The 228578-nt window shown below is 70.6% G+C and carries 209 protein-coding genes, 2 tRNA genes, 1 other RNA gene, 2 pseudogenes and 1 riboswitch (2 of these 215 only partly in view); of the genes and pseudogenes, 146 read left to right on the top strand and 68 right to left on the bottom strand.

Annotated elements, in window-relative coordinates:
* Both ASE01_RS03210 and ASE01_RS03205 read right to left on the bottom strand, forming a co-directional pair.
* Positions 1 to 623, bottom strand: the 5' portion of a protein-coding gene (locus ASE01_RS03210) for an alpha/beta hydrolase family protein (RefSeq protein WP_082605756.1). It extends 259 nt beyond the left edge of the window; 623 of the gene's 882 nt are visible here — the first part of the coding sequence; the start codon lies at positions 621 to 623; its stop codon lies off the left edge, out of view.
* A 37-nt stretch (positions 624 to 660) separates the two neighbouring features.
* Positions 661 to 1116 carry an Lrp/AsnC family transcriptional regulator gene (locus ASE01_RS03205; protein WP_056748523.1) on the bottom strand — a complete coding sequence of 152 codons (456 nt, stop codon included), beginning with the start codon at positions 1114 to 1116 and terminating at the stop codon, positions 661 to 663.
* A 132-nt stretch (positions 1117 to 1248) separates the two neighbouring features.
* On the opposite strand from ASE01_RS03205, the gene ASE01_RS03200 reads away from it, so the two are divergent.
* From ASE01_RS03200 to ASE01_RS03190, 3 genes are all read left to right on the top strand, one after another.
* Entirely contained in the window at positions 1249 to 4776 is a 3528-nt protein-coding gene (locus ASE01_RS03200; protein WP_056748614.1) for an indolepyruvate ferredoxin oxidoreductase family protein, read from the top strand.
* A gap of 69 nt (positions 4777 to 4845) precedes the next feature.
* Positions 4846 to 5301 carry a MerR family transcriptional regulator gene (locus ASE01_RS03195; protein WP_056748522.1) on the top strand — a complete coding sequence of 152 codons (456 nt, stop codon included), beginning with the start codon at positions 4846 to 4848 and terminating at the stop codon, positions 5299 to 5301.
* A gap of 62 nt (positions 5302 to 5363) precedes the next feature.
* Positions 5364 to 6419, top strand: a complete 1056-nt coding sequence (locus ASE01_RS03190; protein WP_056748613.1) for an NAD(P)-dependent alcohol dehydrogenase — start codon at positions 5364 to 5366, stop codon at positions 6417 to 6419.
* Positions 6420 to 6661: 242 nt separating this feature from the next.
* Here the strand turns inward: ASE01_RS03190 and ASE01_RS03185 are convergent, their stop codons facing one another.
* The gene (locus tag ASE01_RS03185) at positions 6662 to 7561 is read right to left on the bottom strand and encodes a LysR family transcriptional regulator (protein ID WP_056748521.1); all 900 of its coding nucleotides are present in this window, start codon (positions 7559 to 7561) and stop codon (positions 6662 to 6664) included.
* A gap of 84 nt (positions 7562 to 7645) precedes the next feature.
* On the opposite strand from ASE01_RS03185, the gene gabT reads away from it, so the two are divergent.
* Both gabT and ASE01_RS03175 read left to right on the top strand, forming a co-directional pair.
* Positions 7646 to 9013, top strand: coding sequence for a 4-aminobutyrate--2-oxoglutarate transaminase (gene gabT, locus ASE01_RS03180; RefSeq protein ID WP_056748520.1), 1368 nt, complete (start codon positions 7646 to 7648; stop codon positions 9011 to 9013).
* Complete coding sequence (locus ASE01_RS03175) at positions 9010 to 10494, top strand: NAD-dependent succinate-semialdehyde dehydrogenase (protein ID WP_056748519.1); 1485 nt, start codon at positions 9010 to 9012, stop codon at positions 10492 to 10494. The genes gabT and ASE01_RS03175 overlap by 4 nt, the downstream gene beginning before the upstream one ends.
* A gap of 222 nt (positions 10495 to 10716) precedes the next feature.
* On the opposite strand, the gene ASE01_RS25380 is transcribed toward ASE01_RS03175, so the two are convergent.
* The 3 genes from ASE01_RS25380 to ASE01_RS03165 all read right to left on the bottom strand — a co-directional run bounded on the left by ASE01_RS25380 (position 10717) and on the right by ASE01_RS03165 (position 12207).
* Complete coding sequence (locus ASE01_RS25380; protein ID WP_268788644.1) at positions 10717 to 10851, bottom strand: hypothetical protein; 135 nt, start codon at positions 10849 to 10851, stop codon at positions 10717 to 10719.
* A 149-nt stretch (positions 10852 to 11000) separates the two neighbouring features.
* The gene (locus ASE01_RS03170) at positions 11001 to 11468 is read right to left on the bottom strand and encodes a MarR family winged helix-turn-helix transcriptional regulator (RefSeq protein ID WP_056748518.1); all 468 of its coding nucleotides are present in this window, start codon (positions 11466 to 11468) and stop codon (positions 11001 to 11003) included.
* Positions 11469 to 11538: 70 nt separating this feature from the next.
* On the bottom strand, positions 11539 to 12207 hold the full coding sequence (locus tag ASE01_RS03165) for a GTP cyclohydrolase II (RefSeq protein ID WP_056748517.1): 669 nt from the start codon (positions 12205 to 12207) through the stop codon (positions 11539 to 11541).
* Positions 12208 to 12324: 117 nt separating this feature from the next.
* Here ASE01_RS03165 and ASE01_RS03160 point away from each other — a divergent pair, with 117 nt between their 5' ends.
* Positions 12325 to 13692: a VWA domain-containing protein gene (locus tag ASE01_RS03160; protein WP_235535846.1), complete on the top strand. Its 1368-nt coding sequence runs from the start codon at positions 12325 to 12327 to the stop codon at positions 13690 to 13692.
* Here ASE01_RS03160 and ASE01_RS03155 read toward each other — a convergent pair.
* Complete coding sequence (locus ASE01_RS03155; RefSeq protein WP_056748515.1) at positions 13682 to 14854, bottom strand: MFS transporter; 1173 nt, start codon at positions 14852 to 14854, stop codon at positions 13682 to 13684. The genes ASE01_RS03160 and ASE01_RS03155 overlap by 11 nt on opposite strands.
* Positions 14855 to 14987: 133 nt before the next feature.
* Here ASE01_RS03155 and ASE01_RS03150 point away from each other — a divergent pair, with 133 nt between their 5' ends.
* Positions 14988 to 16634, top strand: a complete 1647-nt coding sequence (locus tag ASE01_RS03150; protein WP_056748514.1) for a PP2C family protein-serine/threonine phosphatase — start codon at positions 14988 to 14990, stop codon at positions 16632 to 16634.
* 10 nt (positions 16635 to 16644) lie between these two features.
* Here ASE01_RS03150 and ASE01_RS03145 read toward each other — a convergent pair whose 3' ends face one another.
* Positions 16645 to 17274: a TetR/AcrR family transcriptional regulator gene (locus ASE01_RS03145; RefSeq protein WP_200958732.1), complete on the bottom strand. Its 630-nt coding sequence runs from the start codon at positions 17272 to 17274 to the stop codon at positions 16645 to 16647.
* A gap of 113 nt (positions 17275 to 17387) precedes the next feature.
* On the opposite strand from ASE01_RS03145, the gene ASE01_RS03140 reads away from it, so the two are divergent.
* The 6 genes from ASE01_RS03140 (at position 17388) to ASE01_RS03115 (ending at position 23296) form a co-directional block, all read left to right on the top strand.
* Complete coding sequence (locus ASE01_RS03140) at positions 17388 to 18581, top strand: thiolase family protein (RefSeq protein ID WP_056748512.1); 1194 nt, start codon at positions 17388 to 17390, stop codon at positions 18579 to 18581.
* Between the two features lie 163 nt (positions 18582 to 18744).
* Positions 18745 to 19509: a 3-hydroxyacyl-CoA dehydrogenase gene (locus tag ASE01_RS03135; RefSeq protein ID WP_056748511.1), complete on the top strand. Its 765-nt coding sequence runs from the start codon at positions 18745 to 18747 to the stop codon at positions 19507 to 19509.
* Positions 19506 to 20714: an acyl-CoA dehydrogenase family protein gene (locus tag ASE01_RS03130; protein ID WP_200958731.1), complete on the top strand. Its 1209-nt coding sequence runs from the start codon at positions 19506 to 19508 to the stop codon at positions 20712 to 20714. The genes ASE01_RS03135 and ASE01_RS03130 overlap by 4 nt, the downstream gene beginning before the upstream one ends.
* On the top strand, positions 20711 to 21805 hold the full coding sequence (locus ASE01_RS03125; protein ID WP_235535838.1) for an LLM class F420-dependent oxidoreductase: 1095 nt from the start codon (positions 20711 to 20713) through the stop codon (positions 21803 to 21805). The genes ASE01_RS03130 and ASE01_RS03125 overlap by 4 nt, the downstream gene beginning before the upstream one ends.
* 42 nt (positions 21806 to 21847) lie before the next feature.
* Positions 21848 to 22687, top strand: a complete 840-nt coding sequence (locus ASE01_RS03120; RefSeq protein ID WP_056748510.1) for an SDR family NAD(P)-dependent oxidoreductase — start codon at positions 21848 to 21850, stop codon at positions 22685 to 22687.
* 78 nt (positions 22688 to 22765) lie between these two features.
* Entirely contained in the window at positions 22766 to 23296 is a 531-nt protein-coding gene (locus tag ASE01_RS03115; RefSeq protein ID WP_157537051.1) for a gamma carbonic anhydrase family protein, read from the top strand.
* Between the two features lie 32 nt (positions 23297 to 23328).
* Here the strand turns inward: ASE01_RS03115 and ASE01_RS03110 are convergent, their stop codons facing one another.
* The 4 genes from ASE01_RS03110 to ASE01_RS03095 form a co-directional block, all read right to left on the bottom strand.
* Positions 23329 to 24318 carry a hypothetical protein gene (locus ASE01_RS03110; RefSeq protein ID WP_056748610.1) on the bottom strand — a complete coding sequence of 330 codons (990 nt, stop codon included), beginning with the start codon at positions 24316 to 24318 and terminating at the stop codon, positions 23329 to 23331.
* Positions 24319 to 24471: 153 nt separating this feature from the next.
* Positions 24472 to 25383, bottom strand: coding sequence for an LLM class flavin-dependent oxidoreductase (locus ASE01_RS03105; RefSeq protein ID WP_200958730.1), 912 nt, complete (start codon positions 25381 to 25383; stop codon positions 24472 to 24474).
* Entirely contained in the window at positions 25380 to 26108 is a 729-nt protein-coding gene (locus ASE01_RS03100; protein ID WP_056748508.1) for an SDR family NAD(P)-dependent oxidoreductase, read from the bottom strand. The genes ASE01_RS03105 and ASE01_RS03100 overlap by 4 nt, the downstream gene beginning before the upstream one ends.
* Positions 26109 to 26196: 88 nt before the next feature.
* Positions 26197 to 27252, bottom strand: a complete 1056-nt coding sequence (locus tag ASE01_RS03095; RefSeq protein ID WP_056748608.1) for an enoyl-CoA hydratase/isomerase family protein — start codon at positions 27250 to 27252, stop codon at positions 26197 to 26199.
* Between the two features lie 75 nt (positions 27253 to 27327).
* Between ASE01_RS03095 and ASE01_RS03090 the strand changes: the two genes are divergently transcribed.
* Positions 27328 to 27759: a hypothetical protein gene (locus ASE01_RS03090; protein WP_056748507.1), complete on the top strand. Its 432-nt coding sequence runs from the start codon at positions 27328 to 27330 to the stop codon at positions 27757 to 27759.
* Positions 27760 to 27761: 2 nt separating this feature from the next.
* Entirely contained in the window at positions 27762 to 28079 is a 318-nt protein-coding gene (locus ASE01_RS03085; protein WP_056748506.1) for a hypothetical protein, read from the top strand.
* A 179-nt stretch (positions 28080 to 28258) separates the two neighbouring features.
* Here the strand turns inward: ASE01_RS03085 and ASE01_RS03080 are convergent, their stop codons facing one another.
* The gene (locus ASE01_RS03080; protein ID WP_056748505.1) at positions 28259 to 31087 is read right to left on the bottom strand and encodes an FAD-binding and (Fe-S)-binding domain-containing protein; all 2829 of its coding nucleotides are present in this window, start codon (positions 31085 to 31087) and stop codon (positions 28259 to 28261) included.
* Positions 31088 to 31129: 42 nt separating this feature from the next.
* Between ASE01_RS03080 and ASE01_RS03075 the strand changes: the two genes are divergently transcribed.
* Positions 31130 to 31945 (top strand): crotonase/enoyl-CoA hydratase family protein, encoded by an 816-nt coding sequence (locus ASE01_RS03075; RefSeq protein ID WP_056748504.1) that lies wholly within the window; start codon positions 31130 to 31132, stop codon positions 31943 to 31945.
* A 12-nt stretch (positions 31946 to 31957) separates the two neighbouring features.
* On the opposite strand, the gene ASE01_RS03070 is transcribed toward ASE01_RS03075, so the two are convergent.
* The 4 genes from ASE01_RS03070 to ASE01_RS03055 all read right to left on the bottom strand — a co-directional run bounded on the left by ASE01_RS03070 (position 31958) and on the right by ASE01_RS03055 (position 35648).
* Entirely contained in the window at positions 31958 to 32260 is a 303-nt protein-coding gene (locus ASE01_RS03070) for a DUF4031 domain-containing protein (protein WP_082605785.1), read from the bottom strand.
* A gap of 87 nt (positions 32261 to 32347) precedes the next feature.
* A complete protein-coding gene (locus tag ASE01_RS23815; RefSeq protein WP_082605751.1) occupies positions 32348 to 32902 on the bottom strand; it encodes a C40 family peptidase in 555 nt (184 codons plus the stop codon).
* Between the two features lie 358 nt (positions 32903 to 33260).
* Positions 33261 to 34802 (bottom strand): acyl-CoA carboxylase subunit beta, encoded by a 1542-nt coding sequence (locus ASE01_RS03060; protein ID WP_056748502.1) that lies wholly within the window; start codon positions 34800 to 34802, stop codon positions 33261 to 33263.
* A 3-nt stretch (positions 34803 to 34805) separates the two neighbouring features.
* A complete protein-coding gene (locus tag ASE01_RS03055) occupies positions 34806 to 35648 on the bottom strand; it encodes an SDR family oxidoreductase (RefSeq protein ID WP_056748501.1) in 843 nt (280 codons plus the stop codon).
* Between the two features lie 188 nt (positions 35649 to 35836).
* Between ASE01_RS03055 and ASE01_RS03050 the strand changes: the two genes are divergently transcribed.
* Genes ASE01_RS03050 through ASE01_RS03040 form a run of 3 tightly spaced genes read left to right on the top strand, consistent with a single transcriptional unit; the run spans position 35837 to position 40078 of the window.
* A complete protein-coding gene (locus ASE01_RS03050) occupies positions 35837 to 37372 on the top strand; it encodes an acyl-CoA synthetase (protein ID WP_056748500.1) in 1536 nt (511 codons plus the stop codon).
* A gap of 2 nt (positions 37373 to 37374) precedes the next feature.
* Positions 37375 to 38658, top strand: a complete 1284-nt coding sequence (locus ASE01_RS03045) for a cytochrome P450 (protein ID WP_235535837.1) — start codon at positions 37375 to 37377, stop codon at positions 38656 to 38658.
* A 28-nt stretch (positions 38659 to 38686) separates the two neighbouring features.
* Positions 38687 to 40078: an aldehyde dehydrogenase family protein gene (locus ASE01_RS03040; protein ID WP_056748499.1), complete on the top strand. Its 1392-nt coding sequence runs from the start codon at positions 38687 to 38689 to the stop codon at positions 40076 to 40078.
* A 217-nt stretch (positions 40079 to 40295) separates the two neighbouring features.
* On the opposite strand, the gene ASE01_RS03035 is transcribed toward ASE01_RS03040, so the two are convergent.
* Positions 40296 to 40853, bottom strand: coding sequence for a TetR/AcrR family transcriptional regulator (locus tag ASE01_RS03035; protein ID WP_056748498.1), 558 nt, complete (start codon positions 40851 to 40853; stop codon positions 40296 to 40298).
* 157 nt (positions 40854 to 41010) lie between these two features.
* Between ASE01_RS03035 and ASE01_RS03030 the strand changes: the two genes are divergently transcribed.
* Together ASE01_RS03030 and ASE01_RS03025 are read left to right on the top strand one after the other, a co-directional pair.
* Positions 41011 to 41415, top strand: a complete 405-nt coding sequence (locus ASE01_RS03030; protein ID WP_056748497.1) for an SCP2 sterol-binding domain-containing protein — start codon at positions 41011 to 41013, stop codon at positions 41413 to 41415.
* A gap of 100 nt (positions 41416 to 41515) precedes the next feature.
* Entirely contained in the window at positions 41516 to 42379 is an 864-nt protein-coding gene (locus ASE01_RS03025; RefSeq protein WP_056748496.1) for an SDR family oxidoreductase, read from the top strand.
* 8 nt (positions 42380 to 42387) lie between these two features.
* On the opposite strand, the gene ASE01_RS03020 is transcribed toward ASE01_RS03025, so the two are convergent.
* Entirely contained in the window at positions 42388 to 43218 is an 831-nt protein-coding gene (locus tag ASE01_RS03020; protein WP_082605749.1) for an alpha/beta hydrolase, read from the bottom strand.
* A 55-nt stretch (positions 43219 to 43273) separates the two neighbouring features.
* Between ASE01_RS03020 and ASE01_RS03015 the strand changes: the two genes are divergently transcribed.
* Positions 43274 to 43999, top strand: coding sequence for an SDR family NAD(P)-dependent oxidoreductase (locus ASE01_RS03015; protein WP_056748494.1), 726 nt, complete (start codon positions 43274 to 43276; stop codon positions 43997 to 43999).
* A gap of 29 nt (positions 44000 to 44028) precedes the next feature.
* Here ASE01_RS03015 and ASE01_RS03010 read toward each other — a convergent pair whose 3' ends face one another.
* From ASE01_RS03010 to ASE01_RS02990, 5 genes are all read right to left on the bottom strand, one after another.
* Positions 44029 to 44424, bottom strand: coding sequence for a response regulator (locus ASE01_RS03010; protein ID WP_056748493.1), 396 nt, complete (start codon positions 44422 to 44424; stop codon positions 44029 to 44031).
* A 68-nt stretch (positions 44425 to 44492) separates the two neighbouring features.
* Positions 44493 to 45485 (bottom strand): MBL fold metallo-hydrolase, encoded by a 993-nt coding sequence (locus ASE01_RS03005; protein ID WP_056748492.1) that lies wholly within the window; start codon positions 45483 to 45485, stop codon positions 44493 to 44495.
* Between the two features lie 73 nt (positions 45486 to 45558).
* A complete protein-coding gene (locus ASE01_RS03000; RefSeq protein ID WP_056748491.1) occupies positions 45559 to 46749 on the bottom strand; it encodes a phosphotransferase in 1191 nt (396 codons plus the stop codon).
* 215 nt (positions 46750 to 46964) lie between these two features.
* On the bottom strand, positions 46965 to 48122 hold the full coding sequence (locus ASE01_RS02995) for an acyl-CoA dehydrogenase family protein (RefSeq protein WP_056748490.1): 1158 nt from the start codon (positions 48120 to 48122) through the stop codon (positions 46965 to 46967).
* A gap of 8 nt (positions 48123 to 48130) precedes the next feature.
* The gene (locus tag ASE01_RS02990; RefSeq protein ID WP_056748489.1) at positions 48131 to 49285 is read right to left on the bottom strand and encodes an acetyl-CoA C-acetyltransferase; all 1155 of its coding nucleotides are present in this window, start codon (positions 49283 to 49285) and stop codon (positions 48131 to 48133) included.
* Between the two features lie 107 nt (positions 49286 to 49392).
* Here ASE01_RS02990 and ASE01_RS02985 point away from each other — a divergent pair, with 107 nt between their 5' ends.
* The 21 genes from ASE01_RS02985 to ASE01_RS02885 all read left to right on the top strand — a co-directional run bounded on the left by ASE01_RS02985 (position 49393) and on the right by ASE01_RS02885 (position 71200).
* Entirely contained in the window at positions 49393 to 49845 is a 453-nt protein-coding gene (locus tag ASE01_RS02985) for a MaoC family dehydratase (RefSeq protein ID WP_056748488.1), read from the top strand.
* An 88-nt stretch (positions 49846 to 49933) separates the two neighbouring features.
* On the top strand, positions 49934 to 50671 hold the full coding sequence (gene fabG / locus ASE01_RS02980; RefSeq protein WP_056748487.1) for a 3-oxoacyl-ACP reductase FabG: 738 nt from the start codon (positions 49934 to 49936) through the stop codon (positions 50669 to 50671).
* On the top strand, positions 50668 to 51462 hold the full coding sequence (locus ASE01_RS02975; RefSeq protein ID WP_200958729.1) for an enoyl-CoA hydratase/isomerase family protein: 795 nt from the start codon (positions 50668 to 50670) through the stop codon (positions 51460 to 51462). The genes fabG and ASE01_RS02975 overlap by 4 nt, the downstream gene beginning before the upstream one ends.
* Positions 51463 to 52275, top strand: a complete 813-nt coding sequence (locus ASE01_RS02970) for an enoyl-CoA hydratase/isomerase family protein (RefSeq protein WP_056748486.1) — start codon at positions 51463 to 51465, stop codon at positions 52273 to 52275. It abuts the gene before it with no gap.
* Position 52276: 1 nt separating this feature from the next.
* Positions 52277 to 53095 (top strand): enoyl-CoA hydratase/isomerase family protein, encoded by an 819-nt coding sequence (locus ASE01_RS02965; protein ID WP_056748485.1) that lies wholly within the window; start codon positions 52277 to 52279, stop codon positions 53093 to 53095.
* A complete protein-coding gene (locus ASE01_RS02960; protein ID WP_056748484.1) occupies positions 53095 to 54723 on the top strand; it encodes a class I adenylate-forming enzyme family protein in 1629 nt (542 codons plus the stop codon). Before ASE01_RS02965 ends, ASE01_RS02960 begins: the two co-directional genes overlap by 1 nt.
* A gap of 30 nt (positions 54724 to 54753) precedes the next feature.
* Complete coding sequence (locus ASE01_RS02955; protein WP_056748483.1) at positions 54754 to 56502, top strand: class I adenylate-forming enzyme family protein; 1749 nt, start codon at positions 54754 to 54756, stop codon at positions 56500 to 56502.
* Positions 56499 to 57797, top strand: coding sequence for an aromatic ring-hydroxylating oxygenase subunit alpha (locus ASE01_RS02950; protein ID WP_056748482.1), 1299 nt, complete (start codon positions 56499 to 56501; stop codon positions 57795 to 57797). The genes ASE01_RS02955 and ASE01_RS02950 overlap by 4 nt, the downstream gene beginning before the upstream one ends.
* Complete coding sequence (locus ASE01_RS02945; RefSeq protein WP_082605748.1) at positions 57797 to 58357, top strand: aromatic-ring-hydroxylating dioxygenase subunit beta; 561 nt, start codon at positions 57797 to 57799, stop codon at positions 58355 to 58357. The genes ASE01_RS02950 and ASE01_RS02945 overlap by 1 nt, the downstream gene beginning before the upstream one ends.
* A gap of 13 nt (positions 58358 to 58370) precedes the next feature.
* Positions 58371 to 58649, top strand: a complete 279-nt coding sequence (locus ASE01_RS02940; RefSeq protein WP_235535836.1) for a hypothetical protein — start codon at positions 58371 to 58373, stop codon at positions 58647 to 58649.
* Positions 58646 to 59920, top strand: a complete 1275-nt coding sequence (locus ASE01_RS02935; protein ID WP_200958728.1) for an acetyl-CoA hydrolase/transferase family protein — start codon at positions 58646 to 58648, stop codon at positions 59918 to 59920. The genes ASE01_RS02940 and ASE01_RS02935 overlap by 4 nt, the downstream gene beginning before the upstream one ends.
* A 10-nt stretch (positions 59921 to 59930) precedes the next feature.
* On the top strand, positions 59931 to 61157 hold the full coding sequence (locus ASE01_RS02930; protein ID WP_235535835.1) for an acetyl-CoA C-acetyltransferase: 1227 nt from the start codon (positions 59931 to 59933) through the stop codon (positions 61155 to 61157).
* Positions 61154 to 62497, top strand: coding sequence for an OB-fold domain-containing protein (locus tag ASE01_RS02925; RefSeq protein WP_235535834.1), 1344 nt, complete (start codon positions 61154 to 61156; stop codon positions 62495 to 62497). Before ASE01_RS02930 ends, ASE01_RS02925 begins: the two co-directional genes overlap by 4 nt.
* Positions 62498 to 63688, top strand: a complete 1191-nt coding sequence (locus tag ASE01_RS02920) for an acetyl-CoA acetyltransferase (protein ID WP_056748479.1) — start codon at positions 62498 to 62500, stop codon at positions 63686 to 63688. It begins immediately after the preceding gene.
* A 208-nt stretch (positions 63689 to 63896) separates the two neighbouring features.
* Positions 63897 to 65180, top strand: coding sequence for an enoyl-CoA hydratase-related protein (locus tag ASE01_RS02915; protein WP_056748478.1), 1284 nt, complete (start codon positions 63897 to 63899; stop codon positions 65178 to 65180).
* 14 nt (positions 65181 to 65194) lie between these two features.
* The gene (locus ASE01_RS02910) at positions 65195 to 65887 is read left to right on the top strand and encodes a hypothetical protein (RefSeq protein WP_200958727.1); all 693 of its coding nucleotides are present in this window, start codon (positions 65195 to 65197) and stop codon (positions 65885 to 65887) included.
* A 2-nt stretch (positions 65888 to 65889) separates the two neighbouring features.
* Entirely contained in the window at positions 65890 to 67053 is a 1164-nt protein-coding gene (locus ASE01_RS02905; RefSeq protein WP_056748477.1) for an acyl-CoA dehydrogenase family protein, read from the top strand.
* A gap of 13 nt (positions 67054 to 67066) precedes the next feature.
* The gene (locus ASE01_RS02900) at positions 67067 to 68374 is read left to right on the top strand and encodes a phytoene desaturase family protein (RefSeq protein WP_056748476.1); all 1308 of its coding nucleotides are present in this window, start codon (positions 67067 to 67069) and stop codon (positions 68372 to 68374) included.
* A gap of 111 nt (positions 68375 to 68485) precedes the next feature.
* Positions 68486 to 68683, top strand: coding sequence for a ferredoxin (locus tag ASE01_RS02895; protein WP_056748600.1), 198 nt, complete (start codon positions 68486 to 68488; stop codon positions 68681 to 68683).
* Positions 68680 to 69957 carry an NAD(P)/FAD-dependent oxidoreductase gene (locus ASE01_RS02890; protein WP_056748475.1) on the top strand — a complete coding sequence of 426 codons (1278 nt, stop codon included), beginning with the start codon at positions 68680 to 68682 and terminating at the stop codon, positions 69955 to 69957. The genes ASE01_RS02895 and ASE01_RS02890 overlap by 4 nt, the downstream gene beginning before the upstream one ends.
* Before the next feature lie 46 nt (positions 69958 to 70003).
* The gene (locus ASE01_RS02885; protein WP_056748474.1) at positions 70004 to 71200 is read left to right on the top strand and encodes a phosphotransferase family protein; all 1197 of its coding nucleotides are present in this window, start codon (positions 70004 to 70006) and stop codon (positions 71198 to 71200) included.
* Here the strand turns inward: ASE01_RS02885 and ASE01_RS02880 are convergent.
* Positions 71197 to 71817 carry a TetR/AcrR family transcriptional regulator gene (locus tag ASE01_RS02880; RefSeq protein WP_056748473.1) on the bottom strand — a complete coding sequence of 207 codons (621 nt, stop codon included), beginning with the start codon at positions 71815 to 71817 and terminating at the stop codon, positions 71197 to 71199. The genes ASE01_RS02885 and ASE01_RS02880 overlap by 4 nt on opposite strands.
* Positions 71818 to 71922: 105 nt before the next feature.
* Here ASE01_RS02880 and ASE01_RS02875 point away from each other — a divergent pair, with 105 nt between their 5' ends.
* Genes ASE01_RS02875 through ASE01_RS02835 form a run of 9 tightly spaced genes read left to right on the top strand, consistent with a single transcriptional unit; the run spans position 71923 to position 82866 of the window.
* The gene (locus tag ASE01_RS02875) at positions 71923 to 73587 is read left to right on the top strand and encodes a PEP-utilizing enzyme (protein WP_200958726.1); all 1665 of its coding nucleotides are present in this window, start codon (positions 71923 to 71925) and stop codon (positions 73585 to 73587) included.
* Positions 73584 to 74513, top strand: coding sequence for a hypothetical protein (locus ASE01_RS02870; protein ID WP_056748472.1), 930 nt, complete (start codon positions 73584 to 73586; stop codon positions 74511 to 74513). Before ASE01_RS02875 ends, ASE01_RS02870 begins: the two co-directional genes overlap by 4 nt.
* 11 nt (positions 74514 to 74524) lie before the next feature.
* A complete protein-coding gene (locus tag ASE01_RS02865) occupies positions 74525 to 75142 on the top strand; it encodes a hypothetical protein (protein ID WP_056748471.1) in 618 nt (205 codons plus the stop codon).
* Positions 75139 to 76647 carry a pyruvate, phosphate dikinase gene (locus tag ASE01_RS02860; RefSeq protein WP_056748470.1) on the top strand — a complete coding sequence of 503 codons (1509 nt, stop codon included), beginning with the start codon at positions 75139 to 75141 and terminating at the stop codon, positions 76645 to 76647. The genes ASE01_RS02865 and ASE01_RS02860 overlap by 4 nt, the downstream gene beginning before the upstream one ends.
* Positions 76644 to 78254: a PEP-utilizing enzyme gene (locus ASE01_RS02855; protein WP_200958725.1), complete on the top strand. Its 1611-nt coding sequence runs from the start codon at positions 76644 to 76646 to the stop codon at positions 78252 to 78254. Before ASE01_RS02860 ends, ASE01_RS02855 begins: the two co-directional genes overlap by 4 nt.
* Complete coding sequence (locus tag ASE01_RS02850; RefSeq protein WP_056748469.1) at positions 78251 to 79351, top strand: TIGR03857 family LLM class F420-dependent oxidoreductase; 1101 nt, start codon at positions 78251 to 78253, stop codon at positions 79349 to 79351. Before ASE01_RS02855 ends, ASE01_RS02850 begins: the two co-directional genes overlap by 4 nt.
* Positions 79351 to 80454 (top strand): hypothetical protein, encoded by a 1104-nt coding sequence (locus tag ASE01_RS02845; RefSeq protein WP_056748468.1) that lies wholly within the window; start codon positions 79351 to 79353, stop codon positions 80452 to 80454. The genes ASE01_RS02850 and ASE01_RS02845 overlap by 1 nt, the downstream gene beginning before the upstream one ends.
* Position 80455: 1 nt before the next feature.
* A complete protein-coding gene (locus tag ASE01_RS02840; protein WP_082605747.1) occupies positions 80456 to 82177 on the top strand; it encodes a PEP-utilizing enzyme in 1722 nt (573 codons plus the stop codon).
* On the top strand, positions 82174 to 82866 hold the full coding sequence (locus ASE01_RS02835) for a tyrosine-protein phosphatase (RefSeq protein ID WP_056748467.1): 693 nt from the start codon (positions 82174 to 82176) through the stop codon (positions 82864 to 82866). The genes ASE01_RS02840 and ASE01_RS02835 overlap by 4 nt, the downstream gene beginning before the upstream one ends.
* A 312-nt stretch (positions 82867 to 83178) precedes the next feature.
* On the opposite strand, the gene ASE01_RS02825 is transcribed toward ASE01_RS02835, so the two are convergent.
* Genes ASE01_RS02825 through ASE01_RS02810 form a run of 4 tightly spaced genes read right to left on the bottom strand, consistent with a single transcriptional unit; the run spans position 83179 to position 87737 of the window.
* Positions 83179 to 84792, bottom strand: a complete 1614-nt coding sequence (locus tag ASE01_RS02825) for a phytoene desaturase family protein (RefSeq protein ID WP_056748465.1) — start codon at positions 84790 to 84792, stop codon at positions 83179 to 83181.
* A 1-nt stretch (position 84793) separates the two neighbouring features.
* Positions 84794 to 85552, bottom strand: a complete 759-nt coding sequence (locus ASE01_RS02820) for a hypothetical protein (protein ID WP_056748464.1) — start codon at positions 85550 to 85552, stop codon at positions 84794 to 84796.
* A complete protein-coding gene (locus ASE01_RS02815; protein ID WP_056748463.1) occupies positions 85552 to 86655 on the bottom strand; it encodes a phosphotransferase family protein in 1104 nt (367 codons plus the stop codon). Before ASE01_RS02815 ends, ASE01_RS02820 begins: the two co-directional genes overlap by 1 nt.
* A complete protein-coding gene (locus ASE01_RS02810; protein WP_056748462.1) occupies positions 86655 to 87737 on the bottom strand; it encodes a hypothetical protein in 1083 nt (360 codons plus the stop codon). The genes ASE01_RS02815 and ASE01_RS02810 overlap by 1 nt, the downstream gene beginning before the upstream one ends.
* A 131-nt stretch (positions 87738 to 87868) precedes the next feature.
* On the opposite strand from ASE01_RS02810, the gene ASE01_RS02805 reads away from it, so the two are divergent.
* The gene (locus ASE01_RS02805; RefSeq protein WP_200958724.1) at positions 87869 to 88777 is read left to right on the top strand and encodes a hypothetical protein; all 909 of its coding nucleotides are present in this window, start codon (positions 87869 to 87871) and stop codon (positions 88775 to 88777) included.
* On the opposite strand, the gene ASE01_RS02800 is transcribed toward ASE01_RS02805, so the two are convergent.
* A complete protein-coding gene (locus tag ASE01_RS02800; RefSeq protein ID WP_056748460.1) occupies positions 88765 to 90003 on the bottom strand; it encodes a cytochrome P450 in 1239 nt (412 codons plus the stop codon). The genes ASE01_RS02805 and ASE01_RS02800 overlap by 13 nt on opposite strands.
* A 198-nt stretch (positions 90004 to 90201) precedes the next feature.
* Here ASE01_RS02800 and ASE01_RS24750 point away from each other — a divergent pair, with 198 nt between their 5' ends.
* The 5 genes from ASE01_RS24750 to ASE01_RS02775 all read left to right on the top strand — a co-directional run bounded on the left by ASE01_RS24750 (position 90202) and on the right by ASE01_RS02775 (position 96357).
* Positions 90202 to 90837, top strand: a complete 636-nt coding sequence (locus ASE01_RS24750; protein ID WP_162260262.1) for a TetR/AcrR family transcriptional regulator — start codon at positions 90202 to 90204, stop codon at positions 90835 to 90837.
* A gap of 9 nt (positions 90838 to 90846) precedes the next feature.
* The gene (locus ASE01_RS02790; RefSeq protein ID WP_056748458.1) at positions 90847 to 91503 is read left to right on the top strand and encodes a TetR/AcrR family transcriptional regulator; all 657 of its coding nucleotides are present in this window, start codon (positions 90847 to 90849) and stop codon (positions 91501 to 91503) included.
* Positions 91504 to 91674: 171 nt separating this feature from the next.
* A complete protein-coding gene (locus tag ASE01_RS02785; protein WP_056748457.1) occupies positions 91675 to 94350 on the top strand; it encodes a branched-chain amino acid ABC transporter permease/ATP-binding protein in 2676 nt (891 codons plus the stop codon).
* Positions 94350 to 95060: an ABC transporter ATP-binding protein gene (locus ASE01_RS02780; protein ID WP_056748456.1), complete on the top strand. Its 711-nt coding sequence runs from the start codon at positions 94350 to 94352 to the stop codon at positions 95058 to 95060. The genes ASE01_RS02785 and ASE01_RS02780 overlap by 1 nt, the downstream gene beginning before the upstream one ends.
* Before the next feature lie 37 nt (positions 95061 to 95097).
* Positions 95098 to 96357 (top strand): ABC transporter substrate-binding protein, encoded by a 1260-nt coding sequence (locus ASE01_RS02775; protein WP_056748455.1) that lies wholly within the window; start codon positions 95098 to 95100, stop codon positions 96355 to 96357.
* A gap of 98 nt (positions 96358 to 96455) precedes the next feature.
* Here ASE01_RS02775 and ASE01_RS02770 read toward each other — a convergent pair whose 3' ends face one another.
* Both ASE01_RS02770 and ASE01_RS24235 read right to left on the bottom strand, forming a co-directional pair.
* On the bottom strand, positions 96456 to 98381 hold the full coding sequence (locus ASE01_RS02770) for a hypothetical protein (RefSeq protein ID WP_056748454.1): 1926 nt from the start codon (positions 98379 to 98381) through the stop codon (positions 96456 to 96458).
* Positions 98378 to 98971, bottom strand: coding sequence for a hypothetical protein (locus tag ASE01_RS24235; protein WP_056748453.1), 594 nt, complete (start codon positions 98969 to 98971; stop codon positions 98378 to 98380). The genes ASE01_RS02770 and ASE01_RS24235 overlap by 4 nt, the downstream gene beginning before the upstream one ends.
* Positions 98972 to 99071: 100 nt before the next feature.
* Between ASE01_RS24235 and ASE01_RS24230 the strand changes: the two genes are divergently transcribed.
* Positions 99072 to 99674 carry a TetR/AcrR family transcriptional regulator gene (locus ASE01_RS24230; RefSeq protein WP_056748452.1) on the top strand — a complete coding sequence of 201 codons (603 nt, stop codon included), beginning with the start codon at positions 99072 to 99074 and terminating at the stop codon, positions 99672 to 99674.
* Between the two features lie 401 nt (positions 99675 to 100075).
* Here the strand turns inward: ASE01_RS24230 and ASE01_RS02755 are convergent, their stop codons facing one another.
* Positions 100076 to 100723 carry a TetR/AcrR family transcriptional regulator gene (locus ASE01_RS02755; protein ID WP_056748451.1) on the bottom strand — a complete coding sequence of 216 codons (648 nt, stop codon included), beginning with the start codon at positions 100721 to 100723 and terminating at the stop codon, positions 100076 to 100078.
* Between the two features lie 86 nt (positions 100724 to 100809).
* Positions 100810 to 101967 carry an acyl-CoA dehydrogenase family protein gene (locus tag ASE01_RS02750; protein ID WP_056748450.1) on the bottom strand — a complete coding sequence of 386 codons (1158 nt, stop codon included), beginning with the start codon at positions 101965 to 101967 and terminating at the stop codon, positions 100810 to 100812.
* Between the two features lie 71 nt (positions 101968 to 102038).
* On the opposite strand from ASE01_RS02750, the gene ASE01_RS02745 reads away from it, so the two are divergent.
* Positions 102039 to 102917, top strand: a complete 879-nt coding sequence (locus ASE01_RS02745; RefSeq protein WP_056748449.1) for an HpcH/HpaI aldolase/citrate lyase family protein — start codon at positions 102039 to 102041, stop codon at positions 102915 to 102917.
* On the top strand, positions 102914 to 103909 hold the full coding sequence (locus ASE01_RS02740) for a hypothetical protein (RefSeq protein WP_056748448.1): 996 nt from the start codon (positions 102914 to 102916) through the stop codon (positions 103907 to 103909). Before ASE01_RS02745 ends, ASE01_RS02740 begins: the two co-directional genes overlap by 4 nt.
* 148 nt (positions 103910 to 104057) lie before the next feature.
* Here the strand turns inward: ASE01_RS02740 and ASE01_RS02735 are convergent, their stop codons facing one another.
* The gene (locus tag ASE01_RS02735; RefSeq protein WP_056748447.1) at positions 104058 to 104855 is read right to left on the bottom strand and encodes an SDR family NAD(P)-dependent oxidoreductase; all 798 of its coding nucleotides are present in this window, start codon (positions 104853 to 104855) and stop codon (positions 104058 to 104060) included.
* Positions 104856 to 105042: 187 nt separating this feature from the next.
* Between ASE01_RS02735 and ASE01_RS02730 the strand changes: the two genes are divergently transcribed.
* Genes ASE01_RS02730 through ASE01_RS02685 form a run of 10 tightly spaced genes read left to right on the top strand, consistent with a single transcriptional unit; the run spans position 105043 to position 115265 of the window.
* Positions 105043 to 105810: an MlaE family ABC transporter permease gene (locus ASE01_RS02730; RefSeq protein WP_056748446.1), complete on the top strand. Its 768-nt coding sequence runs from the start codon at positions 105043 to 105045 to the stop codon at positions 105808 to 105810.
* 8 nt (positions 105811 to 105818) lie between these two features.
* On the top strand, positions 105819 to 106658 hold the full coding sequence (locus ASE01_RS02725) for an MlaE family ABC transporter permease (protein WP_056748445.1): 840 nt from the start codon (positions 105819 to 105821) through the stop codon (positions 106656 to 106658).
* Between the two features lie 4 nt (positions 106659 to 106662).
* Positions 106663 to 107748 carry an MCE family protein gene (locus tag ASE01_RS02720; protein ID WP_056748444.1) on the top strand — a complete coding sequence of 362 codons (1086 nt, stop codon included), beginning with the start codon at positions 106663 to 106665 and terminating at the stop codon, positions 107746 to 107748.
* Positions 107745 to 108764, top strand: a complete 1020-nt coding sequence (locus ASE01_RS02715) for an MCE family protein (RefSeq protein WP_056748443.1) — start codon at positions 107745 to 107747, stop codon at positions 108762 to 108764. Before ASE01_RS02720 ends, ASE01_RS02715 begins: the two co-directional genes overlap by 4 nt.
* The gene (locus ASE01_RS02710) at positions 108761 to 109786 is read left to right on the top strand and encodes an MCE family protein (RefSeq protein WP_082605743.1); all 1026 of its coding nucleotides are present in this window, start codon (positions 108761 to 108763) and stop codon (positions 109784 to 109786) included. The genes ASE01_RS02715 and ASE01_RS02710 overlap by 4 nt, the downstream gene beginning before the upstream one ends.
* A complete protein-coding gene (locus ASE01_RS02705) occupies positions 109783 to 110934 on the top strand; it encodes an MCE family protein (RefSeq protein ID WP_056748441.1) in 1152 nt (383 codons plus the stop codon). The genes ASE01_RS02710 and ASE01_RS02705 overlap by 4 nt, the downstream gene beginning before the upstream one ends.
* Positions 110931 to 112217 (top strand): MCE family protein, encoded by a 1287-nt coding sequence (locus tag ASE01_RS02700; protein ID WP_056748440.1) that lies wholly within the window; start codon positions 110931 to 110933, stop codon positions 112215 to 112217. The genes ASE01_RS02705 and ASE01_RS02700 overlap by 4 nt, the downstream gene beginning before the upstream one ends.
* Positions 112214 to 113380: an MCE family protein gene (locus ASE01_RS02695; RefSeq protein ID WP_056748439.1), complete on the top strand. Its 1167-nt coding sequence runs from the start codon at positions 112214 to 112216 to the stop codon at positions 113378 to 113380. Before ASE01_RS02700 ends, ASE01_RS02695 begins: the two co-directional genes overlap by 4 nt.
* Before the next feature lie 27 nt (positions 113381 to 113407).
* A complete protein-coding gene (locus ASE01_RS02690; RefSeq protein WP_056748438.1) occupies positions 113408 to 114175 on the top strand; it encodes a hypothetical protein in 768 nt (255 codons plus the stop codon).
* A 37-nt stretch (positions 114176 to 114212) separates the two neighbouring features.
* Positions 114213 to 115265: an LLM class F420-dependent oxidoreductase gene (locus tag ASE01_RS02685; RefSeq protein WP_056748437.1), complete on the top strand. Its 1053-nt coding sequence runs from the start codon at positions 114213 to 114215 to the stop codon at positions 115263 to 115265.
* A 140-nt stretch (positions 115266 to 115405) separates the two neighbouring features.
* Here ASE01_RS02685 and ASE01_RS02680 read toward each other — a convergent pair whose 3' ends face one another.
* On the bottom strand, positions 115406 to 116155 hold the full coding sequence (locus ASE01_RS02680) for an alpha/beta fold hydrolase (RefSeq protein ID WP_056748436.1): 750 nt from the start codon (positions 116153 to 116155) through the stop codon (positions 115406 to 115408).
* A gap of 162 nt (positions 116156 to 116317) precedes the next feature.
* On the opposite strand from ASE01_RS02680, the gene ASE01_RS02675 reads away from it, so the two are divergent.
* The 4 genes from ASE01_RS02675 to ASE01_RS02660 all read left to right on the top strand — a co-directional run bounded on the left by ASE01_RS02675 (position 116318) and on the right by ASE01_RS02660 (position 119026).
* A complete protein-coding gene (locus tag ASE01_RS02675; protein ID WP_056748435.1) occupies positions 116318 to 117007 on the top strand; it encodes a hypothetical protein in 690 nt (229 codons plus the stop codon).
* Positions 117004 to 117630: a cytochrome c oxidase subunit 3 gene (locus ASE01_RS02670; RefSeq protein WP_200958723.1), complete on the top strand. Its 627-nt coding sequence runs from the start codon at positions 117004 to 117006 to the stop codon at positions 117628 to 117630. The genes ASE01_RS02675 and ASE01_RS02670 overlap by 4 nt, the downstream gene beginning before the upstream one ends.
* A 5-nt stretch (positions 117631 to 117635) precedes the next feature.
* The gene (locus tag ASE01_RS02665) at positions 117636 to 117905 is read left to right on the top strand and encodes a cytochrome C oxidase subunit IV family protein (RefSeq protein WP_056748595.1); all 270 of its coding nucleotides are present in this window, start codon (positions 117636 to 117638) and stop codon (positions 117903 to 117905) included.
* A gap of 137 nt (positions 117906 to 118042) precedes the next feature.
* Positions 118043 to 119026 (top strand): AMP-binding protein, encoded by a 984-nt coding sequence (locus ASE01_RS02660; RefSeq protein WP_056748434.1) that lies wholly within the window; start codon positions 118043 to 118045, stop codon positions 119024 to 119026.
* On the opposite strand, the gene ASE01_RS02655 is transcribed toward ASE01_RS02660, so the two are convergent.
* A complete protein-coding gene (locus ASE01_RS02655; protein WP_056748433.1) occupies positions 118957 to 121317 on the bottom strand; it encodes a LuxR C-terminal-related transcriptional regulator in 2361 nt (786 codons plus the stop codon). The two genes, ASE01_RS02660 and ASE01_RS02655, sit on opposite strands and share 70 nt — an antisense overlap.
* A 276-nt stretch (positions 121318 to 121593) precedes the next feature.
* Here ASE01_RS02655 and ASE01_RS02650 point away from each other — a divergent pair, with 276 nt between their 5' ends.
* The 12 genes from ASE01_RS02650 to ASE01_RS02595 all read left to right on the top strand — a co-directional run bounded on the left by ASE01_RS02650 (position 121594) and on the right by ASE01_RS02595 (position 135932).
* The gene (locus ASE01_RS02650) at positions 121594 to 121959 is read left to right on the top strand and encodes a hypothetical protein (protein ID WP_056748432.1); all 366 of its coding nucleotides are present in this window, start codon (positions 121594 to 121596) and stop codon (positions 121957 to 121959) included.
* Positions 121960 to 122021: 62 nt separating this feature from the next.
* Entirely contained in the window at positions 122022 to 122906 is an 885-nt protein-coding gene (locus tag ASE01_RS02645; RefSeq protein WP_157537050.1) for an MlaE family ABC transporter permease, read from the top strand.
* Entirely contained in the window at positions 122903 to 123778 is an 876-nt protein-coding gene (locus ASE01_RS02640; RefSeq protein WP_200958722.1) for an MlaE family ABC transporter permease, read from the top strand. Before ASE01_RS02645 ends, ASE01_RS02640 begins: the two co-directional genes overlap by 4 nt.
* A gap of 58 nt (positions 123779 to 123836) precedes the next feature.
* On the top strand, positions 123837 to 124643 hold the full coding sequence (locus ASE01_RS02635) for an ABC transporter ATP-binding protein (RefSeq protein WP_056748431.1): 807 nt from the start codon (positions 123837 to 123839) through the stop codon (positions 124641 to 124643).
* A gap of 21 nt (positions 124644 to 124664) precedes the next feature.
* A complete protein-coding gene (locus ASE01_RS02630; protein ID WP_056748430.1) occupies positions 124665 to 125897 on the top strand; it encodes an MlaD family protein in 1233 nt (410 codons plus the stop codon).
* Positions 125894 to 127318, top strand: a complete 1425-nt coding sequence (locus ASE01_RS02625; protein WP_056748429.1) for an MlaD family protein — start codon at positions 125894 to 125896, stop codon at positions 127316 to 127318. Before ASE01_RS02630 ends, ASE01_RS02625 begins: the two co-directional genes overlap by 4 nt.
* The gene (locus ASE01_RS02620; protein WP_056748428.1) at positions 127315 to 128598 is read left to right on the top strand and encodes an MlaD family protein; all 1284 of its coding nucleotides are present in this window, start codon (positions 127315 to 127317) and stop codon (positions 128596 to 128598) included. The genes ASE01_RS02625 and ASE01_RS02620 overlap by 4 nt, the downstream gene beginning before the upstream one ends.
* Positions 128598 to 129989, top strand: a complete 1392-nt coding sequence (locus ASE01_RS02615; RefSeq protein ID WP_157537049.1) for an MlaD family protein — start codon at positions 128598 to 128600, stop codon at positions 129987 to 129989. Before ASE01_RS02620 ends, ASE01_RS02615 begins: the two co-directional genes overlap by 1 nt.
* Positions 129986 to 131203, top strand: coding sequence for an MlaD family protein (locus ASE01_RS02610; RefSeq protein ID WP_200958721.1), 1218 nt, complete (start codon positions 129986 to 129988; stop codon positions 131201 to 131203). Before ASE01_RS02615 ends, ASE01_RS02610 begins: the two co-directional genes overlap by 4 nt.
* Entirely contained in the window at positions 131200 to 132537 is a 1338-nt protein-coding gene (locus ASE01_RS02605; RefSeq protein WP_082605740.1) for an MlaD family protein, read from the top strand. The genes ASE01_RS02610 and ASE01_RS02605 overlap by 4 nt, the downstream gene beginning before the upstream one ends.
* Before the next feature lie 6 nt (positions 132538 to 132543).
* The gene (locus ASE01_RS02600) at positions 132544 to 134844 is read left to right on the top strand and encodes an MMPL family transporter (RefSeq protein ID WP_056748426.1); all 2301 of its coding nucleotides are present in this window, start codon (positions 132544 to 132546) and stop codon (positions 134842 to 134844) included.
* Positions 134841 to 135932 carry a peptidyl-prolyl cis-trans isomerase gene (locus ASE01_RS02595; protein WP_056748425.1) on the top strand — a complete coding sequence of 364 codons (1092 nt, stop codon included), beginning with the start codon at positions 134841 to 134843 and terminating at the stop codon, positions 135930 to 135932. The genes ASE01_RS02600 and ASE01_RS02595 overlap by 4 nt, the downstream gene beginning before the upstream one ends.
* 208 nt (positions 135933 to 136140) lie before the next feature.
* On the opposite strand, the gene ASE01_RS02590 is transcribed toward ASE01_RS02595, so the two are convergent.
* From ASE01_RS02590 to ASE01_RS02560, 8 genes and pseudogenes are all read right to left on the bottom strand, one after another.
* Positions 136141 to 137193, bottom strand: a complete 1053-nt coding sequence (locus ASE01_RS02590) for a type IV toxin-antitoxin system AbiEi family antitoxin domain-containing protein (RefSeq protein ID WP_082605739.1) — start codon at positions 137191 to 137193, stop codon at positions 136141 to 136143.
* 281 nt (positions 137194 to 137474) lie between these two features.
* Positions 137475 to 138098, bottom strand: coding sequence for a TetR/AcrR family transcriptional regulator (locus tag ASE01_RS02585; protein ID WP_162260261.1), 624 nt, complete (start codon positions 138096 to 138098; stop codon positions 137475 to 137477).
* Positions 138099 to 138118: 20 nt separating this feature from the next.
* The gene (locus ASE01_RS02580; protein ID WP_200958720.1) at positions 138119 to 138946 is read right to left on the bottom strand and encodes a hypothetical protein; all 828 of its coding nucleotides are present in this window, start codon (positions 138944 to 138946) and stop codon (positions 138119 to 138121) included.
* Positions 138946 to 139992: a TetR family transcriptional regulator gene (locus ASE01_RS24745; protein ID WP_056748422.1), complete on the bottom strand. Its 1047-nt coding sequence runs from the start codon at positions 139990 to 139992 to the stop codon at positions 138946 to 138948. The genes ASE01_RS02580 and ASE01_RS24745 overlap by 1 nt, the downstream gene beginning before the upstream one ends.
* Positions 139993 to 140016: 24 nt before the next feature.
* Positions 140017 to 140142, bottom strand: a pseudogene (locus tag ASE01_RS25535) (helix-turn-helix domain-containing protein); the annotation flags it as partial.
* A gap of 113 nt (positions 140143 to 140255) precedes the next feature.
* The gene (locus ASE01_RS02570; protein WP_056748421.1) at positions 140256 to 141293 is read right to left on the bottom strand and encodes a hypothetical protein; all 1038 of its coding nucleotides are present in this window, start codon (positions 141291 to 141293) and stop codon (positions 140256 to 140258) included.
* A 108-nt stretch (positions 141294 to 141401) separates the two neighbouring features.
* Positions 141402 to 142568, bottom strand: coding sequence for a phosphotransferase (locus ASE01_RS02565; RefSeq protein ID WP_200958719.1), 1167 nt, complete (start codon positions 142566 to 142568; stop codon positions 141402 to 141404).
* A gap of 212 nt (positions 142569 to 142780) precedes the next feature.
* Entirely contained in the window at positions 142781 to 144478 is a 1698-nt protein-coding gene (locus tag ASE01_RS02560; protein WP_056748419.1) for a phytoene desaturase family protein, read from the bottom strand.
* Positions 144479 to 144716: 238 nt separating this feature from the next.
* Here ASE01_RS02560 and ASE01_RS02555 point away from each other — a divergent pair, with 238 nt between their 5' ends.
* From ASE01_RS02555 to ASE01_RS02540, 4 genes are all read left to right on the top strand, one after another.
* The gene (locus ASE01_RS02555) at positions 144717 to 146078 is read left to right on the top strand and encodes a wax ester/triacylglycerol synthase family O-acyltransferase (RefSeq protein ID WP_056748418.1); all 1362 of its coding nucleotides are present in this window, start codon (positions 144717 to 144719) and stop codon (positions 146076 to 146078) included.
* Positions 146079 to 146082: 4 nt separating this feature from the next.
* Entirely contained in the window at positions 146083 to 146757 is a 675-nt protein-coding gene (locus ASE01_RS02550) for a hypothetical protein (protein ID WP_056748417.1), read from the top strand.
* Positions 146754 to 148016, top strand: coding sequence for a DUF445 domain-containing protein (locus ASE01_RS02545; RefSeq protein WP_056748590.1), 1263 nt, complete (start codon positions 146754 to 146756; stop codon positions 148014 to 148016). Before ASE01_RS02550 ends, ASE01_RS02545 begins: the two co-directional genes overlap by 4 nt.
* 117 nt (positions 148017 to 148133) lie before the next feature.
* Complete coding sequence (locus ASE01_RS02540) at positions 148134 to 149129, top strand: hypothetical protein (RefSeq protein ID WP_200958718.1); 996 nt, start codon at positions 148134 to 148136, stop codon at positions 149127 to 149129.
* Between the two features lie 63 nt (positions 149130 to 149192).
* Here the strand turns inward: ASE01_RS02540 and ASE01_RS02535 are convergent, their stop codons facing one another.
* On the bottom strand, positions 149193 to 149828 hold the full coding sequence (locus tag ASE01_RS02535) for a TetR/AcrR family transcriptional regulator (RefSeq protein ID WP_056748416.1): 636 nt from the start codon (positions 149826 to 149828) through the stop codon (positions 149193 to 149195).
* Positions 149829 to 150009: 181 nt separating this feature from the next.
* Complete coding sequence (locus tag ASE01_RS02530; RefSeq protein ID WP_082605737.1) at positions 150010 to 151449, bottom strand: glyceraldehyde-3-phosphate dehydrogenase; 1440 nt, start codon at positions 151447 to 151449, stop codon at positions 150010 to 150012.
* 167 nt (positions 151450 to 151616) lie between these two features.
* On the opposite strand from ASE01_RS02530, the gene ASE01_RS02525 reads away from it, so the two are divergent.
* The gene (locus tag ASE01_RS02525; protein WP_056748415.1) at positions 151617 to 152099 is read left to right on the top strand and encodes a MarR family winged helix-turn-helix transcriptional regulator; all 483 of its coding nucleotides are present in this window, start codon (positions 151617 to 151619) and stop codon (positions 152097 to 152099) included.
* 136 nt (positions 152100 to 152235) lie between these two features.
* Entirely contained in the window at positions 152236 to 152775 is a 540-nt protein-coding gene (locus tag ASE01_RS02520; RefSeq protein ID WP_082605778.1) for a hypothetical protein, read from the top strand.
* Positions 152776 to 152862: 87 nt separating this feature from the next.
* Here the strand turns inward: ASE01_RS02520 and ASE01_RS02515 are convergent, their stop codons facing one another.
* Genes ASE01_RS02515 through ASE01_RS02500 form a run of 5 tightly spaced genes read right to left on the bottom strand, consistent with a single transcriptional unit; the run spans position 152863 to position 156856 of the window.
* The gene (locus ASE01_RS02515; RefSeq protein ID WP_056748413.1) at positions 152863 to 154383 is read right to left on the bottom strand and encodes an FAD-dependent oxidoreductase; all 1521 of its coding nucleotides are present in this window, start codon (positions 154381 to 154383) and stop codon (positions 152863 to 152865) included.
* Between the two features lie 40 nt (positions 154384 to 154423).
* Entirely contained in the window at positions 154424 to 155437 is a 1014-nt protein-coding gene (locus tag ASE01_RS02510) for a CobW family GTP-binding protein (protein WP_056748412.1), read from the bottom strand.
* Between the two features lie 38 nt (positions 155438 to 155475).
* Entirely contained in the window at positions 155476 to 155598 is a 123-nt protein-coding gene (gene ykgO / locus ASE01_RS02505; RefSeq protein ID WP_056748411.1) for a type B 50S ribosomal protein L36, read from the bottom strand.
* A complete protein-coding gene (rpmF, locus tag ASE01_RS23795) occupies positions 155595 to 155792 on the bottom strand; it encodes a 50S ribosomal protein L32 (protein ID WP_082605736.1) in 198 nt (65 codons plus the stop codon). Before rpmF ends, ykgO begins: the two co-directional genes overlap by 4 nt.
* The gene (locus tag ASE01_RS02500) at positions 155792 to 156856 is read right to left on the bottom strand and encodes a GTP-binding protein (RefSeq protein ID WP_056748410.1); all 1065 of its coding nucleotides are present in this window, start codon (positions 156854 to 156856) and stop codon (positions 155792 to 155794) included. Before ASE01_RS02500 ends, rpmF begins: the two co-directional genes overlap by 1 nt.
* Positions 156857 to 156968: 112 nt before the next feature.
* Between ASE01_RS02500 and rpmB the strand changes: the two genes are divergently transcribed.
* Genes rpmB through ASE01_RS02480 form a run of 4 tightly spaced genes read left to right on the top strand, consistent with a single transcriptional unit; the run spans position 156969 to position 158936 of the window.
* Positions 156969 to 157202, top strand: a complete 234-nt coding sequence (gene rpmB, locus ASE01_RS02495) for a 50S ribosomal protein L28 (RefSeq protein WP_056748409.1) — start codon at positions 156969 to 156971, stop codon at positions 157200 to 157202.
* A gap of 1 nt (position 157203) precedes the next feature.
* Complete coding sequence (rpmG, locus tag ASE01_RS02490; protein WP_056748408.1) at positions 157204 to 157374, top strand: 50S ribosomal protein L33; 171 nt, start codon at positions 157204 to 157206, stop codon at positions 157372 to 157374.
* Between the two features lie 3 nt (positions 157375 to 157377).
* A complete protein-coding gene (gene rpsN / locus ASE01_RS02485; RefSeq protein WP_056748407.1) occupies positions 157378 to 157683 on the top strand; it encodes a 30S ribosomal protein S14 in 306 nt (101 codons plus the stop codon).
* 17 nt (positions 157684 to 157700) lie between these two features.
* The gene (locus tag ASE01_RS02480; protein ID WP_082605735.1) at positions 157701 to 158936 is read left to right on the top strand and encodes a YibE/F family protein; all 1236 of its coding nucleotides are present in this window, start codon (positions 157701 to 157703) and stop codon (positions 158934 to 158936) included.
* 93 nt (positions 158937 to 159029) lie between these two features.
* Here the strand turns inward: ASE01_RS02480 and eccCa are convergent, their stop codons facing one another.
* Positions 159030 to 163004: a type VII secretion protein EccCa gene (eccCa, locus tag ASE01_RS02475; protein ID WP_056748406.1), complete on the bottom strand. Its 3975-nt coding sequence runs from the start codon at positions 163002 to 163004 to the stop codon at positions 159030 to 159032.
* A gap of 222 nt (positions 163005 to 163226) precedes the next feature.
* Here eccCa and ASE01_RS02470 point away from each other — a divergent pair, with 222 nt between their 5' ends.
* The 7 genes from ASE01_RS02470 to ASE01_RS02440 all read left to right on the top strand — a co-directional run bounded on the left by ASE01_RS02470 (position 163227) and on the right by ASE01_RS02440 (position 171545).
* Positions 163227 to 164627, top strand: a complete 1401-nt coding sequence (locus ASE01_RS02470) for a hypothetical protein (RefSeq protein WP_056748405.1) — start codon at positions 163227 to 163229, stop codon at positions 164625 to 164627.
* 119 nt (positions 164628 to 164746) lie between these two features.
* Positions 164747 to 165073 carry a WXG100 family type VII secretion target gene (locus tag ASE01_RS02465; RefSeq protein ID WP_056748404.1) on the top strand — a complete coding sequence of 109 codons (327 nt, stop codon included), beginning with the start codon at positions 164747 to 164749 and terminating at the stop codon, positions 165071 to 165073.
* Between the two features lie 29 nt (positions 165074 to 165102).
* Entirely contained in the window at positions 165103 to 165402 is a 300-nt protein-coding gene (locus tag ASE01_RS02460) for a WXG100 family type VII secretion target (RefSeq protein ID WP_056748403.1), read from the top strand.
* Between the two features lie 160 nt (positions 165403 to 165562).
* Entirely contained in the window at positions 165563 to 166948 is a 1386-nt protein-coding gene (gene eccD / locus ASE01_RS02455) for a type VII secretion integral membrane protein EccD (RefSeq protein WP_056748402.1), read from the top strand.
* Between the two features lie 8 nt (positions 166949 to 166956).
* A complete protein-coding gene (gene eccB / locus ASE01_RS02450) occupies positions 166957 to 168399 on the top strand; it encodes a type VII secretion protein EccB (RefSeq protein ID WP_056748401.1) in 1443 nt (480 codons plus the stop codon).
* A gap of 62 nt (positions 168400 to 168461) precedes the next feature.
* The gene (locus ASE01_RS02445; RefSeq protein ID WP_157537047.1) at positions 168462 to 169676 is read left to right on the top strand and encodes a S8 family serine peptidase; all 1215 of its coding nucleotides are present in this window, start codon (positions 168462 to 168464) and stop codon (positions 169674 to 169676) included.
* Between the two features lie 72 nt (positions 169677 to 169748).
* The gene (locus ASE01_RS02440; RefSeq protein ID WP_056748399.1) at positions 169749 to 171545 is read left to right on the top strand and encodes an acyl-CoA dehydrogenase; all 1797 of its coding nucleotides are present in this window, start codon (positions 169749 to 169751) and stop codon (positions 171543 to 171545) included.
* Between the two features lie 64 nt (positions 171546 to 171609).
* On the opposite strand, the gene ASE01_RS02435 is transcribed toward ASE01_RS02440, so the two are convergent.
* Positions 171610 to 171697: transfer RNA gene (locus ASE01_RS02435), tRNA-Ser, on the bottom strand.
* A 133-nt stretch (positions 171698 to 171830) separates the two neighbouring features.
* Here ASE01_RS02435 and ASE01_RS02430 point away from each other — a divergent pair.
* The 9 genes from ASE01_RS02430 (at position 171831) to ASE01_RS02395 (ending at position 181306) form a co-directional block, all read left to right on the top strand.
* Positions 171831 to 174095, top strand: a complete 2265-nt coding sequence (locus ASE01_RS02430; RefSeq protein WP_157537046.1) for an RICIN domain-containing protein — start codon at positions 171831 to 171833, stop codon at positions 174093 to 174095.
* A gap of 110 nt (positions 174096 to 174205) precedes the next feature.
* Positions 174206 to 174296, top strand: an RNA gene (gene ffs, locus ASE01_RS23790) — signal recognition particle sRNA small type.
* A 38-nt stretch (positions 174297 to 174334) separates the two neighbouring features.
* Positions 174335 to 174874 carry a YaeQ family protein gene (locus tag ASE01_RS02425; protein ID WP_056748397.1) on the top strand — a complete coding sequence of 180 codons (540 nt, stop codon included), beginning with the start codon at positions 174335 to 174337 and terminating at the stop codon, positions 174872 to 174874.
* 65 nt (positions 174875 to 174939) lie between these two features.
* The gene (locus ASE01_RS02420) at positions 174940 to 177096 is read left to right on the top strand and encodes a DNA polymerase III subunit gamma and tau (RefSeq protein WP_056748396.1); all 2157 of its coding nucleotides are present in this window, start codon (positions 174940 to 174942) and stop codon (positions 177094 to 177096) included.
* A 60-nt stretch (positions 177097 to 177156) separates the two neighbouring features.
* Positions 177157 to 177600, top strand: coding sequence for a YbaB/EbfC family nucleoid-associated protein (locus ASE01_RS02415; protein ID WP_056748586.1), 444 nt, complete (start codon positions 177157 to 177159; stop codon positions 177598 to 177600).
* A 13-nt stretch (positions 177601 to 177613) separates the two neighbouring features.
* The gene (gene recR, locus ASE01_RS02410; RefSeq protein WP_056748395.1) at positions 177614 to 178210 is read left to right on the top strand and encodes a recombination mediator RecR; all 597 of its coding nucleotides are present in this window, start codon (positions 177614 to 177616) and stop codon (positions 178208 to 178210) included.
* Positions 178211 to 178242: 32 nt separating this feature from the next.
* Positions 178243 to 178884 carry a DUF5063 domain-containing protein gene (locus ASE01_RS02405; RefSeq protein ID WP_082605734.1) on the top strand — a complete coding sequence of 214 codons (642 nt, stop codon included), beginning with the start codon at positions 178243 to 178245 and terminating at the stop codon, positions 178882 to 178884.
* Between the two features lie 80 nt (positions 178885 to 178964).
* Positions 178965 to 180257 (top strand): aspartate kinase, encoded by a 1293-nt coding sequence (locus ASE01_RS02400; RefSeq protein ID WP_056748394.1) that lies wholly within the window; start codon positions 178965 to 178967, stop codon positions 180255 to 180257.
* Positions 180258 to 180262: 5 nt separating this feature from the next.
* Complete coding sequence (locus ASE01_RS02395; RefSeq protein ID WP_056748393.1) at positions 180263 to 181306, top strand: aspartate-semialdehyde dehydrogenase; 1044 nt, start codon at positions 180263 to 180265, stop codon at positions 181304 to 181306.
* A gap of 93 nt (positions 181307 to 181399) precedes the next feature.
* Here ASE01_RS02395 and ASE01_RS02390 read toward each other — a convergent pair whose 3' ends face one another.
* From ASE01_RS02390 to ASE01_RS02380, 3 genes are all read right to left on the bottom strand, one after another.
* Positions 181400 to 182488: a hypothetical protein gene (locus ASE01_RS02390; RefSeq protein ID WP_056748392.1), complete on the bottom strand. Its 1089-nt coding sequence runs from the start codon at positions 182486 to 182488 to the stop codon at positions 181400 to 181402.
* A gap of 96 nt (positions 182489 to 182584) precedes the next feature.
* Positions 182585 to 182661 (bottom strand) — tRNA-Pro (locus tag ASE01_RS02385).
* An 89-nt stretch (positions 182662 to 182750) separates the two neighbouring features.
* Complete coding sequence (locus tag ASE01_RS02380) at positions 182751 to 183683, bottom strand: metallophosphoesterase (protein ID WP_056748391.1); 933 nt, start codon at positions 183681 to 183683, stop codon at positions 182751 to 182753.
* Positions 183684 to 183720: 37 nt separating this feature from the next.
* Here ASE01_RS02380 and ASE01_RS02375 point away from each other — a divergent pair, with 37 nt between their 5' ends.
* Positions 183721 to 184179, top strand: a complete 459-nt coding sequence (locus ASE01_RS02375; protein WP_056748390.1) for a GatB/YqeY domain-containing protein — start codon at positions 183721 to 183723, stop codon at positions 184177 to 184179.
* Between the two features lie 75 nt (positions 184180 to 184254).
* On the opposite strand, the gene ASE01_RS02370 is transcribed toward ASE01_RS02375, so the two are convergent.
* Complete coding sequence (locus ASE01_RS02370; protein ID WP_082605732.1) at positions 184255 to 186597, bottom strand: transglycosylase domain-containing protein; 2343 nt, start codon at positions 186595 to 186597, stop codon at positions 184255 to 184257.
* Between the two features lie 239 nt (positions 186598 to 186836).
* On the opposite strand from ASE01_RS02370, the gene ASE01_RS02365 reads away from it, so the two are divergent.
* The gene (locus ASE01_RS02365) at positions 186837 to 187118 is read left to right on the top strand and encodes a WhiB family transcriptional regulator (protein ID WP_056748389.1); all 282 of its coding nucleotides are present in this window, start codon (positions 186837 to 186839) and stop codon (positions 187116 to 187118) included.
* An 83-nt stretch (positions 187119 to 187201) separates the two neighbouring features.
* On the opposite strand, the gene ASE01_RS02360 is transcribed toward ASE01_RS02365, so the two are convergent.
* The 6 genes from ASE01_RS02360 to ASE01_RS02335 form a co-directional block, all read right to left on the bottom strand.
* On the bottom strand, positions 187202 to 188311 hold the full coding sequence (locus tag ASE01_RS02360; protein ID WP_056748584.1) for an ArsA family ATPase: 1110 nt from the start codon (positions 188309 to 188311) through the stop codon (positions 187202 to 187204).
* Between the two features lie 74 nt (positions 188312 to 188385).
* On the bottom strand, positions 188386 to 189384 hold the full coding sequence (locus ASE01_RS02355; RefSeq protein WP_056748583.1) for an ArsA-related P-loop ATPase: 999 nt from the start codon (positions 189382 to 189384) through the stop codon (positions 188386 to 188388).
* 38 nt (positions 189385 to 189422) lie between these two features.
* The gene (locus tag ASE01_RS02350; RefSeq protein ID WP_056748388.1) at positions 189423 to 191852 is read right to left on the bottom strand and encodes an ABC transporter permease; all 2430 of its coding nucleotides are present in this window, start codon (positions 191850 to 191852) and stop codon (positions 189423 to 189425) included.
* Positions 191852 to 192625: an ABC transporter ATP-binding protein gene (locus ASE01_RS02345; RefSeq protein WP_056748387.1), complete on the bottom strand. Its 774-nt coding sequence runs from the start codon at positions 192623 to 192625 to the stop codon at positions 191852 to 191854. The genes ASE01_RS02350 and ASE01_RS02345 overlap by 1 nt, the downstream gene beginning before the upstream one ends.
* A 95-nt stretch (positions 192626 to 192720) precedes the next feature.
* Entirely contained in the window at positions 192721 to 193404 is a 684-nt protein-coding gene (locus tag ASE01_RS02340) for a response regulator (RefSeq protein WP_056748386.1), read from the bottom strand.
* Positions 193401 to 194561, bottom strand: a complete 1161-nt coding sequence (locus tag ASE01_RS02335) for a sensor histidine kinase (protein WP_056748385.1) — start codon at positions 194559 to 194561, stop codon at positions 193401 to 193403. The genes ASE01_RS02340 and ASE01_RS02335 overlap by 4 nt, the downstream gene beginning before the upstream one ends.
* A 112-nt stretch (positions 194562 to 194673) precedes the next feature.
* Between ASE01_RS02335 and ASE01_RS24225 the strand changes: the two genes are divergently transcribed.
* Positions 194674 to 194826 carry a hypothetical protein gene (locus ASE01_RS24225; RefSeq protein WP_157537045.1) on the top strand — a complete coding sequence of 51 codons (153 nt, stop codon included), beginning with the start codon at positions 194674 to 194676 and terminating at the stop codon, positions 194824 to 194826.
* 12 nt (positions 194827 to 194838) lie between these two features.
* Here ASE01_RS24225 and ASE01_RS02330 read toward each other — a convergent pair whose 3' ends face one another.
* Complete coding sequence (locus ASE01_RS02330; protein ID WP_056748384.1) at positions 194839 to 195261, bottom strand: hypothetical protein; 423 nt, start codon at positions 195259 to 195261, stop codon at positions 194839 to 194841.
* 77 nt (positions 195262 to 195338) lie between these two features.
* On the opposite strand from ASE01_RS02330, the gene ASE01_RS24905 reads away from it, so the two are divergent.
* The 6 genes from ASE01_RS24905 to ASE01_RS02305 all read left to right on the top strand — a co-directional run bounded on the left by ASE01_RS24905 (position 195339) and on the right by ASE01_RS02305 (position 200261).
* Positions 195339 to 195494, top strand: a complete 156-nt coding sequence (locus ASE01_RS24905) for a hypothetical protein (protein ID WP_200958717.1) — start codon at positions 195339 to 195341, stop codon at positions 195492 to 195494.
* Positions 195495 to 195498: 4 nt separating this feature from the next.
* Positions 195499 to 195969, top strand: a complete 471-nt coding sequence (locus ASE01_RS02325) for a RidA family protein (protein WP_056748383.1) — start codon at positions 195499 to 195501, stop codon at positions 195967 to 195969.
* A gap of 17 nt (positions 195970 to 195986) precedes the next feature.
* A complete protein-coding gene (locus ASE01_RS02320; RefSeq protein WP_056748382.1) occupies positions 195987 to 196835 on the top strand; it encodes an NUDIX hydrolase in 849 nt (282 codons plus the stop codon).
* A complete protein-coding gene (locus tag ASE01_RS02315) occupies positions 196835 to 197656 on the top strand; it encodes an MBL fold metallo-hydrolase (protein WP_056748381.1) in 822 nt (273 codons plus the stop codon). Before ASE01_RS02320 ends, ASE01_RS02315 begins: the two co-directional genes overlap by 1 nt.
* 75 nt (positions 197657 to 197731) lie before the next feature.
* Positions 197732 to 199354 carry an HYR domain-containing protein gene (locus ASE01_RS02310; protein WP_157537044.1) on the top strand — a complete coding sequence of 541 codons (1623 nt, stop codon included), beginning with the start codon at positions 197732 to 197734 and terminating at the stop codon, positions 199352 to 199354.
* 109 nt (positions 199355 to 199463) lie between these two features.
* A complete protein-coding gene (locus tag ASE01_RS02305; protein WP_235535832.1) occupies positions 199464 to 200261 on the top strand; it encodes a helix-turn-helix domain-containing protein in 798 nt (265 codons plus the stop codon).
* A gap of 39 nt (positions 200262 to 200300) precedes the next feature.
* Here ASE01_RS02305 and ASE01_RS02300 read toward each other — a convergent pair whose 3' ends face one another.
* Positions 200301 to 200921: a Crp/Fnr family transcriptional regulator gene (locus ASE01_RS02300; RefSeq protein WP_200958745.1), complete on the bottom strand. Its 621-nt coding sequence runs from the start codon at positions 200919 to 200921 to the stop codon at positions 200301 to 200303.
* 215 nt (positions 200922 to 201136) lie between these two features.
* On the opposite strand from ASE01_RS02300, the gene nth reads away from it, so the two are divergent.
* The 7 genes from nth (at position 201137) to ASE01_RS02265 (ending at position 207106) form a co-directional block, all read left to right on the top strand.
* The gene (nth, locus tag ASE01_RS02295; RefSeq protein ID WP_056748377.1) at positions 201137 to 201865 is read left to right on the top strand and encodes an endonuclease III; all 729 of its coding nucleotides are present in this window, start codon (positions 201137 to 201139) and stop codon (positions 201863 to 201865) included.
* Positions 201865 to 202479: a TlpA family protein disulfide reductase gene (locus ASE01_RS02290; RefSeq protein ID WP_056748376.1), complete on the top strand. Its 615-nt coding sequence runs from the start codon at positions 201865 to 201867 to the stop codon at positions 202477 to 202479. Before nth ends, ASE01_RS02290 begins: the two co-directional genes overlap by 1 nt.
* Positions 202476 to 203246, top strand: a complete 771-nt coding sequence (locus tag ASE01_RS02285; protein WP_235535831.1) for an NUDIX hydrolase — start codon at positions 202476 to 202478, stop codon at positions 203244 to 203246. The genes ASE01_RS02290 and ASE01_RS02285 overlap by 4 nt, the downstream gene beginning before the upstream one ends.
* Positions 203243 to 204427 (top strand): MarP family serine protease, encoded by a 1185-nt coding sequence (locus ASE01_RS02280; protein WP_056748375.1) that lies wholly within the window; start codon positions 203243 to 203245, stop codon positions 204425 to 204427. Before ASE01_RS02285 ends, ASE01_RS02280 begins: the two co-directional genes overlap by 4 nt.
* A gap of 73 nt (positions 204428 to 204500) precedes the next feature.
* Positions 204501 to 205766 carry an acyl-CoA dehydrogenase family protein gene (locus ASE01_RS02275; protein WP_082605729.1) on the top strand — a complete coding sequence of 422 codons (1266 nt, stop codon included), beginning with the start codon at positions 204501 to 204503 and terminating at the stop codon, positions 205764 to 205766.
* A gap of 23 nt (positions 205767 to 205789) precedes the next feature.
* Positions 205790 to 206566: an enoyl-CoA hydratase/isomerase family protein gene (locus ASE01_RS02270; RefSeq protein WP_056748373.1), complete on the top strand. Its 777-nt coding sequence runs from the start codon at positions 205790 to 205792 to the stop codon at positions 206564 to 206566.
* 51 nt (positions 206567 to 206617) lie between these two features.
* On the top strand, positions 206618 to 207106 hold the full coding sequence (locus ASE01_RS02265) for a hypothetical protein (protein WP_056748371.1): 489 nt from the start codon (positions 206618 to 206620) through the stop codon (positions 207104 to 207106).
* Positions 207107 to 207113: 7 nt separating this feature from the next.
* Here ASE01_RS02265 and ASE01_RS02260 read toward each other — a convergent pair whose 3' ends face one another.
* Positions 207114 to 208001: an oxygenase MpaB family protein gene (locus ASE01_RS02260; protein ID WP_056748369.1), complete on the bottom strand. Its 888-nt coding sequence runs from the start codon at positions 207999 to 208001 to the stop codon at positions 207114 to 207116.
* 117 nt (positions 208002 to 208118) lie between these two features.
* Here ASE01_RS02260 and ASE01_RS02255 point away from each other — a divergent pair.
* The 12 genes and pseudogenes from ASE01_RS02255 to ASE01_RS02200 all read left to right on the top strand — a co-directional run.
* Positions 208119 to 208820 (top strand): annotated as a pseudogene (locus tag ASE01_RS02255) (NADH:flavin oxidoreductase); the annotation flags it as partial.
* Between the two features lie 629 nt (positions 208821 to 209449).
* Positions 209450 to 210562: a diacylglycerol kinase gene (locus ASE01_RS02250; RefSeq protein ID WP_056748367.1), complete on the top strand. Its 1113-nt coding sequence runs from the start codon at positions 209450 to 209452 to the stop codon at positions 210560 to 210562.
* Complete coding sequence (locus ASE01_RS02245) at positions 210559 to 211383, top strand: SDR family oxidoreductase (protein ID WP_056748366.1); 825 nt, start codon at positions 210559 to 210561, stop codon at positions 211381 to 211383. Before ASE01_RS02250 ends, ASE01_RS02245 begins: the two co-directional genes overlap by 4 nt.
* A 9-nt stretch (positions 211384 to 211392) precedes the next feature.
* A complete protein-coding gene (locus ASE01_RS02240) occupies positions 211393 to 212463 on the top strand; it encodes an MBL fold metallo-hydrolase (RefSeq protein ID WP_056748364.1) in 1071 nt (356 codons plus the stop codon).
* 17 nt (positions 212464 to 212480) lie between these two features.
* Positions 212481 to 212585, top strand: a riboswitch (TPP riboswitch).
* The gene (locus ASE01_RS02235; protein ID WP_056748362.1) at positions 212577 to 213647 is read left to right on the top strand and encodes a thiamine ABC transporter substrate binding subunit; all 1071 of its coding nucleotides are present in this window, start codon (positions 212577 to 212579) and stop codon (positions 213645 to 213647) included. Its footprint overlaps the riboswitch before it by 9 nt.
* Positions 213648 to 213685: 38 nt before the next feature.
* Positions 213686 to 215335 carry an ABC transporter permease gene (locus ASE01_RS02230; RefSeq protein ID WP_056748361.1) on the top strand — a complete coding sequence of 550 codons (1650 nt, stop codon included), beginning with the start codon at positions 213686 to 213688 and terminating at the stop codon, positions 215333 to 215335.
* Positions 215335 to 216159, top strand: a complete 825-nt coding sequence (locus tag ASE01_RS02225; RefSeq protein WP_056748359.1) for an ABC transporter ATP-binding protein — start codon at positions 215335 to 215337, stop codon at positions 216157 to 216159. The genes ASE01_RS02230 and ASE01_RS02225 overlap by 1 nt, the downstream gene beginning before the upstream one ends.
* 9 nt (positions 216160 to 216168) lie before the next feature.
* Positions 216169 to 217254, top strand: coding sequence for a phosphatase PAP2 family protein (locus tag ASE01_RS02220; RefSeq protein ID WP_056748357.1), 1086 nt, complete (start codon positions 216169 to 216171; stop codon positions 217252 to 217254).
* Between the two features lie 205 nt (positions 217255 to 217459).
* A complete protein-coding gene (locus ASE01_RS02215) occupies positions 217460 to 218704 on the top strand; it encodes a C40 family peptidase (RefSeq protein ID WP_056748355.1) in 1245 nt (414 codons plus the stop codon).
* Positions 218705 to 218781: 77 nt separating this feature from the next.
* A complete protein-coding gene (locus ASE01_RS02210; protein ID WP_056748353.1) occupies positions 218782 to 220749 on the top strand; it encodes an acyl-CoA dehydrogenase in 1968 nt (655 codons plus the stop codon).
* Positions 220746 to 221444 carry a methyltransferase domain-containing protein gene (locus tag ASE01_RS02205; RefSeq protein ID WP_056748350.1) on the top strand — a complete coding sequence of 233 codons (699 nt, stop codon included), beginning with the start codon at positions 220746 to 220748 and terminating at the stop codon, positions 221442 to 221444. The genes ASE01_RS02210 and ASE01_RS02205 overlap by 4 nt, the downstream gene beginning before the upstream one ends.
* Positions 221441 to 222013, top strand: a complete 573-nt coding sequence (locus ASE01_RS02200; protein WP_056748348.1) for a TetR/AcrR family transcriptional regulator — start codon at positions 221441 to 221443, stop codon at positions 222011 to 222013. The genes ASE01_RS02205 and ASE01_RS02200 overlap by 4 nt, the downstream gene beginning before the upstream one ends.
* Positions 222014 to 222112: 99 nt before the next feature.
* Here the strand turns inward: ASE01_RS02200 and ASE01_RS02195 are convergent, their stop codons facing one another.
* Entirely contained in the window at positions 222113 to 222604 is a 492-nt protein-coding gene (locus ASE01_RS02195; protein ID WP_056748345.1) for an inorganic diphosphatase, read from the bottom strand.
* Positions 222605 to 222707: 103 nt separating this feature from the next.
* Here ASE01_RS02195 and dacB point away from each other — a divergent pair, with 103 nt between their 5' ends.
* From dacB to ftsH, 5 genes are all read left to right on the top strand, one after another.
* The gene (dacB, locus tag ASE01_RS02190) at positions 222708 to 224189 is read left to right on the top strand and encodes a D-alanyl-D-alanine carboxypeptidase/D-alanyl-D-alanine-endopeptidase (protein ID WP_056748343.1); all 1482 of its coding nucleotides are present in this window, start codon (positions 222708 to 222710) and stop codon (positions 224187 to 224189) included.
* Between the two features lie 38 nt (positions 224190 to 224227).
* Entirely contained in the window at positions 224228 to 225277 is a 1050-nt protein-coding gene (locus ASE01_RS02185; protein WP_235535830.1) for a zinc-dependent metalloprotease, read from the top strand.
* Positions 225277 to 226257: a tRNA lysidine(34) synthetase TilS gene (tilS, locus tag ASE01_RS02180; RefSeq protein ID WP_056748339.1), complete on the top strand. Its 981-nt coding sequence runs from the start codon at positions 225277 to 225279 to the stop codon at positions 226255 to 226257. Before ASE01_RS02185 ends, tilS begins: the two co-directional genes overlap by 1 nt.
* A 5-nt stretch (positions 226258 to 226262) precedes the next feature.
* On the top strand, positions 226263 to 226814 hold the full coding sequence (hpt, locus tag ASE01_RS02175; RefSeq protein WP_056748336.1) for a hypoxanthine phosphoribosyltransferase: 552 nt from the start codon (positions 226263 to 226265) through the stop codon (positions 226812 to 226814).
* A gap of 186 nt (positions 226815 to 227000) precedes the next feature.
* Positions 227001 to 228578: the 5' portion of an ATP-dependent zinc metalloprotease FtsH gene (ftsH, locus tag ASE01_RS02170; protein WP_056748334.1), read on the top strand. 486 nt of this gene lie beyond the right edge of the window; only the first 1578 of its 2064 coding nucleotides appear in the window; it begins with the start codon at positions 227001 to 227003; its stop codon lies beyond the right edge, outside the window.

Here is a 228578-nt window from a genome sequence, read left to right as displayed (position 1 = left end):
AGCGCCTGGACGGCGCCGCCGCCGAGGCTCTCGGCATCGGCGGCGCGGAGGTCGAGGACGCCTGCCTGGCTGATCACGTGGGTCACCGGGACCGTGTTGGCCCAGCCGGACTCGCCGCGCCCCGCGGCCCAGGCGCCGAGGTGGCCGCCGGCGCTGTGGCCGAGGGTGACCACCGTCGACAGGTCGAGGTCGAGCTCGGCCAGCAGGTCGATCCCGGCGGCGACGTCGTCGAAGGTGGTGGGGGTCCCGCCGCCACCACCCTGGCCGTCGCCGACGCGGCGGTACTCCAGGTTCCACGCGGCCCAGCCCTCGGCGGCAAGGGCCTCGGCCAGCGGCGTACCGAGGTCCTGTGCGTTGTACTCCGACCTCCAGAAGCCGCCGTGGATGACGACCACGACGCCGCGCGGATCGCCCTCGGGCCGGTGGAGGTCGGCGTACTGGCTCGGGTCCTCGCCGTAGGTGTGACGGGTGGGCTCGGGCATCGCGCTGTCCTTCCGGGTGGGCTCGGGCGTGGGTTCGTCCTTCCCGGTCGGCTCGGGCTCGTCGCCGCAGGCCGTCAACGTGGTGAGGGCGCCGAGGCCGGTCAGGAGGCCGGCACCACCCAGGAATGTCCGACGGTTCATGTCCCGAAGCCTGTCACGGCGGGTGTCGGCAGGCGGGTCATCCGGAGGACGCGCGGTTCCACTCCTCCAGGATGACCAGCGTCCGGGTGCTCATCGCGGGACCTTCCGAGCGCAGCCGCGCGACCACCCGCCGCAGGTGCTCGACGCCGTCGACGCGCAGGCGCAGCAGGGCGTCGGGGTCGCCGGCGAGGGTGAGGATCTCCTCGACCTCCGGGATGCCCGAGACGAAGTCCATGATCGTGGCGATGTCGTGCGGGCCCTGGAAGCGCAGCTCGGCGATGGCCTCGATGCCGGTGGCGATCCGGCCGTGGTTGATCCGCACCGTGTAGCGCTCGATCACCCCCAGCTTCTCCAGGCGCGCGATCCGGCGTTGCACGGGCGCGACGGTGAGGCCCACGGCATCGGCGATCTCGCGCAGCGGTCGCCGCGAGTTCTCGCGCAGCAGGTCGAGGATCGCGCGGTCGGTGGGGTCCAGGGTGGCCGGTTCGCTCACGCAATGAACAGTACGTCGTTCCTCCACTTTGTTGCGCGAGTCGGCGCTGGTTCGTCGTGAGGGTTGCGAATCGTCGCTCAACCGGACGTCGAGCATTGTGACCCGGCGCACTGAGGGAGGATGCTCGTGCGCGTGACCGAGTTGCTTCACCGCCCCGCGTCCGAGCCCACCGCGCCGTACGACCTCGACGACCGTTTCCGGGTCGGCGCGGCGCCGACCCTGCTGACCGGTGTGCAGGCCATCGCCCGCCTGCTGGTCGAGCACCGCGCCCTCGACCGGCGCCGCGGACTCCACACGGCTTCCTTCGTCTCGGGCTACCAGGGCAGCCCGCTCGGTGGCCTGGACAAGATGCTCGGCGACATGCGCGACGTCCTCGACGCCAACGACATCCGCTTCGTCCCCGGCCTCAACGAGGAGCTCGCCGCGACGGCGGTCTGGGGCAGCCAGATCGACCTCCCCGCAGCCAACGCGACCCACGACGGCGTCACCGGCTTCTGGTACGGCAAGGGGCCGGGCGTCGACCGCGCCACCGACGCGCTGCGCCACGCCAACATGTACGGCGTCAACCGCCGTGGCGGCGCCGTTCTCCTCGTCGGCGACGACCCGGCATCGAAGTCCTCCACCGTGCCGGCCGTCAGCGAGCGCTCGCTCGCCGCGCTGGGGATCCCGGTGCTGTTCCCGCGCAACGCCACCGAGGTCGTGACGCTCGGGCTCCACGCGATCGAGATGTCGCGCGCCACGGGGTGCGTCGTCGCCCTCAAGATCGTCGCCGACGTCGCCGACGGTGCCTGGGTCGTCGACAGTGCCGACCTCGACCTCACCCCCGTGCACCCGGCCATCGACTGGAACGGCCAGCCCTACGCCTACACCCAGAGCCCGATCGTGCTGCGCCCGGCGATGATCGTCGGCGCCGAGGCGGAGCTCGTCGGACCGCGGACGGCGCTGGTGCACGAGTACTCCGCCCGCAACGGCCTCAACGTCACCGAGATCGACCCGCCGGACGCGCGGCTCGGACTGGTCGCCTCCGGCAGCTGCTTCGACTCCCTGCGCCAGGGGCTCAGCGACCTCGGCGTCAGCGACGACGCGCTCGCCGCGGCAGGCGTCCGCCTCCTGCGGATGGGCATGATGAGCCCCGTCGAGCCGGAGGCGATCCACCGGTTCGCCGACGGCCTCGAGGAGATCCTCGTCATCGAGGACAAGACCTCCTTCATGGAGATGCAGATCCGCGACCTCCTCTACGGCACCGACGCCGCCCCCCGGATCATCGGCAAGAAGGACGCCGCGGGCCAGCTGCTGGTCCCCGCCGACGGCGAGCTCACCGCCGGACGCCTGCTCGCGCCGCTGCGCCACGCGCTCGGCGACCGGCTCACCTTCACGCCGCCGCAGCGTCCGCGCACGGTCCTGCCGCTGCTCTCGGCCAGCCGGTCGGCGTACTTCTGCTCCGGCTGCCCGCACAACCGCTCGACCGTGCTCCCCGAGGGCTCGATGGGCGGCGGCGGCATCGGCTGCCATGTCATGGTGACCATCTCCGACCGCGCCGAGAGCGCGGTGACCGGCGTCACCCAGATGGGTGGCGAGGGCGCGCAGTGGATCGGCCAGTCGTGGTTCACCGACGCCGACCACATCTTCCAGAACGTCGGCGACGGCACCTTCTTCCACTCCGCCCAGCTCGCCGTCCAGGCGTGCATCGCGGCGGGGGTGAACATCACCTACAAGGTGCTCTACAACGACGTCGTCGCGATGACCGGCGCGCAGGACGCCGAGGGCGCGCTCGGCGTCCCCGCGCTCACCCACAAGCTGCACACCGAGGGCGTCAAGAAGATCATCATCTGCGCCGACGAGCCCGACCGGCACCGCAAGCGCGACCTGGCCCCCGGCACGCTGCTGTGGGACCGCGACCGCCTCGACGAGGCCCAGCGGCTGCTGCGCGACGTGCCCGGAGTGACCGTGCTGATCTACGACCAGCACTGCGCCGCCGACGCCCGCCGCCAGCGCAAGCGGGGCTCGCTGCCGTCGCGCACCAAGCGCGTCGTCATCAACGAGGCCGTCTGCGAGGGCTGCGGCGACTGCGGAGCGAAGAGCAACTGCCTCTCGGTGCAGCCGGTCGACACGGAGTACGGCCGCAAGACCCGCATCGAGCAGACCTCCTGCAACACCGACTACAGCTGCCTCGACGGCGACTGCCCGTCCTTCGTCACCGTGGAGACCGCGCCGAGTGCGCGTCGTGCACGCAAGGCGGGCAGGGCTGGCAAGGCGGGCAAGGCGGGCACGACTGCCGGACGGAAGAAGCCGTCCTACCCGACCCCGCCGAGCGTGGTCGCGAGCAGCGCCGACGAGCGGGTCGCCACGACCCAGAACGTCTACATGGTGGGCATCGGCGGCACCGGCATCGTCACGGTCAACCAGGTCCTGGCGACGGCCGCGCTGCGCGCGGGGTACGCCGTGGAGTCGCTCGACCAGACGGGCATGAGCCAGAAGGCGGGGCCCGTCACCGCGCACCTGCGGTTCGCGGCCGGTGACCTCGAGCCGGCGAACCGACTCACCCCCGGGTCGGCCGACTGCTTCCTCGGCTTCGACCTGCTGGCCCTGGCCGAGGACCGCAACCTCGCCTTCGGCAACGCGGCGCTGACCCGCACGGTCGTCTCGACCAGTCGGACCGCCACCGGTGCCATGGTCGAGGACCACACGGTCCTGCACCCCGACGAGTCCGGTCTGCTGGACCGGGTGCGCACGGCGAGCCTCGAGCTCTTCGACTTCGACGCCCTCGAGGCGGCGGAGCGGATCTTCGGCAACACCGTCGCCGCCAACTTCCTGCTCGTCGGTGCCGCCCACCAGACCGGAGCCCTGCGGCTCCCGGCCGCCGCGATCGAGGAGGCCATCGCGATCAACGGCACCGCCGTGGCGGCCAACGTCGCCGCCTTCCGCTGGGGTCGCGTCGCCATCACCGATCCGGCCGCGTTCCGTGCCGCCAACGAGCGGGTGGTGACGGTCCGCGAGCGTCACGTGCCGGCCTCGGTCGCCGCGTCCGGTCTCCAGGGCGAGGTCCTGCGGCTGGTCGAGCAGCGTGCTGCCGACCTGGTCGACTACCAGGACGAGAAGCTCGCCGACGCCTACGTCGCCGCGGTCGTCGACGTCGTCGCCTCCGAGCGCGCCGTCACCACCGACACCCGGCTGGGCGAGGCCTTTGCGCGTCACCTGTTCAAGCTCACGGCGTACAAGGACGAGTACGAGGTGGCCCGCCTGCTCACCGATCCGGCGTTCCTCGCCGAGACCGGTGGCGCCTTCCCCGCCGGCACGATCTCCTTCCAGCTGCACCCGCCGGTGCTGAAGGCGATGGGGCGCACGAAGAAGATCGCCTTCGGCCCACGCTCCCACGGCTCGCTGCGGACCCTGGCCCGGATGAAGCGCCTGCGCGGCACGGCGGCCGACCCGTTCGGTCGGGCGCACGTGCGTCGCGTCGAGCGGGCGCTGCGGGATCACTACCGAGACCTGGTCACCGACCTCGCCCGCGACCTGGCGCCCGGGTCCTACGACCGGGCGGTCGCGATCGCGGAGCTGCCCGACATGGTCCGTGGCTACGAGGGCGTCAAGCTGCGCAACGTGGAGGCGTACGTCGCGAGCCTCGTCGCGCTGGGTGCGGAGCCGCCGGTCCTGCCGTGACACGCGCTGCGGTGGGGTGCCGCAGGTCACCTTTGACTTCAAGTACTTGAAGTTCCTACGCTCGATGAAGTGAGTGCACGAGCCGACACCCGGACCTTCTCGATCAAGGAAGCATCGGCGCTGACGGGACTCCCGGCCAGCACGCTGCGCTACTACGAGTCGATCGGGGTCGTCCGCCCGCCGAGCCGATCGGCGAGCAGCGGCCACCGCGTCTACGACGAGGACGACCTCGACGTGCTGATGTGGGTGGCCTGCCTGAGCGCGACGGGCATGTCGGTCAACGACATGCGCCAGTACGTCGCGAACAGCGTGCTCGGCCCTGCTGCCGCCGGGCTCCAGGTGGAGCTGCTCGCCGCCCAGGGAAGGCGCCTGGAGCGGGAGGCCGAGCTGCTCGCCGTACGACGTCGGTACGTCCAGCTCAAGGTGGACTACTGGAAGGCGGTCGTGGCCGGCGACGAGGAGGGTGCGGCGACGTGGTCGGCCTCCGCCGCAGAGCTCGCAGACGAGCTGAGGAAGGCCAAGTGAACTCCGCAATGAACGCAGCAATGAACTCCGCAATGAACGCAGTCGATGAGGAGAAGAGTCCCATGAGCTACACCCGCACCGAGGTCATCGCCCACGCCGCACCGGCGAGCGGCGAGCCGTTGGTCCGCACCACGATCGAGCGCCGCGAGGTCGGCGCCAACGACGTGCTGATCTCCATCGAGTACGCCGGCATCTGCCACTCCGACATCCACACGGTCCGAGGTGACTGGGGTCCCCAGCCCTACCCGGTCGTCCCCGGTCACGAGATCGTCGGCATCGTCACCGAGGTCGGCTCGGCCGTGACCCGGCACGAGGTCGGCCAGCGCGTCGGCGTCGGCTGCCTCGTCAACGCCTGCCGTGAGTGCGTTGCCTGCCTCGGCGGCGACGAGCAGTTCTGCCTGAACGGCTCCGTCGGCACCTACGCCGCGCGGGACCGCGACGGCAGCACCACCCAGGGCGGCTACTCCACGCACGTCGTCGTCGACGAGCACTTCGTGCTCTCGGTGCCCGAGGGCCTCGACCCCGCGGCGGCCGCACCGCTGCTGTGCGCCGGCATCACGACGTACTCCCCGCTGCGCCACTGGGGCGCAGGTCCCGGCAAGAAGGTCGCCGTCGTCGGCCTCGGCGGCCTGGGCCACATGGGCGTCAAGATCGCCCACGCCCTCGGCGCCGAGGTGACCGTGCTGTCGCAGTCGCTGAAGAAGCAGGAGGACGCGGAGCGCCTGGGCGCCGACGACTACCACGCGACCAGCGACCCGGCGACCTTCGAGGTGCTCGCCGGCCGGTTCGACATCATCATCAACACGGTCAGCGCGAGCATCGACGCCAACGCCTACCTCGGCCTGCTCGCCGTCGGTGGCGCGATGGTCAACGTCGGGGCCCCTCCGTCGGCGTTCGAGGTGTCGCCGATGGCGCTCATCTACGGCCGCAAGTCGTTCTCGGGTTCGATGATCGGCGGTATCGCCGAGACCCAGGAGATGCTCGACTTCTGCGCCGAGCACGGCATCGGCTCCGAGATCGAGGTCATCGCTGCCGACGCGATCAACGAGGCGTACGAGCGGGTCCTCGCCTCGGACGTGCGCTACCGGTTCGTGATCGACGCGAGCACGATCGTCTGACCCGCACGCCGCTTGTAACTACGTGTTCGTGTCGCGTTCCGCGTGTCACAGCGCCCGGGTAGGTGCCACAGCACGGCGGTAGCCGGATGGGCAGGTGGGGGGCGTTGCGCCGGATGTGCCGGGCCGGAGTGCGTCGTACCGCGCTCTCGGCCTCGGCACTCCCGTCAACTCCGGTCATCTTCCCGGGCGCTGTTGCACCTACCCGGGTGCTGTGAGGCGGTTTTTCGAGCACGAACACGTAGTTACAAGCCCGCTCGCCACGACGACGGCGGGTAGCGCTCGGCGCAGAAGCCCGCCAGGCGCGCGGCGATCGCGGCCAGCTCGGTCGCGGCGTGGTGCTGGGGGTCCCAGGCGGCGACCAGCCTGAGGCTGAGGGGGGTGCCGGAGGCGTCGAGGACCAGGGCTCGCTCGAGGTCGAAACGCGGGTCGTCGGACACCACGGCGACGCCGCGGCGGGCAGCAGCGAGGGCCTGGGCGACCTGCGGGTTGGAGCACTCCGCGACCTCGCGGGGTGCGATCGTGGCGCGCAGGAGGGCCTCGTCGAGGAGCGTCCGGGGGCGGGAGCCGGGGTCGAGGACCAGGAGGCGCTGGTCGGCGAGCTCGGCGACGGGTACGGCGTCGCGGCCGGCGTACGGATGATCGGCGTGGACGTAGGCCCACACCGGGAGCTCGGCGACCGTCGCGCTCGCGAGGTGGCGTGGCGGCGGGATGGTCAGCACGGCCAGGTCGAGGTGGTCCAGGAGACCGTCGACGGCCTGCGCCGAGTGCGCCTCCTGCACCGTGATCAGTGGATCCTCGGGCCCGAGTGTGGCCAGGAAGGGCGCGACCACGTCGGTGAGGGTCGTGGTGGGCGCGGCGGCGCGGACCCGCTCCAGGCGTCCGGCGGCGAGCGCCTCGGCCAGTGACCGGGCGGCCTCCGAGCTGGTCAGCACGTCGCGTGCGGCCGCCAGGAAGGTGTGGCCGGCCGCGGTCAGGCTCAGCCGCCGGTGGTGCCGGTGGAAGAGGCTGACGCCGACCTGGCGCTCGAGCTGCTGGACCTGCCGCGACAGGGCGGGCTGGGTGACGTGGAGCGCGGCCGCCGCTGCGCTCACCGATCCCAGGTCGGCGACGGTGCTGAAGGTGGTCAGGAGGCGCAGGTCCATGCATCGAGAATATGCCGTGAGGACATGCAAATCCGAACCAACTGGCATTGGACGACATGCAAGGGCGCGGCGCACCATGAAGAGGTGACCGAGACGTCTGCCCCCGCGCCCGCGCCCACCGCCCAGCCGGAGCTCGACCGAGCCCGTCGCCTGGTCACCGAGATCCCGGGCCCCCGCTCGATCGCGCTGATGGCCCGCAAGACCGCAGCCGTCGCGTCGGGCGTCGGCACGACGATGCCCGTGTTCGCGGCGCACGCCGGCGGCGGACTGGTCGAGGACGTCGACGGCAACGTGCTGATCGACCTCGGCTCCGGCATCGCGGTCACCACCGTCGGTTCCAGTGCGCCCCGCGTCGTCGCAGCCGTCCAGGAGCAGGCCGCCGCGTTCACGCACACCTGCTTCATGGTCACGCCCTACGAGGGGTACGTCGCCGTTGCCGAGCAGCTGAACCGGCTCACCCCGGGCGACCACGACAAGCGCTCGGTGCTCTTCAATTCCGGCGCCGAGGCCGTCGAGAACGCGGTCAAGATCGCCCGCCACCACACCGGTCGCCAGGCCGTCGTCGTCTTCGACCACGCCTATCACGGCCGCACCAACCTGACGATGGCGATGACCGCCAAGTCGATGCCCTACAAGCACGGGTTCGGGCCGTTCGCCGCCGAGGTCTACCGGGCGCCGCTGTCCTACCCCTACCGCGACGGGGATCTCGACGGTGCGGACGCCGCCGCACGAGCCATCGACGTCATCGAGAAGCAGGTCGGTGCCGCCAACCTGGCCGCTGTCGTGATCGAGCCGATCCAGGGGGAGGGCGGCTTCATCGTCCCCGCCGAGGGCTTCCTCGCCGGGCTGGTCGACTGGTGCCGGGCCAACGGCGTGGTGTTCGTCGCCGACGAGGTGCAGAGCGGTTTCGCCCGCACCGGCGCGATGTTCGCGTGCGACCACGAGGACGTCGTACCCGACCTGATCGTGACGGCCAAGGGCATCGCGGGCGGCCTTCCGCTGTCCGCCGTCACCGGTCGCGCCGAGATGATGGACGCCGTCCACGCGGGCGGACTGGGCGGGACGTACGGCGGCAACCCGCTCGCCTGCGCCGCGGCGCTCGCGGTCATCGAGACCATCGAGGCCGACGGCCTGGTGGCGCGGGCCGGCGCGATCGAGGACCTGGTGGTCGCGCGGCTCGGGACGATCGCTGCCCGGGACAGCCGGATCGGGGAGATCCGGGGGCGTGGCGCGATGCTCGCCGTCGAGCTCGTCGTGGCCGACACCGACGCCCCGGACCCCGCACTGGCCAGGGAGATCGCCGCGCGGTGCCACGCCGAGGGGGTCATCGTCCTCACCTGCGGCACCTACGGCAACGTCCTGCGCTTCCTGCCTCCGCTCTCGATCACCGACGCCCAGCTGCACGAGGCCTTCGACGTCGTCGAGGCAGCGCTCGCCGGGATCGCCCGATGAGCACGGTCGCGACGGCGACCTCGCTCGAGGAGATCCTCGCCCGGCTCGCGCCGGCACACGGGGTGCACATCGGCGGAGCCTGGCTGCGCGGCGACCTCGGGACCTACGACGTCGACGACCCCGCCGACAAGGCGGTCCTCGCCGCGGTCGGCAATGCCGGCGCCGACCAGGCCACGGCAGCGGTCGACGCCGCCGCGGCGGCCGCCGCGGGCTGGGCCGCGACCCCGCCGCGTCGTCGCTCGGAGATCCTGCACCGGGCCTTCGAGCTGATGCGACGCGACGCCGACGAGCTCGCCACCCTGATCTGCGCCGAGAACGGCAAGTCGGTCGCCGACGCCCGTGCCGAGGTCGCCTACGCGGGGGAGTTCTTCCGCTGGTTCGCCGAGGAGGCGGTGCGCATCGACGGCTCCTTCGGGTCGGCGCCCGCGGGCGGCGTCCGCTCGGTCGTGACCCGTCGCCCGGTCGGGATCGCTGCCCTGGTGACGCCGTGGAACTTCCCGGCGGCGATGGCGACCCGCAAGATCGCCCCCGCGCTGGCCGCGGGGTGCACGGTCGTGCTCAAGCCCGCAGCCGAGACGCCCCTGACGGCGTTCGCCGTCGCCCGCCTGCTCGCCGAGGCCGGGGTGCCCGCGGGAGTCGTCAACGTCGTACCCACCACCGAACCGGACGACGTCGTCGGCACCTGGCTGGCCGACCCGCGGGTCCGCAAGATCTCCTTCACCGGCTCGACCGGCGTCGGGCGCCACCTGCTGCGCCAGGCCGCCGACCGGGTCCTCAATGCCTCGATGGAGCTCGGCGGCAACGCACCCTTCGTCGTCACCGAGGACGCCGACGTGGTCGCCGCCGTCGACGGGGCGATGGTCGCGAAGTTCCGCGGTGGCGGCCAGGCCTGCACCGCCGCGAACCGGCTCTACGTGCACGTCGCCGTGGCCGAGGAGTTCACCGCGCTCCTCGCCCAGCGGGTGTCCGCGCTGGTGGTCGGCCGCGGCGCGGAGCCGGGCACCGAGATCGGACCCCTCATCAACGCCCGCGCGGTCGACCGGGTCAACGGGCTGCTCGACGACGCGCTGGCCGGCGGCGCGCGGGTGGTCGCCCGCGCCGAGGTGCCCGACGGTCTCAGCGGCTACTTCCTCGCACCGACCGTCGTTGCCGACGTCGCCCCCGACGCACGGCTCGTGCAGGAGGAGATCTTCGCCCCGGTCGCGCCGATCGTGACCTGGGACGACGAGGACACACTGGTCGAGCTGGTCAACGACAGCGAGATGGGCCTGGCGGCGTACGTCTTCGCCGGGGACCTCAAGCGCGCGCTGCAGCTCGCCGAGCGGATCGACGCCGGCATGGTCGGGATCAACCGGGGCCTGGTCTCCGACCCGTCGGCGCCCTTCGGTGGCCTCAAACAGAGCGGCCTCGGCCGCGAGGGTGCCCATGAAGGGCTCGAGGAGTACCAGGAGACCCAGTACTTCAGCGTGGACTGGAGCTGATCCGTCGCGCGGGGTGCTCGCGTGCGGGCCGACGTCCGCTGCAACACGCTGTTGGCGTTGCGGGCGCCGAGTTGCGCTGCAACACGCTGTCCACCTCACTACCCGACAGTTCCCGTCTCGAAAGCCGTGCTGGGACGGCGTGGAAGAGACGACAACCCTTGGGTGGTCAGGTGGACAGCGTGTTGCAGCCCAGGCCGGCCCGCGACCAGGCCGCCGCCCGCGTCACAGCGTGAACCACGTGACCAGCAGGCCTCCCGTGCAGTGCTGACAGCTGGCGACGGTGCCGCCCTCGTGCTTGATGTGCGCGAGCAGGCCGTCGAGGTCTGCCTTCGTCGTGGTCGTGGTGTGCCAGGTCATGACCGGCCTCCGTTCGATGGGTGCTCGTCGTTGAGCTCCCATCGATGGTGCGCCTGTCGACCCCGCTCGCGCGCCCTCCGCTGGGGGGAGAGTCCTAGGCCCAACGGGCCATTCGTCCTGGCCATCCGGAGGGGTACGACGAGTCCGGCTCAACCCTCGACGGCGGCGACGATCTTCGTCAGGATCCGGCGCAGGTCCGCCACGTCGGTGGCGCTGAGCTGGTCGAACACCAGCCGTCGCACGGTGGCGACGTGGCCGGGGGCGACCTCGTCGAGCAGTGCCTGGCCGGCGGGGGTGAGGGCGGCGTACTGCATGCGCTTGTCCTCGGTGCACTGGCTGCGCTCGACCCATCCGCGCTGCTCGAGCCCGGCGACCGCGTGGGAGAGGCGTGACGGGCTGGTCGCCGTCTGGTGAGCCAGGGCGCTCATTGACAGGGTGCGGTCCGGCTGCGCGGAGAGCATCGCGAGGATCCCGTAGTGGGCGTGGTTGATGCCGGCCGTCTCGCGGAGCTGCCGGTCCAGTGCGTGGGGCAGCTGGACGAACGTCCGCATGAACGGCAGCCAGGCCGCCATCTGCTCGTCGGTGAGCCAGAGGTCGTCGGGTACGTCGTCGGACATGGCTCCTCCTTCGGCTCGCTTGCCTGTCGGGGCGACCGCTGAGCGGTCCGGGGTGCTCGTACGCATCAGGCTAGAGGCTCAACGTGTGCGAGGTGTGGTCCCGCTTCGCGGTCAGGTAGCGGGCGTTGGCGTCGGTGAGGTGGACGCCCGTGGGCACGCGCTCGGTGACCACGATGCCGAGGTCCTCGAGCTGGATCGCCTTGTCGGGATTGTTGCTCAGGAGCCGGATCCGGTCGGCTCCGACGGCGAGCAGCATCTGCGCGGCGGCCGTGTAGTCGCGCTCGTCCTCGCCGCGACCGAGCGCGGTGTTGGCCTCGTAGGTGTCGAGCCCGGCGTCCTGGAGCGCGTAGGCGTCGAGCTTGGCGTAGAGGCCGATCCCGCGGCCCTCCTGGCGTAGGTACAGCAGGAACCCGCCGGTCTCGGTGATCCGCTCGACGGCCTCGCGCAGCTGCGGTCCGCAGTCGCACCTCTCGGAGCCGAAGACGTCGCCGGTCAGGCACTCGCTGTGCGGCCGGACCAGGGGAGCGGTGCCGCCGAGGGCCGCACGGCGCAGTGCGCCCTGCCAGTCGCCCAGCCCGAGCAGGAGGTGCTCCCGGCCGTCGGCCAGGTCGGCGAAGGTGCTCACGGTCGCCGTGGTCGCGTAGCCGTCGGGGAAGCGCAACGGCACGCTCACGCTGGTCCGGACGGTCGCGGCGGGCAGCGTGGGGGTGGTGCCGTGGTGCAGCAGCTCGGCGGCCATCGGCCCTCCTGATTACTTGAAGTCTCAAACGTTGTCATCGGCTCCAAGATGCTTGAGTCTTCAAATATTCCGGCTGCCGCAGATTTCTGCCGTCCGTACGATGTCCGCGTGACGCAGATGCTGGCCCGGGGCGGCAATGTCGGAGTGACTCAGGCGGGCCTGCCCGCCACCGTGGTGGTGACGCTGACCTGGACCACCACGTCCGGGGCCGACGCCGACCTCTCCGCGTTCCTGTGTACGACGTCCGGTCGGGTCCGCTCCGACGAGGACTTCGTCTTCTACAACCAGCCGACGGGTGCGGGTGGTGCGGTGACCCACCTCGGCAAGTCGACGCGCGGCACCGGCACCGTCGACCAGGTCCGCATCGACATGGCGGCCCTCCCGGTCGACATCGACAAGGTCGTCATCGGCGCGTCCATCGACGCCGCCGCGACGACCTTCGGCGGACTGGGCGGTCTCGGGGTCGAGGTCGCCGCGGACCCGACCGCGCCGGCCGCGGTGCGCTGCGAGATCCCGGCCACGACCGAGACGGCGATGGTCTTCGCCGAGGTCTACCGCCGCGCCGGGGAGTGGAAGGTCCGCGCCGTCGGGCAGGGCTACACCGACGGTCTGGCCGGGCTGGCGGGCGACTTCGGGGTGCAGGTCGAGAGCGAGCCGGCCCCGGCTGCGTCCCCGCCGCCCCCGCCGCCCCCGCCTCCGCCGCCCCCTGCCCCCACTCCGAGCGTCAGCCTCGAGAAGAAGCGCGTCGTCGACCTCGAGAAGAAGCTGAGCGGCAGCGGTGACACGGCGATGCTCTCGCTGGTCAAGACCGCCGGTGTCTCGCTGGAGAAGAAGGGCCTCGGCGAGCACACCGCCCGCGTCGCGCTCGTGCTCGACATCTCCGGGTCCATGTCCTCGCGCTACTCCAAGGGCCTGGTCCAGAAGCTCGCGGAGCGGGTGCTGGCCCTGGGCCTGCGCTTCGACGACGACGGGGAGGTCGACGTCTTCCTCTTCGGGGAGAAGGTCCACCAGCCCGACGGGTTGTCCCTGGACGGCTACCAGCAGTACATCAAGAAGCTGGTCAAGGCCCACCCGCTCGAGTACAACACCAGGTACGGCGCCGCGATGGCCGCGATCCGCAAGCAGTACTTCGGCACGTCGGGTGAGCGTGGCGAGCCGGTTCCCGCAGCGACCCCGGTCTACGTCATGTTCATCACCGATGGCGCGCCCACCGACAAGGCCGTCGCCACCAAGCAGATCCGCTCGGCGTCGTACGAGCCGATCTTCTGGCAGTTCCTCGGGATCGGGTCGGACCGGTTCGAGTACCTCCAGCGCCTCGACGACCTCGACGGACGCTTCACCGACAACGCCGACTTCTTCGCCGTCACCGACGACGAGCTGATCGGCAAGCAGCCGATCAGCGACGACGCGCTGTTCGAACGGCTGATGACGGAGTACCCCGACTGGCTGCGCCGGGCCCGGAGCACCGGGATGCTCACGCCCTGACGGCAGCCGAGCGCAATTGCGCCGCTCGCAGGACGGCCGCAGCGACGGCGAGCCCGGAGAGCACCAGCAACGGCGTCAGCGTGCCGACCGGCCCGCGCAGTGCCTCGAGCAGCACCGGCAGGCCGAAGCCCAGGTAGGTGCAGACGTAGTAGATGCCGATCGTGATGCCGCGGTGCGCCGGCGGTGTCAGGTTCTCCACGTCCACCAGCCCCGAGCGCAGGCACAGGCCGTACGCCGACCCGAGCACCACCGCGACGACGACGAAGAGCGCGACGTCGGCCGAGGCGTCGACGACAGCAGCCAGGGAGAAGCCGACCGCCGCGAGCAGGGCGCCCGCGATGCCGGCCCGGGGACCCCACTCGGCCCGGCGCGCGATGACCTGGGCGGCCACGCCGGTGCCGAGCGCGAGCGCCGCGGCGACGCCCGGCAGCCACGGCCCGTTGTGCTCTCCGCCGACGCGGCCGGCGAGGACGATGAGCGGGACCGTCACGGTCGAGAAGACCCACAGGGCCATCGGCACGGAACGGGCCAGGGCCCGTCCCACGCTGCGTTGCTCGCCCGGCGTCGAGGTGGTCGCGGGAGCCCCGGCGGGCGCGGTGGCGCGCGTCGGCGGGGTCAGTCGTAGGGCCGCGAGGATCGCGCCCACGGACAGGGCGATCGTGATCAGGAAGGGCGCGGCCAGGTCCACCGAGGAGGGGACGACCTGCGCGACCAGGCCGGTGGCGAGCGGGCCGCAGGCGAACCCGGCGGTCAGCACGGTGCCTGCGATCGTCGTACCCCTGCGACCGCCGAGGTCGGCCGCCCAGGCCGTGCCGGCACTCATCGCGAGCCCGACGCCGACCCCCACGACCAGGCGGCCGGTGTAGATCCCGGCGGCCGGGTGCCAGCAGAGCATCAGGAGGTTGCCGGCCGCGGCGACCGTGCTGCCGACGAGGACGACGGGTCGGCGACCCACCCGGTCCGACAGCGCGCCGCCGCCGAGCAGGCCCGGCAGGAGGCCCAGCGCGTAGACGCCGAAGGCGCCCGCCAGCACCGTGGCCGAGAGCCCCTCGCGATAGCGGAGCACGGGGATGATCGCGGCGAAGTGGTTGGTCGCCCAGCCCGCCACGAAGAGCAGGAGCACGACGACGGGGAGGGCGCCGGTGCGGGTGGGGCGGGGCACTGTCGGAGACTACGCCGACGCTCGTGGCCGACGCTCGTGGCCGACCGGGGGCGCCGTCTGCGGGTTCGGCAGACGCGCGAGGGTGGTGGCGGTTACCTTGTCCGTTCGTCGTGTGGCTGAGGGGGAGCTGGCAGTGCTTCGGAGGGAACTCGCGCGCCGCGAGGCGGGCGTATCGCTGCGACGACCCCACCGCCTCCGTGAGCCGGTCACCATCATCTGCATCGCCGGTCTGCTCCTGACCGTCCTCGGTGCCTGGGCCGCCGAACGGGTGGACGACAGCACGGAGCGCCGACTGCTCGAGACGCAGAGCCGGCAGGCGGCGGGTGTGCTGACGTCGGCGGTGTTGGTGATCGAGCAGCCCCTGCGGGCTGCCCTCGCCGGCCAGGCCTCGGCGGGCCCGAACGGCGCCCCCACCGCGTTCCGACGCGGGATGACGAGCAGCGTCGGGGACGGGCTGGTCTTCGACACCGCGTCGTTGTGGCGCGACGACGGCGCGACCCTGGAGCGTCGCGTGACGATGGGCGCGCAGCCGGGCCTCGACCCTCGTGGACCGGAGGTCCAGGAGCTGCTCCGGCGGGCGTTGAGGAGCCCGACGTCGGTCGTGGAACGGATCGAGGTGGGTGACCGGACGCGCATCGTCTACGCGGTCGGCGACGACACCACCGGCTTCGTGGCCTACGGGGAGCGTCCGATCCCGAAGGACCGTCGGACGCCCTTCGACCGCGACTCCGCCTTCGAGCAGCTCCACTACGCGCTCTACGTGGGGGAGCGGACCACCCTCGCGAACCTCGCGGCCACCGACGTCGACCCCGCCGACCTCCCGATGGACGGCGACACCGCCCAGGTGCAGATCCCCTTCGGGGACACGGTCCTGACGCTGGTCACCCGGTCGAGGGAGCACCTCGGCGGAGCGCTCAGCAGGTGGCTGACGCTCATCGCGTCGGTGGGCGGCCTGCTGCTGACCCTGGCGAGCGCATTGGTCGCCCGCCAGCTCGTCGGCGCCCGGGTGCGAGCCGAGGACAGCGCCGACACGATCCGGGGGCTCTACCGCACGGTCGACGGGCTCTACGAGGAGCAACGCGAGCTCTCCCTCCGGCTGCAGCGAGCCCTCCTCCCCGCGGTCCTCCCGCGCCTCTCCAGGCTCGAGGTCGCCTCTGAGTACGTCGCCGCTGCGCAGGGCATCGAGATCGGTGGTGACTGGTACAGCCTGGTCGAGGTCGGCGAGCACCACTTCGGCTTCGTCGTCGGCGACGTCTCGGGCCACGGCATCGATGCGGTGGCGGTGATGGCGCGCGCCCGCTTCACCCTGCGTGCCTACCTCCTGGACGGCGACGGCCCGGCAGCGGCGCTGGAGAAGTGCTCCTCGCAGTTCGACATCACCGTCGACGACCACATGGCCACCGTCCTCGTCGGCGTCGGTGACCTGCGCACGGGCGAGGTGGTCCTCGCGAACGCCGGCCACCCGGCTCCCGTGATCAGCGGCCCCGGCAGCACCGAGCTGGTCGAGGTCGCCACTGGCCCGCCGCTCGGGCTGGGCCCGACGTCGTACGAGACCACGACGGTCGTGATCCCCGTCGGAGCCGCCCTCGTCGCCTACACCGACGGCCTCGTCGAGCGCCGTGAGGAGCACATCGACACCGGTACGGCCCGGCTCGTCACGGCCCTCCGGGAGCTCGAGGGCGAGCCGCTGGCCGACCTCGTGCCCCGGCTCCTCGCTGCCTGTGGCGAAGAGCGCGCGGACGACATCGCTGTCCTGGCGCTGCGCCGGATCAACCCGTGACGATCACGACCTACAGCAGGACGGCGTGCGCGATCCGCTTCAGCCGCTCGACGTGCCGACGGCTGGGTTCCTCGCGAGGGTCGAACGAGGTGGTCAATGCCATGCCGCGCAGGCTGGTGAAGATCACTTCGCGCAGGTCGTCGTAGCCCGACCTGGCGGTGATCTCGGGGCCGAAGAACCCGTCCATCGCGATCCGGATCGCCCGGGCGATCTCGCGCTCGCCGGGCAGCAGGGCATCGCGGATCTCGTCGTGGGTGCGCGCTGCCACCCACAGCTCGGTGGCGGCCCAGAAGTAGCCCTGGGTGAAGGTGAGTGCCATCCGATCGATGACGGCATCGATGCGCTCGCGCGCGTCCGAGGGCCACTCGTGGTCGTTGGGCAGCTCGCCGACGCGGGCCCGGGCCAGGTGTTGGGCGGCGGCGACGAGCAGGGCGTCGCGGGAGGGGAAGTGGTGCAGGAGGCGACCTCGTGAGACGCCCGCGCGCTCCTGGATCTGCACGGTGGAGGCACCGGCGTACCCGTGCTCGAGCATCACCTCGACGGCGGCGTCGAGGATGCGCCGCTGCACGTCGATGGTCCGGCTCTGCACGGCGCGCTTCGGCGTCGTGGCGTCGGCAGGGGCGACGGGCTGGTCGGTCACGGCGAGTTCCTCCTCACGTGGATCGCCGGATGACATCCGGGCGCGGACAGGCTACAGTCAGTTAACCAGTCAGGACTGACTGTTTAACAGTCCCGGCTCCTCGGAGGATCCAGATGCCCACTCCCGTCATCGTCGACGTCGTACGCCTCGCCTCCGGCAAGGGCAAGATGGGCGGTGCCCTCTCCGGCACCCACCCGACCTCGATGCTCGTGCACGTCCTGAAGTCCATCGTCGAGCGCAACGGCCTCGACCCCGCCCTCGTCGACGACGTGATCACCGGCTGCGTCATGCAGGCCGGCGAGCAGGCCCTCAACATCGGCCGCACCGCCGTGCTCGGCGCGGGCTTCCCCGAGTCAGTCCCCGCGACGACGATCGACCGCGCGTGCGGCTCCAGCCAGCAGGCCGTCCACTTCGCCGCGCAGGGCATCGCCGCCGGTGCCTACGACATCGTCATCGCGGCCGGCGTCGAGTCGATGAGCCGCGTCCCGATGGGCGTCACCACCATGGGCAAGGACACGTTCGGTCCCGAGCTGCACGCCCGCTACCCCGAGGGCCTGGTCAACCAGGGCGTCTCGGCCGAGCTGGTCGCCAACAAGTGGAAGCTCGACCGCGCCGCCCTCGACGGCTACGCGGCCGAGTCGCACCGCCGTGCCGCCGAGGCCATCGAGACCGGCTTCTTCGACAAGGAGATCGTCCCGATCACCGTGCAGACGCCCGATGGCGCGAGGATCGAGCACACGGTCGACGAGACCGTGCGGGCCAGCACCACCGCCGAGGGCCTGAGCGGCCTGCGTCCCGCCTTCCGCACCGACGAGTTCGCCGCGCGCTTCCCCGAGGTCGAGTGGCAGATCCACCCGGGCAACTCCTCGCCGTTCACCGACGGCGCGTCCGCCGCGCTGATCATGAGCGAGGAGATGGCCAGCAAGCTCGGGCTCACCCCCCGCGCCCGGTTCGTGTCGTACGCCGTCGTCGGCTCCGACCCGTTGCTGATGCTCACCGCACCGATCCCCGCCACCCAGAAGGCGCTCGCCAGGGCCGGTCTCGGCATCGACGACATCGACGCCTACGAGGTCAACGAGGCCTTCGCCTCCGTCCCGCTCGCCTGGGCCCACGACCTCGGCGCCGACCCTGCCAAGCTCAACCCCCGCGGTGGCGCGATCGCCCTGGGCCACGCCCTCGGCTCCTCCGGCACTCGCCTGCTCACCACCCTCGTCAACCAGCTCGAGGCCACTGGTGGTCGCTACGGCATCCAGACCATGTGCGAGGCACAGGGCATGGCCAACGCGACGATCATCGAACGCCTCTGACCTGACCCGTGGGTCGAGGAGGCCGCCCGCGGCCGTCTCGAGACCTCCGGGGCCGGTGCCACCAGGGTTCCTGCACCATGGCCCGGGGTCTCGAGACGGTCGCTGCGCGACCTCCTCGACCACCGGCCACCACCACCCATCACCACTGAAGGAACTCACCACCATGCAGATCAACAACACCGTCGCCCTCGTCACCGGCGGCGCCTCCGGCCTGGGCCGCGCCACCGTCGAGGCCCTTCTGGCCAAGGGCGGCAAGGCCGTCATCCTCGACCTCCCGGGGGGTCCCGGTGAGGTCGCCGCCAAGGAGCTGGGCGACGCCGTCCGCTTCGTGCCCGGCGACGTGCGCAGCGAGGACGACGTGCTTGCCGCGATCGCCGCTGCCGCCGAGCTCGGTGAGCTGCGCGTCGTGGTCAACTGTGCCGGCACCGGCGACGCGATCAAGACCGTCGGCCGCGACAACACGCCCTACCCGTACGAGAAGTTCCAGCGGATCATCGAGATCAACCTGCTGGGCACCTTCAACGTGATCCGCCTCGCCGCGGCCCACATCGCCGGCCTCGAGCTGGACGGCGAGGAGCGCGGCGTCATCATCAACACCGCCTCCGTTGCGGCCTTCGACGGCCAGATCGGCCAGGCGGCGTACTCCGCGTCCAAGGGTGGCGTGGTCGGCATGACCCTGCCGATCGCCCGTGACCTGTCGACGATCGGCATCCGCGTCGTCACCATCGCGCCCGGCCTCTTCGACACCCCGCTGCTCGCCTCGCTCCCCGAGGACGCCCGCAAGAGCCTCGGCCAGCAGGTCCCGCACCCGTCGCGGCTCGGCGACCCCAAGGAGTACGGCGCCCTGGCCGCCCACGTGGTCGAGAACCCGATGCTCAACGGCGAGACCATCCGCCTCGACGGCGCCATCCGGATGGCCCCGCGATGAGCCAGTCCGGGGGAAGGCAGCCGTCGCTCAACCTGCGCGGGGGTTTCTACACCGAGGACCACGAGGCCTACCGTGCCTCCGTCCGGGAGTTCGTGCGTCGCGAGGTCGAGCCGCACCACCTCGACTGGGAGGAGGAGCGCCTCGTTCCCCGCAGCGCGTGGCAGGCGGCCGGCCGCAACGGCATCATCGGCCTGGCCGTGCCCGAGGAGTTCGGCGGCGGCGGGGAGCCCGACTTCCGCTACCCGATGATCGTGGCCGAGGAGCTCGCGGCGATCGGCGCCTCGTCGTACTGCCTGGGTCTTCGCCTGCAGGACGACATCGTGCTGCCCTACCTGCTCGACCTGTGCACCGACGAGCAGAAGCAGCGCTGGCTGCCGGGTGCCGTCTCCGGTGACCTCGTGCTCGCGATCGCGATGACCGAGCCGGGCGCCGGGAGCGACCTGCAGGGCATTCGGGCGACCGCGGTGCGCGACGGCGACAGCTGGGTGCTGAACGGGCAGAAGACGTTCATCACCAACGGCATCAACGCCGACCTGGTGATCGTCTTCGCCAAGACCGACCCCGACGCCGGTTCGCGCGGCTACAGCCTGTTCGTGGTCGAGCGGGACGACCCGGGCTTCTCCCGCGGCCGCAAGCTCGACAAGGTCGGCCTCGCCGGCCAGGACACCGCGGAGCTGGTGTTCGAGGACGTGCGGGTCCGCCCGGAGAACGTGCTGGGCGAGATCGGCCAGGGCCTGATCTACCTCATGCAGCGGCTGCCCAAGGAGCGGCTCTCGCTGGCCGCCCAGGCGCTCGCGGGTGCCGAGGCAGCGCTCGCCTGGACCGAGGACTACGTCTTCGACCGCGAGGCGTTCGGCAAGCGGATCGGTGACCTCCAGGCCACCCGGTTCGAGCTGGCCGACATCGAGACCGAGGTCGAGATGACCCGCGCCTACATCCAGAACGCGGCGCTGGCGCTCAACGAGCACACGCTCACCACGGCGGAGGCCTCCAAGGCGAAGCTCTGGGCGACCGAGATGCAGGTCCGCGTGACCTCGCGCTGCCTGCAGCTCTTCGGGGGCTACGGCTTCATGAACGAGTACCCGATCGGCCGGGCCTACCGCGACTGCCGCGTGCAGACGATCTACGGCGGCACCAGCCAGATCATGAAGGAGATCATCGGCCGCGACATCGCCGGCCGCTACGCGAAGGACGCCACTCGATGAACGCCCCGACGACCGCCCCGATGAACGCCCCGACGAACGCACCGATCAAGCTCGGCATGGTCATCGACTACGCCGGCGGCTTCGACGAGACCGTCGAGCTGCTGCTCGCCTACGAGCAGGCGGGCCTCGAGCTCGCGGCCGTCCCCGAGGCGTACTCCTTCGACGGCGTCAGCCAGCTCGGCTACCTGGCGGCCAAGTCGGAGAAGCTCGAGCTGATGTCGGCGATCTTCCAGATCTACTCCCGCACCCCCTCCGCGCTCGCGATGACCGCGGCCGGTCTCGACTACGTCTCCGGCGGCCGGTTCACGCTGGGCCTGGGTGCCAGCGGCCCGCAGGTGGTCGAGGGCTTCCACGGCGTCAGGTACGACGCCCAACTGGGTCGCACGCGCGAGGTCGTCGACATCTGCCGCCAGGTCTGGCGCCGCGAGCCGGTCAACCACCGGGGCAAGCACTACACGGTGCCGTTGACCAAGGAGGACGGTGGCTCGGGCCTGGGCAAGCCGTTGAAGATCATCAACCACCCGGTCCGCAACGAGATCCCGATCTCGATCGCCGCGCTCGGGGAGAAGAACGTCGCACTCGTGGCGGAGATCTCCCAGGGCTGGCAGCCGCTGTTCTTCCACCCGTTGAAGGCGCAGCAGGCCTGGGGCGACGCGCTCGCCGCCGGCTTCGAGAAGCGTGACCCTGCGCTCGGCGAGCTGGACATCCAGCTGCAGCTCAACTTCCACGTCGGCGAGCCGCCGGCGGAGGTCGTGCAGAAGGTCCGCGACCAGCTGGCCCTCTACATCGGTGGCATGGGCGCGCGGGACAAGAACTTCTACAACCAGCTCGCCTGCCGTTACGGCTACGAGACCGAGGCCAAGGAGATCCAGGACCTCTACCTCGCCGGCCAGAAGGCCGAGGCGGCGACCGCCGTACCCACCGAGCTCGTCGAGGCCGTCACCCTGATGGGTGACGAGGCGTCGATCGCTCGCCAGGTCGAGGAGTTCCGTGCCGCCGGCGTGCGCACCTTCCTGCTCAACCCGATGGCCGTGGACCCGGCCGACCGGGTCGAGCACGTCCGCACCCTCGCGCGGATCACCGCCGTCTGAGCGGGCCTGCCCCCGGAGTGGAACAAGTTCTACTCTGGGGGCATGAACGCTCCCGTCCGTCGTGCCGTCGTGACCGGCGCCAGCCCCGGCTCGATCGGCCGGGCCGTCGCCGATGTCCTGGACGCCCGCGGCTGGGACATCGTCGTCACCACCCGCCGCGACCCGGTGCAGGACCACTCCTGGCACCCGCTCGACCTGGCCGACCGGACCTCCGTCGCCCGCTTCGCCGAGTGGTACGGCGACCGGGCGGACCGGCTCGACCTGCTGGTCAACAGCGCCGGGATCCACCTCGACCTCGGCTCGCGCTGGACCAGCCCGCAGCTGCTCGACGGGCACGAGGTCCACTGGCGCACGAACTACCTCGGCACCGTCGACCTGACCACCGCCCTGCTGCCCGCCCTGCTCGTCGCCGCCGACGCGACCGGTGACGCCCGGGTGCTGCACGTCGTGTCCAAGCTGCACGAGCGCGGCACGGTCGACGCGATGCTCGGCCGCCCGGTCGACTACGACTCCTGGGCGGCGTACGGCACCTCCAAGCTCGCCCTGGTGCACCACGCCGCGTCGCTGGACCAGCTCCACTCCGAGCGCGGCCTGCGCGCCTTCTCCGCCCATCCCGGCGCGGTGTCCACGGGCATCGCCGACCGCGGGCTGGAGACCCGACCGGTGCTCCGGCGGCTGCGGCGCATCGCGCAACCCCTGGAACGTCGGATGCTGATGTCGCCCGCGGAGTCGGCCGACCACCTGGTGCGGCTGGCGACCGATCCCGACACCGCCGCGGGCTACCACCACAAGAGCCGGCCCACGCCGCCCGCGCCCGCAGCGCGCGACCGGGATGCCCGCGCACGGCTGGCCGAGGCGACCGCCGACTGGCTCGCCGGGTGACCCGCGAAGTGCGTGGTCCTCTCCGCCGAAGTGCGCGGGTTTCTCCACCGAGGTGCGCCCGCCGCTAGCGTGACGCCCGTGTTTGCCTACGAGTTCGAGGGTCGCGCGCCCCAGGTCCACCCCGAGGCGTTCGTCGCCCCCACCGCCACCCTGATCGGCGACGTGAGGATCGAGAAGGGCGCGAGCGTCTGGTACGGCGCCGTCCTGCGTGCCGACATCTGCACGATCATCGTCCGCGAGGGTGCCAACGTGCAGGACAACTCGGTCGTCCACGGCGCCCCTGACGTCGTCGTCGAGCTCGGCGCGAACTCCACCGTCGCCCACGCCTGCGTCTTCCACGGCGACACCCTCGGCGCCAAGGCGCTGCTCGGCAACGACAGCACCGTCCTCGACGGCGCCACCATCGGAGCGGGCACGCTGGTCGCCGCCGGCTCCCTGGTCACCCCCGGCACGGCCATCCCGGCCGGCGTCCTCGCCGCTGGCAGCCCCGCCGAGGTCAAGCGCCCGATCGAGGGCACCGGCGCGGCGTTCTGGATCGAGACCAATGCGCCGTACTACGCGGAGCTGGCGCGCCGGCACGCCGCCGGGATCCGGCCGATCGACGCCTGAGCCCTGCGCAGCGGACATCGACAGGGGTCCGGTCACGCAGGTCGATCGAATCCCTGTCGATCAGTGGCACTGCAGGACGGGCAGGGCGTCGTACGCCCGTGCCATCCGCGCAGCTGGAGGACCCGTCCCACCTTGGCCGCGGTCGAGCACGGTCGGTCGAAGACCTGTCCGTAGCCGAGCCGCAGGGTGTCGGCGCCGTCCAGCGCGGCGTCGAGATCACGCTCCAGGTCGCGGTCCCGGTCCTGGGTCGAGTCGTGTCCCAGCCGGCCGTCGAGCTCCACGATCTGGCGCCAGTGGCCGCCCGGCCCGGAGTAGACCACGTCGCGATACATACGTCGGCCGCCGCCGTCGCGTGCCTCGACCTGGCGCAGGCCGCGCGGGAGTCCGTGGGAGCGTTCGACCCGGGTCAGGTACCCGTGCTCGAGGACGGAGCAGGTGCCGGACTCGACGTCGGCGAGCACCGCTGACAGGAGCGCGCGTCGGGAGAGGCGGGCCCGCTGGCCGACCCGCTCCAGGAGACGGGCCGCCGTCGTACGACGTCCGCCGCATGCGTCAGCGAGGATGCCGATCGCAGCGACCTCATCGGTGGCCCGGTCCGCGAGGTCCAGGATCGCGTCGTCGTACCTCTGGCGTGGAGGACTCAGGCCGAGCTGGACGGACTCGTCGAACGAGCGGGACTCGCGCGCCCGCACCCCGGCGAGCGCGGGCGGTCGCCGACCTTGGTGCACCACGACCTCGATGTCGTCGCTCCCGGGTGGTCGACGGCGCCCGGGCCCCTCGTGTGCGCGGAGCGCCGACCATCCGGCGAGGGCTGCCGGCCAGCAGGCGAGGACGGCGGCCCACGCCCGCTGCCGCCACGTGAGCGGCCCGGTGTGGTCGACGTAGACGCCGGGATGGACGGCGACCCACTCCCTGCGCCTCAGCTTGCGCGCGACGAGTGCCGCCGTACCACCGCAGGCGAGCACCTGCCGGCGTGCGATCACACCGTCCTGGTGTCGGAGCAGGTCGTCGATCGTGTCCATGACGGTGTTGTCACCGTCCGGAGACACCGCCACACCTGCCGGTCGCTGGCCTGTGGACAACCAGGAGTACGCGGATCGACAGGGATCCGGTCACGCAGGTCGATCGATTCCCTGTCGATCTGCCTGACCAGGCCAGCAGATCAGGCCAGCAGATCAGGCCAGCAGCTCCGCCACCAGCTCGACCTGGCGCGGGTCCTCGCTCGTCGGGATCAGCTGGACCTCGTCGGCGCCGATTGCGGCGAAGCGCGCGAGCAGGTCCCGCAGCTCGGCGAGCGTCCCGGCGAACCCGGCGGTCGGGGCGAGGGCGTCGACGAAGGACTCCGGGATCCAGTTCATGTAGTGGCGCAGGTGCTGGTGCACCTGGGCGCGGGGGTCCTCGGAGGTCTCGGTGAGCGCGAACCAGAAGGACGTCGTCAGCCGCGGCGCCTCCCGACCGCCCTCGGCCCAGGCCTCACGCGCGACGTCGAAGAGTGCGGCCGTGCCGGCCACGTCGGCGTCCAGGGTCATCCCGGCGAGACCGTCCGCCCAGCGGGCCGCGTGCCGCACGGTCTTGTGGCCGAGGGTGCCGACGAGGAGCTCGGGTCCCGGGGCGCGGTGGGGCGGCGGACCGACCGGGCGGGTGGCGCCGGTGAGGTTCTCGCCGGCCCAGACCCGACGCAGTACGCCGGCCCGTTCGGCCATGTCGGCCATCGTCCGGGTCGCGTGATCGGCGCCGACGGCCTCGTAGTCCTCCTCGCGCCCGCCGACGCCGAGGCCGACCGAGAGCCGGCCGCCCGACAGCCGGTCGCCGGTGGCGAGGGCCTTGGCCAGCATCACCGGGTCGTGCAGCTGGGGCACGATCACCGTGGTGACGACGCGCACCCGCCGGGTCCACGCGGCCACCGCGCCGAGGAGGGTGAGGGCATCGGGGTTGTCGAAGGCGATCCGCTCACCGAAGGCCAGGGAGGAGTACGGCGCCGCGTCGATCAGCTCGGCCCATTCCTGCAGGCGTTCGGGCCCGATGTGCGGCTCCATCACGGGCAGCGTCATGCCGACGCCCATCCCGTCGACCCCGGCGGTGCTCACCAGACCACACCGCGGTCGACGACCAGGTTTGCGCCGGTGACCGACCGGGCGACGTCGGAGGCGAGGTAGAGCAGGGCCTCGGCGACGTCCTCGGGCGGCATGAAGCCGGGGATGACGGACTGGCTCTTGGCGATCAGGTCCCAGTTGACGTCGGCGGGGAGGCCCGCTGCGGCGGCCTCGATCATCGGCGTCTCGATGCCGCCGGGGGACACGCAGTTGACGCGTACGCCGAGGGTGCCGAGCTCGACGGCCAGCGAGCGCATCCCCAGCAGCAGTGCGGCCTTCGAGGCGCAGTACTGCGCGTTGTAGGGCTGGCCCATCACGGCCGAGATCGACGCGACCGAGACGACATTGCCCTTGCTGGCGACGAGCGCCTCGGAGAAGGACTGGGCCAGCATCAGCGGTGCCAGCGCGTTGACGTCGAAGTGCCGACGCAGGCCCGCGGGCGTCAGCTTGCCGAGCTCGGCGAACTGCTGGATCCCGGCGACGTTGCAGAGCACGTCGAGGCCCCCGAGCTCGGCCAGCGCCGTGGCGACGAAGGCGTCGCGGGCCGCGTCGTCGGAGAGGTCGCACGCCACGACCCGCTCGGCCTCGGCCACGTCGGTTCCGACGACCCGGGCTCCCTCGGCACGGAACAGGTCGGCGACGACCCTGCCGACGCCACCGGCGGCTCCGGTCACGACGACACGACGGTCGGTGAAGCGCTGGGCGCGCGCAACGGTCACGGGTTCCTCCTGGAGCGGGTCGCGGCGAGGCTCGCCACGGTCAGGGGGACAGCGTAGAACGTGTTCTAGTTTCTGTCGCCTGTGTCGCTCAAACGCGGGCGGAGAGTCCCAGCTCGCGCGCCCCGAGCGGTGCAAAGTACGCCGCCACCGCGTCCGCGCCGACCTCCGCCAGCCGGGCCGGAGCCCACTGCGGGTTGCGGTCCTTGTCGACCACCTGCGCCCGCACGCCCTCGACGAAGTCGTGCGAGGTGTGGAAGCGCAGGGCGAGGCGGTACTCCAGGTCCAGTGCCGGCGCCAGGGTCGTCATCGCCCCCGCCTCACGCAGCGCACGCAGGGTGACGTGGATCGAGGTGGGGGACTTGGCCTCGATCGCCGTGGCGGCCCGATCGGCCTCCTCGTGGCCGAGCGCCCGCAGCCGCTCCACGATCGCGACGGGGTCGCTGCCGGCGTACGCCGGGTCCAGCCAGGACCGCGCCTCGGCGAGTGGGGACGGTGGTGGTGCCAGCTCGGTCTCGGCGAGGACCTCGTCGGCATCGCCGTCGGCCAGGTCGGCGAGCAGGCCGGCGATCCGGTCGGTGGGGACGTAGTGGTCGGCGAAGCCGGTGGCGATCGCGTCGCCGGGACCGATCGAGCCGGCGGTCAGCGCCAGGTGGGTGCCCGTCTCGCCGGGAGCGTGGGAGAGCAGGAAGGTCCCGCCGACATCCGGCAGGAAACCGATCCCCGTCTCCGGCATGCCGATCTTCGAGCGCTCGGTGACGACGCGCTGGCCGGCGTGCGCCGACAGGCCGATGCCACCGCCGAGGACGATCCCGTCCATGATCGCGACGTAGGGCTTGGGGTAGGTGGCGATGAGGGCGTTGAGCTGGTACTCGTCGGCCCAGAAGGACGCGTTCTCCGAGCCACCGGCCTTCGCGTCGCGCCACATCGCGACGATGTCGCCGCCCGCGCAGAGCCCGCGCTCGCCCGCCCCGGTCAGGACGACGGTGCGGACCGAGTCATCGCCCGCCCACTCGGTCAGCGCCGTGGTGATCAGGCCGACCATCTCGTGGGTGAGCGCGTTGATCGCGCGGGGGCGGTTGAGGACGACATGCGCAGCGTGGCCCTCTCGCCGCAACAGGACCGGGGCCTCGGCGGTGCTCGTCATGACCACCATTGTCCTCGTGCGTCCCGCCCCGGCTGGCCGTGCCCCTCGGTGGGCGCCGGATGAGAGCCTGTCCCCGTGCGCATCCGTACGTCGGTCCCCGCCCTGCTGCTGGCAGTCGTGGTCGGCACCGCGGGCTGCGGCGACACGTCCGCCGAGCCCCCGCCGGACAGCGGTACGACGGCGACAGCGGGCGAGCGCACCGGGACCACCGACGCCCCACGCCGGAGGTTCTTCCACGAGAACAAGCCCTACCGGCTGCAGAACTCCGTGCGTGGGCTGCGCCGGGCGGTCGAGCTCGACCTCGAGTGGATCGACATCGACTCCAACTACTGCCGCGAGGTCGAGGGCGGGGCACTCGTCGCGCTGGCGACCCACTGGGCGCGGATCCGGGGTGACCACTTCCGCGACCCGTCCGGGAGTGTCCCCGAGGACGCCCGGTGGTCGGACCTCACGCTGGCGCAGGTACGCCGGCTCCGGAGCGACGACGCCGATCCCACCGCGTCCTGACGATGGTCGAGATCGTGCGCGCCGCCGCCCGCATCGGCCTGACGGGGATCGAGTGGGAGGTCAAGGGCGGCGCCGGTTTCGAGAAGCCTGCCGTCTACCGCGAGGTGCTGGCCGTGGCCGAGGAGGTCGGGCTCGAGATCGTCGTCAAGACCCTGCGCAACGTCGGCGGCGAGGCCGCTGCGCTCCGACGGCTGGCCGCTGCGAAGCGCGCCGGGGCGACCACCATGCTGCTCAACCACGGGAACGGGCCGGTGCGCATCGACGCCGACCGGTCGTCGTACGTCGACCAGGTGCGCGGGGAGTGGGTCCGGGCAGCCTGAGGGTGGGGTGGGTGCTGGGTCGGTCGTCGCGGCGGCTTCATCACGGGATGTAGGCGAAGGGGGCCGGGGTGGTCCGCTTCATCACGGGATGTTGTCGAGCAGTCGGTTCTGTAGCGGAACTCCGCTACAGATGTTCCGATCCACCTACATCCCGTGATGAAGCCCCCGCCCCGACGGACTCAGCCCCCCGACCCCGCCAACAGCTCGGCGAGGTGCAGCGGCTTCGCGTCCGGTGCGAGCTCGTCGAGCTGGGTGCGGCAGGAGAACCCGTCGGCGAGCACGACCCGTCGACCGTCTCCGGCAGGCCGTCGTACGGCGGGCAGGAGGTTCTGCTCCGCCACGGCGAGCGAGACCTCGTAGTGGCCCTGCTCGACGCCGAAGTTGCCCGCCATGCCGCAGCAGCCGGCGACGGCCTCGACCCGGGCGCCGGCCCGCTCCAGCAGGGACTTGTCGGTCTCCCAGCCCATCACCGCGTGGTGGTGGCAGTGCGGCTGCGCGACGATCGAGATGTCGCTGAGGTCGGGCGGCGTCCAGTCCGGCGTCGCCGCGAGCAGCTCGGCCAGGGTGCGGGTCGCCGCGGCGACGGCACGGGCCTCGTCGGTCGGCACCAGCTCGGTGAGCTCGTGGCGCAGGACCGCCGTGCAGGACGGCTCGATGCCGATGATCGGGAGGCCGGCCAGGGCGTCTGAGGACAGGGCGTCGACCATCGAGCGCAACCGCCGGGCCGCGCCGTCCAGCTGACCGGTGCTGATCCACGGCAGTCCGCAGCACTCCTGGTGGCGGGTGATCTTCGGGTCGAAACCGGCCTCGCGCAGCACGGCGACGGCGGCGTCCGCGACCTGGGGCGCGAAGTGGTTGGTGAAGGAGTCGACGAACAGCACCACGGGCGTCCCGGTCGCGGCGACCTCGCCGGCCCTGCGGAAGGAACGACGGAAGGTGCGCCGTGCGAAGGCAGGCATCTGTCGGCGGGTGTCCACGCCGGCGACCTTGAGGGCCACCTTGCGCAGCGGCGTGAGGCCCATCGAGGAGTTGGCCAGGCGGGGCATCGCCGAGCCCGCCTTGGCCCAGCGGGGCAGCCAGCCGACGGAGTAGTGGGTGCGCGGCCGGATCTTGCGCTTGTAGGTCTGGTGCAGCACCTCGGCCTTGTAGCTCGCCATGTCGGTGCCGGTCGGGCAGTCCGAGGCACAGCCCTTGCAGGACAGGCAGAGGTCGAGGGCGTCGTGCACCTCGGGGGATCCCCACGAGATGTCGCTGTCGCCGTTGACGATCTCCTGCAACAGGCGGGCACGTCCGCGCGTCGAGTGGATCTCCTCGCGGGTGGCCTGGAAGGACGGGCACATCACGCCGCCCGAGCCGCTGTTGTCGGCCCGGCACTTGCCGACGCCGGTGCAGCGGTGCACGGCCTGGCCGAAGTCCCCGCCGTCGCTGGCGTAGGCCATCGCCAGGCCCTTGGTGAGGCGCGAGGTCGATCCGTAGCGCAGGTCGGCCGTCATCGGCGCGGGGTCGACGAGGATGCCCGGGTTGAGCAGGCCCTCGGGGTCGAACGCGTGCTTGACGGCGGCCATCAGCTCGAGCGCGCGCGGGGAGTACATCCGCGGCAGCATCTCGCTGCGGGCCCGCCCGTCGCCGTGCTCGCCGGACAGCGAGCCGCCCAGCGAGGCGACCAGGTCGGAGGCCTCCTCGATGAAGGCGCGGTAGCGGTCGGGACCGTCCGGTGCGTCGAAGGCGAAGTCCAGCCGGACGTGCACGCAGCCCTCACCGAAGTGGCCGAAGGGCATCGCGGTCAGGCCGTGGCGCTCCAGCAGGACGTCGAAGGCGGTGAGGTAGGTGCCGAGCTTCTCCGGCGGGACCGCCGCGTCCTCCCAGCCGGCCCAGGCAGGGCGGCCGGAGGGTGCGCGGCCCGCGAGGCCGGCGCCGTCGGCGCGGATCCGCCAGAGCCGGTCGGCCGCGACGGAGTCCTCGACCAGACGGGCCGAGACGCCGAGCCCGGCGTCGACCAGGCGTACGGCCCGGGCGCGCACCTCGTCGGCGTCCTCGCCGGCGATCTCGACGAACATCCAGGCATTGCCCTCCGGCAGGGGAGGTACGGCGTCAGGGCCGCGGCGCTCGGTGATCACCTCGATCAGGCGGCGGTCGATGCCCTCGCAGGCGGACGGCTCGAAGGTGAGGACCTGGGGCGTCGCGTGTCCGGCGGTCGGGAAGTCGTCGAAGCCGAGGACCACCATCAGCTTGGCCGCGGGCGTGCGGACGAGCCGGACCGTGGCCTCGGTGAGAACGGCCAGGGTGCCCTCGGAGCCGACGAGCGCGCGGGTCAGGTCGAAGCCGCGCTCGGGCAGCAGGTGGTCCAGTGCGATGCCGGAGACGTGTCGGCCGAAGGTGCCGAACTCGGTGCGCGCCGTCGCGAGATCGCCGGCGATCAGCTCGCGGACCCGGTCCAGCACGCCGGAGGAGTCGGCGGCCTCGGGGGCGCCGGCTGCCGAGCGGGTGGTGACGATCTCGCTGCCGTCGGCGAGCAGCGCGCGCAGGCCGACCACGTTGTGGGAGGTGCGGCCGTAGGCCAGCGACCGGGCGCCGCACGCGTCGTTGCCGATCATCCCGCCGATGGTGCAGCGGGTGCTGGTCGAGGGGTCCGGGCCGAACCGCAGGCCGTACGCCGCCGCGGCGGTCTGGAGGACCGACTGGACCACGCCCGGCTGCACCGTCGCCGTACCCGCGTCGGGGTCGATGGAGAGGACCTGGTTCATGTGGCGGCTGAAGTCGATGACGATGCCCGGACCGATCGCGTTGCCTGCGACGGAGGTCCCCGCACCGCGGGCGGTCACGGGCAGTCCGAGCGCACGGGCAGCGGCCAGCGTCGCGCGCACGTCGTCGGCGTCGTGGGGGAAGACGACCGCAGCGGGCGGGACGCGGTAGAGCGAGGCGTCGGAGGAGTAGGCACCCAGGACCGCGCCGTCATCGCTGACGTCGGACGCCCCGTAGCGCCGGACCTCATGAGCGATTCCGGTCACGGGAGCAAATCTATCGGCACGCCGTTCCTCTACTCTCGCCGCATGACAGAGAAGCGGTTCACCGTCACCCACGACGGACACGTCGCCACCGTCGAGCTGGCCGGTTCCGGCGGCAAGGCCGTCATGGACGAGGCCTTCTTCGTCGAGCTCGAGGAGACCTTCACCTCGCTCGATGCCGACCCCGAGGTGCGTGCGATCGTCGTGACGGGTTCCGGTGCCCACTTCTCCTTCGGCCTCGACCTGCAGGAGGCCGCCCGGACCTTCGTGCCCCTGCGGACGGCGACCGACGCCGGCGGGCGTCAGCACCTCCTCGCGCTGATCCGGCGCTGGCAGGGCGCTCTGGACGCCGTCGCCAACACGCGTACGCCGACGGTGGCCGCCGTCACCGGCTGGTGCATCGGTGGCGGGGTGGACCTCGCGGTCGCCTGTGACGTGCGCGTCGCCTCCGCCGATGCCGTCTTCAGCGTCCGCGAGGCCAAGGTCGGCATCGTGGCCGACCTCGGCAGCCTCCAGCGCCTCGTCGGTGTGATCGGTGACGGCCACCTGCGCGAGCTCGCCCTCACCGGTGACGACATCGACGCCGAGCGGGCAGCCGCCATCGGCCTGGTCAACCACGTCCACCCGGACGCGGCTGCCGCCCGGACTGCCGCGCGGGAGCTGGCGGGCCGGATCGCCGCCAACTCTCCGCTGGTGCTGCACGGCATCAAGGACGTCCTCGACGTCGAGCGCGGACCCCGCGTCGAGGCCGGTCTGCGCTACACCGCCGTGTGGAACGCCGCGTTCCTGCTGAGCAACGACCTCGACGAGGCGATGTCGTCCTTCGCCGAGAAGCGTCCGCCGGAGTTCACCGGCCGCTGAGCGCCTCGTACCTCAACCTCCGGCAGGGTTCGCCGCTCGCTTCGCACGGGTCAGTGCGGCGACGGCGCGCCCGTAGGTGATCGGCGTCGCGCCGAGCTCGAGCGCCCGCTGCCGCATGGGCTCGCGCAGGTCGAAGTGCTCGGTGGCGGTGCCCTCGTTCTGGATCCACCGGGCCTCCATGCCGAGACGTTCGGCGAAGGCGACCAGCTCGCGCTGACCGGCCTCGCCGGGCAGGTCGGAGAGCAGGTGGGACCACACGCCCTCGACCGGGCCGACCCGGGCGGAGAGCTGCATGTCGTCGACGTAGATCGTCACGTCACCAGCATCGCGCACCGGACGCAGCAACCGCCGGTGCCCCACTCCGGGGGACCGGCGGTCGCTGCTCTCCGCGGGGTGCCTGTCTCAGCGCACCCGGCCGTAGAAGACCGAGTTGCTCCAGATCCGGGCCTTCTGGACCGGCGTTCCGGGCCGCGAGGCGTGCCACAGCTGGTGACGACCGGCGTAGATGCCGACGTGGTAGACGTTGCCGCCGTTGTGGAAGAACACCAGGTCGCCCCGGCGCGGGTGCTTCACACGGCGTACGGCGCCGGCCTGGGCGTCGGAGGTACGGGGGAGCCGCTTGCCGAGCTTCTTGTAGACCCACTGGGTCAGGCCGGAGCAGTCGAAGGCGCGCGGACCGGTGCCGCCGTAGCGGTAGGCCGAGCCGGCGCGGCTCCGGGCCACCGAGACGGCGCGGTTGCCGAAGCGCTTGCGCTGGGCGATGCGCTCCGCACGGCGCTCGGCGCGCGTGGCGGTCCCGGTCTGGACCTGGGTGCGCACGTCGGTGGCGGTGGTGGTGCTGACGACGGCGGTCCGGGTGGCGGCGTGCGACGAGGGCGCCGGCGCCGCGAGGAAGACGGACGTGGTGAGTGGGATGACGAGCAGGCGCGCGCCAACTCGCGTGAAAGTGGTGGACATCGGAGTGTCTCCGCAGCGACGCCTTCGAGAGGTGACCTGTCGGGCTTGGGCTGCTGTTGCCCAGGACTGGAATCCTTCGCCCCGAGCCGTCCCTCCCCCAGGGGGTGGTCCGGCGTACTGCTGGTTCTCCCGTGCCCGCGACTACTTCATCGTCATTCGATGTCGCTCCACGTCGTCGCGGGCCTCGGCGCGCGTGGGCGGCCTCCCCGGGTCGGGAAGGTCTCAACTTCCCCATGGTGACCTGCTTGCAATAGTTAGCGCAGTGGCGGCCGTCACGTTCCGGGCGTGGCACTCCTCACGCCGGCGCAGCCGTGACTCGCACCGTGATCGGTACTCCCTGGACCCCCTCAGAGCCCCCTCAGAGGGGTGCGACGGGATGCCTCCGGGGCGTGAACGTCTGCATCAGTCGGTGTCGCGGCAGGGTCGCCAGGAGGTCGGCGAGCCAGGCCCGCGTCTCGCTCGGACGGATCACGGCGTCGTACCCGAAGCCCTCGGCGCCGCGCACCGCCCCGAGCTTGTCGCGGAACTGCTCGGCCAGCTCGAGCCGGCGCGCGGCAGGGTCGGCAGCGCTCGCGAGATCGCGCCCGAAGACCAGCTCGATCGCGGTGTCCACGGCCATCACGGCCGTCTCCGCGTGCGGCCAGGCCACGACCAGCTCGGGGTGGAAGGTCCGGCCGCCGGACATGATCACGTAGCCGCCGCCGTACCCCTTGCGGACGACGACGGTGAAGGTCGGGACCGTCGCGGAGCCGAGCTCCAGCGACAGGCGGGCGCTGGAGCGCGCCAGACCGGACTTCTCGGCATCGGCGCCGACGGCCAGGCCCGGCAGGTCGATGAGCACCAGGATCGGGATGCCGAAGGCGTCGCACAGGGAGACCAGGTGCGCGGCCTTGTCGGCCGCCGCCGCGTCGAGCATCCCGGCGCGGGCCAGCGGCTGGTTGGCAATGATGCCGATCGGGCGCCCCTCGATCCGTGCCAGCGTGGTGATCAGGTTGGGGGCGTACGACGACTTGAGCTCGACCTCGCTGTCCTCGTCGACCATGCCGGCGATCACCTCGGCCATGTCGTAGGCCTGGCGCAGGTTGGCCGGGACGTTGGTGTCGATCGCCGCGAGGGCCGCGGCCCGGGGGAGTGCGCTGACCTCGCGCGGGAGCTCGGCCTCGGCGTTCGAGGGGAGCAGGTCGAGGTACCACCGCAGTGCGTCGAGGGCCTCGCCCTCGGTGTCGACAGCGAGGTCGATCGAGCCGTACGACGCCTGCACGTCGGCCCCGTTGAGGGCTTCGGCGTCGGTGTTCTCCCCGGTGGCGGCCCGGACGAGTGCCGGTGGGGCCATGCCGATGGTCGCGGTGCCGCGGACGGCCACGACGTAGTCGCACATCGAGGCGCCGAGGGTGGGCTGGCCGTAGCCCGGCCCGAGGATCGCTGCCACCATCGGGACCCAGCCGCTGAGCCGGGTCTGCATCTCCTGGATGTCGAACCCGCCGGCGAAGTCGCGGGCGTCCAGGCCTTCGTGGATCCGGTGCCCGCCGCCGTCGAGGAGCATCACCAGCGGGATCCCGCGGGTGGCGGCGATCTCGCTGCACCGGCGCCACTTCTCGTTGCCGACCAGTCCGTTGCTGCCGCCGGCGACGCTGTGGTCGGTCGAGGTGAGCACGACCGGCCGGCCGTCGATGCGGGCGGTCCCGGTCACGACGCCGTCGCCGAGCAGCGGCTCACCCCGAGGTCCGGGTTCCTCGGGTCGGGCCAGTGCGCCGATCTCCCGGAAGCTGCCGTCGTCGACGAGCATCGCGATCCGCTCGCGAGCAGTGCGCTTGCCGCGTTCGTGCTGACGGCGGACGGCATCGGGACGTGCGTCGTCCTGCAGCGCGCGAACGGCTGCTTCGTGCGGGAGTTCGGCCATGACTCAGCTCTTGCTGATCCGATCGTTGTACGCCGCGCGGCCGGCCTGGTCGATGTCCAGGAAGGTGCTGTAGGCGCCCAGCTTGTTGTTGAGGAAGTCGCGCATCCGGCGCCCGGTGAGGGACTGGGTGAAGGTGATCTGCCGCAGCGACTTCGGCAGGTAGACGTCCTTGTGCTTGTGCTCGATGGCGTCGGCGATCCCCTTGGCGACGTCCTCCGGCTCCACGTTCTTGAGGAACTTGGTGCCCTTGGTGCCGGCGATGAGGTCGGTGTTGGTGAAGGACGGCATCACACAGGTGAAGTCGATGCCGCGGCCGCCGAACTCGAGGCGGGCGCCCTCGGTCAGCGCGATCACGCCGGCCTTGTGGGAGCAGTAGTACAGGCCGCCGGGAACGGCGGCCTTGCCGGCGACGGACGCCACGTTGACGATGTGGCCCCGGCCCTCCGCGAGCATGTCGGGCAGGGCGGCGCGCATGCCCAGGGTGGGGCCGAGCAGGTTGATCTCGGTGGCCCGGCGCACTGTGTCCTCGCTGATGTCGAGGAAGTGCCCGATCGGCATGACGCCGGCGTTGTTGATCAGCACGTCCAGGCCGCCCATCGCCTGCTTGGCGTCGGCGAGGAAGGCCGCGAAGGACTCGCTGTCGGTCACGTCGATGTGGTGGGCGCTGACGTCGCCGCCGATGGCGGTCGCGGCGTCCTTGGCCGAATCGGTGTCGATGTCGCCGATCGCGACGAGGGCACCACGGCGGTGCAGCTCCTCTGCGGTGGCGCGGCCGATACCGCGGCCTGCACCGGTGATTGCAATGCGCTTGCCGCTCAGGGTGCGGGCTCCGGTCGATGCGGTCATGGTCGCCTCCAAGGTCTTTTTTAAAAGAGAATCAGAAAACCCGCAATGTGACAAGGCGGGCTCTGGACGTCCAGCATAACTCAGGTTACGGTAGTTTGTGACGCCCCGCACATGTCTGATTTCTCGGGGAGATCGGACCAGGTCGGCGTCCTCACCCCCAACGAGCAACACGAACCGGAAGGTGCACGATGTATCCAGGAGCCCACGCAGCGACCAACCCCGACCACCCGGCCGTCGTGATGACGGGCTCGGGACGAGTCGTCACCTACGGCCAGCTCGACGACAACTCCGCGGCCCTGGCGAGCGCGTTGCACGGTCTGGGACTGCGCAAGGGCGACGTCGTCGCGATGCTGTCCGACAACGCTGCCGAGTGCTTCGAGATCTACTGGGCGTGCATGCGCTCGGGTCTCTACATCACCCCGGTCAACCGCAACCTCAACGCCGACGAGATCGCCTACATCGTCAGCGACAGCGGCGCCAAGGCCTTGATCGCCTCGGCCGGCGTCTCGGGCGCGGCCGCGGTCCGCGAGCTGTCCGCCCAGGTCGAGCACGCGTTCGTCTTCGGTGGCCAGGTCGAGGGCTACACGTCGTACGACGACCTGCTCGCCAGCGCCGGCGAGCGCCTCGTCGACCAGCCCCGTGGCTCCGACATGATGTACTCCTCCGGCACCACCGGCCGCCCGAAGGGCGTCAAGCAGGCCATGCTGCCGATCCAGGTCGACCAGCCCGGCGACCCGATCACCGGACTCCTCGGCGGACCCTTCAAGGTCGGTCCGGGTGACGTCTACCTGCAGCCCGCGCCGGTCTACCACGCAGCGCCGCTCAAGTGGAGCGGCGCCGTCCAGGCCCTCGGCGGCACGGTCGTGATGATGGAGAAGTTCGACGCCGAGGGTGCCCTGGCCGCGATCGAGAAGTACGGCGTCACCACCGCGCAGTTCGTGCCCACCATGTTCGTGCGGATGCTCCAGCTCCCCGAGGAGACGCGGGCCAGGTACGCCCACGGCACCCTCCGTCTCGCCGTCCACGCTGCTGCCCCGTGTCCGCCCGACGTCAAGCAGGCGATGATCGACTGGTGGGGGCCGGTCGTCTTCGAGTACTACGGCTCGACCGAGCAGAACGGCATCACCTTCGTCTCGTCGCCGGAGTGGCTCAGCAAGCGCGGCACCGTCGGCAAGGCGATGATCGGCATCACCCACATCTGCGACGAGGACGGCGTCGAGCTGCCCGCCGGTCAGGTCGGCACCGTCTACTTCGAGCGCGAGACCCGCCCGTTCGAGTACCACAACGACCCGGCCAAGACGGCCGAGGCGACCCACCCGCAGCACCAGTCGTGGACCGCCGTCGGCGACCTCGGCTACCTAGACGAGGACGGCTACCTGTTCCTCACCGACCGCAAGGCGTTCACGATCATCTCCGGCGGCGTGAACATCTACCCGGCCGAGGTCGAGGCCGTGCTCACCCTGCACCCGGCGATCTACGACGTCGCCGTGATCGGCGTCCCGGACGACGAGATGGGCCAGCAGGTCAAGGCAGTGGTCCAGCTCAAGGACCCCGCGGCGGCCTCGGACGAGCTCGCGCAGGAGCTCATCGACTACACCCGTGAGCGGATCGCCCACTTCAAGGCGCCCCGGACCGTCGACTTCATCGGCGAGATCCCGCGCCTGCCCACCGGCAAGCTCGTCAAGCGCGAGCTCGAGAAGCTGTACGTCCCGACGGGAGTCTGACCATGACCATGATCGAGAACGACCTCGACACTGCTGCCGTGACCGTGCCCCGCACGCTCCACGAGCACAGCATCTCGGAGGTCTCGTTCTGGGCGAAGACCGCCGAGGAGCGCGAGGTCACCTTCGCCAAGCTCCGCGCCGACTCACCGATCAGCTGGCACCGTCCGATCGAGGGCGCCCTCATCCCCTCGGAGAACGAAGGCGTGTGGGTGGTCACGAGCCATGCGCTCATCCAGGAGGTCAGCAAGCGGACCGACCTGTTCTGCTCGGGCCAGGGCTTCCAGATGGAGGAGGTGCCGGAGGACATCAACGAGGCCGCCGGCAGCTTCCTCGGGATGGATGCGCCGCGCCACCCGGTGATCCGCCGCCTGGTCAGCTCGGCGTTCACGCCCAAGCGGGTGAAGGCGATCGAGGACCAGATCAAGCGCCAGGCCCACGACATCGTCACCAACCTCCTCGAGAACCCTGAGGGCGACTTCGTCGACGTCGTCTCCAAGCGGCTCCCGATGTGGACGATCTACGAGATGATCGGGCTGACCGACGACGACAAGCGTCTCGAGGCCGCGCACCACGCCGACGGCATGGTGTCCTGGGCCGACGAGGAGGTTGCCGCCGGGCGCGAGCCGGGCGAGGTCCTCAACGAGTCGCTCGTCGGCCTGCTGATGATGGGCATGGAGCTCGCCGAGGAGCGTCGCAACAACCCCCAGGACGACCTGATGACCGGTCTGGTCAACGCCGAGGTCGAGGGCCAGAAGCTCACCGACGACGAGATCGGTGCCTTCTTCGTGCTGCTCTCGGTCGCAGGCAACGACACCACCCGCAACTCGATCAGCCTCGCGATGCGTGCGCTCCAGCAGTACCCGGAGCAGAAGGCGCTGCTGCTCGAGGACTACCAGGGCCGCATCGGTACGGCGATCGAGGAGTTCGTCCGCTGGGTGTCCCCGGTGATGACCTTCCGTCGTACCGCCACCCAGGACACGGTGCTCGGCGGCGCGCAGATCAGGGAAGGCGACTGGATCGCGATGATGTACTCGTCGGGCAACCGCGACGAGAACGTCTTCGAGAACGCCCACGAGTTCGACATCCTGCGCGACCCCAACCCGCACGTCGGCTTCGGCGGCGGCGGCCCGCACTTCTGCATGGGCAACTTCGTCGCCAAGATCCAGCTCCGCGAGATCTTCGACAACCTGCTGCACCGCGCACCCAACCTGGTGCTCGGCGAGCCGGAGTACCTCGTCGGCAACTTCGTCCGCGCCGTCAAGCGCATGCCGTACACGCTGACCTGAGCCGACCTGAGCTGACTGGAGAATCACGATGACTGCCACCTCTGCCGACCAGAGCAGCACGACCGGGCTCGGGGACCTCCTCGGCCGGCTCCGTACGACGTACAAGAGCGGCCGTACCCGGCCCTACGAGTGGCGCAAGGCGCAGCTCGAGGGCCTGGTGCGCTTCCTCGCCGAGCGCGAGACCGACATCGCCGAGGCGCTCGCCGCCGACCTGGGGCGCAGCCCGTTCGAGTCCTGGTTCGGCGACATCGCGCCGCCGAAGGGCGAGGCCGAGCAGGCGATCAAGCACCTGCGCCGGTGGATGCGTCCGCAGCGTCGTCGGGTGCCGTTGGCCCAGATGCCCGCGAGTGCGCGCATCCAGTACGAGCCGCTCGGCGTCGCGCTGGTGATCGGGCCGTGGAACTACCCGATCAACCTGTCGCTCGGTCCGATGGTCGCTGCGTTCGCCGCCGGCAACTGCGTCGTCCTCAAGCCGTCAGAGGTGGCCTCGGCGACGTCGCGGCTGATGGCCGAGGCGCTGCCCGACTACCTCGACAAGGACGCGTTCGCGGTCGTCGAGGGCGACGGCATCGTCACCCAGGAGCTGCTGTCCCTCGGGTTCGACCACGCCTTCTTCACCGGAGGCACCGAGATCGGCCGCAAGATCATGGCCGGCGCAGCGAACACCCTGACGCCGGTCATCCTCGAGCTCGGTGGAAAGAGCCCCGCGATCGTCACCGCGGACGCCGACCTCGACGTCGTCGCCCGCCGGATCGCGTGGGTGAAGCTGATGAACTCCGGCCAGACCTGCATCGCACCCGACTACGTCCTCGTGCACGAGTCGGTCAAGGAGCAGCTGGTCGCCAGGATCCGCGAGACCGTCGCGCAGTTCACCGCGGAGGAGGGCCCGAAGCGGATCGTCAACCAGCGCCAGTTCGACCGCCTCGCGAGCTACCTGGAGCTGACCAAGGGCACGGTCGTGGCCGGCGGCGGACTGGACGCGAAGGCACTCACGATCGAGCCGACCATCCTGGTCGACCCCGACGTGGACGAGCCGTCGATGACCGAGGAGATCTTCGGTCCGATCCTGCCCGTGCGCAGCTTCACCTCCGTCGACGAGGTGATCGAGTTCGTCAACGATCGCCCCAAGCCCCTGGGCCTCTACGTCTTCAGTCGCAACAAGAAGACGGCCGAGCGGCTCGTGGCGGAGATCCCGGCCGGTGGGGCCGTGGTCAACCACTGCGCCATCCACTACCTGATCCCGAGCCTGCCCTTCGGCGGCGTCGGGGCCAGCGGCATGGGGGCCTACCACGGCGAGTGGGGCTTCCAGGCCCTCAGCCACCGCAAGTCGGTCGCGATGAAGGGCTTCAAGCCCGACCCGTCGATCGTCTACCCGCCGTACGGCCCGACGGCCCGTGCGTTGATGCGCAAGCTGTTCTGATCTGGCCCGCCGCCCGCCGCCCGCCGCCCGCTGCCCGACGTTGCGTGCGTGCGGCGGGTCGCGGGGCTGTAACACGCCGTTCACCGGGCTTCCACGCCGTTGGCGTCGCGACACGCGCGCTGCAGCGGCGTGGTTGATACGTGGACAGCGTGTTACAGCGCTGCTGCCGCCGTCCGAGATACGACCAGTACGGCGAGTACGACGGCGTCGGGCGGGATCAGGCGCCGTTGCGGGCGTCGGCGAGGATGCTCTCCAGCGACCAGAGCAGGTGTTCGCGGCCGTGCTGGTCGGCGATCATCTCGTAGCCGATCAGGGTGCTGAGACCCCAGACGGCGTACTGCTCGGCGCGCACGGGGCCGACGATCTGGGCCATGGCCTCGAGGACGACCTGGTAGCGACCTTCGTCGACCTTGCGCTGCACGGTCCCGACGCGCTCGTCGACCCCGGCCCACACGCGGATCGCGGCCTCGGTCTGGTGCAGCAGCTCGGCGCTGGCCTGGGCGAGCATCAGGAGGCGTTCGACGGCGTCGTCGTGCTGGCGCACGATGGTGACCGTCTGCTCGGTGCGCTCGCGCAGCCAGTTCTCGAGCAGGGAGTCGGTGAAGTCCTGCCAGTTGTCGAACGAGTGGTAGAAGGACCCCGTCGTCACGCCGAGGCGCTTGCAGAGAGCCGCGAGCTTGAGGGCGCCGTAGCCCTCGGTCGCGAGGATCTGGTTGGCACCCTCGAACCACGTGTCGCGCAGCGCTTCGTTGCGGCGTACCTGACGCTCGGTCATCGGGGAGCTCCTCTGAGGTTGCGACCTCCATCGTAGGGCGCGAGCCCACCGCACCGCTGGGCGGGCGGCTCCACTTTCCATCATAACCTAACTTATGTTACGGTCCGTCGTGTGACGGAGCGCACGTCCGGTGGCTCCAGGGAAGAGGAGTCCAGCGATGGCTTTCAAGAATGCTGACGAGGTCCGCCACTACATCGGCGGCGTGTTCCAGGCCGGATTCGACGACCCGGAGGTCGGGCCGAAGATGGTCGCGACCGGCATCGTCGTGAAGTTCGAGTTCACCGAGCCCGAGACCAGCCTGGTCATCGACATGGGCAAGCAGGCCATCGGAGACGGCGTCGGCATGGCCGATCCCGCTGCGACCATGAAGATGACCGCCGACCTCGGCAGCGCCTACTGGCAGGGCAAGGTCAACCTGCCGCTGTCGATGGCGCGCGGCAAGATCAAGGTCGACGGCAATGTCGCCAGCCTGCTGAAGCTCGCGCCGCTCGGCAAGAAGCTCTTCCCGAAGTACATCGCCTCCCTCGAGGCGGCCGGCCGTCAGGACCTCGTCGTCTCCTGACCCGTCGTACCCGACCACGGACCGTTGCCTCCTCCCAGGCGGCGGTCCGTTGTTGTATTCTAATCTCGATTAAATCTTTCGAGTGCAAGGAGCTGTCGGCATGGCCGGAGTCGAAGGTCGCGTAGTCATCGTCACGGGAGCGGGCGGCGGGCTCGGACGGGAGTACGCCCTGTTCCTGGCCAGCGTCGGCGCCAAGGTGGTCGTCAACGACCTCGGCGGGTCGCGCGACGGCAGCGGAGCGGGTACGTCGATGGCCGACGCGGTCGTCGAGGAGATCCGCGAAGCCGGCGGCGAGGCCGTCGCCAACTACGACAGCGTCGCGACCGAGGAGGGTGCGACCGCGATCGTCGCCACCGCGATCGACACCTTCGGGGCCGTGCACGGACTGGTCAACAACGCCGGCATCCTGCGCGACACCTCCTTCTCCAAGATGGACACCGACGCCTGGAAGCTCGTCCAGGCAGTCCACCTCGATGGTGGCTACTTCATGAGCAAGGCCGTGTGGCCGCACTTCCGCGAGCAGGGCTTCGGTCGGATCGTGATGGCCACCTCGACCAGCGGCCTGTTCGGCAACTTCGGTCAGGCCAACTACGGCGCCGCGAAGGCCGGCCTGGTGGGCCTGCTCAACACGTTGACCATCGAGGGCGCCCGCGACGGCATCCAGGTCAACGCGATCGCGCCGATGGCAGCCACTCGGATGACGGCCGACATCGCGCCGCAGGAACTGCTCGACAAGCTCCCGCCGTCCTACGTCTCCCCGGTCGTCACCTACCTCCTCTCCGAGGAGTCCACCGACGCGGGTGCAGTGTTCGTCGCGGGTGGCGGTCAGGTCTACCGGGTCGCCCAGTTCCAGAACAAGGGTGCGGTCTTCTCGGCGCCGCCGTCGCTGCGCGAGGTCTCCGAGCGCTGGAGCGAGATCGCGAGCCTGGACGACGTGACGTTCGGCAAGAACCCTGTCGGCTGACCGACCGCTCAGGCGCCGAGCATCCAGTCGGCCAGCTGGTCGGCGACCTGCTCCCAGCCGGTGTCGAGCATCAGGTCGTGGCCGATGTCCTCGATCGTGGAGAGCGGCGCGTGCCAGGCCCGCGCCGTGGCGGTGGCATCGGCGGCGCTGAAGATCGGGTCCTTGCCGGCCGCGATCACCAGCACCCGCTCGCGACCGGGTCGCGGGCGCGGCCGGTCGAGCGCGAGCATGTCGAGGAAACCGAGGTAGGACTCCGACTGCAGGCGCTGCGTCGTGCGTCGTACGACGTCACCGGGTGTGGCGGCGGTGAAGAACATCGCTCGCACGTCCTCCTCCTCGCGCACCAGGTGGCCGAGGTCCAGCCGGGCGTTGGCGGCGAGGAAGTCGCGGGTGCGGTGCAGGGCCATGTCGCGAGTCACCCGCCAGACGCCGGCCGGGGGCATCGACGCCAGCAGCGCCGCGCTCGCGACCTCCGGCCGATCGGGACGGGCCAGGAACATCTGGACGACGCCACCGCCCATCGAGTGCCCGGCGACGTGCACGGCGGTGTCGGCCGTGGCGACGACGGCGTCGATGACGGCGGTCAGGTCGTCGGTGTAGTGCCGCATCCGGGCGGCGTTGAGACGGTGGCTGCCCGCAGACCCGGCGTGGGCGCGCAGGCTCGGCGCCACGGTCGAGATGCCGCGCGCTGCCAGTCGCTCGGTGAAGCCGTCCTGCCAGCACCACGCGCCGTGCCAGGCGCCGTGGCAGAGGACGAGCGTCGCGCGGGGTTCCGGAGCGTCCACCCGCACGATTTCTGCGGGCAGGGGCGTGGAGCCGGGACCGCGGGGCGTCGACATGGCCGCAGCCTAGGACAAGGAGGCTGTTGCTCCGGACGCTTGCGATGATTCGTCCATGGCTCTCACCATCATCACCGGCGGAACCCGCGGCATCGGCGCAGCGGTGGCGCGACGGCTCGCCGAGGACGGCCATGACCTCGTCCTCGGCTACCGCAGCGACGAGACGAGCGCGGCCGCGACCGTCGCCGAGCTGACCGCGCTCGGGGTGCGGTGCGTGGCGGTCGCGGGTGACCTCGGCACCGATGCCGGTATCGACGCGCTCTTCGCCGCCGCAGCGGACCTCGGCGAGCTGACCGGCGTCGTCAACAACGCGGGCGCGACCTACCGGTTCGCGCCGCTGGACCAGACGCCGGCCGAGGAGATCCGCCGCACCATCGAGGTGAACCTGACGGCGCCGATCCTCGTGGCCCGCGCGGCCGTTGCCGTGCTCGGTCGCGGCGGGGTCGTCGTCAACATCACCTCGGGAGCCGCGACCATCGGGTCACCGGGGGAGTACGTCCACTACGCCGCTGCGAAGGCAGGGCTGGACCTGGCCACCCGCGGTCTCGGTCTGGAGGTCGCCGACCGCGGCATCCGGGTCGTCGCCGTCGCGCCGGGCCTGATCGACACCGACCTGCACGCGACGACCGGAGATGCGGAGCGCGTTGCACGGATGGCGCCGCAGATCCCGCTCGGACGCGCCGGGCAGCCCGAGGAGATCGCGGATGCGGTCGCCTGGCTGATGAGCGATGCGGCGTCGTACGTCACTGCGACGACGTTGCGGGTCGCCGGCGGCCGCTGAGCGGAGTGCTCAGGGGCGCTCAGGAGTTCTCACAGGCCGGGCTCGCCCGGACCGCGCTCGCGCAGGGCGATCGAGACCAGGCTGAGGACGGTCTGCGGGGGCGTGGCCTTGTCGAGGACCGCGCTGGCGCCCATGGCCAGCGCATCCGCGGCGCCGTCGACCTCGTAGGTGTAGACGTAGACCAGCGCGTCCGGTACGAGACGGCAGATCTCGCCGAGCGTGACGAAGCCGTCGGCGCCGCTGCTGCCGGGGGCGATGTCGATCACGACGGCGTCGGGTGGATCCTCCTCCACCGCTGCCAGGGCGCGCGCGAGTGAGGTGGCTCCCGTCAGTTCGAGATTGTCGTTCGGGTCGACGTACACGCTCACCGTGAAACGCCACTCTGCGTCGTCGTCGACGACGAGAACCCGCCATGGTGCTGCCATCGGTGTCCCCAGTGTCAGGAGGCTTCGGCGAAGGGCCTCACTCGTCCAACGAGCGCCGGGCGCTGTGGTCACACGGCAAAGACGTCCGTGCCGTTGGTGGTGGCTCTGGTGAGCCTCGCTGCCTTCTCCAGCACGACGAGGTGGGCCGCGACCTCGAGGACGGCGGTCATCCGGTGCGTGATCTCCAGATCCTCGAGCCGGCGCTCGTGGCGCGTCCAGGTCATCGCCCGGGCGACCTCGAAGGAGGTGGCGTGACCCTGCTCGACGAGCCCCCGGACGACTGCCAGCCGCTCCTCGTGGTGCGCGATCAGCTCGCTCGCACGCTGGGCGGCTCGGCCCCCGATCGCGCCGTGGGCGGGGAGCATCCGGTGGTCGGGGAGGGCGGCGACGAGTCCCAGCGATCCGAGGTACGACGTGAGGGAGTCCGGCGACGGCTCGCGCTCGTAGGCGATGGACGGCGTGATGCGCGGCAGGACGTGATCGCCGGTGAGCAGCAGATGCTCCTCGACGACCTCGAAGCACACGTGGCCGCGGGTGTGGCCGGGGGTCGCGAGGGCGCGCACGGTGAGGTTGCCGAGATCGATCTGGTCCCCGTCGTCCAGCCAGGCGGCGGGCAGGTCGAAGTCCATGCCCTGCTCGTGGATCTCGACCGGGAGAGCGGCGACCTCGGCGGCCAGCTCCCGCGCCCCGGCAGCCTGCAGCAGGCCGACCTGGCGCGGGAAGGCGCCCTCGAGGTCGCGCCAGGCGTGGATGCTGTGGTCGTCGCCGCGACCGAGATGGACCGCGATGTCGTGCTTCCGCTGCCAGGTCAGGCCCTGCGTGTAGTGGTCCCAGTGGTGGTGCGTGGTCAGTGTCCGGCTGATGTCGCCCGGCGCGAGGCCGAGCGCGTCCAGGCCGTCGAGCAGGGCCCGCTCGGTCTCTGGCGAGGACCAGCCCGGGTCGACAAGCACGGTCTCCCGGTCGCCACGAAGGACGTAGCAGTTGACGCTCGTCAGGCCCTCCAGTGGCAGGGGAAGGGCGATGGCCGCGACCCGGTCGGTGACGCGGGTGGGCTCGGACATGTGGTCCTCCTCGGGCCGCACGTTCCGGCGGCGTCGCTCGATCGGTGAACGGCGCCGACAGGCGCCGCCGGGGTCAGTCCTCCAGGGTGGCGAGGGTTCCGTGGTCGTCGACGAACTGCGCGATCCGGCCGATCGCCGCGAGCGTGTAGGCGCGTGGCTGGAGCTCGGGCTCGAAGCGGGTGCCGCCGAGGGTGAAGAGGCCGAAGGCGAACGCGTGCATCGGCTGCTGCCGATAGGCGAGCCAGGCGGCGTCGTACGACGGAGGGGCGACTCCTGCGTCGGCGAGCTGCTCGAGGTAACGGCGCAGGAGGCCCTCCTCCCACTCGCGACGGTCGGCGGGCTCGAGGGCGCCCGCCATCGCGTAGGAGTAGTCGAGTGCCCAGTTGCCACGGGCCACGCACTGCCAGTCGTAGAGCCCCATCCGACCGTCGGCGTCGCGCAGCCAGTTGCCGAGGTGCAGGTCCTGGTGGAGCAGGGTCTGCGGTCCCTGCTCGTGCAACGACAGCGCCCGGTGGAAGGACGGGTAGACGTCGGCACGCCGCGCGAGGATCCCGGCCGGCAGCACCTCCGCCGCGCGATCGAAGCCCCGCAACGTCCGTGACCGGAAGCCGACCCGACCGTCGAGGTCCTCCTGCCAGCGCGCAGCGCCCTTGAGCCCGCTGAGGTCGCGGAGGAATCGTGGACTGTCCCAGAGCCCGGAGTGGTAGGCCGCGAGCTGGTCGACCATGTCCTCGGCGTCGGTGCGCGTGACGGGGTTGGACTGGGGATCCGGAAAGGTCCACCCGGTCGTCGAGAGGTCTTCGAGCAGGACGAGTGAGCGCCGCGTGCGCGGATCGAACCCGGCGTAGTGGGCACGGGGACTGCGCAGCTCGAGGGTCGGCCGCGCGTGGTTGTAGAAGAGGGACTCGCCCTCGGCGATGTCGGTGAGCCCGAGCAGCAGTCGGGAGAAGAGCCCGGCGGCTGCCTTGCTGAAGAGCCTGGTCGGCAACCCCGCTGCGGTTCCGGCAGCGTTCCACTCGATGCTCAGCGCCCGTCGCGAGGACGTGCCGTCACTGCCGCCGGTGATCTCGATCGCCGTGACCTCGGCACCGGCGACGTCGCTGGCGAGGGCCCTGGTCAGCCAGGCGGCGGTGATCGCCTCCGCGTTCGGGGGTACGACGCCCGGGCGGTCGAGCCGCGGACCGGGTCCGACCCGCTCGAGGGCCACCGTTGCCGCGACCTGCCCGGCCATCGCGATGACCGAGAGGGTGTCCTTGAGCGCCATGGTGCCTCCAGTTGAATTTCGATTAAGGGGTGAAGTCCGAGAGAGGCCCGCGCCTCGACGGTGGTCGGTGGGCGCGGGCGTACGTCGTACGACGGGTTTCGCGAGGTGGTGCCGCGGCCGCTGAGGGGTGCTTCCTGGCCTCTCCCTGCGCTTCCCGGCCGTTGCAGTGGGCAGGAAGCGCAGGGATCCCCTCTGGGGAGGGGATCCCTGCAGCGTCAGCGCCCCCCGGCGATGTCCCGCCCGATGATCTCCTTCATGATCTCGGTCGTGCCGCCGTAGATCGTCTGGATCCGGGTGTCGATGTAGGCCTTGCCGACGGGGTACTCGCGCATGAAGCCGTAGCCACCGTGGAGCTGCAGGCAGCGGTCGACGATGCGCTTCATCAGCTCGCTGATGTACCACTTGCCCTTGGCCGCCTCGACCGGCGTCAGCCTGCCGTCGTTGAAGGCGACGACCGCGGTGTCCATCCACGCCTGGGCCATGTCGAGCTCGGTCTCCATCTCGGCGAGCTCGAAGCGGGTGTTCTGGAAGTCGATCAGTCGCTTGCCGAAGGCCGTGCGGTCCTTCAGGTAGGCGATGGTCTGGTCCAGGGTCGCCTGAGCGGTGGTGATGGACTGGGCGCAGACCCCGAGCCGCTCGCGCGGGAGGTGGCTCATCAGGTACTTCAGGCCCTGGCCCTCCTCGCCGAGGAGGTTCGCGACAGGGACGCGGGCGTCGGTGAAGTAGAGCTCGGCCGTGTCCTGGGCGGGCAGGCCGATCTTGTCGAGCTTGCGGCCGCGCTCGAAGCCGGGCGTGGAGTCCGCCTCGACCATCAGCAGGCTGAACCCGTTGGAGCCACCCTCGGGGTCGGTCCGCACGGCCAGGACGATCAGGTCGGCCATGATGCCCGAGGAGATGAACGTCTTCTGGCCGTTGACGACGTAGTGGTCACCGTCGAGGCGGGCCGTGGTGCGGATGCCCTGCAGGTCCGAGCCGGTGCCCGGCTCGGTCATCGCGAGCGCGCCGATCAGCTCGCCCGCGGCGAAGCCGGGGAGCCAGCGCTTCTTCTGCTCCTCGTCGGCCCTCCCGAGCAGGTAGGCCAGGAAGAGGTCGTCCTGCAGGCCCAGCGTGACACCGAAGGAGATCGCATTGGCGTTCGCGACCTCCTCGCTCACGACCAGGCGGTAGCGGTAGTCGTCGACGCCGCTGCCGCCGTGCTCCTCGGGGACCTGCAGGCCGTAGAGACCTGCCTCGGCGGCGGCCTTGAACACCTCGCGGGGGATCCACTTGTCGTCGTCCCACTGGTCCTTGTGCGGGATGACCTCGCGGGCCAGGAACTCCCGCACGGTCTCGCGGTAGGACTGGTGGTCGTCGTCGTAGAGGGTGCGTTCCATCGTCGTGCTCAGCCGAGCCGCTCGATGATGGTGACGTTGGCCTGGCCGCCGCCCTCGCACATGGTCTGCAGGCCGTAGCGGCCGCCGGTGCGCTCGAGCTCGTGGAGCATCGAGGTCATCAGGCGGGCACCGGTGGCGCCGATCGGGTGGCCGAGCGCGATCGCGCCGCCGTTGGGGTTGACCTTGGCGGGGTCGGCGTTGAGCTCGATGTTCCACGCGAGCACGACGGGCGCGAAGGCCTCGTTGATCTCGATGACGTCGATGTCGTCGATCGTCAGACCGGCCTTCTTGAGGGCGTACTGCGTGGCGGAGATCGGCGCCGACAGCATCATCACCGGGTCGTCCCCGCGCACCGAGGCGTGGTGGATCCGTGCCCGAGGGGTGAGTCCGTGCTCCTTGACGGCGGCCTCGGAGGCGATCAGCAGGGCGGCGGAGGCGTCCGAGATCTGGGAGGCGACGCCGGCGGTGAGGACACCGGTCGGAACCAGGGTCTGCAGCGTCGCCATCTTCTCGCGGGTGGTGTCGCGGCGCGGGCCCTCGTCGACGCTCACGCCGGCGAAGGGGCTGATCTCGCGGTCGAAGTACCCGGCGTCGATCGCGGCGAGCGCGCGCTGGTGGCTCTGGTAGGCCCACGCCTCGCAGTCGTCGCGGGTGAGCTTCCAGTGCGCGGCCATCATCTCGGCGCCGCGGAACTGGGAGATCTCCTCGCCCGGGTAGCGCGCCTGCCAGCCCTCGCACCCGGTCCACGGGTCGGTGGAGCCGAACTCGGCACCGGCGCCGAAGGCGGAGAGGATGGGGAACTGGGTCATCTTCTGCACGCCGCCGGCGACGACCAGGTCCTGCATGCCGCTCTTGACGCCCATGGCGGCGAAGCTCACGGCCTGCTGGGCCGATCCGCACTGGCGGTCGATGGTGACGCCGGGGACGGTCTCGGGGAACCCGGCGGCGAGCGCCGACGTCCGGGCGATGTCGCCTGCCTGGGCGCCGATGTTGTCGAGGCAGCCGAGGACGACGTCCTCGATCGCGGCGGGGTCGACGCCGGCGCGGCTGACGAGCTCCTTGAGGGAGTGGGCTGCGAGGTCGGCGGGGTGGACCTCGGCGAAGCCTCCCTTGCGGCGACCGACGGGCGTGCGCACCGCTTCAACGATGTAGGCCTCGGACATGTGGGTTCCTCCTGCGTGACGTTCTGGCGCTGCATTGCACTTTTCAAGTCCAGACTATAATTTAGTTTTGATTCAAAATCTACGTCGACCGGACGGGTGTGACTGCAGTGAAGGTGTACGACGGGGTCGCGGGCTTCGCGAACGCAACCGGAGACGTGCTCGGCACCTCCGACTGGCTGGAGGTCGACCAGGCACGGATCGACCAGTTCGCTGACGCGACCGGGGACCACCAGTGGATCCACGTGGATCCGGAGCGCTCGAAGGACGGCCCGTTCGGCGCCACCATCGCGCACGGCTTCCTGACCCTGTCGCTGCTCCCGCCGCTGCTCAACCAGCTCTACCGGGTCGACAACGTGCGGATGGCCGTCAACTATGGCCTCGACAAGGTGCGCTTCATGGCGCCGGTCCGGGTCGGCAGCAAGATCCGCCTGACCGCCACCGTCCTGTCCGTGACGCCCCTGGACGGCGCCGTCCAGGCGATCTTCGAGAGCACCTTCGAGATCGACGGCTCGGACAAGCCGGCTGCCGTCGTCCACTCGATCGTGAGGTACATCGCATGAGCGCGAGGAGCCCCCGCGGAGGTACGCCGAGCGCCAGCGAGGTGTGCCGGAGCGAGGCACCGCAGGGCTCAGGCAAGGAATGTGCAGCATGAGCGACCTGCTGGACGGCCGTACCGCCGTCGTCACCGGCGCGGCGCAGGGGATCGGGCTGGCCATCGCCACAGTCCTCGCCGACCACGGCGCCCGCGTGACCATCGCCGACCTCGACGGTGACAAGGCCGCGGCGGCGGCCGCCGGCATCGGTGAGAACGCCCGCGGAGTCGCGTGCGACGTGACCGACGAAGCCAGCGTCGCCGCCCTCGTGCGTGACGCCGTCGACGCGTACGGCGGTCTCGACGTGCTGGTCAACAACGCCGGGATCACCCGCGACGCGTCGCTGAAGAAGATGACCCTCGAGAACTTCCAGGCCGTCATCACCGTGCACCTGCAGGGCACCTGGCTCGGCATCCGTGCCGCCAGCGAGGTCATGCGCGAGGCCAGGCGCGGCAGCATCATCAACATCTCCTCGATGTCGGGCAAGGTCGGCAACCCGGGTCAGACCAACTACAGCGCCGCCAAGGCGGGCATCGTCGGCATGACCAAGGCCGCGGCCAAGGAGCTCGCCCACCACGGCGTCCGGGTCAACGCGATCCAGCCGGGCCTGATCCGCACCCCGATGACCGAGGCCATGTCGGCCGAGGCGTACGCCGCCACCGAGGCGACCATCCCGATGCGCCGGGCCGGTGAGCCGGACGAGATCGCGAACGTCGTCGCGTTCCTGGCCTCCGACCTGTCCAGCTACATGACCGGCGCCGTGCTCGAGGTCTCCGGCGGGAGGGGCATGTGAACGCCTCCGCTCCGGCCTGGGTCGCGCCCGTCAGCCTGAAGATCGCCGAGGGCGTCGCCACGATCACGCTCGACCGACCGGACGCGATGAACGCGGTCACCACCGCCCTCGCCGCGGCGCTCGAGCAGGCACTGCGCTCTGCGGGTGCCGACCCTGATGTGCGGGTGGTCGTGATCCGCGGCTCGGGTGGCAATTTCTGTGCTGGCGGTGACTTCGAGGAGGTCCAGCGCCTGCGGGCCGACGGCCCCGACTCGCTCCGTACTCTCTTCGCCGCCTTCCGCGCCGCCTGCGCGGCGGTGGGGGAGATCGAGCAGCCCGTCATCGCCGCGGTCGAGGGTGTCGCGATGGCCGGTGGTTTCGAGCTCATGCAGGCCTGCGACATCGTCCTGGTGCGCCACGACGCCCGCATCTCCGACAACCACGTGAACTTCGGCATGGTCCCCGGCGGCGGCAGCTCCCAGCGGCTCCCGCGCATCGCCGGACGGCAGCGGGCCCTGGGCCTCCTGCTCTCCGGCGACCGGATCACCGGTGTCGACGCGGTCGAGTGGGGCATCGCCTACCGGTCGTTCGCCGCTGACTCGTTCGACCACGACGTCGACGCCTTCGCGTCGCGGCTCGCGGGACGTCGTACCGACGCGGTGCGCAGCATCAAGCGACTGGTCCGCGAGGGCCTCGCGACCGATCTCGAGTCCGGTCTCGACCTCGAGATGGACGCCGTCGTCGCCCACATCTCCGGCGACGCCGGTGGTGCCAGTGTCACGGCCTTCGCTGGCCGCAAGGAGGAGAAGTAGATGAGCGCATCCACCGCAGTCATCAGCGAAGGCCTGGTCCTGCTCGACATCGCTGACGGGATCGCCCGGATCCGCCTCAACCGCCCGGAGGCCGCCAACGCAGTCGACGCCGACCTGCTCCGCGAGCTGCACTCCGCGGTGCTGCGGGTCCACGCCGACCCGACGGTGCGCGTCGCCGTCCTCAGCGGCGAGGGCCGCCACTTCTGCGCCGGCGGTGACGTCAAGACCTTCCTCGGCAAGGGTGACGGTCTTCCCGACTACCTGCGCGAGGCCACCGCCTGGCTCCAGCTCGCGACCGCGGCGCTGATCCAGCTCAAGGTCCCCGTGATCGCGCAGATCCAGGGATTCGCTGCCGGCGGGGCCGGGTTCGGGTTCGCGTGCGCGGTCGACCTCGTGGTCGCCGCCGAGTCGGCGAAGTTCTTCTCCGGCGCAGTCCGGGTCGGGATGGCGCCCGACGGCGGCACCACGGTCACGCTCGCCCGGATCGTCGGTGTGCGCAAGGCGCTGGACATCCTGCTGACGAACCCGACGTTGACCGCGGCCGAGGCACACGACCTCGGCATCGTGAGCCGGGTGGTTCCCGACGCCGAGCTGGCCGACGCGGTGAACGCCCTCGCCGCCGACCTGGCCGCGCAGCCGCCGCTCGGCCTGTCCGCCACCAAGCGTCTCGTGTGGGACGGCCTGGGTTCCACCGTCGTCGAACGGATGCCGGAGGAGGCGCGTGTCGTGTCCGAGCTCTCCGGCACTGCGGACAGCCTCGAGGCGCTCGCCGCCGTCATCGAGCGCCGTCCCGGCGTCTACGAGGGTCGCTGAGATGAGCACGCCCCAGGTGGAGGCCGACCTGATCCTGGTCGAGGACCGGGGCGCGGTGCGGATCATCACGCTCAACCGGCCGCAGGTGAAGAACGCCATCAACCTGCCGCTGCGCTACGCGCTCGCCGACGCGGTCGAGGCCGCGGACGCAGCGCCCGAGGTACGGGTGATCGTGCTGACCGGCGCGGACGGGGCCTTCTGCTCGGGCGGCGACATCTCCACCATGAGGCGCCAGCCCCGGCACGAGACGACCGCGCGCGCCCAGGCGGCCCAACGCATCATCCGTGCCCTCTGGCACACGCCCAAGCCCGTGGTCGCAGCTGTCGAGGGTCCAGCGTTCGGCGCGGGAACGGCCCTCGCCTTGGCATGTGACCGGGTGGTGTCGGCGGACGACGCCACCTTCGCCACGACGTTCACCGGCGTCGGACTGGCCGGCGACATGGGGATCTTCGCCTCGCTGCCCGCACGGGTCGGCACCTCTCGTGCCCGCCAGATGCTGATGCTCGGCACCCGGGTCAAGGGTGCGGAGGCTGGTTCGATCGGCCTCGTGGACCGGGTCGTCGCGCGCGGCGAGGCGCTGACGGCAGCCCTCGAGGACGCCGCCACGCTGGCATCAGGGCCTCCGCTGGCCCTCGGCGTCATCAAGCAGATGCTCTCCGGTGAGCCCCGCCACCCCCTCGCCGTCCTCGACCTCGAGGTCCGCAACCAGACGATGCTCTGGGACACCGACGACTTCGCCGAGGGCGTGTCCGCCTTCGCCGAGAAGCGACGCCCCCGGTTCGGAGCCGCACCCGGAGTGACCGTCTCCGAGGAGAGCTGATGAGCCTCACCACGTCGTACCTGCCGGCGGACAGGTCCGTCGACCTGATCGACCTGACCGTTCCCGCGCTGCTGGCGGAGCGCGCGGCCGAGTTCCCCGACCGGCTCGCCCTCGTCGGGAACCGGCACGGGGATGGCGCAGAGGTGCGACTGACCTACGCCGAGCTCCATGCCGAGGCACAGCTCATCGCGACAGGGATCCGCCGGGTGGCGAAGCCCGGCGACCACGTCGCCCTGTGGGCGCCGAACGTCGTGGAGTGGGTCCTGGTCCAGCACGGCGCGGCGTTGGCCGGGGTCGTGCTCGTGGCGCTGAACCCGGTGTTGCGCGGCGCCGAGCTGGAGTACGCCGTCGACCACTCCGGTTGCACGGTGCTGCTGCACGCCGACCGCAGCCGCGACTACGACATGGCGTCCGTCGCCGCGGAGGTGGCGGCAGATCGCCCGCACCTGCGGCTGATCAGCCTCTCCGACCGTGACGAGTGGCGCGCCCGAGCCGTGGACCCCACAGTCCTCGCCGAGGCGCCGACCGACCCCGACCTCCCGGTGATGCTGCAGTACACCTCCGGCACGACCGGCAACCCCAAGGGCGTTCTGCTGCGCCACCGTTCGCTGGTCAATGTCGCGCGGCTCACCATGGAGTACGTCGACATGCCGGCCGGTGCGGTGACGATCAACCCGCTGCCGATGTTCCACACCGCGGCCTGCGTGATCGGGACCCTCGGGCCGCTGTGGCTCGGTGGCACCGAGGTGCTGGTGGAACAGTTCGCTCCCGGGCCGGTGCTGGACACCATGCGGCGCGAGGGCGTCGAGGTCCTCTTCTTCGTCCCGGCCGTGCTCGGTGCGCTGCTGGAGGCGCAGCGGGTCTCCGACGAGGCTGCGCCGCAGGTGAAGGTCGCGCTGGGCGGCGCCTCCAACGTCCCGGCGGCGATGATCGAGGCGACCGAGCAGGTCTTCGGCGCCGCGGTGACCAACGTCTTCGGACAGACCGAGCTCTCCCCGGTGCTGACGGCGACCCGTCCCGGCGATGCCCGTGAGGACAAGCTGAGGACGGTCGGTCACCCGCTGCCGCAGGTCGACGTGAAGATCGTCGACCCGGGCACCGGCAAGGTGGTCGCGCTGGGGGAGCCGGGCGAGATCTGCGCCCGCGGTTACCAGCAGCTGGTCGAGTACCTCCACGATCCGGTCGCCACGGCCGCCACCGTCGATGCCGACGGCTTCGTCCACCTGGGCGACCTCGGTGCGATGGACGAGCGTGGCTACATCACGCTGACCGGGCGGCTCAAGGAGCTGATCATCCGCGGTGGCGAGAACATCGCACCTGCGGGCATCGAGTCCTGCCTGGCCGAGCATCCTTCGGTCCTGTCCGCCACGGTGTTCGGCCTGCCGGACGAGCGGATGGGCGAGATCGTCGCCGCCGCGGTGCACCTGCGCGAGCCGGGCGAAACGGACGATCCTGCGGCCCTGCGGGCGTCGCTGGTCGCGCACTGCCGGGAGCGGCTGTCGCCGTACAAGCTGCCCAGCCGGTGGTTCCTCGCCGGCGACCTGCCGGTCACGCCCACCGGCAAGGTCCAGAAGTTCAGGCTCGTGGACCTGGTCGGCACCGAGGCGTTGCGTGAACTTCCCGAATAATCTAATCTAGATTAAAGAAAGGAGGGTGTCGTGAACGTTCTCGTCACCGAGCGGCGCGCCGCACTGGCCGACCGCTTCCCCACGTGGGTGCCGCGCACCCTGGACACCTGGCTCGACACGTGTGCCGAGCAGTTCGGCGAGCGCGAGCTCGTCGTGACCGACGAGCGGGTCCTGACGTACGCCGACGTGGCCGCCGAGTCGCGACGCCTGGCCGACGGTCTGGCGAGTCTCGGTGTCCGCCGCGGCGACCGGGTCGGCCTCCTGATGGCCAACCACGCCGAGTTCGTCACGCTGAAGTTCGCCATCGCGCGCGCCGGCGCCGTCGCGATCCCTTTCAACTTCCTCTACCGCACCGACGAGCTGCGCTACGTGCTCGAGCAGTCCGACTGCAAGGTGCTGCTCACCAACGACCACTTCCAGACCCTCGACCACGCCGGCATGCTCGATGAGATCGTGCCCGGCTGGGACGCTCCCGGCTTCGCCGACCGTGCGGTCGCCGGTGGGGGTGCACCCGACGGCCTCCGTCACGTGGTGCTCGTCGAGCGGCCGGGTGACAGCTCCCGTCCCGGTGCCTTCACCGGCGGCGACCTCGCGGCCCTCGGCGCGGACAACCCGGGAGCGGCCGACGGCGCGGGTCACGGCCCTGACGACATCGCCGACCTGCTCTACACCTCCGGCAGCACCGGATCGCCGAAGGGCGTCCAGGTCACCCACGACGCGGTGCTGCGCACGGCGTACGCCTCAGCGCTGACCCGGGCCTACGAGGACGGCCGGCGGATCCTCTTCTCGCTGCCCTGCTACCACATGTTCGGCTACGTCGAGGGCCTGCTGTCGGCGACCTTCGTGGGCGGTGCGGTCATCATGCTGCCGTCGTTCAGTGCCGAGGCCTACCTCACCGCGATCGAGAAGCACCGCGCCACCGACATGCTCTGCGTGCCCACGATGGCCGTCGCGCTGGTCGAGTCGCCGCTGCGTCACGAGGCCGACCTGACCAGCCTGACCGCGATCCTCTGCGGCTCGGCGCCTGCGCCCGTGTGGCTCTGGGAGCAGGTGGAGCGCGAGTTCGGCGTGAGCGAGATCGTCACCGGCTACGGCATGACCGAGTGCGGCGGCGCGATGACGCTGACGCTGCCCGAGGACGACCTGGTGCTGACCTCGACCACCGTCGGGCGGCCCAAGCTCGCCGGCGTGGCCGGCGTCGGCGCCGATGCGGCCCTCTGCGTCTACCGGACCGTCGACCCCGTGACCGGCGAGGTGCTGGCTGACGGCGCGGTCGGCGAGCTGACGTCGTACGGCCCGACCACGATGCTCGGCTACCACGCGAAGCCCGAGGAGACCGCCGCCGCGCTGCACACCTCCGCCGACGGCACCGTCTGGCTCCACTCCGGCGACCTCGGCCTGGTCCGGGAGGACGGCTACCTCGTCCTCACCGGTCGCAGCAAGGAGGTCTACAAGTCCGGCGGCGAGCTGGTCATGCCCAAGGAGGTCGAGGAGGTCCTCGGCGCCCACGCCGGCATCAGCCAGGTCTACGCCGTCGGAGTCGTGGACGACCGCTGGGGCGAGATCGGGTGTGCCGTCATCGTCCGCGCGCCCGGTGCCGAGGGGGAGGCCCTCACCGCCGATGACGTCATCGCCCACGCGCGCGAGCACCTCGCCCGCTTCAAGGTCCCCAAGCGGGTCGAGTTCCTCGACGCCACCGCACTGCCCACCACCGCCACCGGCAAGGTCCAGAAGTTCCGGCTCGTCGAGCTGGTCGCCCAGCAAGGAGAAACGTCATGACCGCTGTGGTCCCGTCCGCGTCCGAGGTCGAGGAGGGAGGGAGCCGCTACGACCGGTTGATCCAGCCCGCCCGGGTTCACGGCACGCTCTACACGGACCCCTCGATCTTCGCCGAGGAGCTGCGCAAGATCTGGCACAGGACGTGGGTCTTCGTGGGTCACGAGAGCGAGGTCCCGCAGGTCAACGACTACGTCCGCAAGCAGCTCGCCGACCAGGACGTCGTGATGACCCGCGACAAGGAGGGGGAGGTCCACCTCCTCATCAACCGTTGCGCGCACCGCGGCCTGCAGGTCTGTGACGACAAGTCGGGCAACTCGAGCTCGTTCCGGTGCCCGTACCACGGCTGGACCTACCGCAACACGGGCGAGCTGCTCGGCTACCCCTACAACAAGGGGTACGGCGGCAAGAAGCAGCTGCCGCTCGGCATGGGCAAGGTCGCCCGCGTTGCGTCGTACCAGGGCTTCGTCTTCGGCAGCCTCGCCGAGGAGGGGCCCAGCCTCGAGGAGCACCTCGGTGCCGCGAAGGGCGAGATCGACCGTCTGGTCGGGCTCGCGCCGGCGGGCAAGGTGTCGTTGGATGCCGGGTGGCTGCGCCACAAGACCCGCTCCAACTGGAAGTTCCTCGCCGAGAACGAGACCGACGGCTACCACCCGCAGTTCGTCCACGGCTCGATCTTCGGCGTCACGGGCAGCCCGATCGGCGAGCTCTACAGCGACAACTCGACCGCCGTCACCCGCAGCCTGGGTGATGGCCACAGCGAGAACGACCTGCGTCCTGAGTTCCGCGGCTTCGCCGAGCCGATGCGCTGGTTCGGGACGACTCCGGACCGGGTGCCCAACTATGTGGCAGCGATGAAGGAGGCGCACGGTGAGGACGCCGATCGCCTGATGATCGAGGGCGCGCCCCACGTGATGATCTTCCCCAACCTGTTCATCGCCGAGATCCAGGTCTTCAACATCCAGCCCGTCGGGGTCGGCGAGTGCGTGCAGTACTCCACCGCCGTTCAGTTCGACGGCGGCCACGAGCTCAACATGCGGATGGTGTCGCAGTCGATCGGCTCGGTCGGTCCGGCGGGCATGCTGCTCGCCGACGACACCGAGATGTACGAGCGCAACCAGCGCGGGGTGGCGATGGCCGACCCCGAGTGGCTCGACGTACGACGGGGCCTGCACCGCGAGAGCGTGGACGAGAACGGCTTCACCATCGGCACCGCGACCGACGAGACCGGCATGCGCGGCTTCTGGAACCACTACAAGACGCTGATGACCGCACCCGATGAAGGGCAGGACGACTGATGGTGACCGTGAACGCGCTGACCGAGCTCCCTCCCCGCCCCGACACGGCCGGAGAGCTGGTCGACATCCCGCACGGGTGGGAGGTGCGGGATGTCGAGCAGTTCCTCTACAAGGAGGCGCGGCTGGCCGACGAGAACGACTACGACGGCTGGGAGGCGCTGTGGACCGATGACGCGATCTACTGGGTGCCCGTGGACGGTGAGGGAGACCACCCCCGGACGACCGTGTCGATCATCTTCGACAACCGCAGCCGCATCTCGACGCGGATGAAGCAGGTGAAGACCGGCAAGCGCTACGCGCAGGCTCCGCCGTCCAACCTGCGCCGGATCATCGGCAACGTCGAGCTCCTCGGCGGACGTGCGAACGCCGCCGGCGAGATCGACCTCGAGATCGGTGCCAACTTCATGGTGCTCGAGTCCCGGGACCGTGGCAACACGCTGTGGGGCGGCCGTACGACGTACCGGTTGCGGCGCATCGACGGCCAGATCAGGCTGGCGTACAAGAAGGTCGTCCTGGTCGACAACGAGCAGGCCGTGCCGACGCTCGGCTTCCTGATCTGAGGGGACAGTGGACATGGACGCACAGCCTGCGGAGGGCCCTCGGCACGAGATCGTGATCGAGGACGGGGACGACGACGTCACGATCGCGCAGGGCAAGGTGGTGGAGAGCGAGTTCGCCTCCATGGCCGTGCGTCTGGACACCGAGGGCAACTCGGTCCGCCTGCGGATCGAGGACCTGAGGACCGGGCGGGTGCGCCACCTGGACGCGCTCGAGCTGGAGTCGATCGTGTGGCTCGGCGACGGTCACCTGACCCAGCTCCTGGATCCCTCGCACGATCGGTGGCGTGGGTGAGGATCGACCCGGCCATCGATCTGGCGCAGCACATCCGGCCCGGCGACACGATCACCTGGGGCCAGACGTGCGCCGAGCCCGCGACGCTCGTCGAGGAGCTGGTGGCGCAGGCCGAGGGGATCGGCGACCTGCGCTGCTTCGTCGGGATCCCGGCGCAGAGCGCGCTCACCCTCGACACCGTGCCGGCGTCGGGCCTGACGGTGCACTCCTACTGCGGGGCCGGCACGAACGCCGCGCTCCACGGCGCCGAGCGCCTGGAGATCTGGCCGGTCCACTACTCGACGCTGCCTGCGCTGCTCTCGGGTGGTGACTTCCACGCTGACGTGGTGCTGGTCCAGGTCTCCCCACCGGACGAGCACGGACGGCACAGCCTCGGGCTCGGCGACGACTACTTCTCGGCGGCGATCGACACCGCCCGCGTAGTGATCGCCGAGATCAACGACCAGGTCCCGTTCACCCTCGGTGCGCGCACCCTGGGTGCGGACCAGATCACCGCGGCCGTGCAGGTGTCCCGCATCCCCGGTGAGGTCCCGACGCCCGCCGTCGGCGACGACTCCCTGGCCGTGGCCCGCCGGGTGGCCGAGCTCGTGCCCGACGGCGCGACCCTGCAGTTCGGCATCGGCGCACTGCCGGAGGCCGTGCTCGCCGAGCTCTTCGAGCACCGTGACCTCGGCATCCACTCCGGGATCATCAACGACACCGCGATGCGCCTGGTGGAGGCGGGGGTCGCCAACGGAACCCGCAAGACCAACGACCCGGGCGTGGCGATCGGCGGCCTCTTCGGCGGCACCCGCGACCTGTTCGCCTGGGCGCACCGCAATCCAGCCGTCGAGCTGCGCCCCACGGCCTACACGCACGACCCGCAGGTGCTCGCGACGTCGTACCAGCTCGTCGCGATCAACGCCGCCATCGAGGTCGACCTCACCGGCCAGGTCAACTCCGAGCTCGCCGGTGGACGGTACGTCGGCGCGGTCGGCGGTGCTGTCGACTTCCTCCGTGGCGCAGGCCGATCCGCAGGAGGCGTGCCGATCGTCGCGCTCCCCTCCACTGCCCGCAGCCGCAGCGGTCCCGTGCAACGGATCGTGAGCCGACTGTCCGGGCCGACCTCGACACCCCGCTCCGAGGGGATCGTCGTGGTCACCGAGCATGGCGTCGCGGACCTGCGCGGCGCCACCCTGAACCAACGGGTCGAGCGGATGATCGCCGTCGCCGACCCGGCCCACCGAGCAGAGCTCGACGCCCGCGCTGACCGCGTGCTGGCGTCGGTGTGAAGGAGTCCCCGTGACTGGCACCAGCCTGAGGCGCGTCGCCATCGTCGGTCCTGTCCGGACCGCTGTCGGAGCCTTCGGCGGCACGCTGCTGCCGGTCCGGGCAGAGCAGCTCGCCGCCGACGTCATCCGTGCGCTCGTGGAGCGCACCGGTGTCGACCCCACCGTCATCGAGGACGTGGCCTTCGCCCAGTCCTACGCGAACTCCGAGGCGCCCTGCATCGGCCGCTGGGCGGCCCTCGCCGCAGGCCTGCCGATCGAGGTCCCGGGCTTCCAGGTCGACCGTCGATGTGGGGGTGGCCTGCAGGCCGTCATCACGGCGGCCATGACCGTGCAGACAGGTGCCGCCGACGTGGTCATCGCAGGTGGTGTGGAGTCGATGAGCAACATCGAGCACTACACGACCACCGCGCGCTGGGGCTCGCGCTCGGGCAACCAGACCCTCTACGACCGGCTGGACCGTGGGCGCGAGCGCTCGCAGCCCGAGGAGCGTTTCGGCCGGATCAGCGGAATGATCGAGACCGCGGAGAACCTCGCCACGCAGTTCGGGATCGGCCGCGACGAGGCCGACGCCTTCTCGGCCCGCAGCCACCAGAGGGCCGCTGCGGCCTGGGAGTCCGGCGTCTTCGCCGACGAGGTCGTGCCGGTCTCGGTGCCGCAGCGTCGCGGTGACGCCGTCATCTTCGACCGCGACGAGGGGGTGCGTCCGGACTCCTCGATGGACACGCTGGGCAAGCTGCGCACGATCACGCCCGGCGGGACCGTGACGGCCGGCAACGCCGCCCAGCAGAACGACGCCGCAGCCGCCTGCCTGGTCGTCGCCGAGGACCGGCTCGAGGAGCTCGGCCTCGAGCCCATCGCCTGGTTCGAGGGCTGGGCCGCCGCCGGCGTCGACCCCTCGATCATGGGCATCGGCCCGGTCTCCGCCGTGCAGCGGCTCTTCGCCCGCACCGGCGTCTGCTTCGACGACCTCGACCTGATCGAGGTCAACGAGGCCTTCGCCGTCCAGGTGCTCGCCGTGCTCGCCGGTTGGGGCGTGAAGCTCGACGAGGTCGAGGACCGTCTCAACGTCAACGGCTCCGGCATCTCCCTCGGCCATCCCATCGGTGCCACCGGCGTACGGATCCTCACGACGATGCTGCACGAGCTCGACCGGCGTCGTGGCGGTCTGGCGCTGGAGACGATGTGCATCGGCGGCGGCCAGGGCATCGCTGCCCTGTTCCGGGGAGTCTCGTCGTGACGAGCGGACCGATGGGCCTGCTCGGCTACGGCGCCTACGTGCCGGCGTACCGGCTCGGGAGCGAGAGCGGAGTCCGTGGCACCCGGGTGGTCGCCTCGTTCGACGAGGACGCAACGACCATGGCGGTCGAGGCCGCGCGCGGGCTGACCGGCCACGCACCGGGTTCGCTCTGGTGGGCGAGCACGTCGCCGCCGTACCTCGACAAGACGAACGCCGCCGCCGTCCACGCTGCCTTGCGGCTTCCGTCGACCGTTCCGGCCGCCGACCTGATCGGCTCGGCTCGCTCGACCTTTGCCGGGATGCGGGCCGCGGTCGCCTCCGGCGGCCTCGTCGTCGCTGCAGATGTCCGGGTCGGCAAGCCCGGTTCCGCTGACGAGAAGGCCGGCGGTGACGGCGCCGCAGCTCTGCTGTTCGGTGACGGCGACGCGATCGCCGAGGTGCTCGGCATGGCCAGCGAGACCCTCGAAGTGCTCGACCGCTGGCGCGACCCGCAACGCACGACGGGGGAGCAGTGGGAGGAGCGCTTCGGCTTCGAGCAGTACGCCGACCTGGTCCGTGGCGTGGCCGCGCGACTGCTCGACGAGGCTGGTCTCACGGAGGCCGACCATGTCGTCGTTACTAGCGGGAACTCGGGAATCACCAAGCGGGCGGGGGCTCTCGTCAAGGGAGCGCTCTCCTCGAGCAGCTCGCCGATCGGTTTCTCCGGTGCCGTGGATCCGCTGCTCGGTCTGGCTGCGGTGCTCGACGTCGCTGGTCCGGGCGAGACCGTCCTCGTGCTCTCGGCGGTCGATGGCTGCGACGGACTGTTGTTGCGCACCACCGATCTGCTCGCCTCACGTCGCGCTGCGCGGTCGGTCGCCGACCAACTGGCGGGCGGACGCCCGATTCCCCATCTGACGTACCTCTCCTGGCGCGGCCTGGTCGAGCGCGAGCTGCCTCGACGCCCGGAGCCGGATCGCCCTGCGGGACCGCCGTCGGCACGCGCCGGTACCTGGAAGTTCGGCTTCGCCGGCTCCCGCTGCACCGCGTGCGGCTTCGTCCACGTGCCGCCGTTGCGGGTGTGCCGGTCGTGCAGCGCTGTCGATGCGATGGAAACGGTCTCGTTGGCTGACCAGACCGGAACGGTGGCGACGTTCACGATCGACCGACTGGCCTTCTCGCCCTCGCCGCCCGTGATCGACGTCGTCGTCGACTTCGACGGGGGTGGCCGGACGACGCTCGAGATCGCCGATGCCGACCCGGAGCGGGTCGACGTGGGCGCGGAGGTGTCGCTGGTCTTCCGCCGGCTGTTCACGGCTGGCAACGTCCACAACTACTTCTGGAAGGCCAAGGTGCTCTGAGTGGCCAGCAAGGGCATCAAGGACGCCGTCGCCATCGTCGGCATGGGCTGCACCCGGTTCGGCGAGCGCTGGGAGTCGTCGACCGACGACCTGCTGCTCGACGCAGTGGGCGAGGCCCTCGGATCCGCGGGCGTCCAGCGCGACGACGTCGACGCCTACTGGCTCGGAACGCTGGCCTCTGGCCAGTCCGGCCTGACGCTGAGCCGTCCGTTGGGGATCGACTACAAGCCGGTCACCCGCGTCGAGAACTACTGCGCGACGGGCTCGGAAGCCTTCCGCAACGCCTGCTACGCCGTTGCGTCCGGTGCCTATGACCGGGTCATGGCCGTGGGTGTCGAGAAGCTCAAGGACTCCGGCTTCTCGGGCCTCCTGAGGGCAGACCCGCCCTCTGATGGCACGGCCGCAGAGCTCTCGCTGACCGCTCCGGCGGCGTTCTCGCTGCTCGACCCGGCCTACACCTCGAAGTACGGCGTCGACCCCATCGCGATGCGGGAGGCGATGACCCACGTGGCGTGGAAGAACCACGTCAACGGGGCGCGCAACCCGAAGGCGCAGTTCCGCAAGGAGGTGTCCCGCGAGACGATCGAGGGGGCCCCGAAGGTCGCCGGCCGACTCGGCATCTTCGACTGCTCCGGTGTCTCCGACGGCGCCGCTGCGGCGCTGATCGTGCGGGCCGAGGATGCCTACGACTACACCGACCGACCGATCTTCGTGAAGGCCCTGTCACTCGCGGCCGGTCCGATGCGCGGCGGCCTCGATCCGGCGTACGACTTCACGACGTTCCCGGAGGTCGTGCACTCGGCTGCCGACGCCTACGCCCAGGCCGGCATCACCGACCCGCGCTCGGAGCTCTCGCTCGCCGAGGTCCACGACTGCTTCACGCCCACCGAGATCGTGCTGATGGAGGATCTCGGCTTCGCCGATCGCGGCCAGGCCTGGACGGACGTCCTCGGCGGCGACTTCGATGCCGACGGCCGGCTCGCGGTCAACGTGGACGGGGGTCTGAAGTCCTTCGGCCACCCGGTCGGTGCGAGCGGTCTGCGGATGCTCTACGAGGCCTGGCTGCAGCTGCGTGGCGACGCAGGTCCGCGCCAGCTCGCCGATCCGCGGTTGGCGCTGACCCACAACCTCGGCGGCCGTCCCGGCGGATGCGTGTCCTTCGTGTCCGTGGTGGGCAACGAGCGCGGCTGACCGTCTGTTTCGGGCTTTGTCCGGTCGCGTGGCGGCGGTTCATCACGGGATGTAGGCGAATGGGTGCCGGTTCATCACGGTATGCAGGCGAGCGCGCACTTCTGTAGCGGAGCTCCACCCGGGAAGTGCCCCTTCGCCTACATCCCGTGATGAAGCCGACCCGGCCACACCTTGCCGTCTGCACATTCTTTAATCTATATTCAATTAGGTGAGCGAAATCGTTGGATCGGCCCGTGTCCTTCTCGAGGGCTTGTACGACGCCCTCGCGGCGGGCGACCGTGACCGGATCACCTCCGCACTCACCGACGACTTCGTCGCGCGCCTCACCCCCGGCCTCCCGTTCGGGATCGGCGGCGAGCACGTCGGCGCCGAGGCGATGATCCGCGACGGGTGGTTCCGGATCGGGAGCCACTGGCGCGTCCGCACCGAGCCAGCGTCGTACCAGCTGCTCGAGGACGGTCGGCTGCAGGTGCAGGGCACCTACCGCGGCAAGGGCCGCGAGAGCGGACTCCCCTTCGAGGCGTGGTTCCTGCACCAGTGGGAGATCCGGGACGGGCGGATCAGCGCCCTGACCCAGCTCACCGATTCCGCTGCCTTCGTCGCCGCCCTCGGTGACAGCGGGTCGGGCGGCGGCGCGCACCAAGCGAATCCGGGGCGATTGCAGCCGAATCGGCCCGAAAACGCTTGGTACGCGCCCGCGCCCGACCTCGCCACCATCGACCTGACCGTCGCCGAAGGCGTGGCGACGCTCTGCCTGAGCAGGCCCGAGGCCCGCAACGCCATCGACCAGCGCCTGGCCGACGAGCTGCTCGTCGCGGCCGTCCGGATCGCCGGTGACCCGAGCGTGCGAGCCGTGCTGATCTGCGGCGAGGGCCCGGACCTGACCGTCGGCGGCGACATCGGTCACTTCACCGAGCATGCCGGCGACGACCTCGGTGCGCTCCTGCGACAGATGACCACGCCCTTCCACCTCGCCTTCCAGGTGCTCGCCACCCTCGGTGCGCCGATCGTGACGGTCGCCCAGGGTGCCGTCGCCGGCGGCGGCCTGGGACTCGTGTACGCCGCCGACCTGGTCGTGGCCGCCGACGACGCCCGCTTCGTGACGGCCTTCGCGGCCATCGGGCTGAGCGGTGACGGAGGCGGCACCTGGCACCTGCCTCGCCGGATCGGCCCGGCCCGGGCCGCGCGTGCCTACCTCCTCAACGAGCCGATCACCGCGGCCCAGGCCGTCGAGTGGGGCCTGGTGGCCGAAGCCGTCCCGGCTGACGAGGCCCGTGCGCGCGGCGAGGAGATCGCCCGCCGCCTCGCCTCCGGGCCGACCCGCGCGTTCGCCGGGATGCGGGCGCTGCTCCGGGAGTCGTGGGACCGCAGCCTGCCCGACCAGCTCAACGCCGAGGTCGAGGCGCTCGTGGCCGCGGCCCGTACCGACGACGCGAAGGCGGCGGTCGCCGCCTTCGCCGCCAAGCAGCGCCCCGCCTTCCAGGGCCACTGAGCACAGGAGACACCTTGAAGAAGCTTGCCGACTACGCGGCGTTGACCGGACCTCTCGCGGTGCTCGTCACGCTGATCGGGTGGCTGGTGGCCGGGATGCTGCCGCTGCCCATGGGCCCCTCGGAGTCGACGGCGGATGTCGTCGCCTTCTTCCTCGATGATGCCAGCAGGGTGCGGGCCGGCTTCGTGCTGTCCTCGCTCGGGGTGGTGCTGATGATCCCGCTCCTGGCGCTGATCTCGGTGCACCTGTACCGGATGGACAAGGGCTTCCCGCTGCTCGCCTTCGTGCAGCTGATCGCCGCAGCGACGACGGTGCTGATCAACTTCTTCCCGCAGCTGATCTTCGCCCTCGCGGCCTTCCGTGGCGACCGCGACCACAGCGACATCGTGCTCCTCAACGACGCGGCCTTCCTGTTCCTGTTCACCGGGATCATGCCGTTCATGGTCCAGAACGTCGCCGTGGGCGTGGCGATCCTGCGTGACCGATCCGGACTCTTCCCGCGCTGGGTCGCCTTCCTGAACTTCTTCGTCGCCCTCTCGTTCATCCCCGACGTCCTGGCCTGGTTCTTCAAGACCGGCCCGTTCGCGTGGAACGGCCTGTTCGTCTTCTGGCTCGCCCTGACGACGTACTGCGTCTTCCTGTTCGTCATGGCGTGGGCCTGCACGCAGGCGAACAAGACCCTCGACCCCACCCCGCAAGGAGCCTGAACATGCCCGGACTCATCCGCGACACCGACGAGCACCGCGCCATCCGCGAGACCGTCGCCAAGATCTGTGCGCGCTACGACCAGAAGTACTTCCTCGAGCGCTCGCACGCCGGCGAGGACGTCACCGAGCTGTGGGCCGAGCTCGGTCAGGCCGGCCTGCTCGGTGTCCACCTGCCCGAGGAGTACGGCGGCGGTGGCGGCGGCATGCAGGAGGCCGTGGTCGTCGTGGAGGAGCTCTCGGCGCACGGCATGCCGATGCTGGTGTGGGTGATCTCCCCGGCGATGATCGGCTCGCTGCTGGCCGCGCACGGTTCCGAGGACCAGAAGCAGGAGTGGCTCACCGGCATCGCCGCTGGCACGCGCAAGGTGGCCTTCGGGCTCACCGAGCCCGACGCCGGCTCCAACAGCCACGAGGTCTCCACCACGGCGTCCCGCGACGGCGACGGCTGGCGGATCAGCGGGTCGAAGTACTACATCTCCGCGATCGACCAGTGCGACGCCATCCTGGTCGTCACCCGCGATGCGGAGCTGTCGACGCCGGAGAAGAAGAGGCTCTCGATCTTCCTCGTGCCCACCGATGCCCCGGGCCTGAGCTTCCAGAGGATCCCGACCTCGATCGTGTCGCCGGACAAGCAGTTCAGTGTCTTCTTCGACGACGTGCGCGTCGAGCCCGAGTGGCTGGTGGGTGAGGCCGGAAACGGCCTCCGCCAGGTCTTCGCCGCCCTCAACCCCGAGCGGATCATGGTCGGCGCGATCACCTCGGGCGTCGGTCGCTACGCCGTGGAGAAGGCCGCCGACTACGCCAAGACCCGCCAGGTCTGGTCGGTCCCGATCGGGCAGCACCAGGGCGTCGCCCACCCGCTCGCCGCTGCCCACATCGACGTCGAAGTCGCCCGGCTGGCCACCCAGCACGCCGCCGTCCTCTACGACGAGGGCGACTCCGGTGCCGCGGAGGCGGCCAACATCGCCAAGTACGTCGGCGCGGAGGCTGCGCTGAAGGCCCTCGACCAGGCGATCCAGACCCACGGTGGCAACGGCCTCTCCCACGAGTACGGCCTGTCCGAGCTCTGGTTCGTCACCCGCCTCATGCGCACCGCCCCGGTCAGCCGGGAGATGGTCCTCAACTTCGTCGCGCAGACCTCGCTCGGCCTGCCGCGCTCTTACTGATCAGGAGAATGCAATGACCACGACCCATTCGTCGTACGACGCCATCGTCATCGGAGCGGGTGCGGGCGGACTCTTCACCGCCGCCCGCCTGCAGCACCAGGGCTACCGCACGCTCGTCGTCGAGCGCCTCGACAAGGTCGGCGGGCGCGCATCGACGACTGACGTCGACGGCTTCAAGGTCAACGACGGCGCCATCGTCATCGAGGTCGGTGGTGTCACCGAGCGCACCTGCCGCGAGGTCGGCGCGCCCTTCGACATCCGCGAGCCGAGCCCGCCGATCCTCTACCGGATCAAGGGCAAGGACGTCGACGTCACCGGCGGCGGCTGGGGCTTCCTGCTGCAGAAGCTGACCCGGCAGGGCGCCAAGCTCGTCGGAGGCATCGGCGCCGCGCGCAAGGACGACGGGCTGCCCGAGGACGAGGTGACGCTGCAGGAATGGGTGTCGAAGTACACCAAGAACGAGGGCGTCCACGGCATCTTCCGCAACATGGCCGCCTCGGTCTTCGCCGTCGGTTCCGAGGACCTGCCGGCCCGCGTGTTCCTCACCTACTTCACCCGCAAGAGCGCGTTCAAGCGCTTCGGCTTCCACCCCGAGGGCACGATCGGCCTCTGGAAGGGCCTGGCCGAGACGATCGAGCGCGACGGCGGCGAGATCCGACTCTCGACCGAGGTCGAGCAGATCCTCCTCGACGGCGACACGGTCACCGGCGTCGTCCTCGCCGGCGGCGAGACCATCAGCGCGCCGATCGTGATCAGCAACGTCGGTCCCGCGGCGACCCTCGGGCTGCTCGGCGAGGGCAATGTCCCGGCCGACTACCAGGAGACCGTGAAGCGTGCGGACCGCCCGACCGCGATGATCACCGTCAACTTCGCCAGCCAGGAGCGTCTGATCGATGCCCCGGGCATGTTGAGCTTCGCGTCCTCGCGGCGCCTGGCCTACATCGCGAACTACACCGACATCTGTCCGGAGATGGCTCCCGAGGGCTGGAACCTCTATGTCGGCACGGCTGTGCCGAAGCCGTCGGTCGGTGACTTCGACGAGGCCGCGGAGTACGAGCTGCTCATGGAGGACCTGCGCGACACGATTCCCGGCTTCGACGAGCGGGCGCGGATCCTCAGCACGGTCACCACGCGCGACGGCTGGCCGCCGCAGCGTGCGGTTGCCGGTTTCGACATGTCCCACGACACCCCGTTCGTGGGTCTGTGGAACGTCGGTGACGCGGTGAAGGAGTACGCCAACGGTGGCACGACCGCCTGCGCCGAGACCGCGGAGATCGTCGTCGGCAAGATCGTCGCGGCCTTCCAGCCCGTCGCTTCTTGACAAAAATCTAATCCAGATAAGAAAATCTCTGTCGCAGGCTCGCCAATGAGCATAACTCAAGTTATGATCGAGGGAACCGGCGGAGCCGCCGACCTGAGAACGGAGAAGACGATGAAGTGTGTGACGGTCGATTTCGACAAGTGCACGGGCCTGGGGATCTGCGAGTCACTCGCGCCCGACTTCTTCGAGGTCAACGACGACGGCGAGCTGATCGTGCTCAAGGAGACGATCAGCGACGGCGAGCTGCAGGAGGTCGAGGAGGCCGTCGCCGGCTGCCCGACCGAGGCGCTGAAGATCGTCGACGCATGAGCCAGGCCGACGTCGACCCGCGTCGACTGGTCGTCGTCGGGGCCTCGCTCGCGGGCCTGCGTGCGGTCGAGGCCGCACGCAAGACCGGGTTCACCGGTGAGATCGTCCTGATCGGCGCCGAGGACCACCTGCCCTACGACCGCCCCCCGCTCTCGAAGGCGTTCCTCGCGGCGGCCGACGACAGCGGTGAGCTGCCGGAGGTCCCGTGGTTCCGGACCGAGGAGACGATGCGCGAGGAGCTGGGCGTCGACGTACGCCTCGGCCAGCCCGCCACGGCCCTCGACACCGAGGCACGCACGGTGACGGTCGGCGACGAGCAGATCCCCTACGACCTGCTCGTCATCGCCACCGGCGCGCATGCCCGGCTGCTGCCCGGGGCCGAGGGCCTCGACGGCGTCCACCCGTTGCGCACGCTCGACGACTCGCTCGCGGTGCGCGACAAGCTCGAGGCCGGAGCCCGGACCGTCGTCATCGGCGCCGGCTTCATCGGCTCCGAGCTCGCCTCGACGGCGCGCAAGCGCGGTCTCGAGGCCACCATCGTCGAAGCGCTCCCGACCCCGCTCGTGCGGGCGACGGGACACGAGATGGGCGCAGCGATCGCATCCCTGCACGAGCTCAACGGGACCACGCTGCGCTGTGGCGTCGGCGTCGCCTCCATCGAGGGCGACGGCAAGGTCGAGCGCGTCGTCCTCGCCGACGGCACCACGATCGAGGCCGACCTGGTCGTCGTCGGCATCGGCGTCATCCCGTCGGTCGGCTGGCTCGAGGGCTCCGGGCTGATGATCGACAGCACCATCGGCGGCATCGTCTGTGACGAGAACCTGTGGACCGGCGTTCCCGGCGTGTACGCCGCCGGCGACGTCGCCAGCTGGATGAACCCGACCCTCGGCGAGCGTCAGCGGATGGAGAACTGGACCGCTGCGGCCGAGCAGGGCGCGGCCGCCGCACGGAACGCGCTCGACCCCGAGAACGCCAAGGCCTACGGCACGGTTCCGTACTTCTGGTCCGACTGGTACGACGTGCGGATCCAGTTCGTCGGCTCGCCTGATGCCGACGAGGTGCTCCTGGTCGACGGCGACCCCGCCGCCGGTGGCCGCTGGGTCGCCCTCTACCGCCGCGGTGACCGTCTGATCGGTGCGCTCACCGTCAACGGCCAGACCGAGATCATGAAGTACCGCGTCCAGATCATGAAGGGCGGCTCGTGGGACGACGCCCTGGCCTTCGCCGAGAAGCGCCGGATCGCCCACGCGGAGAAGTTCGCCGCCTCCGTCTGAGAGTGCGGCGTCCCTTCACCTTTCGATCAGATCAGGAGTCCAGGCAATGTCGAACAACACCACGCCCTCGCCGGCACGGACCGCGGCACGGGCCCTGGGCCGAATGGCCAGCACCGGTGGTTGCCGACTGGCGGAGGTGGTCCCCGGGTCGCGTCGGTTGCGCTCGGTGCCCGCTTCGGTGGGCGACCTCACCGAGGAGTGGCTGACCGGTGCCCTCTGTGGGGAGGTTCCCGGTGCTCGCGTGCTCGGCTTCACCGCCGATGGCGCGACGAGCCAGACGACGTCGCGCGCGACCCTGGATCTCACCTACAACGACGCCGGCCAGGCTGCAGGACTACCTGACCGGGTGTTCGCCAAGCTGACGACGACCTTCCAGCAACGGCTTTTCATGGGCCTGATCCGCTGCATCGACGGCGAGCCGCTCTTCTACTGCCATCTGCGTGGCGGTCTCACCGTGGCTGGACCGCAGGGCTACTTCGGCGACGTGGACCCCGTGTCCTGGCGATCGATCGTGTTGATGGAGGACGTCGCCACCACCCAGGCCGCGACCTTCCTGCACTCGACCAGCCAGGTCTCCCGGTCCGACATCGAGAGCCTCCTGCTCGGCATGGCGAGCTTCCACGGGTCCATGTCCAACGCGCAGGCCCTGACGGACCATGCCTGGCTCAAGCGACCGATCGACCACTTCCACAACACGAGCGCGTTCCTCAACATGAAGCGTCGCGTGGAGGTCGGGGTGGAGCGCTCGGCAGACGTGGTCCCCGACGTCGTGCAGCGCAACCTCGGCCACCTCTGGACCAACCTGCTGAGCTCGATGTCGGCCAGCAGCGAGGGCGACCTGACCCTGCTGCACGGGGATCCGCACGTCGGCAACACCTATCGGACCGGCGACGGAACGGTCACCCTGCTGGACTGGCAGGTCTGCATGAAGGGTTCGTGGGCCTTCGACGTCGCCTATGCCATTGGCTCCGCGCTCACCGTCGAGGACCGCCGGGCGTGGGAGGACGACCTGCTGGCGATGTACCTCGACGCCTTCGGTGCGGCCGGGGGAGTCGTCCCCGACCTGGACACCGCCCGGCGGCTCTACCGCGAGAACCTGATGTACCCGTTCCACACCTGGACGACGGTGCTGGGCCGCAGCGCGCTTCAGCCTCGGATGCAGGAGGACGACGTCAGCCGCCTCATCATCGAGCGACTGGCGCATGCGATCGCTGACCACGGGTCGTACGTCGCGGCACCCTAGCCGGACAGGTGGCCCTTGATCAGGACCGCGAGGCTGCGGCGGAACTGGTCGTCCCTGCCGGCGGTGGCCAGCACGCGGGCGCGAAGGGCGAGCTCGGCCGCGGGTGCCGTCCCGGTCGGCTCGTCCTCGGGGTGCTGGTCGGCCGCGTAGCCGCCAGGATGGCGAGACGCCCGGTGCAGGCCGCTGCCGAGAGTCAGCCAGAACGCCGCGACGACCATCTCGGCGGCGCGGTCCAGGTCGTGGCAGATCCCTTCAGCGATCTCGCTGAGGGCCAACGCGGCACGCCCTGCCTGGGGGCCGACGATCCGCCGTCCGGCGGTGGCCTGCGCCAGTGACGGGTGCTCGATCAGCAGGTCGTGCAGGCGGAGGAACCAGTCGAGGATCACCGCCTCCGGGTCGTCCCCGGGATCGCCAACGCCCAGCTGGCCGATCGACTCGTCGAGCACCAGGTCGAGCAGCTCCTCCTTGCCGCTGACGTGGTTGTACGTCGCCATCGGGGTCACGCCGAGCTCGGCCGAGAGCCGTCGCATCGTCAACTTGTCGAGGCCGTCACGGTCGGCGATCGCGATGGCCGCCTTGACGATGCCGGGGACGTCTAGCCCTGCGATCCGCGCCATGGCTTTCCTCCGCTGTCGTGGTGCTCGTCACAATTCCCTCTTGCCAAGGCTGAGTGTACAACGTACATTCGTTTTTAGATCCCATTAAAAACGAAGGACGATCGCATGCCGCACCACTCCACCGACGAGGACGGGACAGTCCTCCACGCGACCGCTCCCGCAGGCTCGTCCTGGTCCTCGATCAATCTCGCCGAGGCAGTGCCCGGCGTGATGACCCCGCTGACAGCGAGCGCCTGGGTGCCGGCGAGCGAGACCGGTCTGCGGCTGCCGTTCCACGCGATGGGCGTTCTTGCGACGGACCGCATGCAGATCCCCGCCGATCCGGCAGAACGCATCACGAACGCCTTCTTCGGCCGCATGGCGGTGCGGGTGGACTTCCTCTGCGAGATCGGCGACCTCGTCCCCGGTCAGAGCGGGGAAGCGCTGGCCCGCGACTTCTTCGGCTTCGTGCCACCCGACCACGTCGCTCGACCCTCGTTGCGCCGGGTCCCCTTCATCCTCGCCCGCTACCCCCGCAGCTTCGCCGGCATCGCCCATCGGATCGAGGACCTCCGGGCGCGCACGGACGCCTGGTGGCGCACCGAGGTCGCCCGCATCGACTCGCTCGACCTGGCGTCGCTCCAGCGCCTCGCGGCCGAGGCGGACCGGCGCTTCGCCGAGAACCTCGCGGCCCAGGCGCTGATCAGCGCGGCCGCCATCCAGCCCGTCCAGGAGCAGCTCGACAAGCTGGCCGATCGGGCCGGGGTCGATGCCTCCGCGCTGCTGCGCGGGACCCCGCACGAGGAGAACGTCGTCCTGCTCGACCTGTGGCACGTCTCGCGCGGCACCCTGCCGCTCGGGGAGTTCCTGCGCCGGCACGGCTACCACGGTCCCGGCGAGGGCGAGGTCGACACCCGCGTCTGGCGCGAGGACCCCGAGGCGGTGCGGCGCATCGTCGCGCAGTACGCCGTCAAGGCCGACTCCGAGGCACCAGATGCCCGCGACGCCGAGCACCTCGCCGAGCGGCAACGTGCCGAGGCCGCCCTGATGGCCTCGCTCGGCCCGGTGGGTCGGCAGAAGGCGAGGGTCGTGCTCCGTCTGGCCCGTCGCTTCATTCCGCTGCGCGGCGTGGGCAAGGTGTCCTACCTGCAGAGCCTCGACGTCCTGCGTGCCGCGTCGCGTCGGATCGGCGCCGAGCTGGTCGCCATCGGACGGATCGACGGTGCGGACGACGCGTCGTACCTCACCGTCGCGGAGCTGTCCGACCACCTGCTGCGCCACCGCGACGACCTGCGGGGCGTCGTGGCCCGCCGTCGGGCGCAGCGCGAGGAGTACCAGTCGCTGAGGGTCCCGTCGGCCTGGACCGGTCAGCCGGAGCCACTGCCCTTCGTGCCGGTCGCGGACGGCGAGGTGACCCTGCTCCAGGGCCTCGGCGCCTGCCCCGGCACGGTCGAGGGTCGCGTCGTCGTGGCGCTCGACCCGTCGAGCGCCGAGGTCGAGGACGGCGACATCCTCGTCGCCCACACGACCGACCCCGCGTGGGTCTCCCTGATGTTCCTGTCCGGCGCACTGGTCGTCGACATCGGCGGGCTGATGAGCCACGCCGCCGTCGTCGCCCGGGAGCTCGACATCCCCTGCGTCATGAACACCGGCACCGGCACCCAGGTCCTGCGCGACGGCGACCTCGTCCGCGTCGACGGCAGGGCCGGGACCGTCGAGGTCCTCGAACGAGCGAATCCAATCCAGCACCCCGCCCAGCACCCCACCCAGCCTGAAGGAGTCACCGCATGACCGCGACCACTGAGCCCACCACGACCGGCACCGACCTCTGGGGGCCGCTGGCCGAACCCATCCACAACGACGAGGCGGGTCCGGGTGACCCGGTCTGGAAGGACAACGCCTACCTGTCCTTCTGGGACGTCGAGCGTCAGGTCTTCGGCACCTTCCACCTCTCCACCTCACCCAACGGCACCGGTGCCCGACGCGCGCGCTGCTCGGTCCTGCTCGGCGGCGGCGAGGTCGTCGAGGTCATCGAGGAGCTCGAGCCCGGCTCCTTCGAGAGCACCAGCATCTCCTTCGGCCTGGACGGCACCATCACGGTCGACCACCCCGACCTGGTCGCACGACTCACCAACTCCCCGGTGCACCAGCCGGCCGACTACTCGCTGAACGACCTGATCCCGGCCCTCGTTCCGGGCAAGCCGTTGCAGCACTTCCAGCAGGCCTGCCGCCTGGTCGGCACCTTCGAGGTCGACGGGGCGCGCTACGAGATCGACGGCTTCGGGATGCGCGACCGCACTTGGGGATTCCGCGACGAGTCGGCCCAATGGGCCGAGTACGCCGGACTGGTCGGTGTCTTCGCCGATGCCGACGGCACCCCCGGACAGGTCTTCGTCACCGCGATGAAGTTCCTCGGCACCAACGGGGTGCTCAAGGCGGACGGCTTCGTGATCGACGCCGCCGGGTCGCACTCGATCAAGGAGATCGGCTTCCGTCGTACGGCGGCCGCGCAGTTCCTCGCCACCACGCTGACCCTCGACGACGGGTCGGTCCGGGTGGTCACCCTCACCGATCGCCTCGCCGGCTTCTTCGTGCCCATGGGCGCGGAGACCGACGGTCCGGCCTTCGGCACCTATGACGACTTCATGCAGCTCGAGCTCGACGGGAAGCCCGGCGCGGGCTTCTTCGAGCAGGGCATCGTCCACCGCGTCCACTGAGGAGACCCGCCATGACGAACGAACGACTCCGCCTCTTCCAGGCCGTGCGGCTCAAGGGCCGCGCCAAGGCCGACGACCTCGCTGCGGCCGCCGGCCTTTCCGGTGACGCCGCTGCGCCGATCCTGCGCGACCTGCAGGCGGCCGGTCACATCGAGGAGGCGCGCGAGCGCCTCAAGCTCACCCCGGTCGGGCGCATCGCGCTGGAGGCCGAGCTCGCCGAGGAGCGGGACACCGTCGACCGGGCAGCCCTGGTGGCCGCCTATCACGAGTTCGACGACCACAACAACGTGCTCAAGGCGCTGATGACGCGCTGGCAGCTCAAGGACGAGTCGACGCCCAACGACCACACGGACGCGACCTACGACGGCGCGGTGATCGACGACCTCGGTGTCCTCGACGTGGCCTTTGCCCCACTGCTGCAGCGATTCGTCGACCTCGCACCCCGGCTCGGCCACTACCCGGCGAAGTTCGCACGGGCCCTCCAGCTGATCCGCGAGGGCGACCACAGCTGGTTCGCCCGCCCGCTCGCGGACAGCTATCACACGGTGTGGTTCGAGCTGCACGAAGAGCTGATCGGACTCGCCGGACTGACCCGGGCCGACGAGGCCGCCGCAGGACGGGCGCTGTGAGCACGGTCGTCTCGACGGGTTCCGTCGTGGCGCTGGCCGGCGACGGCGGCCACAGCCGCGAGGAGATCGGCGGCAAGGCGTGGAGCATCCAGCAGATGCTCGGACTCGGCATCCCGGTGCCGCCCGCGTTCGTCGTGACCACGGACGTCTGCCGTGCCTACCACCGGGCCGGCGGCACGCTGCCCGACGAGATCTGGCAGGAGGTCGTCGCGGCCGTCGCAGGCATCGAGCAGGCCGTCGATCGCTGCTTCGGCGGGGAGCGGCCCTTGCTGGTCTCGGTCCGGTCGGGTGCGTCCACCAGCATGCCCGGGATGATGGACACGGTTCTCAACCTCGGGATCAACGCCGCCAGCCAGGAGCGTCTCGCCCAGGAGACCGGCAGCACGGCGTACGCCGCCGACACCCGGGTCCGCTTCGAGGAGCAGTTCGCCAAGGTCGTCGGCGCCCCGGCTCCGGAGGACCCGTGGGAGCAGCTCTACCTCGCGGTCTGTGCCGTGCTCGAGAGCTGGTTCTCGAAGCGGGCGATCGCCTATCGCGCCGCGCGCGGCATCCCCGACGACGGCGGAACCGCCGTGACTGTGCAGGCCATGGTGTTCGGCAACCTCGACGACGACTCCGGCACCGGCGTCCTGTTCTCCCGGGACCCGTTGACCGGCGGTGGCTCCGTGTACGGCGAGTGGTTGGCCCGCGGGCAGGGTGAGGACGTCGTCTCGGGCCGGGCCGACGCCCTCCCGCTCGACACACTCGCCCAGGCCCAGCCGCAGGTCCACGCCGAGCTGATGGAGGCGACCCGCACCCTGGAACGCGAAGGCCGCGACGTGATGGACATCGAGTTCACCGTGCAGTCCGGCACCCTGTGGCTCCTGCAGTCCCGTCCCGCGAAGCGGGCACCGGAAGCCGCGGTCCGCTCGGCGATCCACCTCGCGGAGGCCGGCGTGATCGACCGCGATGAGGCGATCGCCCGGATCCGCCCCGACGACGTCCGCGCACTGCTGCGACCGCGGCTCGCGGCCGCGGACGTGGCCGCGTCGCCCGCCGTCGCCACCGGCAAGCCGGCCTGCCCGGGCATCGCCGTCGGCGTGGTCGTGACCGACGCCGATGAGGCCGAGGACCGTGCCGACGACGGCGAATCGGTCGTCCTGGTGCGGCCGACCACGGATCCCGACGACGTGGCCGGCATGGCCGCGTCGGTGGCCGTGGTGACCGAGATCGGGGGCTCCACGTCCCATGCCGCCGTGGTCTGCCGAGAGCTCGGCCTGCCCTGCGTGGTCGGCACCGGCACGGACACCCTGATGGCGCTCGCCGGTCAGGTCGTCACCGTCGACGGAGGCAGCGGCACGGTCCACCTCGGTGCGCTGGCCGTCGAACCCGCCGCCACCGCGGACGATCCGGCCCTGGCGACGCTGCGGGAGTGGCTCGGGATCGAGGACAGCGATCCGGCTTCGGTGGTGGCGAGGCTCGCCGCTGGCGCTCCTGGCACCTCGACCAGCGAGGAGGGGCGATGACCACCGTCGAGGAGATGTTCGACCTGATCGACACCCCGTCACCGCGCGCGGAGACGACCTGGACGACGGGCAATGTCGCCGAGGCCTTCCCCGGCGTCTTCACCGCCTTCGGGATCAGCTTCGTCTTCGCTCCCATGGAGCGGGCGTTCCGTCGCATGTTCCGCGACCTCGGCGTCTACACGGATGCCGACGTGCACGTCCCCACCCAGGCGGACGACTGCTTCTGGGCGGTCTTCGCCGGACGCGGTGCCGGCAACATCGACATGTTCCGGGAGATCGCGAACGTGATGCCCGGGACGTCGGCCACAGCGGTCGAGAAGCAGCTGTTCGGCTACGCGCGGCCCGAGACGGTCGATGCGAACTCCATGAAGCGGCTTCCCGCCATCCTCGTCCGAGCGCCGCGGTGGCTGATCGGTGTGCCGAAGCGGCACGACGCGATGTTCGCCGAGCTGCGCCGGTGGCGTCTGGAGCAGCTGCCGCGGATCCCGGACCTCGACGAGGCCGGCTGTCTCGCCGTACTCGCTGATGCGCGGGCACGGTTCGAGGAGATCATGTCGATCCACATGGGCGTCGCGATGATCAGCTCGAGCTTCGCGGACAAGGTTGCCGAGGCAGCTGCCGCCGTCGGGTTCGACGGGCTCGAGGCCCAGCTGCTCTCGGGTGTCGGCTCGGACGAGAACGAGGTCGCACACGACCTGTGGGCCCTGGCGCACGGGGAGATCGCGATGCCGGAGTTCTCCGACCGGCACGGCTACCACGGTCCCGGTGAGGGCCAGCTGCACGGATCGGTGTGGCGCGAGGACCCGTCGCCGATCCTGGCGCGGCTCGGTGACTACCGGGCGATCGAGCCGGGCTCGCCCCGCTCGCCCAAGGCACGGAGCGCTGCCCAGGTCGCGGTGCGGGCCGAGGCGATCACCACCCTCCTTGCTGCGACCCCGCGCCTCCGACGGCGTCCGACCGCGTTCCTGCTCCGGACCGCCTCGCGCTTCCTCGCCCTGCGAGAACAGGGCAAGGCGGGCTACCTGCTGACCTTCGACGTGGCCCGCGCCGCAGCACGTCGGCTCGGTGAGCTGCTCGTCGAGGCCGACGTGATCGCGGAGCGCGACGACGTCTTCCACCTGCGCCACGACCAGGTCGTGGCCGGTGTCCGCACAGACCAGCGCGTGCTGGTGGCCCGTCGTACCCAGGAGCTGCGGACCCGGCAGGAACTGCGTCTGCCCATGTCGTGGTCCGGAGTGCCCGACGTCGTCAAGGCCGGTGACGGAGCCGGCGCGGCCGCGCAGGTCGGCGATGTCGTGACCGGTGTGGCTGCCAGCGGCGGTGTCGTGGAGGGTCGTGCTCGGGTGGTCCGCGATCCCGCAGAGGTGGAGCTCGACGACGGCGACATCCTCGTCTGCGAGACCACTGACCCGAGCTGGGTGTCGCTGTTCCTCGTCGCCGGGGGAGTGGTCACCGACCACGGTGGCCTCCTCAGCCACGGGCCGATCGTCGCCCGCGAGCTCGGCATCCCCTGCGTGTGCGGCACGGAGACCGGCAGCCACCGGATCCAGGACGGACAACTGCTCCGTCTCGACGGCGACAAGGGAACCGTGGAGGTCCTCGCATGAGAACCCAGCACCCCGATCTCAGTGCCTACGTCGTGGCGGGTCGCGTCGCGTCCCGGCTGCCCGACGACGTACCCAACGAGACGGCAGTCCGTACGCCGCGGCAGGGACTGGCCGACGCGGTCGAGGCCGAACAGCTCGGATTCAGGCGGATCTTCTTCTCCGAGCGTTGGAACCTCAAGGAGGCGGGCGTCTTCCTCGGCGCCGTCGGAGCGCGCACCGAACACCTCGGTCTGGCCACCGGTCTGGTCTCGCCGGCCCGTCGACACCTGCTCCACATGGCTGCGTTCGGCGCCACCATGCAGGCGATGTTCGGGGAGCGGTTCGTGCTCGGTCTCGGCCGTGGTGACCACGGCTACCTCAAGCACGAAGGCCTCCGGACCGCCGGCTACGACGGGATCGTCGACTACGTGCAGCTCCTGCACCGGCTGTGGGCCGGCGAGGTCGTGACGCACGACGGGCCGGCCGGTCGGTACGAGTCGATCAAGCTCGGTGACGTCCACCAGGGGGCGCCGCCGGAGGTGTGGTCGGGATCGTTCGCCCTGCCCCGGGCAGCGGCCGCTGCGGCCACTGCCTTCGACGGAGTGATCCTGCCGCCGCTCTTCACGCCTGATGCGGTGGCCGCCGCCGTGGCCCGCCTGCGGGAGGCCTGCGAGCGGATCGACCGCGACCCCGCCAGCCTCCGGGTGGTGGCGTGCGTGATCACCGCCCCCGACCTCGCCCAGGACGAGGCGCGTGCGCTCGCGCACGCCCGGGCCGTGACCTACCTCCAGGCCAAGGAGTACGGCGACGCCACGGTCCGCGCCAACGGCTGGGATCCCGAGCCGGTGCAGCGGCTCCGTGCCCACCAGCAGCTGACCAGTGGGGAGATGGCCGACACCGCCTTCCACCGCATCGAGCTGCTGGAGCCCGCGCGTCTGGTCCCGGACTCGTGGATCGAGGAGTCCTGCGCACTCGGGAGCACCGCCGATGTCGTCGCCCGGTTGCAGGACTACCGCGCCGCCGGTGCCGACGAGGTCGCGACCTATGGCAGCACGCCGGGCCAGAACGCCGCAGTGGCGGCCGCCTGGCGCACCCCCGTCCCTGTCGGAGCACGCTGATGAGCGCGGTCACCACCGGCGCCGTCCGGGTCCTCGTCGGGGCCAACCCGTTCGGGGTCGATCCGGACGATGACATGCTCCATGCCATCCCGGCGGACGTGCCGGGTTGGAGCGAAACGATGTTCTTCCACGTCTGGTCACCGGGTGCGGACGGCGGCGAGGGCGTCGGCGCGTTCATCCACTGCGGTCGCTGGCCAGAGGACCCAGAGCTGTGGTGGGCGCAGGTGATCGCGCTCCTGCCCGACGGTCGGCTGCTGGTCGACCGGTCCTGGGGAAGGGCGCCCGACGACCGGGGCCCTGCGACCGGCAACCTCCGGATCACCTGCGTGGAGCCACTGACGCGCTGGCGCCTGGAGTTCGACGGTGCCGGAGAGATGACTGACCTGGCCGCCATGTCGCAGGGGCCGATCGGAGCGGGGCCGGCGCGTCCGTTCACCTTCGCCCTCGACCTCGAGGCCGTCGCTCCGGTGTGGGACATGCACGCTGCGCTGGGGATCGACGGTCTGCAGTGGGCGGCCTTCCACCACACCCAGGGCTTCCGGGCGACTGGTCGGCTCACGGCAGGGGCCGGCGTGGCCGGCGAGGCATGGGACGTCGACGGCACCGCGATCCGCGACCACTCCAGCGGCCCCCGGGACGTCAGTCGCCTCGGCGGCCTGCACTTCTGCGTGTTCGTCTTCCCGGGCTCGGGGCGAGTGGTCAACGGACTGGTCAACTGGAACACCGAGGGTGCCGTCGACCACCGCACCCAGGCGATCTTCGAGGGCGGCCCGACCGAGGACGGCACCGTGGAGATCGGCGCGTCGATCCGGTTCACCGGGCTCGCGGACGTCCGCACCCACCAGCCCCGCGAGCTCGTCGTCGGCTTCGAGCGGGCCGACGGGTCGTCGTACCAGCTGGGGGCGAGGTGGCTGCACGGCTACACGCTGACCTTCCTCGCGCCCAACGAGAACATCAACGGACTCGACCTGCGCACCGAGCCCGACGCCCTGGCCATCACCCAGAGCACCGTCCGGGTCGTCGCGCCCGACGGTGAGGTCGGGTACGGCGTCATCGAGCGTGACTACCGCCCGTCCCAGTTGCCGTCCCCCGAGGAGCGTTGAGATGCCACCGAAGACTCGTACCCGGCGCACGACGAAGCCGACCCCCGTCCCGAGCGCACCCGTGGCCGACCTGCTGCGCAGCCCCGTCCACGCCCCGGGGCGCCGGCTGCGGTGGACGACCGCCAACGTCGACGAAGGTCTGCCCGGCACGGTCACGCCGCTGACCTGGTCGCTGTACTTCCCGCCGACCGAGTCGACGATGCGCGACTGCTGGGTGGATCTCGGCGTCATGCCGGAGTCCGAGCGCGCGCTGCCGGACGACGTCGACGCGCGGTTCATCTCGGTCTCCCACGGTCATGCGATCGCCAACGTCGACCTGATGGGCCAGATGGCTGCCCGGGTGCCCGGCGGGTCCGCAGCGATGATGGAGGAGCAGCTCTTCGGCTCCGTCCAGGGTGGCGGACTTCCCGAGCCGACCGGACTGCGCAAGATGCGGCGCTACCCGTTCGTCGCCGTGAAGTTCCCACGCACGCTGCGTCGCGCGATGCGCGAGCTGGACCCGACGGCCCGCGAGATCGCCGAGTGGTGGCGCCATGCCGCCTTCGCCGCGGACGACCTCGACCTCGCCGGTGCCACCGCACTGCTGGTCGAGGCGCGTGCCCAGTTCGAGCGCGTCCTGATGATCCACATGGTCCTCTCGATGGCGTGCCAGGGTGTGATGGGCCAGGTCGAGACGCTGGCGGCGAAGGCCGGGATGCCCGAGCTCGGCCACCAGCTGGTGAAGAGCGAGCAGGGAACCGCCGAGTTCGAGCTGGTGCGGGACCTGTGGCGCCTCTCCGCCGATGAGATCGACATCGACACCTTCCTGCAGCGCCACGGTTACCACGGTCCGCGCGAAGGCCTGGTCGAGTCGGTGTCCTGGCGCGAGGACCCGTCGATGGTGATCGCCCTCGCCGAGCGCTACCGCAGCCGTACCGGGGACATGGATGCGCTCGTCGTGCGTCGCACCGAGGAGCACGCGGTCGCCGTACGACGACTGGAAGAGGCGCTCGGTCGCTGGCGGGCCGTCCCGGCCCGGGCACTGCTGCGCTTCGCCGCCCACGCCCCGGACTGGCGCGAGACCGGCCGGGCCAACATCCTGCGCTGCGTCGACGTGACCCGTGCTGCCGCGCGCACCGCAGGCCGTCGCCTGGTCGAGGAGGGTCTGCTCGCGGACCCCGCCGACGTGCGCTTCCTGGCCATCGACGAGCTCCACCGGATCAATCGCGCGACGGACCGCTCCGCTCTGGTCATCGATGGCGGTTCGTTGGCCGAGACCGTGGCCCGTCGTCGCAGTGACCACGACGCCTACGACCTGATGCGCCTGCCCCACGTGTGGCACGGACTCGCCCCGGTCACCTCACTCCCGGTGACCGAGGCCGCCGACACGGGACCTCTCAAGGCTCCGGGGGCGCCGCACGACGGACTCGTCGTGACCGGCATCGGCGTCAGCGCCGGCGTCGCCGAGGGCATCGTGAAGGTCGTCACCGACCTCGACGAGGCCGACTTCGACGACGGCACCGTGATGGTCTGCAAGGCGACGGACCCCGGCTGGGCCTCGCTCTTCCCGCTCGCCGAGGCGGTCGTCACCGACGTCGGCTCGGCGATGAGCCACGCCGCCATCGTGTGCCGCGAGCTGGGACTGCCCTGTGTCGCCAACACCCGCACAGGTACCGTCGATCTACGTGATGGCATGCGAGTTCGGGTCGACGGCAACGCCGGAACGGTCGAGGTGATCGGGTGAGCGAATCCGTGATCGTGGGACCGGTCAACGTCCGTGACGTCGGGGGTCTTCCGCTCGACGGCGGCGGGCAGACCAGCTTCGGCGTCCTCCTGCGCGGGGATGCCTTGTACGACGGCGACGGGCCGCCCACCGGCGTGTCCTGGCCTCCCGCCGCAGTCATCGACCTGCGCTCGGACAAGGAGCGCGCCCGCTCGCCGTACCGCTGGCCCGCCAGCACCACCTTCGTCGCCAGGCAGCTCTTCGATGCCGCGGACCTCGCCCAGATGACGCGCCGCGACTCACTGGTCAGCGTCTACCGCGACATGGTCACCCACTCCGGCCCCGCCATCGCGAGCCTGCTCGACCTGATGCCCGACGACGGTGCGACCTACATCCACTGTGCCGCGGGCAAGGACCGCACGGGGGCGTCGATCGCCGCCCTGCTCCTGCTGGCGGGCGTGCCCGTGGAGGCCGTGGTCGCCGACTACCAGGCGACGAACGCCAACATCGACGGCGTACTCACGCGGCTGTTCGCCCGCGGTGCCATGAGTGCTGACTGGGACCCGACCTGGGCGGAGACGCCGCTCGAGGCGATCACCCTCATCATCGACGAGATCACGTCGCACTCGCAGGGCGCGCGCGGCTGGTTCCTCCATCACGGCGCGGCCGAGGACACGATCGAGCGCTACCAGGAGCGGATGCGTTCCTGAGCGCTCGGGTACCACCGGACGAGGCTGATGAACGCCACGGCGAAGACGGCCGCGACGAGGAGCAGCGCCACGGTCCACCCGGCACCGACGGCCGACTCGAGGACGTCGAGATAGCGGACGGCGTCGGGGTGACCGGGGACCTGCCCGGCCCGCGGGGGATCGGCGACAGCATCTTCGCGTTGTGGTGCGGGACGGTCTACCAGACCGGCCCGCCCGAGCCCCGCCTGACCGGCACACACCGGCCAGCGGCAGACAGATCGGCAGGGATCCGATCAAGCAGGTTGATCGGATCCCTGCCGATGTTGTTGAAGCTCAGGCGAACCGCTTCCTCAGCCGCGTGAGCGCCCCGTCGCGACCGGCTCGGATCATCGCCTCGGCGGCGTTCTTGCCCGGCAGGCCGGAGATGCCGCCGGTGGGGTGGGTCCCCGCGCCGGTGATCCACAGGCCGGGGACCGGCGTCTCGTAGCCACCGAACCCCTGCGCAGGACGCAGTCCTCCGAAGCGCATGCCGACCGGTTCGACGTGATAGACGTTCCCGTCCGGCACGTTGAAGCGCTCCTCGAGCTCGGGCGCGGACATCACCCGGCGGTTGATCTCCATGCTGTCCAGGCCCTCGTAGTACAGGGAGGACTCGGCGAGCACCTTGTCGCCGATCTGGTCGCGCATCTGGTCCCACCCGACGGTGGGGTTGCGCGGGAAGATGCCCGACCAGGCCCAGAAGGTGTCCTGGCCATCAGGTGCCTGGGTGGGGTCCAGGCGCGACGGGACGATGCCGATGAAGCACTCGTTCTTCGGGTAGGTCCGCTGCACGGCGCTGTTCCACGCGTCGATGTGGTCCTCGTAGGTCTGCCAGCTGACGATCGGCTCGGTCAGGTCGAGGCCGTCCTTGCGCCACTTCGTGTGCCGCGGCATCGAGAGCCGACCTGACACGGCGACGTCGATCTTGAGGGTCGTCGTCTCCAGCACGTTGGTCGGGATCGCCCTGGCGCGCCGCTCCAGGTGGTCGGGCATCATCCCTGCCGGCAGGAGCTGGGCCAGCGTCGCCTTCGGGCTGCAGGACGCCAGCGTCGTGGTGGCGTGGAGGTCCGTGCCGTCCTCGAGGCGTACGCCCGTGACCTCGGTGCCACGCGTCAGCAGCTCGGTCACGCGGCTGTTGACGCGGACCTTGCCGCCGTACTCCAGCAGGCACTGGGTCAGGGCGTTGGTCAGACCGCCGGTGCCGCCCTGGAAGCGGGCGGAGTTCGTGCGGTGGCACATCGCGATGTAGATCAGCGCCCAGGCCGTGCCGTCCTGCGTCATCCAGCAGAAGGGGGGCATCGAGGCCAGCGCGGCCCGCAGGAGCGGGGTGTCGAAGCGCTCCTCGATGAACTCCTTGTGCGAGGTCGTCAGGAAGGTCGTCAGCGGCAGCAGCTCCTTGCGCTTCCTCAGCGCCTTCGGCAGCTCCCGCATCAGCTCCGAGCTCGGGCGCAGCGGGTGGCCGTTCATGTAGGGAATCGCCAGGTCCATCGCGGCATCGAGCGAGCGGGCGAAGGCCTCGTAGGCGCGGGCGTCCTTGGGGGAGAAGTATTTGAGCTCCTCCACGGTCTTCGCCGGGTCGTGCCAGAACGCGAGGGAGGGACCCTCGGGGTCGAGGTGGACGTGGAACGGGTCGGCGATGATCTGCTTGAAGCCGTACTTGCGCAGGTTCAGGTGCTCCTCGATGCCGGAGGACCGGAACAACGACGCCTGGATGCCACCTTCGTTGATCAGGTGGTCCGGGGCCTCGGGGAAGATCGGGTTGGTCGAGATCATCCCGCCGATCGTGGGTGAGGCCTCGACGACCTCGACGCTGAACCCTGCCTTGGCGAGGTAGCAGGCGGCGACCAGGCCGTTGTGGCCGGCGCCGATGACGAGGACGTCGGTCGTGGTCTTGTCGGGAACGGTCATGTCAGGACTCCTTGAGGGCAGGGAGGGCAGCACGGAGCTCGGCCGCCTCGGATGCGATGGCACGCAGCAGGACCTGGGTCATGACGAGGTACCAGGTGCCGAAGACGGCGGCGGGGATCCAGAACCCGACCAGGCCCGTCCACGCGAAGATGCCGGTGCGGAAGAAGATGATGAAGGAGGCGGGCAGCAGCAGGAAGGCCACCCAGAAGCTGTAGCCGGCGACCCAGCGCGGGAACACCCGGCCGCGGTCGATCAGCACCGCGACGCCGATCGCGACGAGCTGACCGATGATCGGGGGCCACGGCAGGATCAGCAGGATGTAGTTGATGTCGTTGAGTGTCTGGGTGACCTCGGCGGGCCGTTCGGGCCGGAAGGCCGTGGCGATGAACAGCAGCATCGGGATGGTCAGGACCACGCAGATGATGAGTCCGGAGCTGAGCTGCAGGATCGCCAGCGAGGGGAATCTCCCCTCCATCCGGCGCAGCTGCAGGCTGATCACGATGAAGTAGGGCACCGTCGTGAAGCAGCCGATCAGCCCCAGCAGGAGGCCGACCTTCTGCAGCGTCGGGTGGGCGTCGTACGCCGCTGCCACGGCGGAGGGGGCATCGCCGGCGGAGATCAGCGGGATCATCCCGCCGAGCAGGCCCCAGCCGCCGAACAGCAGCACGACGAACGCCGGACCGCACCAGGCCATGGCGACCTGGATGCGGCGGTGGAGCTCGATCTCACGATCGTCCATCGCTGGCTGGGTCGAGGCCATCAGCGGTTCCCGATGAACGACTGCGCGTCACCGCCCGGGGCGGGGGCGCCGATGAGTCGGGCGAGGAGCTGGCTGGCGGGGTTGTTGAACTTCATCGGGGCATCCGGCGGAAGGAGTCCGATCTCGATCATCAGGTTGCCCGCGCGGTGCATGATGATCGAGAGCCGTACGGCCGCCCACACCTCGTGGAAGTCGAGGTGCTCTAGCGAGCGTCCGGCGGCCTTCTCGTACGTCGCCACGACCTCCTCGCGCGACGGGAAGCCTTCTGGGACAGGGAATCCGATGCCCTCGGTGTGGTGGCGCAGGATGAACAGCCACCAGGCGATGTCGGCCTCGGGCTGGCCGAGGCCGACCATCTCCCAGTCGAGGATCGCGCTGACCGCGAGGTCCTCACCGAAGAGCATGTTGCCGATCCGGGCGTCGCCCCACAGCAGCACGGGGTCGCGGTCGTCGACCGGGCGGTGCTTGGTGAGCCACGCGAAGCCGGCCTCGACGGTGGCGTTGGTGTCGCCGGCGCGCGCCCAGTCGTAGAAGCCCAGCCAGTGCTCCAGATCGGCGTCGTGGACCGAGGTTGCGTCGGAGCCCGCCGGGGGTGCGAGCGAGGCGAGGCCGAGTGCGCGCCAGTCGGCGGAGTGGATCGCGGCGATCCCCTCGAGCGAGTTGCGGCACATCTCGCCACGCTGCTCGGGCGACAGGTCGTCGAGGACCCAGCCGGCGGCGGTGAAGGGCGGGTCGTCGCCGGGGACGCGGCCGAAGGCACGTTCCATCACCAGGAAGGGCGAGCCGAGGACGTCGGGGGAGAGCTCGACCCAGCGCACCACCGGGGCGGGCAGGCCGACGGAGGCCAGGGCGTTCATGACCGCGGCCTCGCGCTCGAAGTCGTATCCGGGGAAGACCGAGGGGCCCGAGGGGGCCACGCGTGCGACGTACTTCCCGAGCTCGGCGCCGTCGGCTCCGTTGGCGGTGAAGAGGATCGTCAGGTTCGACATCCCGCTCGCGGCGGGCACGTCGCAGTCACTGATCGTCGCGCCGGGCAGGCGCTCGCCGAGCCACGACTCGAGAGCGCCGCGGATCTCCTCGGGGTTGGTGTTGGCGAGGGCCATCAGTTCGTTCCTTCCTGGACGATGGAGGTGGAGCCGGAGGCGCGGGCGACCATGGCCCGCTGGTACTTGTCGAACCAGATCTCCTGGTAGGTCGCGTGGGCGACGCGGCCCTCCTCGTCGGTCCAGCGGAAGACGCTGTCGTGGAAGGAGACGTTGGGCCAGGCGGGGATCGTCGCGGTCGCGATCGCCTCGCCGGTGAAGCGCCACACCCGTCCGTCCTCGTCGGTGGCCTCGACCTCCTGGCGCAGGGTCGCGAAGGTGATCGGCTGGCGCTCCAGCACGTTGCGCCGGATCCGGGTGACCTGCCGCGTCTCGCCCTTGTGGATCAGCCAGGCGAAGTGGTGGGTGGGCGCTCCCTCGGGGAGGTCGAACAGTCCGGTCCACTCGGGGTCGGTGTCGGGGGCCTCGAAGCTGATCTGGTTGAAGATCAGGTCGTCCTGTCCGTCCGGCGAGGCGAAGTACATCGGCGACCAGCCGACGGGCGGGACGGGCACGCCGCCCTGGTCCTCGGTGCGGACCTGGCGCCAGGAGCGGTCCCGCGGCGCGAAGCAGTCGACGGCGTACTCCGTGCCATCGAGCGTGAGGGTGCCGACGCAGTGCATGAACTGCTCGCTGCCGCCGGTGATGCGACCGGGATCGCCGTGGTGGTCGTCCTCGCCGGGCATGACGTGGCCGCGCGCGAGCAACGGGGTCACCGCGGTCTGGGTGACGTCGAACGACGTACGACCGTCCTTGCTGGCGTAGCTGACCCGGGCGACCCGGCCCGGCTCGGTGAACTCGATCCGCAGACCGTTGGCCGTCGTGATGACCTGACCGTCGACCTCGGGCCACGGCATCGTGATCTCGTAGTCCAGGTGGGCGATGTCGATGACGTTGACGTTCTCGAGGCCCTGGAACAGCGCGACGCCGCCCTGGCACAGGGGAAACGTCGGCTGGTAGCGGATGTAGAGGAACGCGCCGATCGCGGCCTCGGGCACGGAGAACCCGAAGTAGTGGGTGTGGATCGTGTGGTGGTCCCAGTCCTCGCCCTCGGGGAGCGGGAGGAGGAGGTCGGTCTCGGGCGGGTGCACGGCGTGGCTCATGCGGAGGCTCCTGAGGTGGTCCCGGACTGGCTCCGGGAGTGGTGGCGGTGCGTGACGGCCACCACGTTCGCAGAAACTGAAGATGTTTTCAATATTGAAATCTACATCACATTAGATTTATGGTGTCGCCCATGCTCGCTGCTGCCCGAGAGATACCAGCCCACCCGACCACCGAGATGCCCTTCGGACCCGAGATCGCCTTCACGGTCTTCCTCGGAATCCCCGTCGCGATCGGGGTGTTCTTCGCGATCAAGCACCTGGTGACCGGCCGCGGCCCCTTGCTCCTGGTGTGCCTGATCGGCGGGGGACTGGCCTGCCTGTTCGAGCCGATCGTCGACACGCTCGGCCTCTGCTACATCCGCGAGGACGCCTACCTGACGACGTTCACGTCGATGGGACGGGACTTCCCGCTCTTCATCAACTTCGTCTACATCTGGTACGTCGGCGGGCTGGCCTACCTCGCCTACCGGGTGTTCTCCAACGGGGTCACCGTGAAGGGCCTGTTCCAGCTCTACGTCATGGACGTCTTCATCAACATCTTCCTCGAGAGTCCCGGCGTGCTGATGGGTGCCTACGAGTACTACGGCCCGCAACCCGTGAACTTCTGGGGGCTGCCGCTCTGGTGGGTCTTCGTCAACCCGATCATGCCGCTGACCGCAGGTGCCCTGATCTACCGGATGAAGCCCTACCTCCCGGGCTGGCGCATCCTGCTGGTCATCCCGTTCATCCCGATGGCCGACGGCATCGGCAACGGCGCCACCGCCTGGCCGGTGTGGACGGCACTGAACCTCGATGCACCGCTGTGGATCAGTCACGTGGCCTGGCTGATGACCGTGGGTCTCGCGCTCACCTGCGTGTGGCTGCTGTCCTTCGTGGTCTGCCGGCCGGACGAGGAGGTCGCCGTCCAGGGCAAGCTCGCGATCGTCAAGGCCGCCGTCTTCGGCGTACCCGAGGGCGACGTGCCCCCGCCGGTGATCACGATCGGGTCGGGGCCGCGGGAGGCCGCCCCGACCCGGGAAGGCCGGACTCAGACGGTCTGAGGTGACCGCGTTCCAGGCGTGAAGGAGACCGGGACCTTCTTCATCCAGTGGAAGGAGTTGTTGGGCACGCGCTCTGCCTCGCCCGCGAGCGCCAGGTCGGGCATGCGCTGAAGGAGCTCCAGGATGCAGATCCGCAGCTCCAGGCGGGCGAGCTGGTTGCCGAGGCAGTAGTGCGGGCCACCGCTGAAGGTGAAGTGCTTGTTGTTGCGCCGATCGATCAGGAAGCGATCGGCGTCATCGAACACGGAGGCATCGCGATTGGACGACGAACGCCACATTGCGACGCGCTCACCCTCGGAGATCTTGGTCCCGGCGATCTCGACGTCCCGTGTTGCCGTGCGAGCGTTGTGCATGATCGGCGTGTGCCAGCGGAGGATCTCCTCGACCGCACTGTTGATGAGTCCCGGGTCGTTCCTCAGTGCCTGCAGCTGATCAGGGTTCTCGAGCAGGGCGAGCACCCCGCCCGAGAACGCGTTGCGGGTGGTCTCGTTGCCTCCAGCCATGAGCTGCGCGAAGTGGAGGATCACCTCCATGTCGTCGAGCTTGCGGCCTTCGACATCGGCCTCGAGCAGCCGTGACAACAGATCGTCGGTGGGGTTCGTCCGCTTCTCGGCGATGAGGCTCACCAGGTACGCCGCCAGCTCGCCCATCATCGTCATGCCCTCTTCGGGCGTGCCGTGGGTGTCGGCCATCGTGTTGGTCCACTTGAACAGCAGGTGCTGGTCCGACTCGGGAACCCCGAGCATGTCCGAGATGACGGCCAGCGGGAACCTGACGCCGATGTCGTCGACGAGGTCGCAGCTGCCCCTGTCGATGATCTGATCGACCGCGCTGTTGAACACGGCACGGATGTGGGGCTCGCGCGCCATCACGGCCTTGGGGGTGAAGACCTTCGCCAGGATGCCACGCTGCTTCCCGTGGTCCGGTGGGTCCATCATGCTGAAGACGTTGCTGGTGAACTCCTTCGGCAGGATGCCTTCCTCGCGTAGGAAGATGCCACGGCGAGCCGAGGAGAAGGTCTCCCAGTCGCTCGTGACGGCGACGTCGTCGGCATGGCGCGACAGCGACCAGAACCCGTCATTGTCATGAGTCGGCCTGTTCCACAGGACCGGCGCCTCGGCGCGCATGCGAGCGAAGATCACGTGCGGCGGACCGCTCTCGAAGAACGACAGGTCGTTGAAGTCGACCTCGTCGAGCGGGATGTCGTGCTGGGTCTCGGTGTCCATGAAGGCTCCTGTGGGCGTGGATGTTCAACGGCAGATGGAGGGCATCGGCATTCGCCGGCGCGCTTGGAGGGCGGGGCGCGAGTGCCCCGTCGTCGTTCACCGCCGCCTGGACCGTGGTCGGGTCAAGATGTTTGGGTGAAGCAGTTGGACACGCTATCCAACCTGTGTAGATGCGTCAACGCTATAGTTCGGCCCACCATGACTTCACGCGGCGAACGGCAGGAGCAGCGCCGGACTGAGCGCAAGGAAGCACTCGTCCTCCGGCTGTTGCGGCCAGTCGAGTCCCTCCTGCGGGAGGGCCGGCGCTGGGCGGACCTCACGGTGGACGAGATCATCGAGCGCGCCGACGTCCCGCGATCGACCTTCTACTACAACTTCCGGGTCAAGGACGAGCTGCTGATCGCCATCACCCAGCCCGCCATGCAGGAGATCATCGACTCGGCAGCCGACCTCTACCGGCTCGGCCCCCGGGCCACGCGGTCGGAGTTCGAGCACCAGGTGCGACGCACCGTCGATGTCTGGACGCCGCACGTCTGCCTGATCGACGCACTCTACGAGGCGGGAGCCGTGAACCCGCGAGCCCGCGAGCAGTTCAAGACGGGGTGGTCGGGCGCGTACCAGGGCGCCATCGACTACATCCGCGCCGGCCAGGCCGACGGCACCATCCGCCCCGAGATCGATCCGGTCAACCATGCTGCCTGGCTCACCTGGATGGCCGAGCGTGGCATCTCGCAACTGGTGGAACCGGCGGCGCCCGAACAGCGCGACGCCGTGTGCGCTGCACTCGCGGACATCATCTGGAGCGTCCTCTACGCACCGTCCGGCAACGGATAGGGCACCGGCGTGTCTCCCAAGATCCCGCCTGCTGCGGGCGAGAGCCGCTACGACCGGCGGCGTGCGCGTACCCGCGGCGTCCTGCTCGCCGCCGGCCGCCATCTCATCGCTGCCAACGGTGTCGCCAGCCTCAAGATCCAGGACATCACCGAGCAGGCCGACGTCGGCCTCGGCTCCTTCTACAACCACTTCGCCAACAAGGAAGAGCTCGTCGAGGCCGTCGTCGAGGACTCGCTCGCCGAGATGGCATCGACGGCCGGCATCAACGAGTCCAATCGCCATCAGGATCCTGCTGTCACCACGGGTCTCGCGGTCCTCCGCATCGTCGGCATGGCCTTCGATGACCCTGATCTGGCACGGGTCCTGGTGCATCTCGACCACTCCGACCTCGTCTACTCCCGCGCGATGGGCCCCCAGGCCACGGCGGTCGTCGAAGCCGGGGTGGAGGCCGGTCGGTTCGTCGTTCCTGACGTCGACGTCGTGGTCCACAACGTCGTCGCCGGATCCCTCGCCCTGATCCGCCGGATCCTCGACGGCGAGCACGACGAGTCGGTCATCGCGGTCCAGGCCGAGCTGTCCCTGCGGCTTTTGGGACTCGGAGTCGCTGAGGCCGCCGAGATCGCCGCGCGTTGCGTGGAGATCAGCAGGTCGGAAACCGCTGGCTGACGGTCCACTGCCATCAGGGAATGGAACCCGGGACCAAGGTCCTGGGTTCCTTTATTTTTTACGACCCTATTGAAAATAAATTGAATCGGGCTTAGATTTTTGGGAAGTTCTCGCTCGGGAGGACGAGTCGCTCTGGAGGGGAGCGGCGAGTAATCCTGATCGGAGCTCCACGTGGGTGAACTCGTGCCCTTCGTCATCGCTGGACTGGTGACGGGGTCGATCTACGGGCTGGCGGCAGTGGGTCTCGTCCTGACCTACAAGACGTCCGGCATCTTCAACTTCGCGCACGGCGCGATGGCCACGGTGAGTGCCTACGGGTTCTACACGTTGTACGTCGACCAGGGACTCCCGTGGTTCTGGTCCGCCCTGGTCTGCGTCCTGATCATCGGCCCGCTCATGGGGCTGGTGCTCGAGGCGCTGACCCGGATGGTCGCCCGCGCCACGCTGGAGCTCCAGATCGCGGCGACCATCGGCGTCCTGCTGCTCGTCCAGGGTGGCGTGACGCTGGTCTACGGACAGATCGAGGTCCGCACCGTTCCGGTGTTCCTGTCGGACTCCACCTTCACCATCGGCGACACGGTGGTGCAGTGGTCCGACGCGATCACCTTCCTCGTCGCCGTGGTCGTGACCGTGCTGCTGTCGCTCGGACTGACCCTGTTGCGTCGCGGTGTCGCGATGCGCGCGGTCGTCGACGACCCCGACCTGCTGGACCTGACCGGCACCAGCGCAGCGGCGACCCGCCGCCTCGCCTGGAGCGTGGGTGCGGGACTGGCCTCGCTCTCCGGTGTCCTCTTCGCGCCCCTGCTGCCGCTCGACCCGCTGCAGCTGACGCTGTTGGTGGTGCAGGCCTTCGGTGCTGCCGCGATCGGCCGCTTCACCAGCCTTCCCGCCACCTTCGTCGGTGGACTGGTGATCGGGGTGGCCGCCTCGCTCGCGACCCGGGAGTTCACCGAGGGGCTCTGGGCCGGCATTCCCGCGGCGATGCCGTTCCTCGCGCTCTTCCTGGTCCTGCTGCTGATGCCGCGCCGGTTCCTCGCCACCCGCGAGCGGCCAGCCGCCCGGACCCGCCCGTCCTGGCGTGCGCCCGGTTCGCTGCAGATCGTCTTCGGCCTCGGTGTCGTCGGCTTCCTGACCACCGTGCCGTCCTTCGCCGACATCCACCTGACCGACTGGACCGTCGCGCTGGCGATGACGATCGTCTTCCTGTCGCTCGGACTCCTCGTGCGCACGTCCGGACAGGCCTCGCTGTGCCACGTGGGGTTCACCGCGATCGGTGCGTCGGCGTTCGCCCGGCTCACCGTCGACCAGGGACTGCCGTGGTTCCTCGCCCTGCTCGTGGCCGGCCTCGTCGCCGTACCCATCGGGGCGGTGCTGGCGATCCCCGCGATCCGGTTGAGCCCGCTCTACCTGGCGCTGGCGACGTTCGGCTTCGGGATCGTGCTCCAGGTCATGTTCTACACACAGGATTTCATGTTCGGTGACACCGGCGCGGGCCTGACCGTTCCCCGCCCGTCGGTGTTCGGTGCGGAGGAGGACGCGGGCTACTACCGGCTCGTCCTGGTCATCACCGTCGCCGTAGCGTTGCTCGTCGTCGCCCTCAACCGGGGCCGGATGGGCCGCCTCCTGCGCGGGGTCGCGGAGTCCCCGACGGCGCTGACGACCGCGGGCGTCTCGCTCGAGGTCACCCGCGTGCTGGTCTTCTGCCTGTCCGCCTTCCTGGCCGCCGTCGGCGGTGCCCTCGCCGGCGCCGCATCGACCAATGTGTCCGCCGACAGCTACCAGCCGCTGCTGTCCATCACGTGGTTCGCGCTGATCGTGATCGTCGTCGGTCACGAGCCGTGGTACGCCCTGCTCGCCGCCGGTGTGATGATCCTGCTGCCGTCGTACAGCGGTGACCCGGAGATCGCCTTCCGGATGCAGGTCGCCTTCGGTGTGCTCGCCATCGTCGTCGCGGCACTGACCGGCAAGCTCCAGGTGCCGCGGGTCGTCCGTGACCTGCTGGACCGACTCGTGTGGAAGCGCCGTGGTGTCGACGGTGTGGCCGTCGAGCGCGAGCCGGTCACGCCGATGGCTCTCGAGGCGGACGCGCTGACCGTGAGGTACGGCGGCGTGGTCGCCGTCGACGGCCTCACCCTGACCGCACCCACCGGACGCATCACCGGCCTGATCGGGCCGAACGGTGCGGGCAAGACCACGACCTTCAACGCGTGCTCGGGCCTGGTGCGTGCCAGCAGCGGCCGGATCCGGGTCGCCGACCACACGGCGACGCGGTGGTCGGTCGCCCGACGTGCCCGGCACGGCCTGGGGCGCACCTTCCAGAGAATGGAGCTGTTCGACTCGCTCTCGGTCCGTCAGAACGTCGCCATCGGTGCCGAGGGCGTCCTCGCCGGGGGCAACCCGCTGCGTCAGCTCTTCGCGTTCCCGGGCGAGAACCGCAAGGTGGCCACGGCGACGCGCTCGGCGCTGGAGCTCTGCGGCATCGCGGACCTGGCCGACCGGACCGCGGGATCGCTGTCGACCGGGCAGCGACGCCTCGTCGAGCTCGCCCGCTGCCTGGCCGGGCCGTCGTCGGTGCTGCTGCTGGACGAGCCGAGCTCGGGCCTGGACCACACGGAGAGCCGTCGTTTCGGCGAGATCCTGAAGACGGTGGTTCGCGAACGTGGCGTCGGGATCCTGATCGTCGAGCACGACATGGCGCTCGTGCTGGACGTCTGCGACCACATCCATGTCCTCGACTTCGGCAAGCCCCTCTTCGAGGGAACACCGGACGAGGTCCGAAGCTCTGACCTGGTCCAGGCGGCCTACCTCGGCTCGCCGGACGTCGAGACCGCCACGGCAGGTGCGTGATGACGAACGACACTCTCCGGATCGACGGACTCCACGTGGGCTACCGGGGCGCCCGGGTGCTGCACGACATCTCGATCGCCATCCCTCCCGGGACGGTGACCGCATTGCTCGGTCCCAACGGCGCGGGCAAGACCACGCTGCTCCGTGCGGCGGCCGGCCTGCTGCGCCCCACGGCCGGTTCCTTGCGCCTGGCCGGTGCGGACGTGACCCGGTGGAGCGCAGCACGCCGGGCGCGGCACGGCCTGTGCCTCATCCCCGAGGGGCGGGGCGTCTTCGGCGCGCTGACGGTCAGGGAGAACCTGCGGATGATGCTCCCGGCCCGCGCGCCGCGCAGCCGCATCGACGAGGTGCTCGACGTGTTCCCCGACCTGCGCTCGCGCACGGGCCAGGCGGCCGGCAGCATGTCGGGTGGCCAGCAACAGATGCTCGCACTGGCGAGGGCCTGGCTGACCGGTCCGAAGATCGTGCTGCTGGACGAGGTCTCGATGGGCCTGGCGCCCCTCGTCGTCGACGAGATCTTCGTGGCCCTCGACGCGTTGCGCTCGACCGGCGTCTCGCTGCTGCTCGTGGAGCAGTACGTCGACCGGGCGCTCGCGATGGCCGACACCGTCCATCTGCTCGACCGGGGCCGGATCACCTTCGGTGGCCCCGCCGCGGAGATCGACCGGGACGGCCTGCTCGCCAGCTATCTCGGTGCCCCCACCCACTGACCCTTCTCGCCCACCCCAAAAGAAAGTGGAAACACTGATGAAGAAAAGACTGCTGCGCGCCGGCCTCATCGCCGCTGTGCTCGCACTCCTCGCCGGTCTGCTGGCCGCCTGCGGCTCGGATGACTCCAAGGACAGCAAGCTCGACGTCGAATCGGGCGGCCTGACCGGCGACCCGATCCGGATCGGCACCCTGTGCAGCTGTACGGGCCCGCTGGCGGCGTCGCTCGGACAGAGCCTGGACGTGCTCAAGGCCTGGGCCAGCACCACCAACGAGGCCGGCGGCATCAACGGTCACCCGGTCGAGGTCATCGCGTACGACGACGGCCAGAACCCCGCAACGGGCCTGGCCAAGGCCAAGCAGCTCGTCGAGAAGGACAAGGTCATGGCCATCGTCGGCACCATGAGCCTGGTCTCCGACCAGTGGGCGTCGTACGTCTCCGAGAAGGGCATCCCCGTCGTCGGCGGTCAGCCGGTCGACACGTCGTTCTTCACCGACCCGAACTTCTACGCCTCGGGTTCCACCCTGCCGCTGCTGCTGCTCGGCGAGGTAACCGTGGCCGCCAAGTCCGGCGCCAAGGAGCTCGGCCTCATGTACTGCTCCGAGACCCCGGTCTGCGCACAGCTCCCGGCGATCGTGAAGCCGCTCGCGGCCCAGGCCGGCATGACCGTCGTCGAGGCCAAGGTCTCCCAGTCGGCACCGAAGTACCTCGCCGAGTGCCAGTCCTTCAAGGACAAGGGTGTCGACGCGATGTTCAACGCCGTGAACTCCGACGTCGTCCCGCGGATCGCGGAGTCGTGCGAGCAGGCCGGCTTCAAGCCGATCCAGATTGCCTCCTCGGCAACCACCCAGAAGAGCTGGACGACGGACGAGAACCTCGACGGATCGCTCATCGTGGCGACCAACGCCGTCTACACCGACGAGACCGTTCCCGGCGTGAAGGGCTTCCTCGACGGCCTGGAGAAGCACGCCCCGAAGGTGCTCGAGAGCCCCCAGTTCAGCTTCCCGTTGATCTACCCGTGGGCCGGTGGCGAGCTGTTCAAGGCTGCTGCCGAGGCCGGCGGCATCTCGCCGACCTCCACCGGCGCGGACGTCGTGAAGGGTCTGCGCCTGCTGGAGGACGAGACCCTCGACGGCATCGCGCCGCCGCTGAACTTCCCGGAGGGGCAGCCGTCGTTCCCGCTGTGCTACTTCACCGCGAAGCTGACCGAGGGGGAGTTCCGCTCCGACGCCGAGCCGACGACCTGCATCGACCAGGCCACGGCGACCGCGATGCTGACGGCTCTGCAGCAGGGCTGACCGCACCCGCGAGTTGTTGGTTTCTTCCCCTCGAGTTGGCGGTTGGTGCACACCAACGGACAACTCGAGGGGCGGGAACCGCCAACTCGGCGAGGGGGTCAGGCGGGGGTGATGCGGAGCTCGAGCCGTCCGCCCAGGTCCACCTCGAGCGTCGCCCGCCCGGCGCCGTCGGCGACCAGGCTCTGCTCGCGGCCCCCGCGCACGTCGTACGACGCCCCGGGGCGCAGCTGCGCGAGGGTGAGCCGGGTGCGGACCGGGCCCTCGCCGGGCGCCAGCACGAGGTCGAGGGCCGTGCCGTCGGAGACCGCCTTCGCGACGAGCACGTCGGGGTAGGCCGCCTCGTCGAGGACCGGGCCGTCGCGCCACTCGGCCGGCGGGCCGAAGGCGACCAGGTCGCGCAGTCCACTGCGACGCCCGAAGCGACCGAGGTTGAGGTAGGAGTTCGCCAGCCCGCTGGCGTTGCCGACGCGTTCGGCGCCGTGGGCCTGCTCGAGATGCTCGCGCTCGACGAGGGTGGCCTCGGCGGCCAGAGCCGTCTCCTCGTCGCCGATCTCTCGCGCGGCCATCGTCGTGACGGCGAGGGTGAAGGTGTCGGTCCCGAGCTTGTAGTTGCCGGGGTCGAGCCTGCTGACCACGCTGCGGGGAGTGCTGACCCGGCCGCCCTCGACCCGCAGCCATCCGTCGCGGATCAGCCACCACGTGCGCTGCGCGAGGTCGGGCATGCCGGGGTTGAGCCAGTACGTCGTCGCGAGCTGCACCGACGGACTGGCCCAGAAGTTCCACGAGAGACCGAGGTGCGACGACCGCACTCCGACGATGCGGCCGTCGGGGCGCAGGAACTCCGACTCGTAGGACCGGCGCAACAGCGCGCGGACCTCGTCGGCGTTGCCGCCCGGCTGGCGCTGCTCGCTGGAGAGCACGGTGTTGAGGCCGAAGGTGTTGCAGATCGTGTAGATCCAGTTCGGCTCGCACGGGTAGAGCCCGAACCGCGAGCCGCGCACGCTGTCGCTGACGTTGCTGGCCAGACCGGGAAGGTCGTGGGGGTAGGCCCTCGACTCGTCCCAGCGGAAGCTCAGCGAGCCGGGCCGGGTGTAGCGATCGTCGTTGAGGGAGGAGTACAACCCCACCTGGAGGCCGAAGAAGCCGGTCAGCATGACGTTGGAACCGACCGGGATCGGGTCCTTGTCCAGGCGCAGGTGTCCCCACGAGTTCTCCAGCGGCCAGTAGCCCCAGACCTTGCGCTGCAGCACCTTCTCGATCGTGTTGCGCTGCGCCTCGGCGAGGTAGCCGCGGAACGCGGGCGTGCGGGTGAACTGTGACATCGACAGTCCGTAGGACAGTGCGTTGAGCTGGTAGCGCAGCGCGCCCTCACGGAACTGGTCGATGTGCGTGAAGCCCTCGTAGGAGTCGAGCGGCTGCAGCGCTAGGTCGATCGACGCGCGGAGGCGCCTCAGGTCGGTGTCGCTGTGCTCGACGACCGTGAAGTCCTGCGGGTACGACGGCGCGCCGGTCACCCGGAACTCCACCGTCGCCAGCCGCTCGTTCAGCACGGCACCGCGCCGCTGCTGGGTGGCATGACGAACCGCGTGGACTGCCGCCGCGAGGGCCACGAGCAACGGGATGGTGGCGAGGACGGCGATGGCGCCGCCGGTCGATCCCTGCGGCGCGTCGAGGGTCAGTGCCGGGACCGCCGCCGTCGCGAGCCATGCCACCGGTGGCAGCACCGTCGGACCGGCCGCCCACCAGATGAACACCGCGAGCACGACGGAGACCAGGGCCACCACCCCCCAGGTCGCGTGGCCGGCGTGGAAGAGCCCGCCGCCCGGCAGGGCCAGACCCAGCGCGAAGGTGGTCGTGCGGGGACCGGCGTCGAGGAGCAGAGCGGCGGCGCCGCAGAGCCACAGGACGGCGTACCCGGCCAGCGAGCGGAGCATCGAGTGGCGGGTCGCCGGCGGGAACATCGCGATGTCGGTCGGCAGCAGGACGGTGGTCGCCTCCTCCGGACGGGTGTCGACGGCGGTCATGCGGTGCTCGCTCTCGGTGAGGTGCGGGTGGACGTCAGGTGCGGGGCGGCGGCGAGGAGCAGGACCAGGCCGCCGCCGTGGAGGAGGAGGTCGAGGGGCAGGGCGGCGACGCGGAACTCGAAGAGTCCGAGCAGGTGCATGTCGACCAGGCCCAGCTCGGTCCACGCGGCGCCGGCGCCGACGAGGACCGCGGGTCGCGAGGTGGGGCTGGTGCTGGTGCGCAGTGCGAGGGAGCCGGTGAGGGCGAGCGCGGCGAGGACGACGAGCGCGATGTCGCGAGCGAGCCACGCCCCCTCGAGGGTGCGCACCAGAGGAGTCGCGCGGGCAAGGGAGATGGCGACGGCGTACGCCGCGACACCGAAGGTGACGCCGAGCAGGAGGCTGCCGACGAGGCGTGGCCGCCTCGTGGGCTGCTGCCGCGGCGGTGGGGCAGAGGCCGTTGCGGCCGGGGGAGACAGCGGCAGGCCGTCGGCCGAGCGACGGGCCGGCGGCGCGAAGCCGGGCTCGGGCGGACGGCGGCCGGGGAACAGGCGGAACCAGACGGCGCGGAGCGCACCGAGGACGACAGCGAGTGCTGCACAGCAGGCCATGGTGGGCTCCTTCCTCTGCTCACCGTCAATCTGTCACGGCGCCGTAACAGAAATTACGACCGACGTCGCCCCCTGTCAATGGGTGGGGCAGGATGGCGTCATGGCGGGACGTTCGTACGGCGGCGTGAGTGCGGCCGATCGCGTGGCCACCCGCCGGGCGAGCCTGCTCGAGAGCTGCCGCGCCGTGATCGGTCGCGAAGGCGTCGGTGCGGTCACCGTCGAGGCGGTCTGCGCCGACAGCGCCCTGGGCAAGCGGTACTTCTACGAGAGCTTCCCGACCCGTGACGACCTCCTCCTCGCCGTTGCCGACGAGTTCTACACCGGTCTGCTCGACCGGATGCGCGCCACCATCGACGGCGTCGCCGAGGCCGAGCGTGCGCCGCTCGTCGTCGAGGCGCTGGTCGAGTCACTGCGCAGCGACGAGCGCCTGGCCCGCCTCTACGTCGAGAGTCCGGCGACGCCGGTCCTGGCGGCACGACGCCATCTCGCCATCGACGAGTACACCCGCTTCGTGGCAGCCGAGGTGCTCCCGGGCGCACCACGGGGCCGGCGCGCGAAGGCGCGCCGCCTGCTCGCCACGCGCCTGCTCGTCGCCGGCACGACCGAGCTCGTCGCGGACTGGCTTGCCGGCGAGGTCGAGGGTGACGTCACCGACGTGATCGCGGCGATCGGTGCCCTCGGGGCTGCTGCCGCGATCGCCTGACGTCTCGGGCCCGGAGTCTCAGGCGGAGCGTCAGGCGCGGAGTGTCAGGCGCGCTGCAACACGCTGTTCGCGTGACTACCTGTCGGTTGTCGTACCTTCCACGCCGTCCCAGCGTGGCCTTCGTGACGGGAACTGTCGGGTAGTCCGATGGACAGCGTGTTGCATTCCCAGCCGGCCAGCAGGTGCGCTGCAACACGCTGTTCGCGTGACTACCTGTCGGTTGCCGTATCTTCCACGCGGTCCCAGCGTGGCCTTCGTGACGGGAACTGTCGGGTAGTCCGATGGACAGCGTGTTGCATCCCCGGCCAGCCAGCCAGCCAGCCAGCCAGCCAGGCAGCCCCACGCCGACATCCCAACGACGAAGCCCGGCGCCTCCGACGACAGGGCCCGGCGAACGAGCGTCAGCTCGCAGGCGAGAGTGCTGCCCGCACGTAGGACTGCGCGTTCGCGACGACCCGGTCGATCGTGGCGCGGTTGGGCTGCCACCACTCGGCGGTCCAGTTGATCGTGCCCATCACGAGCATCTGGGCGAGGTAGGGGTCGAGGTCCTCGCGGAGCTCGCCGGTCTCGGCCGCCGCCTTGAAGAGGTCGCGCCAGAGGGCGCCGTACTTCTTCTCCTCGGCGTCGTGGCGGTCGCGGATGTTGTCCGGGAGCTGGCCGGCATTGCGGATCGCTGCGGTGGTGTAGTCGGAGATCTCCAGCTCGTGACGCAGGTGCGTCTCGACGGCGATCAGGATCCGCTCCATCGCGCCCGCGTCGGCGGGCGCCACCTCGAGGGCCTTGGTGAGGAACTCGCGCATGTCGGCCAGACCGACCCACATGACTTCCTCGATGAGGTCGTCGCGGGACGGGAAGTAGTAGTAGATCGCGGGCGCCTGGAGCTCGGCGACCTCGGCGACGTCGCTGAGCCGCATCCCGGCGTACCCCTTGGCGCTCAGCACCTGGGCTGCCGCATCGAGGATCCGTACCCGCGTGCGTGCGGACTTCTTGTCGAGGGGCTTGCCCTCGCTCTCCGCTGCCACGGTGGGGCTCCCGGACTTCTTGGCCATGGACGGATTCTAATGGGGCTTCACATGTTCACGTGCCCGGGGCGCGCCGCACGTCGTACGACAGATGGCGCGCCCCCGGGCACGTGTCAGCGACCGAGCCCGCCGCGCTTGACCAGCTGCGCCGCGATCACGTTCTGCTGGATCTCGTTGGTGCCCTCGCCGACGATCATCAGCGGGGCATCGCGGAAGTAGCGCTCGACGTCGTACTCGGTCGAATAGCCGTAGCCGCCGTGGATGCGGACGGCGTTGAGGGCGATCTCCATGCCGATCTCGGAGGCGTAGAGCTTGGCCATGCCTGCCTCCATGTCGCAGCGCTCGCCGGCGTCGTACTTCTCTGCGGCGAACAGCACGAGCTGGCGGGCGGCCGTCAGCTTGGTGGCCATGTCGGCGAGGTAGTTGCCGATCGACTGGTGCTTCCAGATCGGCTTGCCCATGGACTCGCGGACCTGCGCGTAGGCCAGGGAGTCGTCGAACGCCGCCTGGGCGACGCCGATCGCCCGCGAGGCGACCTGCAGGCGACCAGTCTCCAGGCCGCGCATCATCTGCGAGAAGCCCTCGCCCTCCGCCTCGCCGAGCAGCGAGCTGGCGGGGGAGCGGAAGTCGTCGAAGGACAGCTCGCAGGTCTCCACGCCCTTGTAGCCCAGCTTGGGCAGGTCGCGGGAGACGTTGAGGCCGGGACCGTGCTCGACGAGCAGGATCGAGATGCCCTTGTGGCGCGGCTCTGCGGTGGGATCGGTCTTGCAGAGCAGAGCGATCAGGCCGGAGCGGCGAGCGTTGCTGATCCACGTCTTCGAGCCGTTCACGACGTAGTCGTCGCCGTCCTTGCGAGCCACGGTCTTCATGGCCTGCAGGTCCGAGCCGCCGCCGGGCTCGGTGAGCGCCATGGTCGCGCGCAGCTCGCCGGTCGCCATGCGAGGCAGGTAGTTCTGCTTCTGCTCCTCGGTCCCGTAGTCGAGGATCAGCTTCGAGACGACGGTGTGCCCGCCCATCGCGCCGGCCAGGCTCATCCAGCCGCGGGCGAGCTCGGCGGTCACCTCGACGTAGCAGGGCATGGAGACGGCGACCTCGCCGTACGGCTCCGGGATCGCGAGCCCGTAGATGCCGAGCTGCTTCATCTGCTCGATCCACTTCTCGGGGTACTCGTTGGCGTGCTCGAGCTCCTGGACGTTGCCGCGGACCTCGCGGTCGACCCAGTCGCGCACGAGGGCGACGACTTCCTGCTCTTCCGCTGACAGCCTGGCCATGGTGTGCTCGTCCTCCGTCGTCGTCGCGGTCGCGATTGCCCGCGCATCAGAGTTTAATGTAGATTAAAAGAATGCCCGTGGTCAACGTTGCGCAGGTCACCCGACGCTCGTCACTGTGCGTCCCCGCCGGAGATGATCGCAAGATCCTCAAGGCCCTCGAGTCCGGTGTGGACGAGGTGGTCGTCGACCTCGAGGACGCCGTCGCGTACGACGACAAGGCGAGCGCGCGAGCGCAGCTGGCCGCGTTCGCGTGGCCCGAGCAGCACCCGCGCGTCGTCGTGAGGGTCAATGCCGTCGGGACGCGGTGGTGCCACCGCGACCTCGAGGTGGCGGCAGGCCTGGCCGCGGTGTCCGGAGTCGTGGTGCCGAAGGTCGAGTCACGCGCGGACGTGGGGTTCGCGGAGCGACTGCTGGAGGGACTCGAGGCCGAGGTGGGGAGGGCGGTGCCGTTGGCCGTGCAGGCACTGGTGGAGACCGCGACCGGGGTGCTCGCGCTGGGGGACATCGTCAGTGAGGTCCGTCGGCTCGAGGCGGTGATCGTCGGGTACGCCGACCTGGCGGCCTCGATCGGCCGCGAGCGCGGCGTCGACCCGGCCACGTGGCGCGGGGTGCAGGACGCGATCGTGCTCAACGCGCGACGTGCGGGCATCTCGGCGATCGACGGTCCGTTCCTCGGCGTCGGTGACGGCGAGGACTTCGTCGCGTCCGTCGACGCGGCCGCAGCGATGGGCTTCGACGCGAAGTGGGTGATCCACCCGCGTCAGGTCGCGGGCGTCAACGACCGCTTCACCCCGTCGGCAGACCGGGTCGACCACGCCCGCCGGGTGCTCGCCACCCTCGAGGAAGCGGCCTCCGCGAGTCGCGGCGCCGCCGTGGTCGACGGTGCGCTGGTGGACGAGGCGATGGCGCGTGACGCCCGCCGGATCCTCGCGAAGGTGGTGGACCGGTGACACTCGTCGGCGGACCGTTCTTCGACGACCTCGCCCTCGGCCAGGTCTTCGACACCGCGCCCGGGTGCACCCTGACCGAGGGCCGCGCGGCGCAGCACCAGGCGATCGTGGGCGACCGCTGGCGGCTCGCGCTCGACGACCACCTCGCCCGCGCGGTGGCCGGAGGGCCGGTCGCGAGCCCGTCCTTCGTCACGAACGCCGCGATCGGCCAGACCACGCTGGTCACCCAGCGGGTCCGGGCCAACCTCTTCTACCGGCGCTTCGCGCTCCTGCGGCAGCCGCTGATCGGCGACACCCTGCGCACCACTACGACCGTCGTCGGCCTGCGCGAGAACGCCCGCCGTGAAGGACGTCCGCCCACCGGTCTGGCCGCGCTGCACATGCAGACCGCCGACCAGGAGGGGCACCCGGTCGTCGACTTCTTCCGGTGCGCGATGCTCCCGTTGAGCCAGGGCGCCGCGCCGACCGGCCACGCCGACGATCTCGACGCCGTCGGCGGCGACCTGCCTCCGGTCGACGTGAGCCGGCTGATCCCCGCCTGGGACCGTGACGCGTACGTCGCCGGCCGCACCCTCGGCGTACTCCCGGCCGCGGGGGAGGTGCTCGAGCTCGCCACCGGCGACGTCGTCTCCAGCGCCCCCGAGCTCGCGAGGCTCACCCTCAACGTCGCCGCCGTCCACCACGACCGGTTCGCCGGCGGCGGTCAGCGGCTCGTGTACGGCGGCCACACGATCGCGCTCGCGGCCTCCCAGCTCACCCGGGCCCTGCCCGACCTCGCCACGATCCTGGCGTGGACGTCCTGCGACCACGTCGGCCCGGTCCACGAGGGTGACACCCTGACCACCCGGATCACCGTCGAGCAGGTCACGCCGGTCGACGGGTGGCAGGTCCTGGACCTGCGCGCCGAGGTCCTCGCCGACCGCGACGGAACAGGGGAGCCCGAGGGCGGCCGGCCGGTGCTGGACTGGACGTTCTCCGCCCTCGCCCCCTGACCTGCGCTGCGCTCGGTGGTGCGCGAAGTGCGTGTTTCTCTCCGCCGAAGTGCGAGGTTTTCTCCATCGAGGTGCGCGAGAAACTCCCGCACCTCGATGGAGAAAACCTCGCACTTCGCGGGAGAAGAGCCCGCACTTCGTGCCCGCATCACGGCATCGTGTAGCCGCCACTGACGCTGAAGAGCTGCCCGGTGACCTGGCGTGACATCCGCTCGGACGCGAGGAACAGCACCGAGGCGGCGACGTCCTCGGCGGAGGTGAGCCGGTTCATCGGGGTGTCCTTGAGCAGGTAGGCGGCCTGGTCGTCGTTGAAGACGTTGTCCTTGCCCACCGACCACAGGCTCTGGGCGCCGACGGCGTCGGGACCGTCGGGGACGACCAGGCCCGGGCAGACGATGTTGGAGCGGATCCCGTGGCGGCCGTGCTCGCGCGCTGTGGTGCGGGCCAACGCAACGACGGCGGCCTTGGTGGCGCCGTACACGCCCTGGCGGATCTGGCCGAAGGCCGACTCGCTGGCGATGAAGACGATCGAGCCCTGGCCCTGCTCGCGCATGGCGGGCAGGACGGCCTGGGTGGCGGAGATCGCGGTGAAGAAGTTGATCTCGACGGTCTTCTGCCAGTTGGCGCGGTCGGTGTTCTTGGCGATGAAGCCCGGCACGCTCCAGCCGGCGTTGTTGACCAGTACGTCGACTCCGCCCCACGTCTCGACGGAGCGGTCGGCCGCGCGCTGGGCCTCGTGCTCGTCGGTCAGGTCGCCGACGACGACCTCGACGGCGGACGCCCCACGGTCGAGGGCTTCCTGACCGACCTTCTCGGCCTGGGCGGCGTCGATGTCGGAGAGGACGATCCGGCTGCCTTCGGCGGCGAACGCGTGCACGATGCCGCGCCCGATGTTCGAGGCGCCGCCGGTGATCAGTACGCGTGCGTCCTTCAGTCCCAGGTCCATGGGCACTCCTTCGTGCGCGGTGAGGTGCGAGAGGTGCGTGAGATGCAGAGGGCAGTGGTGAACAGCGTGACGCTTGACACACGGCGCAACCACCCATAGCGTTCCATAAGTAGAGTTACCTTAATCCAGATTCAATTTTCGCGGAAGGCTTCGGGGCCTCCGAACCCGTCCTTGGCAGGGGGATCCGATGGCGTCAGCAGTCGAGGCTGCGGCAAAGCCGACACGTGTGCTGGGTGACGTGCTGGCGATGGCGCTGGACGCCTTCATCATCATGTTCACGAGGCGGTTCTCGTGGCGCGAGGCCGTGCAGCAGGCGTGGTTCATCGCCCGGGTCTCGCTGGTGCCGACGCTGCTGGTGATGCTCGGCTTCACTCTCCTGGTGATCTTCGAGGTCAACCTCCTGCTCAAGGACCTGGGCGCCCTTGACCTCTCCGGAGGCATCGCCGGCATCGCCTCGGTCCAGCAGATCGGCCCGTTCGTGACGGTCGTGGTGGTCGCCGGAGCGGGGGGTACGGCGATGTGTGCCGACCTGGCCGCACGCACGATCCGCGAGGAGATCGCGGCCATGCAGGTGCTCGGGATCGACCCGATCCAGCGCCTGGTGGTGCCGCGCATCGTGGCGGCTGTCTTCGTGACCCTCGTCCTCAACGTCCTCATCTGCGCCGGCGGCCTGGTCGGCGGCTACTTCTTCTCGGTCTACCTCCAGGACGTCAACCCGGGCGCCTACGTCGCCAGCATCCCGCTCTTCACCGGCATCCCCGAGCTGATGTTCAGCATGTTCAAGGCGTTCGTCTTCGGCCTGATCGCCGCGGTCATCGCCTGCTACCGCGGCCTGAACGTGGCCGGCGGCTCCAAGGGCGTCGGCGACGCCGTCAACCAGGCCGTGGTGATCACCGTCGCGGTGCTCGTCCCGGTCAGCCTGACCATCAGCCTCATCCAGTTCGCGATCCTCTGAGGTCCCCGATGTCTGCTCTCACGCCCAAGCTCGCAGCAGCACGCCGTGCGCCGCTGCGCGCCCTCGACTCCATCGGCGCCCACGGGCTCTTCTACGCCCGCGTCCTCGTCGGCATCCCGCGCGCCCTGCGCCGGCACCCCGGTGAGATCGTCAAGCTCATCGCCGAGCTCGGCACCGGTACCGGCGCGCTCGCCCTGGTCGGCGGCTCGATCGTCATCGTCGCCTCGATCACCTTCTTCGCCGGCGCCGTGGCCGCGGCGCAGGGGTTCGAATCGTCGTCGAGCCTCGGTGTGGGATCACTCAGCCCGTTACTCGCGGCCTTCTTCACCGCCCGGCTCTCCACGCCCCTGCTCGCCGGTGTCGCGCTCGCGGTGACCCTCGGCGCCGCGACCACCTCCCAGCTGGGCGCGATGCGGATCAGCGAGGAGATCGACGCCATCGAGGTCATGGCGATCCCGTCGCTGCCGTACCTCGTCACGACCCGCGTCACCGCCGGGATGATCGTGATCACCCCGCTCTACATCTTCGCCACGCTCGGCGGTTTCCTCGCCGACTACCTCCTGCTCGTCTTCTTCTACGACGTCGGGGCCGGCAATTTCGCGCACTACTTCTTCCTCTACCTGCACCCGATGGACATCGTCTTCTCCTATGTCCAGGTGGTCGGGATGGTCATCGTCGTGATGCTGATCCACACGTTCTACGGCTACAACGCCTCCGGTGGTCCCGCCGGGGTCGGCGAGGCGGTCGGCCGGTCGGTGCGGGCCTCGCTGAGCGGCGTGATGATCGTCAACCTCCTCATCGCGATGGCCATCTACTCGAACTTCAACACGTTCCACCTGGGGGGTTGAGCTGATGAGCAGGGACACGACCGCGCGCAGCGTGCGGCTCGCAGGGATCGGCCTGATCCTGACAGCGGTCGCCGCGGTGGGGCTCACCACGGCGCTGTACACGCGCGCCTTCGCCGATCCGGCAGAGATCACGCTGGAGACGTCGCGGGCCGGTCTGGTCATGGACCCGGGCGGCAAGGTCAAGATGCGCGGCGTCGAGATCGGCCGGATCGGCGAGGTCCGCGCGGTCGGCGACGGCGTCCAGATCACCCTCGAGATCGACCGTGACGAGCTCGACGGGATCCCCGCCGACGTCGTCGCGGAGATCCGGGCCACCACCGTCTTCGGCGCCAAGTACGTCGAGCTGGTCGCCCCGGCGGAGGCCGGCCCGGGCCGCCTCGCTGACGGCGGCACGATCCAGGCCTCTGGTGTCACCACCGAGATCAACACCGTCTTCGACGGGCTCGACCGGGTGCTCAGCGGGATCGACATCGCCAGCCTCAACGGCACCCTGTCCGTGCTGGCCTCGACGCTCTCGGGACGCGGTGACGACATCGCTGCGGTCGCGGCGAAGGCCGACGCCTACCTGACGAAGTTCGAGCCGTTGCTCCCGCAGCTGCGCAAGGACCTGCAGGAGGTCGCCCGGTTCGCGCGGCTCGGTGTCGAGGTGTCGCCCGCGCTGCTGGCGATCCTGGACAACGCGACCGTCACGGCCGGGACGGTCAGCGACGAGCAGAAGGCGCTGGACCGCCTGCTCGTCGACCTGTCGCTCCTCGGCGGCCGCGCTGAGGAGCTCCTAGGGGAGAACGGCGACGAGCTGGCCACGCTGCTGGAGTCGGCGCGACCGACGGCGGCGACCCTGCGGGCCTACTCGACAGAGCTGCCCTGCTTCCTCAAGGGCCTCGACGAGACGCGCAAGATCATGGCCGACGTCATCGGTGGCACCGACGCCTCGCTCCGTGCACTGGTCAGCGTCAGGTCCCAGGTCTCCCACTACACCTTCCCGAAGTCCCTCCCCGGCTACCCCGTGGGGCGTGGACCCGACTGCCACGGCCTGCCGCGTCTCAAGGGCAGCCAGATCCCGCTCCCGGAGAGGGGTACGCCGCAGTGAACATCCGCGCCGATGCGTTGCGCCTGGCCGTGTTCGGGACGGTCGGGCTGCTGATCCTCGCCCTGCTCCACCTCACCCTCGGCGAGACCAGGGTGGGCCCGACGAAGAGCTTCCGGGTCGTGATGGCCGACGTCAGCGGCCTCGAGACGGGCGACGTCGTACGCATCGCCGGTGTGCGGGTCGGCCAGGTCGACGGCCTCGACGTCGGCGACGGCAACCGGGTGGAAGTGGCCTTCCACGTCGATGACGACCAGGTCCTCACCGACGCGACCGAGGTGCTGGTCCGGTACGAGAACCTCCTCGGCGACCGTTACCTCGAGCTCCAGCAGCCGCCCGAGGTCGGCACGCCACTCGCGGCGGGCGCGACCATTCCCCTGGACCGCACCACCCCGGCACTGGACCTCGATGTCCTGCTCAACGGCTTCCGCCCGCTGTTCCGCGGACTCGAGCCGTCCGAGGTCAACGAGCTCGCGACCAACCTGATCGCCACCCTGCAGGGTCGCGGCGGCACGGTGGAGTCGCTGCTGGCGAGGACGTCGAGCCTGACCAATGGTCTTGCTGACGACAGCACGGCGATCACCTCGCTCATCGACAACCTCGACGTGCTCCTGGGCAGCCTCGACACCCGCGACCTCCAGCTGCGCCAGACGATCGGTCAGTTCCAGGAACTGGTGTCCGGCCTGGCGAAGGACAAGGACCCGATCGCCGGATCCATCACCTCGATCAACCAGATGGCGGCCGCGCTGGCGGACCTGTTCACCGATGGGCGCGAGCCTTTCAAGCGGACGCTGATCGCGGTCAAGGACCTCGCCGAGCTGTTGAACACCAACACGAAGACGCTCAACAAGGTCCTGAAGTCGTTGCCCGGCGCCTACGAGGTGCTCGACCGGATCGGTTCGCACGGCAACACCTTCAACTTCTACCTGTGCGCCGTCCAGGTCGTCATCAGCGGCCCCGGAGGCAAGCCGATCAAGACCCCGATGGTGCGTAGCCAGACAGAGCGGTGCCAGTCATGAAGATGTTCCGCGAACGCAACTCGCTTCCCCTCGGGGTGGTGGTCGTCGTCTGGCTGGCCGTCATGGTCCTCGTGGTGCTCAACATCAACGGCATCGTGGGCATGTTCGGCAGCAAGTACAGCGTGCTGCTGCCGGAGGCGGCCGGCATCAAGCAGGGTGACCCGGTCCGCGTCAGCGGCCTCACGGTCGGTCGCGTCGGCAACGTCACGCTCGAGGGCAAGGGCGTGCTCGTCGAGTTCGCGGTGACCGACACCGGCATCGAGCTCGGCAGCGAGACGGCTGCGGCGGTCAGTGTCGAGACGGTGCTCGGCGACAAGGCGCTGGTGCTGACGTCGCGCGGCACGGGATCCCTCGCCGACGGCGCCCGGATCCCGATGGAGCGAGCGACGGTGCCGTACGACGTCAACGACGCCCTCACGGACCTCCAGCAGGAGACCGAGGAGATCGACGTCGACACGGTCGCGACGGCGCTGGAGACGGTGGCGAGCACCCTCGAGGGGGCGACCCCCGAGCTGAGCGGCGCGATCACGGGCATGAGCCGGCTGTCGAAGACGATCAGCAGTCGCGACGACTCGTTGCGCAGCCTGCTCGACAACGCCGAGGGGTTCAGCGACGTGCTCGCCGACCGCAGCGGTGACCTGACCGCGTTGATGAAGGACGGCAACGTCCTGTTCACCGAGCTGCTGAAGCGTCGCGAGGACATCACCGCGCTGCTGACGAATCTCTCCGCGATGGCCACCGAGCTGCGCGGCCTGGTGGCCGACAACAAGGACACGATCGGTCCGGCCCTCGAGGAGCTCAACACCGTGATCGGCACGCTGCAGGCCAACAAGTCCAACATCAGCAAGACGCTCAGCGGGATGGCGGTCTACGCGACCGGCCTGGGCGAGGTCGTCTCGAGCGGCGAGTTCTTCTCCGCCTACCTCCAGAACCTGCTGCCCGGCAACCTGCTCCAGCCCGACCTGAAGGAGCTCGGCCTCGGTCTCGACCTGACCGACCTGCTCGGCGGAGGTGCCCGATGACCGGCAACAACGCGATCAAGCACGTGCTCGCCTCACCGCGGATGCGCATCCTGCTGGTCCTGGCGATCCTCGCGGTGCTGGTCCTGACCGTGGGCTTCCGCGACAAGGGCCGCACCGACCTGGTCGCCTGGTTCCCCAGCACCGACGGCATCTACGCCGGCGACGAGGTGCGGGTGCTCGGCGTACCCGTCGGCAAGATCGACGACATCGAGCCCGAGGGCACCCGCGTGCGGGTCGCCTTCCACGTCGACGGCGACGTCAAGATCCCCGCCGATGCGAAGGCGATCATCGTGGCACCCTCCCTGGTCAGCAGCCGCTACCTCCAGCTCACGCCGAGGTACGACGGCGGGGCGGTCATGGCCGACGGCGCCACGATCCAGCTCGAGGACACCGCCGTACCCGTGGAGTGGGACGAGATCAAGGAACAGCTCAACGGTCTCGCCGAAGCGCTCGGCCCGCGCGGTGCCAACGAGAACGGCGCCCTGTCCGACCTGGTGGACGCCGGTGCGACGGCCCTCGACGGTCAGGGCGCGACGATCAACCAGACGATCAAGGACCTGTCGAACGCGGTGGGCGTCCTGGACAGCGGCGGCGACGATGCCTTCGGCGTGGTCCGCAACCTCCAGGTCTTCGTCGAGGCCCTCGCCGAGAGCGACGGCCAGATGAAGAAGTTCATCCGCAACCTCGATGCGGTCTCGGCCGTCCTGGTGGACGACAAGCTGCTGGTCCGCAGCGCGCTGCGCAACCTCAGCGGTGCCGTGGTCGACGTCGAAGCCTTCATCAAGGGCAACCGGAAGGGCCTGGACACGGCGGTGACGCGTCTGTCCGACCTGGTCCAGGTGGTCAACAAGCAACAGGGTGACCTCGCCCAGATCCTCCACGTCGCGCCCAATGCGCTGGCGAACCTGACCGAGTCGTACCACGAGGGCCAGAACGCGGTCGCCGTCAACCTCAACGCCGCGAACATCCACTCACCGGGGTCGCTGATCTGTGGCGCGGTCGGTGGGGTCGCGGGCGCCGACGAGGCCGGAGCGGAGAAGCTGTGCAACAACCTCCTCGGAGACCTGCTCGGCCAGGTCGTCGACAACCCGCAGTCGCAGAAGCTGCTCGATGCGCTGCTCCTGCTGATCGCCGGGGGTGCGTCATGAGTGCCGTCGCTGGCGCGGGCGTCCGCCGTACGGCGCTCCTGCTCGCGGTCGCACTGCTCGTCCTGCTCTCGGGCTGCCGCTTCGACGGCATCGACTCGATGACGTTGCCGGGTGGCAAGGGCACGGGCGACGACGGGTTGAAGCTCACCGTCGAGCTCCCCGACGTCGGCACCCTGACGACCAACGCGCAGGTGAAGGTGGACGACATCACGGTCGGCACGGTCACCGAGGTCCGGGCCGAGAAGTGGCACGCCGTCGCCGAGCTCAGCCTCGAGCCGGACGTCGAGCTGCCTGCCAACGCCGTCGCGAAGGTCGGGGTCAACACCCTGCTCGGCGCCGCGTTCGTCGAGCTCATCTCCCCGGTGAAGGCCGAGGGTGAACTCCGCAGCGGCGACCGGATCCCGCTGGAGCGTGGCCAGGCGTATCCGTCGACGGAGCAGGTGCTGTCAGCGGCCTCGCTCGCGCTGAACGGCGGTGGTCTCGAGCAGCTGGCGACGATCACCACCGAGCTCAACCGGGTGCTGGGCGGCAACGACCGCGCGGTGGCGGCGCTGCTGCCCCGACTGGACTCGTTCGTCGGGACCCTGGACGGCCAGCGTGAGGACATCCTCGCCGCGGTCAACGACGTCGCCCGCCTCTCCGAGCGCTTCGCCAAGGACCGCAACGTCCTGACCGGTGCCCTCGACGAGCTCGGCCCGGCCCTCGAGGTCCTGGCGCGGAACCGGCCCGATCTCACCAAGGCGCTCACCGCGCTGACCCGGCTCAGCGATGTCGCGACGCCGCTCGTCGGACGGGTGAAGGAGGATCTCCTCGCCAACCTGCGCGACGTCGCGCCGGTGCTCGAGTCGATCAAGGCTGCCGGCAACTCGGCGGTCTCCGCGCTCGGCTTCGCCGTGACCTTCCCGTTCGCGCCGGAGACGGTGAAGAACGCGTGCCGCAGCTCCTACTGCAACCTCACGCTGATGCTGGACCTCACGAACTCCGCGCTGCTCAACGGATTCATCAGGCCCGACGGCTCGATCGGGATCCCCGGGCTGCCCGGGATCCCCGACCTGGGCAAGCTGCTCGGAGGGCTGCTGCCCGGTGTCACCGGCCTGCTCAACGGTCTGCTCGGCGGCGTCAAGGCGGGCGCCACCAACTCTGGCTCCGCCGAGCCCGGGGGCACGAGATCCGGAGCCGCCAAGGGCGCCCCAGGAGGCGCCGACAAGGTCCCCGGTAGCAGCGGCGACATCGGCAAGGGCCTCGAGGGCCTCCTCGGCGGACTTCTGGGAGGCGGACGATGATCCTCAAGGGCGCTGCACCGATCATCAGGAAGCAGCTGATCGCCTTCTCCATCGCGGCCGTGATCGGCGCCGTGGTCCTGGCGGTCTCCTTCCTGCGCGTTCCCGAGCAGCTCGGGATCGGTCGCCACACCGTGGCCGTGGAGTTCGAGCAGGGCGCCGGCCTCTATCCCGGTGCCGAGGTGACCTACCTCGGCCACCCGGTGGGCAAGGTCAAGGGCATGGAGCTCGCCGGCGACAGGCTGGTCGCGACACTGAGCCTGGTCGACGACGTCGACGTGCCCTCCACGGTCACCGCCGAGATCCACAGCCGTTCCGCGGTGGGGGAGCAGTACGTCTCCCTCGTGCCCTCAGGCGTCGACGACGGGGACGGGCCGCTGGCGGACGGCGACCGGATCGGGACCGACCGGACGTCGTACCCCGTGGAGATCGGGCCGGTGCTCGACAACGTCCAGTCGCTCGTCTCCAGCCTCGACGAGGAGAAGCTGTCTGCCCTGATCGACGAGGGTGGTCAGGCCTTCGCCGGCCGGGCCGGCGACCTGCAGGCTCTGCTGGACAGCGGCTCTGACCTCATCGACACCGCGGACGCGAACTTCGAGCCGACCGCCGACCTGGTGCGCGACATCGGACCGGTGCTCGGCACGATCAACGGCGAGGCCGACGCCATCACCCGGCTGACCCACAACCTCGACCAGGTCACGGCCGAGCTCCGGGCCGGCGACGGCGACCTGCGTGCGCTGCTCGCCGCGGGGCCGGGGTTCAGCGACGAGACGCTGGCGTTCATCGACGACCTGTCCGTCTCACTGCCTGTCCTGCTGGCCCGCACCAACCCGGTCGTGGGGGTGCTCCGCACCTACGACAGCTATCTCGCACAGATCCTCAGCGACTACCCGCTCGCCGTCGCCACGGTCCAGTCGGCCACGATCCCGGCGATCGACATGAACGCCGTACGGCTCACCCTGGCCAACGCCGACAAGCCACCGGAGTGCGTCAAGGGTTTCGTGCCCGCCAAGCAGTGGGCCTCGCCGTTCGACTTCTCGACACGCACCTCACCGCTGGTGTTCTGCAAGGAGTCCGCCAGCGACCCCCGCGGTGTGCGCGGAGCCCGCAACATCCCCTGCCCGGCCGACCCGAGCCGCCGCGAGGGCGACGCCACCAAGTGCTGATCCCCGACCCCGAACCGAGGAGGAGCGATGACGCTCACTGATCACCGCGGCACCGTCGACGCCGACCCCGCGAGCATCCGCGGCGACTACGTGACGCTGCGCGTCGCGCTCCTGCTCGTGGGGAGCTACGTGGTCTTCGGCCTGCTCGGCTTCGCCGTGTTCGCAGGCTTCTGGCCGCCGCCGGGCGAGGACTGGACCGCCAACGAGATCCACGCGTACTTCGTCGACCACCAGACCGGACTCACCCTCGGCATGGTGATGATGGCCTTCGCCGGCCCGTTCTACGTCACGTGGAGTGTTGCGATCTCCAAGGTGATCGGTCGGATCGAGGGTCCGATGGGTCCGCTCGCCGGGATCCAGGTGATCGGCGGACTGCTGACCGGACTGGTCACGTTCGTCCCCGCCACCATCTGGATCACCGCGTCCTTCCGGGTCGAGGAGCGCTCCCCGGAGATGGTCCAGACGTTGTACGACTTCGGCTGGATGTTCTTCGACACGACCTTCGTCTGCTCGGCCCTGCAGAGCGTGGCGATCGGCGTCGCGATCCTGCGTGACCGTCGTACGGTCTCACTCTATCCGCGCTGGTTCGCCTACCTCTCCTTCTTCACGGCGTTCTGCTACGTCCCGCTGACGGTGATGCCGTTCGTCAAGACCGGCTTGTTCGCCTGGCACGGTGGGATCAGCTTCTGGGTGGTGTTCGTCGAGTTCTTCGTCTTCACGGCCCTGGGCACGTGGTTCACCTGGAAGGCGCTGCACCGCCTCGAGGCCGAGGACCTCGCCGTTGCTGCAGGATGAACACCACCACCACCCTGACAACAGAGAAGGACGCAGCATGCGCCTCGGAATGATCATCGACTACTCGGGCGGCTTCGCGGAGACCGTGGAGCTGCTCCAGGAGTACGAGCGCAACGGTCTGGACCTGGTCGCCGTCGCCGAGGCCTACTCCTTCGACGCGGTCAGCCAGCTCGGCTACATCGCGGCCAAGACCGAGAAGCTCGAGCTGATGTCGAGCATCTTCCAGATCTACACGCGCACCCCGTCGCTGACGGCGATGACCGCCGCTGGTCTGGACTTCGTCTCCGACGGCCGCTTCAACCTCGGCCTCGGCGCCTCCGGGCCGCAGGTCATCGAGGGCTTCCACGGCGTGAAGTACGACGCCCCGCTCGGCCGCACCCGCGAGGTGATCGAGGTCTGCCGGCAGGTGTGGCAGCGCCAGCCGGTCGAGTTCCGCGGCAAGCACTACACGGTGCCGCTCACCAAGGAGGACGGCGGTTCGGGCCTCGGCAAGCCGCTGAAGCTGATCAACCACCCGGTGCGCCCGGAGATCCCGATCTCGGTCGCGGCCCTCGGCCCGAAGAACGTCGCGCTCGTCGCCGAGCTCGCCAACGGGTGGCAGCCGCTCTTCTTCCACCCGTCCAAGGCGAAGCAGGCGTGGGGCGACGCGCTCGAGGAGGGCTTCGCCAAGCGCGACGCGTCCCTCGGCGAGCTCGACATCCAGCTCCAGGTCCACTACCACCTCGACGAGGCCCCGCCGGAGGCGATCCAGTCCGTCCGCAACCAGCTCGCCCTCTACATCGGTGGCATGGGCGCGCGCGACAAGAACTTCTACAACCAGCTCGCCTGCCGCTACGGCTACGAGACCGAGGCCAAGGAGATCCAGGACCTCTACCTCGCCGGCAAGAAGTCCGAGGCCGCTGCCGCCGTACCCGCCGAGCTCGTGGAGGCCATCACCCTGATCGGTGACGACGACTCGGTGCGCCGCCAGCTCCAGGAGTTCTGGGACGGTGGGGTGCGCACCCTGCTCCTCAACTCGCTGGCCGCTGCGCCCGAGGACCGGGTCGCCCAGCTCGGTCGCCTCTCCGCGCTGGCCGCCGAGGTCCGCTGACCCGCATCACCGCGAAGTGCGTGGTTCTCTCTCGCGAAGTGCGTGGTTTTCTCCATCGAGGAGTCCGGTCTTCTCGGTACGACCGAATCTCGGCGGAGAGACCCACGCACTTCGGTGGAGAAAACCTGACACTTCGCGCTTCACCGAGGAGTGGCTGAGTCGGTGATCAAGCGGGCCACCAGGGACGCGTCGTCCAGCATCGGCAGGTGCCCCACGTCGGGTACGTCGATCTCGTCGGCCCGCAGGTGACGGAAGCCCTCGCGCGCCCACTTGCCCGACAGCACCTTGTCCTCACCGGACCAGGCGATCGTGGTGGGGGCGCCGACGCGGAGGATCGCATCCAGTTGGCGTGCTTCGACATGGCCGATCGCGGCGCGGAGGGCCTGGCAGTCGGCGAGGTCGCGCACGAAGGTGACGGCGTCGGCGTAGGAGACGCCGGACGGGTCGTGTGCGACGGGGGAGATGACGGCCCGGCGGAGCCCGGCGGACCGGAGCAGCCTCGGCGTGCGGTCCAGGCGCTTGCAGAGCCGGTGTCCCATGACGAAGCGGGACACGATCAGGCGTTCGCCGAGCGAGCCCGGTCGCCAGCCGCCGGCGGGGGCGAGGCACAGGACGCTGAGGGCTCGGCCGCGTTCGGAGAGGCGCAGTGCGAGCCAGCCGCCGAGGGAGTTGCCCACGACGTGGATCCGGGCGATGCCCAGCTCGTCGAGCTGGCGCTCGAGGTCGTCGACCATCTGCTCGGGTGCGGTGCGGTCGGCCCGGCGCTCCAGGCGGGTGCCGTTGCGGTGGCCCGCGATCGTGGCGACCACGGGTGTGAGGTGCCCGGGCAATGCGGCGGTGACGCCACGCCACACCCACGGACTGCATCCCATCCCGTGCAGCAGCAGCACGTGGTCGCGTGCATCGATTCCTCGAAGTGGTTGCCCCTGCACAAGTTTCTACTCTAAACTAAAAAGCGAAGTTATGTTGCACCCGCCGTCCGGCGGACGGAGTCAAGGAGGACCCCGATGATGTCGCGGCCTGTTCAGATCGCCTGTGCCAGTTGTGGGTTCATGCTCGTGATCCTCCTGTTCGGAGGACTGCTCGCTGCGGGGTGGGTGCCGCCGCTCTCGCCGGCCGACACGGCCGACGAGATCGCGCAGATGTACGCCGACAACGCGAACGGCATCCGGCTGGGCGCCGTCCTCATGCTCTTCGGTGCGGGTTTCACCGTGCCGCTCGGAGCCCTGATCGCCTGCCACATCAAGCAGATCGAGGGCGACTTCTCGCCTCTGGCCAACATCCAGGTCATCGGCGCTGCCGGCGGGCTCTTCGCCATCTCGATGCCGGTGCTGATCTTCGGTGCCGCAGCCTTCCGGCCTGAGCGCGACCCCGACCTTCTCCAGCTGCTCACCGACCTGGCCTGGGTGCCCTTCATCATGAACGGCCCGCCGGCCATCCTCCAGGCGGTCTCGTTCGGCGTCGCGATCCTGGGTGACGACCGCGAGAAGCCGCCGTTCCCGCGCTGGTTCGGCTACTTCAACTTCTGGGCCGCCTTCTGCTTCCTGCCGGCGTTCCTGCTGGTCTTCTTCAAGACCGGCCCGTTCGCCTGGAACGGGCTCCTGTCCTTCTGGCTCGCGGCGGCCCTCTTCGGTGGCTGGTTCCTGCTGACCTCGATCATGCTGCTGCGCGCGGTCCCCCCGGCGGACAGCGCAGCGCCGGACGCCCCTGCCGTCCCGCGCGAGGCCGTGGGCGCCCCGTGAGCATCGAGACGGCACCGGTCGACGACGCCCCCCGCGAGGGGACGCGTGCGGCGCCCGCTCCGCGAGCCGACGGCAAGCGGATCCCGGGGGAGGAGGGCCTCTGGGTCTTCATCCTCGGCGACATGGCGGTGTTCGCCCTGTTCTTCGGCACGATCCTGGTCACCCGCGGCGAGGATCCCGCGATGTTCGCGTCGGCGCAGCACGAGCTGCACCCGTGGCTGGGCATCGTCAACACCGCACTGCTGCTCACCGGATCGCTCTTCGTCATCCACGGCCTGCGCCGGCTCGGCGACGGCACGCCGGCGGCCAGCCGCCTCTTCGGGCTCACCCTGCTCACCGCGTTCGGCTTCGTCGCGATCAAGGCGACGGAGTACACCCTGCTCGTCGACGAGGGCTTCAACGGCGGCACGAACGACTTCTTCATGTACTACTTCGTGTTCACCGGCATCCACCTCGCGCACCTCGTCATCGGCGCGATCATCGTGGTGTTCCTGATCCGCACTGCGCGCCGACCGAAGCTGACCCCCGGCCAGCGCAAGTTCGCCGAGTGTGGCGCCATCTACTGGCACATGGTCGACCTGCTGTGGCTCGTCCTCTTCCCGCTGCTCTACCTGATCAGGTGATCGCGATGCTCTCCCGCTTCCCCGTCGACCGCCAGACCGCGGTCTGGATGTTCCTCGTCGCTGCGACCGTCCTCACGGCCGTCGTCGGCCTCGAGCAGCACGGCGACACCGCGGCCGTCGGCCTGCTCCTCCTCGCCATCGCGTTCGTCAAGATCCGGCTGGTGGCGTTGCACTTCATGGAGATCCGTGAGGCACCGCTGCCGTTGCGCCTGCTCGTCGAGGCCTATGTCGGCGTCACCTTCGTCGCCCTCGTCGTGATCTACCTCGTCGCCTGAGACACCCCTCGCCAGACGCCCCGCCCCTCACCGGGCGGGGCGTCTGCCGCGTCGTACGTATGCAGGTAGGTATTCGTTCGGATCCTGTGCGGCCTGCCGGACGGAATCATCTGCGATGGACAGGAAGGTGGTGCGACGTGACGATCCGTGAGGCCGATGTGGCTGCGATGCGTGGCCGCGCCCTGCTGTCCGCGGACGGTGATCCCGGCCTGGACCACGTGACGCTCACCGGCCGATCGATCCTGCTCGCCTCGTTGCTGGCTGGTCACGGCCTGGCCCGCGGCGACGTGGTGGCTGTGCTGGCCGAGGAGTCGACCCGGGTCTACGAGCTGCTCGTCGGGGTACGCCGTGCCGGGCTCGTGCTGATGGTCGTCGATCCGTCCCACACGCTCGAGCAGAGCGCCTTCGCGATCAACACCAGCGGCGCGAAGGTGGTGGTCGCGGCTCACGCCCAGGCCGACCTCGCCCAGGCCCTGGTGCCCCTGACGCCGTACATCCGCGCGCGGTTCGGCCTCGACGTGGAGTTCCCCGAACATCGCAGCCTCCAGCTCGCCCGGAGCTCGGCGCCGGTGCGGGTCTCCGACGGTGCTGCGTCGGGAACCCTTCACCACATCATCGGCCCGTCGGGCCGACCGATCGAGCTGCGGTTGCCGGATCCTGTCGACGACGAGGTCGGCCGCAGCCAGGCCGAGGAGCTGACCGGTGAGCACGTCGTCGGTGTCGCGACGGTGCTCGTCGAGTCGGCGCCGATGCTGACGCCGGTCGCGGCGCAGATCGGGACGATGGTGCTGGCCGCCGGGGGAACTGTTGCCGTGCCGCGGACCGCGACGGGGGTGGAGGTGCTGCGCACCGCCTTCGCCGTGGACGCGACGTTGCTCCACCTGACCGCCGACGCAGCAGCCGAGATCGCCGATCTGCCGCCGGATCGTGTGCTCCGGTTGACGCCACCGGACCTCGCGGGTGTCGTGGTGGACGGCGACGGTTGCGCGCTGGGTGTGCGCAGCGCGTTGGCCGGACTCTGGGGGTCGCGCGTGCGGGTCGTCGAGCCGGGCTACCTGGTGCCGGTCGATCCCTTCGCGCCGGCCGATTCCGACTGTTCGGTGACCCACGCGGAGATCTGACCGCGGTTGGTGAAGCCGAGCTTGGTCAGGATGTGCTCGACGTGCGTCTCGGCGGTCCGCTTGGAGATCACCAGCGTGCTGGCGATGTCCTTGTTGGTCGCACCCGTCGCCACGAGCTCGGCGATCTGGCGCTCGCGGGGGGTCAGCTCGCCCGAGGTGCTCGAGCGGCGCGTGGTGCGCCGGGGCGCACCCGGGGCCTTGCGGAGAGTCCGTGACGTCGACTCCTCCAGGGCCAGGTCGATCGCGGCATCGGGGGACAGGCTGCGGCCCCGCTCGAAGGCTTCGTCGAAGGCAGCGGGCTCCAGCTGCGCTCGCACGGTCGATTCGCACCGGACGTGCAAGGCGTGAAGGCCGGGCAGCGCCGCGGTCGAGGTCTCGATGCGCGACCAGATCGCCGCCGCCGCGCCGAGCAGCTCGGCGGCGCGGGCGGGCTCGCTCTCCGCGCAGGAGTAGGCGACGGCCTCGACGGACGTGCCGATGCCGAGGTTGTCGCGCGTGGACCTCTTCATCTGCAGGCTCTCGCGCTGGGCCGCCTTGCCCTCGTCGGTGCGGCCGGCCACGACAAGGGCCATGCCGATGATCCACAGCGAGTAGGAGCGGTACCAGAGCTCGCCGGCAGGTTCGGTGATCGCGACGCAGCGGTCGTGGGCGGCGATGGCGGCCGTGAGGTCGCCGCGGATCACGTGGTTGAGCGCCGAGAGGGCCAACGTGTGGGCCTCCTGGCCCAGGTCGTCGTACTTCTGGAAGCCGACGATGGAGTCGTCGAACAGGCGCCCCGCGCTCTCGGTGTCACCGGCGAACATCGCGACGAACGCGGTGGCCTGGGTCAGCAGGACGTCGGTGTGGCCGCCGAACTCCTGGGCGATGCTGCGACCCTCCTCGAGGAGGCTGCCGGCGCGGTCGAGGTCGCCTTGCATCGCCGCGAACCATGCGGCCGCGCGCAGGGCGCGGGCGCGGACCTCGGTGCGATCGGGGTCGATCGCGAAGAGCCGGTCGAACCAGATCCGGCTGTCGCGGTAGACGCCGTCGGCCTCGCCGTACTCCAGCAGGCAGGCGCCGATCTCCAGTCCCGGCTGGGCTTCTCCCGGGGTGGCGGTGCAGAACTCGATGGCCGCGGTCAGGTTGGGACGCTCCCGGCGCAGTCGCTCCAGATGGGCGACCTGTGCGCTGCTGGGCCATTCGGCGGCGACCTTGCGGGCGTAGGAGGTGTACCAGTCGCGGTGCCGGCGACGGAGGTCGTCGAGCTCGCCGTGCTCTCCCAGGTGGGTGCGTCCACGGTGCCGGATCGGCGGCAGCATCCGGAACGTGGTGCGTGCCGACCCTGCGATCGGGATCACGAGGGACTTGTCGACGAGATCGAGGAGTACGTCGTCGAAGGGCTCGTCGATGGGGCTGCAGACCTCGCGTGCGGCGTCGATGCCGAAGCCGTCGGCGAAGACGGACAGCCGGGCCCACAGGTCGCGCTCCGTGGGCGTGCACAGGTCGAAGCTCCACTCGATGCAGGCCGCCATCGTGCGCTGGCGCTGGGGAGCGGTGCGGCTGCCGCGGCTGACCAGCTCCCACCGCTCGGTGAGGTCGCGCTCCATCTCCTGCGGTGTCATCGCCCGCAGTCGACCGGCAGCGAGCTCGATGGCGAGCGGGATCCCTTCGAGACGGGTCACGATGGTCGCGATCGCCTCACGGTTCTCGGGCGTCACCTCGATGTCGGGCACGAGGGCGCGGGCGCGTTCGAGGAAGAGCTCGACCGCTTCGTACTGCTGCAGAGGAGCGGCGTCGCCACGACGCGGTGCGCTGAGGGGTTGGACGGCGTGCACGGCTTCGCCCTGGATCCGCAGCGGCTCGCGGCTGGTCGCGAGGATGCGCAGGTCGGGACAGGTGCGCAGCAACGTGTCGGCGAGGATCGCGACCGCGTCGACGACGTGCTCGCAGTTGTCGAGCAGGAGCAGGACCGCCCGGTCCTTGAGGTACTCCACGGTCACGGCTGCGGCGGCGCGGGTCGAACGGCCCTCCAGGCCGAGGGATGCGGCGATGGTGTTCGCCAGCAGCTCCGGCTCGCTCAGGGAGGCGAGGGGCACGAAGACGACGCCGTCCTTGAAGGCGCGGCGCACCTCGGAGGCGACCTTGAGGGCGAGGCGGGTCTTGCCGATGCCGCCGAACCCGGTGAGTGTCACCAGGCGGCTGCTGGCGAGGAGCTCGCGGATGTCGGTCCGTTCGGCGCGGCGACCGACGAACGAGGTGACCTCGACCGGGAGCTGACTGGTCTCCGGACCTGTGTCCGTCGCCGTACTCATCCCGGTCCCTCGTCTCACCAAGCTGTTGTCCGGACCTCCCGCCCGAACCCCCTCCGCGTGGTCAACGAGCGACAGCCGTCGATGTGACGGAGCGCTGTGACCTGGGTCTCGCCACGATAGCGCGCTGTCCGGGGCCTTTCGGCGGCTGTCCGCGTGCCCGGATGTGACGGAGCGCATACGTATCGAAATACGTATGTGACCGGGCACGCGAACACGGTGTTCGGCGCAGGCTGTGATCGTCGAGCAGTCCTGCTCGCCTGAGATTCGGAGGTCAGCATGTTTCTCACCGGTTCCGACGACGACGACGTCGTCAGCTACATCGGCTCCACCATCCAGGGCACCTTGCGGGACCCGTCCTACCTCGCGGCGCACGCGGCGCCTGTCGGCCGGTTCCGGTTGGGCCTGATCGACCCCGACTGTGTGCTGCTCGTGGACTGCGGGACCGCTGAGGTACGTGTGGGGCGGCGGAGCGAGCCGGGCGTGACGGGTGTCGTGGCGATGGCCGGTGAGACCGCGTTGGCCGCGTGTCGGGGGCAGGTGGACCTGCGGGCAGCAGTTGCCTCCGGCCAGATCGTCGTCGACGGCGCGGGCGAGGTGCTGCTCGACCTGTTCGCCGAGAGGCGACTCGCGAACGTGGGTTGATCTACGTCACGTTTCTAATGTATCTTCGATTTTAAGATCTGTTAAAAACCGGAGGAGTGAAGGTGAGCCAGGAGCTGGAGATGGAGGCGACCGTCTACGACGGACCGCCCATCGAGCCCGACGGCCCGTACGGGAGCAAGCTCTCGGCGACCGTTGCCAAGGTGCCCGGACCCATCCGGAACGTGACCTCCGAGGCCGGCGGCATGACCCTGCTGCTCGGCAAGGTCCTCTGGAGTGCGGTCCGCCACCCGCGGGGGTACTGGAACGACGTGCTGGACGAGATGCACTTCACGATCAAGCGGTCGTGGATCGCCATCTCGGTGGCGCTCTTCGGGTTCCTCCTGGCGCTGTCGGTGCCCTCGATGCAGTTCGTGGCCCTCGCCGGCGTGGGTGAGCTCTACGGCCCGCTGCTGCTCGTGCAGTCCACGCGCACCTTCACGGTCTGGGTCGCGACGCTGCTCGTCGCCGGCGTCGTCGGTGCTGCCATGACCGCCGAGCTCGGCTCCCGCAAGGTGCGCGAGGAGCTCGACGCGATGGAGGTCATGGGCATCGACCCGATCCGGACGCTCGTGCTGCCCCGCATCGTGTCGGTCACCCTCATCACGACGCTGCTGGCCATCCCCGCCGCGCTCATCACCGTCGTCTCCTCGCAGTTCGGTTCCTGGTTCATCGGCGGCATCCCTCGCGCGGACTTCTACGGCGCCTTCCTCTGGACGAGCCTGAGCACCGTCGAGGTCGTGGCGCTGATGTTCAACTGCTTCCTCGCGGGCCTGCTCATCGGTGCGGTCTGCTGCTACAAGGGCCTCTCGGCCGCGGGCGGCGCCATGGGCCTGGGCAAGGCGGTCAACCAGGCCGTGGTGATCGCCTTCCTCGCCCTCTTCATCATGCAGCTGGGCTACAACGCCGTCATTCTCGGCTTCTTCCCTGGTCTGGGGGCCTTCAAGTGACCGACACCATCGATCGTCCGGCCGAGCCGGCCGAGGGTCCGGAGCAGCCCACCACCCGCGCCGAGCGCACCGCAGCCCGCATCAAGGACACCGGCAAGATCCGTGCCCCCTTCGAGGACGCCGGCGAGCTGGTTGCCTTCGCGCTGCGCGTCATCAAGGAGCTGCCGGTCTGCGTCCGGCTCTACCCCGGCGAGATCCTGCGCCAGTGCGCCTACCTGATCCGGTCCAACGCACTGGTCATCCTGTTCATGCTGTTCATGCTCGGGGCGCTGCTGGGCATCACCGGCACCTTCCTCTTCGAGGGCATCGGTCTCGAGAGCTACGTCGCTGCCATTCCGGCCGTCCCGCTCATGCGCGGCGTCGTTGAGATCGTGTTCGGCTGGGTGCTGGCGGCCAAGTACGGCTGCGGCATCGTGGCCGAGCTCGGCGCGATGCGGATCAGCGAGGAGATCGACGCGATGGACGTCATGGGAGTCCGTTCGCTGCCGTATCTCGTCGGCTGCCGCGTGATCGCCTCGATGCTGGTGCTGCCGGCGCTCTTCGTGACGTCGCTCGGCGTCTTCTTCGTCGCGAGCAAGCTCTTCTTCGTCGACCTGCTGAGCTCGGTCTCCAGTGGTGGCTTCACCTACGTGCTCTTCCTGCTGCAGAGTCCCCGGGACTTCTTCATCGCCGTTCTGTGGGGAACGGTCAGCGGCTTCGTGATCACCGTGGTTGCCTGCTTCTACGGCTACAACGCCTCCGGTGGCCCGGTCGGCGTGGGGCGCAACACCGCGCAGGGCATGTTGGTCAACCTCGTGCTGATCAGCGTGATCGCCATGATCATGGCCCAGATCTTCTACGCCAACGTCCTCACCGAGGCCTTCGGCACCTGACGTCGCTTCGCCGTCCACACTCCGCTCCCTCCGAACCGACTGCATCCAGGAGAGATCCATGACCGCCGTGCTCCCGCTCGACGCCCAGGTCGCCCATGTCGACTCCGCTCCCGAGCACACCATCGAGATTCGCGACGTCTACAAGAGCTTCGGCTCGTCCCACATCCTCAACGGGCTGTCGGTGGACTTCAAGGACGACGCGATCACCACAGTTCTCGGCCCGTCCGGCACCGGCAAGTCCGTGCTGCTCAAGCACATCGTCGGCCTGCTCGAGCCTGACGCCGGTCAGGTGAAGGTGTTCGGCACCGACATCTGGAGGGTCCCGGAGGAGGAGCGCTTCGAGCTGCGCAAGCGCTTCGGTGTGCTGTTCCAGGACGGCGCGCTCTTCGGCTCCATGAACCTGTACGACAACGTGGCCTTCCCGCTGCGTCGTCACACGGACATGTCCGAGAAGGACATCCGCGAGATCGTCATGGCGAACATGATCGAGGTCGGCCTCGAGCAGGCGATCGACAAGGCACCCAACGAGATCTCCGGCGGCATGCGCAAGCGCGCGGGTTTCGCCCGGGCGCTGGTGCTCAAGCCCGACGTCGTGCTCTTCGACGAGCCGGACTCCGGCCTCGACCCGGTGCGCACGAAGCTGCTGTCACACCTCATCTCCAAGGTGCACGCCGAGCACGGCGGCACCTACATCGTCATCACGCACGACATCCCGACCGCACGCACCGTGAGTGACTACGTCGCGGTGATCTGGAAGGGAAAGATGGTGCACTACGGCGACGCCGACGGAGCCTTCGGCTCCGACAACCCGTTCGTCCGTCAGTTCCTGGCCGGTGCCGCCGAGGGCCCCTTGGGGATGGACTGAGACGTGTCGCGAACTTCTGCAATGAGCAACGCCCGACCCTGGGTGATCGGTGCCGTCGTCGCACTGGTCGCCGTGGCCGGGTTCAAGATGGTGTCCGGGGAGGATCCCTACGTCCTCGACGTCGTGACTCCCGCTGCCGACGGTCTCGTCAAGGGCAGCCAGGTCCGCATCGGCGGCCAGGATGTCGGCAAGGTCGGCGAGATCACCGTCGAGGGTGACCAGGCCCGGATCTCGCTGGAGATCAACCCGGACAGTGCCCCGCTGCACGCCGGCACGACCGTGAACGTCCGCTGGAACTCCGTGGTCGGCCGCCGGTACGTCGACCTCGCGCCGGGGCCTGAGTCCAACCCGGTCCTGCCCGAGGGCAAGCTCCTCGAGGCGAAGACCGAGCGGGTCGAGCTCGACGACATCGTCAAGGCGCTCGACGAGCCCACCCGGGCCAAGGTCAAGACCCTGGTCGGCCAGCTGGACACGACCCTCAACCGGTCCGATGCCGACCTCAACGCGACCCTCGAGGAGGCCGGCCCGTTCGTGGAGGCCCTCGGTGAGGTGCTCGAAGGTGTCGGCAAGGACGGGGAGGCGATCTCCGGTCTGGTGACCAACCTGCACCAGGTCACCCAGGCACTGTCCTCGCGCGACGCCGACCTGGCCGGAACCGTCCAGGACCTCCGTGCCCTCGTCGGCGTGGCCGTGCGCCAGGCCGACCAGGTGCGGGTCGCCCTGGACGAGGTTCCCGCCACGCTGCGGACCGCGAAGGCGTTCTTCGGGAAGGTCCCCGGTGCCGTCGACCAGGCCGTACCTCTGCTCGAGGACCTCCAGCCGGCCATCGCCAAGCTGCCGTCGGTGGCCAAGCGTCTCGATCCGGTCCTCCAGGACCTGCGTCCGGTCGTCGCCGAGCTGCGTCCGACGTTGACCGCAGCCGACGAGCTCCTCCAGCAGACCCCCGGCCTGCTGACCATCGCGACGCAGACCGTCCCGGACCTGGAGACGGCGCTGACCCAGCTCCAGCCCGCGGTGAGCTTCCTGCGGCCGTACACGCCCGAGATCGTCGGCTTCCTCACCAACTGGGCCTCGCTCTTCTCGGCGAAGAACGCAGCCGGCCACTTCGGGCGCGCGATGATCCCGGCCTCGGTGTCGTCCTTCAACAGCAACCCCGGCATCCTGCCGCCCTTCATGTTCCAGGCGCAGGAGCCCGAGCCCGGCTCGCTCATCGAGCAGCCGTGGACCGATGCGAACGGAGATGGTGTCCGATGAGTGCCACCCAGTTCGTCCGTCGCGGTGCGATCGGTGTGGTGGCGATCGCGGTCGTCGCCGTCGGATTCACCGTGGTGGACAGCGGCGAGGACAAGGGCCAGATCACCACAACCCTTGCCGACGCCGGCCAGCTGGAGAACGGCGCCGAGGTCCGGGCGTCCGGCGTCCGCGTCGGCGAGGTCTCCGAGATCGTCCTGATCGACGGCAAGGCCAGGCTGACGATCGACGTCGCCGACGGAGTGCTCCCGCTCCACGACGACGCGACGCTCACCATGCGCCCCGTCAACGTCCTCGGTGAGAACTACATCGACCTCGACCCGGGTTCCGACAAGGCGCCCTTCACCGACTCCTCGGTGATCCCCGAGGAGCGCACCACCACCGCCGTCACCCTGCAGGACGTCCTCAACACCTTCGAGGACCCGACGGCTGCTGGACTCGCGAGCCTGGTCACCACCCTCGGCGAAGGTCTCGACGACAACGGCGCCGAGCTCGCCAAGGCGTTGAAGCTCCTCACTCCTGCGATGCAGGACACCGGCCGTCTCGGCGGGATCCTCTCGGAGCAGAACGACGTGCTGGCCAGCCTGGTCAAGGCCACCGATCCGGTGGTGGCGGCTCTCGCGGCCGACGACGGCAAGACCCTCGACTCGCTGGTGGAGTCGACCAGGGACACGCTCGCCGCGCTGGGCAACCAACAGACTGCTCTCGAGCAGACCTTGATCGAGCTGCCCGGCACCTTGGTCTCCGCCCAGCGCACCCTCGCCCGGTTCGGGGCGACGGCCAAGGCAGGCACGCCGACCCTCAAGGCACTCCGGCCCCTGACCGGCGACCTCGACGAGGTGGTCGACGAGCTGCGCAACTTCGCCGACTCGGCCGACCCGGCGCTCGCGTCGCTCAAGCCCGTGCTGGACGAGGCGGATGCACTCCTCGATGTCGCTGCTCCCGTCGTCGCCGAGCTGCGCCAGGCCGGACCTGACCTGGCCACCACGGCCGCCTCGTTGAAGCCGGTCAGCCGCGCACTCCTGGACAACCAGCTCAACGGGGTCATGGAGTTCGTCCGCAAGTGGGCGCTGAGCACCAACGGTCGCGACGGCCTGTCCCACTACTTCCGCGGCGTCATCTACGTCACGCCCTCGACGCTGTCCCAGCTGGCACAGTCGCTGATCCCCGCGGGGATCCTGCCTGCGGGCTCGCAGCCCAAGGTCAAGGCCAAGGCGCCCAATGTGCTTCCGGGACTGCCCGACGTCGGCAAGACCGTCGGCGACCTGCTCACCTCGCTGAACCTCAACGGCCTGCTCGGGCTCCTCGGCAAGCAGCCGGCCAAGGCGTCCAAGCAGTCGGCAACTGACCCGTCGAGTGCCCTCGGCCTCACCGCCCAGCAGGAAGAGAACCTGCTCGGCCAGCTCCTGGGAGGACGCAAGTGAGCCCTCGTCCCGTCCACCGCGACGTCGCCAAGAAGGTCGTCGTCGGCGTGGTCATGATCGTGGCCCTCGTCCTCGTCGGCTGGGTCGGCGGCATCGTGCAGACCGGCGGCGCACTGCCGGGCAGGAGCTACACCTATGTCACCGCGCAGTTCGACGACGTCGGCATCCTCAAGACCGGCAAGGACGTCAAGCAGGACGGCCTGCGGGTCGGCACGGTCAGCAAGATCGAGTACGTCGACGGCCTGGCCCAGGTGACGATGCGCATCGACGGCAAGGTGGACGTCTACAAGGACGCCACGGCCTTCGTGGGCAACACCTCCGCGCTCGGCAAGAAGTACGTCGGGTTCGACCCGGGCACCCCGGACGCCGGTGACCTCGGTGAGGAGATCCTCGCGGTCGAGTCCACCAGGGGATCCACTTCTCTGGAGGACGTCCTTTCCGCGCTCGACCCGAAGACGCGCGCCTCCCTGCAGAAGGCGATCGGTTCGCTCGCGGTCGGCACCGCCGGTCACAGCGAGGACCTCAACGCGGTGCTGGCTGCAGCACCCGAGCTGCTCACCGACCTCGAGACGGTGATGGAGGCGGCCGGCAGTGACCAGGCCGACATCGCCTCCCTCCTGATCAGTGCCGATGAGCTCGTCAACCGGTTCAACGGACGCGCGGGCGAGATCGAGAAGCTCGTCGAGAACGTCGACCGCACCGTGCAGGCACTCGGTGTCGACGACGGGAAACCGCTCGAGGACACCGTCGCCCAGCTGCCCGAGACCCTGCGCACGGTGGAGACGGCTCTCGACGACCTGTACGAGCCGCTCGGTGACGCCGAGGTCGCACTGCGCGACCTCGAGCCCGGCGCACGCGCCCTGGGTGCGGCCACACCGGACCTGCGGGCCTTCCTGCGGGACTCGCCCGTCCCGCTCGACAAGGTGCCCGGTGTCGCGGACGACGCCGTCCCTGCCGTGTCCTCGCTGACCGAGACACTCGACGACGCCCGTCCGCTCCTCGACCCGCTCAAGTCGTCCGTGGACAGCCTCGCGAAGCTGCTGTACCGGTTCGCGCCGTATGCCGGTGACGCCGAGAGGTTCTTCTCGCAGCACGACCTGCTGTCCGGAATCCTCGACGGCGACGACAGCAAGCACTACTTCGCGGCCCAGCTCACCGGCGTCGGTCTGTTCAGTGTCAACGGCTTGCCCGACCCGCTGTACCGATCCGAGTTCTACCCGTGTCCGGGGACCGCGTGGACCCACGCGACGGCGACCGACTGCAGCGGAGGGGCCAACTGATGTCCAGGAGTCATCGCAAGGACGAGGTCTTCGGTGCTGTCGCCAAGGCCGAGCAGGCGAGGTCGCGCAACTTCCGCCTCGGCGTCCAGTTCTACGTCATGCTGGTCCTGGTGCTCGGACTGCTCGCGGCCAAGTCCGAGATCACGTCGTACTTCGCCGGCGGTCGCACGATCACCGCGGAGTTCGCGGACACCTACAAGCTGAGGGCTCACGACTCGTCGGTGAAGATCTCCGGCCTGACCGTCGGCACCGTGACCAGCATCGACCGGACCGACGACGGCACCTCGATCGTGACCATGAAGGTCGACGAGGACGCGCTGGAGACGGTCGGGGGAGAGCCCCTTGCCAAGATCGAGCCGCGCACGCTGCTCGGCGGCCGCTATGCCGTCGAGCTGCACGCCGGCGGCTCGGGTGACGACTTCAGTGGCGAGATCCCCTTGGCCCGCACCTCGGCCCCGGTCGAGCTCGACCGGGTCGCCGAGGCGCTGCCCGCAACCGCCCGTGAGGCCCTCCGGGGCCTGGCGGGGACCGGGGGGAAGACTCTCGCGGATTCCGACGACGAGCTCAACGCCCTGCTCGACACGGCGCCGGAGATCCTGGCCCCGGGTGCGGATGTCGTCGAGGCGGTCCGGGGCACCCGGCCCAAGGCCGACCTCCCCGCCCTGGTCAGGGACCTCGACACGACGGCCGACGTCGCGACGCGCCGCAAGGGTCAGCTCCGTGGGATCGCGGTCAACCTCAACACCGCCAGCAGCGTCCTCGCCGAGCGCCGCGGTGAGCTCGCCGAGACCCTGGCGCGTCTGCCCGAGACGATCCACAGCACCCGGGTCGGTCTCGACGGTCTCACCGAGACGGTCACCGAGCTGGAGGCCACGGCTGCGGACCTGCGGCCCTCCGCTCCGAAGATCGTCGACCTCATCGATGACCTCGACCCGCTCCTCGACGAGGCCCGGCCGCTCATGGCCGACCTCAAGCCGGCACTGCGCGACCTGCGCCCCGCCGTCCAGGAGCTGGTGCCCACCGCGAGCCGGGCGACCGGGGTGCTCAAGAATCTGCACGGTCCGGTCCTCGACCGGGTGAACGGTCCGGTCTCGAAGTTCATCCTCAACCCGTGGAAGGGCACCGGCCCCTACGAGGGGGGTGCGGGCGGCTACATGGCCGACCACAAGTTCTACGAGGAGCTCGCCTACATGGCGACCAACATCGACCGGGCCTCCATGTCGCAGGACCAGCGCGGATCGACCCTGTCCTTCCAGGCCGGTGTCGGACTCAACTCGCTCTCCGGGCTGCCCTTCGACCTCGACAGCCTCGTGACTCTCGCCCTCGACCAGGCGGGCATCACCGGGGCCCTCCGATCGTCCATCTTCGAGAACCTGGGGCTCGTGCCGTGAGCAAGCTGGAGACCGCCGTCGAGCGGATGAAGAACACCCCGGGCCTGGGGCGCGACGTGACCCTTCTCGTGTCGCTCCTGGCCGCAGGAGTGATCGTGACGACGTACATCTTCGGGCAGTACCACGTCATCAAGCCGTGGGACGACAAGTTCGAGTTCGCTGCGGAGTTCGACGAGGCCCCGGCGATCCAGCTGGCCAGTCGCCAGGAGGTCCGGATCGCAGGGGTGTCGGTCGGCCGGATCACCGACGGCGAGCCCACCGACGGTGGCAACGCGAAGCTCACCCTGACCATCGACGAGGGACACGAGGTCTACAAGAACGCTTCGCTCGTGCTGCGTTCCAAGACTCCGTTGAACGTCATGTACATCATGCTCGACCCGGGCGACCCGTCCGCGGGAGCGCTGCCCGAGGGCGGGGTCATCCCGGTGACCCAGACCGAGCGGGTCCTGCAGCCGTACGAGCTGCTGGACGAGCTCGACGACCGGGCCCGCGCCGCGCTCACCGACCTGGTCACCCAGGCCGATGTCGCCCTCGCTTCGGCGCCGACCGACCTGGCGCCGGGACTGAAGGCCACGGACAAGGCGGCGACCAGCTTCCAGGACGTCGTCGATGCCCTGCAGGCCCGGCGGGGCAACCTCCGTCACCTGATCACCTCCGTCTCGCAGATCGCCACGGCGGCCGGCAAGGACGACGAGCGTCTCGACGAGCTCGTGAACGCGTTGAGCGACACGCTCGAGGTCGTCAGCAATCGCGAGGCCGAGCTCAGCACCTCACTCGCCAAGCTGCCCGGCGTCACCACGACCCTTCGCAACGCGATGGGCGACGCCAAGACGCTCACCGACGAGCTCAGCCCCGTGCTGCGCAAGCTGCACGACTCGGCCAGCGAGCTGCCCGGCACCATCTCCGACCTGGCGGGCACGGTCAGCAGTGCCAAGGACCTGGTGGCCAAGGCACGCCCGGTCATCCGCGAAGCGCTCCCGGTGATCGCCGACCTGCGGCCGCTCACCGGTGACCTCCGCTCCGCCGTCACCGATCTGGCTCCTGTTGCAGCGAACCTGCCCCAAGCCACCAAGCGCCTCGTGCCCTGGCTCGACGACCTCGGTGGCTTCGTCTACAACACCTCGTCGTCCTTCAGCCTCGGTGACGTCAACGGCGGCCTCGGACGCGCCAACCTCGTCGTCAAGCTCACCGATCCCCTCGGAGGTCTGTCGTGAACGCCACCGCAGCGGTCAAGGGCAGTGCCCGCGCCGTACTCACGGATGCCCGCCTGCGCACGGTCGTGCTGTTCACGCTCGCGTGCGCCGTCGGCTTCGGACTGCTCTGGGTCAAGGCCGGTGGCCAGATCCCGGTGATCGCCGACCGCGGCGGCTACCAGGTGTCCTTCCAGTCCTCCGACATCAAGAACCTCAAGGAGTTCGGCGAGGTCCGGATCGCCGGCGTCCGTGTCGGCCGGGTCGAGTCGACCGAGCGCGACGGCGACACCGTTCGCGTCACGCTCAGCATCGAGGAGAACGCAGCGCCACTGCACGACGGAGTCAACGTCCGGATCGGCGTGAAGTCGCTCGTCGGGTCCTCCTTCGTCGAGGTGGTCGACGGTGAGGGTGCCGAGCTCGAGGACGGCACCCGCATCGAGGGCGCCTCCGTCACTCCGTCGGTCGATGTCGACGAACTGCTCGACACCCTCGACGAGCCCACCCGCGTGCACCTCAGCGGGGCCGTCCAGGCGCTCGACCAGGCCACCCGCGGCCGGGGCACCGACATCGACGCCGTCATGACCGGTCTGGGCCAGGTCGGGAACGAGGGCAGGACCGTGCTCGACGCCATCGCGGCGCAGAGCGAGGACCTGAAGGAGCTGAGCGTCGAGGCACGGCTCCTGCTCGACGCGCTCGACACCGGGCAGGGCCAGATCGTCGGGCTGGTCAGCGATGCGCAGAAGCTCACCCAGGTCACGGCCGACAACCAGGCCAAGATCGAGGAGACCGTTCGCCTGCTGCCCTCCGTCGTGGGCAACGTGAACACCGCTGCCGGCAAGCTGAGCGAGCTCAGCGAGCCGCTCACCCCGATCGCCGCGGACCTGCGGGCTGCCTCGCCCTACCTCTCGCGGGCACTGACGAACCTCAAGCCGGTCTCGCGAGACCTCCGGGCCCTGCTGCCCGACCTCGACGGCGTGCTCGACCAGGCCCCGGCGACGCTGACCAAGGTCAAGCCTCTCGCCAGGACCGTGAGCTCCCTGGTGCCGGACGCCCAGCGGACGCTGGCCGATGTCCAGCCGATGCTGAGCTACCTGGCGCCGTACGGCCTGGACCTGGGCGTGCTGTTCGCCAACTTCGGTGGCTCCTTCGACGTGCCGGCCGAGGACGGCATCATCCCGATCCGACTGACCGCGACCGCCGAGGGTCTGGGCACTGTGCGCGGCAACCCGGTCAAGCTGGTGCACTCCGACAAGGGTGGCCTGCTCTGGAACAACCCGTACCCGCTGCCGGGCAACGTGAACAACCCGCAGCCGTACGGGACGAGCGACTACCCGCGCATCGAGCGCAAGAAGTAGCCTCCGATGGGACGAGCACCAGACCTCACCACCCAGCAGCGTCGCCTGACGGCGCTGCTGGGGGTGCTGGTGCTCGCCGCCTTCACCGTCGCCGGCCTGCTCAAGGTCGAGATCGACACCAGCACCGCGTCATTCCTGCCGTCAGGGGATCCGGCCCAGGAGGCGTTGGAGGCCAAGGCAGACGACTTCGGCGGCGACCCGGTCATCGTCGTGCTGGAGACGAAGGAGGAGCGCTCGCTCTTCAACGACCCGGATGCCCTGGTGCGTCTGGTCGGGCTCGAGGGCGAGCTGGCTGCGCTGCCCGACGTCGCCGCGGTCTACGGCCCCGGCACGGTGCTCAACCAGACCGCGGGCGCGGCGCAGGACATGCTCGCGCAGATCTCCGGCCGGCGTGACGGCTACCGCCAGGAGGTGATGGCGACCGCCCGTGCCAAGGGTGTCGCCGAGGACAAGGTCAAGGCCCTCGGCGAGGCTGCTGTGCAGCGCTTCGACGAGCGGTACGGCGCCCTCATGGTGCAGGGACTCCCTGCCGGACTGCCCACCCTGAAGAACCCCCGCTTCGTGCAGACCGTCCTCTTCGACGAGGAGACCCTCGACGCACGTCCTCAGTGGCGCTATCTCGTGCCCTCGCCGAACAGTGCGGCAGTGCTGGTCCGGCCGCGGGCGAACCTCGACGCCGACGGGACCGCCCGACTGGTCGACGGTGTGCGCAAGGCTGTCGACGGCGCGGACCTCGACCTGACCCGTACGACGGTCACCGGTGCGCCGGCGATCGCCGCAGGACTGGCCGATCGTGGCCGGTCCGAGCTGCCGGTGCTGGGGGCCATCGCCATCGGCGCGGTGGGCCTGATCTTCCTGCTCGTCGGCTGGACCCGGCGCCGGTGGTCGCGACTGCGCCCGACCGCCGCCGCCCTCGTGGGTACGGCGACGACGCTGGCCTGCTTCGGCTGGGCCGGCCAGTCGGTGTCCCTCGGTGTGGTGGCGTTCCTCCCGATCCTGCTCGGCATCGGCAGCGACTTTCCGCTCTACCTCTCGCGCGGCAAGTGGGACCGGGCCGTGCTCGTGACGGCGGTGGCCGCCATGCTCGGCTTCGGGTCACTGGTGCTCTCGCCGCTGCCCTTCGTCAAGGAGCTCGGCGTCGCCCTCGCCGTCGGAGTCGGGCTGACCGTCGCCGCCGCCCTGGTGATCCGCTGGTTCCTCGGCCCCGTGGCCCCTCCGGCCACCGCGTCCCCGGCTCGTCGCGCTGCCGCCCCGAGCGGCGCGGTCCGTGCCACTGCCGGTGTGGTCCTCGTCGTCAGCGCGACCTTCGGCTGGATCGCGATGTCGGGTCTCGATGTCGAGGCCCAGCCCGACGAGCTCGCCGCCGGTCTCCCCGAGCTCGAGGACGCCCAGCACGCCGAGGACCTGCTCGGCTCCTCCGGCGAGGTGAGCATCGTCGTCCGCGCCGACGACGTCACCGCGCCCGAGGTGCTGGCCTGGAGCCAGCAGGCCCAGACCAGGATCGTCACCGAGCTCGGCGACCGGGTGCACCCGGTGCTCAGCGTCGCCGACCTGCTCGGCTTCCTCGGCGACGACCCGACCCCCGAGCAGGTGGCGGCGGCGATCGAGGTGATGCCGCGTTACCTCACCTCGTCCGTGCTCCGCTCGGACCGCTCCGAAGGACTGGTCGTGCTGGCCGTCGAGTTCGACGACGTCGCCGGACTCGGTGACCTCCTCGGCGAGCTCCGCACGGCCATCGGTGCGGCACCGGACGGCACCGAGGTCGACGTGGTCGGCCTGCCCGTCTCGGCCGTGCGCGGACTCGACCTCGTCGACGACGGACGCCTGTTGATCAACCTCGCCGGGATCGGCCTCGCCGGTCTCGCGATCCTGATCGGCCTGCGTTCGCGCGACGACGCCCTGCGCGCCGTCCTGACCGTCGTGGTCTCCACCGGGTGGGTGGCGCTCCTGGCCGCTGCCACCACCGGTGCGCTCAACCCGCTGACCATCGCGCTCGGTTCGCTGGTCACCGCCACGGGGTGCGAGTTCTCGGTCATGCTGCGCCGCGGCTCCGAGCTCCGGACCGTCGCGACCGCTGCCCTCGCCGGCACCACCGGCTACCTCGTCCTGGCGCTCTCCGAGCTCGCCGTCCTGCGCGACTTCGGTCTGCTGCTCGCCGGCGGCGTGGTGTGCTCGTTCGTCGCGGCAATGGTGGTCGACCGGATCATCCTGCCCGCACCCCGGGAGGTACCTGTCGTCGTACCCTCCCTCGAGGACCTGGAGGACACTGCGCCGTCGGTGACCCTGGTCAAGGAGGTCGTGTCGTGATCGAGGCGTTGAAGCACCTGCTGGAGGGCACCCGGGGCAAGGCCGTCGCGGCGGTCCTCGCGCTGCTCGTCGTGGGCGGTGTCGTCGCCGTCGTGGTGAGCCGCGCCGGCGCGCTGCCCGACGACGCTGCCTTCCGCTACGACGACCGCGTGGTCACCGCGAAGCAGCTCGACGACCGGGTCGAGGTCCTCGGCGCGTTGTACGGCGTCCAGCGGCCCGACGACGACTCGAAGAGCGACGACTTCAACCGTGACGCCGCGAAGTCGATGGTCGTCAGCCTCGTCCTGGCCGCCGAGGCAGCGGACCGCGACATCGAGATCTCCGACAAGGAGGCGCAGACCGAGCTCGACAAGCTGATCGACCAGCAGCTGACCGGCGGCCGCGACGCCTTCGTCCAGTTCCTCGGCGACAGTGGCATCTCCGAGCGCGACGTGCTCGACGAGATCCGCGCCCAGCTCGCGACCTCCCGCCTCGTCGAGGAGGTGACCGCCGAGGTCCCCGCCGCCACCGAGGCCGAGGCCCGCGCGACCTACGACGAGTTCCGGGACGAGATGGTCACCCCCGAGGGCCGCCGCCTGGTCAACATCGTCGTCGAGTCGAAGTCCGACGCCGACCGCGTCGCCCGGCTCGCCACCAGCAGCGGCGAGCTCGCCCCGCTGGCCACGACCTGGTCCCTGGACGGCAGCACCCGCGACTCCGGTGGCGACCTGGGCCTGATCACCCGCGACCAGCTGGAGAAGGCCTACGGCGATGCCGCCTACGCCGCCACGAAGGACGCGATCTTCGGCCCGGTCAAGACCTCCTACGGCTGGAACGTCGGCCAGGTCACCGAGATCGTCGCCGCCCGCCCCGTCAGCTTCGACGACGTGAAGGCCGAGATCATCGAGCGGCTCACCGCCGAGGACAAGCTCGAGGTCTGGCGCGACTTCATGGCCGACGTGCTTGCCGACGCCGAGGTGGAGTACGCCGACGCCTATCTCCCCGAGGATCCCGACGGCCCGCCTGCCGACGTCACGCCCTCTGCTCCGGTCTCGACACCGGGAGCGCCTGCTCCTTCCTCGCCTGCTCCTTCCTCGCCGGTTGAGTAGGGCCTGGCGGTCGGGTCCCGGCTGGGCTGTCACACGCTGTTCCCGTCGTGGTGGGCGGTGGTGCGCTGCAACACGCTGTCCGGCTGACTCCTACGCCGTTGGCGTCGTCAGACCGGTGCTGCAACGGCGTGGAAGGTACGGCAACGGTCGGGTAGTCGGGTGGACAGCGTGTTGCAGCGCTTCTCGGAGCCGACGCCCCAGCCCATCCTCACGGCATCCACCGCGGCAGGAGAGGCTCCTGTCGTACGGCGGGCCGCGGCCGTGCCCGACGCGGACGGAACTGCGCGAGGTCACTGATGTCGGTGCCGAACCTGGAGCAGGTGTCGAGGTACTCCCGTCGGCACCGATCCAGTGCGAGGTGGCGCTGACGTCCGAAGAAGTCCTCCCACGTCAGGTGGGAGACACCCGTCTTGAAGCTCGTCACGAAGTCCTGCCGCAGTTTCGCGGACTTCAGTACTTCGTCGGGTGGTGCTGTGGCCACGCCTCCGCGCTCGAACGGCAGCAGCTTGATGAAGCCGTCGATCTCGAAGAAGTGTCGCCCCAGCCGCAGGTCGCACCAGGCCGTCTGTCCGTCTGCCGTCAGTCCGAACTGCAGCTGGGGCCGCCCGTAGCCCAGATCTTCGACGAGGTCGCGACCGAGCGTCTCCGCCACCGAGTCCGCGTGTGCCGACATGGAGGCGATGATGTCGCGCAGGACAGTGGAGTACGGCCAGCACCACATCTCGAACAGGGCGGACTCGAAGTCCGCGCGCGTCGCGCCCATCCGCAGGGCGGAGTCGGCCGCCACCAGGCCTTGGAGGTAGCCGCACTCGCGCCCGATGTCGAGTGCGGTCCGCGGACCGTCTAGCACCGGAACTCCGCCCACGATGAGCACCTGGTCAGGCCGATGCGGTGCGAGGTGGTGCTTGACGCCATGGCGAAGATGGGACCCGACGATGCCCGGCCGGGTGATGTGGGTCGTCGGATCACGCTCGTGCAGCACGCCGAGTCGGAGCACGTGGGCCGCCGAATGATGGCTCATCGTATGGGGTGCGGCGACCCGCAGGCTTGCCGCGCGGTCGGCCAGGAGCCGTCGCTGATGGTGGGTGGTGAGGAGCGCGACGTACGAGCTCTCGGCGTACACGCCTCGTCGTACCGCCACCCAGAAGCCGGTTCGGACCCACCGGTCGATCGTGTGGTCGCTCAGACCGGCCTCGCGAGCCTGGGTGCGGGTGATCAGTCCCCACTGGGCGCTCATCCGCGCCATCACGTGTGCGTTCATGCCGCACAGGTTGCGTGCCCGGACGGCCGTCTCGCTGCGCTGTCACGGATCCCTGTGGATGGCCCGCCGGAGCACCAGGACTGTGGATCTCAGGTGGCCGACTTCGGAACTCGGCGGAGCGGTGATGCAACACGCTGTCCGCCCGACTCCCACGCCCTTGCCGTCGTCAGACCCGTGCTGCAGCGGCGTGGGAGGTACGTCGACCGCCGGGTAGTCGGGTGGACAGCGTGTTACAGCCCAGCCCAGCCCAGCACGACGGCACCAGCGTGTGACAGCGCGCCTCAGCGCCCGCCCAACCCCCGCCGCAACAGGAACCGGGTCTGCTCCACGACCTTGGTGATCGAGGTCCGCCCCGGCGACCACCAGTCCAGTGCGCTGTTCAGGGCGCCCAGCGCGAGATGGCGGGCGACGGCGAGGTCGACCGACGCATCGATCAGCCCCTGCTGCTGGGCATCGCGCAGCAGCCCGGACCAGGTGCGGTGGTAGCGCTGCAGGATCGCGACGTGGCGCAACGGCGGGTCGGCGGGGAACTGCTCCTGGTTGCGGAGCACCACGCGGGCGATGTCCGGGGAGGTCATCGTGAACCTGATGTGGGCCTCCGCGACGGCGTCGATGCGGTCGAGTGGGCCGGCATCGGCGGGGAGCGCGTCCGTGGCTGCCGTCGTCTCGTCGAGCAGTGACTGCGCGCCGGTGGCGGCGACCTCCTCGATCAGCTCCTCGCGGCTCGCGAAGTAGTAGTAGATCGCGGGTGCCTGGACCTCGGCCTCCTTGGCGACGTCGGTCAGCCGGGTCCCGGAGTAGCCCTCGCGCGCGAGGACCCGGGCCGCTGCGTCGAGCACCCTCGCGCGGGTCGCCTCGGACTTCGCCGTCGCCGTACGGTCTGCCCGACTGCCTCCCCTGCTCACCACAGGGGTGAGTCTAGGAGTCAGTTCGTCGCGGCGGCGGCGGTATCCGGCTCGTGACGTCCGAGCGTGCCCGCGGTTCGGGCATGGTGGGCGGTGACGGTGACCTGACCGATGGTGCGCACGGTCAGGGCGATGCCGCCGACCACGGTGAGAGCGGCCAGGTGGACCAGCCACATCGGCGGGTCCTCGAAGCCGTGACGGACCGAGAGGTAGAGGATCCCGGTGCCGAACAGTCCCATCCCGAATGCGCTCGGCACGACCGTGATGAGGCTGGCCTGCTCGAGCGGCGTACGCAGGACCGGCACCAGGCCGAAGGCGACGAGGCCTCCGACGAGGGCCGACATGGCGTTGGTGAAGGCGAGGAAGACCGGGTAGCCGCCGAGCACGAACGGCTGGTGGTCCTGGTAGCTGTAGACCTCGAGGAACGTCACGTAGCTCAGCTCGGCGGCCAGCGCCATGACGACGATCGTGCCGTACATCGACCAGACGTTGCGCATGGTGGGTCGCTTCATCATCGAGCGGGCGACGAAGACCGCGGCGCCGCCGTAGAACGCGAGGTACGCCGCCGGCACCCAGACCGGCTGGGCGCTGCCGAAGGTCGTGTAGAGGTGGGCCTGGCCCTCCTCGTAGAACCACAGGCCGTACAAGTGGTCGTAGAGCGGCTCCATCAGCGCGGTGAGCCCGCCGCTGACGAGCAGGAAGAACTGCCAGACCGTGCCCTCGCGGCGCCACAGCACGAAGCAGTACGCGATGGCCGCAGCGGCCAGGCCGAAGGTCAGCACGATCGAGATCAGCTGCCCGATCTCGTTGACGGGTTGGTCGATGCCGAAGGTGTCGACGGGTGCCATCAGACCGTCCTCCTCGTGGTGGTGGGTGGGTGGAAGAGGCCGTCGACCAGTCGGAGCGCGGCTCCGGCGACCTGGTCGACGACGAGGTCGTCGTGCCACCACTCGGGAACCCAGTTCAGGGCGCCCAGCAGCAGCATCCGGGTGATCGCAGGATCGAGTCCCTCACGCAGCTCGCCGTCGGCAGCAGCCTCGTCGAGGACCGACTGCCACACGTCGTACAAACGGCTGGTCTCGGTGACGAGGGCCGCCCGGATGCGCGGTGGGACCTGGCCGGCGTTGCGGGTCACGGCGGTTGCGAAGTCGCTGAGCTCGAGCGCGACCCTGAGGTGAGCCGTGGTCAGGGCAGCAGCCCTGTCGCGGGCGCTCGTGTCGGCGGGCAGTGCGTCGAGCGCGGCGAGCAGGTGGGCGCCCACGGTTCGCTGTCCCTGGGTCAGGACCGCCGTGATCAGCGCGGCACGCGAGGGGAAGTAGTGGTAGATCGCCGGCGCCTGTACGGCGGCGCGCTCGCCGATCTCGGCCAGGTGGGTCTTGGCGTAGCCGCGTGCCCGCAGGGTCGCGGCGGTCGCGGCGAGGATCCGGTCGCGCGTCTCGACCGGCCGCAACACGGGAGGCAGGTCGGCCGGGGGCGCCGGCACCGGGACCTCGGCATCGCTGAGCAGGCCGAAGCGGACCAGGATCCGTGCGTGGGCGATCAGGTCCTCGAGGGGGACCCGGGCGGGGTCCCACCACTCGACGGCCCAGTTCAGGGCACCGATCGTGAGCATCAGGTGCAGGCGCCGGTCGCTGTCCTCGGCGAGTCCGTTCTCGGTGGCGGCCTGCTCGAGGAGTCGCAACCACAGCGCGCGGTAGGCACGGAACTGCTGGCGCTGCCGTTCGCGGATCTGCGGCGGGACCTGTCCGGCGTTGCGGATCGAGGCCTGGGTGTAGTCGGAGATCGCCAGCTCGTGCCGGAGGTGTTCCTCGACGGCGGTCAGCAGTCGCTCGGTCGCGCTCTGGTGCTCACTCGCTGCGACGGCGTCCTCGACATGGCGACGTAGCCGAGACATGCCAGACCACAGCACCTCCTCCACGACGGCGTCGCGGGACTCGAAGTAGTAGTAGATCGCGGCGGGTCGTACGTCGGCGGCCTTCGCGACGTCCTGGATCCGCAGTCCGGCGTACCCACGCTCGGCGAGGAGGTGGGCGGCGGCATCCAGGATCCGCTCCGCGGTGCCGCGGCTCTCGGGGGAGTCCCCGGTGGGCGCGCCACTGTCCCCGGCCTGCCGTGGGAGCGGCGGACCGGGGAGCAGGGCGAGCGGTGCGGACAGGGTCAGACACCGACCTTCTCGGGAGCTGGTGGTGAGTCAGGAGCTGCGGCAGGTCGCTCGACCCACCGGACCGGCGGCCACTCCGATGACGGCGGCTCGATGTCTGCATTCCAGCCGATGCTCTCGATGTAGCGGTGGCGGGCGGCGGGGGTCATGAAGCGCGACTTGAAGAGTCCCCAGAAGGTCCAGTTCAGCGACGACTCGGTGCACACGAGATCACCGAGCTTGCTGATCCAGAAGACCGAGAGTGCGAGCGAGCCGGAACCGATGACCCACTGCAGCCAGGTCGGGATGTCGGCGTTGATCGCCAGGAACACCGGGAAGCCGGTGCCGAACTCGGCGGCCGTCGTGGCGACGATGCCGATCGGGACGACCCAGAGCATCTTGAGGCCCTTGCCCTGGACCCGCGGCCACACGTAGTGCAAGACGACGGCGATCGAGCAGATGGCGGCACCGTTGATGAAGGACCAGTAGAACGGGAACTTGTAGAACTCGAACGGCTGCTGGCCGTAGTACTCGTAGACACCCATGATCACGCCCGGGTGCTCCATGATCGCGTCACTGATGCCGACCGCGGCGAACATCAGGAAGAACGCCCGCTTGTTGATGCCCTTCTGGATGACCGACCAGATCCAATAGGCCTCCAGGCCCATGAACAGCGCGTAGCAGGGCGGAATCAGCAGTGGGACGGGGATCCCGAAGTTGGTGAAGGCGGGCCCGTGGATGTTCTCGGACCAGCGCAGGTGGCCGACCAGGTCGAGCATCGGCTCGCCGAGGGAGGTGCCGAAGCCGGCGAGCAGCATCAGCCAGGGCAGCGGGTCCTTGTGCTTGAACAACCGGATCGTGGCCCACGGAACGGCCAGGCCGACGACGAGCAGCCCGGCCCAGAACAGGAAGAACCAGGCGTCGAAGTCGCTCGCGATGATCGGCGAGGGATGGGGGAGCAGGTTGCCGTAGCCATCGATGGGCGTGTACCCGGGCTCGAACCCGGGGGGCACAGGGGCCGGATCGGTGATGGTGTCGGTGCCGAAGAGCAACATGTGCGTCCTTCAGGAAAGGTCGCCATCGGGCGATACGAACAGAATGTACTCTGATCGTACATAGTGTTTGATTTTAATGCCAGATAAAAATCAAGTGGATCGAACCGCTCAGGAGGCGCTCGCCCGGTCGAGGGAGTCGAGGGTCTCCAGATCGACCATCGCCTGCCCGATCCTGCTGATCAGGGCTCGGACGTGGGCCTCCGGCTGCAGCGGCGCGAGCTTGCCGACCATGAACGTGTAGGTCCAGAAGACGAACCCGTGCAGCATCTGCTGGCGGTAGGCGTGGAAGGCGTCCTCAGCGCTCGGCGGCTTGCCGCCGGCCTTGGCCAGCAGGTCGCAGTAGAGCTCGATCAGGTCCCGCTCCCAGGCCCTCCTGTCCTCGATGGTCAGGGCCGCGCTCAGCGCATAGGCGACATCGAGGGCCCAGCTGCCCCGGCCGATGCTCTGCCAGTCGTAGAGGTGCAGGGTCCCGTCCGGGACCTGGAACCAGTTGGCAGGGTGGACGTCCTGGTGGAGCAGGGTCTCGGGGCCTCGTACGGCGTGCTCCAGCGAGCGCATCAATCCGCCACGGATCTCGCTCTTGCGGCGGTGCAGCTCCTCGGGGATCTCCTCCTCGGCAAGACGCATCCCGATCAGGGCGCCCCTGTCGAACTTGATGAGGTTGTTGAACATCCGCTGCCACTCGTGGGCGTCCTGGAGTGCCCAGTCGCGTGCGAGGCGCGGGTCCTCCCACATGGCCCCGTGGTAGCTCGCCATCTCGGCCACCATCGACTCGGCTGCGGCGCGGTCGACGTACATCGTCGACGCATCACGAAACACGGCGCCGCGCGCAGTGGCGATGTCCTCGGTGACGACCATCGAGCGGCAGGTTCGCGGGTCCCAGGCTCCGTGATGTCCGTGAGGTGCGCCGATCCCGGGCAGGTGCGGCCGGATCGAGGAGTAGAAGAGTGCTTCCGCGCCCGCTGCGCCGGTGACGCCGACGAGGAGACGGTTGAGAAGGGTCGGGGTCGACTTCGTGTAGAGGTGGGCGGGCAGCCCGCCGGCGACACCTGCCTCGTTCCACTCGACGGTGATCCCACGACGGGAGCTCGTGCCGTCGGAGCCCTCGCGAAGGTCGACGGAGCGCGCGATCGCTCCGGACACGGCGGCGCCGACCGTCCCGGTGATCCACTCGGGGGTGAGTTGGTCCACGCTGCTCGGCACCACCGCGGGATCAGTGACCGGGGCGAGGCCGCGGAGCCGCTCGCGGGTCCGCACCCCGCTCACACGCAACACCGAGGTCAGGAAATCGAGCTGTTCGCCCATTGGGGGCCTCTTTCGTCGTTCGGGATGAGAGTCTGCCGGTGTGAGCCGCCGGGCCGCGGCGCGGGCACCGTCGATCCTGTCGTGAATGGACACGACCCGGTCCGCTGGGGCAGCAGCGAACCGGGTCGTGTGGTTGTCGACAGGCAGGTCAGGGCCTCTCAACAGGCCTCGGGGTCAGGAGCTCATCGACCCGGGAAGGGGTCGTCCTGGCCCGAGGTGTACGGGTTCGCCTTGTTGCGGTCGCGGGCGAGCTTGTCCTTGAGCTGGCCGATCCGGCCGCCCTTGTCCTCGAGGCCGAACTGCTTGAGCATCGTGCGCGCGGCGTTCTGGCCGGGCATCCCGCTGATGCCGGCGACGGGGTGGGTGCCGGACCCGGTGAGGAACAGGCCGTCGACGGGGGTCTTGTAGCCAGCGAGGCCGGCGACGGGCTTGTTGGGTCCGAAGCGGCTCAAGGTCGGGTCGACGTGGTAGACGGAGCCGTCGATGGCCCAGAACCGCTCTTCGATGTCGGGCATCACGAGCGGGTGGACGGCGACCTGCATCTCCTCGACGCCCTTGTAGAAGCCGTCGGCGTCGCGGATGACCGAGTCGGTGATCTGCTTGCGGGCCACGTCCCAGCCGTCCTCGGGGATCGAGGGAGCCAGCCCGGACCAGAACCACCACAGGTCCTTGCCCTCGGGTGACATGGACGGGTCGAACGCGTTGGTGACCTGTGCCAGACCGGGGATCGCCTCGGGTACCTGGCCGCGAACGCACGAGCGCGCGGCGGCGAGCGCCTGCTCGTAGGTGTGGTAGCAGTTGCAGGCGATCCGGAGGTCGATGCCGTCGCCGCGCCACTTCTCGTGCTTGCTCATGTCGATCCTGCCCGAGAGGGCGACGTTGACCTTGAGGTCGGAGATGCCGCGCTTCTTGGTCGGGATGTGGTCGGCGGCGTTCTGAATCTTGGGCTCCAGGACGCCCCGAGGGAGCAGCCGGGTGAGGGTGGTCTTGGGGCTGCAGGCCGTGAGGACCGCGCGGCGGGCCTTGATCTCGGTGCCGTCGGCGATGCGGACACCGGTGGCGCGGTTGTTCGCGACCAGGATCTCCTCGACCGGCGAGGAGGTGATCACGTCGCCGCCGTTGTCGCGGATGACCTTGATCAGAGCCTTGGGCAGCGACCCGGTGCCGCCGTGGAACATCGCGACGCCGTACTTGCTCAGCACGCCGAGGTAGATCAGCGACCAGCCGGAGAGGTCGGCGTCGAACGGCATGAACGGCAGCGAGGTCAGCAGGGGAGCACGGATCATGTCGTGCTCGAAGGACTCCTCGATGGCCTCGGCCTGAGAGGAGGTCATCCAGCGACCCAGGGCGGCCATCTGCTTGCGGTTCTTGACCAGGCCCTTGGCCGACTTCAGCACGTTCATGATCTCGGGCTTGGTGGGGCTGGTCTGCATCATCGGCAGACCGAGCTCGACCGCGGCGTCGATCACTTCGTAGAGCTCGAGCAGGGCCCGGGCGTCCTTCTTGGAGAAGTACTCCAGCTCGGCCGCGGTCTTGCGCGGGTCACGCCACAGGCCCAGTGACGAGCCGTCGGCGGCGAGCTGGAAGTGTGCCGGGTCGATCACGGTCTGGCGCAGGCCGTAGCGCGACGACAGCTCCAGGTCCTTGTCGATCGTGGTCGTACGGAACAGCGAGGCCTGGATCGAGGCCTCGTTCATCGTGTACTCCGGCGCGCCGGGGAAGGGGTTGGTCGACGTCATGCCACCGGCGGTGGGCGACGCCTCGACCACCAGCACGTCCAGCCCGGCCTTGGCCAGGTAGGCGGCGGCGACGAGGCCGTTGTGACCGGAGCCGACAACGACGACGTCGGCCTCTCGGGGGGTCTGATCGTTCTGCGACATGGCGGTTCCTCGGGGCCGGAGGTGAAACATTTTCTATTCCAGATTAGAGAATGATCGGCGTTTGCGCCAGTTCAAATTTACAGGTTCTTAAAATCTCCTCCTTGGGCGAGGCTTCGTCAAGGGATCTCCTGGCCCCTCTGCTCCGCCTGGCGTTCGCTTGCCGACCCTATTTTTCTAAGATAGATTCAAAGATGATCCGGGGTGAGTGTGACCCCGGCGTACGCGGAGGTCTGCGTCCTTGAACAACATCGCGATCAGTGACGCCATGTTCCTGCTCGGTGAGGCGGCCGGAAGGCCCGCGCAGGTGATCACCCTCCAGCTCTACCGACCGCCCGAGGGCGCCGATACCGCCGAGTGGGTGGGCGACTACTTCCAACAGCTGCTCGCCAGCGACGACCTCAAGCCGGTGTTCCGCCGGCGCCCCTCGCGAAGCCTGCGCTCCCCGTCGTCGCTGCGGTGGGTCGACCACGAGGCCGTCGAGCTCGACACCCATGTGCGTCACTCCGCGCTGCCCGGACAGGGCCGGGTTCGTGAGCTGCTGGAAGCGGTCTCCGTGCAGCACGGCGTCCAACTCGACCGGCGCCGGCCCTTGTGGGAGTTCCACGTGTTCGAGCGACTCGAGGGCGGCCGTTTCGCGACGGCCTTCAAGACCCATCACGCCATCGCCGACGGCATGTCCCTGGCCCGGCACGTCCTGGGCAGCTTGTCCACGGACCCGGACGACCGCACCCTGCGGCCGCCGTGGGCGGCCGATCCCGACCACGTGCGCCGTACCGGCACCAAGCCCGGGGTGAGCCTGGTGCCCAGCCTGGCGCCACTCCTGCGGAGCGCGAACGCGGTGCGGTCCCTGGTCGACATGGCGCGCGACGAGGCGGCCCGGGTGCCCTTCGTGGCGCCGCCCTCCCCGCTGAACGTCAAGGTCGGTGGCGCCCGCCGGTTCGCTGGTGACCAGTGGCCGCTGGAGCGACTGAAGGCCGTCGCCACCGCGTCCGGCGCGACCGTCAACGACGTCGGCCTGGCCATGGCCGGCAGCGCGCTCCGTTCCTATCTCGACGAGCTGGGGACCTTGCCGGACAAGTCGCTGATCGCGATGGTGCCGGTGTCCGTACGACGTGAGGGCTCCGGCTTCTCCGAGGGCGAGGGCAATGCCTTCGGTGCGATGCTCTGCGACCTCGCGACGGACCAGGCCGACCCCGCCCGCCGCCTGGAGGTCATCCGGGACCAGACCCGTGCGGCCAAGGTGCGCTTCGCCGCCATGAGCCCGGCCGAGGTGCTCGCGGTCAGCAAGCTGATCATGGGTGGTGCCGTGATCTCGGGGATGACCGGCATCACGGCACTGCCGCGACACCCGTTCAACCTGATCATCTCGAACGTGCCGGCCGCCAACCAGCCGCTCTACTACAACGGCGCGCAGATGACCGACATCTACCCGGTCTCGATGATCTCGGAGGCCCAGGCCCTCAACATCACGCTGACCCGGTACGACAGCCAGATGACCTTCGGGCTGGTCGGCGATCGGCGCGCACTGCCCCACCTGCAGCGGATGCTCATCCATCTCGACGACGCCCTCGGAGCGCTCGAGAAGACTGTCCTGGCCTGACGCGGTGGCTGCTGTCGACGACCTGCGTCCGCTCGTGGACGCCTCCAGTGCCGTGCTCCGGGTGACCACCGAGCTGGCGGGCCTCGGTGCTCGCCGGCTGCTGCGCGGTTCGGTGGGGCTCGTTCCGGCGGCGGTGTCAGCACGTCCGCAGGACGCGGAGCCAGGGCCCGGGGAGGCCAGGGATCCGAGCCGAGCGGCGCTCCTGCTCGGTGAGCTGCTCGAGGCTTCCCTGGTCCAGTCCTCCCGCGAGGCGGAGGACGTCCTGATCGCGAAGCTCGTGGACACCCTCGTACCGGACGAGGCGCGGATCATCGCCGCCCTCGCGACGCGGGAGTGGACGCCGATGGTGCACGTCGAGGCTCGTCGTGACGGCGAGGAGCACCTCGGTCTGCGCAACGCCTCGCTGATCGGACGCCAAGCGGGCGTTGCGCTGGTCCGTCGTACGCCGACATATGTCGGTCGGTTGCTCACCGTCGGGTTGGTCGCCGCCACCCCGGAACGGGACGACCGGAGTGAGGAGTACGAGGTCCTGCTCGCCGAGCCCGACGTGCTGGATGCGATCCGTCGCGCCGGCCGCGGTCCGGTCGGCCCCCGGATCCGTCGGGGCGGCCTGGTGTTGTCCGACCTGGGCACCCAGCTGTGGGCGGCTCGCCGGGCGAGCGGCGCGGGGGCGGAGTGACGCCGTACGTCATCGCAGGAGTCCAGACCTGGGCGGAGATCCGCGCCGATGTCAGCGAGTACTGGTACATCTACGCGTCGATGCCGGTGATCGCGGCGATCATCGGCTACGCCACCAAGATCGTCGCGATCGAGATGCTCTACCGGCCGATGAAGTTCGTCGGGATCGGCCCGTTCGGCTGGCAGGGCCTGGTGCCCCGGCGTGCCGGCAAGGTCGCGGCGGTGACGATCCGGCTGCTGACCGAGAACCTGCTCCGCGCCGAGGACCTGCTGGCCCGGATCGACGGGGCCGATGCCGTGCGCGAGCTGCGCGTACCGCTGTCCCACGCGGTCGACGAGGTCGCCCGGGAGGTCGTCGACCAGGTCGCGCCCGGCGGCTGGGACGCCCTCCCCGATCCGGTGCGCCGCCTCGTGCGTGCACGGGTCCAGCAGGAGGCGCCGGGCATCGTGGACCGGCTGCTGTTGGAGGTCCGTTCCGACGTCGACCAGTTCGTCGACCTGCACTACCTGACCGTGACGACGCTGGTGCGCAACAAGCACCGGCTCAACGACATGATGCGCCAGACGGCCGGCAGCTCGATGCTGTTCCTGCGGCGCACCGGTCTGGTGTTCGGCTTCGCGATCGGGCTGGTGCAGGTGGTCGCGTGGGCCGTGTGGCACAACGTGTGGATCATGCCGGCGTTCGGCTTCGCCACGGGCTTCCTCAGCGACTGGATCGCGCTCACGCTGCTCTTCCGTCCCCAGGAGCCGCGCCGCTTCCTGGGCAAGCGGATGCACGGCGTGCTGCACGCCAGCCGGGACCAGATCACCCGTGACTACGCGCGGATCATGGCGGCCGACCTGTTCCAGCCCTCGGCGTTGCTGGAGGCGGTGCTCACCGGCGGTGGGGCCGATCGGCTCTTCGCGATGGTGCACCGCGAGGTCGATGACGTCGTCGCCCGATCCCTCGGCCCGACGAAGACGCTCGTGGCCGTCGGCATCGGCACCGAGCGCTACGAGGCGGCCAAGGCGACCGTCGTACGACGGGTCCTGGCCCTGCTGCCCGAGATGCCCGAGGTGGAGGACTACGCCGCCCGCGTGCTCGACGTGGAGAACGTGCTCGCCGAGAAGATGGAGCAGCTCACGACCGAGCAGTTCGAGGGCATCATGCGCCCGATCTTCAAGGACGACGAGTGGCTGATGATCAGCGTCGGTGCCTTCCTCGGGTTCCTCGTCGGCGAACTGCAGGTCGAGCTGGTGACCCATCTTGGCGGAGCCTGACGGCTTCCTCGAACAATGTGTTCGATGACTGGACAAGGTGTTCGCTTGTGTCTATGGTCACTTTCTAACGACCCATAGATTCGCGGCGCGTGCGCGCTGTGCGAGAAGGAGGCGACCGTGCTGGGCGACCTGATCCTGACCCTGTCCGTCAAGACGGACAGCTGGTGGAACGACAACAACCCGCTGCTCGGCGAGGAGGGCTACCCGCCCAACGTCATCCCGTCGAACAAGCCGACCCTGGACGACGCGAGTGCTGGAGCGGAGATCGCGTTCTTCTTCATCGCCGGCGCGGCTGCGGTGATCTTCGCGCTGCCGTGGGCGGTCCGCGCGGTGAGCAAGCACCGCAACTGGGTGCCCCTCATCGTGCTCGCGGGCGGCCTGATCTGCTCCCTCGAGGAAGCGATGCTCGACATGCTGGGCCACCTGCACTGGGCGCCCAACCTGCAGATGGTCTACACCAACTTCGGCGTCTCGGTGCCCGCACTGATCCCGCTCTGCTACGTCGCCTTCCTCGGGATGATGTCGTACTTCTGCTACTTCGTGATCCGCAACGGCGCCAAGCTGCAGCACTACTTCATGCTGCTCGCGATGGGCGGCATCCTCGACGCCGTGATGGAGACGATCGGCATCAACCTCGGCGTCTACAAGTACTACGGCGTCCAGCCCTTCGAGTTCCTCAACTTCCCGTACTGGTGGGCATTCATCAACAGCGCCTCGTTCGTCGCGGTCGGCGCCCTGCTGGCGTACTTCGTCCCGCGCCTGACCGGCTGGCGGAAGATCGCCGTGATCATGGCGCCGTCGTACGGCATGGCCGGCACCTACTTCACCGTCGGCTGGATCCACCTCATCGCGCACAACTCGGCCCTGCCGGAGTGGGCGCGCTGGGTCGCGGCTGCCGCGATGATGGTCGAGGCCTGCTTCTTCATGGTGATCCTCCACCACCTCCAGGGCCGCAAGGCCGACGAGCCGGCGCTGGCCTGGACCCTGGGCCGGATGTTCCGCTACGTCCTGGTTCCCGGGAAGTCGCGCGACGCCCTGTGGGCGCAGATGGAGCGCGAGGGCGGCCTGGTCATCGACCGCGACCGCCAGGTGCGCGAGCTCGTCGCCTGCTGATCGCTCACGCCGTACGACGCGAGGGCCGGGATCCGAGAGGATCCCGGCCCTCGCGTCGTCTGTTCAGCCTGCGTAGAGAATGCGCCAGGTGAGCTCGACGACGGTGTCGAGCTGGAGCTCGGTCTCCTCGTCGCTCGCCGGCGCCACGATCTGGTAGAGCCCGCGCTCGAGCATCCACGCCAGCCAGGTCGCCGCCCGGTGCGCATCGAGGCGACGGCCTCCGCCGGTGCCGATGGTGCCCAGATGACCCTCGAGTCCCGCCACGGCGCGCTCGACGAGCGAGGCATGCAGGGTGCGCATGCCCGCGTCGTAGGACGCCGACTCGGTGATCGCGCGGAGCAGGAGCTGGTGGCGGCGGTAGGTCGCGAAGAGTGGCTCGAGAGCGGTGCGCAGGTCGGCCCGGTCGGCCGGCGACTCCAGCTGGAACCACGCCGAACCCGCTTCGGCCAGGTCGATGGTGATGTCCTCGCCCATCGCCCGCAGCAGGTCGGACTTGTCGTCGAAGTACGAGTAGAACGTCGAGCGCGAGATGCCGACCTGCGTGATCATCCGGGCGACGCTGACATCGGCGTACGTCTCGCCCGCCGCCAGCATCGGCGTCACCGCATCGATGAAGTAGCGGCCCAGCTCCAGCCTGCGCTCCTCGCGCGTCGGCTGCAGGGGCTTGGCGGGACGTGAGGTCGATACGGCCCGTTCCATGGGGTCAGCATAGAGAGTCGGTGTACGGCCGGCGAACAGGGTGTTCGTGGGTGGGTGGCGGCAGTTTCACCGCCTAAGCGGTGAAACTGCCTCTGGGCACATGAAACTCCGTGTGCTCAGAGGCAGTTTCCTGCGTTCAGTCGGAAAGTTTCACCACCTAAGCGGTGAAACTGCCGAAAGGTCAGGCGCGCGGCAGCGTGGCGTACTCGACGCCCGAGATGTACTGCACGGTGCGCAGCACCTGGCAGGAGTAGCCGAACTCGTTGTCGTACCAGACGTAGAGGATCACGCTGTCGCCGTCGACGATCGACGCGCCGCCGTCGACGATCGACGCCGCACGGGCGCCGATGAAGTCGGTCGACACCGCGTCGGTGGCGGTCGTGTAGTCGAGGTTGCGGGCCAGCGGGCCGACCAGCGAGGCCTGGCGCAGGTGGTCGTTGACCTCCTCGCGGGTGGTCTCCCGCTTGAGCTGCAGGCTCAGGATGGCGATCGAGACGTTCGGCGTGGGCACGCGGATCGAGTTGCCCGTGATCCGTGCGTCGAGATCGGGGAGGACCTTCGCCACGGCGGAGGCCGCGCCGGTCTCGGTGATCACCAGGTTGAGCGGCGCGGAGCGGCCGCGCCGGTCGGCCTTGTGGTAGTTGTCGAGCAGGTTCTGGTCGTTGGTGAAGGAGTGCACCGTCTCGACGTGCCCGCGGGTGATGCCGAAGGCGTCCTCCATCGCCTTCAGCGGCGGGACGATCGCGTTGGTGGTGCAGGAGGCGCAGGACAGCACCTTCTCGTCGGCGTCCACGCTGAGGTGGTTGACGCCGTGCACGATGTTCGGGACGTCGCCCTTGCCCGGCGCGGTGAGCAGGACCTTGGCGATGCCCGGGCGCAGGTGCTGCGAGAGGCCCTCGCGGTCGCGCCAGATGCCTGTGTTGTCGATGAGGATCGCGTCCTCGATGCCGTACTCGGTGTAGTCGACCTCCTCGGGGGAGTTCGAGTAGATCACCTGGATCACGTTGCCGTTGGCGATGATCTGGTTCTTCTCCTCGTCGACCGTGATCGACCCGTTGAAGGAACCGTGGATCGAGTCGCGGCGCAGCAGCGAGGCCCGCTTCTTGAGGTCGTCGCCCTTGGCCTTGCGGACCACGACGGCCCGCAGACGGAGGCCGTTGCCCGAGCCGGACTTCTCGACGAGGAGGCGGGCGACCAGGCGGCCAATCCGGCCGAAGCCGTAGAGGACGACGTCCTGGGAGCCGGGCCCGGGCGTCTTGTTCTCACCCGTCGCGTCGGCCAGCGCCTGGGCGGTGAACTCCGGGATGGTCGTCGTCGCGCCCGAGGCGCGGTAGGCGCGGATCAGCAGCGCGAGGTCGATCTTGGCGGCGCCCAGGTCGAGCCCGGCGATCGTCTCGAGGAAGGGGAAGCTGTCGGAGACGGACAGCTCGACGCCGTCGATCTGGCGCGCGTAGCGGTGCGTCTTGAGGATGTCGATCACCGACTTGTTCACCAGCGAGCGGCTGTGGAGCAGGATCGTGACGTCCTTCTCGCGGTGCAGCTTGCCGACGATCGGGATCATCGCCTCCGCGAGCTCCTCGTGGTGCTTCCAGCGGTCGAACTTGTCCTCGATGACGCTCAACGAATTCCCCTAAAGCAGTCGACAAAACCGCTCGATCGTAGGCCGGGGGACAGGGGTGGGGGGTAATCGGGCCGGTCCGTGGAACGAGTGGAACTGGTCACAGCGCGGCCGTGGGGCAGTTCCGCGAAGTCGTGGATGTGTCAACATTCTCCGTTAGACTGGCGGTGATGAGTACGACGACGCGGTGGCTCGGTGACGAGGAGCAGCAGGCCTGGCGGGGCTGGCTCGAGCTCCACACCCAGTTGTCCGCGCGCCTGAACCGGGACCTGCAGGCCGCGAGCGGACTCTCCCTGTCGGACTACGAGATCCTCGTCGCCCTCACCGACCCCGACGTCGCCGACTGCTCGCTGCGCATGTTCGAGCTCGGTGAGCGGCTCCAGTGGGAGAAGAGCCGCGTCTCCAAGCAGGTCTCGCGGATGGAGGCCCGCGGTCTCCTCGCGCGACGCAACTGCCCTGACGACCGTCGGGGTGCCTTCGTCGACCTGACCGAGGAGGGCATGGCGGCGATCGCTGCGGCCGCCCCCGGCCACGTGCAGCTCGTGCGCGAGCTGTTCTTCGAGGGCCTGAGCGACCAGCAGGTGCGCGACCTCGCCGAGTTCAGCCAGGGCGTGCTCGCCCGGCTCTCCGCCGCCGAGAACGCCGCGGACTGACTCCTCTGGTCCTGCCCGATTCCGGGCGGAGCCCCATGAGACCTCTCTCATGGCGCGCTCATCGTCGGCTCATCGACTCGCCCGAGGCTCGTTGCCGACCCCGCGGGACCGCGGGGAGAGCGAGAGGACGATGGTCATGAAGCGCGCGACGACGTGGATGAAGGCGGCACTGGTGGTGCCGGTGATGGCGGCGGGCATGGTGGTCGGCACCGGAGCCACCTCCCAGGCGGACGACGACGTCGTCTGCCGGGGAACGATCGGCACGCGGGTGATCGACGGCAATGTCGTCGTACCGAGGAACGCGACGTGCCGGCTGGTCCGAATGGTCGTGGACGGCGACGTGAAGGCCGGCTCCGGCGCCGTGCTCAAGGTCGAGGGTGCCCGCATCGACGGCAACATCCAGACCTCGGGTGCGCGCCAGGTCTTCATCGCGGGCAACCACGGCGTCGGCACCCGGGTCGACGGCAACATCCAGCTCAAGAACGGCACCCGGGGCGGCTACGTGCGCCTCGCGGTCGTCAAGGGCGACATCCAGCTCTTCTCCAACAGGGGCAGGTTCGACGTCCGTCGCAACATCGTCGACGGCAACCTGCAGTGCAAGGGCAACAAGCCCGCACCCACGGGCGCCAAGAACCGGGTCGACGGCAACAAGGAGAACCAGTGTCGCAGGTTCTGACGGGCCCGACCGGCTGACCGGAGGTGGTGGATCGGGCCCGACCGGGGGCGGGCCCGGTCACCCAGCCCGGTCACCCAGCCCGGCGGATCAGCCCTCCAGCATGTCCGCCACGGCGAGCGAGGCGAACGTCATCGCCGCGCCGAGCGGGGCGCCGGGGCCGGGATAGGCCGAGCCGAAGACCGACGCGGTCGAGTTGCTGGCGGCGTACAGGCCGGGCAGCGGGACGCCGGCCTCGTCGAGCACCCGACCGGTGGCGTCGGTGACCAGGCCGCCCTTGGTGCCGAGGTCGGAGAGCACGAACTTCGCGGCGAAGTACGGCGCCACCTCCAACGGGACCAGTGCCTTGTTCAGGCCGCCGGCCGGGGCGAAGAACGTGTCGTACTCGTCCTCGCCGCGACCGAAGTCCTCGTCGACGCCGCTCACGGCGAAGGAGTTGAAGCGCTCCACGGTCGCAGTGAGTACGCCGGCATCGAGCCCGGTCGCGTCGGCGAGCTCGGCGATCGTCGCGGCCTGCACCCAGGTGCCGGCAGCGAGGTGATCGGCCGGATCGCCCTCGGGCATGGCGATCGCCGGCAGGCGGCCGCCCTCGCGGGAGTCGAAGACGAACCACGACGGAGTGCGGTCCTCGGCCTGGGCCATCACGCGCCCGAACCGGTCGTAGGGCAGGCACTCGTTGCCGTACCGGCGCCCGCCCTGGTCGACCATCAGGCCGCTGCGGAAGCCGAGGGTGAAGGTGCCGCTGCCGTCGGGCTGCAGGAGTCCGGGGCAGAACCAGCCCTCGCCGGACCAGTCGGTGGCCGCACCGAGGGCCGCGGCGGCGTCGATGACCTCGCCGGTGTTGGTGCCGCGCGGCGCCATGGTCCACTCGGCCCGACCCGGGGTGCCGTGGGCTGCGCGCCGTTCAGGGCTGCCCTCGAAGCCGCCGGCGGCGACCAGGATGCCGCGGGTCGCGCTGATCTCGACGGTGCCGGAGGAGGTCTCGGCGAGCACGCCGGTGACCCGCCCCTCGTCGTCGCGGACGAACCCGGTGACGTGGTGGCCGGTCTGGATCGTGCCGCCGTCGCGCAGCACCATCGCAGCGAGCCGTCCGATCAGCGCCTGCCCGCCGGACAGGTTCGAGCGGCCACGCCCGCCGACCCGGTCGCGCTCGACGGGCGGCCGCAGCAGCTCGCCGACGCGGGGGTCGAGCTCGTCGCGCCGGATCGACTTCGGCTGCACCGAGCGGCCCATCGGGACGCGGCCGGGGGCGTCGTAGTACTCCGAGAACGGAATCCACTCGAACTCCATGAGCGGGTCCGACTCGAGGGCAGCGACCAGGCGCGGTGCCTCGGCGAGCAGGGCCTCGACGCGGACGGTGTCGGGGTCCTCGAGCACGGCGCCCAGGTAGGCGCGGGCGCCCTCGGTCGAGTCCGGCAGTCCGGCGCGCTGCTGGACCTCGCTGCCGGGCAGCCAGCAGGCGCCACCGGAGTACGCCGACGTGCCGCCGATCAACGCCGTCCGCTCCAGGACCAGGGTGCGCAGACCGGCCCGGGCGGCCAGGGCCGCTCCGGTCAGGGCGCCGCCGCCGGATCCGACCACCACGACGTCGTACTCAGGGGTGTCGCTCATGGCCGAAACGATAACGTGTTCTAGTTCCCGTGGGGAGGGTTCACTCACTCAGCAGGCGGTGCCGCCGCAGGCGCCGCAGTCCGGCCGGGTCCGGACGTCCGGTGGGGGCCAGCGCCGTCTCGAGCGCGCGCCGCGCGACCTCCGGGTCGAGGTCCAGGCCGATGGCCACCAGCGTGCTCGATGCGGGTGGCGGGCAGGACGCGACATGGACCTGACGGCCGACCACGTGCACGACGTACCCCTGGAGCCGTCGGCCAGCAGCAACCGCGACCGTCCCCTTGATCCGGTAGGCGCCCGCCGGGGGTGACTCGAGGAGGTCGGCCAGGGCACCGGGGCCCACCGTGCCGACGGTGCTCGCCGTGGCCGACGCGGTGTGCGTGTGGCCGTGGGCGGCGGGCTGCTCGGCCCGCAGCAGGGCGGCGATGGGGAGCTCGTCCTCCGGCTCCTCGAGGGAGGCGACGTCGTACACGAGCTCCGGATCGACCCGCCCCAGGCTGGTGCGTACGACGTGGACGTGCGGATTGATCTCACGGATCCGCCGCTCGATCCGCGCGAGGACCTCCTCGCGCTCGGCGTCCGGGAGGAGGTCGCACTTGTTGATCACGACCAGGCTCGCGACGGCAAACCGTGCGGGCGGGAGCCCGCCGCCGTCGACGGTGGCGAAGTACTCCACCGCGTCGACGACATCGACGACGCCGCCGGGTCGCACCCCCGTCGCGCCGCTGAACCTGATCATCTGCGCCAGTGCGCCCGGCTCGGCGATGCCGCTCGCCTCGACGACGACAACGTCGAGGGCCCGCGAGGGGTGGGCCAGCTTCTCGAGCGCGTCGTCGAGCCCGCCGGCGTCCTCCAGGCAGCACACGCAGCCGCCTGCGATCGAGGCGGGCTCGTCGATCTGTCCGCTCACCAGCCCGGCGTCCACGTTGATCTCGCCGAAGTCGTTGACCACGACGCCGACCCGGGCGCCGGGCTGGCGTAGCAGGTGGTTGAGCACGGTGGTCTTGCCCGCGCCGAGGTGGCCGGTGAGCGCGACGACGGGCACGGTGCGGGACACCGGGTGATCGTAGTGAGGGGCCGGGAACTCGCCGGTGGTCAGCCCTGACGCCCCTTCATCCGCGGGTTCTGCTTGTTGATCACGAAGACCCGCCCGCGTCGTCGTACGACCTGTGCGCCCGGCTGGTTCTTCAGGGATCGGATCGAGTTGCGGACCTTCATCGGGTGCTCCTTCGGGTGGGTCGTCCGGTCCGCGGGTCGACGAGTCCGGCCATGACGGCGTGGACCAGTCGTCGTGGCACGCGGTGTTGCTGTCCTTCGATGCGCACGGGTACGAGGTCCGGGACGCTTGCCTTCCACTGCGACCGGCGGTGGCGGGTGTTGCTGCGCGACGTCCTCCGTTTGGGCACCGCCATCAGGCCACGTCCCTGATCGTCCCGAGCCACGGCTCGAAGCCGTCCTCGCCGACGGAGCGCACGAGGGGTGCGCCGGGCGTTGCGAGCAGCTCGTCGAAGGCAGGCGAGAGGTGCGCGGGTGCCGCGCCGACGCCGGTGAGGACGATCCGGGTGAAGGGCGAGCGGCCGTTCCAGACGCCGTGGTCGCCGATGCTCAGCTGGCCGCCGGCGCCGTCCCACTCGATCACCCGACCGGGGCGGGTCGGCAGCCAGAAGCACCCTCGTGAGCGGTGGGGTCCGGCGCCGAGGCGTTCGAGCGAGTCCAGCAACCGCTCCGGGTCGAAGGGGCGCAGCGACTGCAGGTCGAGCCGCCAGATGCCCTCACCGTGGAGCTCGGGCAGTGCGTCGGTGCGGGTGGGGGCGATCCATGCGTCGGTCGGGCCGTGCTGGTGGAGACTGCCGACCAGCGAGGCCCCGTCCAGGACGTGGCCGCCCTGCAGGACGGGGATGCCGGGACGGGCCAGGGCGCTGACGAGTCCGGTGGCCACCGGATCCGCGTCGTCGTCGAAGACCGCCACGTCGGCGTACTCGATCATCGCCGCGAGAACCTCGCCGACGCCGCGCCGGTCGTCGTGGGAGCAGTGCACGCCGCGGTCGGCGAGCAGGTCGTCCCCGAGCAGGTCGCGGACCGGGTGACGGGTGCCGAGCGCCGTGACGACGGCGGAGATCCGCAGGAACCTGGCCAGCCGGGTGTCCCAGGTCAGCACCGAGCAGAGGTGGGCGGGCTCGGCGCTGACCGGCAGGTGCGCCACGATGCTGTGCCAGCGGCCGTCGCGGGCCAGCCGTTCGAGGGTGGGAACGATGTCCTCGCGGATCGCGCAGCTCACGCAGGCGTGCTCGAGCAGTGTCTCGTGGGTCTCGATCACCCCGGTCAGGTCGCTCACGGTCCGCGTCAGCACGCCCCGCTCGACATCGATCGTGTGCCGGCACGCGACCGCTCCCGGGAGGTCGAACTGGAGGCCGATGGTGGTCGCGGCCATCGCCTGCGCGTCGATGCCGCAGACGAGCACGACGGGGGTCCTCATCGTCGTCCTGGCGGCACGGGATGGATTCCTGACTTCACGGTGTTGCCCTCCTGTGTGGATAGAATGAGAATCGTTCTCAATCATGACACACCATCGACGAGAGGGGAAAGCAATGTCACGCAGGTGTCAGGTCACCGGCGTCGGGCCGAGGTTCGGCAACCACGTGTCGCACTCGCACCGGCGAACCCGCCGGCGCTTCGACGCGAACATCCAGCGCAAGCGCTACTGGGTGCCGTCCGAAGGACGGCACGTGACGCTGCGGGTCAGTGCCCGCGGCATCAAGACCATCGACCAGCGGGGGATCGAGGCCGTCGTGGCCGAGCTCCGCACGAGAAGGGAGATCTGAGATGGCGAAGAGGGGCAGCGACGTCCGGCCAATCGTGAAGCTGAGGTCCACTGCTGGAACCGGCTACACCTACGTCACCCGCAAGAACCGGCGCAACGACCCCGACCGGATGGGTCTGCGGAAGTACGACCCGGTCGTCCGACGCCACGTCGACTTCCGCGAGGAGCGCTGACACGTGGCGAAGCAGAGCAGGATCGCCGCGGACGCGAGGCGCCGCGCTGTCGTCGAGAGGTACGCCGTACGACGGGCCGCGCTCAAGGAGCAGGTCCGCCGCGCCGAACCAGGCACGGCGGACCTGGCCGGGGCGGTGCAGGCGCTGGCCCGGTTGCCCCGGGACTCCTCCCCGGTGCGGTTGCGCAACCGGGACCAGGTCGACGGCCGGCCCCGGGGGTACCTCCGCAAGGCCGGCCTCTCCCGGATCCGCTTCCGCGAGCTGGCCCACCGGGGCGAGCTGCCGGGGATCACGAAGTCCAGCTGGTGACCTGAGAGGCTGGGGCCATGGGTCACGGCCACTCCCACCGCGCATCCAGCAGCAGCGACGACCAGATCAGCATCGGCACCACTGCCCGGACGGTGCTGCTCGCCGGTCTCGGCGTCGCGCTGCTCCTCACCGTCGCCGGGCTCGTTGCGTGGTGGCCGCCGGGTGACACCATCGACCGCGCCGTCGAGGCCGGCGGTGCGGCGGCGGAGTTCTCGGCGCCGGGCGTCACCTTCCCGACCGGTGAGATCGTGGAGGTTGCGCCGAAGTGTCCCGGCCAGGGCCTGCCCGACGGCTCGGGCTGCAGCACCCTGGGGGTCCAGGTCGAGGGGGAGGCCGACCCGGTCGAGATCGCCGTACCGCCCGACGTCCTGAACTCCGGCATCGGCGTGGGCGACCGGGTCGAGCTGCTCCGCACGCCGACCCCGGAGGCGGAGGACGGCGCGGAGGCGTCGTACTCGTACTTCGCGACGGAGCGGGGCGGGACCCTGCTCTGGTTGGTCGCCTTCTTCGTGGTGGTGGTGGTCGCGATCGCCCGGTTGCGCGGGGTGTTCGCACTTCTCGGGCTGGTCTTCGGCGGTGTCGTCGTGTGGTGGTGGATGCTCCCTGCCCTGCTCGACGGCGCGCCCGGCGTCGGCGTCGCGCTGACCAGCGCCGCCGCGATCATGTTCGTGGTCCTCTACACGACCCACGGCTTCTCGCTCCGGACCAGCACTGCCCTGGCAGGCACGATCCTGGGGATCGTGCTGACCGCAGGCATCGGCGTGGTCGCGATCGGCGACGCCCGGTTGACCGGCGTCAGCGATGAGGGTGGTCAGATCCTCGCGACCTTCGGCGTGCTCGACTTCCAGGCCCTGCTGGGCTGCGCCCTGGTCATCGCCGGTCTCGGCGTCCTCAACGACGTCACCATCACCCAGGCGTCGGCGGTCTGGGAGCTGCGGGCCGTGTCACCGACCGCGAGCCGTTCCGAGGTGTTCGCCAGCGCGATGCGGATCGGTCGCGACCACATCGCCTCGACCATCTACACGATCGTCTTCGCCTACGTCGGCACCGCACTGATCCTGCTCATGGTGCTGCGGGTCTACGACCGTCCGCTCCTCGAGCTCCTGAACACCGAGCAACTCGCCGAGGAGATCGTGCGCACCCTCGTCACCTCGATCGGCCTGGTCCTCGCCGTCCCTGTCACCACTGCGATCGCTGCCCTCGTCGCCGCTCCCGTTGGCCCGCGAAGTGCGAGGGTTTCTCCGCCGAAGTGACTGGTTTTCTCCGTCGAGGTGCGGGGAAAGCAACGCACCTCGACGGAGAAAACCTCGCACTTCGCAGGAGAGAAGGTCGCACTTCGGGCGGAATCAGAGCGCGGGGTCGGTCCAGGCGAGCTGCACGACCTCCGCGCCGCGGTCCCTGGTGACCATCCGGCCACGGCCCGGCTGGGCCGGACCCGGACGCAGGTTGCCGATCAGCACACCTTCGTCGCGGTTGCCCGCGAGCAGGATGCCGGGCATCGCCAGGTCGCGCAGGGTCTGGATGACCGGCTCGTAGAGCGCGCGCGACGCACCACCGGAGCGTCGAGCCAGCACGATGTGAAGGCCGACGTCGCGTGCCTGGGCCATGAGGGGCTGCAGCATCGCGATCGGCGAGCTCTGCTGGGTGGCGACGAGGTCGTAGTCGTCGACCACGACGAACACCTCGGCGCCGGACCACCACGAGCGGTTGCGCAGCTGGTCGGGGGTGACGTCGGGGCCGGGCAACCTGTTCTGCAGGTACGTCGCCAGGTCGTTCATCGTCGGCTGGGCCTGGGTCGCGGACGTCAGGTAGTTGAGGAGGTAGTCCTCGGGGACCTCGCCGAGCAGCGAGCGGCGGTAGTCCACGACCACGATCTGCGCCTCGGCCGGCGTCCGGGTCCGCATGATCTCCTGGCAGTAGGTGCGCAGGAGGGTGGACTTCCCGGACTTCCCGTCGCCGAAGAGCAACAGGTGCGGCTCGGCGTCGACGTCGAGCGCGACGGGGGCCAGTTCCTTCTCGTTGATGGCGAGGAGCAGCTGGCGGGCCGGCGGCGTCCCGGCGAGGGCGCGTACGTCGTCGAGCGCGATCCGGTCGGGGAGCAGGCGCAGCTTCGGCCCGACGGGACCGCGCCAGGCCTTGGCGACGGCGGAGATCAGGTCGTCGACACCGTCGCCCAGGGTCGCGGAGGTCTGGTCGCCGTCGATGCGCGGGAGTCCACCGAGGAAGTGCAGCTTGCCGGGCACCAGGCCGCGGCCGGCGCGGTTGACCGGCACGAGTGCAGCGACCTTGCGGTCGATCTCGGAGTCGATCGGGTCGCCGAGACGGAGCTCGAGCCGGGTGCCGAGCAGGTCGCGCATCGCCGCGCGGAAGTCGGGCCACCGGGTCGAGGCGGTGATGACGTGCAGACCGAAGGTCAGTCCGCGACCGGCGAGGTTCTGCACCTCGAGCTCGAGGTCGTCGAAGTCGGAGCGCAGCGTGCCCCAGCCGTCGATGACGAGGAACACGTCGCCGTACCCGTCGTCCGCGCGCCCCTGGGCCCGTCGGGTCCGGTAGGTCTCGATCGAGTCGATGCCCTGGGTGCGGAAGTAGGCCTCGCGGCGGTCGACGATGCCCCGCACCTCGGCGATGATCCGGCGCACGACCTCGGGCTCGGAGCGCGACCCGATGCCCGCGACGTGGGGCAGCGCGGTCATCGGGGCGAAGGTGCCGCCGCCGAAGTCCAGGACGTAGAACTGCGACTCCAGCGGGGTCGAGGTGAGCGACAGGCTGGTGACGATGGTGCGCAGCAGGGTGCTCTTGCCGCTGCGCGGCCCGCCGACGACGGCGACGTGACCGGCCGCGCCGCTGAGGCTGATGGTGAGGGTGTCGCGGCGCTGTTCGCGGGGCCGGTCGACGGTGCCGAGCGGCACCGTGAGGTTGCCGACCTGGCGCCACTGCATCGACACCAGGCCGAGCTCCGGGTGCGGAGCGAGGTCGGGCATCAGTGCGTCGAGGGTGTCCGGCTCGTCGAGGGGCGGCAGCCACACCGCGTGCGCGGACGGGCCGTGACCGTCCATGCGTCGTACGGCGATGTCGAGCAGTGAGGTCGAGTCGCCGGCCGTCGGCGCCACGTCCGGTGTCGGCTGGTCATCGTTCGCGGGGTCGTCGAACGTCTGCACCTCGGAGATGGTGAACGGCAGGATGCCGCGCAGCTTGCCGCCCTCGCCCGTCACGCGGCGGCGGCCCGTCTCCGGCGGACCCGAGACGTAGGCGGCCTTGAAGCGGGTGAGCTGGGTCGGGTCGGGCTTGAGGTAACCGAGGCCGGGCACGGCCGGGAGCTCGTAGGCATCGGGCACGCCGAGCACCGCACGGGACTCCTGCGAGCTGAAGGTGCGCAGGCCGATCCGGTACGACAGGTGCGACTCCAGGCCCCGCAGCCGACCCTCCTCGAGCCGCTGCGAGGCGAGCAGGAGGTGCAGCCCGAGCGAGCGACCGAGCCGCCCGATCGCGACGAACAGGTCGATGAACTCGGGCTTGGCGGAGAGCATCTCGGAGAACTCGTCGACGACGATGAACAACGACGGGAGCGGCGGCAACCCGACGCCGGCGGGGTCACCGGAGGTCCGGGCCTTCTCGTAGTCACGGATCGAGGCGAAGTTCCCGGCCTCGCGCAGCATCTCCTGACGACGCACCATCTCGCCGGACAGGGCGTCCTGCATGCGGTCGACGAGGGTGAGCTCCTGGGCGAGGTTGGTGATCACCGCTGAGACGTGGGGCATCTCGGACATCCCGGCGAAGGTCGCGCCGCCCTTGAAGTCGACGAGCACCATGTTGAGCTGCTCGGGCGAGTGCGTCATCGCGAGCCCGAGCACGAGGGTGCGCAGGAACTCGGACTTCCCGGATCCAGTGGCACCGATCACCAGCCCGTGCGGGCCCATGCCCTGCTGGGCGGACTCCTTGATGTCCAGGTGCACGGGGGCAGTGGCGTCGCCGACGCCGATCGGCACCCGCAGCCGGTCGCGCGAGGGGCGCGAGCGCCAGGCCGCGGCCGGGTCGAAGGTGAAGACGTCGCCGAGCCCGAGCAGGTCCATGAAGTCGGTCGGTGCGCTGATGTCGGCCGCGTCGTCGCCGACGGCAGCACCGGCACTCGGCGTGAACAGCGGGGTGAGCCGTCGGGCCAGGGCCTCTGCGTTGGCGATGCTGCAGAGGTCGCCCTTGGCTCGGACCGGCTCGGTGCGCAGACGTACGGCGACGAGGGGCACCGTCGTCTCCGGGAAGGCGGGACGGACGGCCTGCTCCTCGAGCTCGAGACGGAGCGCCGTGGAGCTGTCGAGCTCCCCCCAGCGGACGGGGAGGTCGATCACGGTGAGGCCGTGCAGGCCGTCGGAGGGGATGAGGTGGTTGCCCGGGGGCAGCTCGGCGCCGTCGGTGATCAGCACGACGTGGGGGATCGCGGGTCGCTCGTCGGCGCCGAAACGGGGCCGTTCGCCGAGGTCAGGAGGCAGCATCGCGGCCAGGTCGGTGAGCGAGGTCGTGACCATGCGGGCCGGCCCGACGGCGTCGTTCTGGTGCTGGCTGTGGGCGTGCGGGAGCCACTTCACCCAGTCCCAGTTGGCCAGGGTCGCGTCGGTCGCGAGGACGGCGACCTGGAGGTTCTCGGGGGAGGCGAAGGTCGCGGCCGAGCACAGCAGGGCCCGCGCCATCGAGCGCGCGTCCTCCTCGGCACCGCAGACCTCGATCCGGTCGAAGGCGCGCAGGTCGATCGAGGCCGGCAGGTCGGGCTGGAGCCGGTGGACGACGAGGAGACGGTGCAGGGCGGAGGCCGAGGCAGGGTCGACGTCGTCGATCGGCGCGCCCTCCGGGGGGACCAGGTCGAGGGCGAGCGGCTGCGCGCAGACGCCGTACCTCACCTGCAGGAATGCCGGATCGGCGGACGAACGCTCCCAGACCCGGGTCCGGTCCTCGGCCAGTGCCGGCAGCGCGGCGGGCTCGGGGTGGATCCAGCTCAGCGCGCGGCGTTGCTGGTCGGCGGCGTCACGGGCGACGGTGCGGACGGTCGAGAGGTAGCGGAGGTACTCGGTGCGTGAGCCCGTCACCTGCTGCTGGCGCTGCTTCCGCTGCCGGTCGATCTGGACGACGATGAAGCCGAGGGTCGCGAACAGGAACATGCCGGCCGCGATGAAGCGCAGCGCCTGGTTGTCGCTGCGGCCGCCGAGTCCGGCGACGAGCACGATCGAGCCCAGGCTGCCGAGCATGGGGATCGCGTTCATCGCGACGCCGGCAGCGCCCTCGCTCGGCTGGATCTGCGGCGGGGGCTGGACCTGCAACTGGCCGCTGGGCATCTCGGGGCGCTCGCCGCGTCCCCCGCGATGGGTCAGACTTCCGGGCGCGCTCGCCCGTCGTCTGCCCTGTGTGCTGCCCTGGGTCACCGTCACGCCCTCACCTCATCGTCACGCCCGATCATGCGACGGGCTCGATGATAGGACCCCGCCATGGCGGGTAGGGACGAGCGCATGACGCTGAGGACTACCCTTCCGGAAGCACCATCAATCCCGGGAGGCCAGATGGCGGGTACGACGTCCCGGCCCCCTGCGGCCGGCGCGGTCACCGCGCTGACCGTTCACGGCCCCCGCGGAGTCCTCGATCTCACCGTCCCGACGGACGCCACACTGGCCGACGTCGCGCGGGCGTACGCCGAAGGGGCGGGCCTGCCTGCCCCGCTGCCGTTCGTGACCCCGCGCGGCGAGCCGCTGCAGATGACGACGGAGGTGGGTGCAGCGGGGCTGGTGTCCGGGTCCCTCCTCGTCGCGGTCGATCCCGCCGCCCGACCTGCGCCGCCACGCCGTGGCGCCGGCCCCGCGATGTCGGGCCCGGCCCTGGTGCCCGGTGCCGCGTCCGGCACCTGGCTCACCATCGCGGTGGCGGTCGCCGTACTGGCGGGCTGGAGCACCTCACGCCTGCCCGAGGCCGATCGTTGGCCTGCCGTCGCGGTGCTCGTGGCCGCCGCACTGCTCGGATGTCTTCCGTTCGGCGCCCTCGCCGTCCAGCGGGTGATCGCCGCTCCGGCCTTCGCTGCTGCGGCCGCCTTCGCCGTCGTGTGGAGCCCCCAGGCCGAGCGGCTGCCCACCGTGCTCGGGACGGCCGCGCTCGCCGGGGCGATCGCCGCCGCGGTCGGCCGCGCGCTCATCGAGCCGGGCAGTGCCGCCGAGGAGGCGTTGCGCACCTGGCTCGTGGTGGGTGCCGGCTGTTTCGTCGTCGCCAGCGTCGGTGCGCTCACCAGCACCTCCCCGCAGGTGGTGTGGGCGGTCCTGTTCCTGGTCGCCGTGCTCGGGGCCCGGTTCGTGCCCGAGTTCGCGGTCGACGTACCCGACCAGTACCTCCTGGACCTGGAGCGCCTCGCCGTCACGGCCTGGTCCGCGCGGGAGCGGCCGACAGGCCGACGCGGGCGGGTGGTGGTGCCGGAGCACGCGATCAACGCGGTCGCGGCACGAGGGACACGCACCATCCGTGCGGCCGCCGTGGCCATCTTCGTGGTGGTGCTCGTCGCTGCACCGCTGCTGCTCTGGAGCGCGGACCTGCCCCTGGACCGCACCGGCGCCCGCTGCCTGGTCGGATTCGGCGGTGCCTCGCTCCTGTTCGCCGCCCGCAGCTATCGCCACGTCGTCGCGCGCCGCTTCCTGCGCCTGTCCGGCGTCGTGGCCCTCGGGCTGGTCGCCGCTGCCGTGCTCGGGCTGCTGCCCGGCGTCACCGGCGTCGGCATCGACCGGCCCGGCGTGGTGGCCCCCGTGGCCATCGGCATTGCCGCTGTCCTCGTCCTCGTCGCGGTCCTGGTCGGCCGCGGCTGGCGCTCTGCCTGGTGGTCGCGCCGGGCCGAGGTCGGCGAATCCCTGAGCGGTGCCTTCACCGTCGCGTCACTGGTCGTGGCGGTCGGATTCTTCCGTTACCTGTGGGAACTCACGAGTTGATGTTTAGGCCCTGCGGGGTCACGGGTAGCAAGCACGGCATCGGCTTCTTGGCATCACTCGGGGAGCCAACCGCAGGAAGAGTTCCCGGGCAGCACCGCCCATGACCAAGGAGCAGAAGCATGTCGCAATCGAACATCGAGTTCGGCCACGCAGAGGGCGCGCTCAAGCAGATCGCTGAGCGCGTCATCCAGGCCAAGCAGGAGTTCCACCAGCAGTCCCAGATCCTCGACGGCCAGATCGCCGAGCTTCGCGGCAAGTGGAACGGCGCCGGCGGCCAGGCCTTCACCACGCTGCACATCGCATGGACCGAGAAGCAGAAGGTCGTCGCGACCGCGCTGGACAAGTTCCACGCCGCACTGACCGAGACCGAGGCGGACAACGTCGCCGTCGACGCCCAGGCCGGAGACGGCATGAACGCCCTCATCAACAAGCTCGGCTCGATCTGAGCTGTCCGGACTACTAGGAGATCTGAATCATGAGTGAACTCGACGGACTGCGCGTCAACCACACGGCGCTCGAGACGGCCGCCCAGAACATGTACAACACCGTGAAGAAGATGGACGATTCCCTCGACAGCCTCGAGAACGACATCGCCCTCAAGGTCGCCAGCTGGTCCGGTGACCAGCAGGAGGCGTACCGCGTCTCGAAGGCCGCCTGGGACTGGGCCATGAAGGAGATGCGCGACCTCCTCGACAAGAGCCAGCAGACGGTCTACAGCTCGAACAACGACTACATGGCCGCCGACAAGCGCGGCGCCGGTCGCTTCGAGTTCTGAGCGGACGGTCCGGCAGCACGCTGCCGGCCGGATCTGACCAGCGAAGGGACCGACACCCTGTTTCTCGGGGGTGCCGGTCCCTTCAGTCATGTCCCCCGCCGATCGGGCGGGGGCGTCGTGCCACGATGGGCCCCCTCGGTCTCTCGGAAGGGTTGAGCTGATGACACAAGGTGGCCGCACCCAGGGTGCGGTGGCGTCCGGACTCGTCCGGGTGACCGTCACCTCCGGCACCCGCCGCGTCGACCTCGTCCTCCCGGGCGCGGTCCCGGTGGCCGAGCTCCTCCCCGAGCTGGCCCGCAGCGTCGGTCTCCTCGACCCCGCGACCGTGCACGGCGGCTACCGCGTCGGCACTGCGGACGGTCGACGCCTCGTGCCCGATGCCGGACTCACTCTCCAGGGCATCGAGGACGGTGGCCTGCTCACTGTCACCGCGGGCGTCGACGACCCGCCGCCGCGGGTCTACGACGACGTCGTCGAGGCCATGTCCGACGTCGTCGAGCACGACCTCCTTCCCTGGCAGGCGGCCTCCGGTCGTCGTACGGCCCTGATGGCCGCAGGCCTGTTCCTCATCCTCGGTGCCGCGGCACTGCTCGTGCAGCGCGGCTCGGACCTCGCTGCCGCTGCGACGGCGGTCGTCGCGTTGGCCCTGTGCGCGGGCGCGATCGTGCTCTCGCGTGCACAGCGCGAGCCCGAGGCCGCGGTCGGTGTCGCCTGGCTCGGTTCCGGGTACGCCGCGGCTGCCGGCGTGATGTTCACGCCCACGGACCCCACCCTGTTCGGCGAGCTGCTGGCCTTCGCCGGCGCGGGTGCCCTGGTCGCCGGGCTGGTGTGCGTCATCGGCCTCGGTCCCGGACGGACCCTCGTCTTCCCGCCGGTCGTGGTCGGCGCGCTCGCCGTCGCGGTCGGTCTCTACCTGCGCTCCGCGGGCGGCGACGGCTTCGAGCCGGCGCCGCTGCTGACCACGGTGCTCGCCCTGATCGTCCTGGTCGGGAGCGTGTTCCCCTGGCTGGCGCTCGGAGCGACCTCGACCCGCATCGACCAGCTCTACTCGCCCTCCGACATCACCGCCGATCCCGATGACATCGAGCCGATGCAGGTGGCGGCCGACGCCCGGATCGCCCACGAGATCCTGCTCGCGATCTCCGGAACCGTGGGCCTCCTGCTCGTCCTGATCGTGCCGGTGGCCGTGGGTCTCGGTGCGGCCGGCACGCTGCTGGCCGTCGACGCCTGCCTCATCGTGATGCTGCGCACCCGTCAGTACCGCACGGGCAGCGAGGTCCTGGTCGGCCTGGTCGCCGGCATCGCCGGGCTGGCCACCGCCGCGGTCGCCGTCCTCACCCTGCACCCTGACTGGCGCCCGACGATGGCCGTGCTGCTGGCCGTGGCCGGTGCCGTCCTGCTGGCCGCGACGCTGACCCCCTCGGTCCCCTCGGTGCGTCGCGGTCGCTTCGGCGACGTCCTCGAGTCGATCGCGCTGATCACCCTCCTTCCGCTGCTGGTGGTGGCGATCGGGCTGTTCTCCGATGTCCGCCAGGCAGTGGGCTAGGCCCGCGGATGGCCACCAAGAAGGACCTCGTCGAGGCCTACTCATTCAGCCGGCGCCGGCTCGTCACGGCATTCGTCTCCGGAGCGCCCGGTGGGCGTGAGGTCGAGCCCGCGCGCCCGGGCCGGATGATCGTGGGCGGGGTCGCCCTGGCGATCCTGCTCATCGCCGGTGCTGCCGTGGCGGGCGCCCTCACCAAGCGCCAGAAGGTCGACTGGGACGACCCCGGTCTGGTGACCGACGACCACGGTGCCCTCTACGTCATCCTCGACAAGGAGGCCTCCGGCGGCGATCCGGTGCTGCGGCCGGTCATCAACGTGACCTCGGCGCAGCTGATCCTCGGCGCCGGTGAGAAGACCCAGAGCGTGCCCGACGACGTCCTCGCGCCCCGCGAGAAGGGCCCCTCGATCGGCATCCTCGATGCGCCGCCCACGGTGCCCGCGGCCGACAAGCTGCTCAACAGTGGCTGGATCGCCTGCACGGCCGACGGGTACGGCATCCAGGCCGAGGTCCGCCCCGATGCCGAGGTGGACCGGACCCCCGACCTCGGGTTCGTGGTCAAGGCGGCCCGCACCGACAAGCGCTACCTGATCGCCGAGGCCGCCGTGCCGGGGCACCCGCAACGTGCCTACAGCTACGAGATGCCGGCCAGCAACGACGGCCTCGACGCCGACCTCGGAGTGGCCACCACCGACGAGATCGTCGTGCCGGACGCCTGGCTCTCCCTGTTCCCCCGGGGCGAGGCGCTGACCACCGCCGGCCTCGGGATGGCCGGCTGGGGAACGCCCGCCGGGCTCGACGGCTACACCGCTGGTGCGCGGGTGGGTGACTACTTCCTCCGGGCCGGCGACACCTTCGCCGTGACCCGGGACGGCTTCGTCCGGCTGACCCCGTTCGCCGCGGCTGTCCTGCGCAACACCCCCGCCGCGGGCGGTGCGCGACCCCGCGAGATCCGGGCGACGAGCACGAATGCCCCGTTCCGGGCGGCTCCCTCGATCCCGTACGCCGACGCGAACTGGCCGGACGAGCCGGTGGCCGACTCCGCAGCTCCCTCGGACAAGATCTGCGGGGTCCTCGAGACCGGTGAGGACGAGCAGCCTGCCGTGCGACTGGCGAGGTTCCCACCCGGATCGGCGATGCTCGAGCAGGTCGCCGCGGGCGATCGACGGGTCACCGTCGAGGCCGGGTACGGCGCGCTCGTCCGGGCCGCGGACTGGGACACCTCCAGCGGCGGCATCACCTACCTCGTCGACGACCGCGGCCGTTCCTACTCGGTGGCCGGTGCCGCCGAGGTGACCAACCTCGGCTACGGCGGGGTGCCCTCGGTGATCGTGCCCGACTCCTGGACCCGGCTGTTCATGCCCGGCCCGGACCTGTCGATCCTCGACGCGCTGTGCCCGCCACGGGCGACGGATCCGGGTGCCGGGACCACCCCCGGGCCGTCGTGCTCGTGAGCCCGCTGCCCGGCCGGTCCCGGCTACGCCTCCTGGGGCCGGCCCTGCTGGGGGCTATCGCCGTGTCCCTCGGGTTCGCCGCGCCGGCCCCGTCGGCCGCCCCGGCCCCAGCCGCGCCGGCCCAGGCCGCGGTCCAGGCCCGTGCTGCGGAGGGTCCCAGCTGTGACCAGACGGGCTCCGAGGGGGCGCGCACGGTGACCGGCGAGAACGACGCGAGCAACGTGCTCCAGGTCCCGGCGGCCACCTCCCTCGCCGCGGCGGCAGGAACCAAGCCGGGTGCCGGTGTCAGTGTGGTCGTCGTCGACAGTCCGTTCGCGGGTCTCGATCCGAGCCGGTTCGAGCCGCTCGAGACCGAGCACGGCGTGGTCGTGGCCGGCATCATCGGAGCGCGCGACCAGCAGGAGCCCGTGCGTGTCGCTGCGGGCATCGCGCCCAGTGCCCGTCTCGTCGAGCGGCCCTTCTACGTCGCTCCTCGTGGCTCCAGCGACGGCAAGGTCGTCCCGACCTCGGAGGGTCTGGCCACGGTGCTCACCGACGTCGCGGCGCAGGTACGCCGCGGCGACCTGGGTCCGCGCGTCGTCGTACTCGTGCCGATGGAGGTGCCGAGTTCCTCGGCCCTGGTCGCGGCGCTGAAGCGGCTGCGGGCCAGTGGTGCGCTGGTCATCGCCGCGGCCGGTGACCGGACCGAGGGAACCGGGTTCCTCGATGACTTCGTGGGCGGACCGCGGCCCGGCGAGGACGCCGTCCGCGCCGTGTGGCCGGCGGCGGATCCCGGTGTCGTCTCCGTCGGTGTGTCCGCGTCGGACGCGACGGGTGCGGTGCTCCGCAACTCGGGTGTCGACCTCGCCGCTCCCGGCGTCGGATCGGTGTCGGTGGGCCTGAACGGTGGCTGGTGTGTGGTCGCCTCGACCTCCTCGCACTGGGCCGCGGCCCAGGTGGCCGGCGTAGCCGCGTTGGTCTGGTCCGTGCACGCCGAGGACGATGCCCAGCAGCTGCGCTCGCGGCTGGAGGGCACGGCGAGCGGCGACGGTGCCCAGGCCAGTCCGCTGACCGGGTTCGGCAGGGTCCAGGCGGTCGAGGCGCTGCAGCGCCTGGTCGAGGGGATGGACCAGAGCGCTGCGGGCGCGGAGGAGGTCCCTCGCGGCAAGGTGCCGGCGGCCCGGGCCGATGCCTTTGCCGGTGCGCGCCACGACGCGGTCTGGTGGGGTCTGGCCGGCGGGGGAGCGGTGGCGGTGCTGCTGGTGCTGCGACCGGTGCTGGCCCGGCGCCGTCGCTGATTCGGTACGACCGGGAGCAAATACTACGCTCGTGTAGCATTTTGCCTCCGCTGCCGTCCTGAAGGATCCGTCATGGCTTCTGACCTGCTCTCCGCGCGCGACCTCGACTTCCTGCTGCACGACTGGCTCGACGTCTCGGCGCTGTCCACCCGGGAGCGGTTCGCCGACCACTCCCGCGAGTCGTACGACGCATTGCTCGAGCTGTGCGAGCAGATCGCGACCGACCACTTCGCCCCCCACTTCCGCAAGAGCGACGAGCAGGAGCCGACGTTCGACGGCACCAAGGTCGAGCTGATCCCTGAGATCGGCGAGGCACTGCGCCGGTTCGCCGAGATGGACGGCTTCGCCCTCGGCGCGGACGCCGAGGTCGGTGGGCTGCAGCTGCCGGCCACCGTCGGCACCGCCGCCGCGACCTGGTTCACCGCCGCCAACATCGGCACCATCTGCTACGCGTTCCTGACCCAGGCCAACGCGGCGCTCCTGCAGGCCCACGCCAGCGAGGACGTCCGCCAGCGCTTCGTCCGTCCGATGCTCGAGGGCCGCTGGTTCGGGACGATGGCGATGTCCGAGGCCCACGCCGGCAGCTCGCTCGGAGACGTCACGACCAGGGCGGTTCCCCAGGCGGACGGGACCTTCCGGGTCTTCGGCTCGAAGATGTGGATCTCCGGTGGCGACCACGAGATGGCCGACAACATCGTCCACCTCGTGCTGGCGCGGCTGCCGGAGGCGCCGGCCGGGAGCCGGGGCATCTCGCTCTTCGTGGTCCCGAAGTACCTCGTGGCCGAGGACGGATCACTGGGGGAGCGCAACGACGTCGTGGTGGCCGGGATCAACCACAAGCTCGGCTCGCGCGGGACCGTCAACACGGCCCCCGTGTTCGGGGACGGTGCGCACACGCCCGGCGGGCTGCCAGGCGCCGTCGGCCACCTCGTCGGCGAGCCCCACAAGGGCCTGCGCTACATGTTCCACATGATGAACGCCGCCCGGCTCGCTGTCGGGACCGCGGCCACCGGGACGGCGTACGCCGCGTACCTGAAGTCCCTCGACTATGCCCGCGAGCGCCCTCAGGGCCGGGCGGTCGCCGAGAGCGACCAGGCGACCCCGCAGGTGCCGATCATCGAGCACACCGACGTCCGCCGGATGCTGCTGGCGCAGAAGGCGTACGTCGAGGGCGCTCTCGCGCTGACGCTCTACTGCTCCCGTCTGCTCGACGACGAGCGCACCGCCACGGACGAGGCGGAGCGCGCGGAGGCCTCGCAGGTCCTCGGTGTGCTGACCCCGATCGTGAAGTCGTGGCCCTCGCAGTGGGGACAGGAGAGCACGTCGCTGGCGATCCAGGTCCTCGGCGGCGCCGGCTACACCCGCGACCACGACGTCGAGCAGCACTGGCGCGACCAGCGGCTCAACCCGATCCACGAGGGCACCCACGGCATCCAGGCGCTCGACCTGCTCGGCCGCAAGGTGCTGATGGACGGCGGCGCCGGGCTGATGGCGCTCGCGGCGCGGATGGAGACGAGCATCGCCCGGGCGCGCGAGCTCGGCGGAGCGCCCGCTCGGCAGGCCGACCAGCTCAAGGCACAGCTCGACCGGTTCGGCGAGGTGACGCTGGGGCTCGGTGGTCTCGGGGAGCCGGAGAGGATCATGGCCAACGCCACGGCGTACCTCGAGGCGGCAGGGCACCTCGTCGTCGCCTGGCTGTGGCTGGAGCAGGGGTGCGTCGCGCACGCAGGGACCGAGGACTTCCACGCGGGCAAGCGGCAGGCCGCGGCCTACTTCTTCGCCACCGAGCTGCCGAAGATCGGCCCCGCGCTCGACCTGCTCGCTGTCGGCGACCTGACGTCGTACGACATGCAGGACGCCTGGTTCTGAGGTCGCCGTGGTGGGCTCGGGAAAACCGCGAACGGCGCCGACTTCGCAGTCGGCGCCGTTCGGCTGGCGGAGGTACGGGGATTCGAACCCCGGAGGGCGTTAACCCAACTCGCTTTCCAAGCGAGCGCCATAGGCCACTAGGCGATACCTCCGCGGAGGAGATTACCGGTCGTCACGGGGCGGCAGGAAATCGCCTCGCTCCCGGCCGTGCGTCCAGTCCCTCGACAACCCGGGCGTCGGTGCCGGACACTGTGCCGCGGAGCGTCGTCCTGGGGAGGGTTCACGATGGCTGGTCGACAGTGCACGGTTGTGGGTGCAGTGCGCAGTGTGGTGCTGGGTGTGGTGCTGGTGGTGGCGGGTCTGACCGCCCTGCCCGCAGCGTCAGGAGCCGCCGCGACGAGTGGGCCGACGGTGGCCACGCCCGTTGCCAGGGCGGCCGCTGCGCCGACGACGCTGACCCGCACGGTGGTCCGCGACGGACGGAGCCTGACCGTCCGCCTGCGCCGGGTCAGCACCCGTGCGCCCGGCTTCGCGGTGCTGGTCCAGCAGGCGAACGGCTCGCTCACCCCGGTCGCGGCCCCGGCGGAGCGCTCCTACCTCGGCACCGTCGACGGCGTCCCCGGCGCCAGTGCGGGTGCGGTGCTGCGCTCGGACGGCAAGGTCGAGGGCCTCGTGGTCTTCGACCGAGGCGGGACCTGGCACTTCCTCGACGGCGCGGTGGTCGGCACCCGCGGGCTCACCCAGCCCGCCTCCCACGTCTGGCCGTCGGCCGACGACGCCGCCCGCAACGTCACGGTGACCCCCGGCCAGGTCGGCTCGAAGACCTACCGGTGGAGCATCGGGTACGACCTCGCGAACCGCTGGTTCTCCCACGCCGGCACCATCGACAGCTCGGTGGCGAAGGCGCTCGACGCCGTCGAGCTCACCACCGTGATGCTCCAGCTCGCCTACGAGACCGACGCACGGCTCCGCCCGGCGACAGGACGGGTGGTCGTGCGAGGTTCCGCCACCGCCGAGCCCTACGCCGGCTACGAGGACCTGCTCGGCAAGGTCCGCGAGGAGTGGCGCACCACGCAGGCCGACTCCGGCGTCGACGCCGTGGCGCTCTGGCACGGGTCGTCCGGTGGAGGCGGCGTCGCCTACGTCAGCACGATCGCGGGCGACTACGCGGTCAGCTCCAACGGGGGCACCGGAACGCCCTGGGTCGTGACTCGTCACGAGCTGGGCCACGTGTGGGGCGCCCACGACAACCACACCAACGGCCCCGAGGGCGCGACCATCGAGTCGGGCAACCAGTTCCACCGCTTCGACGGCACCGAGCTCAGCGCGATCCTCCGCCTGCGCAACGACCGGCTGGCGCGCGCGACCTCGCCCCTCGAGGTGGTGGCGACGCAGACGGCCCCGCTGCCGCCGTACGCCGCGCTCGACCTGGTCACCCACCAGGTCAGCGGATCGGCGTTCTCGTTCCGTCCCACGTCCAACGACCACGACGCCAACGGACAGCGGGTGTCGCTGCGCTCGGTGGGGACACGCAGCCACCTCGGCGGCTGGATCACCCGCTCGGGCGACGTGGTGACCTATGTGCCGCCGAGCGTCACGACGCGCACCACCGACGTCGTCCGCTACGTCGCCACCGACTCGACCGGTCGGACCGCGACCGGGGTCGTGCTGTTCCAGGTCGATCCGCGTCCGGCCGCGACCCCTGTCAGTGCGTGGCCCGACGTCTCCCTCGCCCCGGCGAGCGGCTACGCGGTCGTCAACGTCCAGTCGGGGCTGCACGCCTCGCGCGACCCCGGCGGCCCGGCCGTCCAGCGCACCGCCTCGACCGTCTCCGGCCCGCTGAGCGTGCGGCGGACCTCGTCGGGCAACGAGTTCCGCCGCGGCCAGGACTGCCTGACCGCGCGCGCCGACGCCCGCGTCCGGTTCCAGCCCTGCACCGGCGTCGCCGCCCAGCGCTTCCGCGTCGTCCAGCACCCCGTCAAGGGCAGCGCGATCGTCAGTCGCGCGTACCGGACCTGCGTCCGCCCGGCCGGCGCATCGATGTCCTCCGGTGCCGCGCTGGTGCACGGCACCTGCGGCCTGGGCCTGTCGATGGGCTGGACGTTGCGAGCGCCGGCCGTCACGACCTGGCGGGCAGCGGCGGTGCCGACCGGCCCCCGGTCGCTGGTCCAGCTCGGCTCCGGCCGACCTGCCGGCGTCCCCGCCGGCGCCACCGGCAACTCCACCCTCGCGGTGATCGAGCCCGCGGGTACGGCGACCCAGGTCACCTTCCTGCGCAACGACGACGGCACCTACCGGATCCGCAACGCGCGCACCGAGCGGTGCTTCGACGCCTACGGATCCGACCTCGGCGGCGAGGTCGGCACCTGGTCGTGCGGCGTGCAGGACAACCAGCGCTGGCGGATCCTCACCAACCCCGCCGGTGGGGTCTCGCTCCGGCTCGTGCGGGGCGGGCTGTGTCTCGGCGTGGCCGATCGCTTGGTCGACACCGGGCTCACCCTGCGCGCCTGCAACCTCGCCGTCGCCGTGCGCTGGAGGATCGGCGCATAGGTGTACCCGGGGGTGTGTCTCCCAAGTCCCCGCCTGCTCCCTCTGCGCCCCACTTCGCGAGGTCCCACCCGCTCTGCCGACCCGCGGATGCTGTCGTCTAGAGTGGTGCCAACCCCCCGTGTGGCGGCATCTCACCCAACTCCCCCAGGGCCGGAAGGCAGCAAGGGTAAGTGGGCTCTGTCGGGTACACGGGGGGCCTCTGCTTTTCCCCGCGGCCGCGCGGCATAGTGTCGTTCGACATGGCAGCCGGCTCGACGATCCACACCTTCACGGTGCAATGGGCCGACATGGACCGTGGCGTCTACGAGGACTTCGTCCTCCGCCTGGCCAGGCATCCCTCCGAGACCGACGCCCACATGCTCACGCGCCTGCTGGCCTACTGCATGGAGTACGAGGAGGGCATCGCGTTCAGCGAGGGCATCTCCTCGACCCAGGAGCCTGCGGTGGTCGTGCGCGATCTCACCGGCCGGATCCTCGCGTGGATCGAGGTGGGCGCGCCGGACGCCGAGCGCCTGCACCACGGCAGCAAGTCGGCGGACCGGGTGGCGGTCTACACGCATCGGGACCCGGCCCGGTTGCTGACCAGCTGGTCGGGCAAGCGCATCCATCGCGCCGGGGACGTCGTCGTACGCAGCTTCGATCCCGGTTTCATCGACGCCGCGGTCGCCGCCGTCGAACGCCGCAACGTCGTGACGCTGTCGCTCACCGAGAGCGAGCTCTACCTCGATCTGAACCGGACGACGCTGCAGTCGACCGTCCACGAGAACCGGCTGGAGTGACCGCGCTCCGGTCCACTCCGGCACGGCCCTCTGGTGCTGTCGGCAGGGCTGGTTAGTGTTCAGGGGTGGACTCCCCGCTCGCGCTCTACCGCCGCTACCGGCCCGAGACCTTCGCCGAGGTGATCGGGCAGGAGCACGTCACCGAGCCACTGCGGTCGGCCCTCGCCGGCAACCGGGTCAACCACGCCTATCTCTTCTCCGGCCCCCGTGGCTGTGGCAAGACGACGAGTGCCCGGATCCTGGCCCGCGCGCTCAACTGTGAGCAGGCGCCGATCGCTGACCCGTGCGGCGAGTGCGACAGCTGTCGCGACCTGGCCCGCAACGGTCCCGGATCGATCGACGTGATCGAGATCGACGCTGCCTCCCACGGTGGTGTGGACGACGCCCGCGACCTGCGCGAGAAGGCGTTCTTCGCGCCGGTCCGCAGCCGCTACAAGGTCTACATCATCGACGAGGCGCACATGGTGACCACGCAGGGCTTCAACGCCCTGCTCAAGCTGGTCGAGGAGCCCCCGCCCCACCTGCGCTTCATCTTCGCCACGACCGAGCCGGAGAAGGTCATCCCGACCATCCGCTCGCGCACCCACCACTACCCGTTCCGGCTGATCCCGCCGCGGCTGCTGACGTCCTACCTGACCGAGCTGTGCGATCGCGAGGGCGTGTCCATCGAGCCGGCCGCGCTGCCGCTCGTCGTACGTGCCGGCGCCGGGTCCGCGCGGGACACCCTCTCCGTGCTGGACCAGCTGCTGGGCGGCTCCGGTCCCCAGGGCGTGACCTACGACCTGGCGAGCGGCCTGCTCGGCTACACCCCCGACACGCTGCTGGACGACGTCGTGTCGGCCTTTGCGAGTGGCGACGGCTCGGCGGTGTTCGGGGTGGTCGACAAGGTGGTCGAGACCGGCCAGGACCCTCGCCGCTTCACCGAGGACCTGCTGCGCCGACTGCGGGACCTGGTCATCATCTCCGCCGTCCCCGATGCCGCCGCCTCGGGCCTGCTCGACGTCTCCGGTGACCAGGCCGACCGGCTGACGGTGCAGGCGACCTCCTTCGGGCGTGCCGAGCTCACCCGGGCCGCGGACCTCGTCGCCGCCGGTCTCACCGACATGCGGGGAGCCACCGCACCCCGCCTGCTCCTCGAGCTGATCTGCGCGCGGATCCTGCTGCCGGGCGCCGATCACACCACCGAGGGCGTGCTGGCCCGGCTGGACCGGCTCGAGCGCCGCGCCGCGATCAGCGGTACGACGTCCGCGGAGTCCGCCCCGGCGCCGGCTCCCGCCGCCGCCCCTGCGCAGGACCGTCCGGCCCCCTCGCGGGCCGAGCGGGCCGCACCCGAGCGGATCGAGGACGCGCCGGCGGCGCGTCGCGCGGAGCCCGAGCCGCAGCGTGAGCCGGTCAGCCAGCCGGTTGCCCCGGTCGAGCAGCCGGCCCCGGTCCACCAGCCGGCCCCGGTTGCGGAGGCGCCGCAGCCCGTCGCGCCCGCGCCTGTGGCCGTGGCGCCCGTCGTCGAGCCGGTTGCCCCCCAACCGGTGGCGGCCCAACCGGTGGCGGCCCAACCGGCCGCTGCTTCCTCCGCTCCTGCCGGTGGTGGACTCAACCTGGTCGACCTGCGTCGGCTCTGGCCCTCGGTCATCGACCGGGTCAAGGGCGTCAAGCGGGTCACCTGGATCCACCTGACCCAGAACTCGCAGGTCGTCGGCTTCGACAACGGCGTCCTCGCGCTCGGCTTCCAGACCGACGGCCCGCGCCGCTCCTTCGAGTCCGGCGGTCACGCCGACATCGTGCAGCAGGCGGTGATCGACGAGATCGGCGTGAAGGTGCGCATCGACGCGATCATCGATCCGTCGGCCGACCCCTCGGCCCGTCCTCCGGCCTCGCCCGACCAGGACCAGCCTGCCCCGCAGGCCCCGTCCGCCGCCGCACCGGCTCCGGTCGCTGCGGCCGCCCAGCAGGCGCCGGCACAGGGGAACGCCGAGCAGTCCGTCGACGACGCCCCGCCGTGGGCCGTGGACGGCGAGGGCCAGCCGGGCGAGCAGGAGCAGTCGCGACGCTCGCGGATGGCCGACATCCAGGCCCAGGAGAACGCCCGGGCCGACGGTCCGCCGGAGGACCCCGACGCGCACGTCGACTTCGACGACGCCGAGGTCGACGCGGAGTCCAGTGCCGAGCTGCTGGCCCGGGAGCTCGGCGCCCAGGTGATCGAGGAGATCCCCCGCGGCGACTGACGCCGCGCCACCCGCATGCCTGACCGGATCGACGAGAAGATCGACGAGAAGAGAGACACCATGAGCGAGAACCCGTTCGACGCCCTGACCGGCGGCGCCCCGACTGGAGGACCCGGCGGCCTCGACCTGGGCGCCCTGTTCCAGCAGGCGCAGCAGATGCAGGAGCAGTTCCAGCAGGCGCAGCAGCGTCTCGCCGAGGCCACCGTCGACGGTTCGGTCGCCGGTGGTGCGGTCACCGTGACAGTGTCCGGTGCGGGCGAGCTGACGGCCGTCACCATCGCGCCGGAGGCGCTGGGCGGTGACGTCGATGCCGAGGCACTGGCCGACCTCGGCGACCTGGTCGTCGCGGCCTTCCGCGACGCCCGCTCGAAGGTCGACGAGCTCGCCGAGCAGATCCTCGGTCCACTGGCCGGTGGCCTCCCCGACATGGGTGGACTGCCCGGTCTGGGCGGCATGGGCGGCCAGGGCGGGCCGGGCCAGACGCCCGGACCGCTCGGGTTCTGACGGGGGCCGAGGCGTGTACGAAGGTGTCGTCCAGGACCTGATCGACGAGCTCGGTCGGTTGCCGGGGGTCGGGCCCAAGAGTGCCCAGCGGATCGCCTTCCACCTCCTGCAGGCCGATCCCGTCGACGTACGACGCCTCGCCGACGTCCTCATCGAGGTCAAGGACAAGGTGAAGTTCTGCAGCATCTGCTTCAACGTCGCCGAGGACGACCAGTGCCGGATCTGTCGTGACGCGCGTCGTGACGTGACGGTGCTGTGCGTCGTCGAGGAGTACAAGGACGTCGTCGCGATCGAGCGGACCCGTGAGTTCCGGGGGCGCTACCACGTGCTCGGCGGCGCGATCTCGCCGATCGACGGCATCGGTCCCGAGCAGCTCCACATCCGCGAGCTGCTCACCCGGCTGGCCGACGGGGCGGTCACCGAGGTGATCCTGGCGACCGATCCGAACCTCGAGGGTGAGGCCACCGCGACGTACCTCACGAGGTTGCTCGGCCCTCTGGGGTTGCGCGTGACGCGTTTGGCCAGTGGACTTCCGGTGGGAGGAGACCTCGAGTACGCCGACGAGGTCACTCTCGGACGAGCATTCGTGGGAAGACAGACAGCGACGTGAGCGGGAACGCGAGCGGGAACGAGGGCGGGACCATGAGTGAAACCAGCACGACCGAGAAGCTGCCGGGCCTGGCGGCGCTGGAGGCGTTGATCGCCGTCGAGACCGAGACCGTGCGTCTCGCCGACGACATCGCGGCCTCGGTGCGCTCGTTCCTGGACGGTCTGCGTGTGGTCGCTGCCGAGGCGACCGGCGGGCAGGCCGTGTCCTTGCTGCTCCTGCAGATCAGCCAGATCGCCCTGACCGGCGCGCGGCTCGGTGTGCACCGCGACTTCGCGCCCCGTGACGAGTTCCAGCCCGACGACGGCCCCGACGCCGACGTCGAGGACCTCCGTCTCCAGCTGGCGAGCCTCCTCGGCGACCTCGACACCTACAGCTATGTCTTCGACCCCTACCAGCCCGAGGTCGTGGTGGGCCTGCTCTCCGACGACCTTGCGAGCATCGCCGCCGACCTCGCGATCGGCGTGCGCCACTACGACGCCGGGGACGTCGAGGAGGCGCTGTGGTGGTGGCAGTTCTCCTACGTCTCGGCGTGGGGGACGCTGGCCGGTTCGTCGATGAAGGCGCTGCTCTCCGTGGTCGCCCACGACCGGCTCGACGTCGATCTCGACACCACCCAGGAGATCGCGCTCGTGCAGGCGGCGGCCGCGGTGCTGGACAGCGGCGAAAAGGGCTAGCGACCTCTCGGTAGAATCGGGCCCGGTTCCGATGTGGCAGGGACCGTTTCCCTTCCCCGTCAGCCAGGAGTGAGGCCCTCGTGGGCATTGTGGTGCAGAAGTACGGCGGTTCGTCGGTCGCCGACGCCGCAGGCGTCAAGCGTGTCGCGCAACGCATCGTCAACACCAAGAAGGCCGGTCACCAGGTCGTCGTCGTGGTCTCGGCGATGGGTGACACGACCGATGAGCTGATCGACCTCGCCAACGAGGTCTCGCCGCTCCCACCGGCCCGCGAGCTCGACATGCTGCTCACGGCGGGGGAGCGGATCTCCATGGCCGTGCTGGCGATGGCGATCCAGAACCTCGGCCACGAGGCGCGCTCGTTCACCGGCTCCCAGGCAGGCGTGATCACCGACGCCGCCCACGGGCGGGCCAAGATCATCGACGTGACCCCGGGCCGGATCCAGGCCGCCATCGACGAGGGCGCGATCGCGATCGTCGCCGGGTTCCAGGGCGTCTCGCAGACCACCAAGGACATCACCACGCTGGGTCGCGGCGGCTCGGACACGACCGCCGTCGCCCTCGCGGTGGCGCTCGAGGCCGACGTCTGCGAGATCTACTCCGACGTGGACGGCATCTTCACCGCCGACCCGCGCATCGAGCCCACCGCCCGCAAGGTCCCGCGGATCTCCTACGAGGAGACCCTGGAGATGGCTGCGCAGGGCGCCAAGATCCTGCACCTGCGGTGCGTCGAGTACGCCCGCCGCTACGACATGCCCATCCACGTCCGCTCGTCCTTCTCCGAGAAGGAGGGCACCTGGGTCGTCAGGGCCGCCGATGTCACCGTTGTTGCTCAAGAGGAGTCGAAGCCCATGGAAGCCGCCATCATCACCGGCGTCGCGCACGACCGCAGCCAGGCCAAGATCACGGTGGTGGGCGTTCCCGACAAGCCCGGCGAGGCGGCCGCGATCTTCCGCGCCGTCGCCGAGGCCGAGATCAACATCGACATGATCGTGCAGAACGTCTCCGCTGCGGCGACCAGCCTGACCGACATCTCCTTCACCCTCCCGCGGGGCGAGGGCCAGACGGCGATGACGGCCCTGTCGCGCCTGCAGGAGTCGGTGGGCTTCGACAGCCTCCAGTACGACGACAGCGTCGGCAAGGTCTCCATCGTCGGCGCCGGCATGAGCTCCTCGCCGGGCATCTCGGCGCGCTTCTTCGAGGCGCTCTCCGAGGCCGGCGTGAACATCGAGATGATCTCCACCTCGGAGATCCGCGTCTCGGTCGTCGTGGCCGAGACCCAGGTGGAGTCCGCCGTCAACGCCGCCCACGCGGCGTTCGACCTCGGCTCCGACGAGATCGAGGCCGTGGTCTACGGCGGAACGGGGCGTTGAGCGCCATGGGTGTCAGCATCGGAGTGGTCGGGGCCACCGGCCAGGTCGGCGTCGCCATGCGCCAGATCCTTCTCGAGCGGAACTTCCCGGTCGACCAGATCCGCTTCTTCTCCTCAGCCCGCTCGGCCGGCAAGGTGCTCGCCTTCGGTGACCGCGAGGTCGTCGTCGAGGACGCCGAGACCGCGGACCCGACCGGTCTCGACATCGCGCTCTTCTCGGCCGGCGCCACGGCGTCGCGGGCCCTGGTGCCCCGCTTCGTCGACGCCGGCGTGATCGTCGTCGACAACTCCTCGGCCTTCCGCAAGGACCCGGCCATCCCGCTCGTCGTCTCCGAGGTCAACCCGGAGGCTGCGGCCGAGGTGATCGCCGCGGGCCGGGGCATCATCGCCAACCCGAACTGCACCACCATGGCGGCCATGCCCGTGCTCAAGCCCCTCCACGAGGAGGCCGGCCTCGTCCGGCTGATCGCGTCGACGTACCAGGCCGTCTCCGGCTCCGGCGTCGCCGGTGTGGAGGAGCTCGCCACCGGCGTCGCCGCCGCCGGCGACAAGGCCAGGGAGCTCGCCTACGACGGCGAGGCCGTGGCCTTCCCTGAGCCGGGCGTCTACCAGCGCACGATCGCCTACAACGTGCTCCCGCTCGCGGGCAGCCTCGTCGACGACGGCCTCAACGAGACCGACGAGGAGCAGAAGCTCCGCAACGAGTCCCGCAAGATCCTGGGCCTGCCGGACCTGCGCGTCTCGGGCCTGTGCGTGCGGGTGCCCGTCTTCACCGGCCACTCGCTGGCGATCAATGCCGAGTTCGAGCGCCCGCTGTCCGCCGAGCGGGCCCGCGAGCTGCTGGCCTCCGCCCCGGGCGTCGAGCTCTCCGACATCCCCAACCCGCTGCAGGCAGCCGGCAAGGACCCGTCGTACGTCGGCCGGATCCGCCAGGACCCGGGCGTCGAGCACAACCGTGGCCTCGCGCTGTTCGTCTCGAACGACAACCTGCGCAAGGGTGCGGCGCTGAACACGGTGCAGATTGCTGAGCTGATCGCGGCGGCGCGCTGAGGAAGTTTCACCGCTTAGGCGGTGAAACTGCCCTTGGGCACACGGAATTCCGTGTGCCCAGGGGCAGTTTTGTGCGCTCAGTGGGCCGATGCGTCAGGCGTCGGCGGGTTCGACGAAGGTCTTGGTGACCCAGACCGAGGCGAGATAGGCCCCGATGCTGAGCACCGGGATGATCACCAGCATCGACCAGTTGTCGAGGAAGTCGATCAGGAACAGCAGCGCGACCACGGCGACCAGACCGACCGCGAGGAAGCTGCTGCTGCCCGGGTCGGGGATCAGGAAGGCCTTGAGCAGGGCGCTGCCGAGCAGGACGCAGACCGCGAAGGTCGCGATGAGCAGGATGAAGCCGGGGCCGCCGCCGCAGGAGGACGTGTCGCGTACGGCCTCGCAGCCGCGCAGGGACAGCCAGGTGAGGACCACCATCGCCGCGCCGACGACGAGGCCGGTGAGGGCAGCGGCGCGGTACGCCGTCAGGAGGGGTCCCTGGTCGGCGAGGACCGTGTCTGCGGCGTCACCCGACGAGGCCTCGACCTTGGCCGGCTTGGGGGCCTTCGCGGGCTTGGCGGGCTTCGCCGCTTTGGCCGGCTTCGTGGCGGTTGCGGTGGTGGCCGCGGGCTTCGTCGCGGCCGGCTTCGTCGCCACCGGCTTGGCAGCTGCCGGTTTGGTGGCGGCGGGCTTGGTATCAGCAGCCTTCGCAGCAGCCGGCTTGGTGAGATCGGGCTTCGCCGCCGGTGCCGTGACGGCCGGTTCGGGCTCGATGACGGGCACGGGCTCCGGCTCGACGACAGGCTCCGGCTCGACGACGGGCACCGGCTCGACCACGGGGTCGGGTTCAGGTACGACGACGGGCTCGGGCTCCGTCTCGACGGCCTCTGGAACCTCGACCGCAACAGGCTCAGGATCGGGCTCCGCGGCCACCGGCTCGATCACAGCGGTGTCCTCAGCGGTGTCCTCTGCAGGCCCATCAACGGCGTCCAGGACGACCGTCGGCTCCTCGACAGACTCCTCGACAGACTCCTCGGCAGGTTCCTCGACGGGTGCCTCAGGAGCGCCGGCAGCATCGTCCTGAGCCGCGGCAGGCGCAGGCTCGGAGGGGCTGGCCGCACTGGCCGGCTTCTTCTTCCGCCCGAACAGCTTGGGCGGCTCCAAGCTGAGCTTCAGCTTGTCCTGCTCGTCTGACATGAAAGGCAGTCTGTCACGACCCAGCCCGGGATCGGGGCGTGGTCGGGTGCTGGAAATGACCACAGGCGGATCCGATAACCGGATCCGCCTGCTGTGTGGTCGGGCTGACAGGATTTGAACCTGCGGCCTCCTCGTCCCGAACGAGGCGCGCTACCAAGCTGCGCCACAGCCCGCCGATCACACACCCCGAAACGGGGTCTGCTCACAAGCAGGGGAGCATAGCGGAATCGCGGACCGGGCTCCGAATCGGGACCGGTCGGGCTCACCCGCGCGGCAGCAGGGTCAGCACCACGGCCTCGGGTCGACAGGCGATCCGGATCGGCGTGTAGGGGTTGCCGCCGATCCCGGCCGAGACGTGCAGCCACGAGGAGCCCGGCTCGTCGGGACGGGAGTCCGCCGGATGCCGGTGCAGCCCGCGGGCGCGGGCGGGCTCGAGGTCGCAGTTGGTGGCGTAGGCGCGGGAGCCGCCGGGGAGTGGGAGGCGGACCTGACCGCCGTGGGTGTGGCCGGCGATGATCGCGTCGTAGCCGTCGGCGGCGTACTGGTCCAGGACGCGCAGGTACGGCGCGTGGGCGACCGCGAGCCGGAGGTGGGCATCGGGGTCCGCTGGCCCCGCGACGGCCGCCAGGTCGTCGTAGTCGAGGTGCGGGTCGTCGACGCCTGCGAAGGCCAGTGTCGTCTCGCCCACGGTGAGCTGGGCCCGGCGGTTGGTGAGGTCCAGCCAGCCGGCGCCCGCCATCCCGGCGCTGAGCTCGCCCCAGGGCAGCTGGGGGGTGCCGGTGTAGCGCCGCCCGCGGTCCGGCAGCAGGTAGCCGATCGGGTTGCGCAGGCCGGGCTCGAAGTAGTCGTTGGAGCCGTGCACGAAGATGCCGGGCACCTCGAGCAGGCTCCCGAGACTGTCCAGGACCACGGGGACCGAGTCGCGGTGCGCGAGGTTGTCGCCGGTGTCGATGACCAGGTCGGGCGAGAGGGCAGCCAGGGAGCGCAGCCACTCCTGCTTGCGGGTCTGGCCGGGCGTCATGTGGATGTCGCTGAGGTGCAGCACCCGGAGCGGTCGCATTCCGGCCGGGAGCACCCGGACGTCGTACCTGCGCACGGTGAACTGCTGCGTCTCCCAGAGGGCGTACGACGTCACGGCGGCGCCCAGCACCCCGCCGGCTCCGGCGGCGCGCAGGAGAGCTCCGGCGAATCCCATTCGGCAACCCTCACACACGGCAGGCACAATCGGGGACATGAGCACCCTCAAGGAGCGCCTCCGCACGGACCTGACCACCGCGATCAAGGCGCGTGACGACATCCGCTCCTCGACCCTGCGGATGGTCCTCACCGCCGTCACGAACGCGGAGGTGGCCGGCAAGACCGCCAAGGAGCTGACCGACGACGAGGTGCTCACCGTGCTCTCCAGCGAGGCCAAGAAGCGGCGCGAGGCGGCCGTGGCCTTCGAGGAGGGCGGACGGCCGGAGCAGGCCGCCAAGGAGCGTGCGGAGACCGCTGTGCTGCAGGACTACCTGCCCGAGCAGCTCGGCCCGGAGGAGATCGCCGCGGTCGTCGCCGCAGCGGTCGAGAAGCTCGGTGCCGCCGGCTCCGGTCCCAAGGCGATGGGCCAGGTGATGGGCATCGTCACGCCGCAGGTGAAGGGTCGTGCCGACGGTGCCGCCGTGGCGGCCGAGGTACGCCGCCAGCTCGGCTGAGATCGTCACGACCTCGGGTCGTGTGCCTGAGAGCCGGGAATCGCGGGGTCTCAGGCACACGACCCGAGGTGGTGGTCAGTCGTCGTTGCCGCGTCCGTTGTTGCCGTCGCCGTTGTCCCCGCTGTTGCCGGGGCGGTCGTCGTCATCGTTGTTGTTGTTGCGCTTGCGGGGTCCGCTCGAGATGTAGAGCGTGATCGTGTCCCCGGCTCCGGCGGAGTCGCTGGGGAAGGCGTAGGCGACCAGGCCGCGCCTGACCCGTGAGGCCCGGCTCGAACCGCGTACCGCGGTGAAGCCGGCCGCCTCGATCCGGTCCTTGGCCTCCTCGTAGGCCAGGCCGCCCACCGACGGGACCGGGATCAGCAGACCCTGGATGTCGGTGGAGGAGGGACGCACGAAGTCGTCGTCGGGTAGCCACTGTGCGATCGCCTTGAAGGTGTCGCCCCAGATCGGACCTGCAGTCGTCGAGCCGGAGGTCGAGCCGCGGACGTAGCCGCCGATGGACTTGAAGTCGAGGGTGTCCTGGTTGCCGTTGGCCTTGACCCCGGCGACGGTGGCCGCTCCGGCCAGCGTCGGCGTGTAGCCGGCGAACCACACCGAGAGGTTGTCGTTGGTCGTCCCGGTCTTGCCGGCCGCGGGCTGGCCCGGGTTGAGGGCCGAGGCGAAGCCGCCGTTGATCACCCCGCGCAGCACGTCGTTGACGGCGTCGGCGACGGGGCCGCTCAGCACCTGCTTGCACGACTTGTCGTACTTCTTGAGCACGTTGCCGTCGACGTCCTGGATCTGCGTCACCGGGCGGGCGTCGCAGTGCAGGCCGCGGCCGGCGAAGGTGGCGTAGGCCTGCGCCATGTCGAGCGGGCTCACGTTGGCCACGCCGAGGGTGAAGGAGGGGATCTGTGCGCTCTCGTCGAGGTCGATGCCCATGTCACGGGCGAGCGTCCACGGCTCGCAGATCCCGGTCTCGAGCTCGAGGTTCACGAAGAAGGTGTTGACCGAGTTGCGGGTGCCCTCGTAGAGGTTCGGGTTGCGGGAGGAGCTGGTCGAGTTGCCGGGCTCCCAGGTGCCGCTGCTCTGGTAGTTGCCGTCGCAGGTCTCGAACTCGCTCAGCGTGAACCGGCCCGGGTTGGGCGCGGGGAAGGTGCGGGTCAGCGGGACGCCCTGCTTGATGGCTGCCGCGAGGACGAAGGCCTTGAACGTCGAGCCGGGCTGGAAGCCGTTGGCGTCGCCGTAGGCCTTCGGCACCGTGTAGTTGAGGAAGGTCTGCCCCTTCTTCTTGCCCATCGGCCGCGACTGGGCCAGTGCCCGGACGTTGCCCGTCCGTGGCTCGACGAGGGCCAGGGCACCGACCGCGAGGTCGTCCTTGTAGACGTGCCTGCGCACGGACTCGTTGGCCGCCCGCTGGAAGCCCATGTCGATGGTCGTGCGGATGGTCAGGCCGCCGTTGAAGATCAGCGCCTCGCGCTCCTCGGGCGTCTCGCCGAGGGCCGGGTCGGTCTTGAGCCAGCGCACGACGTAGTCGCAGAAGAACTGGGCGTTGGAGTTCACGCAGCCGTTGGGCTGCTCCTGGACCTTCAGGCCGAGCTTCATCTCCGACGCCTCGTCAGCCTGGGCCTGCGTGATCACGCTGAGCCCCGCCATCCGGTCGAGCACGACGTCGCGGCGCACCTTGGCCTGGGCAGCATGGCGGGTCGGGTTGTAGGCCTCGGGGCTCTGGACCAGGCCTGCCAGCAGCGCCGCCTGACGCAGGTTGAGGTCCTTGGCGTTGGTGCTGAAGTAGTGCTGGGCGGCCGCCTGGACGCCGTACGCGCCGTCACCGAAGTAGGCGGTGTTGAGGTAGCGCTCGAGGATCCAGTCCTTGGTGTGGCGCTTCTCGAGGGCGATGGCGTAGCGGAGCTCCTTGAGCTTGCGCCCGTAGGTGTCGTCCGTCGCGGCCTTGCGCTCCTCGTCGGTGTCGGCCTGGTTGAGCAGGGTCAGCTTGACGAGCTGCTGGGTGATCGAGGATCCACCCTGGGTCACGCCGCCGGCGGCCTGGTTGGTGAAGAGCGCCCGCACGGTGCCCTTCAGGTCCAGCGCGCCGTGCTGGTAGAAGCGGTAGTCCTCGATGGCGACGATCGACTCGACCATCGTGCGCGAGATCTGGCGCAGCGGGACGTTGACGCGGTTCTGGTCGTACAACGTGGCGATGGTCCGCCCCGCCTTGTCCTGGATCTCGGTGCGCTGCGGCAGCTGCTCGGTCTCGAGCTCCTGGGGCAGCTCGTCGACGGTGTCGGCGACGTTGCGGGCCGAGAAGCCGAGAACACCGGCGAAGGGGATCGCGAGGCCGGAGACGACGACGCCGAGGACGACGGAGACCAGCAGCATCACGCCGAGGTGGGAAACGACCTTGCCGGGCGGCAGGCCGTCGAACCGGGTGCGGGACATGGTCGCCAGAGTACGGGACCCACCTGTGCGCGTCCGAGTCGTCGCACGGCACCGACGGGCGATCGGGAGCGGGGGTGCAGCGCCCGGGCCCCGAACCTGTCTAGTCAGATGTGACTAGACAGGCTGGGCCCAACGAGCGGTGGTCAGGCTCGCCTGCTTCCTTTACTTTGGTCACGACGGAAAGACCGAGCGCTGTGGGGGTGCTGGCTTTCCGGTGTGGGAACCACAAGGGGACAAATATGTGGGTTGACGACTGGGCGCCTCGTGCCGCCTGCCGGGACGAGCAGCCGGACCAGCTCTTCGTGAGGGGCGCCGAGCAGAACAAGGCCAAGCAGGTCTGTTCTGGTTGCGCCGTTCGCACCGAGTGCCTCGCCGAGGCACTGGACAACCAGATCGAGTGGGGTGTCTGGGGCGGAATGACGGAGCGGGAGCGTCGTGCTCTCCTGCGTCGCCGCCCGAGTGCCTCGTGGCGCAAGGTCCTCAAGGACGCGCGCGACCGCGAAGGCGTTCCGGCGATCTGATCGACGGCTGATCGACGGCTGATCACGGCCGGCCGGTCTGCGACGTACGAGCAGACCGGCACGCCAGTTGACGGCGGTCGCTGCTACGCGCCGCCGCCGGCGAGCAGTTCGCCGACCCGGCGCAGGCCGTCGAGGTCGTGCACGTCGCCGGCGAGCGCCGGGACGACGGCCGTCGACACCTGCGGGTGCGCGGTCGAGAACCGCTGACGCAACAGGCCCTCGCGCTCGACCATCCGCACCCGGTCGGCGTGCAGACGCAGCAGGCTCGCTGCCACCGAGGTGGCGTCCTGGGTGCGCAGTCGCTCGGCCGCGGTCGTGGCCTCCTCGGCCGACAGGGCACCCGAGGGCGAGGGACTGGCCCGGTTGACGACCAGGCCGGCCAGCGGCATGCCGTCCTCGCTGAGCCGCTCGACGAAGTACTCCGCCTCGCGCATGGCGTCGGGCTCGGGTGCTGCCACGACGAGGAACGCCGTCCCGTCGGCCTGGAGCAGCGAGTAGGTCTGCTGCGCCCGCTGCCGGAACCCGCCGAAGACGGTGTCGAGGGCGGTGACGAACGTCTGCAGGTCCTTGAGGAACTGCGCGCCCAGGATCTTGGTCATCGCGTTCACGATGAGGCTGAACCCGGCCGACATCAGCTTCGCCGGGCCCCTGGCCGGCGCCATCATCAGTCGGATGAACCTGCCGTCGAGAAAGCTGGAGAGGCGCTCGGGGGCATCGAGGAAGTCGAGTGCCGAGCGGGACGGCGGGGTGTCCACGACGATCAGGTCGTAGGTGCCGGCGGCCTGCGACTCGCGGTGGAGCTGGCCGAGCTTCTCCATCGCCATGTACTCCTGCGTGCCCGCGAACGAACTCGACAGGGCGATGTAGAACGGGTTGGCGAGGATCTGCTGCGCCTTCTCCGGGCTCGCCTGGGCCATGACCACCTCGTCGAAGGTGCGCTTCATGTCGAGCATCATCGCGTCGAGGGTGCCGGTGCCGTCCACGCCGGTGACCGGGCGCGGGGTGTTGTCCAGCGCCTCGATGCCCATCGACTGCGCGAGGCGCCGGGCCGGGTCGATGGTCAGCACGACGACCTTGCGGCCTCGCTCGGCGGCGCGCAGGGCCAGCGCGGCGCTGGTGGTGGTCTTGCCGACGCCGCCGGAGCCGCAGCACACGATGATCCCGGTCGTCGGGTCGTCGAGCAGGGCGTCGATGTCGAGCGGCCCGGACTGCGTGGTGGTCGTCGGACCGACCCGGGTCGGGCGCTGGGTGCTGCTCCTGGCCACTGCTACGCCATCCCTTGGGCTCGGAGGAGTCCGGCGAGCTCATAGAGCCCGCCGATGTCGATGCCGCCGGCGATCCGCGGCAGCTCGTAGGAGGGGACATCCATCTTGGCGACGAGGGTGCGCTGGGAGTCCTCGAGTGCACGCCGCTCGGCGTGGTCGGCGGCCTCGGAGAGCAGTCCGTCCACCAGGTCCGGCACGACCTCGATGCCACCGGCCCGCAGGTCGTCCTCGAGGGCGGCGCGGTCCAGCTCGCCGGACCGGGCTGCGGCCAGGTCGGCGGCCGAGAGGTCCTGGGGGCGGACCTGGTTGACCACGATCCCGCCGACGGGCAGCTGGACCGAGCGCAGGTCGGCGATCCCGTCCGCCGTCTCCTGCACGGGCATCTCCTCGAGGACCGTGACGAGGTGGACGGCGGTCCTGGGGGAGCGGAAGAGGGTCATCATCGTGTCGGACTGCGACTTGATGGGCCCGACCTTGGCCAGCCCGGCGAGCTCGTTGCTCACGTTGAGGAACTGGGTGATCCGTCCGGTCGGCGGGGCGTCGAGCACGACCGCGTCGTACTCGATGGCGCCCTTGTTGCGGGCGTTGCGCTGGACGGCCTCGTAGACCTTGCCGGTCAGGAGCACGTCGCGCACGCCCGGCGCGATGGTGGTGGCGAACTCGATCACGCCGAACTTGTCGAGCGCGCGACCGGCGCGGCCGAGGCGGTAGTACATCGAGAGGTACTCGAGCAGCGCGGACTCGGCATCGACGTGCAGCGCGTGCACGATGCCGCGACCGCCGTCCGCGTCGGGCAGCCCGGTCGTGAGGCGCCGCTCCTGGTAGGGGAGCGGGTCGACGTCGAACATCCGGGCGATGCCCTGGCGGCCCTCGACCTCGCAGAGCAGGACGTGCTTGCCCTTCGTCGCGAGCGCGAGCGCCAGCGCGGACGCCACGGTCGACTTGCCCGTGCCACCCTTGCCGGTGACCACGTGCAGACGGACCTTCCCCCAGTCGCTCACCGGGGCAGCGTAGCGAGCGACCGGGGACGCCGCGCCCTTCACTCCACGGCGAGGCCCGCGGCGGGAGCGATCCGTGAGGCGCGCCGGGCCGGCAGTACGGCGGCCACCAGGCCGGCCGCGGCGGCCGCCACGACCACCAGGCCCAGCTGTGCCCAGGGCAGGACGAGCCCGGCACCGTCGATCGCGGGGACGACCAGCGCCTGGACCCCGGCCCAGGCGAACACCGTGCCCAGCCCGGTCCCCACGACCGTGGCGACCCCGGCGAGCAGTACCGCCTCGGTGGCGAGCATCCGCCGCAGCTGACGGCGGGTGAGGCCCAGGGCGCGCAGCAGGGCGTGCTCGCGACCGCGCTCGAGCACCGACAGTCCGAGGGTGTTCGCGATGCCGACCAGCGCGATCACCACGGAGATCGCGAGCAGGCCCACGACACCGCCGGTGAGGACGTCGAGCTGCTGGTCGACGTACGACCGCCGGGCGAGACCGTTCTCGAGGCCGGCGTCGAGGGGGACGGCGATCGCCTCGAGCGACCCGGCGAGGTCCTCGGCATCCGCGCCCTCCTCGGCACGCACCCAGACGGCCTGGACCCGCGCGGTGGGTGCGAGCCGCTCGAGCGTGGCGTTGCTGACCAGCGCCGCCGTGCCCCAGCCCTCGCCCCCGGCGACCCGGAGCCGCACGCGGCGCTCGCCCACCGTCACCGTCACCATGTCGCCGACCTCGACCCCGTCGCCGAGGACGTCCCACGGGAGGAGCACCTGGCGGCGGCCGGGCGCTGGCAGCGGGGAGTGCACGACGCCGTCGGCGGCCTCGCCCGGTGCGGCGATCACGGGGATCGGGTCGAGCCCGCTCACCTCGGCCGACGCCCCGATGACGGTCGTCGTGCCGTCGACACCGTCGACGGCGGCGATCCGCTCGACCGCATCGGCCGGGATCGTGTCCGCGCCCGTGAGGGCGATGTCGATCGGGTGCTGCTCGTCCATCTCGGCGCTCAGCGCGGTCCGGGAGCTCGCCATGCCGGTCAGGACGGCGGTGGTGAGGGTGACGCCGATCAGCAGGGACGCCGCCGTCGCGGCCGTACGACGCGGGTTGCGCACGGCGTTGCCCGCTGCGAGGCGCCCGGCCGGGCCGAGTGCCCGGGCCGCGACCCGCCCCGCCGACCGGATCATCGCGGGCACGAGCACGGGTCCCAGCAGGAGGACGCCCACGAAGGCGGTGGCCCCGCCGGCCACCAGGGCCGGTGGGGCGGCCGTCGCGATCGCCACCGCCAGACCGGCTGCCCCGGCCAGGACCATGGCTGCGCCGAGCGCGATCCGCACACGACCGGTGCGGGTACGGACCTGCGTGCTGTCGTCGGGGCGGAGCGCCGCCAGCGGGCTGACCGCCAGGACGCGGCGGGTGGGCAGCCACGCCGCGACCATCGTCACCCCGAGCCCCACGGCGGTGGCGGCGAGGATCCAGCCGGCGCTGACCGACGCCTCGCCCAGTCGGGCCCCGGGCCACTGCGAGCGGATGAGGGCGACCAGCCCGTGGCCGAGACCGAGTCCGCCGGCCACGCCGATCACGCTGGCGAGCACACCCAGGACCAGCGACTCGGCCCGGACCGAGCGCACGACCTGGCGCCGGGTCGCGCCGACGCAGCGCAGCAGCGCGAAGTCGCGGGAGCGCTGGGCGAACAGGATCGTGAACGTGTTGTTGATGACCAGGACGGCAACGAGCAGGGCGATCGCGGCGAAGACGAGCACGATGATCGCCACCACGTCGACCCCCTGGTTGACCTCGGTCTGGACGCGCTGGACGAAGCGGTCGACGGACAGGACCTCTGCGGCGGGGACCACCTCGCGGATCGCGGTCGCCGCTTCACCGCCACCGCCGGGACCGGCCCAGGCGACGCTGCTGACGTAGAGGCTGTCGGCCCACCGGGACAGGTCCGACCACAACAGGTAGACCGACGCCACGGAGAACGCCGAGGGGGAGTCGGCCAGGCCGACCACCTCGACGTCGAGGCCGGCGGGGCCGGACCCGATCCGGAGCGTGTCGCCCACCTCGAGCTTCGCGACCTTGGCGGCATTGACGTCGACCAGGGCCTCGCCCGCCGCCGCGGGGAACCGACCCTCCTCGAGCTCCTGCCACTGGTGGTCCGGCCGGTCCGGTACCTGGCCGATGTCGGTGCTGGAGCGGACCACTCGACCGTCGTGGGCCACCTGCTGGAGGGTCCAGCCGACCAACCAGGCGTCGGCGTCCGCCGCGGGCGCCGAGGCCACCAGCCGGACGGCGTCCTCGGTCGACGGCTGGTCGAGCACGGCGTCCGCGCCGTCGTACGGAGCGGAGAGCCCGGCCGTCAGGCCGGTGCGGACGGCGGAGGAGAGCGCGGCGGTGACCACGATGAACACCACTCCGACGACGATCGCGAGCAGCGCGGCGCCGTACCGGCGGGTGTGGGTGCGCAGGGAAGCGAGCAGGACCGTGCGCATCAGGCCGCCCGCTCCGCCAGCGCTGCGACGAGCGCGTCACGGCTCGGTGCCGCGAGGTGGTGGGTGACCAGGCCGTCGGCGAGCACGACCACGTCGTCGGCGTAGGCGGCGGCGTCGAGCTCGTGGGTGACCATGACGACGGTCTGGCCCAGCTCGCGGACCGACCCGCGCAGGAGGGACAGCACCTCGGCCGAGGACGTGCTGTCGAGGTTGCCGGTCGGCTCGTCGGCGAAGACGATCGCCGGGCCGGTGAGCAGGGCGCGGGCGATCGCGACCCGCTGCTGCTGGCCTCCGGACAGCTCGGAGGGCCGGTGGGTGAGCCGCCCGGTCAGGCCGAGGGTCTCCACGACGTGGTCGAAGCGGTCCTGCAGCGCAGGTCGGGGGCGGCCGGCGAGCTCGGTCGGCAGCCAGATGTTCTGCTCGGCGGTGAGCATCGGCAGGAGGTTGAACGCCTGGAACACGAATCCGACGTGGTCGCGCCGGAAACGGGTCAGCGCGTCGTCACTCATCCCTTCGAGCGACTGTCCGGCGACGCTGATGCTGCCCTCCGTCGGCTGGTCGAGGCCCGCGAGGCAGTGCATCAGCGTCGACTTGCCCGACCCGGAGGGGCCCATGATCGCCGTGAAGCGGCCGCTGGGCAGGTCCAGGTCGACACCTCGGAGCGCGGTGACCAGCGTGTCGCCCTGGCCGTAGGTGCGCAGGAGGCCCCGGGCGCTGGCAGCGGGGGTGGGTGGGGACGGCTGTGGGGGCGTGGCGGTCTGCAGGGAGGTCATGGGTCGAGCCTCGTCGTCGACGGCCTCGACGTCGTCCGGCTGGGGGGTGATCCGGTTGTCCGCCCCGGGGTGGACCCGCCGCAGCTGCAGGTCGTTCAGGCGCCGGGGGCGAGCCCGGTCTCGTGGGCGAGCACCACCAGCCGGACCCGGTCGCGCGACCCCGTCTTGGCGAGCAGGCGCCCGACGTGGGTCTTGACGGTCGCCTCGGACACGACGAACTCGGAGGCGATCTCGGTGTTCGAGAGCCCGCGGCCCACGAGGACCAGGGTCTCGCGCTCGCGCTCGGTCAGGGAGACGAGCCGCTGGTCCGGCGAGGGTCCCGCGGGGTCGGGCAGGGCGCTGGCGAAGTGCTCGAGCAGGCGGCGGGTCGTGCTCGGCGCCACGACGGACTCGCCCTCGTGGACGGTGCGCACGGCGCCGAGGAGCACCTCGGGGGTGGCGTCCTTGAGCAGGAAGGCCGCCGCGCCGGCGCGGATCGCGGCGAAGGCGTACTCGTCGAGGTCGAAGGTGGTCAGCACGATGACCTGCGGTGCACCGGGTCGCTCCAGCAGGCGCCGGGTCGCCTCGACGCCGTCGACCCGGGGCATGCGCACGTCCATGAGCACGACGTCGCAGGCCGTGACGGCCAGTCGCTCCAGGGCCTCGGCGCCGTCCCCGGCCTCACCGACGACCGACAGGTCGGGTTGGGCGTCGACGAGCATCCGGAACCCGGCGCGGACCAGCTCCTGGTCGTCGACGAGGAACACCCGGATCGGGGCGCGGGGCGCGGGACTGGTCATCGGGGGATCCTCGCGCACACCCGGAAGCCGCCGCCCGGGGCCGGACCGGCGTGCAGGTCGCCGCCGTGGGAGCCGACCCGCTCGCGCATGCCGGTCAGACCGAGGCCGCTGCCGTCGCCGGATGATGCCGCGCCCCGACCGTCGTCGAGGACCTCGAGCTCCACCGCGTCGTTCGCGAACCGGAGCCTGACCCGGGCCCGGGCTCCGCGCCCGGCGTGCTTGCGGACGTTGGTGAGCGACTCCTGCACGACGCGGTACGCCGTCAGCGCCACGCCGTCGGACAACGGCTCGTCGGGATCCGGCAGGTCGAGGTCGACGGGCGTTCCGGCGCTGCGGACCTCGTCCACGAGTGTGGCGAGGTCGGCCAGACGTGGCTGCGGAGTCGTGGCGGCCTCCTCGGCTCGCAGCAGGCCGAGCATCCGCCTCATCTCCGCCATCGCCTCCCGTCCGGTCGACGCGATCGTGGCGAGGGTGGGTACGACGAGCGCGGGGTCGTGCGTGGCAGCGGCCCTGGCTCCTTCCGCCTGCACCACGATGGTGGTGAGCCCGTGGGCGACCACGTCGTGCATCTCGCGGGCGATCCGCTGGCGCTCCTCGAGCGCCGCGAGTGCGGCCTGTTGCACCGCCTCGTGCTGGAGCCGCTCCCCGCGCTCGACGAGCGCGTCGACGTACGCCTGCCGGACGCGGCCGAGCGTGCCCAGCGCCCAGGCGACCAGCACGAACAGCGAGACAGGCACGAAGTAGGCCGAGAAGGTCATGAACGTGAGCTCCTCGACGTCGAAGCCCCGCAACCAGACGACCGCCGCGACGGCGGCTGCGACGAGTCCGGTGCCGAGGGCGGCTGCACTCCATGCGGTGGTGCTGAACCTGGCCACCGAGTAGGTCGCGATCGGGAACGCCAGCTGGGACCACAGCGGCTCGTCGTGCAGCAGGGCCTGCGCGGCGCTCGCGGCGGCGACGACGGCGAACACCGCGATCGGGTGGCGACGCCGCGCGGCGAGCGGCGCGATCTGGACGAGCATGAGCGCGGCCGGGAGCAGGTCGCCGTACAGGGCGAACACCGGGACGGGCAGCAGCAGGAAACCGGTGAGGCCGAGGTCGAACCAGCGCTCAGCGCGGGGACCCAGGCGCAGGGGTTGCCGGTCCGGTCGAGCCATCCCACCACCGTAGAGGGGATGAGGACGGCACACGTCAGACCACGGGTGGACGCCGATCAGACCCCGGGCGGACGGAGAGCGGCGTAGGCTCGAGGGGTCGGAAGGAGTCGCCATGGCCGAGCAGCCTCGCGGCGCGCAGTTCAGGCACCTGCCCCCGCCGGTGGACCCCGCCACGCTGCGCACCTCGCAGGACGTCGATCCGCCGCCGCCGGAGTACGACGACGACTACCGCGAGCTGTTGTGGGTCGTGAACAGGTACGGCTGAGCGCCGGTCGGTTCAGCCCGAGATCTTCTCGGCGAGCACGACCCAGGTGAAGAAGCCGACCCCGAGCAGCATCCCGACGTGCCCGAGGATCGACAGGGAGGGCCCTTCGCCCCAGCTGTCGCCGGTCGTGGCGGTGGCGTGCCTGCCCGAACCGGACATCCACCGGAGCAGGATCAAGATCCCCAGCGCGACCTCGATCCACCACAGGCCCAGGGCGGTGGCGCCGAGCGTGCCGCCCGGTGAGGTGAGGTAGGCGATCCAGACGCCCAGAGCGCCCACGCCGACGATGCTGTGGGCGTTGACGACGGCGTGGGGGACGAGCGCATGGCCCGCCTGGGACTGTTCCGAGGACAGTCGCATCCTGGTCAGGAGGATGACGACCGCGGCCAGTCCGGTCAGTAGCCAGACGGCGTTGTCGAGACTCACGTCGGGCATCGTCGCACAACCTGTGACCCAGGCCACACGGCCAGGACCCGGGGGCGGTCCTCGGCGTGGCTGAGTAGGGTGCCGGTATGACCAAGTGGGAGTACCAGGTGGCGCCCGTCCTCAACCATGTCGCGGCGCAGATCCTCAACAACTTCGGGCAGGACGGCTGGGAGCTCGTCACCCTGATCCCGGGCCAGAGCGGCAACGACATCGCCTACTTCAAGCGTCCGGTCGAGGCCTGATTAGATGGCCACCCCGGAGCAGCGGCTGGCCGAGCTCGGACTGAGCGTCCCGGACGTCGTACCCCCGGTGGCGGCCTACGTTCCCGCGGTCCGCAGTGGCGCGATGGTCTACACCGCGGGCCAGATCCCCATGCGCGAGGGCAGCCTCGTCGCGACGGGGAAGGTCGGCGACACCGCCACGCCCGAACAGGCGACGGAGTGTGCGCGCCAGTGCGCGCTCAACGCGATCGCCGCGATCCGTTCGGTCACCGGCACGCTCGAGGGTGTCCGCATCCTGAAGGTCGTCGTCTTCGTGGCCTCCACCCCTGACTTCACCGGCCAGCCCGCGGTCGCCAACGGCGCCTCGGAGCTCCTCGGTCAGGTCTTCGGCGAGGCCGGCGTCCACGCCCGCTCCGCCGTCGGTGTCGCGGCGCTGCCGCTGGACGCGACCGTCGAGGTCGAGGTCGTCGCCGAGGTCGTCGGGACGGCGTCGTGAGGATCCCGTTGCCCCCCGTGGCGCTGCCGGACCACCTGGCCGAGGTGGCCCGCGAGTACGCCGACGGCACCCGGACGGCCGCCGAGCCCCGCGATGCGGCGACCGTCGTCCTGCAACGGCCCGGTGTCGACGGAGCGCCCGAGGTCTACCTCCTGCGCCGCCAGGTCACCATGGACTTCGCCGGGGGCATGTGCGTGTTCCCGGGCGGCGGGGTCGATCCCCGCGACTACGACCACGAGGTCGCCTGGGCCGGTCCGACGCCGGCCGAGTGGGCGGCCCGGCTCGGCACCACCGAGGACGTCGCCCGCGCACTCGTCTGCGCCGCCGTGCGCGAGACCTTCGAGGAGTCGGGGGTGCTGCTCGCCGGCACCTCGGTCGACGACGTCGTCGCGGACACGACGGCCGAGGACTGGGAGACCGACCGGGTCGCACTCGAGTCGCGTGAGCTCGCGCTGACCGACTTCCTCGACCGCCGCGGCCTCGTGCTGCGCACCGACCTGCTCGGCATCTGGAGCGGCTGGCTGACACCGGTCTTCGAGCCGAAGCGCTACCGGACCTGGTTCTTCGTGGCCCGTTTGCCCGAGGGCCAGATCACCCGCGACGTGTCGACCGAGTCCTCCGAGGTCGTCTGGCTCCGGGCGATCGACGCTGCGGACCAGGCCGACCTCGGCGACCTCGCGATGCTCCCGCCGACGTACCTCACCTGCCTCGAGATCGGCACCATCGGTGACGTCGACGCCGTCCTCGACGCTGCTGCGGACCGGACCGTGGACATGTTCACGCCCGAGGTCGAGCCGCTCGGCGACGGCTTCACGCTGTCGATGCCGGAGGGCCTGCGGCCCCTGGTGGCGGCCCGGAGGTCCTGATGACCACCGCGTGGCACGGCGGGGCGTACGGCGCTCGCGGCCGCTGCGTGCTCGCGCCCAACCCCGGGATCATGACGCTCGACGGGACGAACACCTGGATCCTGCGGGAGCCCGGGTCGGGTCGCTCGATCGTGGTGGATCCCGGTCCCCTGCACGACGACCACCTCGATGCCGTGGCTGCCGTTGCCGGTGAGGTCGACCAGGTCGTGGTCACCCATCACCACCACGACCACACCGAGGCGGCGACGTCCTTCGCGGAGCGGATGGGCTGCGGCGTGCGCGGCCTCGATCCCGCACAGTGCTGGCGCGCGGACCCGTTGACCGACGGTGAGCTGCTGTCCGTGGGCGGCCTCGAGGTCGAGGTGGTCGCGACGCCGGGCCACACGACGGACTCGGTGTCCTTCCTCGTCGAGGCAGACCGGGCCCTGCTCACGGGCGACATGGTGCTCGGTCGCGGGACGACCGTCATCGTCCACCCCGACGGCGAGCTCGGCTCCTACTTCGACTCGATCGCACGGATGCGCTCCCTGGTCACCGAGGGCCGCGCACAGACCCTGTGGCCGGCGCACGGCCCGGTCCTCGAGGACGGCGCCGCCGTCCTCGACCACTACGTCGTGCACCGTCGCGAGCGCCTCGCCCAGGTGGAGGCCGCGCTCGGCCGGCTGGGTCTGACGCCGACGCAGCTGCGCCCCGACGTCGCGGAGGACCCCGAGCTGGCACGCAAGGTGGTCGAGGTCGTGTACGCCGACGTCGACGAGTCGTTGTGGGGTGCGGCCGAGTGGTCGGTGCGCGCCCAGCTCGCCTACCTCGCCGTCCGCTGATCCGAGGGTTGTCTTTTCTGGTAAAGACTGTGCCGTTCTCCAGATTTTTGGCGAGGGTTCTGGTCCAGTGGACGGATGCTCCCCCCCATCCGAAAATTCCGTACCTCGACCGCCCTGGCGGCGGCAGCCTTCGTGCTGCTCGGCGCCCTGACTCCCAGCACCGCACTCGCTGACGACGCCGGAACCGGCGCGCCCGTCGAGTCCACGCCGGCTCCCGAGCCGGAGCCCGCCCCCGAGCCGGCTCCCGAGCCGGAGCCCGCCCCCGCCCCGGAGCCGGAGCCGGCCCCCGCGCCCGAGCCCGCCCCGGCCGAGGACGAGTCGGCCCCGCAGGAGCAGGAAGCCGCTCCCGAGGAGGACGACGCCGAGGCCCCCGTCGAGGACGAGGTGGCCCCGCCGACTGAGCCCGGTCGCCCCGACGGCCCGCAGACTGCTGCCGGCCCGGTCGTCGTGTCCGGCAACTCCACGATCGTCGAGGAGGCCACCAGCGCCGCCGGCGCCGACGTGCCGATCGAGTTCTCCATCAGTGGAGGCTGGAGCGACGCCCCGGTCGTCGTGGGCGCCTGCGCGATCAGCGACGTGTACGTCGACTCGGTCTTCCAGTTCGGTGAGCTGGACTTCGTCGGCTACACCCTCGGCACGTCCCTCTCGGTCACCGAGGAGCTGCCGGTCGGGTCCTACTTCGGAGCCTGCCTCTGGGCGCCGTTCTCCCTGGCGAACATCTTCAGCTTCAAGTTCCACCGCTTCACCATCGAGGTCACCGACCCGCTGCCCGTCGTGACGGTCCCCGCTGACATCACCGAGGTCGCCGTCGACGCCTCCGGCGCGCCGGCCACCTTCGCGGTCAGCGGCACCGACGTCATCGACGGCGTGCTGCCGGTGTCGTGCACCAAGCCGGGCGACGTCGCCGTGGCCTCCGGGGACGTCTTCCCCATCGGCACCACGACCGTGACCTGCGAGGTCGAGAACTCCCGCGACGTCGTTGCGAGTGACAGCTTCGACGTCACCGTCACCGCGCCGTTGCCCACCGTGGTCGCGCCTGCTGACATCGTGCTCGAAGCCACCGGCCCCACGGGTGCTCCGGTCGACTTCGTCGCGACGGGTTCTGACTTCGTCGGCACCCCGCTGCTGCCGGTCTGCCGCCTGTGGGACGGCGAGCTCGGCGCGCCCGTGACCTCGGGTTCGACCCTGCCGCTGGGTGAGCACGAGCTCCGTTGCGAGGTCGTCGACAGCTGGGACGGCGCGGCCACCGACACCTTCCTGGTCTCGGTCGTCGACACCACCGGACCGATCCTGGACCTGCCCGACGACATCGTCGTCGACGCGACCGACACCGACGGTGCCGCCGTCGAGTTCGAGGCCACGGCGTTCGACCTGGTTGCCGGACCCGTTCCGGTGACCTGCTCGCCGGCATCGGGGAGCACCTTCCCGATCGGCGTCACCGAGGTCACCTGCAGCGCAACGGACGAGATCATCGTCCTGCGTGGACTGCGGGCCGCGGTCAGCACCGACTCGTTCACCGTCACGGTGAACGAGCTGAGTGAGGTCGGCGGCGAGGACGAGGGCGCCGGCGGCCAGGGCGGGGACAGCGTTCCCGAGGCCCTGCCGGACACCGGTGCGCCGTCCCTGATGGCTCCGTTCCTGCTCGCCAGCCTCCTGCTGGCGGCTGGCGCAGCGCTGGTGCTGCGGCGTCGCGCCTGACCCCACCAGGTTCCACGCAGTGGCACTGCACTCGCTCTGAGCGAGGGCCGCAGGGACATGACCTCGGAGGTCATGTCCCTGCGGTGCTTCCATCGCTAGTTTGGCCAACGTGAACACGACCGCCGGAGTCCTGATCCGCGAGTGGCGACAGCGCCGCCACCTCTCCCAGCTCGAGCTGGCCGGCCGCGCCGACGTCTCGACGCGGCACCTGAGCTGGATCGAGACAGGTCGCTCCCGGCCCACCAGCACCATGGTGATGCGCCTGTGCGACCACCTGGAGGTGCCGCTGCGGGAGCAGAACCAGCTGCTGCTCGCCGCGGGCCACGCCCCGGCGCATCCCGAGCACCAGTTGAGCGATCCGCCGATGGCCGAGGCGAACGCCGCCCTGGAGACCATCCTGCGCGGGCACCATCCCTACCCGGCCCTCGTCGTGGACCGCCACTGGGACCTGGTCGCCGCCAATGACGCCGCCTACGCCTTCATGGCGGGCATCGACGAGGACCTGCTGGAGCCCCCGATCAACGTCATCCGGCTCTCGGTCCACCCGCGCGCCCTGGCTCCGCGGATCCTCAACCTGGCCGAATGGCGGGCCCATCTCGCCGAACGCCTTCGTCGCGAGCACGACGCGACCGGCGACGAGGCGACCCGCGCGCTCCTCGCGGAGGTCGTCGGCGACGGTGTCGAGCCGGTGCAGTCCGCTGCGCTCGTGGTGCCGCTGCAGCTGCGGATGCCCGACGGCGCGGTCCTGTCCTGCATCACGACGACCACGGTGTTCGGCACGCCCCGGGAGGTCACCCTCTCCGAGCTCGCCATCGAGGCGTTCTACCCCGCCGACGACGCCACCCGGGCCTACCTCCAGGCAGCAGCGGGCCCCGACGCAACGACGGGTGCGCCGGCCACCGCGTGAGCGGTGACGGACGCACCCGTCGTCGGGTGGTGCGTGGGATCAGCGGGCGCGGCGGCCCATCCGCTCCATGTCGAGGATCACGACCGAGCGGGGCTCCAGGCGCAGCCAGCCACGCGACGCGAAGTCGGCCAGTGCCTTGTTGACCGTCTCGCGGGAGGCGCCGACCAGCTGGGCGAGCTCCTCCTGGGTGAGGTCGTGGTGCACGTGGACGCCGTCGTCGGCGGTGCGGCCGAACCGCTCGGCGAGGTCGAGCAGCGCCTTGGCCACGCGTCCGGGGACGTCGGAGAACACCAGGTCGGCGACCACGTCGTTGGCCTTGCGGAGCCGACCGGCCAGCTGGGTCAGCAGACCGCGGGCCACCATCGGGCGTCCCTCGAGCCAGCGCAGCAGGTCCTCGTGCGAAAGCGACGCGAACTCGGCGTCGGTCACGGCAGTGACGGTCGCCGAGCGCGGGCCCGGGTCGAACAGGGAGAGCTCGCCGAACATCTGTCCGGGGCCCATGATCGCCAAGAGGTTCTCGCGGCCGTCCGAGGAGGTGCGGCCGAGCTTCACCTTGCCCTCGAGGACGACGTACAGCTTGTCGCCGCTGTCGCCCTCGTGGAACAGCACCTCACCGCGGCGCAGCCGCGTGGTGGCCAGCGACGTGCGCAGCGCTGCCATGGCCTCGTCGTCGAGGGCACTGAACAGTGGCGCCTGACGGAGTACGTCGTTGTCCACGCTTCCTCCAAGTCGGTTGTTGCATCAGCGTCGCGACCGCCCCCGGGACGGGATTGGAGGACACGACACGCTCGGCAGGCATCCTAGCCAGTGGGTGATCTCACACCTAACGCAACGCGCGGCCGTGGACTGTCGATGCTCCCCCGTAGGCTGACCCCGTGCGGGAGATCAGGCAGACCATCGAGGTCGACGAGGAGACCCCGACGCAGTTGGTCAGGCGGGCCCGCAAGATCAATCGGGTGCTCGCCGAGACCTATCCGGACGCCAAGGCCGAGCTCGACTTCGACGACGCGTTCCAGTGCCTGGTCGTGACCGTGCTGTCCGCGCAGACCACCGACAAGCGGGTCAACCTGGTGCGTCCGACGCTGTTCGCGGCCTATCCCGACCCGCCGTCGATGGCGGCGGCCGATCGCGCCCACCTCGAGCAGATCGTGGGGCCGCTCGGCTTCTTCCGGGCCAAGACCGAGTCGCTGCTGAAGCTGAGCGCCGCTCTCGTCGAGCGCTACGACGGCCAGGTGCCCGGTCGCCTCGAGGACCTCGTCACGCTGCCCGGCGTGGGCCGCAAGACGGCCAACGTCGTGCTCGGCAACGCCTTCGACCTGCCCGGCATCACCGTCGACACCCACTTCGGCCGCCTCGTGCGCCGAATGGGCTGGACCGAGGAGACCGACCCGGTCAAGGTCGAGCACGCCATCGGGGCGCTGTTCCCCCGGCAGGACTGGACGATGCTCTCCCACCACGTGATCTGGCACGGCCGCCGGCGCTGCCACGCCAAGAAGCCCGCGTGCGGCGCCTGTCCGGTCGCGCGCTGGTGCCCGTCGTACGGCACCGGTCCGACGGACGCCGTCGAGGCCGAGAAGCTGGTGCGGACCGAGGGACCCAACTGATGCGCGGAGTGCGGGCCGCCGGCCTCGCTGCGATCACCGTCCTGCTCACCTCGTGCGATGCGACGGCGCCCGCGCTGTCCTGCAAGGTCGAGGTCGACACCCCCGATCTCGTCCGGGACCGGGAAGCGGCCGGGATCGCCGACTGCACCGACCTCCCGCTGGTCGACGCCTCCGCAGAGCTCCCCGACATCTCGCTGCACTGTCTCGGCAGCACCGAGTCGATGTCGCTGTCCCAGGTGCAGGGACCGGCCGTCATCAACTTCTGGTCGACGACCTGTGGGCCGTGCCGGGAGGAGATGCCGGTCCTGCAGCAGTTCCACGAGCAGTACGCCAAGCAGGTGAGCCTGATCGGCGTGAACTTCCAGGACACCTACCCCGGCGCAGCGATCGACTTCGCGCGGCTGAAGGGTGTCACCTATCCCTCGGCTGCTGACGCCTGCGGTGCGTTGCAGGGCAGCGACCTCGTCATCACCGGGTTGCCCGTCTTCGTGTTCGTCAAGGCCGATGGGTCGGTCGAGCAGAAGCCCGGAGGGATCGACTCGCTGGAGGAGATCGTGACGATGTCCGAGGAGCTCCTCGACCTCGACCTGCCCGCTCCAGGGGAGGCGTCGTGAACGACCTGTCCCCGGGGTTGTCGGACCACCTGCCCGACGGCCTGCCCGACTGGCTCGTGCCCGTCGTCGACGGCGCCCGCTCGATCAGTGGGCACGACCTGACCGCCTTCCTGCCGCCCAAGGGCCGGCCGGTGCGCCGCGGCGCCGTCCTCATGCTGTTCGGCGACCACGACGTCCTGCTGACCGAGCGCGCCCACGACATGCGCTCCCACCCCGGCCAGGTCTCCTTCCCGGGCGGATCGATCGACCCGGGGGAGACCCCGGTCGAGGCGGCCCTGCGGGAGGCGGAGGAGGAGATCGGCGTCGATCCCGCCGGGGTCGAGGTCATCGGCACGCTGCCCGAGCTGTGGTTGCCGCCGTCCAACTTCGCGGTGACGCCGGTGCTGGGCTGGTGGCGTGACCCGGGTCCGATCCGGGTCGCCTCGCCCGACGAGGTGCACGCCATCCACCGGGTCACCCTCGAGGAGCTCTTCGCCGCGGAGCACCGCGTCCAGGTGCGCCATCCGGGTGGCTGGAACGGCCCCGGCTTCCTGATCGGCCCGGACAAGGACGTGATCCTGTGGGGCTTCACCGGGGGGATCCTGACCCGATTCTTCGACTTCCTCGGGTGGCTCCCACCAGTGGAGGACCCGCCGGTGCATGATCTCCCCGACTACATGCTCGCCGAGTACGTCCAGCGGACCGCCCGCACGGACCGGCAGGCGGGGGACGACGGCATGGATCTCCTGGAACCCAACGAGGCGGCAGCGTCCGGGCGTGACGCGTGAACGTCCTCGACTGGCTGCTCGTCCTCCTCGTGCTGGCCTACGCCCTCTCGGGCTACTGGCAGGGGTTCGTCACCGGGGCCTTCGCGACGATCGGGCTGCTCCTCGGCGGGCTCGGCGGCATCTTCCTCGCGCCGGTGCTGCTGGGCAGCCTCGACCCGTCGCTCGCGGTCTCCCTGGGCGCCCTCTTCGTCGTCATCCTGTGCGCGTCCCTGGGCCAGGCCCTGCTGCAGTACGCCGGCGCGCGGGTCCGTGAGCGCATCACCTGGCAGCCCGCAAGGGCCCTCGACGCCATCGGTGGCGCCCTGCTGAGCGCGCTCGCCGTCCTGCTCGTCGCGTGGGCACTGGGTGTGGCGATCAGCGGCACGCGGATCGGCTCGGTCACCTCCCTCGTGCGCAGCTCGGCCGTCCTCGCCAAGGTCAACGACGCGCTGCCCTCCTCGGCGCCGAACGCGCTCCAGGCCTTCAACAACGTCGTCGGCACGGGGTTCTTCCCGCGTTACCTCGAGCCCTTCGCGCCCGAGCAGATCGTCGAGGTCGAGCCCGGCCCGTCCGAGCTCCCGAAGTCCGCCGCGATCCGCAAGGTGCGTCCGAGCGTGGTCAAGATCCGCGGGGCCAACCAGTGCGGCCGTGGGGTCGAGGGCACCGGCTTCGTCTTCGCCGAGGACCGCGTGATGACCAACGCCCACGTGGTGGCAGGCGTCGACGACCCCGAGGTCAGCATCGGTGGCGGAACCGAGCTCGCGCGGGTCGTGCTCTACGACCGTGAGCTCGACATCGCCGTCCTCGCCCTGGACACCGGTGACGTCCCCGTCCTGGCCTTCGACAAGGAGTCGGGAGCAGAGGATCCGGTCGCCATCGTCGGCTACCCGCAGGACGGTCCGTTCGACGTGCAGACCGGCCGCATCCGCGCCATGCAGAACCTGCGCTCACCGGACATCTACGGCTCCGGCACCGTCGTACGCGAGGTCTTCTCCCTGCGCGGCCTGGTCCGACCCGGCAACTCCGGCGGACCGATCATCACCCCGCAGGGCAAGGTCGCCGGCGTCGTGTTCGCCGCCTCGGTCACCGACCCGGAGACCGGCTACGCGTTGACCGCCAAGCAGGTCGGCGACAGCGCCCGCCGGGGCACCGCCGCCGGCACCGACGGCTCCGAGGTCGACACCGGCGACTGCGCTGCGTAGCACTGCAGGGGGATTCGGACACCCGCCGCGGACCGCCGCCGCGGCCGCACCCCCGGTGCGCGATAGTGGTCCCATGACCGGGTCCTCCGCGATGTACCCCGCCTTTCCCGCTCCCAGTGACAGGGCCGTGGCCCTGTTCGAGGAGATGAAGGACTTCCTCGCCACCGAGGTGTTCCCTGCCGAGGAGTCCTACGCCAGGTTCCGACAGGAGCGCGGCCACGACGACCACTCGGTCCCACCGGTCGTCGAGGAGCTCAAGGTCAAGGCCCGTGAGCGCGGCCTGTGGAACCTCTTCCTGCCGCACGACTCCGGGCTCACCCAGCTGGAGTACGCCCCGATCGCCGAGCTCACCGGCTGGAGCCTCGAGATCGCCCCGGAGGCCACCAACTGCGCCGCCCCCGACACCGGCAACATGGAGCTGCTCCACCTGGTCGGCACCGAGGCGCAGCAGGCGGAGTGGCTGGAGCCCCTCCTGGAGGGCCGGATCCGGTCCGCGTTCGCGATGACGGAGCCCGCCGTGGCCTCCTCCGACGCGACCAACATCGAGACCCGCATCGAGCGCGACGGCGACGAGTACGTCATCAACGGCCGCAAGTGGTGGATCACCGGTGCTGCCGACCCGCGCTGCAAGGTCCTGATCGTGATGGGCAAGACCGATCCCACGGCGGCGACCCACCGCCAGCAGTCGATGGTGATCGTCCCGGCCGACACTCCAGGCGTCGAGATCAAGCGGTCCTACCCGGTCTTCGGCCACCAGGACCAGCACGGTCACTGCGTCATCGAGTTCACCGACGTCCGGATCCCGCTCGCCAACCTGCTCGGCGAGGAGGGCGGCGGCTTCGCAGCAGCCCAGGCGCGACTCGGCCCGGGGCGCATCCACCACGTCATGCGCGCGCTGGGTGCGGGGGAGCGGGCGCTGGCGATGATGGTCGAGCGGGCCAAGACGCGCACCGCCTTCGGTGGCCTGCTCGCCGAGCAGTCGGCCGTGAGGGAGAAGATCGCGGAGTCGCGCATCGAGCTGGAGCAGGCGCGCGCGCTGTGCCACCGGGCGGCGTACACGGTCGACGCCGAGGGCAACAAGGCCGCCCGGCACCTCATCGCGGCCGCCAAGGTCGCCGTACCGCGGGCCGTCCTGTCCGTGATCGACCGGTCCATCCAGCTCCACGGCGCCGCCGGTGTCAGCGACGCGACGCCGCTCGCGGCGCTGTACGGCTGGCACCGTGCGATGCGGCTCTTCGACGGGCCTGACGAGGCGCACCTGACCACGCTGGGCCGCGCCGAGCTGACCCGCGACCCGCTCTTCGAGCTGCCCCCGTCCCTGCACGACCAGTTCCGCTGACCCGTTCGACCCGAAGGATCCACATGTCTGAGCAGTTCGTCCGCTACGAGTACGACGCCGGGGTCGCCCGGATCACCTTGGCCAACGGCGACCGGGGCAACCCGGTGCACCACGAGTCCGTCGCGCAGCTGCACACCGCCGTACGCGCCGCGCACCGTGACGCCGCCCGGGTGATCGTGCTCGCGGCCGAGGGCCGCTTCTTCTCGGTGGGAGGCGACCTCGGCGGCTTCGCAGGCGCCGACGACGTCCAGGTCTTCATCGACGACCTCGCGGAGTCGCTGCACCGGGTCGTCAGCGAGCTGATGCGCTCCGAGGCGATCGTGGTCAGCGTCGTCCAGGGCACGGCGGCCGGCGCGGGCTTCCCGCTCGCCGCTGTCGCCGACATCGTGATCGCCGTGGACTCGGCCAAGTTCAGCCTCGCCTACACGAAGGTCGGTCTGTCGCCGGACGGTGGAAGCTCGCTGCTCGTGCACACGCTCGGCCTGCACCGGGCGCTTCGCCTGGCGATCCTGGGTGACCTGCTCACCGCCCAGGAGGCCCTCGCTGCTGGTCTGGTCGCCCGGGTCGTGCCCGCCGACGAGCTCGCAGCAACCGTCGACCAGGTCGTCGCGACGCTGTCCTCCGGCTCGGCCACGGCCAACGCCGCCGCGAAGCGCCTGCTCCGCGACGTGGTGGCCCCGGCCCCGGAGACCGCGCTGCGCAAGGAGTCGCTCTCCATCCGCGAGCTCGCGGGATCGCCCGACGGTCGCGAGGGTGTGGCGGCGTTCGTGGAGAAGCGTGCCGCGAGCTTCGGCGCCTGAACACATCGGATCCCTACTGCGGCGCCCTCCGTCGAGCGCTAGTTTGCGGGGGTGACCCGCGCTGCTGCATCGATGCTCCTTGCCCTCCTGCTCCTCACCCTCGGTCTGACCGGGTGCGGTGACGACTCCGACGGCGGGGGTGGATCGGCCGACGACAGCAGCGCGTCGCCGACGCCGGACGACGCGGACGACTCGGGTGACTCGGGTGACTCGGACGACTCGGGTGACTCGGACGGCGACGACGCACCCGCCGTACCTCCGGTCTTCACCGACGGCCCCGGCGACGCCACGCTGACCTTCAGCGGCGGCGAGGAGCAGCTCGGGTCCGGCGAGTTCGACCAGTCCGAGCTGACGGTCTCCGTCGGCCAGACCGTCGAGTTCGTCGCCGGTGACGGCGGCACCTATGCCGTCGAGGTCGGTGGGCTCGACGGCGTCACCATCAGCGGTGGGCTCAAGGAGTACTACCGCTTCGACGCCGCCGGCCGGTACTCCGTCGAGGAGGACATCTCCGGCGCGACCGCCACGATCATCGTCCAGTAGCCGCTGCTCAGGCGTCGGCGGTGTGGCGCACCGGACACCCGGCGACGCCCGGCGTCGGGAGCGTCCCGAGCGCGCCCAGCGCGTAGCCGTGCGGATAGCTCTTGACCCGCGGCAGGTCGGCGATGAAGGTGGGCCGCCGTGGTGACGGGGTGTGGCGCAGTGCCCGCGCCCGCAGGCGCATGGCGAGCAGGCTCGCCCGTCGTACGACGGCCGGCGGCTCGACGTAGGCGAAGGCGTCCAGGAGCGGCTTGTCCATCAGGGCACGGCTGAACAGTGCGACCGGCTTGCGCAGCACGCGCGGGTAGAACGTCGTCATCAGCGCGAGCGTGGAGTCGGCGACCTGGCGCCCGCCCGCGTCGAAGTCGAAGTGGGCGCGCTCGTAGTCGTCCATCAGGTGCATGAACTCGTCGTAGGTCTCCGGGATGTCCTTGATGGCCATGCGGCGACCGAGCGCCCGGTAGTAGTTCACGGTGGCGCGCAGCTCGTTGTCGGTGAGCTGCCGCCAGCCGTGGTCGTCGAGCCAGCGCTTGGGGACCACGACGAAGGTGGCCAGCACGTAGAGGAAGTCCTCGTTGCTGATGTCGTAGGCCCGGTGCATCTGGTTGATCCGGCGGATCGCGGTCTTCCCGGCGTCGCTGTCGAGGCCGTGGACGAAGGGCGCCTCGAGCAGGAGCGCGGTGTCGTCGTACCTCTTCTGCACCTGGCCGGTGAAGGCGCCCGTCTCGTACAACAGGCGGCCGATGCTCGGGACGGCGTAGGTACGGAACAACGCGAAGCTCAGCGACTGGGTGAAGTCCCAGGTGAACTCGTAGAGCGCGAGGTTCTGGTAGATCTCGACGTAGTCGGTCTCGGGATCGAGCGCGTCGTTGCGGTCCCGCCAGAGCGTCTTGGCCATGACGTGAGCCTAGATCCGTCCGAGGACCGGCGAAAGATGAAGGATCCTCGCTTTTGTCTCACTTCCTGCGGGCCAAGTTTTCTAGAACGCGTTCCAGTTCGCGGTTAGAGTGCGCTCGTGGCCGCCCCTGACGTCTTCAGTCCTGTCCAGCTCGGTCCCGTGCGCCTGCGCAACCGCACGGTGAAGGCGGCCACCTTCGAGGGGCGCACGCCCCATGGCGAGGTCACCGACGAGCTGATCGCCTACCACCGCGCGCCCGCCGAAGGGGGTGTCGGCCTGACCACCGTCGCCTACCTCGCGGTCGCGCCGGAGGGCCGTACCCATGCCGAGCAGATGGTCGTGAGTGAGCGCACCCTGCCGGGTCTGACCCGCCTGGTCGAGGAGATCCACGCGACCGGCGCCGGCATCGCGGGCCAGGTCGGCCATGCGGGACCGGTGGCCAACGGCCGCTCGAACGGCGTCCGCGCCCTGTCGGCGAGCTCGATGCCGAGCCCGCTGTCGATGCAGATGATCGGTGCGGCCAGCGAGAAGGACCTGACCCGGGTCACCCGTGCGTACGTCGATGCGGCCCGCCTCCTCGTCCGGGCCGGCTTCGACGTCCTCGAGCTGCACATGGCCCACTCCTACCTGATCTCCTCCTTCCTCGCGCCCGGGCTCAATCGCCGCCGGGACCGCTGGGGCGGCCCCCTCGAGCGGCGTGCCCGCCTCGCGCGACAGGTCGCCCGCGTCGTACGCGAAGAGGTCGGCGACGCCGTCGCGCTGAGTGCCAAGGTCTCCGTCTCGGACGGCTTCCCGGGAGGGGTCACGACCGAGACCGGCCTGGCGTTCGCGCAGCTGCTGGAGGCCGACGGCCACCTCGACGCCCTGCAGATGTCGGGCGGGTCCTCGCTGATGAACCCGATGTACCTGTTCCGCGGGGGAGCGCCGGTTGCGGAGTTCGCCGAGACGATGCCCACCGTCGTGAAGTGGGGCATGCGGACGCCCTTCGGCAAGGGCTTCATGAAGGAGTACGCCTTCGAGGAGGCCTACTTCAACCAGAAGGCGCTCACCTTCCGTTCGGGTCTCGCCATGCCGCTGATGCTGCTCGGCGGGATCAACCGCCTCGAGACCATGCAACAGGCGATGGCCGACGGGTTCGACTTCGTGGTGATGGGACGCGCCCTCCTCCGCGAGCCGGACCTGGTCAACCGCCTGCAGGCCGGCTCGGCCTCTGGCGGCATCTGCATCCACTGCAACCGGTGCATGCCGACGATCTACTCCGGTACACGGTGTCCGGAGTGGGCTGCGTGGCAGTTTCACCGCCTAAGCGGTGAAACTGCCTCTGGGCGCATGAAACTCCGTGTGCCCAGAGGCAGTTCTGTGTGCCCAGTTCGGCAGTTTCACCACCTAGGCGGTGAAACTGCCGAACCCCCTTCCGCAAAACTAGAACTCGTTCTAGTCTGTGCCCCATGTCACAGGTCATCCCCGAGAAGCCGCTCCGCGTCGTCGTCTGGTCCACCGGCACGATCGGTCGGCACGCGATCGCCGGCGTCGACGCCCACCCCGACCTCGAGCTGGTCGGTGTGTGGACCTCCACCCCCGAGAAGCACGGGAAGGACGCGGGCGAGCTCGCCGAGCTGGGCCGCGAGCTCGGCGTGAAGGCGACGACCGACCGCGACGAGCTCATCGCGCTGCGCCCCGACTGCATCGTGCACGGCGCGATGACCGACGACCGGGTGTTCGAGTCGATCGAGGACCTGACCGGGTTCATCCGCGACGGCGTCAACGTCGTCTCCTCGGGGCCGGTCATCCTGCTGCACCGCGACGGCACCCTGCCGCCGGAGATGATCGAGAAGATCGACGAGGCCGGGCGCGAGGGCAACGCCAGCCTGCACGTCAACGGCATCGACCCGGGTTTCGCCAACGACGTCCTGCCGCTGGTGATGACGAGCCTGAGCCAGCGCATCGACCACATCAAGGTCAGCGAGATCGCCGACTACTCGACCTACTACCAGCCGGTCGTCATGCGCGACCTGTTCGGCTTCGGGCAGCCGCTGGACGCGAAGCCGCTGCTCTGGGAGCCCGGCATCCTCACCACCGCCTGGGGCCCGGTCGTCCGGGTGATCGCCGCGGGCCTCGGGGTCACCCTCGACGAGCCGCTCGTCGAGGAGGTCACCCGCCGCCCCGCGCCGCGCACGGTGAGCACCGTGTCGCTCGACGTGGAGGAGGGGACGATGGGCTCGGTGCTGTTCCGCGTGATCGGCACCGTCGACGGCGTGCCGCGGGTCACCCTCGAGCACGTCACCCGCACCGACGCGGAGGCCGAGCCCGAGTGGCCGCGCCCGAACGAGGGCGACGGCTGCTACCGGATCGAGGTCACCGGCGAGCCGTGCATGAAGGTCGAGTTCACCCACCACGGCGAGCACGGCGACCACAACGTCTCCGGCATGATCATCACCGCCCAGCGCCTGATCAACGCCGTCCCGGCGGTCGTCGCCGCACAGCCGGGCCTGCGCTCGGCCCTCGACATCGGCCTGGTCACCGGCCGTGGCCTGGTCGCCGGCACGAAGGCGCAGCGATGAGCATCCTGGACCGCTTCACCCTCACCGACCACGTCGCCGTCGTCACCGGCGCGGGCCGGGGAATCGGCGCCGCCACGGCCGTCGCGCTGGCGGAGGCCGGCGCCGACGTGCTGATCTCCTCGCGCACCCCGGACCAGCTGGCGGAGGTCGCGAAGCGGATCGAGGCCGTCGGTCGCCGCGCCGTCGTCGTACCCGCCAACCTCGCGCACACCGACGAGGTCGCCGGGCTGGCCCAGGCGGCCTACGACGCCTTCGGTCGCCTCGACATCGTGGTCAACAACGTCGGCGGCACGATCCCGAACGCCTTCCTGGACACCGACGTGGCCTACCTCGAGGAGTCCTTCCACTTCAACGTCGCGACCGCGCACGCGCTGAGCCGCGCGGCCGTCCCGTTGATGCTCGCCTCGGCGGGGGAGGGCCGGCAGAAGTCGATCACCTCGATCAGCTCGATGATGGGGCGTACGGCGGCCCGCGGCTACCTCGCGTACGGCGTCGCCAAGGCCGCGCTCGCACACTGGACCCGGCTCGCGGCGACCGACCTGTCGCCCGGCATCCGCGTCAACGGCGTGTACGTCGGCTCGGTGATGACCAGCGCCCTGGAGTTCGTCGCGGGCGTGCCGGCGATGAAGGAGCAGATGGAGCAGGCGACCCCCCTCGGGCGGATCGGCGAGGCCGAGGACATCGCCGCGGCGGTGGTCTACCTGTCCTCGCGCGCCGGCAAGTTCGTCACCGGAAAGCTCCTCGAGGTCGACGGCGGGATCCAGCAGCCGAACCTCGACCTGGGACTCCCCGACCTCCAGCCGGAATTGAACGCTCGTTAAGGTCGACCCATGAGTACAGGCGGTGTAGCCACGGGTCATGCCATCTCCCCGGACTCGGGTGAGCACTGGGCCAACGAGGGCGCCTGGCAGGTGGCGGACGGGATCCACCGGATCCCGCTGCCCCTTCCGATGGACGCGCTCAAGGCGATCAATGTCTACGTCCTGGCCTCCGACGACGGGCTGACCCTCATCGACGGCGGCTGGTCGATCCCGATCGCCCGCGACCTGCTCGACAAGAGCCTGCGCTCGATCGGCTCGGGCTTCGGCGACATCAAGCGCTTCCTGGTGACTCACGTCCACCGCGACCACTTCACGCTCGCAACCGTCCTGGGCCACGAGTACGGCGCCGAGGTGGTCCTGGGAGCCGAGGAGAAGCCCGCCCTCGAGCTGCTCCACCGCGCGTCCCAGGCCCAGATCGGCGAGAGCCCGTTCCTCGCGGTCCTGCGCACCGCAGGTGCCGCGGAGATCGCGGACATGTGGCAGGCCGGCCACGACGGCGAGCTGCCCAGCGCCGCGGACTGGGCCTTCCCGGACGTCTGGCTCGACGGCGACCGGTCCTTCGACCTCGGCCGACGCACCCTCGACGCCGTGCACACGCCGGGTCACACGCCCGGCCACTACGTCTACGCCGACCAGGGCGAGGGCGTGCTGTTCTCCGGTGACCACGTGCTGCCGACGATCACTCCCTCGATCGGCTTCACCGTGCCCGCGACCGAGCAGCCGCTCGGTGAGTTCATGGCCTCGCTCGCCCGGGTCCGGCAGCTGCCCGACCTGCGGATCCTGCCGGCCCACGGTCCGGTCGCCCCGTCGACGTACACCCGTGTCGACGAGCTGCTCGCCCACCACGAGACCCGGCTCGAGCAGTGCCTGACCTCCTTGACCGCGCGTGGCTCGGTGACCTCGCTCGTCGTGGCTCGCGACCTCGGCTGGACCCGGCACGAGCACCCGTTCGCCGACCTCGACGTGTTCAGCCAGGGCATGGCCGCGATGGAGACCAAGGCCCACATGGACCTGCTCGTCGCGCGGGGACAGGCCGCCAGCGTCGACCACGCGGACGGGGTCACCTACACCGCCACCTGAGCGCGGCCTAGACTCCTCAGGTCAGACAGGGGAGCCCTTCACGGGCTGAGAGTGCGGATCGCCGCAGACCCTCCGAACCTGATCCGGTTAGCACCGGCGAAGGGAGTCACCACGTGCGTGCGCGCGTTCTCACCACCATCACAGGTCTCACTGCGGCCACCCTCCTCGCGAGCGGCTGTTCGCTGCTCAGCAGCGAGGACGACGGCTCCGACGGAGTCGGCGGTGCCGCTGACACGAAGGTCACCCTGGTGACCCACGAGTCCTTCGCGATTCCCGACGAGCTCGTCGCGGAGTTCGAGAAGGACACCGGCTTCGAGCTGACGATCAGCAAGCTGGCCGACGCCGGGACGCTGACCAACCAGCTGGTGCTGACCAGGTCGAAGCCCGTCGGCGACGTGGTCTTCGGCGTCGACAACACCTTCGCGACGCGCGCCGTCGACGAGGACGTGCTCGAGGCCTACGCGCCGGAGCTCCCCTCGGGCGCCGAGGAGTTCGAGCTGCCCGGCGACGACGAGGACGCGCTGACGCCGATCGACACCGGCAGCGTCTGCGTCAACGTCGACACGGCCTGGTTCCGCAAGCAGGGCATTCCCGAGCCGCAGGACCTGGGCGACCTCACCGACCCGGCCTACAAGGACCTGTTCGTGGTCCCCGCGGCGAGCACGAGCTCGCCCGGCCTGGCCTTCCTGACCGCGACCATCAGCCGGTACGGCGACGACTGGACCGGCTACTGGGAGGACCTCGTGGCCAACGGCGCCAAGGTCGTCAAGGGCTGGACCGAGGCCTACTTCGAGGACTTCACGTTCTCCGGCGGTGACCGTCCGATCGTCGTGTCCTACGACTCCTCGCCCGCGTTCACGCTGAACAAGGCCGGCACCCGCTCCACGACCCGGGCCCTGCTCGACGGCTGCTTCGAGCAGGTCGAGTACGCCGGCGTGCTGGCCGGCGAGGACACCAACGTCGAGGGTGCCCACGCCGTGATCGACTGGCTGCTGTCGCCCGAGGTCCAGGCCGCACTGCCCCCGTCGATGTACGTGTTCCCGGTCGCCGACGGTGTCGAGCTCCCGGCCGACTGGGCGAAGTTCACCGAGCGCCCGGCGGAGACGGAGAACCTCGCTCCGGCCCGGATCGCTGAGGAGCGGCAGGGCTGGATCGAGGAGTGGAACGAGATCATCTCCCGATGAGCTCGACACGATGAGCTCGACACGATGAGCTCGGGACGATGACCGTGGGCGGCCGGACCGGCGCGCGGCTGGGCCTCCTGGCCCTCGCCGCCGTCCCGGTCGCGGTCGTCGGGGTCTTCTTCGTGCTGCCCGTCGGCGCGATGCTGCACCGGGGCCTGTGGCCCGACGGCGACTTCGACCCGGGTGCGGTCCTCGACGTGCTGGCCCGCCCGCGCACGGGTCGGGTGCTGTGGTTCACCGTGTGGACCAGCACGGTCGCCACCGTCATCGCCGTCACGCTCGGCCTGCCTGCGGCCTACGTGCTGCACCGGCTGCGCTTCCCGGGCCGGGCGCTGGTGCGTGCGGCATTGCTCGTCCCGTTCGTGCTGCCGACCGTCGTGGTCGGGCTCGCGGTGCGGGAGCTGATCGCGCCGTCGGGGATCCTCGGCTCCCTGGACCTCGACGGCACCCCCGTCGCGATCCTCATCGGACTCGTCTTCTTCAACGTCGCCGTCGTCATCCGCACCGTCGGCGTGGCCTGGGAGTCCCTGGACCGTCGCCCGGGCGAGGCGGCCGCGGCCCTCGGTGCCTCGCCGTGGCAGGTCTTCCGGACCGTCACCTTCCCCGCCCTGCGGCCCGCGGTGGTCTCCGCCGCCAGCGTGGTGTTCCTGTTCTGCGCGACCGCGTTCGGCGTCGTACTCGTCCTCGGTGGGGTGCGCTACTCCTCCGTCGAGACAGAGATCTACCTGCTCACCGCGGAGCTGCTGGACCTGCCGGCCGCAGCGGCGCTCTCCCTCGTGCAGATGGCGGCGGTCGTCCTGCTGCTGGTGGTCGTGGGGCGGTTGCGGGCCGTGGCGGACCCGACGGTACGTCGTGAGGTGGCTGCGCCGGTCCGTCCACGCTGGCGTGACCTGCCCGCCATCGCGGTCACCGTCGCGACGCTGGTCGCCGTGGCACTGCCCGTGCTCGCGCTCGTCGTCGGCTCGCTGCGTCGCGACGGCAGCTGGACCCTGGAGCACTACCGCGCACTCGAGGGAACTGCTGACGGGCTCTTCCAGATCTCGGTCAGCGACGCGCTCCTGGCGTCGTTGCGGATCGCCGTCGACGCGACCTGGATGGCCCTGCTCCTGGGGCTGATCGTCTCCTTCGTGGTCACCCGACGGACCCACTCGCGTGCGGGACGGCGCTCGCGGGCAGTCCTGGACGGCTTCTTCATGCTCCCGCTCGGCGTCTCGGCGGTGACCCTCGGCTTCGGGTTCCTCATCGCGCTCGACGAGCCGCCGCTGGACCTGCGCTCGAGCCCGCTGCTGGTGCCGATCGCCCAGGCGCTGGTCGCGCTCCCGCTCGTGGTCCGCACCCTGGTCCCGGTGCTCGCCGGCGTCGACGACCGCCAGCGCCAGGCCGCGGCGTCACTCGGTGCCGGTCCGCTGCGCACGCTGGCCACCGTGGACCTCGCAGTCGTCTGGCGCCCGTTGCTGGCGGCGGGCGGCTTCGCGTTCGCCGTGTCGCTGGGGGAGTTCGGCGCGACGTCCTTCATCGTCCGCCCGGCCGAGCCGACGCTGCCGGTCGTGATCTATCGCCTGCTCGGACATCCGGGCGCCCTCAACTACGGCACTGCGCTGGCCGCGTCGGTCGTCCTGGCGGTCGTGACCGCGACCGTGATCCTCGTCGTCGAACGGCTGCGTGTGCCGGGAACTGGAGCCTGGTGATGCTCGATCTCGCCGACCTGACCATCACCTTCGACGGGGCACCCGCGGTGCGGGGTGTCGACCTGCGGGTCGCCGACGGTGACGTCCTCGCCGTGCTCGGCCCGTCGGGCTGCGGCAAGTCGACCCTGCTGCGCGCGGTCGCGGGCCTGGAGCCGATCGCCGAGGGCAGCGTCTCGTGGGACGGCGAGGACCTCGCCGCGACGCCCACCCACCGACGCGGCTTCGCCCTGATGTTCCAGGACGGCCAGCTCTTCGACCACCTGAGCGTGGCCCGCAACGTCGGCTACGCGCAGCGTCTGCGCGGTCTGGGGCGCCGAGCGGTGCGCGCCGAGGTCGAGGACCTGCTGGAGCTCGTCGGCCTCGCCGGCCACGCCGATCGGCTGCCCCGCACCCTGTCCGGTGGCGAGCGGCAACGCGTCGCGCTCGCCCGGTCGCTGGCGGCGCGGCCCCGCCTCCTGCTGCTCGACGAGCCGCTGAGCGCGCTGGACACCGAGCTCCGCAGCCGGCTGGCCGCCGACCTGCGCCGCATCCTCACCGAGGCCGGCACCACGGCCTTCCTGGTCACCCACGACCAGGGCGAGGCGTACGCCGTCGCCGACCGCGTCGCGCTGATGCGTGCGGGCCGGATCGTGCAGGAGGGTCCGGTCGCCGAGGTGTGGGCGGATCCGGTCGATTCCGAGGCCGCCGCCTTCCTCGGGGACTCCCGCAGCTTCGTCGGCGAGGCCGCCGCACGCATCCTCGCGGCCGCCGGGTTGCCGCCCGACCCGGGTGCCAGCGTCGTCGTACGGCCTGCCTCGGGCGGGACCTTGGACCACACGCCCTAGACTGCGCGGGTGTACCGCCGCGCCTATACCCTCCTCATCGGCACGGCCGCGATCATGCTGGGCCTCGCGGTGTTCACCGCCGTCAAGCTCGACCGCCGGCTGCTCGACCCGGAGGGGAGCTTCCTCGGGCCGTCCTACATCCGGCTCCCGCTGCTCCTGATCGGTGCGCTGCTGCTCGATCTGCTGCCGTTGACGCTGTGGCGCGCGCGGGGCCGTCCGAGCCGGGTCCTGCCGGTCGTGCGGCAGCGGTTGAAGACCCACTGGACCAAGGAGCGCGCCACGCTCGTGGGCCTGGGCGTGATCAGCTTCTACCTCACCTACGTGAGCTACCGGAACCTCAAGTCGTTCCTGCCGTTCGTGCGTTCGGACCCGAACGCCGCCCCCGGCGAGGTCAAGGCCCTGTCGTACGACCGTGAGCTGCACCTGATGGACAAGGTGATGTTCTTCGGGCACGACCCCAGCGACGTCCTGCACGGCGTCTTCGGCAAGACGGTCACCGCCGAGGTGCTGTCCCCGATCTACCTGATGTTCCTGCCGCTCGTGCCGCTCGGCGTGACGGCGTGGCTGGTGTGGTCGCGCAACATGTCCTTCGGCTACTGGTTCGTGACGGCGCAGTGCCTGGCCTGGTCGCTCGGCACGCTCTCCTACTACCTGCTGCCGACCCTCGGGCCCGGCATCTGGAACCCGTCGGAGTACTACGGCGTCGGTGGTCTCGCGCACACCGGGACGACCGACCTGATGGACGGGATCGTCAGAGCCAGGGGCAACGTCCTGTACGGCGGGGCGACCGAGTCGGTCAACTCCATCGCCGGCTTCGCCAGCCTCCACACCGCGATCACGCTGCTGTTCGCCCTGATGGTGCAGTACACCCTGCGCTCGCTGCTCCTGAAGTGGATCTTCTGGGTCAACTTCGGGCTGACCATCCTGGCGACGCTGTACTTCGGCTGGCACTACGTCGCCGACGACCTGGCGGGTGTGGCCATCGCGGTCGTGTCCTTCTACGTCGGTGGCATCGCCAGCGGCCAGAAGTTCGATCGACTCGGTCATTCGCACCCGACCACCACCACCTCGAAGGTGCCCGTCGAAGCGGAGTGACTCGTCCGCCCCTTTGTGCTCTGCCTGCGGTAGTCCCGGGTCAAAAGCACCCTCCGTACGGCGTGTCGCGGTGCTTTTGGCCCGGGACTACCGTCGACCGGATCGAATGACAACGATGTAGTTCGTCAAGCCGACACGCCGGGAACTGGTGAGAAAGTTGGGATTCCTGTTCCCAGTGTGACGAAATCGCACTACGGTGGCGCGAGTGCGCTCACCAACTCTCGGGACCGGTCTGCTCGCGCTCGTGCTGATGGCGGGTGCGATGGCGCCGGCCGTCGCGGATCCCGATCCGGGCAAGCCCACCGTCGGCGAGGTGCGTGAGGCCCGCGAGCGAGTGGCCGTGGCGACCTCCGACGTCGACCTCGTCCAGGAGAAACTGGCGGCCGCGAACGCCGAGCTGGAAGCAGCGTCGGTCCGCGCCGCCAAGGCCTCCGAGGTCTGGAACGGCGCCCGCTGGGCCGTCGCCGAGACCCGGACCGCCGAGCGCACCGCCCTGGCGGCGTCCGTGACTGCCGACCGGGCGCTCGAGGTGCAGCGCTCCGACTACCGCGACGCCGTCATCACCGCCCACAACGCAGGCCTCGACCTCGCCTCGCTCAACGCCGTGGTGTCCTCCGACGGATTGACCTCGATGGTGGCGAACAGCGCCGCGACCGAGCGGGTCCGCGACCTGTTCGAGCTGCGCGGCGAGGAGTACGACGCCGCGGCGGAGGTGGCCCGGGCTGCGGCCGACGCGGCCGCCGCCGCGAGCGCGGACGCCGAGCAGGCGCTGGCCACGGCCCGCACCGCGCGGGACACCGCTCGGGCCGAGGCGAAGGCCGCCACGGCGACCGCGTCGCGGATCACGCGGCGCAAGAAGGCGCTCGTGCACGAGGTCGCCCGGCTCGAGGGCATCAGCGTCCGGGTCGCCCAACGCCGCCAGGACGCGCTCGAGGCGGCGCAGGCCGCCGAGCCGGCTGCTCCGGCCACCGAGCCGGTGCGAGGCAGCGACCCCGCTCCGGACCCGACACCCGACCCGACCCCTGACCCGACCCCCGACCCGACGCCGACCCCCGAGCCGGACGACGCTCCCGCGCCCGCGCCGGCCGAGGGAGCGCAGGCAGCGATCGCCTACGCCCGCGCCCAGCTGGGCGAGCCCTACCGCTGGGGCGCCGCAGGACCGTCGTCGTGGGACTGCTCCGGGCTCACCGCCACGGCATGGGCCGCAGGCGGCAGGTCACTGCCGCACTACTCCGTCGCCCAGTACGACGTCTCCACACCGATCCGGGCCTCGCAGCTCCGGCCGGGGGACCTGGTCTTCTGGGGCGACGGCGGCAGCCCGTCCTCGATCTACCACGTGGCGCTCTACACCGGGAACGGCCGGATCATCCATGCCCCTCGCACCGGGCGACCGGTGACCGAGGAGTCCATCGGCTACTGGCGGACGCCGGACTTCTACGCGCGCCCCTGAGCCGACACCTCGCCCGACGGGGGAGAACCAGAGAACCGAACCAGCAGACGTGAGGATGCGTCCACTAGGTTCACCCCATGGCCGACGAGACCACCACCGCTCCGCCTGACCTCGCCGTCGACGTCACGGCGCTCACTGCGCTGCTGGACGGGCAGCACGCCGACATCCGCCGTACGGTGCGCGAGCTGTTGCCGGCGTACGCCTCGGTCCTCGAGGACGCCGAGACGATGCCGCGCGACGAGTTCCGGGATCGGGTGCGCGACGTCGTCCTCGAGATCGCCGACACCGGCGCCGTCGCGATGGGCTTCCCGAGCGAGTACGGCGGCGGCGGCGACCTCGGCGCCTCGATCGCCGCCTTCGAGACCCTCGCCTACGGCGACCTGTCGGTCCTGGTGAAGGTGGGCGTGCAGTTCGGGCTGTTCGGTGGCGCCATCCTGCAGCTCGGCACCGACCGGCACCACGACGCCTACCTCTCGGACCTGATCTCCGGGCGCCTGCTTGGCTGCTTCGCGATGACCGAGACCGGCCACGGCAGCAACGTCCAGGCACTGGGCACGGTGGCGACGTACCACCCGGAGACCTCCGAGTTCGTCATCACCACCACCACGCCCGACGCCGGCAAGGACTACATCGGCAACGCGGCGAGGCACGCCCGGGTCGGCGTGGTGTTCGCGCAGCTCGAGGTGGGTGGTGAGGGACACGGCGTGCACGCGCTCGTCGTCCCGCTCCGCGACGAACAGGGCGCCGTCCTGCCGGGCGTGCGGATCGAGGACGACGGCCACAAGATGGGCCTCAACGGCGTCGACAACGGCCGGATCTGGTTCGACGGCGTGCGGGTGCCGCGCGAGGCGCTGCTCAACCGCTTCGCCGACGTGACGGAGGACGGCACCTACACCAGCGACATCGAGAGCCCCGGGCGGCGCTTCTTCACGATGCTCGGGACGCTCGTGCAGGGCCGGGTCTCGGTCGGCGCGGCCGGTGTCAGCGCGGCCAAGGTGGCGCTCACGATCGCGGTCCGCTACGGGCTGGTCCGGCGGCAGTTCGACACGGGCGCGGAGGACGGCGCCGAGCAGCGCCTGCTCGACTACGGCCTGCACCAGCGCCGGCTCCTGCCGCGGTTGGCACGGACCTATGCCCTGCACTTCGCCCAGCAGGTCCTCGCGGCCGATCTCCACGACGTGTTCTCCGGCATCACCGCCGACGAGGACGCCCGGCGCCTGCTCGAGTCGCGTGCGGCCGGGACCAAGGCGCTGTCGACCTGGTTGGCCACGGACGTCGTCCAGGAGTGCCGGGAGGCGTGTGGGGGCGCGGGCTACCTGTCGGTCAACCGGTTCGCGGCGCTCAAGGCCGACACCGACGTGTTCACGACCTTCGAGGGCGACAACCACGTGCTGCTGCAGCTCGTGGGCAAGGGCCTGCTCACCGACTACGCCAGCGACTTCTCCGACCTCGACCAGCTCGGCATGGTGCGCTTCGTCGCCGGCCTGGCAGTCGAGACCGTGCTCGAGCGCACCCGCGTCCACCAGCTGCTGGAGCAGATCCGCGAGGTCCTCCCCGGCGGCAGCGACGACTGGGACACCGACAGCGGCCTGCTCGACCCCGACTACCACCTGGCGATGTTCCGCTTCCGCGAGGAGCACCGGATCGGCGGTGCTGCCCGGCGCCTGAAGCGTGGCGTGGACGCGGGGATGAACCCCGGCGAGGTGTTCTCACGGGTCCAGGACCACGTCATCTCGGCTGCCCACGCCCACGTCGAGCGGCTCGTGCTCGAGTCGTTCGTCGAGAAGGTGGCTGCCACCGAGGACGGCGAGCTCAAGCTGGTCCTCAACGCGTTGTGCGACCTCTTCGCCCTGTCCGTGATCGAGGCCGATGCTGCCTGGTTCATGGAGCACGGGCGGCTGAGCGCGCAGCGCTCCAAGGCCGTCACCCGCGAGGTCGCGGACCTGTGCCGACGCCTGCGGCCCGTGGCCGGGGAGCTGGTCGACGCCTTCGCCGTCCCGGTCGAGCTGCTGCGCTCGCCCGACCTCCTCGGACCCGACGCATGATCCGCTCGGTCGTGTCCCGCGTCCCCGGCCTCGGCGGCTGGTCCGACGACCCGCTCTGGGCCACGTTCTACGACTGGACCGTCGAGCACCCCCGTGTGGGTGGAGCGGTCTGGCGGGCCGGCATCCAGAGCGACCTGCGCCTTCTCTATCGCGCTGCCTCCGAGATCGGACGCCAGCCGGACGGCAGCCGGATCCTCGACATCCCCTGCGGGGGAGGCGTGGCGCTGCGCGGCCTGAAGCCCGGTCAGGACGTCGAGTACGTCGCCGCCGACATCGCCCAGGCCATGCTGGACCGCACCATGCGAGCGGCCGAGGAACGCGGCCTCCTCGACCAGGTGAACCCGCAGCTCGCCGACGTCGGGGACCTCCCGTTCGAGGACGACTCGTTCGACCTGGTGGTCACCTTCACCGGGTTGCACTGCTTCCCCGATCCGGCGCTGGCCGTGATCGAGATGGCACGCGTCCTCAAGCCCGGCGGGGTGCTGACCGGCAGCGCGCTGCTCAACGACTCGCTCCGCTACGCCGGCCTGCGCAAGGTCGGCCGGGTCGCCGGCCTGCTGGGGCCGGGCTGCACCCAGCACGACCTCGAGGGCTGGTTCGCCGGCCAGGGCATCGCCGACGTCGTGATCGAGCGGAGCGGCGCGATCGGCTACTTCCGCGGGGTGAAGCGGGCTGCTGCCGTGGAACCGGAGTGACCGCACGACGCAGGTCCGCCGCCGAGCGCAGCTCAGCGGTCTTCGACTCCCTGCGCGCACTGCTCCTCGAGCACCCCTGGGGCGAGGTCACCCTGGAGGCGGTCGCCCGTGACGCGGGCGTCAGCCGCCAGACCCTCTACAACGCCTTCGGGTCCCGCAACGGGCTCGCCCAGGCCTACACCGAGGCGCTGGCGGACGCGTTGTGCGACGTCATCGAGGAGACCCTGGCGGCGTACCCCGACGACGCGGCCACCGGGCTCGAGCAGGCGCTGCTGGTCTACCTCGAGACCTCGGTGGCCGATCCGCTGATCCAGCGGGTCCGGGCCGGCGAGGCCCACCACGACCTGGTCCGGATCGTCACCACCGATGCCGGCCCCCTGCTGGTCCGCGTGGCGGGCAGGCTGGAGGCGGCGGTGGCCGCTGCGTGGCCGCAGGTCCCCGCCGATCGGGTGGCGCTGCTCGGGCGCGTGGTGGCCCGGCTCGCGCTCAGCTACGTCTCGATGCCCCCGGAGTACGACGAGAGCCCGGCCGCTCTCGCTGCCGGGCTCGCTGCCGTGCTCACGCCCTGAGCGTGCTTGTAACTACGTGTTCATGCACTGAATCGGACCGTTGGAACGATCAAGAACGACACGAACACTTAGTTACAAGCGGCCTCGGGCCGTCGGGGATCAGTGACCGGTGGTCTTGAACCGCTCGAAGGAGGCGTGGATCTCGGCCTCGGCGTCGGCGCGGCCGACCCAGTCGGCGCCCTCGACGGACTTGCCGGGCTCGAGGTCCTTGTAGACCTCGAAGAAGTGCTGGATCTCGAGGCGGTCGAAGTTCGCCACGTGGTTGATGTCGCGGAGGTGCTCCATGCGCGGGTCGCCCGAGGGGACGCACAGGACCTTGTCGTCGCCGCCGGCCTCGTCGGTCATGCGGAACATGCCGATCGCGCGGCACTTGATCAGGATGCCGGGGAACGTCGGCTCCTGCAGCAGGACGAGCGCGTCCAGCGGGTCGCCGTCCTGGCCGAGGGTGTCCTCGATGTAGCCGTAGTCGGCGGGATACATCGTGGAGGTGAAGAGGAAACGGTCCAGGCGCATCCGGCCCGTCTCGTGGTCGACCTCGTACTTGTTACGGCTCCCCTTGGGGATCTCCACGAGGACGTCGAACTCGAGCACTGGCTTCCTCCACACATTCGGCGCAGCCCACGGGGGGTGGGCGTCGTTGTCGGCAGCATTGTCCCGCACAATGTCCCGGAACGTGCAGTCGGGGAGGAGAACCGTGGCCGACAGGGACCTGGGGCGCCGTCCGGGACGCGCCCGCAGGGCGCTCGCCGGTGTGCTCGGCGTCGCCCTCCTCGCCGGTGCCGGGGTCGCGTGGCAGACCGGTTGGGCAGAGGACCGCTGGGACGACCTCCGCGACGGCCGGGCGAAAGGTCCGCTGGATCCCGCCGCGGTCGCGCCGCCCCCGGAGGTCGACGTCCCGGACGTCGTACGACCGGTGGCGCTCGCGGAGCCGGCGGCCGCGGCCGCCCTGCTGCAGCGAGCGGCAGTCCGGTCGGCGCTGACCCAACTGGCTGACCCCGACCTCGGCAGCCACGTGCTGGCTGCCGTCGGTCCGCTCGACGGAGGCGCCCTGTCCTACGAGCAGGCAGAGGGCGCGGCGGTCGCGATCCCCGCGTCGACGACGAAGGTCGTGACCTCGGCGGTCGCGCTCTTCCTGCTCGGACCCGATCGGCGGTTCCAGACCAGGACCGTCCTCGACACCACGGGTACGACGCCGCGACTGGTCCTCGTCGGCGGCGGCGACCCCTACCTCACCCGGGTCCCGACGACCCCCGACTCCGGCGATCCGACCTACCAGCCCCAGCGGGCCGACATCCGGACCCTCGCGCGCCGTACCGCTGCAGCGCTGGAGGCCGACGGGATCAGTGCGGTCCGCCTCGGCTTCGACGACTCACTGTTCTCCGGCCCGGCCCTCAACCCGCGCTGGGAGCCGGACTACTTCCCCTCGGAGGTCTCGCCGGTGAGCTCGCTGTGGCTGGACGCCGGACGCACCGCCGACGGCGGCACCCGCGTCCCGAACCCCGCCGCGACCGCTGCCGTGGAGTTCCGCAAGGCCCTGGTCCGCGCCGGCATCAAGGTCGTCGGCGGCGCGTCGCGCTCCTCCGCCACGGTCACCGCCACGGCCGCACCGGTCGCTGTGGTCACCAGTCCGACCGTCGCCCAGATCGTCCAGAGGGTGCTCGAGGTCAGCGACAACAACGGCGCCGAGGTGCTGCTGCGCCAGATCGGCATCGCCGACCAGGGCGAGGGCTCGTTCGCCGCCGGCCAGGCCGCCGTCGAGCGGGTCCTGAAGGCCAACGGCATCGAGATGGGTGACTCCGTCCTGTACGACGGCAGCGGGCTCTCCCGCCGCAACCTGCTCTCGCCGGAGGTCCTCGTCGGCGTGCTCCGCTGGGCGGCCTCGGCCGAGCACCCCGCCCTGCGCCCCCTGCTGGCTGCGCTGCCCGTGGCCGGCTACACCGGCTCGCTGGCCGACCGGATGGACACCGGGCCGGCCGCCGGACGCGGCCGGGTCCGGGCCAAGACCGGGACGCTGACCGGGGTGAGCTCGCTCGCCGGCATCGCCGTCGACCGTGACGGCAACCTGATGGCCTTCGCCCTCATGGCCGACCGGGTGCGCAAGCCCAAGTCCCTGCTCGCGCGGATCGCGATGGACCAGGCCGCCGCCGGGCTGGGTGCCTGTTCCTGCGGGCGCTGACCGAGCCAGCGCCACCGACCACCAACTACCCTCTGTCCATGCCTGCACCGAGCGCCGAACTGCCCTCCATGGTCGACTGGGAGTTCGCCATCGCGCTCGGCTCACGCCTGGCCGGCGAGGGCCCGGTGGTCACCCGCCCCGAGGCCGACGACGCGGTCGCCGAGCTGCGCGCGGGCGCCAACCGTTCGACCGGCCTGGTCCGCGACTTCACGGGCCTGGACGCGCCCGACGGCACCGCGCCGATCCTCGTGGTGGACCGTCCGGGCTGGGTCCGGGCCAACGCGGAGGGCTTCGCGGTGGCGACCCGACCGATGATGGAGAAGCTCGTCGAGAGCAAGCCGCCGTCCGCGATGGGGGTCCGGATCGGTTCGAAGATCACCGGCGCCGAGGTCGGCGGGCTGCTGGGCTTCCTCGCGGGCAAGGTCCTGGGCCAGTTCGACCCGTTCCACGAGCCCCACGGTCGCCTGCTGCTGGTGGCGCCCAACATCGTCCACGTCGAGCGCGAGCTCGAGGTCGACCCGCACGACTTCCGCCTGTGGGTCTGCCTGCACGAGGAGACCCACCGGGTGCAGTTCACGGCGGTGCCGTGGATGCGCGACCACCTGTTCTCCGAGATCCGTGCGATCAGCGACGCGGTGGAGCCGGCGAGCTTCCTCGACGGCGGGTTCGAGCGGGTCAGCGAGGCGATCAGGGCCGGGCGCAGCGGCGGCAGCATCGTCGACATGTTCAGCACCCCGGAGCAGCGCGAGGTGCTGGACCGCGTCACCGGCATGATGTCGCTGCTCGAGGGCCACGCCGACGTGGTCATGGACGACGTCGGCCCGACCGTGATCCCGAGCGTGGACGCGATCCGCAAGAAGTTCACCCAGCGCCGCAAGGGTGTCGGCACCCTCGACCGGCTCCTGCGCCGCCTGCTCGGCCTCGAGGCCAAGATGGCGCAGTACCGCGACGGCGCGACGTTCGTCCGCGCGGTCGTCGACAAGGTCGGCATGGAGGAGTTCAACGCCGTCTGGGCGAGCCCCGACCACCTCCCGAGCAAGGCCGAGCTGAGCGACCCCGAGGGCTGGGTCCGGCGCGTCCTCGGCTGATGGGCCTGCACCCCGCCGTCGCCGCGGTTCGTCACGGGGTACGACGCTCGCTGGGGTCCTGGGAGCCCGGCATGACGGTGATGGTGGCCTGCTCCGGTGGCGCGGACTCGCTCGCGCTGCTCAGCGCCACCGTCTTCGAGGCCCGCAGACCGGGACTGCGCGTGGTCGGCGTGACGGTCGACCACGGCCTCCAGGACGGCTCCGCCGAGCACGCCGTACGGGTGGTGGCGCAGATGGCCTCCCTGGGTGTCGACGAGACCGCCACGGCACGGGTCCAGGTCGACCCGGCCGGTCTCGGCGTCGAGGCCGCAGCCCGTCGTGCCCGCTACGAGGTCCTCGGACAGCTCCGCGAGCACTTCGGTGCCGAGTCGGTGCTGCTCGGGCACACCCGCGACGACCAGGCCGAGACCGTTCTCCTCGGGCTCGCCCGTGGTTCGGGGCCCCGCAGCATCGCCGGGATGAGACGCAGCTTCGAGGGCTACGACCGGCCGCTGCTGGACGTCGCCCGCGCCGACACCGTTGCCGCCTGCCTCGCGGAGGGGGTCGACTTCTGGGAGGACCCGCACAACGAGGATCCCGGGTTCGCCCGGGTCCGGGTGCGCCGAAGGGTGCTGCCCGTCCTGGAGGACGAGCTCGGCCCCGGGATCACGGCCACCCTGGCCCGCACCGCCGACCAGGTGCGCGACGACGTCCAGGCCCTCGACGCGATCGCGCAGACGGCGTTCGAGCGTGTCGTCGGCCCCGAGGGTGTGGACCGCGAGGAGCTGGAGGAGCTGCCCCGGGCGGTGGGGACCCGGGTCCTGCGCCTGGCGGCACTGGCCGCCGGGGCGCGCGACGCGGAGCTCTTCCACGTCCACGTCACGGCCCTCCACCAGCTCGCCCTGGGGGCGATCAACGGGGAGGTCCAGCTCCCCGGCCACGTCACGGCGTACGCCGGGCGCTCCCACCTCCGGTTCCGTCCGACGGCTGTGGCAGGCTGACGTCCATGGACGCAGCAGACGTCGGGGACGACCTGGTCGAGGTGCTCTTCACCGAGGCCCAGATCCAGGCCCGGATCGCCGAGATGGCCGCCGAGATCAGCCGCGACTACCACGGCAAGGACCTCGTGCTGGTCGGTGTCCTGCGCGGCGCGGTGATGGTCATGGCCGACCTGTCCCGCGCGCTCGACAAGCACGTCGAGATGGACTGGATGGCGGTGTCGTCCTACGGCTCGGGCACCAAGTCCTCCGGCGTGGTGCGGATCCTCAAGGACCTCGACGCCGACATCAGCGGTCGCCACGTCCTCATCGTCGACGAGATCATCGACACCGGCCTGACCCTGTCGTGGCTGACCTCCAACCTGGGCTCGCGCAACCCGGCGAGCGTCGAGATCGCCACGCTCCTGCGCAAGCCCGAGGCGCTGCAGATGCCGGTCGAGGTGAAGTACGTCGGCTGGGACATCCCCAACGAGTTCGTCGTCGGCTACGGCCTGGACTACCGCGAGCGCTACCGCAACCTGCGTGACATCGGGACCCTTTCTCCCGCCGTCTACTCCTGAGGCGAGGGTTCGGCAAGGGTTCGGCAAGGGTTCGGGAACCTCCCGGACCTCCCGCCCGTTCGATCTCAGGGGGACCGCTCCGGCGACTCCAGTGCGGCCCGTCACCATGGACCGGACAGAATGAGGTCCAGTGCGACGTGTACCGTCGTCAAATCCTGATCGTGAATACGGGGAGCGAGTAAGTCAGTGAAGCGCGTTTTCAGGGGGCCTTGGCTCTGGATCGTGGTGGCGGTCGTGGCCGTCGTCCTCGCTCTCGAGCTGCTCGCGCCCGGGGGCGGTTACGACGAGGTCCCCACGTCGAAGCTCGAGAAGTACGTCACCGACGGCAAGGTCTCCGAGATCACCTTCATCGACGGTGACCAGGCGATCGAGGCGACCCTGGACAAGGGCACCCGTGACTCGGGCGACAAGATCATGTCCTACTACATCAACGGCGAGCAGGAGACGATCCTCGCGGCCGTGAAGGAGCAGGTCGAGAAGGGCACGATCGCGGAGTCCAACTCCACGAACCCCAAGCCCGGCCTGCTCAGCTCGCTGCTCGTCACCCTGCTCCCGTTCGCGCTGATCATCCTGCTGTTCATCTTCTTGATGAACAACGTGCAGGGCGGCGGCAAGGGCGTCATGCAGTTCGGCAAGTCCAAGGCCAAGATGATCAGCAAGGACATGCCGAAGACGACGTTCTCCGACGTGGCCGGCTGTGACGAGGCGATCGAAGAGCTCGGCGAGATCAAGGAGTTCCTCCAGGAGCCCGGCAAGTTCCAGGCCGTGGGCGCCAAGATCCCCAAGGGCGTGCTGCTCTACGGCCCTCCGGGCACCGGCAAGACCCTGCTCGCGCGCGCTGTCGCCGGCGAGGCAGGCGTCCCGTTCTACTCGATCTCGGGATCCGACTTCGTCGAGATGTTCGTCGGTGTCGGTGCCTCCCGGGTCCGCGACCTGTTCGAGCAGGCCAAGGAGAACGCTCCGGCCATCGTCTTCATCGACGAGATCGATGCCGTGGGTCGCCACCGTGGCGCCGGCATGGGCGGCGGTCACGACGAGCGCGAGCAGACGCTCAACCAGCTCCTCGTGGAGATGGACGGCTTCGACGTCCGCGGCGGAGTCATCCTCATCGCCGCGACGAACCGTCCTGACGTGCTCGACCCGGCGCTGCTGCGCCCGGGCCGCTTCGACCGCCAGATCCAGGTCGACGCCCCCGATCTCGCCGGCCGCAAGCGGATCCTCGAGGTCCACTCGCGGGGCAAGCCGCTCTACACCGACGTCGACCTGATGAACGTCGCGCGTCGTACCCCCGGCTTCTCCGGTGCCGACCTGGCCAACGTGCTCAACGAGGCGGCGCTGCTCACCGCGCGCAACAACCAGAAGGTCATCACCTCCGCCACCCTCGACGAGGCGATCGACCGGGTCATCGCCGGCCCGCAGCGCAACTCGCGGGTGATGTCGGAGAAGGAGAAGCTGATCACCGCCTACCACGAGGGCGGCCACGCCCTCGTCGCAGCGGCGTTGCCGGGCACCGACCCGGTCCACAAGATCACGATCCTGCCGCGCGGTCGGGCGCTGGGCTACACGATGGTGCTGCCCGACGAGGACAAGTACTCCCAGACGCGTTCGGAGATGCTCGACAAGCTCGCCTACATGCTGGGCGGACGAGCGGCCGAGGAGATGGTCTTCCACGACCCGACCACCGGCGCCGGCAACGACATCGAGAAGGCCACGAGCCTGGCTCGGGCCATGGTGACGCAGTACGGCATGACCGAGAAGCTCGGC

The sequence above is a fragment of the Nocardioides sp. Root190 genome (assembly GCF_001428565.1).
Lineage (GTDB): Bacteria > Actinomycetota > Actinomycetes > Propionibacteriales > Nocardioidaceae > Nocardioides.
Note: the sequence above shows the minus strand (reverse complement) of the source record. Positions and strands in the feature narration are given on the sequence as shown.

Bases quoted from the DNA above. Each gene is read 5' to 3' on its own strand.
- ASE01_RS03190 (WP_056748613.1), top strand. From the start codon at position 5,364: ATGAGCTACACCCGCACCGAGGTCATCGCCCACGCCGCACCGGCGAGC.
- ASE01_RS03185 (WP_056748521.1), bottom strand. From the start codon at position 7,561: ATGGACCTGCGCCTCCTGACCACCTTCAGCACCGTCGCCGACCTGGGA.
- ASE01_RS03175 (WP_056748519.1), top strand. From the start codon at position 9,010: ATGAGCACGGTCGCGACGGCGACCTCGCTCGAGGAGATCCTCGCCCGG.
- ASE01_RS25380 (WP_268788644.1), bottom strand. From the start codon at position 10,851: ATGACCTGGCACACCACGACCACGACGAAGGCAGACCTCGACGGCCTG.
- ASE01_RS03170 (WP_056748518.1), bottom strand. From the start codon at position 11,468: ATGTCCGACGACGTACCCGACGACCTCTGGCTCACCGACGAGCAGATG.
- ASE01_RS03165 (WP_056748517.1), bottom strand. From the start codon at position 12,207: ATGGCCGCCGAGCTGCTGCACCACGGCACCACCCCCACGCTGCCCGCC.
- ASE01_RS03160 (WP_235535846.1), top strand. From the start codon at position 12,325: ATGCTGGCCCGGGGCGGCAATGTCGGAGTGACTCAGGCGGGCCTGCCC.
- ASE01_RS03140 (WP_056748512.1), top strand. From the start codon at position 17,388: ATGCCCACTCCCGTCATCGTCGACGTCGTACGCCTCGCCTCCGGCAAG.
- ASE01_RS03135 (WP_056748511.1), top strand. From the start codon at position 18,745: ATGCAGATCAACAACACCGTCGCCCTCGTCACCGGCGGCGCCTCCGGC.
- ASE01_RS03130 (WP_200958731.1), top strand. From the start codon at position 19,506: ATGAGCCAGTCCGGGGGAAGGCAGCCGTCGCTCAACCTGCGCGGGGGT.
- ASE01_RS03125 (WP_235535838.1), top strand. From the start codon at position 20,711: ATGAACGCCCCGACGACCGCCCCGATGAACGCCCCGACGAACGCACCG.
- ASE01_RS03120 (WP_056748510.1), top strand. From the start codon at position 21,848: ATGAACGCTCCCGTCCGTCGTGCCGTCGTGACCGGCGCCAGCCCCGGC.
- ASE01_RS03110 (WP_056748610.1), bottom strand. From the start codon at position 24,318: ATGGACACGATCGACGACCTGCTCCGACACCAGGACGGTGTGATCGCA.
- ASE01_RS03095 (WP_056748608.1), bottom strand. From the start codon at position 27,252: ATGACGAGCACCGCCGAGGCCCCGGTCCTGTTGCGGCGAGAGGGCCAC.
- ASE01_RS03085 (WP_056748506.1), top strand. From the start codon at position 27,762: ATGGTCGAGATCGTGCGCGCCGCCGCCCGCATCGGCCTGACGGGGATC.
- ASE01_RS03075 (WP_056748504.1), top strand. From the start codon at position 31,130: ATGACAGAGAAGCGGTTCACCGTCACCCACGACGGACACGTCGCCACC.
- ASE01_RS23815 (WP_082605751.1), bottom strand. From the start codon at position 32,902: ATGTCCACCACTTTCACGCGAGTTGGCGCGCGCCTGCTCGTCATCCCA.
- ASE01_RS03060 (WP_056748502.1), bottom strand. From the start codon at position 34,802: ATGGCCGAACTCCCGCACGAAGCAGCCGTTCGCGCGCTGCAGGACGAC.
- ASE01_RS03055 (WP_056748501.1), bottom strand. From the start codon at position 35,648: ATGACCGCATCGACCGGAGCCCGCACCCTGAGCGGCAAGCGCATTGCA.
- ASE01_RS03050 (WP_056748500.1), top strand. From the start codon at position 35,837: ATGTATCCAGGAGCCCACGCAGCGACCAACCCCGACCACCCGGCCGTC.
- ASE01_RS03045 (WP_235535837.1), top strand. From the start codon at position 37,375: ATGACCATGATCGAGAACGACCTCGACACTGCTGCCGTGACCGTGCCC.
- ASE01_RS03040 (WP_056748499.1), top strand. From the start codon at position 38,687: ATGACTGCCACCTCTGCCGACCAGAGCAGCACGACCGGGCTCGGGGAC.
- ASE01_RS03035 (WP_056748498.1), bottom strand. From the start codon at position 40,853: ATGACCGAGCGTCAGGTACGCCGCAACGAAGCGCTGCGCGACACGTGG.
- ASE01_RS03030 (WP_056748497.1), top strand. From the start codon at position 41,011: ATGGCTTTCAAGAATGCTGACGAGGTCCGCCACTACATCGGCGGCGTG.
- ASE01_RS03025 (WP_056748496.1), top strand. From the start codon at position 41,516: ATGGCCGGAGTCGAAGGTCGCGTAGTCATCGTCACGGGAGCGGGCGGC.
- ASE01_RS03020 (WP_082605749.1), bottom strand. From the start codon at position 43,218: ATGTCGACGCCCCGCGGTCCCGGCTCCACGCCCCTGCCCGCAGAAATC.
- ASE01_RS03015 (WP_056748494.1), top strand. From the start codon at position 43,274: ATGGCTCTCACCATCATCACCGGCGGAACCCGCGGCATCGGCGCAGCG.
- ASE01_RS03010 (WP_056748493.1), bottom strand. From the start codon at position 44,424: ATGGCAGCACCATGGCGGGTTCTCGTCGTCGACGACGACGCAGAGTGG.
- ASE01_RS03005 (WP_056748492.1), bottom strand. From the start codon at position 45,485: ATGTCCGAGCCCACCCGCGTCACCGACCGGGTCGCGGCCATCGCCCTT.
- ASE01_RS03000 (WP_056748491.1), bottom strand. From the start codon at position 46,749: ATGGCGCTCAAGGACACCCTCTCGGTCATCGCGATGGCCGGGCAGGTC.
- ASE01_RS02995 (WP_056748490.1), bottom strand. From the start codon at position 48,122: ATGGAACGCACCCTCTACGACGACGACCACCAGTCCTACCGCGAGACC.
- ASE01_RS02990 (WP_056748489.1), bottom strand. From the start codon at position 49,285: ATGTCCGAGGCCTACATCGTTGAAGCGGTGCGCACGCCCGTCGGTCGC.
- fabG (WP_056748487.1), top strand. From the start codon at position 49,934: ATGAGCGACCTGCTGGACGGCCGTACCGCCGTCGTCACCGGCGCGGCG.
- ASE01_RS02970 (WP_056748486.1), top strand. From the start codon at position 51,463: ATGAGCGCATCCACCGCAGTCATCAGCGAAGGCCTGGTCCTGCTCGAC.
- ASE01_RS02965 (WP_056748485.1), top strand. From the start codon at position 52,277: ATGAGCACGCCCCAGGTGGAGGCCGACCTGATCCTGGTCGAGGACCGG.
- ASE01_RS02960 (WP_056748484.1), top strand. From the start codon at position 53,095: ATGAGCCTCACCACGTCGTACCTGCCGGCGGACAGGTCCGTCGACCTG.
- ASE01_RS02950 (WP_056748482.1), top strand. From the start codon at position 56,499: ATGACCGCTGTGGTCCCGTCCGCGTCCGAGGTCGAGGAGGGAGGGAGC.
- ASE01_RS02945 (WP_082605748.1), top strand. From the start codon at position 57,797: ATGGTGACCGTGAACGCGCTGACCGAGCTCCCTCCCCGCCCCGACACG.
- ASE01_RS02940 (WP_235535836.1), top strand. From the start codon at position 58,371: ATGGACGCACAGCCTGCGGAGGGCCCTCGGCACGAGATCGTGATCGAG.
- ASE01_RS02905 (WP_056748477.1), top strand. From the start codon at position 65,890: ATGCCCGGACTCATCCGCGACACCGACGAGCACCGCGCCATCCGCGAG.
- ASE01_RS02900 (WP_056748476.1), top strand. From the start codon at position 67,067: ATGACCACGACCCATTCGTCGTACGACGCCATCGTCATCGGAGCGGGT.
- ASE01_RS02895 (WP_056748600.1), top strand. From the start codon at position 68,486: ATGAAGTGTGTGACGGTCGATTTCGACAAGTGCACGGGCCTGGGGATC.
- ASE01_RS02890 (WP_056748475.1), top strand. From the start codon at position 68,680: ATGAGCCAGGCCGACGTCGACCCGCGTCGACTGGTCGTCGTCGGGGCC.
- ASE01_RS02885 (WP_056748474.1), top strand. From the start codon at position 70,004: ATGTCGAACAACACCACGCCCTCGCCGGCACGGACCGCGGCACGGGCC.
- ASE01_RS02880 (WP_056748473.1), bottom strand. From the start codon at position 71,817: ATGGCGCGGATCGCAGGGCTAGACGTCCCCGGCATCGTCAAGGCGGCC.
- ASE01_RS02875 (WP_200958726.1), top strand. From the start codon at position 71,923: ATGCCGCACCACTCCACCGACGAGGACGGGACAGTCCTCCACGCGACC.
- ASE01_RS02870 (WP_056748472.1), top strand. From the start codon at position 73,584: ATGACCGCGACCACTGAGCCCACCACGACCGGCACCGACCTCTGGGGG.
- ASE01_RS02865 (WP_056748471.1), top strand. From the start codon at position 74,525: ATGACGAACGAACGACTCCGCCTCTTCCAGGCCGTGCGGCTCAAGGGC.
- ASE01_RS02855 (WP_200958725.1), top strand. From the start codon at position 76,644: ATGACCACCGTCGAGGAGATGTTCGACCTGATCGACACCCCGTCACCG.
- ASE01_RS02850 (WP_056748469.1), top strand. From the start codon at position 78,251: ATGAGAACCCAGCACCCCGATCTCAGTGCCTACGTCGTGGCGGGTCGC.
- ASE01_RS02845 (WP_056748468.1), top strand. From the start codon at position 79,351: ATGAGCGCGGTCACCACCGGCGCCGTCCGGGTCCTCGTCGGGGCCAAC.
- ASE01_RS02840 (WP_082605747.1), top strand. From the start codon at position 80,456: ATGCCACCGAAGACTCGTACCCGGCGCACGACGAAGCCGACCCCCGTC.
- ASE01_RS02825 (WP_056748465.1), bottom strand. From the start codon at position 84,792: ATGACCGTTCCCGACAAGACCACGACCGACGTCCTCGTCATCGGCGCC.
- ASE01_RS02820 (WP_056748464.1), bottom strand. From the start codon at position 85,552: ATGGCCTCGACCCAGCCAGCGATGGACGATCGTGAGATCGAGCTCCAC.
- ASE01_RS02815 (WP_056748463.1), bottom strand. From the start codon at position 86,655: ATGGCCCTCGCCAACACCAACCCCGAGGAGATCCGCGGCGCTCTCGAG.
- ASE01_RS02810 (WP_056748462.1), bottom strand. From the start codon at position 87,737: ATGAGCCACGCCGTGCACCCGCCCGAGACCGACCTCCTCCTCCCGCTC.
- ASE01_RS02805 (WP_200958724.1), top strand. From the start codon at position 87,869: ATGCTCGCTGCTGCCCGAGAGATACCAGCCCACCCGACCACCGAGATG.
- ASE01_RS02800 (WP_056748460.1), bottom strand. From the start codon at position 90,003: ATGGACACCGAGACCCAGCACGACATCCCGCTCGACGAGGTCGACTTC.
- ASE01_RS24750 (WP_162260262.1), top strand. From the start codon at position 90,202: ATGACTTCACGCGGCGAACGGCAGGAGCAGCGCCGGACTGAGCGCAAG.
- ASE01_RS02780 (WP_056748456.1), top strand. From the start codon at position 94,350: ATGACGAACGACACTCTCCGGATCGACGGACTCCACGTGGGCTACCGG.
- ASE01_RS02775 (WP_056748455.1), top strand. From the start codon at position 95,098: ATGAAGAAAAGACTGCTGCGCGCCGGCCTCATCGCCGCTGTGCTCGCA.
- ASE01_RS02770 (WP_056748454.1), bottom strand. From the start codon at position 98,381: ATGACCGCCGTCGACACCCGTCCGGAGGAGGCGACCACCGTCCTGCTG.
- ASE01_RS24235 (WP_056748453.1), bottom strand. From the start codon at position 98,971: ATGGCCTGCTGTGCAGCACTCGCTGTCGTCCTCGGTGCGCTCCGCGCC.
- ASE01_RS24230 (WP_056748452.1), top strand. From the start codon at position 99,072: ATGGCGGGACGTTCGTACGGCGGCGTGAGTGCGGCCGATCGCGTGGCC.
- ASE01_RS02755 (WP_056748451.1), bottom strand. From the start codon at position 100,723: ATGGCCAAGAAGTCCGGGAGCCCCACCGTGGCAGCGGAGAGCGAGGGC.
- ASE01_RS02750 (WP_056748450.1), bottom strand. From the start codon at position 101,967: ATGGCCAGGCTGTCAGCGGAAGAGCAGGAAGTCGTCGCCCTCGTGCGC.
- ASE01_RS02745 (WP_056748449.1), top strand. From the start codon at position 102,039: ATGCCCGTGGTCAACGTTGCGCAGGTCACCCGACGCTCGTCACTGTGC.
- ASE01_RS02735 (WP_056748447.1), bottom strand. From the start codon at position 104,855: ATGGACCTGGGACTGAAGGACGCACGCGTACTGATCACCGGCGGCGCC.
- ASE01_RS02730 (WP_056748446.1), top strand. From the start codon at position 105,043: ATGGCGTCAGCAGTCGAGGCTGCGGCAAAGCCGACACGTGTGCTGGGT.
- ASE01_RS02725 (WP_056748445.1), top strand. From the start codon at position 105,819: ATGTCTGCTCTCACGCCCAAGCTCGCAGCAGCACGCCGTGCGCCGCTG.
- ASE01_RS02720 (WP_056748444.1), top strand. From the start codon at position 106,663: ATGAGCAGGGACACGACCGCGCGCAGCGTGCGGCTCGCAGGGATCGGC.
- ASE01_RS02710 (WP_082605743.1), top strand. From the start codon at position 108,761: ATGAAGATGTTCCGCGAACGCAACTCGCTTCCCCTCGGGGTGGTGGTC.
- ASE01_RS02705 (WP_056748441.1), top strand. From the start codon at position 109,783: ATGACCGGCAACAACGCGATCAAGCACGTGCTCGCCTCACCGCGGATG.
- ASE01_RS02700 (WP_056748440.1), top strand. From the start codon at position 110,931: ATGAGTGCCGTCGCTGGCGCGGGCGTCCGCCGTACGGCGCTCCTGCTC.
- ASE01_RS02695 (WP_056748439.1), top strand. From the start codon at position 112,214: ATGATCCTCAAGGGCGCTGCACCGATCATCAGGAAGCAGCTGATCGCC.
- ASE01_RS02690 (WP_056748438.1), top strand. From the start codon at position 113,408: ATGACGCTCACTGATCACCGCGGCACCGTCGACGCCGACCCCGCGAGC.
- ASE01_RS02685 (WP_056748437.1), top strand. From the start codon at position 114,213: ATGCGCCTCGGAATGATCATCGACTACTCGGGCGGCTTCGCGGAGACC.
- ASE01_RS02675 (WP_056748435.1), top strand. From the start codon at position 116,318: ATGCTCGTGATCCTCCTGTTCGGAGGACTGCTCGCTGCGGGGTGGGTG.
- ASE01_RS02665 (WP_056748595.1), top strand. From the start codon at position 117,636: ATGCTCTCCCGCTTCCCCGTCGACCGCCAGACCGCGGTCTGGATGTTC.
- ASE01_RS02655 (WP_056748433.1), bottom strand. From the start codon at position 121,317: ATGAGTACGGCGACGGACACAGGTCCGGAGACCAGTCAGCTCCCGGTC.
- ASE01_RS02650 (WP_056748432.1), top strand. From the start codon at position 121,594: ATGTTTCTCACCGGTTCCGACGACGACGACGTCGTCAGCTACATCGGC.
- ASE01_RS02635 (WP_056748431.1), top strand. From the start codon at position 123,837: ATGACCGCCGTGCTCCCGCTCGACGCCCAGGTCGCCCATGTCGACTCC.
- ASE01_RS02630 (WP_056748430.1), top strand. From the start codon at position 124,665: ATGAGCAACGCCCGACCCTGGGTGATCGGTGCCGTCGTCGCACTGGTC.
- ASE01_RS02625 (WP_056748429.1), top strand. From the start codon at position 125,894: ATGAGTGCCACCCAGTTCGTCCGTCGCGGTGCGATCGGTGTGGTGGCG.
- ASE01_RS02615 (WP_157537049.1), top strand. From the start codon at position 128,598: ATGTCCAGGAGTCATCGCAAGGACGAGGTCTTCGGTGCTGTCGCCAAG.
- ASE01_RS02600 (WP_056748426.1), top strand. From the start codon at position 132,544: ATGGGACGAGCACCAGACCTCACCACCCAGCAGCGTCGCCTGACGGCG.
- ASE01_RS02590 (WP_082605739.1), bottom strand. From the start codon at position 137,193: ATGAACGCACACGTGATGGCGCGGATGAGCGCCCAGTGGGGACTGATC.
- ASE01_RS02580 (WP_200958720.1), bottom strand. From the start codon at position 138,946: ATGGCACCCGTCGACACCTTCGGCATCGACCAACCCGTCAACGAGATC.
- ASE01_RS24745 (WP_056748422.1), bottom strand. From the start codon at position 139,992: ATGTCTCGGCTACGTCGCCATGTCGAGGACGCCGTCGCAGCGAGTGAG.
- ASE01_RS02570 (WP_056748421.1), bottom strand. From the start codon at position 141,293: ATGTTGCTCTTCGGCACCGACACCATCACCGATCCGGCCCCTGTGCCC.
- ASE01_RS02560 (WP_056748419.1), bottom strand. From the start codon at position 144,478: ATGTCGCAGAACGATCAGACCCCCCGAGAGGCCGACGTCGTCGTTGTC.
- ASE01_RS02535 (WP_056748416.1), bottom strand. From the start codon at position 149,828: ATGGAACGGGCCGTATCGACCTCACGTCCCGCCAAGCCCCTGCAGCCG.
- ASE01_RS02525 (WP_056748415.1), top strand. From the start codon at position 151,617: ATGAGTACGACGACGCGGTGGCTCGGTGACGAGGAGCAGCAGGCCTGG.
- ASE01_RS02520 (WP_082605778.1), top strand. From the start codon at position 152,236: ATGAAGCGCGCGACGACGTGGATGAAGGCGGCACTGGTGGTGCCGGTG.
- ASE01_RS02515 (WP_056748413.1), bottom strand. From the start codon at position 154,383: ATGAGCGACACCCCTGAGTACGACGTCGTGGTGGTCGGATCCGGCGGC.
- ykgO (WP_056748411.1), bottom strand. From the start codon at position 155,598: ATGAAGGTCCGCAACTCGATCCGATCCCTGAAGAACCAGCCGGGCGCA.
- rpmF (WP_082605736.1), bottom strand. From the start codon at position 155,792: ATGGCGGTGCCCAAACGGAGGACGTCGCGCAGCAACACCCGCCACCGC.
- ASE01_RS02500 (WP_056748410.1), bottom strand. From the start codon at position 156,856: ATGAGGACCCCCGTCGTGCTCGTCTGCGGCATCGACGCGCAGGCGATG.
- rpmB (WP_056748409.1), top strand. From the start codon at position 156,969: ATGTCACGCAGGTGTCAGGTCACCGGCGTCGGGCCGAGGTTCGGCAAC.
- rpmG (WP_056748408.1), top strand. From the start codon at position 157,204: ATGGCGAAGAGGGGCAGCGACGTCCGGCCAATCGTGAAGCTGAGGTCC.
- ASE01_RS02480 (WP_082605735.1), top strand. From the start codon at position 157,701: ATGGGTCACGGCCACTCCCACCGCGCATCCAGCAGCAGCGACGACCAG.
- eccCa (WP_056748406.1), bottom strand. From the start codon at position 163,004: ATGCCCAGCGGCCAGTTGCAGGTCCAGCCCCCGCCGCAGATCCAGCCG.
- ASE01_RS02470 (WP_056748405.1), top strand. From the start codon at position 163,227: ATGGCGGGTACGACGTCCCGGCCCCCTGCGGCCGGCGCGGTCACCGCG.
- ASE01_RS02465 (WP_056748404.1), top strand. From the start codon at position 164,747: ATGTCGCAATCGAACATCGAGTTCGGCCACGCAGAGGGCGCGCTCAAG.
- ASE01_RS02460 (WP_056748403.1), top strand. From the start codon at position 165,103: ATGAGTGAACTCGACGGACTGCGCGTCAACCACACGGCGCTCGAGACG.
- eccD (WP_056748402.1), top strand. From the start codon at position 165,563: ATGACACAAGGTGGCCGCACCCAGGGTGCGGTGGCGTCCGGACTCGTC.
- eccB (WP_056748401.1), top strand. From the start codon at position 166,957: ATGGCCACCAAGAAGGACCTCGTCGAGGCCTACTCATTCAGCCGGCGC.
- ASE01_RS02440 (WP_056748399.1), top strand. From the start codon at position 169,749: ATGGCTTCTGACCTGCTCTCCGCGCGCGACCTCGACTTCCTGCTGCAC.
- ASE01_RS02430 (WP_157537046.1), top strand. From the start codon at position 171,831: ATGGCTGGTCGACAGTGCACGGTTGTGGGTGCAGTGCGCAGTGTGGTG.
- ASE01_RS02425 (WP_056748397.1), top strand. From the start codon at position 174,335: ATGGCAGCCGGCTCGACGATCCACACCTTCACGGTGCAATGGGCCGAC.
- ASE01_RS02415 (WP_056748586.1), top strand. From the start codon at position 177,157: ATGAGCGAGAACCCGTTCGACGCCCTGACCGGCGGCGCCCCGACTGGA.
- ASE01_RS02405 (WP_082605734.1), top strand. From the start codon at position 178,243: ATGAGTGAAACCAGCACGACCGAGAAGCTGCCGGGCCTGGCGGCGCTG.
- ASE01_RS02395 (WP_056748393.1), top strand. From the start codon at position 180,263: ATGGGTGTCAGCATCGGAGTGGTCGGGGCCACCGGCCAGGTCGGCGTC.
- ASE01_RS02390 (WP_056748392.1), bottom strand. From the start codon at position 182,488: ATGTCAGACGAGCAGGACAAGCTGAAGCTCAGCTTGGAGCCGCCCAAG.
- ASE01_RS02380 (WP_056748391.1), bottom strand. From the start codon at position 183,683: ATGGGATTCGCCGGAGCTCTCCTGCGCGCCGCCGGAGCCGGCGGGGTG.
- ASE01_RS02375 (WP_056748390.1), top strand. From the start codon at position 183,721: ATGAGCACCCTCAAGGAGCGCCTCCGCACGGACCTGACCACCGCGATC.
- ASE01_RS02370 (WP_082605732.1), bottom strand. From the start codon at position 186,597: ATGTCCCGCACCCGGTTCGACGGCCTGCCGCCCGGCAAGGTCGTTTCC.
- ASE01_RS02365 (WP_056748389.1), top strand. From the start codon at position 186,837: ATGTGGGTTGACGACTGGGCGCCTCGTGCCGCCTGCCGGGACGAGCAG.
- ASE01_RS02350 (WP_056748388.1), bottom strand. From the start codon at position 191,852: ATGCGCACGGTCCTGCTCGCTTCCCTGCGCACCCACACCCGCCGGTAC.
- ASE01_RS02345 (WP_056748387.1), bottom strand. From the start codon at position 192,625: ATGACCTCCCTGCAGACCGCCACGCCCCCACAGCCGTCCCCACCCACC.
- ASE01_RS02340 (WP_056748386.1), bottom strand. From the start codon at position 193,404: ATGACCAGTCCCGCGCCCCGCGCCCCGATCCGGGTGTTCCTCGTCGAC.
- ASE01_RS02335 (WP_056748385.1), bottom strand. From the start codon at position 194,561: ATGGCTCGACCGGACCGGCAACCCCTGCGCCTGGGTCCCCGCGCTGAG.
- ASE01_RS24225 (WP_157537045.1), top strand. From the start codon at position 194,674: ATGGCCGAGCAGCCTCGCGGCGCGCAGTTCAGGCACCTGCCCCCGCCG.
- ASE01_RS02330 (WP_056748384.1), bottom strand. From the start codon at position 195,261: ATGCCCGACGTGAGTCTCGACAACGCCGTCTGGCTACTGACCGGACTG.
- ASE01_RS24905 (WP_200958717.1), top strand. From the start codon at position 195,339: ATGACCAAGTGGGAGTACCAGGTGGCGCCCGTCCTCAACCATGTCGCG.
- ASE01_RS02325 (WP_056748383.1), top strand. From the start codon at position 195,499: ATGGCCACCCCGGAGCAGCGGCTGGCCGAGCTCGGACTGAGCGTCCCG.
- ASE01_RS02315 (WP_056748381.1), top strand. From the start codon at position 196,835: ATGACCACCGCGTGGCACGGCGGGGCGTACGGCGCTCGCGGCCGCTGC.
- ASE01_RS02310 (WP_157537044.1), top strand. From the start codon at position 197,732: ATGCTCCCCCCCATCCGAAAATTCCGTACCTCGACCGCCCTGGCGGCG.
- ASE01_RS02300 (WP_200958745.1), bottom strand. From the start codon at position 200,921: ATGGCAGCGCTGCGCACGTCGCTGGCCACCACGCGGCTGCGCCGCGGT.
- ASE01_RS02290 (WP_056748376.1), top strand. From the start codon at position 201,865: ATGCGCGGAGTGCGGGCCGCCGGCCTCGCTGCGATCACCGTCCTGCTC.
- ASE01_RS02275 (WP_082605729.1), top strand. From the start codon at position 204,501: ATGACCGGGTCCTCCGCGATGTACCCCGCCTTTCCCGCTCCCAGTGAC.
- ASE01_RS02270 (WP_056748373.1), top strand. From the start codon at position 205,790: ATGTCTGAGCAGTTCGTCCGCTACGAGTACGACGCCGGGGTCGCCCGG.
- ASE01_RS02260 (WP_056748369.1), bottom strand. From the start codon at position 208,001: ATGGCCAAGACGCTCTGGCGGGACCGCAACGACGCGCTCGATCCCGAG.
- ASE01_RS02250 (WP_056748367.1), top strand. From the start codon at position 209,450: ATGTCACAGGTCATCCCCGAGAAGCCGCTCCGCGTCGTCGTCTGGTCC.
- ASE01_RS02245 (WP_056748366.1), top strand. From the start codon at position 210,559: ATGAGCATCCTGGACCGCTTCACCCTCACCGACCACGTCGCCGTCGTC.
- ASE01_RS02240 (WP_056748364.1), top strand. From the start codon at position 211,393: ATGAGTACAGGCGGTGTAGCCACGGGTCATGCCATCTCCCCGGACTCG.
- ASE01_RS02230 (WP_056748361.1), top strand. From the start codon at position 213,686: ATGACCGTGGGCGGCCGGACCGGCGCGCGGCTGGGCCTCCTGGCCCTC.
- ASE01_RS02225 (WP_056748359.1), top strand. From the start codon at position 215,335: ATGCTCGATCTCGCCGACCTGACCATCACCTTCGACGGGGCACCCGCG.
- ASE01_RS02210 (WP_056748353.1), top strand. From the start codon at position 218,782: ATGGCCGACGAGACCACCACCGCTCCGCCTGACCTCGCCGTCGACGTC.
- ASE01_RS02205 (WP_056748350.1), top strand. From the start codon at position 220,746: ATGATCCGCTCGGTCGTGTCCCGCGTCCCCGGCCTCGGCGGCTGGTCC.
- ASE01_RS02185 (WP_235535830.1), top strand. From the start codon at position 224,228: ATGCCTGCACCGAGCGCCGAACTGCCCTCCATGGTCGACTGGGAGTTC.
- tilS (WP_056748339.1), top strand. From the start codon at position 225,277: ATGGGCCTGCACCCCGCCGTCGCCGCGGTTCGTCACGGGGTACGACGC.
- hpt (WP_056748336.1), top strand. From the start codon at position 226,263: ATGGACGCAGCAGACGTCGGGGACGACCTGGTCGAGGTGCTCTTCACC.